A 228,878-nucleotide genomic window follows, 5' to 3' on the forward strand; every position below is an offset into this window, starting at 1 on the left:
AGCCATCTGAACTCCCTCGACATGGCCTGACGACAGCATCCACCCCCGCACCGCCATACCCTGGGACGACTCGCCGATCACCTACATATCAAGCCCTTCTTCGCGGCCGAGAACTCGAACCTGCCGAGGCGTTCGAGTTGATCGAGGCGGAGAAGGCCACCTACGGAGTGAGTCGCTGTGTGCAGCTGCTGGGGGTGTCACGCTCGGGGTTCTACGCCTGGCGTGCCCGTCAAGGCAGCGAGCCTGGTCCACGAGCGGCACGACGGGCGACGCTCAGCGAGAAGATCGTCGCGTTCCATGATGCGTCCGACGGGGTCAACGGCGCCCCGCGGATCGTGGCCGATCTGCGCGACGACGGCGAGATCGTCTCGCAGAAGACGGTGGCAAAGTTGATGCGCGACAACGGTATTGCCGGTATCAGTCCACGTGGCTGGCGGCCGGTGACCACGGTCGCCGACCAGAACCCACACTCGATCCCGGATCTGGTCGAGCGTCGTTTTGATCGTGGTGAGCTCAACGCGGTGTGGACGTCGGACATCACCTACCTGGCGACTGATCAGGGGTGGCTGTATCTGTGTGCGGTGCGCGACGGCTGCTCGCGGCGGGTCATCGGGTACGCGTTCTCCGACAGTCTGCACACCGATCTGGTCGAGACCGCAGTGCGTAACGCGGTGTCGTTTCGGGATCCGGCGACGGGGCCGACAGACGGCGTTATCTTCCATGCGGATCGCGGCTGCCAATACACCTCGGCCCAGATGGCCGAGGTGGCCACCGAGCTGGATCTGCGGCTCTCCGTGGGGCGCACCGGGGTGTGTTGGGACAATGCCCAGCAGGAGAGTTTCTGGTCGACACTCAAGACCGAGTTCTACGATCGCCGCCACTTCGAGAATCACCTGCAGGCCATCACCGCGGTCAGCCGCTGGATCGACACCGTCTACAATCGACGGCGCCGGCACAGTGCGCTGGGGCAGATCGATCCAGTATCATTCGAACACAACATGATTCACCAAGCGGTCAACCAGGCCGCTTAACCGATGTCCACCAAACGGGGTGAACCCCATAACGGCCCGATGAGCCGATTGCCTCAGGCCGCATTTGGTGATCATCGCCCAGCTTGAAGAGATTCATCCGCACCGAAGCGCCCTGCACCCCCATCGCATCCGCAGATGCGAGGCTAATGATTGCCGTCCTGGCGGACGAGGCAAGGTCCCTACGCGCTGCTGGGTCGGCAGTATTCACGACCTTCAGAATCAGCCGCAGCAGTGCACCGATGCGATCTTCGATGATCTGTAGCCACCGGGCATCAGTCTCGTCCGCCACGGCTCTGTCAGCGCGCTCAGCCAGTATCGCCTTCTCCCGCCTGGCTCTGGCGATGCAGACCCCGAGTACGGCGGCAGCGACGGCAATGAGGGCAAGTATCCATCGAAAAGCTCCGGTGAAGAACCCCGCGGCCATGCCACCCAGACCGACGACAGCCGCAGTTCCTTCGATCCATTCCTCTCCGCGGTTCGCAAGGATGGGAGGCCATTGTGGTTGATCGTCTGTCACAAGTGGTGAGGTTATCCCGAGGCGGCTCGTTTCGCGGCCACCCGGCACCGGTCGGAGCACCACTTTCTTGCTGGCCTGCCGTTCCAACCCCGGACCGGGCAGTACCCACGTCGATACCGCGGTCGCAAGCGGCTCCCCACACAGCAGGCATGTCAGGGAATCGTCCTCACGTTGCAGGTCAGATGACATATTCGGCTCATTTCAGGGTATCGGCGTTCGGTCAATGGGGGTCTGGCGTAACCACGTTCGGTCTCGGAGGTGCGCGGTCACGGCCTGGTCTGGTCGGCCATCACGGCCGTGAACCGCTGCCGCGCCGAAGACCGCACTTTCCCTGAAACGACCGTGCACGACCTGTGCGGCACAGCCGCGCAGCCTCGCGGTGTCGGCCGGAGCGAACGCCAAGGCCGTGCAGACGCTACTGGGTCACGCCTCGGTTGCGGTCACCCTGGGACACCTACGCCTCGTTGTTCCCCGACGACCTCGAAACAGGTGGCCGAAGCCCTGGATCATCAACGCACACAGAGCCTTTCGGCAACAGCTAACTAAGGAACCTTGTAGACCAACGCAGTCTCGCGGTGCGCCTGCACCAACGCGGCAGTCAGCGCCACGACCGAACGTGCCTCTTCTTCTGTCGGTGGCTGCGGGTTCGGCTCGCTGTGACGGTCTGGGTTTGGCCACACAAGTTCAAGCGTCGCGGCAAGCGCCAACGTCGAGTGGTCCTTCTCTTTGCCGGGGAAACTTGAACGCCACTTGTTCCCTTCGGTCTTCTTGAGTTCCCCCACCACGTGTCCGAGGTTGCCCTTGGCCTGGTTTGGACAAACCCCTTGCAGTAGCAGCGCCTCCAGCGCCTTAACGGCGTGGCTCCAGGCGTACGAGGCGCTCCCGTTTCGGCCGTACGCGTTGGACCAGGCCAAGCGGAGTTCGTTGCTCGCCTCGTCTTCCGGCGTCGTCGCGAGCTTTACCGTCTCCGCGAGTTCGTCACTGACCCGGCGTTGCAACTCAGACGCGTCGTCACTGACACACCAAACCGACCCGGCTTGGTCGAGGAGCTCTTCCAGACCCTGTGAGTCGACCCCGAAAAGCTGCTGTTCGCAGACCCACAGAACGCAGTCGACCACGTCCAGCAAGTCCTCACCCTGTTGTTTGGTGAGCACACCAACAACCTTCAGGGCTGACCACGGGTTGGAAACCGCAACTTCAAGACGCACGCCCAACACACGGACGAGTTTCTCGTTGTAGCTCTGCCCGTACTCCGTGCACGCCTCCTTCACCCACCGGGACAAGGGTGCCAGCAAGTGGCCGGGGACGCCTTCGTAGGGTCCGTCGGGTTCCAGCCCGGCTTCGCGTCGAGACAGTCGTTGCCACCTAGTCACGCGACAACAGTACTGAACGCCTCCGACAGCACCGCCGCAGCTTGTGACCCCGGTGTGACCTCTGACGACTCGGAGTTGGCGTCCCCAGAAAGACGAGGACCCCCTCTCACCTGCTCTACCGCAGGTCAGAGGGGGTCTACTGCTTCTCAACCAAAGCGTCGGGGTGGCGGGATTCGAACCCACGACCTCTTCGTCCCGAACGAAGCGCGCTACCAAGCTGCGCCACACCCCGTGTGTAGCCTGCGATAGCTTACCCCCACCACCGGTGCGTCACTAAATCGGCTGGTCAGGGCCGATGTTCGAACCGATAGCGCTTCATGACGGAACTGTTATACCCACTCGGCGCGCTATCGCCGCGTCCCGTACATCCGCCATTTACCCTGTTCCTGCACGATCGTCCCGATCGACGCGCACATCGAAAGGACCACCGTCATGAGCCTCCCCGATCAGGAGCAAAAGGACCAGAACAAACAGGGGTTCGTGTTCGGCGTCGCCATCATCGCCGCCGCACTCCTCTTCGTGGCCGGATTGGCAGCCGTCTTCCAGGGCATCTCGGCCATCGCGAACGACGAGCTGTTCGTCGCCGGACCCCAGTACGTGTACAAGTTCGACCTCACCGCGTGGGGCTGGATTCACCTGATCGTCGGCATCATCGCGATCGTGGTGGCCGGCGGTCTCGCCGTCGGTGCCGGCTGGGCCCGGATCTCGGCGATCGTCATCGCCTCGCTGTCGATCATCGCGCAGTTCCTCTGGCTGCCCTACTACCCGCTGTGGGCGATCCTGATCATCGTCCTCGACCTGCTGGTCATCTGGGCGGTCGCCACCTGGCGGCCGGATCAGGCCGGGTTCTGAGCCGGCAGTCGGCGGGCTGAGGTCGCGCGCGACCTCGCTCCGATGGTGCGACCTCCGCCGAGGCCGTGCGGTCGGGTCGGGGTCGCGCGCGACCTCGCTCCTGCCCCATCCGGATCACCCACGGCCCCGAATCGCATGCGCACCCCCAACCGAAGGAGTTCCGCATGCGTCCCCAGCGCCGTGTGACCCGGTCCCTGACCGCGCTCGTCGCCGCCCTCGTCGCCATCGGCACGGTGTTCACCGTGGCCGCACCGGCCTCCGCGGCGCCACTCGCGCCGGTCGCCAAACTCGACCCGCAGCGATACATCGGTACGTGGTGGCAGCTCGCGACGATCCCGTCGTCCTACGGTGTGCGGTGCGGCAAGGACACGCATGCCACGTACACGATCATCGACAAGACGACGATCGGCGTCGACAACCGGTGCACATCGTTCACCGGGCAGCCCGACGGCGTCACCGGCAAGGCCTACGTACTCGATCCCACGACCAACGCCGCGCTGAACGTGCAGATCGACGGTGTCCCGAAGCTACCCGGCCAGAACAACTTCCCGAACTACGTCGTCGCCTGGACCGAGGACGGCGCCGACCCGAAGGGTCCGTACGAGTACGCGATCGTCGGCGATCCGACCCGCTTCTCCGGATTCCTCCTGTCCCGCAAGAAGGTCGTCTCGAACGCCGAGTTGCATCGCCTGCGGATGAAGGTCGAGTCGGTCGGCTTCAACTCGTGCACCTTCCTGGTCTCCCCGACCACGGGCGGGCGCAGCGACTACTCCCCACTCTGCACGGTCTGAGACCGTAATCTGGCCGGGTGACGATCGACCCGGAGACCCGGCGCGTGCAGCTCGTCGAGAACGCCTATCGCATCGCCGACGACGTCCTGTTCCCGACGGCCGCCGAGGTCGACCACAGCGGCCTGATCCCCGCCGCGCACTGGTCCGCGATCGCCGACGCCGGCCTGTTCGGCATCGCGGCACCGGCCGAGGCGGGCGGGCCGGGTCTGGATTTCGCGCAGGTCATCGAGATCCAGGAGGTGATGTCCAGCGGTTGCCTGGCAACGGCATTCACCTGGCTGCAGCACCACGGGGTGGTGATCTCACTGGCCGGTACCGCCAACGCTCGGCTGCGCGACGAACTGTTCGAGGCCACCACTTCCGGTCGTGTCCGGGCCGGTGTCGCCTACGCGGGTGTCGTGCCCACGCCGCCGCGGATGCGGGCGAGCCGCGTCGACGGCGGGTGGCGCTTCGACGGATACGCCCCGTTCGTCAGCGGATGGGACATCGTCGACGTCCTGCAGATCTCCGCACGGGACACCGAGACCGACGACGTGCTCGCGGCCATCCTGCCCATCTATCCACGCCCGGCGGCGATCTCGGCGTCCCCACTGCATCTGAGCGCCGCCGACGCGACGCGGACGGTGTCGTTGGCGGTCGACGGTCTCTTCGTCCCGGATGACCGCATCGTCAGCCGCGTCACGCTCGACGACTTCTTCGCGACGCAGAACATCGGCGTCCGCATCAACGGGACGCTGCCGCTGGGCTTGCTGCGCCGGTGCGCCGCACTGCTCGACATGTCCGGCCAGGTCGCGGCCGCCCGCGCACTCCGCGAACGCGGCGGGCAGGTGAGGTCGGCGCTCGACGCCGGATTGTCCGACGCCGGCACCCTGATCGAGGCGCGGGCCGCGGCCGCCGAACTCGCGGTCGACGCGTCGGCCGCCCTCGTCGCCGCCGACGGTGGCCGCGCCCTCCTGCGCGGGAATCACCCGGAGCGCCTCGCCCGCGAGGCGGTGTTCATGCTCGTCGCCGCGAGCCGTCCCGCACTGAAAGACCTTCTGGTGGAACGGTTCAGCGGCGCGCGAATCGAGTCGCGTATCCGGTGAGGAAGGCCGCCTCGGCGATCGCCATGTGTTCGATCTCCGACGGGTCGACGCTCTCGTTGGGCGCGTGGATCAGGCACAGTGGCTCCTCCACCCCCATCAGCATGATCTCCGCATCGGGCATCTCGTCCGCGAACACGTTGCACAGCGGGATCGACCCGCCCTGCCCCATCAGCAGCACGTCGTCGGTGCCGTACGCACTCTTCAGCGAGTCCACGAGGGTGTCGTACGCGGCGCCCGAGGTGGCACCCACGAACGGTGACCCGTCGGCCTCCCGCACGAACGACACCTTGACATGCCACGGCGCAACGGCTTTCAGATGCTCGATGAGCGCGTCCTGCGCGTGTTTCGGGTCCATGCCCGGCGGTACCCGAAGGTTGATGCGCGCCCGCGCCTTCGCCTGGACCGCGGCCGACGACCCGACGACCGGCGGACAGTCGATCCCCAGTACGGTCGCGGCGGGACGCGCCCACACCATGTCCGAGACCCGTCCCGAACCGAGCAGATCCACCCCGTCGAGCACATTCGCATCGGATCGGAACGCTTCGGCCGGATAATCCACCCCGTCCCAGGTCTGTGACGCGTCGAGTCCGGTGATCGTGGTGTTGCCGTCGGCATCCCGCATGGACGCCAGCATCGCGATCAGCGCCGCGAGCGCATCCGGTGCGGCGCCCCCGAACATGCCGGAATGCATTGCCGAACCGAGGGTTTCGACGGTGACCAGAATGTTGGCGACGCCGCGCAGGGTCGCCGTGAGACTGGGTTTGCCCACCGCGAAATTGCCGGAGTCGGCGATGATGATCGCGTCGGCCGCGAGCAGGTCGAGGTTGCGTGGCACGAAGTCCTCGATGCCGCCGGTTCCCTGCTCCTCGGAACCCTCGCCGAGGATCTTGATGTTGACCGGGATGTCGCCGTCGAGCGCCCGCAATGCCGCCAGGTGCATCGCGATGTTGCCCTTGCAGTCCGCCGCCCCGCGGCCATACCAGCGACCGTTGCGCTCGGTCAGCTCCCACACCGGCGAGTCCCATTCGTCGGCGCCGAGCGGCGGCTGCACGTCGTGATGGAAGTAGAGGAGCACGGTCGGTGCGTCGTCGGGGCCGGCGAGGTGCCCGGTGACGGCTTTGCTCCCGTCGGAGGTCTCGTGCGCGTCGACGTCGGCGAATCCGAGATCGGTGAACGTCTCCTGCAGCCAGGCGACCATCTTCTCGCATTCCTGCGGCGGCGACTGTTCGGGATCGTGCACCGACGCGAAGCCCACCATCGCTGTCAGGTCGGCTTTCGCCTGCGGCATCAGGTCGCGAACTCGTTGGCGTAGCGCGTCGCTCATCGGACTCCTCTTCGATTCCCGGTGCGTCTGATCAGAGTGTCACGACAACGCCGGGCACGCGCGGTCATCCGAGGTCTTCGGCCACCTGACGGCCCTCGGCGATCGCCTGCGTCATCGCGGCGTGGTCACCGTCGTTCAGATCGGCGTAAGAGATGGAGAACGCGGCGATGGCCTTGGCAAATCCCTTGCCGCTGCCCAGATAGTCGGCGATCGCATACCGACTGCCCGTTCTGGCGTGGGACTGAGCCAGTGCCCGGCCACAGAGCCGCGCATACAGTTTCATCTCGTCGGGGCTCATCGCCTCGATCACCACCGAGCCCTTACCGTCACGCAGTTGCCGGACGTAGAAGTCCCGCAGCTGGCCGTTCTCGTCGCGGCCCGACGTCCATCCGAGGAAGACGTCGCTGGCCGACTGCAGCAGCCGTTGGCCCTCCACGACGCGCTGGCCCTGATTCGGATACTGGGCGACCCGAACGTGATCGGCGATCACCGATCGCTGAGCCTCCTTGAGCTGAAGGAACAGCGGGTCGCCCGATCGACGGCCGCGCATGAGCACGATCCAGCAGCGGGTTCCGACGCTGCCGACCCCGACGACCTTGCGGGCGATGTCGACGACGGTGAACTGATCGAACAGTGCCCGCACATAGTCGGGCAGGTTGTCCCGATACTCCTGTATGCGCGCCTCGACCCGTTCCGCGACCATGTCGGCATGCTCGTCGGGAAACAGCTCGTGCGCCGGAACGAGCAGCGGCGGGTCGCTGCGGATGTGCGCGTGACCGTCGTCGTCGATCACGCACAGCTTGCTGACGGCCTGAATGCTGTTGCGGTGACGCGCCTTGCGTAGGCCCTTGACGGTGCGCTCGGCGGTCGAACTGTCCAGGCTCGGGCCGAGGGCGGCCATCATCTCCTCGGTGTCGATCCGCGCATACCAGCAGTCCATCGTGTGCTGCTGCACGCTCGACAGCATCCACTTGCGGTAGGTCTTGGCCACCTCGCGCGCATGCGAATACACCGTCTCGGGATCGAATCCGTTGAACCGGCCGGCCACGACGAAGCTGCCCGCAAGTCGCTTCACGTCCCACTCGAACGGTCCTGCGCTCGTCTCGTCGAAGTCGTTCGCGTCGAAGATCAGTCGACGTTCCGGCGTGTAGAAGACCCCGAAGTTGCTCAGGTGCGCGTCGCCACAGATCTGGGTGTAGATACCGGAGTCGGGCGTCGCGGCGAGATCGGCGGCCATCACGGCGGCCGCGCCCCGGTAGAAGGTGAACGGGGTGGCCGCCATCCGCGCGTTGCGCACGGGGACGAGTTCGGCGACCCGGGACAGGTCCTGAGCGTTCAGGATGTCGACCGGATCCGCGCGCGCCGCGGGGTCCGGGCAGTCGGCCAACTCGGCGATTGTCGCCGCCACCACCCACCTCCTGCCGATACGGCTACTGGTACGAGATGAACCACGGCGTCGGGCGCACCCGCATGGTCTGCGCCGGGGTGAACGTCGGATGGTCCTCGGTGAAGAAATTCTTCCATCCCATCCACACGTTCGGGGGCAGATCGGTGGTAATCCGTCGCCACGTGTCCATCTTGACCGGCGGCGTGCCATGTCCGTCCGCGTGGATCACCGTGGCCAATTCCGGGTGCGACGTGACGATCCGGTTGCGGTTGGCCAGCATGTCGCTGTCGAACTCGTGCAGGACGAACACCTTTTGCGGCAACCCTTTCGACCGCACCAGGCCGGCCAGCCACGCCGACGTCGCGTTGACCTCCGCCGCCGACACCGAACCGATCTGCGTGAGGTGGACCTGGTTGGGCTTCAGCCGCCATTCGGGGTCGAGCGCCAGACCGACGTTCGGCTCCGCGAGCAGGTCCGCGTAGCGGCGCGCCTGGGTGAGGAAGTCCGTGCGCCCGGGCTGCAGGTCCAGCGTGACGTACACACCGGCCTTGCGGGCGGCCTGCACCCACGGCCGGATCACCGCCGGATCGATCATCGAACTGTAGGTGTTGTCGGGACCGGGTGCCGCGGATGCGACCGTGGCGATGATCTCGAAACCCGGGATCACCGGGACCGGGCTGAGTGGCTGATATTGCGCCGCAAGGTGTTTCACTCGCGCGATCGACGCGGGGAGGTTCTGCGCGCCCAGCGGCCCGAGGGAGGGCGAGCCGGGTGAACCGTAGAGGGCCACGACGCGACGGCCCGGGAACACCTGCTGGCCACCACCGGGCAGCTCGGCCTGGGACAGTGCGGTCCGCACGCGGTCGGCGAAGTCGGTACTGCTGCCGAAGCCGTTGCCGAAGGCACGGACGGGGGCGCGGGGGTGCTCACGCAGCGTCTGCACCGACGTCCCGGTGGACCGCGGATCGGCCACCGGCACCCGGACGACCTGTGCGCCGGCCGCCTGGGCGGTCATCTCCGCGTCGGGCCTGGCCGCGTCGACGAGGTAGACGATCGATCCGCTGCCGCGGAAGTCGTTGCCGGACACTCGCGAGAGGTCGGTCGACACCGCCCCGACGCCGAGGCCGTCGCCGGCCGCCCGGCTTCCGGCGACGTACAGCTGCGAGGTGCCCAGCCGGTCGAGTTCGGTCGCCACGGCGCCGCGGTTGCCGCCGTCCACCGCGAAGACGGGGACCCGACGCCCGGCCGCGATCTCGCGCGCCCGATTCCACACGTCGGGTTCGGCGGCCGGGTCGATGACGATCGCCTCGTCCGATCGGGTGAACAGCGTTCGACTGACGACGACACTGTCGCCGACGTCGGCACCGCCGATCACCTCGGCCGTACCGGCGGGCAGCTGCGCGGCCGCGCTCGGGCTCGACGTCCGGACCACCGCCGAGCCTGCGGTGAGCACGGCGACCACGACAAGCACGACGCCGACCAGCCACATCCCTTGTCGCGACACTGGCGTCGCCCCCTGCAGCTCGTATCGAGAAGCACCCGACGGCTCTCACGCCAGGATTGAACGCGCCCAAACTACCAGGATTCGCCGACACGATCGGGGACGCGGTCGGCGAGCCCGGCCGCACCCGGAGCTCACCCGCAATCGCGGTGATGGAACTGCAGCGCGAACAGCTCCCGCTCGATGCGATCGGTGTCGGGGCCGCGGGTGGGTGGCAGATTGTGGCTGCGCACGGCCAGTCCGGCGAGATGGCCGAGCGGGATGGGCGTCGGGTCGCCGACGGCGCGATGCGCGCGATACACGACCACCATGGTGGGCACGACGACGACAACAAGCAGGGTGACCAGCATCAATGTGTTCATGACAGAAATTATTCTGCCGAAAATATCATGCCACCAGTGGCGCTAATGACATTGTGCGCAAAATTTCTGCCATACTAGTTCGGTGTTGAGCACCGTCGCCGTACTTCTCTATCGCAAGGTCGCGCTGTTCGAGTTCGGCGTGCTCAACGAGGTGTTCGGCCTCGACCGCACCGACGACGGCGTGCCCGCCTTCGAGTTCCTCATCGGTTCACCGGACCCCGGGAAACCGCTCGACATCGGCAACGGCGCATCGGTCGTCCCTCCGCACTCACTCGACGACTGCCTGCGCGCCGATCTCGTCGCCGTGCCCGGCGGCAGTACCGACGGGCCCTTTCCGACCGAGATCCTGGACACGCTGAACGGGGTCGTCGAGAACGGCGGCCGGGTCCTCACGGTCTGCTCCGGGGCGTTCGCCGCCGGCGCCGCGGGACTGCTGGACGGCCGGCGCTGCACCACCCATTGGCGCTACGGCAGCAAGCTGGCCGACATGTTCCCCAAGGCGAAGGTCGACACCGACGTGCTGTTCGTCGACGACGGCCCGATCACCACCAGCGCCGGAACCGCGGCCGGCATCGACGCGTCGCTGCATCTGGTACGCGAGGAGTTCGGGCCCGAGGTGGCCAATCGCATCGCCCGGCGGATGGTCGTGCCGCCGCACCGCGACGGCGGCCAGCGGCAGTTCGTCGAGGCGCCGATCCCGATGTGCGACTCGGACGGGTTCGCGGCGACGCTCGAATGGATGATGGAGAACCTCGACCGCGAGATCGCCGTCGACGACCTCGCGGACCGCATGCACATGTCGAGCCGCACCTTCGCGCGGCGGTTCGTCGACGAGGTCGGGGTCTCGCCGCACCGGTGGCTGACCGAGCAGCGGGTTCTCCACGCGCGGCGGCTGCTCGAATCGACCGATCTTCCCGTCGACGTGGTCGCCGGCAAGGTCGGATTCGCGTCGGCGACCCTGTTGCGGCACCACTTCAACGCCGCGGTCGGCGTGACCCCCACGGTGTATCGACGGAGGTTCGCGGCACCGGGCCGCTGAGCGGATCGGGCGTCACTCCGCCGCGTACGACTCGGCAAACGAGACCCGAGGTGTGGTCGCGGAGTTGTAGAGGGCGAGCACGGTGAAGACCAGCGTCGCGAGACCGAAGATCACCGCGAGCGCCAATGCCGCGATGTGCACGACGTCGAAGGTCAGTCCCCCACCCGACGCGGTGACCAGCACCGCCACGACCGCGAACACCGTCCCGAGCAGCGACCACGCCGCACTCCGGATCCGCGGCGCGACGACCGACGCGAAGAACAGCCGCTGGTAGATCGCCAGCTCGAACTCGTCGACCGCGGCCAGCCGCACGGCGTCGTCGCCGGCCAGGGACCGCAATTCGAGCGCGAGTGCCACGTCCCCCTGGAGTTTCCGGGTCTCCCGCTCCCGATAGCGGACGAAGGCGATCACGCCCACCGTCACCGCGATCAACCCCAGGCCGACAACTGCTCCCCACGTGTCCACGAGGCCTCACGCTACAGGCGGTCGGGGGCGTGCAACCACCCCCGCCGGTCGAATAAACGCCCCAAAGCACAAATCCCCGCCGGACTCGCCGGCGGGGATTCGAGTTCGCCCAGACGTCAGGCGACCTGGGCCTGCCACATCCAGTGCAGCTGCTCGAGCTTCGACACGATCTCGATGAGCAGATCCTGTGTCACCGGATCGGTCCTCTCGGTCACCGAGATGCGCTCGCGCAGACCGGCGATGACCGCCTGCAGGTTGTCGACGACGGCCGTCACCACCTCCGCGTCATCGGTCCATCCCTCACCGAATCCCTTGGTGCGGGCGGTCTTTGCAACGGTCTCGGCCCGTCCGTCCGGGCTGACACCGATCGCGGTGGCGCGCTCGGCGGCGGCGTCGGTGAACTCGCGGGTCACGTTGACCAGGACGTCGAGTTCCAGGTGCACCGAACGGAACTGGCGGCCGACGACGTTCCAGTGGGCCTGCTTCGCGATCAGCGATAGGTCGATGAGGTCGACGACGGTCTCCTGCAGAGCCTGACCGGTGATCGACTTCTGCTCCTCGGTCAGGGTGCTGGTGATGATTGCGGTCGAGTTCGCCATGGTGGCAACTCCTTTCACGTCACACGGGCTGGCGTGCGACGACTCGGGTACGGGTCGGACCCGTACGGTTATCGTGCGGTCGCTGGTGGCGCGGATGGCCTCGCCTGGGCCTGCCGGCACGTCGGGCAGAGTCCCCAGAACGTCACCTCGGCCTCGTCGATCAGGTAGCCGTGATCGCGGTCGGGGGCCAGGCACGGCGCCACGCCGTCGGCGCAGTCGATGTCCACGATCTCGCCACATGACCGGCAGATCAGATGGTGATGATTGTCGGCGGTGCGGGTCTCGTAGCGCACCGGCGAACCCGCGGGTTCGATCCGGCGCAGAAGGCCTCGTTCGGCACATGCCCGCAAGACGTCGTAGACCGTCTGTGTGGACACGGCTCCGAGCTGGTCCCGTACCCCGGCCGCGACGTACTCGGCGGTCTCGTGTGGGTGGTCGTGCAGGATCTCCAACACCGCGAGACGAGGCGCGGTCACCCGCAGACCCGCAGCTCGCAGCTGCTCTTGGAAACGCTTTCTGTCCTGCACGTACCCCACTCTACAGACTTTTCTGGATTAGTTCCAGTTTGTGGAAGAGATCCAGAAAAGTAGCCGAGCCTAACCGTCGCCGTCGCTTCGGGTGGCCGACACCAACGACGTGCCTTAGCATTGTCGCCACGAGGTTGCGTGTAGCAGCGGACAAGACGTCCGGTGTTCGCGTCCGCGAAAGGCTTTCTCTCAGCACTTCGCGTCGAAAAGCGCATGTCGGCCTCATTGCCACAGAGAGAACAATCATGAGCCACACCACGCACGAATATGCCCTCGGTGAACTGGATCTCGAGTCCCGCATGGGTGCCGTCGGCACCGAGACCACCGACCGTGAGGTCCGCCGGATCTCGCTGGCCGACTTCGATCGACGGCGCGACCAGATCGCCGACGAACTCTGGTCGGCGGCAACCGACATCGGGTTCTTCCAGGTCGTCGATCACGGCATCGACATGACCGAGGTCAACCACGCATTCGCGATGTCCGAGAAGTTCTTCGCCCTCGACCGCGCGGTCAAGGAGCAGTACCCGCTGCACAAGGGCACCAACGCCGGATGGGAGTACTCCAGCCAGGTCCGCCCGTCGGTCGGCACGCCGGATCAGAAGGAGTCCTATCAGCTCACCCGGCCGCGGATGGAAGGCCTGTGGCCGTCCGACGACGAGCTCGCCGGCTTCCGCGCCACCCTGCTCGACTTCGAGCACAAGTGCTGGGAACTGGCCATGAAGCTGCTCGGCTGCTTCGCCGACAAGCTCGGCTTCGACCCCGAATTCTTCACGCGCGCACACAATCCCGCTTCGAAGAACTACCAGAGCACGCTGCGTCTGCTGCACTACTACGCCTTCCCCGACGAGTTGATCGACGAGCCCAACGTCTGGCGCGCGGGCGCCCACACGGACTTCGACGCGCTGACCCTGCTATTCCAGCGGAGTGGTCAGGGCGGACTGCAGGTTCTGCCCGGCGCCGAGGTCCAGACCCAGGCGTGGACGCCGGTCGAGCCGTCGGATGAGGCGATCACCTGCAACATCGGCGACATGCTGATGCGCTGGTCCGACGACCGGTTGCCGTCGAACTTCCACCGTGTGCGCGCTCCGCGGCGCGGTGAGTACACCGGGCCCCGGTACACGATCGCCTACTTCGCCCAGGCCGACACCGACGCGGTCATCGAGAGCGCCGGCGGCACCTATCCGCCCATCACCGGTGGCGACTACATCGCGCACCGCATCGCCGCGAACTTCCGCAAGTAGAGACTGCTGTGACGCAACAGAATTCGACGCTCACCGACGTCTGCGTGTACACCGGTGGCGAGTGGGTGTCCCATCAGGACGTCCGCATCGCCGCCGGTGTGGTCGAGTCGATCGGTCCCAGCGCGCGGCCCGGGGACGGCTCCGGGTACGTGATCCCCGGGTTCGTCAACACCCACACCCACCTCCAGCAGTCGCTGATGCGCGGGATCGCCGAGTGCACACCACTGTTGGAGTGGCTGTTGGCCGTCGGGCAGGAATCGATCGCGATCACCCCGGAGCGCGCCTACCTGGCCGCCGTGGCGGCCTGCCTCGAAGCGCTGCGGTCGGGTACGACCACCGTCGTCGAGCACATGTGGCCACATCCGTCCGACGAGGTCCATGCCGCGGTGATACAGGCGTTGCGCGACACCGGAATTCGTGCAGTGCTCGGCCGTGGGGTCGCCGACCGGCCGGATGCCACGCGCAAGTGGGGCTTCGAGCCGCGTCTCATGCAACCGCTGGGCGACGTCCTCGACCACGTCGACCACCTTCGGGAACGAGTGCGCGACAGCAGGATCGAGATCGCGTTGGCGGTACCGAACCCGAGGTCGCTGACCGAGACGGGCATGGTGCGGCTGCGTGAGTTCGCCCAGGAGCGCGATCTGTCCGTCTCGATCCATCTGCTGGAGACGCCGACCGACGACCGGATGTGCTTGGAGCACGCCGGGGTTGGCGCGGTAGAATACCTCGACGGCTCCGGCTTCCTGTGGAACCGGGTACTTGCGGTGCACTGCGTCGAACTCGACGACGTCGGTCAGGGCATCCTCGCCGAACGTGGGGTTGCGGTGTCGCACAACCCGTTGTCGAACATGCGCCTCGGCAGCGGGGTGGCGCCCGTCCCGGCCATGCTCGATCGCGGTCTCGCGGTCGGCCTCGGGGTCGACGGCGCGGCCAGCAACGACACACAGGACATGCTCGAGACGTTCCGCATCGCCGCCTACCTGCAGCGGGCGGTACACAAGCGCGCGGATCTGCTCGGCTTCGGCGACATGCTCGACATCGCCTGCGGCGGAGCCAATGTCGCGCTCGGACTGCCCGAGGTGATCGGCGGTGTCAGCGTCGGGATGCCCGCGGACCTGACGGTGATCCGTTTCGACCGCGACTACGCCACCCTGCCGGTCCGCGACCCCGGGGCATCGCTGCTCACCACGGGATCCCGGTCGATCGTGGACACGGTCATCGTCGGCGGCGAGACCGTCGTCGTCGACGGCCGCAGCACCCGCATCGACGAGGCCGAGTTCACCAAAGAGCTCCTGGCGCTCCGTTGATATCGGCCGGATATCGCTGACCCGAGCACTCCCCCGCCGATCCGAAAGCCTCCGCTGGCTCCCCACCGATCCGCAGAGCCCCCCGCTGATCCGCAGAGTCACCCCCTCCGCTGATCGAGTAAGGCCCCGAGCGCAGCGAGGCGCCGCATCGAGATCACCTGTCGCCCAAAGCGAAGCGGCCTCGATGCGCGACCAGCGAACAAGCACAGGCTCCCCACCAATCCGATGACCCCCCGCTGATCGAGTAAGGCTCCGAGCGCAGCGAGGCGCCGCATCGAGATCACCTGTCACCCAAAGCGAAATGGCCTCGATACGCGACCAGCGAACAAGCACAGGCTCCCCACCGATCCGCAGAGCCCCCCGCTGATCGAGTAAGGCCCCGAGCGCAGCGAGGCGCCGCATCGAGATCACTTGCCCCGCAACACCCGACTGGGCCGCATCCGCGTCGAGGCCGGCAGCCACCGGTTCACCGCCCGCTGCAGCGTGAACAAGGCCGCAAGCACCAAGAGCCCGAACTGAATCCAGCCGACGATCGGCATGAGCGACGACACCTCGGGATAGCGGAACAGCAGATCGATACCGATGGGGATGCACAGCAGGTTCACCACGACGGCGGCCAGGAAGAAGTTGCGGCAGTTGCGGCTGTGGTGGTTGGCCGCGGCGACCAGCAGCAGGTATTCGACGACCAGGAACACGACGATCATCACCAACATGAACGGCGGGAAGAAACCGGCCAGCGAGTTGACCTGATCGGGACTGCTCGCGTTGCGCGGGTCGGTGGTGATGCCCTGCAACAGCCGCTGCCTCAGCAGGTCGGTGATGGTGCCGAGGTTGAGGAATCCGTAGCCGACGCTGACGAGACCGGCGATCGCCGCGCCCCACCAGGCCACCCGCGCGTGCCGGGACAGCGCCGCGGGCGCGGGGCCGGGATCGGACTCGCGGGGCGGATACAGGGTGGCCTGATCCCGATCGCGTGAACTCCGTTCTATCGCCGCAAGATCCTCGGCATCGAGTTCGGCCTGCGTCGGTACGCGGTCCGGGTCGTCGGCGGGATCGGTCATGCCGTCGATTCTTGCACTGCGGCGCCCACGCATTACCGAGCGATCTTGAGCATCCGCCCGACCGTCGCCTGCCACAGCGTGCCGTCGCGGCCGATCGTCCCGGTCAGTTCCAGCGGTTCGTCGACGGGTCCGTCGCCCACCCGCACGGTGGCGACCCGTCGTCCGGTGGCGAAATCGGTTGCCAGATAGTAGATCGGGCCGAGCTGCTGGATGCCCGGCCGGTACGCGCCGTACCCGAGTCCGTGGATCATGCCGTCGGCGCGCGACAGCTTCGGCAACGACGCCAGCCGGTCGTTGTTCTCCCACACCCGATGGCATCCCCGCGTCGACACGTCGATGCGGGTCGACCCACCGATGAACGGTGCATCCGGCGGCACGCTGGGACCGCTGACCGCCATCGGCGGGTACTGGTAGCCGTAGGTGCTGGGGATGACGAGCGACTCACCCCAGGCCATCGGCGAGTTCTCGGTGCCCTGCCCCGACGTGCCGAAGGCCCGCATCCGGCACACCGTCGTGCCGGTGTCGGAGTCGTAGACGATCAACTGCGGGATCGACGCGTTGTCGACGATCGCCACCCAGCCGTCGCCTCCCGGACCGAAATAGGTTGGCGTCGTGCCGGATCCCCAGGTGAGTTGTCCCGGCCGACGTGCGGCGCCACGGTCATAGGCCCGGCGCCACACCACCCGAGGCATGCCGTCGACACCCGCTCGCATCTCGTAGAGCGCATGAGTGGTGAGGATCGACGCGCCGGTCGCCCGGATCGAGAGACCGTTGCCAAGGTCCTCACCCCGGGGCAGATGCATGGACCGCACCCGCTTTGCCGGATCGACGGTCCCGACCACGCCGTGAGTGGTGGCGAACCAGATCCGGCCGGAGAAGTCCGGGGCCAGGCCGGTTATCGAGTCGCCGGCCGGGATGTGTGCGGCCACGTCGACGCGGTCGGCAACATACACCTGCCATCCGCTGCGCGACTTGCGATGTGCGACACGCAGAATCGATCCCGAACCGTCGGCCACCACCACACGGTCGCGATCGTCGAGATACCCGTAGACCCCGCCGAGCAACCCGCCCTTCGCGAGTTGCGACCGTGCCAGCGGCGTCGCGGACGCCGGGTCGAACAGGGTCACGGTGGAGACGGCCACGGTCGGCGGCGAGACGCCGACGTACTGGGTGCACAGCGATACCGGCATACCGTCGTGGCCGATGAACGTCGCGGCGCACGCACCTCCCGGGACCGACGACGCGGCTACATGGGCGGAGCGCCCCGGGCCGGGGTACGGGGTGGAGTCCGTCGACCACAGGTCGCCATGCATCAGCGATGTACCGACAGGGCCGAGGCCGGGTGTCGGCGGCGCGGCGGAGGCGGGCGCCGCCGGCGATCCGGCCAGCCCGACAACCGCCGCGACCGCGCAATCCCCAATCCCCATCGGCGACGCCGGGTCTGCCGCCGCGCATCGCGAATCATGCGATCAGCCAACCACACCTGACCGCTGTGCCGAACGCCCGTCGTTCCCGAACGCCTGCGAGCGGCAGTCCGGCTCCGCTCGTTCGCCAACGAAAGGGTCAGCACATCACCGGTCGAAATGCGTGAGGATGAACTGTGTTCCCGGTAGCAGCGTGGTGAGCATCGGCACAGCGTGGTTGATCACCAGTCCCGGCAGGATCGGCGGGATCGGGTTGGTCACCATCGAGACGTCGGCGCCCTGCGCCCGCCAGTCGCGGTAGAGCTGTGCGACCTGGCCGTACGGGATCACGTCGTCGCTGATGCCGCCCTCGAGGAGCACGGGGGCATTCGGCTTGAGCCGGCCGATGCGCTGCTCGTCGACGATCTTCTGCACCGCGGGGTAGCGCTTGATCACCGCGGACAGCGACTGGCCCGAGCGTGTCCAGGAACCGGTGCGCTGAAATCCGTGCGTCAGGATCGTGTCGCCGATGCACTGCCCGGACACCTGCTCGAGCGCCGCACGGCCGGATGCGTTGGTTTCCCGATCGACGACCGTGGCGAGCGTCGGGTAACGCGCCTCGAGGCCGTTGATCGCGTAGCCGATCGCGCCCGCGATCGCGGTGCCGTCGATGCGATCGATGACCTTGCCGAGGTCGGCCGGCGGTGCGCCCGCGTAGGTGGCCTTCACGTTCAGCTCGGGCGCGTAGCTCCCGGCGAGTTCGGCCGCCGACGCCGCCGCCCCGCCACCCTGCGAGTATCCCGAGAACGCGACGGGCGCGTTCTTCGGTGCATGCGCAACCCGCAGCGCCGCCCGTGCGGCATCGAGCATGGCGTGTCCGGATTCGGCGCGGTTCACGTAGGTGTGGGTGCCGGGGGTGCCCATCCCGATGTAGTCGGTCATCACCACACGCACACCGTTGATCAGCATCAGATTCATTTCGAGCGCGGTGTAATTGATCGCGATGCTCGGCTTCGACGGGTCGATCGCCATCGGGAGGCTCATCATCTTGGACCCGGCGCACTGGTCGCCCTGACCGATGGTGCCCGGTCCGATCACGACGGTCGGCCGCGGACCCCTTCCGCGCCACGGCGCGGTCGGCTCGACGACGGTGCCGGTGACCGCCGCGGGCTTTCCGTCCTGATACCGCGACGTGTACATGATGCGTGTACCGGTGCCCGGCCACTGGTTGGCGACCCCCGGAATCTGCAGGAGCAGTGGGCTCGGCTCGCTGCGGATGATCGCTCCGGGCGTCGTTGTGTAGCGGGCGGGCGGTGAGTAGAAGTCACCGGCCGCCGCCGCGGTCGGTGCCGCGAGTGCGAGTCCGGTGGCTACGAGCGCGCCACTGGTGGCCACGGCCGCGGTGCGGCGTAACCCCGCTTTCCGCGTTGAGATGATCCCCCTGATTTGTTTCATGGACCAGTAACTTACCGCACGGTAACGTGATCCCGTGACGGCAGTCACCACGTGGTCATCGAAGGAGTCGCACAGTCTCGTCGACGATGTCCCCGACGCCCCGCCCGACGTCGATCACCATGCCGGACTCGTCGGATTCGAGCGGTTCCAGCGTCGCCACCTGTGATGCGAAGAGCGCCGGCGGCATGAAGTGGCCGGGGCGATGTGCCTGACGCTCGGCGATGAGGTCCGCCGAGCCCGCAAGGTGCAGAAACCATGTCGACGGTTGATGTGACCGCAGCCGGTCACGGTAGGCCCGTTTGAGGGCCGAGCAGCTCATCACGCATCCGCCGGGATGCCGAGCCAGCCATTCGCCGACCGTGTCGAGCCACGGCCACCGGTCGTCATCGTCGAGCGGTCGGCCGGCGGTCATCTTGGCGAGGTTCGACGGCGGGTGCAGATCGTCGGCGTCGGCGAAGGGTACGGAGAGTCGTTGCGCGAGTGCGGCACCCACCGTCGACTTCCCGCAGCCCGAGATACCCATGACGACGATCGGCGATCGCATACGCGCGGCGACCGCCGATCAGCGGAAGCGGATGTTCATGGTTGCGAGCCCGAAGATCTTGCGCCCGCCGGATTTCGCGACGAGCATGACGACACCGCTGCGGGTCTCCGGATCGAGTGACTTGATCCGGCCGCTGAACTCGATGTCGCCGCCGCCCAGCGCGGGTACGACCGCCGGCTGCGACAGCCGCACCGCGTACCGGGTGACCGCCCCAGGATCGCCCGACCACGCCGAGACGAAGCCGGCGCCGAGCCCCATGGTGAGCATGCCGTGGGCGATCACGTCGGGGAGCCCGGCCGCCTTGGCGATCGGCTCGTCCCAGTGAATCGGGTTGCCGTCGCCCGAGACACCGGCGTAGTTGACCAGGTCGCCACGCGAGAGCCGCGCATGCCGCAGCGGCAGCTCGTCGCCGACGGCGAGGTCGTCGAACCGCCGGGAGCCGGGTGTGCGATCGTCGCCGCCGGTCGAGATCCGTTGCGGGACATCGGGCCGCACGGTCTTGTGGTAGTCGGCGCCCACCGCGTCGGTCGACAACACGGTCACGTCGTGGACCATCAGGCTGCGGGCCAGGTCGGTCATCGAGGCGTCGACATCGTCGCCGGTCACGCCGACCACCGTGGTGTGCATGGAGTGCACGGTCTCACCGGCAGCATCGGTGAACGTGTTGGTGATGGTGAACATGTCGCGACCGGCGATCCGACGCACCCCGGTGAGTTCCACGTCGGTGGTCAGTTCGTCACCTTCGACGATGGGACGGTGCTGCTCGAACACCTGCTCGGTCTGCACGTAGGTCTCGTACCCGACGACGACGGTTTCCAGCAACTGCCGGTTGGCCGACATCGCCGGGATCGACGTGAACGTCAGCGGTGTCACCAGGCCGCCGTAACCCATTGCGGCAGCAGCGGACTCGTCCCGGTGGACCGGGTGATAGTCCTGCACCGCGCGGGCGTACTCGCGCACTTTCTCGCGACCGACCAGGTAGGTGCCGTCGACCTGGTAGTAGTGGCCGAGCCGATCGGCGATGGCCGGGGCATCAGGTGCGGACATGGTGATCGTGCCGATCTGTCGTGAGTGGACGGAGGATGCCCGAGTGCGTGGTCAGACCAGCAGCTCGGCGATCTGGATCGTGTTGAGGGCGGCGCCCTTCCGCAGGTTGTCACCCGAGATGAACAGGGCCAGACCGCGACCGTCCGGGACGCCCGGGTCCTGGCGGATCCGGCCGACGAGCGACTCGTCCTTGCCGGCGGCGGCCAGCGGCGTCGGGACGTCGGTGAGCACCACTCCGGGTGCGGCGGACAGGATCTCCTGCGCGCGCGCCACCGACAGCGGGTTGGCGAACTCGGCGTTGATGGACAGCGAGTGCCCGGTGAACACCGGCACACGCACGCACGTGCCGCTCACCAGCAGATCCGGGAGCCCCAGGATCTTGCGGGATTCTTTGCGCAGCTTCTGATCTTCGTCGGTCTCGCCGGACCCGTCGTCGACCAGTGCGCCGGCGAGCGCGACCACGTTGAACGCGATCGGCGCGACGTACTTGTTCGGGGCCGGGAAATCGACCGAACTACCGTCGTAGACAAGCTTTTCCGCGTCATCGGCGACGGCACGGGCCTGTGATGCGAGTTCCTCGACACCGGCCAGGCCGCTGCCGGAGACCGCCTGGTAGCTCGACACGATCAGTCGCTGCAGGCCCGCCTCGTCGTGCAACGGTTTGAGCACGGGCATCGCGGCCATGGTGGTGCAGTTGGGGTTGGCGATGATACCCTTCGGCGGATTCTGCGCGAGCTCGCCGTTGACCTCCGAAACCACCAGCGGCACATCGGGATCCTTGCGCCATGCCGACGAGTTGTCGATCACGGTCACCCCCGCGGCGGCGAATCGCGGCGCCTGCTCACGTGACATGGTGGCGCCGGCCGAGAACAACGCGATGTCCAAACCGGACGGGTCGGCCGTCGCCGCGTCCTCGACGACGATCTCGCCGTCACCCCACGGCAGTTTCTTGCCCGCCGATCGCGGTGAGGCGAAAAATCGCACCTCGTCGGCGGGGAACTTGCGCTCCGCCAACAGGGTTCGCATGACACCGCCGACCTGACCGGTTGCGCCGACGACTCCGATTCGTGCACCCATGGCTAACGCCCCGTTCCCGCATAGACGACGGCTTCTTCTTCGCCGCCGAGATCGAAGGCCGCGTGCAGCGCCCGAACCGCGTCGTCGAGCTCGGTGTCGCGGCACAGCACCGAGATCCGGATCTCCGAGGTGGAGATCAGTTCGATGTTGATGCCGGCGTTCGCCAACGCCTCACAGAATGTGGCGGTCACCCCTGGATGGCTCTTCATGCCCGCGCCGACCAGCGACACCTTGCCGATGTGGTCGTCGTAGAAGAGGTCGGTGAAGCCGATCTCGTCGCGCAACTTGTTCAGCATCTCCATGCCCTTGGGGCCGAGTTCGCGCGGGAGGGTGAAGGTGATGTCGGTCTTGCCGGTCTCCACCTTCGAGATGTTCTGCAGCACCATGTCGATGTTGATGTCGGCATCGGCGACGGCACGGAATACCCGGGCGGCATACCCCGGCTGATCCGGCAGTCCGACGACGGTGATCTTGGCCTCGCTGCGGTCGTGTGCGACGCCGGTGAGAATGGCTTCTTCCACGGGGATGTCCTCCATCGATCCGGCCACCAGGGTGCCGGGCTTGGTCGAGTACGACGAGCGCACGTGAACGGGAACGTTGTACCGGCGGGCGTATTCCACGCACCGCAGCATGAGGACCTTGGCGCCGCAGGCGGCCATCTCCAGCATCTCCTCGAAGGAGACGGTCTCCAGCCGGCGCGCGTCCGAGACGATGCGCGGGTCGGCGGTGTAGATGCCGTCGACGTCGGTGTAGATCTCACACACGTCGGCCTCCAGCGCGGCGGCCAGCGCGACGGCGGTGGTGTCCGAACCGCCGCGACCCAGGGTGGTGATGTCCTTGGTGTCCTGCGCCACGCCCTGGAAGCCGGCGACGAGCACGATGTTGCCCTCGTCGAGGGCGCTGCGGACGCGGCCCGGGGTCACGTCGATGATCTTGGCCGCGCCGTGGCTGCTGGTGGTGATGACGCCGGCCTGCGAGCCGGTGAACGACTGTGCCTGCGCCCCCAGCGAGCTGATGGCCATGGCGACCAGCGCGTTGGAGATCCGCTCACCGGAGGTGAGCAGCATGTCCATTTCGCGCGGCGGGGGCGTCGGATTGACCTGCTGCGCCAGATCGAGCAGCTCGTCGGTGGTGTCACCCATCGCCGACACCACCACGACGACGTCGTTGCCCTGCTTCTTGGTCTCGACGATGCGCTCGGCGACACGACGAATGCGCTCGGCCGTCGCGACCGAGGATCCGCCGTATTTCTGCACCACGAGTGCCACGTAGACCGCCTTTCTCAGGTTGAGGGCTGCGCGACTACCTTACCGGCGGGCCGGGCCGCCACCCGAATCGGTGCCTCTCGCCGCGTGCGCCAACGCTGCCGCAGTCCGACCGCCTACCATCGCTGAGGTGGCCACCGGAACCGATGTCGGCGCGAGCCCCGACGATCATCGTGTACGGCGTTCCGCACGTCCCGGCCCCCGCCCGTCCCGTGACGCCAGGTCACGCCGACCGACGCCGAGGTCGACCCCGAGGTCGGCGCCGACGCGTACGGGCCCGAGTGCGTGGCACTCCTGGGGGGAACCGATCCTGGTGTTCCTCGCCATCCGGGCCATCGGCATCCTCATGCTCGCCAGGTTCGCGCAGCTCCGGGAGACCACGCTCGGCGACAGCCTGTGGCTGTGGGACGGCAAGTGGATGCTCGCGATCGCCCGGTATGGCTACGCCGACGTCCCGTACTCCCAGACCGACGCCCGCGGGCTGCACACCGCCGACACCGCGTACGCCTTCTTCCCCGGATACCCGTATCTCGTCGGGGCGGTGGCCAAGCTACCGCTGATCACGCCCTTCGGCGCGGCCCTGACCGTCAACCTGATCCTCGGTTGCCTCGCGGCGGTGGGCGCGGCGCGCCTCGGCGCCCGATGCGCCCACATGATGGCCGAGAAATCGCCGATCGGGCGCGTCAGCCCACGACGCACCGGGATGTTCCTGGTCGTCCTGTTCGCCGCGACGCCGATGTCGGTGGTGCTCAACATGGCCTATACCGAGGCGCTGTTCTGTGCGCTCGCGGTGTGGGCGCTGGTCGGGGTTCTCGAGCACCGGTGGCTGCTGGCCGGACTGTGCACGCTGGCCGCCGGTGCGAGCCGGCCGACCGCTGTCGTCCTCATCGTGGTCGTCATCCTCGCCGCGGTGTTGGCCCGCCGCGACGGCTGGCGTGCCTGGGCGGCGGTGGCGCTCAGCCCGCTCGGCTACCTCGGCTACCTGGCCGTCGTGTGGGCGCACACCGGATCACCGACCGGCTGGTTCCGCATCCAGACCGAGGGGTGGGGCACCCAGTTCGATTGGGGACGCACCACGTTCGGCTTCGTCAACGAGACACTCGTGCATTCCGGCGAGGTGGCCCCTGTCGCCACGGCGTGGATCATCCTGTCCACGCTCGCGATGCTGGTCATCGCGGCCTGGTCACGCCTGCCCTGGCCGGTCCTGCTCTACGGGACGCTCGTGGTGGCGTCGATCGTGCTGTCCAGCGGACTGATGATGAGCCGCGCCCGGCTGCTCCTGCCGGCGTTCGTGCTGCTGGTACCGGTCGCCATGGTGCTCGCGAAGTGGCGCACCGAGGTGGCGGTGGCCGCGATGGTCCCGGTCGTGCTCGGCAGTGCCTGGTTCGGCGCGCACATGCTGACGGTGTACCCGCACGCGATGTGAGCGGAGGCGAGTGCGACCAAGATCGGCCCTGTGGGCTCGGTCCGAGGGGATATGCCCCTCGGCGCCGCCTGAGGGAGCGGTTCTTGGTCAGCCCGGCGGACGTAACCCGTCGATGACGACCCGGATCAGCCGCCGCCGCGTCTCCTCGGTGTCACCCGCGGTGCACGTCATCGAGAGACCGCCCAACAACCGCGAGATGTCGGCGGGTTCGACGTCGTCGCGGAACACGCCGTCGCGGCGGCCGGCAGCCAGGATCGCGGTCATCAACTCGGCCGACCGGGTACGGGTCTCCTCGAAAACCTGGGCGTCGTCACCGACCGCAGCGAGGATCGCCTCTTTCATGCCCTTCTTCGTCCCGGCGGTCGACATGTAGGCGTTGAACATGCCCTCGAGCGCGGCCTGCGCCGACTCGGTCTCCAACAGCCGCCGACCGTCGTCGACGATGTGCGCCGAGTAGCTGCGGAAGGTCGCCTCGAGCAGCGCGGTCCGGTTGGGGAAGTGCCGGTACAGCGTGCCGATGCCGACGCCCGCCTGGGCGGCCACCTTGTCGAGGGCCACCTCGGTTCCCTCGGTGGCGAACAACTCCTCCGCCGCCGCGACCAGCTTGTCGTAGTTGCGGGCGGCGTCCGCGCGCGTCGGACGCTTCGGTGTCGACCCTTTCGGTGTCGATCCCTTCTGCGTCGGTCCCGCGGCCACGGCACTCACTCCTCATATCTCCTCGGGCACCCGCCGACACGACGACGAGCACACCCCACTTGCTAACCGGAGGAATCCTCCGTATATTAATCGGAGGAAGCTTCCGTTTCGGTGTCGAGTGTAACCCACCCATCACCCCAACCGCATCAATGCCGATGCACAGATGATCCCTACTCGAGAAGAGTTCCTCCATGTCTCTTTCGCCTTCGATCGAGCGCTCCGGCGACTTCGGGGAGATCTCCCGCGGCGCACGGCTTCGCTCCCGGATCAACACTGACGCCCTCGTTCTCCTGGCCGTCCTCGGCTGCCAGCTGATGGTGGTCGTCGACGCGACGATCGTCAACGTCGCACTGCCCGATATCCAACGCTCCCTTGACTTCTCGACCTCGAACCTGTCCTGGGTGCTGAACGCCTACACCCTCACCTTCGGCGGCCTGTTGCTACTCGGCGCCCGCCTCGGCGACATCGTGGGCCGTCGCTCCACCTTCCTGTACGGACTGACCGTGTTCGTCGCCGCGTCGATGTTCGGCGGGTTCGCCACCGACTCGAGCATGCTGCTGGTCGCGCGTGCCGTGCAGGGCATGGGGGCGGCGGTGGCCGCACCGGCGGCCTTGGCGCTGCTGATGACGCGCTTCGACGAGGGCGCTGCACGCACCCGCGCATTGGCACTGTTCACGGCCGTGTCGATCGGCGGTTTCTCGCTGGGTCTGGTCCTCGGCGGCGCGCTCGTGCAGTGGCTCGACTGGCGGTGGGTCTTCTTCGTGAACGTCCCGATCGGTCTCGTCGTGATCATCGCCGGGCTCGCCTCCTTGCCCCGCACGGCCCGGTAGAGCGGCTCGTTCGATCTGCAGGGCGCGCTCTACTCCACCGTCGGCATCGGGGCGATCGTCTACGGCCTGGTCAACGCCGCCGAACACGGCTGGTCATCGTCGGTCACAATCGTGGCGCTGGCGGTCGGCGCCGCCCTCATCGCGGGCTTCGTCTACACCGAGAATCGCGTGGTGCAGCCGATCACCCCGCTTCGCCTGTTCGCCAGCGCGTCCCGCAGTTCGGCGCACGCCGGGCGGTTGGTGATGGTCGCCGGGTTCATGGGCATGATGTTCTTCCTGACGCAGTACATGCAGGAGGTCCTGCACTACGGTCCGCTGGAGACGGGTGTCGCCTATCTGCCGATGACGGCGGCGACGTTCGCCTCGTCGCAGCTCACCGCGCGGGTACTGGCCGACCGGTTCAGCACGCGGACGCTGCTGATCACGTCGTTCGGTCTGGCCGCGGCGGGCCTGTTCTGGCTCACCGGTCTCGACGCCCACACGCCGTACCTGTCCCTGCTCGGCCCGTTCATCCTCGTCGGCGCCGGCGGCGGCATGGCCTTCCTGTCGTTGACGACGGCCGCCCTGCACGGTGTGCATCCGGAGGACGCCGGTGCGGCGTCGGGTCTGGTGAACACGTCTCAGCAACTCGGGGGAACGGTCGGCCTCGCGGTCATGGTGGCGGTGTTCGGCGCGGCGACCCAGGGGGCGGCCCCGTCGGCGGCGAGTTTCGCGCACGGCATGTCGGTGACGGTGTTCGTCGCCGGTCTGCTGATCGTCGCCGGTGGCGTGCTGATGGCCGTCACCCAGGGCCAACGCTCCGCAACCGCGACCGAGGCGGTGCGGGTCAGGTAGCGGTCGCCTCGAAGCCCGCACACAGCGCGGCGACGCCGGCATCGAGGAGTGCCCTCGGGTCGGTGAGCCGCGCTGCGTCGGGTGTCGACGACAACCCGCCGAGATGCGCGAGATGCGGTGCGGTGCGCCCGGCGATCAGATCCGCCAGGCCGCTCGACTCCTCGTCGGGCGTATCGGCGCCGAGGAACTGTTCGCTCACCGTGGCCAGTACGACGCCGTTCACGTAGTTCCACAGGGTCAGTGTCATCTCGGTGGCCCGGACCACGTCGACCCCCAGCTCGAGGAATCCGGCGACCAGCCAATCCAGCCCTTCGAGCGAGTCGATCCCGAAGCTGTATCGCGGGGTCGCGTAGGCCAGCACCACCCACGGATGCTGCTGGTAGAGGTCCCAGTCGAGGTCGACGGCGATCGCGACGCGCTCCCGCCACGTCCACGGGCCCGGCTCGTGCACGGGATACGGGAACCGACGTCCGATCTCGGCGACCATCGAGCCGATCAGCGCGGTCTTGTCGGCGACGTGCCGGTACAGCGACATGGCGCCGACGCCGAGTTCGTCGGCGACGCGACGCATCGACAGCGCCGTGAGGCCATCCCGGTCGGCGATCTCGATCGCGGTGTCGACGATGGCGTCGGCGGTGAGCTTGCCGGTGCGCTGCTCGGCCACGCCCCTCCTCTCCAGGGCTCGGGAACAATTCACTTGCGTACAGCGTACTCATTCTCGTACCGTCAAGCGTACGGCGTACGCGGGCTCGCCCCATGGACGCCGTACATCTGTTTGTGTGAGTGTTTGAGGAGAGTCCGCCATGTCTACCGTCTTCCATTCGTCCGATCGGCGTCACGGGACCCCCGCGACCGCTGACCGACGTATGTGGTGGGGGCTGGCCGTCCTGACACTCCCGGTGCTGCTGGTCTCGATGGACTTCTCGGTCCTCTACCTCGCGATCCCGGCCATCACCGACGCCATCGATCCGTCGGCCGCGCAGCAGCTCTGGATCCTCGACATCTACGGCTTCCTGATCGCGGGCCTGCTGATCACGATGGGCAACGTCGGCGACCGCGTCGGCCGGCGACGCATCCTGCTGGCCGGTGCCGCACTGTTCGGCATCGCTTCGGTGATCGCCGCGTTCGCGCCGAACGCGGCCGTGCTGATCGCGGCCCGCGCCCTGATGGGAGTCGGCGGCGCGACCCTGATGCCGTCGAGCCTGTCGCTGATCGCCAACATGTTCCCCGACAAGCGGGACCGCGCCCGCGCGATCGGGGTGTGGACGGCGTCCTTCGCCGGCGGCAGCGCGATCGGGCCGGTGATCGGCGGCGTCCTGCTGCACCACTTCTGGTGGGGTTCGGTGTTCCTCATCAACGTCCCGGTGCTGGCCGTCCTGTTCATCGCCGCACCCCGGTTGGTGCCGGAATACCGCGCGGTCACCTCCGCCCGCTTCGACGTCGTCGGTGTGGTGTTGTCGATGCTCGGCATCCTGCCGGCCGTCTACGCGGTCAAGACCCTCGCCGCCGACGGCGTCAGCGGCCTGGTCCTGACCATCGGCGCGTTCGGCCTCGCCATGCTGGTGGCGTTCGTCATCCACGAGCGCCGCGCCGAGGCACCGCTGCTCGACCTGGCGCTCTTCCGCAACGCCCAGTTCAGTTGCGCGGTGGCCGTCGCGCTGGTCGGCATGATGGCGCTCGGCGGCATGTCGTATCTGACCGGCGTCTACCTGCAGTCGGTCCGCGGTTTCGACGTGCTGTCCGCCGCGCTCGCCGGACTGCCGATGGCGATCGCGGTGGCCACATTCTCGATCGGCGCCTCGCGGGTGGTCGCCGCGATCGGTCTGCGGGCGGCGTTCGTCGGCTCGATCGTGCTCGCGGCCGTCGGCAACCTGGGGCTGCTCACGCTGAGCACCTCGAGTCCGCTGTGGATCTACCTGGTGTGCACGTCGATCGCCGGCATCGGCTACGGCGTGCAGTTCAGCCTCGTGTCCGACGTCGTCGTCGGATCGGTGCCGGTGGAAAGGTCCGGCGCCGCGTCGGGGATCTCGGAGACCAGCTTCGAGCTGGGTACCGCGCTGGGTCTGGCACTGCTCGGTTCGCTGGCCACCCTCGTCTTCCGGGAGAACGCGAACGGCCTGTCGTTCGGCGACACCCTCGGCGAGACACTGCATCGGGCACTCGATATGGGCGACGACGGAACCGCTGTGGCGACCGCCGCGCGCGCCGCCTTCGTCGACGGGATGCACGCCGCGTCCATCGCCAGCGTGATCCTGCTCGGCGTGCTGGCCGCGGTGGTGACCGTCGTCATGGCCGAACGCCCGGGCGTCCGTCCATAAGCTGGACCCCATGCATGAGCTGATCGCGAACCGCCGGAGCGCGCGCGGCTACGACCCGCACGCCACGATCGGCGCCCACGACCTCACCGAGATCCTCGACGCCGGACGGTGGGCGCCCACCTGGGGGCGGATGCAACCGGTGCGGTTCATCGTGGGTGTCCGCGGCGACGAGACGTTCGGCATGCTCGTCGAGACCCTCAACCGCGGCAACAGGAGTTGGGTTCCCGCGTCGGCCGCGCTGATCCTGGTGTGCACGACCGACGCCCCCGACGACGCCAAACCGCACGTCTACGGGGCCGTCGACGTCGGTTTGGCCGTCGCGCAGATGATCCTGCAGGCCGGTTCACTCGGCTACAACGCCCACCCGATGGCAGGTTTCAATCCGGCCGCCGCACGCGACGCGTTCGCGGTTCCCGACGACAAGCGACCACTCGTGATGGTCGCGATCGGGCGCCTCGCCGACGATCCGGGCGCCCTGCCCGACGAGATACGCGAACGCGACGAGCGGGAGCGCACCCGGCTGCCGCTGTCGGAGGTCGCGTTCGGCGCGACGTGGGCCCGGCCGTTCGAGTCGGGTCCCGAGTAAACGAGACTGCGAGCGCACGAAGGGCGGGTGGCGCATCGCACCTCAGGTAACGCGGATGCCGGCCGGCCCCACAATCGTCAGAACTGACCGCAGGTCATCTTCGCCTTCTCGACGGCGTCGTGGGCCTTCTTCATCTCCGGCCGCGAGATGCCGTGATCACGCAGGAAGTGCCGCACCTTCGCCTCGTTCGGGTGCTTCTTGGCGAACTCCGCATGCTTGGCCTGGCGCTGCTCCTTCGTCATCAGCAGCCCGTTCTCGAAGTGCGCCTTGAGCTTCGGGTGCTCGTTGATCCGCTTGGCGAGAGCCGGATCCTCCTTGGCCAGTGCCCGCTCGACCTGCGCGAGCGTGCACTTGGTACCGGGCACCATCGAGCTGGCCGACGGGGCGGGCTTGGCCGGATGTGCCGGCATGGGCGCGGCGTTGGCGGCTCCGCCGACAGCGATGACCGACGCGATTCCGGCGCCGGCGATGCCGTAGGCGAGGCGACGTGAGATCCGTTGAGTGTTCACTGGTTTCCAGACCTTTCTGAGGAGCCCGTCGGCACGCGCCGCCGGCCTGTTTGACGTGCGCGACCACCTCGGCACGCGTGGCAAAACTATGGCCCCCAGATGTGAGTCCACTGAGAAAACACCAACGTGTCGCCAACAGTTTTCGCAGGTCAGCGCCGTTATTGCCGGAATTGTCCGCGCATGTCGGGATTGACTACCCTCTTATGGATGCCGAAGCCCGCTCCCCCACCGCGCCCGGCCGTCCGGCAGCTGTTCTTCGCGGTGCCCGACGTCCGCGGCCGGTGGGGTGCCGCATCACGGGCCGGCCTGGCGTTCGCTCTGCCGGCCGTCGCGCTGTATGCCGCCGGTTTCGGCCGCGACTCGCTGCTGGTCGCGCTGGGCGGTTTCGCCATGCTGTACGGCGAGAACCGCCCGTACCGGGTGCGCTGGCGGGTCATCTCCACCGGGTCCGTGGTCCTCGTGGCGGTGGCGACCGGATACGGCCAGCTCGGCCGGTGGGCGGGCGCCGACGCCGGCACCGCCCGCGACCTCGTCGTGGTCGCGGCGCTCGCGATCGGCGCCGGGATCGTCGTCTTCGTCGTCAACGCGATGCGGCTGGGACCGCCCGGTCCGTTCTTCTTCGTGCTCACCGCGGCCATCGCCACCGTCGTCACCCGCCACGGCGTGGACCCGATGGTGCTGGCGATGTGCGCCGCGGCGGGAGCCGTCGCGTCACTGATCGTGGGAATGGCGCCGGCCCTGTGGCGTCCGCGCGGCCCGGAGTCGGCCGCCACCGGCGCGGCATTGGCCGCGGTGGAGGAGTATCTCTCCGACAATCGCTCCGCCGACCCCGCGCGACGGCACGGCGTCGCCCTGTCCACGCTGCACGCGTGGTCGGTGCTGCACGACTCCGCACAGACCGATTCCAAGCTGGCGCAACAACTCTGGATATCCCAGCATCGGTTCCACGATGCGCGGCCCGACGAGACGGGCTCCTGGGCACCACCGCTTCCCCGTCCCGGCGTCGCGCATCGGCTGATCGTGGCGCTGCACTGGCACGGTCACGCCACGGTGACCACGATCAGGGTCGTCGTCACCGCGGCACTGGCCGGCGGGTTGTCGGTGCTGTTCGGCCTGTCCCGCCCGGACTGGGCCATCCTCGGCACGGTCCTCGTCCTCCAACTCGGACCGGACCGCATCCGCGGCAGTCTGCGCGGAGCGCATCGACTCGTCGGCACCGTGCTCGGCCTGGTCGTCTTCAGCGTGCTCCACCTCCTCGACCTGCAGGTGCTGGGCCTGATCGTGGTGATCGCGATCCTCAACGTCCTCATCGAGCTCACCATCGTCGGCAACTATGCCGTCGCCGTCACCTTCATCACGCCGCTCGCGATGCTGATGGGCAATCCCGAAGGCGGCCTGTTCGTCCCGGTCCGCGACCGGTTCCTCGAGACCCTGGTGGGGGTGGTGCTGGCCGTCGCGTCGATGTGGCTGTTGCTGCCACGTGCGCATCGCCGGTCGCTGCGGCTTGCCCACGACGAGGTGCTCGGCGCCTGCGGGCCGATCGTCGATGAGACCGACCGGTCGCCGGTGGGGTCGCCGCGCATGCAGACGGCACGTCGGGACCTACAGTGGGCGTTGCTGGAATCGGAGATGGCGGCCACCGACAGCGCCAGCGACGAACCCTATTGGGCACGTGGACAATGGCCACATCATCTGAACGTGGTGCAGATCGGCTACGACACCCTCGGCGCGTGCTGGCGTACCGAACCCGGACGCCCGGTCGACGCCGCCGTCGCCGACGAACTGATCGACCGGGTGGCCCGGGTCCGATGAGGGTGCGAGACCGTCAGGTCAGCTGACCGCCACGTCCCCGGCGGCGGACGAGTCGAGGTTCTCCACGCTCATCTCGGTGTCCTTGGTCTCGACGACCAGGTAGCAGCAGAGCACGCTGACCGACGACAGGATCGCGAGCATCACGCCCACCCAGATCGACCCGGGACCCGCGATGAGCGGTGCGGCGATCAGCGGCGGGATGGCGCCACCGAGGATGCCGGCGAGGTTGTACCCCATCCCCGCACCGGTGTAGCGGTATCGCGCCTCGAACAGTTCGGGCAGCATCGCACCCGCGGGTCCGTAGGCGATACCGAAGATCAGCGCACTGCCGAGCAACCCGGCGACAAAGGCGAAACCGCCGCCCTGTTCGAGAATCGGGAACAGCACCAGCACCCACGGCACCGCGATGATGCACGACGTCATGATCACGCGGCGACGACCGACCCGATCCGACCACATCGCCGACGCCGCGATGGACAGGCCGAACACGATGGCGGTGACCATGCCCGCCGAGAGCACGAAGACGCGGGACAGGCCGAGTGTCTTGGTGCCGTAGTTCGTGAGGAATGCCGTCGACATGTAGAAGAGGGAGAACAGGCTCGCGAGGGCGCCGCCGGCGATCAGGATCTCCTTCCACTGGTACCGGAACGCGTCCAGGAACGGCAGCTTGGGTCCGTCGGCCGGTTCCAGGGCACGTTGCTGCTGCGCCTGCCGGAACACCGGGGTCTCGTCGACGGCCAGCCGCACCCACAGACCGACGGCGACCAGCGCGAACGACAGGATGAACGGGATACGCCAGCCGTACTCGAGGAATGCCGAACTCTTCTCGCCGAGCGTCACGCTCGCGATCAGGAAGGTCAGCGAAGACAGGAAGAACGCGAATGCGGGACCCAGCTGCGGGAACATCGCGTACATGCCGCGCTTGCCCTTCGGGGCGTACTCCGCGGTGAGCAGCGTCGCTCCCGCCCATTCCCCGCCGACGGCGAAGCCCTGCAGGAACCGCAGCACCACCAGGATGATCGGCGCGGCCATGCCGATGCCGTTCGGGGCGATACCGAACGCGCCGGTCTCGTATCCGGGCAGGAACCCGATCGCGACCGTCGCGAACCCCATGATCAGCAGGGTCCACACCAGTGTGCGTTTGCGGCCGAGCCGGTCGCCGAAATGCCCGAACAGGATGGCGCCGACCGGTCGGGCGAAGAACGCGACCGCGAAGGTCGCAAACGACGCCATGGTGCCGGTCAGCTGGTCGGCCTCCGGGAAGAACACCGTCGGGAAGACGAGGGCGGCGGCGGTGCCGTAGATGAAGAAGTCGTAGAACTCGATCGTCGTACCGATCGAACTCGCCGCCGCCACCCGCTTCATGCTCATGCGTCTGGGTTGCGTGGAGTCTTTGGGACTGGCCATGGGTACCTCGTTTCCGGGGGATGGTGCTGCTGCCTGCCCACCCTCGAGCCGATGCCGGGAGATCCGCGGTGATCACCGTCACGGATCGGCCATCAGGAGAGGCAGATCTCAGAATCTGCCATTTCGGACAATACCGGCACCCCCCAAAGTGGGTGTTTGGCCAGAAAAGGGACTCAGCGTATAGTCCTCTGCATGCAGCGCGCGCTCCTTCTCGGTTGCCGCGGCGGGGTCTGATACGACCGGCCCTCCGTCGCGGGCCTTTCTATGCGCCGGTCATCTTCCTTCCAATTAACGGAGATTGACCTCAAATGGCAGCAGCAGACACCTTCACCTCGGGCGCGAGTCGGATCATCGAGCCGGCCGGCCCCATCCCCGCAAACCAACCGGTCTGGAACCCGCAACGTAGCTCGGCGATGCCGATCCATCGTTACCGGCAGTTCGCCGACGAGGTCGAGAAGGTGTCGGTACCCGACCGCACCTGGCCCGACACCGTCATCACCCGCGCCCCCGCCTGGTGCGCCGTGGATCTGCGCGACGGCAACCAGGCGCTGATCGACCCGATGAGCCCGGCCCGCAAACGCCGCATGTTCGACCTGCTGGTTCGCATGGGCTACAAGGAGATCGAGGTCGGTTTCCCGTCGGCGAGCCAGACCGACTACGACTTCGTCCGCGAGATCATCGAGGAGAACGCGATTCCCGATGATGTCACCATCCAGGTGCTGACCCAGTGCCGCGAAGAGCTGATCGAGCGCACCTTCGAGGCCTGCCGCGGCGCCAACAAGGTGATCGTCCACTTCTACAACTCGACGTCGGTGCTGCAGCGCCGGGTGGTGTTCCGCGCCGACAAGGACGCCATCACCAAGATCGCGACCGACGCCGCGCACAAGGTGCTCGAGGAGCAGGCGAAGTACCCGGACACCCAGTGGCGCTACGAGTATTCGCCCGAGTCCTACACCGGCACCGAACTGAGCTACGCCAAGCACGTCTGCGACGCGGTCACCGAGATCATCGCTCCCACACCGGAACGCCCGATGATCATCAATCTGCCGGCGACCGTCGAGATGGCCACCCCCAACGTTTACGCCGACTCCATCGAGTGGATGCACCGCAACCTGGCCCGCCGCGACTCCATCATCTTGAGCCTGCACCCGCACAACGACCGCGGAACCGCTGTCGCCGCAGCCGAATTGGGCTATCAGGCGGGCGCCGACCGCATCGAGGGCTGCCTGTTCGGCAACGGTGAGCGCACCGGCAACGTGTGCCTGGTGACCCTGGGCATGAACCTCTTCAGCCGGGGCGTCGACCCGCAGATCTCCTTCTCCGACATCGACGAGATCCGTCGCACGGTCGAGTACTGCAACCAGCTGAACGTCCCCGAGCGTCACCCGTACGGCGGCGACCTGGTCTACACGGCGTTCTCCGGCAGCCACCAGGACGCCATCAACAAGGGCCTGGATCAGATGAAGATCGATGCGGACGAAGATGATTCGGACGTCGACGACATCCTGTGGCAGGTGCCCTACCTGCCGATCGACCCCAAGGACGTGGGGCGTACCTACGAGGCCGTGATCCGGGTGAACAGCCAGTCCGGCAAGGGCGGCGTCGCCTACATCATGAAGGCCGACCACGGCATGAACCTGCCGCGGCGCCTGCAGATCGAATTCAGCCGCGAGATCCAGAAGATCACCGACGGCGAGGGCGGCGAGGTGTCGCCGAAGGAGATGTGGGACGTCTTCGCCGACGAATACCTGTTCCCGGTGCGTCCGCTCGAACGCATGCGGCAGAAGGTCGATGCCTCCGAGATCGACGGCGGCGACGACCAGATCAGCGCGGTGGTCAAGGTCGACGGCGTGGAGAAGGAGATCTCCGGCTCCGGCAACGGTCCGCTCGCCGCATTCGTCGACGCGCTGTCGACCGTCGGCTACGACGTCCGCATCCTCGACTACAGCGAGCACGCGATGACCGCCGGCGACGATGCGAACGCCGCGTCGTACGTGGAGGCCCAGATCAACGGCGAAACCGTGTGGGGTGTCGGCATCGCGTCGTCGATCACCACCGCGAGCCTGCGCGCCGTCGTATCGGCGGTCAACCGGGCCTACCGGGTGGCCAATCCCGAGGTGGCGGCCGAGGCCGGTACCGCGCCGCGCACCTGGGCGCCGTAGCTCCATCCGGTAGTCGAAACCACACAGACCTCACGATGAGCAGGAAACCCCTGCCGTCATCGTGATCAGGCATGGGCCGGAACCCTCCGCAGCGGGCGATCCTCGCTGCCGGGTTCCGGCCCGTTCCACTCTCACCCGGCCTGGATGATGCCCGGCGGCTCGCGGTCGCCGATCATCACCGCATGGGTTCTGTGATCGGTGACCTGCTCCCCCTTGCCGTCGGCATCGCCGTCTCGCCGATCCCGATCATCGCGGCCATCCTGATGCTCCTGGCGCAGAACGCGCGGGTCACCAGCATCGCGTTCGGCCTCGGGTGGCTCGGCGGGATCGTCATTGCCACCGTGGTCTTCGTGGTCGTCGGCGGGGCCGTGAGTGACTCCGGCGGCACCTCGGGCGTCTCGTGGATCAAGGTGGCGCTCGGTGTGCTGTTGCTGCACTTGGGCTTACGGCGGTGGCGATCCCGCGATAGCGCGTCGACACCGAAGTGGATGGCCGCCATCGACACCATGAAGCCGTTCACCGCCCTCGGTATCGGCTTCGCACTCGCCGCGATCAACCCGAAGAACCTGATGATGTGCATCGCCGCGGGCGTCGCCATCGGTTCCGGATCGCTGTCGGTGGGTCAGACCGCCGGCTGTGTGGTGATCTTCGCGCTGCTCGCCGCGGTGACCGTACTGGTCCCCGTCATCGGCTATCTGGTGGCCGCCGACCGATTCCGAATGCCGTTGGAACACCTCAAGGAATGGTTGGAGACCCACAACAACGCGGTGATGGCCGTGCTGTTGGTGGTGATCGGTGCCATGTTGGTGGGCAAGGGCATCGGCGGCTTCTAGGCCGTGGTGCCGATGACATTTCGGCACCGAAACGGCTCAAGTGACCGGCATGCAGGATAGCTTCAATCTCACCACCGACTCAACGTCGAACCCCACCAGCGAGGAGTGGAACTCGGTGCCCCTGCTCATACCCGACACCCAGCGTCGAACGCTCGACGAGATCACCGACCGGCTCGACCTGCAGATCGGTGACGCGAAATCCAAGCAGTCCGCATTCTGGATCATGCTCGTGTTGTCCGGCCTCATCGCGGTATCCGGAGTGATCGGCGACAGCACGGCCACCGTGATCGGCGCGATGATCGTCGCCCCGCTGTCGACGCCCATCCTCGGCGTCGGCCTGGGCATCGTGGCGGGGCGCGGCAAACTCGTGCTGAGCAGTCTCGGATACGTGCTCGCGGGTGTCGTGATCGTCCCGGTGCTGGGTGCGGTGATGGCGCAGCTGTTGCCGAATCCCACCAACGTGCTGGCGAATTCACAGGTGCTCGGCCGCACCTCACCGACCCTGGTCGACCTGATCGCAGCACTGGCCACCGGTCTGGTCGGCGCCATCGCCATCACCCGACGCGACGTCGGCGACGTCCTTCCGGGGGTGGCGATCGCGATCTCCCTGGTCCCGCCGCTCGGTGTCGTCGGGGTGTGCCTCGGCTCCGGTGCACCGTCCCTGGCGCTGGGCGCGTTCATCCTGTTCGCGTCCAACGTGATCGCCATGGTGATCACCAGTGTCGCGATCCTCACCGTGGCCGGGTACAGCGGCGAGTCCCTTGAACGTGCCGGCGATGCCAAGGGTCATCGGGCCCGTGTCTATCTGATCCTGGCGATCGCCTTCGTCATCGTCGCCATCCCGATGGTCCTGAACTCGCTGTCCTCGTTGTGGTCTCGACAGGTCTCCGACGCGACGACCGCCTGGCTGGACGCCGGCGGACTCAGCGACGCCGAGGTGACCGGGGTCAAATGGACGGGAGACACGGTCACCGTCAACATCCTTGGCCCCGAGAACCTGCCGTCGATCGCCGCCTTGCAGTCGTCGGTCGACGCGCTGGTCCCGTGGAATCCCCAGGTGGTGGTCGTCCACACCGTCGGCGGGCGGCAGACGGGCTGACCGGGGCCTACACCCCCGTCGTCGCCTCCACCACCCCACGCTCGATGGCGTCGACGAACGCCGCATGATCCCGCGTCGTCCGTTCGCTGTAGGCGAGTGCGAACTTGCCTATCGCACGGTCGAACTCGTCGGTCTGGCCCAGGTAGTCGGAGATGGCGACGGGATCGCCGGAGCGTGCGTGACCGAACGCCAGGACCCGTCCACAGACCCGGCCGTACACTTCGAGCCCCTTGGGCTCCAATGCGCCGATCAGCACCGACCCCTTGGCATCTCGCAACTGCCGGACGTAGAAGTCGCGATTGACGCCGTCGTAGCCGTCACCGTTCTGCCAGCCCAGGAACACGTCGCTGACCGCCTGTGTGAGCCGCTGACCGAACACCACCCGCTCGCCCTGGTTGGCATACTCGGGTCCGTCGTCGAGGTATCGGTCGAGCACCGACTGCTGCGCTTCCTTGGCTTGCAGCAACAACAGGCTGCCGTCGATCCTGCTGCGCATCAACATGACCCACGCGCGCGTCCCGACACTGCCGACACCGACGACCTTGCGGGCCACCCGGACGAACTCGAACTTGTCGAGCAGCACGCGATTCGACGCGTCCATCGACTCGCGGTACGAGGCGAGCCGATTGGACATATCGGCGTAGATTCCGTCCGCGGTCATATCGCTGACCAGCTCTTCGACCGGGACGATCAGCGGGGGTGTGTTGACGAATCGCACCTCGCCATCGGCGCCGGTGGTGGTCAGTTTGGCCAACGCCTGCATGGTGTTACGTCCCCACGCCTTGTTGATCTCCTTGCGGAGGATCTTGGTGGTGGCGTTGTCCACCAGCTTGCGCACCTCGCTGAGCTCGCTGGTGGGACTGAGGTGGCTGTACCACGCGGCGAGGGTCCCCAGTTGCGCCTGGGCCGCGATCGTCGAGCGGTACTCGGCCGCGCACTGGCGGGCGATGCGCTTGGCCTCCTTCGGGGCGCACCCGTTCTCCGTGGCCGCCACCGCCAGGCTCGCGGCCAGTCGCTTGACGTCCCATTCGAACGGCCCGGGATAGGTCTCGTCGAAGTCGTTGACGTCGAAGGCGAGTTGACGTTCGGGGGTGGCAAAGAATCCGAAGTTGCTCAGATGGGCATCCCCGCACAACTGGACGATCAACCCCGAGTGGGGGGTCGACGCCAGGTCGTGCGCCATCACCAGCGCCGCACCTCGGTAGAAAGAGAACGGATTCAACGACATCCGCCCGTGGCGAACCGGCAACAGTTCGGCGACGCGCGACTCTGCCTGACTGAGCAGCAGTCCGACCGGATCACGATCCGCGTCGCTGCCGACCGCGGCGAGATCGGCCAGCACCGTCTGCGGCCGCTGCCCTACGGTGGCCGCAAGATCTGCGGTCATGATCCCAGAATCCGCGCCTTCTCCGCGGCGAACTCCTGATCGGAAAGGATGCCCTGCGACTTCAGTTCGGCGAGCTTCTGCAACTGCGAGATGCGGTCATCGGCTCCGCCGGCGGGCGCCGCAGCGGGTGCGGCGTACTGCTGCTGCGGCGGGGGCGCGTACTGCTGCTGCGGCGGGGGCGCGTATTTCTGGGCGTAATGCGCCTCCTGCTGTGCCTCCTGCTCGGCCCAGCGTCGGCCTTGCCGACGCGACACACGGTTGGAGACCGATGTCGCGGTCCCCGCGATCACGGCGGTGCGAGCGGCCGCACGAATCAAACCCGGCATGGTGATCTCACTTTCCTTCGGCCGCGTCGATGGCGGCGAGTACGTCTTCGGCAGCGATGCGGCCCGAGGCGACCAGTTCGGCCCCGTTGCGTCGCAGCGCCGTGGCGAACGGTGCCGCCCAGTGGTTTTCGTAGACGAGAATCCCCGCGACGGTGCCGGGTTCGAGGACCGACCCGACTTCTTCGATGTCCGGGGCGTCGAGCAGCCCGCTGGCTGCCTCCGCGAACAGTGCCGCGTCGAGACTGTCCCCGAAGTCCAGATCGGTGATCTCGACGCCCGCGATGCTCCCGTCCTCGCCCTTGCGCACGAACGCGAGATCGAGCACACGGATGATGTCTCGTTCGACGAGGTCGACCAGCAGCGGAAGCGCTGTCCCGTCGAGTTCTCGGTCCTTGGCGAATTCGATCACGATGTAGTCGACTGGTCCCACGACCAACTCGTCTGAGGTCTGCTCGGTCATGCTGTCCAGCCTTCCACACTTCGCAGGCCGCGACTCACCCTTTACGTGTGAAATCACGGATGTTCATCCTTTCCGGATGACGACACCTCTTCTCTCTCACGACGATGCTGATCGAGGTATCCGACGATCAGGAGGTCGATGTGCGCGGCGGTCCGGCCCTTGGTCCCATCGACTATGTTGTGATCGAGTTCGACTGCACAGCAGATGCTTTCGCTCAGCAGCTCAGTTCGGAGATCGTCTCTCTGGTGGAGAGCGACGTGGTCCGGATTCTGGACCTGCTGGTGGTCTCGCGCACGGCGTCCGGCGAGATCGAGGTGTCCGAGTTCGAGGAACTGCACACCGACGCGCTGCGCATCCTGCGCGACTCGCTCGCCGAGATCCTGGCGCTCGAGGACATCGAGAACATCGCCGCCGCCGTCGATCCCGGCCGCAGTGCCGCCATCATCGTGTGGGAGTACCGATGCGCGTTGCCGTTGACCCGTGCCGCGCAAGCCGCCGGCGCGCAGCTCGTCGCGCAGGGCCGCATCCCTGCGCAGGCCATCGTCGCGACGCTCAGAGCCGATGTCGGTTAGAGGAGGTTCAACACCCGCGCCCGATCGACCGCATCACGCCGGGTCGACACACCGAGCTTCCGGTAGATCGCCTGCTGGTGTGTTTTGACCGTATTGACCGAGACGAAGAGATCCGCAGCGATCTCCGACGCCTTGTACATCGTCGGCAGATACCGCAACACCACCAGTTCGCGTTCGGTCAGCAGATCGTCGGCGACCAATGCGTCCACCTCGGCCTCCCCCGACGGACCACCGCATGCCGCAAGCACTTTCGCCACGAAATCCCGGTCGGATGCCCCGACGTGCTGGCGTCGGGTCAGCAGCATCGGCACCGTGTCCCCGGCGATGAGGAACGGCCGCAACACTCCGATCGGCGCCGCCAGCCTCACCGCCTCATCGATCCGCTCGATCGCGAGCGCGTCTCGGCGAAGCTGGTGCGCGGCCACCGCCGAGAACACCGCGGCCTTCACCGCCAGCACCCGATACGGCGCGAAGTGGCTGGGCGAGCCCAGTGCATGCAGCGCATCGGCCGGCCGGCCGCGGGCAAGATACACCCGTGCCTGTAGGACCCGCTCGACGCCGGTGGCGTACCCGGACGGGTCTCCTCCCCCGCCCACCGGCGGCAGTTCGGGGATCTGGCCCTCCAGCAAGTCGACGTCGGCCAGCGCGGCACGCGACCACCGCTCGAGCAGCGCCGGTAGAGGACCCGCCTGCTCGATCCATGCCTGCACCGACGCACGTCCGGCCCGCGCCCCGAAGACGTCGTGTCGGCCGACCGCCACCCGAACCGCGATGACCTCCATCATCAGCCAGGCACCGCCGTCGAATCGCTCGGCGCCGACGCTGCGCCCGATGGCGATCTGCACCTCGGCGGCATCGAGTTCGTTTCGTTCGAGGTGCATCCACGCCAGCGTCGCGTAGAGTGCCGTGACCTGTGGCTCACGACTCCAGCCGCGGAGTTCGGCGAGCGCGAAGGTCTCGGTGACACGTCGTTCCACTTCCGGGAACTGCCCGCGAACGAGATCGATCAGCGCGAGATACGAGCTGGCGGCCAGCGCCATGAGGCCGAGTCCGGCGGCCTCCCCTCGCTTGCGGCACACCTCCAGTTCCGCCGCCGCCAGTTCCAGTTCACCGCGCTGCGCCAGCCCGATCGCCCGGTTGTTCTCGGCGATCAGCGCCAGACCCTCCGCGGCCGGCAACATCGGCCGCCCCAGCCCGTCGACGGTCCGCATCACCTCTTCCGCCCGGTCGACCAGGTCGGCCAGGCGCGCGAGTCGCGCGTAGACCATGTGCACCATGCCGATGACCAGCCGGGCCGGCGCGGCCTCCGCTTCGGACGTGCCACCGAGTAGGACCTCGGCGTCCTCGGCATTGCGCTCCATCGCCCCGTATTCATGACGATGGAACTCGGCGATCGCTGCAATCAACATCGTGGGCAGGCTCGGGCGGCGCGCATTCTCGACCTCTGCCGGTGCCAGCGCCGCCGCAAGCGCGGGGGCTTGCGAGGAGAGGATCAACGGCAATGCGGTGCCGGCCAGGGTGGTCAGCATGTCGTCCCAGTCGCCGGCCAGGGCATAGTGCTCCAGCGCGGCGATCGGGTCTCCGGCTCCCAGATACCATCGGGCCGCGCGGCGGTGCAGATCGAGCGCACTGTCGGGATTCTCCGCGCGCAGCCGGTCCTGCAGCAGTCCCCGCAGCAGCGGGTGGTATCGGAACCAGTCCGGACGGTCGGAGAGTCGCACCGTCAGCGAGTTCGTGGCGACGAGGTCCTCGAGCACCTGCCGGCTGTCGCGGCGGCCGATCAAGGCACGTGCGAGGTCGCCGCTCACCGGGTCCACGACGCTGGTGGCGAGCAGGAACTTGCGGTCGCTGGGCGGTAGCTTGTCCAGCACCTCCTCGAGCAGGTACGCGGCCACCAGCCGTTGCTGACCGTTGAACCGGCGCAGCCCGGTTTGCAGATCTCCGCCGTCGGCACTGAGTAGCAGCAGCCGCAGACCTGCCGGCCACCCTTCGGTGCGTTCGACGATGGCATCCACGTCGGCCGACGTCACGGCCGCCCCGGCACGTTCGCAGAACTCGCGCACCTCGTCGCGGGTGAATGACAGTTGGTCGGCGTGGATCTCGGTCACGCCACCCGACATCTGCAGTCGGGAGAACCGCAGCGCGGGTTGTGTACGGGAGATCAGGATCAGTCGCAGGCCGGCCGGCCGATGGTCGATGAGGCCTGCGATCGAGTCGAGCAAGGCCGGGTCCGTGACGAGGTGGAAGTCGTCGATCACCAGGATGACCGGCCGGTCCAGGGCGGTGAGTTCGTCGGCGATCCGCGCGACCTCGGTGTCCCCGAACTCGGCACCCGGAGCCATCTCGTTGAGAACGTGGTCATCCGGCAGTGCGTCGGCGGACCGCAATGCGGTGAGCGCCGCGGTCCAGAAGGCCCGCACGCTGCCGGTGGCATCGGCGACCATCCAGGCCAGCGGCCGATCCCGCACGACACGTTCGGCCCAGGCGGCCACGGCCAGGGTCTTGCCGTATCCGGGTCCGGCGCTGACCACGGTGACCGGTCGGGTGATGCCGTCGCTCAGGGCCTCGTCGATACGACGACGCCGGACGTAGCCCGGCGGGATGGCCGGTCGTCCACTGTGAGCTCCGTGGGCGAGCTTGTATTCCACCCCTCACCTCTTGCTTCGGCATTATCCGGTTCGGGCGGACGAGCCCGAGAGAATAGTAAACCGTATCTGTGCGAGCGTGAGACCTTGGCCAAGCCGCGATTCACTTGCATTCCTCTTCATCCGGCCCGAATGACGACATCGGCGGTCGGGTGGGGTCATGCTCGTATCAACCAAACATCCAAGTGGAGGCGCAAATGGGGATTCGCCAGGGACGTCTGCGGCGTCGAGCAGTGATCGGGCATCCGGTCGTCCGTGCCGCTCCGCTCGACGACCCGGATTCCGTCGTCGAGTCCGGCATCCGACGACGACGCAACTGTCAGGATTCGCACATCCGGTCCCTGGACACCGACGACCGGCGCTGACCAGAAACGGCTATTGTCTGCGCATGCCGCGCACCGCACGGATGGATCGAGTGGGGCTGACCGCCCTGCTGATCACGGCACTGGTGGTCGACGGACTCGACACCGCCGCCCTCCCGTCGGCACTGCCCGCCATCGCCGACGACTGGGGTGTCCACCCGTCGGCCTTGACCCGGGCGCTGATGCTCACCGCTCTCGGCACCGCGTTGGGGTATCTGGCCAGCAGCGCACTGTGCCGCCGCTGGGATCGTCAAACGGTGGTGTGGCGGTCGGTCCTGCTGTTCGGGCTGTGCACCCTCCCGATGCTCGTCGTCGCGAACGAATGGCAGATGTCGGCGGTCCGATTCGTCACCGGAATCGGTCTGGGCCTGGTGTTGCCCGCCGCGGTCTCGATCGCCGGTGATCTGTCGCCGCGGCAACGGCAATCCGCGGCGATGGTCGTGGTCTTGGGGTTGACCGGCGGCAACCTGCTCGGCGGTTTGATCAACGGCCCGCTGATCGCCTTGTTCGGTTGGCGCGCAGCCTTTGTCGTGCCGTCGATACTCGCCATCGCGGCGGCAGCGGTGATCGCGGTGTGGCCCGGCATCGACCGCCACCACCCTGCACCGGCACCGCACGTCGCGCTTCGACCGTTGTTGACGCCGTCACTGCGCGCGGCCAGTCTCACGCTCTGGGCCGGCTCGTTCACCGTCTTCCTGTCCTACAACCTCTTGCAGTCCTGGTTGCCGACGATGGCGGTGGTCGCCGGGGCAAGCCCCCAGGCCGCCCCGCTCGCGCTGGCCGCGATGGCCGGCGGTGGGATGGTCGGCGGTGTGATCGCGGCGGGTGTCCGTGGGCGCACGGGTCTGGGGGCGACGCTGGTCGTCATGTTGCTCGTGGCCGGTGTGGCACTGATGATCGCAGCCACCGTGACCGGCAGCATCCTGCCGCTGATGGCCGTCGCCGGCGCCGGGCTCATCGCCGGCGCTGCGGGTCTGGCCGCGTTGGCGGTGCAGCTGTACCCCCGACGGCTACGCACCACCGGTGTCGGCGTGACCGCCGCGATCGGTCGGGTCGCGACGATCTTCGGACCCCTTCTCGGTGGGATGCTGATCACCCATGACGACATCGGCGTGCTGGTGATGGTCACCGGGGCACTGGCTTTCGCATCCGCCGCGCTGCTGTGGGTCCCGGCACACGGCCGGGTGGGTTCGACTGCCCGCCGTCGGATCGATCCGGCGGCGCCGTCCCCGTCCTGACGGTGCCGCGCCGGCCGTGCCGACGATCTTCATTCGATCCGTATGATCCGCGGGCGCCGGATCGTCGGCATGCTGAGCTCGGGATCATCCGGTCCGCCCTCATCTGCAATACAAGGAGCCGACTCGAAATGTGGAATTCGTTCTGGGACTTCATCTGGTACACGCTGGTGATCTTCGCGTTCGTCGCCTATCTGATGGTCCTCTTCTACATCCTGGCCGACCTCTTCCGTGACCGCGCGCTCTCCGGCTGGTGGAAGGCCGTATGGATCATCCTGCTGATCTTCATCCCCTGGATCACCGCCCTGGTGTACCTCATCGCCCGCGGGCACGGAATGGCGCAACGCGCCCAGGCAGCGCAGGCGGAGATGCGGCAGCAGACCGACGCGTACATCAAGTCGGTGGCCGGCAAGTCGTCGGCGGATCAGATCGCCGACGCGAAGGGCCTGCTCGACAGCGGCGCGATCACCGAAGAAGAGTTCCAGGCGCTGAAGGCCAAAGCCCTGTCCTGACCCGCGCGCCGACGACCGATCATTGGGGACCGACACGATGAGCACGCTCTCCGACGACCTGGCCACGCTGTCGGCCGAGGCGTACACCTATCTGTATCCATTGATGGCGATGGAGGTGACGCGGCGCCAACTCACCGCCGCGGGTTCGCCGAATCCGGTGGCCGGGCCCGCCAACCGGATTCATCACCTCCGGGCATTCCCGCCGGCCGAGTTCCGCGCCGTCGTCCGTCCCAATTTCGACACCCTGTATTCGTCGGCGTGGCTTGATCTGACGGTGGGGCCGGTCGTCGTCGAGGTTCCCGACAGCGACGACCGCTATTACATGCTGCCGATCCTGGACATGTGGACCGACGTGTTCGCCGCGCCGGGCAAGCGCACCACCGGCACGGGCCCGCAACGGTATGTACTGACTCCGCCCGGCTACGTGGGTTCGCTGCCGGATGACGCCACCCACATCGCCTGCCCGACCAACCACGCGTGGGTCGTCGGTCGCACCCAGACGAACGGGCCCCAGGATTATGCCGCGGTGGGCGGTTTCCAGGACGGGTGGCGGGTCACACCGCTCGATGTCGACGCAAAGTCGGCCGGTTCGGGGCCGTCGCCCCTGGACACCATCGACCTCTCCGAGGAGCCTCTGCGACTGGTCAACGGGCTCTCCGCTGTCGACTACTTCACCGCTGCCGCACAGATCCTCAAGCTGAATCCGCCGCACCCCACGGACTTCTCCGTGCTGGCACGGATCTCGCGGCTCGGCATCGTCCCCGGAAAGGATTTCCGCGACCGCTTCGGCGCCGACGAGCTCGCCCAGATCGAGCACGGCGCCAAGACCGCCCTGGCCGAGATCGCGGTCCTCACCACGCTCGGCAAGCGGGTCAACGGCTGGGAGATCCTCACCGATTCGATCGGCGTGTACGGCAACGACTACCTCACCCGGGCGCGGGTCACCCTGATCGGCCTGGGCGCCAACCCGGCCAACGACGCGGTGTACCCGGTGCTGGTGACCGATGCCGACGGCGCACCCCTGTCGGGCGACAACGACTACACCATCCACTTTGCGGCAGATGCGATTCCACCCGTGGATGCGTTCTGGTCGGTCACGATGTACGACGCCGAGGGCTACCAGACCGCCAACGAACTCGACCGGTTCGCGATCGGCGACCGAGATGCGTTGCGCTACAACGATGACGGCTCACTCGACCTGTACCTGCAGCAGTCGAATCCCGGTGCCGACAAGGTGTCCAACTGGCTCCCCGCCCCGGCCGGACCGATCGGCGTGACTCTTCGCCTCTACGCGCCGAAACCGTCTGTGCTCGACGGCACCTGGACACCGCCGGCGGTCACGCGGATGACGTCCTGAGAAGCGTTGGCGGATCTCACCGCGACCCCTCGCGGCAACCGTCCCGCTGGTCGAGTAAGCGACCGAGCGCCAGCGAGGGAGCGCATCGAGACCGAGACCGAGACCGAGACCTCACCGCGGCGGCATGATCTTCTTCAGGAAGTCGACGGCGATCCCCGTACCACCCTTCTCGCGCATGTCGCTGTGATGCGAGTTGATCATCTTGAACTCGTAAGACGTGCCGGCCGAACGGAATTCGCGAAGCAACGCCAACGTCAGCGGAAGTGGCACGGTGGCATCCCGAAATCCCTGCACCACCAGGATCGGCCTTCCGAAGTCGGACGTGGGCACCCCCATGTAGCGATGTAGCGCGGACTTGAACTCGTTGTCGCCGAGCGATTTCGAGATCAGCGCATCGGGGCGGGTGCCGTCGAGGATCGACGACCACTGCGGACCGCAAGACCGCCCGATCTCGCCGACGATCCGCTTGCCCAGCGGGGTGAGGTACGACGACACGTCGACGTCGTGCTGCCCGGCGGACATCCCGGCGAGGATCGCCGCGAACGGCCCGGACAGTTCCGTCGGCAGACCCCGAAGACCGGGGCGCAACAGAGTGATCGCGTTCTCGAAGTTGGAGGCGGGCGCGAGTGCCGCGGTACCGCGGAAGTCCAGCCCCGTCGCGTAGTTCGCTGCGAGCCGCCCGGCTCCGAGGGCGGCGTGACCGCCTTGCGACGACCCGGCCACCGCCCAGGTCCGCGAGAGTCCGGCCACCATCGAGCGCGCGGCGCGCACCATGTCGATGACCGCGGTCGCCTCCGACCGGGTCTGCAAATAGGTATGCGGCCCCGGCGAATTCGGGCTGAGCCCGATGTAATCGGTGGCCACGACGGCGTAGCCGGCGCGATTGAGGTCGTCGATCATCGGCGCGGTGCTGCGGATGAGATCCGCGGACCCGTCCAGACCGCAGTTCTGCCCGGACCCCGAGGTGCCGTGCGCCCACGACACGATCCGCCATCCGCCGGATGGACGCGGGCCGGTCGGCAGGCGGACGATGCCCGACGCCGGTACCACCGCGCCTCGTGCGTCGGTGGTCGTGTACCCGATCCGGATCACCCCGCGCAGCCCGCCCCACGAGTCGAGCTGACTCACCGACAGCACGCGTCCGGGCTGCAGCGCCTCGGCTGCTGCGGGTGCCGACACCACGGACACCGCGGCGATCATCGTCGACAGGGCCGTCGCGATGACCGCCAGCGTTCTGCGCATGCGCGTCAGCCTACGGTGGCGGGCGCGGCAGAACCGCGGGCATGCAACGCGGCGGCCCCGATGAGCGCGTACATGATCAGCATCGCCAGCACCGTCACGATCAGCAGCGACAACTCCGCGATCGTGCCGATCGCCACCACCGCGGCCAACGCCGCGATCCCGAGTGTGGCTGCCACACCCTCGAATCGGTCGACCCCACCGGTGGCGTGGACGAACAACGTGATTCCGACCATGAAGACGGCCGGACCACCCGCGATGGCCATCGCCGTCGGGAGATCGGCGTGTTCACTCGGGTGCGCCATCATCAGCTCGGTTCCCACCGCGGAGACGATGATGCCGCCGACCAGAACCGCGTGCGCATAGGCATATCCGCCGCGGGCGAGCGCCGTCGGATCGTCGGCATGCTTCAGTCGTTCTTCGGCCTCGCCCGAATGCCGGGCAAAGTAGAGCCACCAGAACGACACCGTCAGCGCGAAACCGACGACGAGCGAGATGTATGCGATCGTCGACGTCTCCGTCTCGGAGAACTCGCGACCCAGCGACAGCACGGTCTCGCCCAGCGCGATGATGAAGATCAGTCGGTTGCGTTCCACCAGGTGTTCGGGCTCCAGGCGCCACGTCGACATCGGGGTCGTGCCCAACCCGGGCACCCACAGATTGGCCTGCGGCCCCACAACGTCGATCGCCAGAGCGATGGCCCAGATGAGCAGCCGAGCGTGTCCGTCCGCGAAAGCGCCGGCGATCCACACCACGCCGGCCGCTGCGGACCACACGAAGAGATTGACGTAGTTGCGACCGATCTGGTCGCCGCGCAACGCGACGATCATGAACAGCGGCCGGATCAGCTGCATGATCACCACCGCCACCGCGAATTGCATGCCTCGCTCGCCGAACGCCTCGGGGATCGCCGCGGACATGATGAGGCTCAACCCCATCAGCGTGACCATCAGGAGTCGCACCGGCAGCCGCTCCGGATCGATCCAGTTGGTGGCCCACGTCGTGTAGTTCCACACCCACCACACCGCGCCGAACAGCACGAAGGTCTCCAACGCGCCCTCGAAGGTGAGGTGATGCACCAGCAGCGTGGCGAGCTGACTGACCGCGAACACGTAGACGAGGTCGAAGAACAACTCCATCGTCGTGACCTCGGGAGCGACGCCCTTGGCCCGACGAACCGCCGTCGCGATCATGCGCCGACCTCCTGTGTCCGATTCAAATGGTTGCTGACGGAATCTACCTTGTACTTCTACGGTTGTATGAGCCATGAGCACCCGCGAAATCACCATGGACAACTTCAACGACACCATCGAGGCCGGCGGCATCGTGCTGCTTGACTTCTGGGCATCCTGGTGCGGACCGTGCCGCCAGTTCGGACCGGTCTTCGAGAAGGCCGCCGAAACCCACCCCGACATCGTGTTCGGGAAGATCGACACCGAGGCCCAGCAACAACTCGCCGGCGGATTCGGCATCCGCTCGATCCCCACACTGATGGCCTTCCGCGACGGTGTTCTCGTCTTCAACCAGCCCGGCGCCCTGCCCGCCCCGCAGCTCGAACAACTCATCGGCGCCGTCGAAGACCTCGACATGGACACCGTGCGCGCGGAGATCGCCGCCGCCGAGAAGTGACCGTGTGATCCTCCCTACGATTCCCCCCGTCGAGGTGTAGGACCGACCTGACGCACCCAGACTGAAGTCATGGGCGCGATACAGTTCACCTTCTTGATCTCGGTGCTGGTTCTGTTGACCCTGTCGGCAGGCGTGGTGGGCGTGGTGATGGGCATGATCGCGAGCTCGGGCGACGACGATGCACAGGACCACTGAGTCGCCTCAACGGTTCCAGAAGCCCCGGTCCTCCAGCAGCGCGACCGCATGGTTGCCGCCGCGGAGAAAATGAGCTTCGGTCAGCGCACGCGCGATGCCACCGGACCGCGACGCCAATGCGTCGAGGATCTCCTGATGATCCCGATTACTGGACAGCAGCATGTCGGGGTGCGACTGGAAGAAGCCGCTGGGAATCGCACCACTCAACAGCTTGAGCTCGGCGACCAGCCGTCGCGAGCCACAGGCACGGTTGATCAGCCGATGGAAATCGAAGTTGAGAGTGTCGTGCTCCGCTCCCGACGCACCGGCTTCCATCTGCTCGGCGATCCGACCGAGTTCTGCGAGTTGGTCGTCGTCGAGCCGTGACGCCGACCGCTCGGCCGCGAGGCCGGAGATGACTCCGAGCATCCAATACTGATCACGAATGTCCTCACGGGACAGTTGGGCGACAAATGCCCCTCGGCGCGGGGCGGTTTGGATGATGCCCTCGCCCTCGAGGGCGATGAGGGCCTCGCGCACCGGGAGTTTGCTCACTCCCAGTTGCTCGGCCAACGCGTCTTGATCCACCTTGGTGCCGGGCCGCATCTCCCCACTGAACACCTGTCGCCGGATTTCCTGCGCGACGATCTGCTTGAGCACAGACGGCGTCGCCACCCCACCTGCTGGTCGGACCACTGTCGACATCCGTCGGTCTCCTCTGCTCGTCTACGGGCTGAGACTACCTCACTATCAGCGCAGCAGGAACGAATCCAGAGCCATTTTTGATAATTTATGCACTCCCTCACGGCTGGCGTACGCCAAGATAGTTCCCCTGAACTGGCATTTTCTCCTTCGGTCTTGTCAGCGGAGGATGATTATTGATATTTTATTGTCCATGACCGCAACTGTCCCCACCCCCACAGCCGTAGTCGGCGACGACGACTTCAGCCAGATCAAGGCTGTCGTCGCCGACTTCATCCGCACCAAGGTCGTCCCGCGCGAGCAGGAGATCATGGAATCCAACTCGATCCCCGACGACATCCGCGCCCAAGCTGCCGAGATGGGCCTGTTCGGCTACGCGATCCCCCAGGAATGGGGTGGTCTTGGCCTCGACCTGACCCAGGACGTCGAGCTCGCGATGGAGTTCGGCTACACCTCCCTCTCTCTGCGGTCGATGTTCGGCACCAACAACGGCATCGCCGGACAGGTCCTCGTCAACTTCGGCACCGACGAACAGAAGGAGCAGTGGCTCGAGAAGATAGCCTCAGGAGAGGTCGTCGCATCGTTCGCGCTCACCGAACCGGGCGCCGGCTCCAACCCGGCCGGCCTGCGCACCAAAGCCGTTCGCGACGGTGACGAGTGGGTCATCAACGGGCAGAAGCGATTCATCACCAACGCCCCGCTCGCCGACCTCTTCGTGGTGTTCGCACGAACCCGACCGGCCGACGAGTCCGGCACCGGAATTGCCGTATTCCTCGTTCCCGCAGGCACTCCCGGTCTCGAGGTCGGGCCCAAGGACGCGAAGATGGGTCAGGAAGGCGCATGGACCGCCGACGTCAACTTCACCGACGTCCGCGTCCCCGCGTCCGCACTGGTCGGCGGCGACGAGGACGCCGGCTACCGCGCCGCCATGACATCGCTGGCCCGCGGACGCGTCCACATCGCGGCGCTGTCGGTCGGCACCGCCCAGCGAGCCCTCGACGAGTCGGTCGCCTACGCCGCCACCGCCACCCAGGGCGGCACCGCGATCGGGGATTTCCAACTCGTGCAGGCGATGATCGCCGACCAGCAGACCGGGGTGATGGCCGGTCGCGCCCTGGTACGCGACGCCGCCCGCAAGTACGTCTCCGGTGAGGACCGGCGGATAGCCCCGTCCGCCGCAAAGCTGTTCTGCACCGAAATGGTCGGCAAGGTCGCCGATCTCGCGGTTCAGATCCACGGCGGCAGCGGCTACATGCGCGAGGTGTCGGTCGAGCGCATCTACCGCGACGTCCGCCTCCTCCGCCTGTATGAGGGCACCAGCGAGATCCAGCGTCTCATCGTGGGCGGCGGCCTCGTCCGCGAGGCAAAGAAGGCCGCGAAGTAGTTCGGCGCGTCAACCGAGATCTCGATGCGGCGCCTCGCTTCGCTCGCAGCCTTACTCGATCAGCGGGTTGGACACCCTCCCCCGTTAGTCGAGTAGGCCGTCCCTCCCCGCTGGTCGAGTAGGCCGCGACGAAGGAGCGACCGTATCGAGACCACGCCTCCCCCGCTAGTCGAGTAGGCCGTCCCTCCCCGCTGGTCGAGTAGGCCGCGACGAAGGAGCGACCGTATCGAGACCACGCCTCCCCCGCTAATCGAGTAGGCCGTCCGATCCCGCTGGTCGAGTAGGCCGCGACGAAGGAGCGACCGTATCGAGACCGCAAGCCGCACCCACTGCACAAACCCAACTCCAAAGGAACCCCAATGCCCACCGCCCTCCTCGCCAACAAGACCGCCGTCATCACCGGCGCCGCCCAAGGCATCGGCTACGCCATCGCCGAACTCTTCGTCGCCGAGGGCGCCCGTGTCATCGTCGGTGACATCGACGGCGCCGCAGCCGAAGTCGCCGCCAAGCAACTCGGTGGCCCCGATGTCGCCCGCGGCGTGCGCTGCGATGTCACCAACGCCGACGACGTCGACGCCATGCTCGCCGCGGCGGCCGACGCCTTCGGACCGGTCGACGTGATGATCAACAACGCCGGCATCACCCGCGACGCCACCATGCGCAACATGACCGAGGACCAGTTCGACCAGGTCATCAACGTGCACCTCAAGGGCACCTGGAACGGGGTCCGCAAGGCCGCCGCCATCATGCGCGAACGCAAGACCGGCACCATCGTCAATCTGTCGTCGCTGTCCGGCAAGGTCGGCATGGTCGGCCAGACCAACTACTCCGCCGCGAAGGCCGGCATCGTCGGCATGACCAAGGCTGCCGCCAAAGAGGTTGCCCACCACGGAGTCCGGATCAATGCGATCCAGCCCGGACTGATCCGCAGCGCCATGACCGAGGCCATGCCGCAGAAGGCGTGGGATCAGAAGATGGCCGAGATCCCGATGAGCCGCGCCGGCGAGGTCGCCGAGATCGCCAATGTCGCACTGTTCCTCGCCTCCGACATGTCCTCGTACATGACCGGGACCGTTCTCGAGGTCACCGGTGGACGGTTCATGTGAGACGCTGACCTACTAGGAGTACGAAACATCATGAGCAGCAAGAGAACAGTCCGTCGCGCCGCGATCGTGGCCCCCACCCGCACCCCCGTCGGCACCTTCGGCGGATCACTGAAGGACGTCACCGTCGAGGATCTCGGCGCCACCGTCGCCAAGACCGTGGTCGAACGCTCGGGTGTCGATCCCGAACGCATCGATGACGTCGTCTTCGCCCAGTCGTACGCGAACTCCGAAACCCCCTGTGTTGGGCGATGGATCGCGCTACATGCCGATCTGCCGATCAGCGTGCCCGGCATGCAACTCGACCGCCGCTGCGGCGGTGGCCTGCAGGCCCTGGCGACCGCGGCGATGATGGTGCAGTCCGGCGCCGCCGACACCGTACTCGCCGGCGGTGTCGAGTCGATGAGCCGTATCGAGTACTACTCGACCACCAATCGATGGGGCGCACGCTCCGGCAACGTCACGCTCTACGACCGTCTCGACCGCGGACGTGAACGTTCCCAACCGGTTTGGCGTTTCGGCGAGATCTCCGGGATGATCGAGACCGCCGAGAACCTCGCGCGCGATTACGGCATCACCCGCGACGCCGCCGATGCCTTTGCCGCACAGAGTCATCAACGCGCGTCGGCCGCCTGGGAAGCCGGCCGGTTCGACGACGAGGTCGTGTCCGTCTCGGTGCCGCAGCGCAAGGGCGACCCGGTCGTGGTGTCGCGCGACGAGGGTATCCGGCCGGACTCCACCGTCGAACGACTCGCCAAGCTCCGCGCGATCATGCCCGACGGTACCGTCACCGCCGGCAACGCCAGCCAGCAGAATGACGCCGCCGCAGCATGTCTCGTGGTGTCCGAGGAGGCCCTCGACGATCTCGGACTCGAGCCGATCGGCTATCTGACCGACTGGGCCGCCGCCGGTTGCGACCCCGCCCGGATGGGCATCGGTCCGGTGCCTGCCGTCGAGAAGCTCGCCGCCCGCGGCGGATTCGATTCGGCTGCCTCACTTCTCGACACCCTCGACCTCGTCGAACTCAACGAGGCGTTCGCCGTCCAGGTTCTGGCCGTCCTCGAGGGGTGGAAGTGGCACGACCAGGAACGGCTGAATGTCAACGGGTCCGGCATCTCGCTCGGCCACCCGATCGGCGCCACCGGCGTCCGAATGACCACCACCCTGCTGCATGAGTTGAAGCGCCGCGGTGGCGGCAAGGGCTTGGTGACGATGTGCATCGGCGGTGGCCAAGGTCTGGCCGCGACCTTCGAGTCCGCCTGAGCGTGGTACTCGCCGTTTCAACTCTCCGGCCATCGATTCTGCCGGCGGGGAGACGCCTACCCCGGCCGCAAGCGGCCAACATGCGCTGGAGGAGCGCCTTCCTCCGCTGGTCGAGCGCAAGCGAGTGAACGCATCCGGCGGGTCGAGTAGTCCGAGCGAGCTTGCGAGCCCGGACGTATCGAGACCGAGACCCACGTGCGGCGGCGATCTCGATGCGGCGCCTCGCTTCGCTCGGAGCCTTACTCGATCAGCGGGGAGCGACCCTTCGCATTCGCCCGGCGACGAAAGAGCCGAGCGCATCCACCCGAACCCGCCACCCAGCGGGGTGCTCTCAGCGCCTGGCAACAGCGACTGTGCGGTGCACACAATTGTTCTGTGTTGCGAACACAGGAAACTGGTCAGGACTCGACGACAACAGTGATCGCCGGCGTCGCGGTGAAGCACGCCGAGGGCGTGTACATCGGCGGTGACTGGCGGACGGCATCGGGATCGGTGCACACTGTCGTCTCGCCGACGACCGAAGAGTCGGTTGTCGACGCCAGGCACCCGTCAACCACCGATGCACTCGCCGCTATCGACGCCGCCGACAACGCGCGCGACGTGTGGGCCGCCACCGCGGTGGCCGACCGGGTCGCCGCATGCGCGCGCTGGCTCGAGGCCGTCGATGAACGCGCCGCCGATCTCGACACGGTGTGGGCGGTCGAGGCCGGCATGCCGGTCCGACACGGGCGTGCCCTCTACCGGTTCGCTGCCGTACCGGCGTGGCGGTCTGCAATGGCCGCGGCGGAGCGCATCCTCGCCGACGACCGACGTGAATCGGAGCTCGGCGACGTGCTGCTCCGACGCGAACCGGTCGGTGTCGTGGTCGCGATCCTGCCGTACAACGGACCGGTGGTCACGGTGGCGTCCAAGGTGATACCGGCGTTGTTGGCCGGCTGCCCGGTGGTCATCAAGGCGGCACCGGAGACCCAGCTGACAATGTCGATCGTCGCGGAATGCGCCCAGCTGGCCGGCTTCCCACCAGGCGTGCTCAGCGTGGTGTGCGGCGGTGTCGACATCGGCCAAACCCTGACCCGCGACCCGCGTGTCGACATGGTGTCACTGACCGGCGGACACGTTGCCGCACAGGATGTGCTGGCAGCCACCCACGAACGCTACGCGCGGGTACAACTCGAGTTGGGTGGCAAATCGCCCGCCGTCATCCTCGACGATGCGCCGCTGGACACCGCGCTGCGCTCACTCATCCCCGGAACCACGAACGCGGCCGGTCAGGTCTGCGCGCTGCTGTCCCGCATCCTGGTCTCACGCCGGCGACATGACGAAGTCGTCGAACGTCTTCGCATCGGATTCGAACGATTGCGGATCGGTGACCCCCTCGAGCCGGCCACGCACGTCGGGCCGCTGATCAACACGGCGGCGGTGAATCGTACCGAAGGCTTTGTCGCCCAGGCGCTCTCCGACGGCGCTGAACTCGTCACCGGCGGAAGACGTCCCGAGGGCCGTGACGCCGGCCACTACTACCTGCCGACATTGTTCACCGAAGTACCCGAGGACGCCCAGCTGGTCCGACGTGAGGTGTTCGGTCCGGTGACCGCCGTCCAGGTGTACGACGACGTCGAGGACGCCGTCCGGCTCGCCAACGCCACCGACTTCGGGCTGTCGGGTGCTGTCTTCACCGCCGACACCGACGCCGGCGTCGAGATCGCGGCGCGTATCCGCGCCGGGTCCGTCGGGGTGAACGCCTTCGGACCGGCGATGAGCGCGCCGTTCGGTGGCGTCAAGGCCTCCGGATGGGGCCGCGAGGCGGGCCCCGAAGGGATCCTGGGGTTCACCGAACTGAAGCAGATCCTGATCGGCGCCCTGTGACGGCGGTGATGTCCGCGGTCTCTGCGGCCACTCGCCTGGTGGTGCAGCTGAATTCGACCCTCTACTCGCCGGCGGTGGACACGCACAGAGGATTTCACCGCGTCACGGGCAACGGTCCCGGACTGGTCCTGCTGAACGGATTCGGCGCCAGTGGCACCGTGTGGCCGACCGCGTTGGACGAACTGGCCACCCGTCACACGGTCATCACCGTGGACGCCCGCGGAACCGGGGGCTCGCGACATCTGACCCCGGCGTTCACGATCGAGGATCTCGCGGACGATGTGTGGGCCGCGATGCTCAGTGCAGGCATCGCCGACGCCACTGTCGTCGGCTGGTCGATGGGTGGAATGGTCGCGCAAGAGCTCGCCATCCGACACCCCGACCGGGTCCGCCGACTCGTCTTGATCAACACCGTCGCGCCGATCCCCGCGATGCACATTCCCATCGCCCGTACGTCATGGATGTTGTGGCAGATAGCCCTACGCAACGCCAACGACGGTTGGCGTCGCGCTGTGTGGTCGCTTGGCGGACCAGGTGCACTACACGAGTCGCCGCGCGAATTACGCGAATTGACAGCACAATTGCGGACCAGCGGCATCGCCTGGTGGACGCCGCTGCTGCAGTCGGCGGCATCGACGTCGTGGCGGCGGCCGGACCGACTGCACAACATCATCGCACCGACGACCATCCTGCACGGACGCGACGATCCGATCGTGCCGGTCGCCAATGCGCGCATCCTGGCCGATCTGATCATCGGCGCGGAGGTCGAGATCTGGGACCACGTCGGGCATTTGCTGCCCTACGAAGCGACGAGCCGGCTACTCGATGTCATCAACCGAAGCCAGGAGGCACCGTGACAAGCGGACCGTTGACAGGAGTGAAGTTCATCGAGTTCGCGGCACTCGGCCCCGGACCGTGGTGCGCGATGATGCTCAGCGACCTGGGCGCCGAGGTGCTCCGTATCGACCGGCCCAGCGACGTCGGCGCGCTGCGCACCGATCTCGGCGCGCACAACGGTCGACAACCGGCCTTCGTCAATGACCGGGGCCGGCGGTCGGTGGCCATCGACCTCAAGCATCCCGACGGTGTCGCGACCGTGCTACGGCTGATCGAGCATGCCGACGCGACGATCGAGGGTAACCGTCCAGGCGTGATGGAGCGCCTCGGCCTCGGACCCGACGTGTGTGACGCTCGCAACCCTCGGCTGGTGTACGGGCGTGCGACCGGATGGGGGCAGGCAGGCCCGCTGGGCCAGACAGCGGGCCACGATCTCAACTACCTCGCGATGACCGGTCTGCTGGCGACCATGGGTCCGGCCGGTGGCGCACCGTCGATTCCGTTGAATCTGTTGGGCGACTACGCCGGTGGCGGTCTGCTGCTGGCGATGGGGGTGGTGTCTGCGTTGTTCGAAGCGCAGCGTAGTGGTCGCGGGCAGGTCGTTGATGCGGCGATGGTCGACGGAATCTCGTTGATCGGCAGCGTCTTCTACGGGCAACGGCAGGCCGGCATGCTCAGCCTGGACCGCGGCAGCAACGCCCTCGACGGGGGTGCGCCGTTCTACCACGTGTACGAGACGTCCGACGGCCTGTTCATGGCGGTGGCCGCGATCGAGGCCAAGTTCTTCGCCAACCTGCTGTCCGTTCTGGGCATTACTGCGGAAATCTCTGCGCGGCAATGGGATCGGACATCCTGGCCCGCACTGCGCGATGAGTTTGCCGCGATCTTCGCCGGGCAGACTCGGGCGCACTGGGAAGAAGTGTTCGACGGCGTCGAGGCGTGTGTCACACCGGTGCTCGACCTCGACGAGGCGATCAAGGCCGAGCATGCAACGGCCCGGGACGCTTTCGTGCCGGTTGACGGCGTGCTGCAGCCCGCGCCCGCGCCGCGCTTCAGTCGGACGCCAGGGAGGATTCAGGGACCGGCGATTCCGGCCGGCACGAATACCGATGCGGCGCTCTCGGATTGGGGAATCGACGAAGGTGAGATCACATCGCTGAGGGACAGCGGCGCGATCGTCTGAGAAGTCGCCAACGTCGGACGGGTAGCGTCCCCCTTCGCTGGTTGAGTAGCCCGCCGACGAAGGAGGCGAGCGTCCCTTCGCTGGTTGAGTAGCCCGCCGACGAAGGAGGCGAGCGTATCGAAACCACTTGCGACGGCACCGGATCTCGATGCGGACCCTCGCAAGCTCGGGGCCTGATCCGAAGAGTCACCCACCCGCTGATCGAGTAAGTGAGGAGCTTGCGACGAACGCATCCGGCGGGTCGAGTAGTCCGAGCGAGCTTGCGAGCCCGGACGTATCGAGACCGAGATCAACGTGCACAACGGTCTCGATGCGGTCCCTCGCAGGCTCGGGGCCTTACTCGACCAGCGGAAATGGGACTCTTCCCGAGCCACGTTGACCGCCTGCGGCGGCCCTGGTCACTCACTCGAACAGCGGGATGGAAGAGGCGGCCCTGGCAGAGGTAGTCGGTGGTGCCCCTTCGAGACAGTCCGCCGCGACGGCCGCCGTCAGTCCTCCGCGAGGAACCGATCGATGATCGGTCCGACTCGCTCGGGTTCGTCGAACATCATCATGTGGCCCGCTCCCGGCAGGACCTCCAGGCGCGCGTGCCGGATGCGCGAGGCGAGGATGCGGCCGTTGACCGTTCGTACCACCGGATCGTCGTCACCCTGGAGAACCAGGGTGCGGCATTGCAGTCGGTGCAGCCACGGGTGGCTCGACCAGCCGAGGACCGCGAGTTGCAGGTACCGGTAACCGGTGGTGCTCGGCGGATTGGCCTCGCGGTCGGCCAGGATCTCTGAGAGGACTGTCTCGTCTCGGGCGGTACGGCCGCCCGCCAACACCGGGACGTCGGCGGCGGCGGCTTCTTTGCTGTGGTAGCGCCGAGTCGAGACCAACGCACGCTGCGCGGAGAGGCGCGGCGGGACCCAGGGCAGCCCGGCGACCGTGGCGACCAACGTGAGACGCCGCAGCCGGTTCGGGTGGCGCTTCGCGAATTCTTGTGCAACCGCACCGCCGTGCGAGTACCCCAGCACGTCGACCCGCGACACCCCGAGCTCACGCAAGGCACCCGCCAGCTTGTCGGCGATACGGTGCATCGGCAGCGGACGCCGGGGAACGTCGGACCGCCCCATGCCGGGCGAGTCGATCATGATCACGTCGCGGCCGGGCATCTGCGCCAGCAACGGTTCCCACGAATCCATCGATCCGCCGAGGCCGTGGACCAGCAGCAGCGGAACCTGCGAATCGCCGTGGCGCCGACGGCTGTAGAGGCTCAACCCGTCAACGGTGACGACTCGATCGATGGATCGAGTGGTGCTGTCGCGGTCGGAACTGTCGTTGTCGGACACGATGGCGATTCCCCTCCTGGAACGGTTATGCGGTGCGGTCATCGCACGACCACGGCGCGGGCGCCGTTCTCGTCGGCACAATAGTTCACCGCGTCATTGATGGCGTCGAAACCAAATGTCTCCGTGACGAGTTCGTCCAGCATCAGCGAGCCGGACCGATACAGGTCAACCAACCGTGGGATGTCGCGCTTCACGTGCGCGGAGCCGTACAGGCACCCCTTGACGATCTTGCCCGCCATGACGACATTGTTGAACACCTCGTCGATCCCTACGCCTGGTGCGGCGCCGACCAGTACCGCGGTGCCGCCGCGGCGGGTCATGGCGACGGCCTGCTGCACGGTCGCCGGGCGTCCGGCGACCTCTACCACCACGTCGGCACCGCGCCGGCCGGTGAGCTTCTGCACCTGCTTGACGACGTCGTCGCCGGCGGCGATGGTATGTGTCGCACCGAGTTTGGTGGCGAGTGCCAACCGTTCCGGGTGGACATCAATGGCGATGATGGTGGTGGCCCCCGCGATGCGCGCACCTTGGATGGCGTTGAGACCGACTCCGCCGCAGCCGATGACGGCCACGGAGTCGCCGACACGCACTCCGCCGGTGTTGACGGCGGCACCGAATCCGGTCAGCACTCCGCAGCCCAGCAGCGCGGCCGAGGACATCGGGATGTCGGCGGCGATGGGGATGGCCGCCCCAGCGGGTACGACGGTGCGTTGGGCGAATGACCCGAGTCCGCAGAATTGTCGGACCGGCTTACCGTCGAGGGACATGCGGGTGCTGCCATCAGGCATCGTGTGGGCCCCGAGCATGGTCCGCGGGCGTCCGCACAGATGTGGTTCGGCCCGCTCGCAGTAGTAGCAGGAGCCGCAGCTCGCGAGCCACGACAGGACGACGTGGTCGCCGACGGCGAGTCCGTCGACGCCGTCGCCGACCTCGCTGACGATTCCGGCACCCTCGTGCCCGAGGACAAGTGGCAGCGGTGCGGGGAGCTCTCCGGAGAACACCCCGACGTCGGAGTGGCAGACGCCGGTGGCTTGAACTTCGACGGCAACCTCTCCCGGGCCTGGTGCGGCCACATCGATGTCGCGGATGGACAGAGGCTCACCCGGGACGGTGAGAATCGCTGCCTTTGTCATCAAATGCCTTTCGGTGAAGTTATGCGTGGCGGTCAATCAGAGTGCTGCGATGCCCTTTTCGCGGAGCTGCGTCTTGAGGACCTTGCCGCCGGCGTTGCGGGGGAGTTCGGTCACGATGTGATAGTGCTTGGGCACCTTGTACTTCGCGAGTCGTTCGATCAGCCAACCGTGCAGGCCGTCGGCGTCGATGGTGCGGCCCTTCGCGGCGACGAGGAACACTGCGCCGACCTCGACGTACTTGTCGTCGGGCACGCCGACCACCGCAGCGTCGGCGATGTCGTCGTGGCTGGTGATGATCATCTCGACCTCGGCGGGATAGACGTTCTCGCCGCCGCTGCGGTACATGTCCTTCGCGCGGCCGGCGATCGTGAGGTAACCGTCTTTGTCGATGCGTCCGAGGTCGCCTGAATGGCACCATCCGTCGCGGAAGGTTTCCGCGTCGGCGTCCGGGCGATTCCAGTATCCGATGCTGACTCCACCACTGCGGACACAGATCTCACCGACCTCGTCGACATCGGTGAGTGAGCCGTCGGGGCGGATCACCTTGATCTCGGTCATCGCCTGCGGCCGGCCGATGCTGCTCTCGTGTCCGCGGGCGACATCGAACTCCAGGCTGGTGCTGACCGCGCCACCCTCGGTCAGGCTGTAGGACTGCACGAGGGACACGCCGGGCAGCTTCTTCTCGAGTTCGTCGTACACCCACGGCATCACAATGTCGCCGCCGGTGACGATGCGCTGCAACGAATCTGGGACGATGTCGGTCAGCCGGTCATCGCGGAGGAGATCGAACAGCATGAACGGGTACAGCAGCATCGTCGTCGTGTGACGTTCCCGCGCAACGGAGATGAAGTTCTCCAAGGTGAACCCACCGGACGGGAAGGTGACGGCGGTGCCGTGTGCGAGCAGCGTCGGCAGTAGCAGCACCTCGAAGCCGCCGGCATGGAACAGCGGGCCGGAGGTCTGGGCGACGGTGGTGTGGTCGAGGTGCCATCGCTGCGCCTGGATCGAGCCGATCCACATGGCGTTGCCGTGCGAGAAGAGCGCGCCCTTCGGACGACCGGTGGTGCCCGACGAGTACATCAACGACGCGGGGTCGTCGAACGACAGGTCGGGGAATCCCGTCGCATCGGATTCCTGCGACGCGAACTCGTCCAGGGGCGTCGCCCAGTCGAGGATTCCACCGCGCACCACGTAGGTGGTGACGTCGATCTGATCGCGGATCGGCTCGATGTTGTTGGCGAAGTCGCGGTCGAAAACCAGGGCGGTGGCCCCCGAGTCACTCAGCGCGAACTGCAGCTCGGGTGCGGTCAACCGCCAGTTGAGGCGCACCGAGATGGCACCGGCCCGGGCGACGGCCAGATAGAACGCGACGTAGTCGACGGAGTTGCGCAGCAGCACGCCGACCCGGTCTCCCTTGACGACCCCGGCGTTCTGCAGCGCCCGCGCGTACCGCAACTCGAGCGCGCGCAGGTCGGTCCAGGAGACGACCTCGTCACCACCCAGGGCCAGCGCGGGCCGGCTGGGGTCGACCGGGGGCATCTGACTCGCGATCGAGTCGGTGATGAAGTTGAGGCTCATTCCCATGAGATCGCTGCTCCTGAATCGTGACGCGGGCGTGCGCATCGTCGGCTACGAGATCTATCTCACGCCGTCGCGGCCGCGGATACCAGGGGATGAGAGCACCCCTCTACACGGTTCCGCAGGTCACCGGGTTCTGCCTAATCTCATCCCACGAAGAAGGAGTCGTCGTGGTGAACCCGTTGAATGTGATCTCGTCAGTGCCGACCCGAGTGGGTTCCGGCGCGGGAGAAGTGATCGACCTTGCGCGTCGCGCGGATGTGACGGCCCGGAATGTGGCCGAGTATCTCCGCTATGGGGGACTACAGATCGACGCGGAGACCTCCCCGTTCGAGGTGGTCGCCTCCGAGCCGGTGTACCGGCTCCGCCACTACTTCGCCGACGATGCGCCATCGGGACTGCCGGCGCTGGTGTTGGTGCCGCCGCTCATGATGGCGACCGAGGTGTACGACGTCGCGCCGGCCTCGAGTTCGGTCCGCGCGGTACACGAGTGCGGGATCGACGTGTGGGTCGTCGATTTCGGTCGGCCCGAGCACGAAGTGGGCGGTCTGGAGCGGACCATGGGCGATCACGTCCTGGCGGTCAGCGATGCGGTCGACAAGGTGCGCGCCGCAACCGGCCGCGACGTGGTGCTCAGCGGCTATTCGCAGGGCGGCCTGTTCGGCTACCAGGCCGCGGCATACCGGCGCGGCGACGGTATCGATTCGTTGGTCACCTTCGGCGCGCCCGTGGATTTCCAGTCGGCTCCACTGCCGATCCCGATGTCCATGGAGTCGTACGCGGCCATTGCCGAGGTACTGCTGGGAACCAAGGTGCTGGACCACATCTCACTGCCGTCCTGGTTCAACAAGGCGTGGACCCGGATGCTCGATCCAATGGCAACCGTCAAGTTCAAGCTGAATTACTATCTCGCGCTGCATGATCGGGACAAGTTGCTGCCCGGCGAACAACAGCGCCAATTCCTGGAGAACGAGGGATGGACGGCGTGGTCGGGGCCGGCGATCCGCGAGTTCCTGCAGCAGGCGCTGGTGATGAACCGCATGCTGTCCGGCGGCCTGGTGATCGGCGATCGAACCGTGTCGCTCTCCGACATCGACTGCCCCATCATGATCGCCGTCGGCGAGACCGACAAGGAGGGCCATCCGCTCTCCGTGCGGGGCATCAAACGCGCGGCACCCCGCGCGCCGGTCTATGAACTCACTCTGCGGGCCGGACACTTCGGCATCGTGGCCGGCGCCGGGGCCCGAAAGCGGACGTGGCCCAGGGTGGCGGAGTGGATCGAGTGGCGGGCGGGCAAGGGCGACCTGCCCGCAACCATCGTGCCGTCCGACGAGGTCACGTCAGATGTCGCCTGGACCCCGGGAGACGTGTCCAATCGGGTACGGACGGTGGTGGATCTCGGGATCGGGACCTCCAGCACCGTCATCCGCGCCGCCAACAATGCACTCACCACCACGCAGGCGGTCATTCGTGAACGCGGTTCGCAGGTTCCGCTGCTCAACCGCCTCGACGGATTGCAGTCGGCGACCGAGATCTCCATCGGACTGCTCCTCGACGAGTCGGCCAAGCGCAACCCGGACGGCATCGCACTCATGTTCGGCGACCGGGTCATTCGCCACCGCGAATTGGCGGACCGAATCGACGCGGTGGTCAAGGGTCTCATCAGTCTCGGTGTGCGCCAGGGGGACCGGGTCGGGGTGATGATGAGCGCACGGCCGTCGTCGCTCGCACTGGTCGCCGCCGTCAGCCGCCTCGGTGCAACGTCGGTGCTGCTGCGTCCCGAATGCGATGTCGAGATGCAGTCGTCCGCTGCAGGTGGATTCCGGTGGCTGATCTCGGATCCCGAGCGGGTGCAGAACGAGCCCGTGCCGGGTGTGCAATGGTGCGTACTCGGGGGCGGCGGCCAGAGCCGAGACCTTCCCGACCACGTCATCGACATGGAACAGATCGATCCCGACAAGGTCTCCCTGCCGGCGTGGTACCGGCCCAACCCCTTCCGCGGGTCCGACATCGCCTTCGTGCTGTTCACCGGCGACGGCGCCGACACCCGAACCCGGCTGATCACCAATCGACGGTGGGCGCTCTCGGCGCTCGGTACGGCCAGTGCCGCGGCTCTCCGGACCGAGGACACGATGTATTCGCGTACTCCGCTGCATCATCCGTCGGCGCTGCTGATGGCCGTCGGGGCGGCCATCGCCGCGGGATCTCGGCTGGCGTTCGCCAGCGCACCCGACCGGGACACGTTCTGGGAGGAGGTCGCCCGCTACGGCGCGACCCATGTGTCGTACACCTGGACGTCGTTGCGGGAGATCGCCGACGGACCCCGGCACCCCATCGAGCGGGAATCCCCGATCCGCCTCTTCGTGGGATCGGGTATGCCGCACAATCTCTGGCGACGGGTGAACGAGCGATTCGCTCCCGCAAGGGTTCTCGAGTTCTATGCGTCGCCCGACGGCGAGGCGATCCTGGCGAATGTGCCCGCCAGCAAGGTCGGGAGCGTCGGACGGCCGTTGCCGGGGACTGCCGAGGTGCGCGTCGCGAAGTTCGACAAGCAGACTCGTCAGCTGGCGTACGGCTCCGATGGGCTCGCCCGTGAGTGCGCACCCGGCGAGGCCGGACTGCTGTTGGCGCGCAGCGATCCGAAGGTGCCGTCGCGCAATCTGATCCGTGGGGTCTTCGCCACCGACGACTCGTGGCAGCTGACCGGAGATGTGTTCACCGCGGACGCCGACGGCGACCTGTGGCTCATCGATCCGATCGGCAGCCTGATCGGAACCGCCGACGGGCTGGTGTCGCCGACCCGAGTGCAGAATGCGCTCGGCCGCATCGCAAGTGTGGACATGGCCGTGGCGTATGGGGTCGCCGACGGCGACGGCACCGACGTACTCGTCGCGGCGGTCACCTTGTTCCCCGGCGCAACGCTCACCCAGTGGGATCTGGAGTCGACCCTGCGGCGACTCGACCGCAACCACCGACCACATACGGTCGCCGTGGTGAAGAAGATCGAGCTGAGCACCTGGGCTCGACCGCTGATATCCGCACTCCCCCAGGAGATCCCGATGCCGACACGGGGAACCACCCTCTGGCGTTTGGATCCCGACGGCGAAACCTACAGCCGGGCTCGCTGAAACACCGATAGAAACGGAAGTACCGCTATGGCAGAGACAATTTCACGGCTGTGGGCACTCGATGCGCCGACGGTCACCATGGACAACAGCATCATGATGTTCGGCAAGGGCGGCACGGAGATCACCATGCCGTTGCCGTCGTTCCTCGTCGAGCACCCCGAACACGGACTTCTCATCTTCGACACCGGGATCGACGGGGCCGGCGACCCCGCATCGGTGTACGGCCCGGCCGCGGAACTGTACAAGATCTATTTTCCAGCCGAGTATGCGCTCGACGTCCAACTCGAGAGCCTCGGTTTCACCACCGGAGATGTCCGACGAGTAGTCATGTCGCACATGCACTTCGACCATACCGGCGGCCTCCGCCACTTCGCGGGCGCGACCGGCTATGTCGGCTCCGGCGAACTGCGTTATGCCAAATCCCCGGATCATCATGTGGCGCCGTTCTTCATGCCCCCGGACCTGGCGGCTGCCGAGCAGATCGATTGGCTCGAGGTACCCGCCGGGTACGACCACGACGTGTTCGGCGACGGTAGCGTCGTCATCTTGTCATTGCCGGGCCATACCCCGGGATCCCTCGCCCTACAGCTACGGCTCCCGGACGGATCGACCCTGATCCTGTCGGGCGATGTCGCGCACGAGCACGACAACGTGAGCTGCTGCGCCGGCATGCAGGCCGACTCCGACACCGCGGCCGCGATCGAATCACTCAAGCGGCTGAAGCTGCTGCGCAGCCGGCCGAACACCACCGTCTGGGTCAACCACGACATCGCCGACTGGGAGAAACTGCGTCCGAACGGGCGGCAGGTCGTGTAACCCCCAAACGTTCCCGCACCGAGGTCCACGAGTCCTAATGTAGGACTCGTGGACCTGACGCACGAGATCAGAGATTTCTTGATGACTCGCCGCGCCCGCATCCAGCCCGAAGACGTCGGGCTGGTCGCACACGGCAAGCGGCGGGTACCCGGCCTGCGTCGAGAAGAACTCGCGCAGCTGGCCAATGTCAGCGTCGACTACTACACCCAGATCGAACGTGGCCAGGTGACCGGCGCGTCCGACGACATCCTCGGCGCGATTGCCGAGGCACTGCAGCTCGATGCCGACGAGACTCGGCACTTCTTCATCCTCGTGCGCGCCGCGCGCAGTCGCTCGAACCGACCGACATGGGCGCGGAGCGCACCCCAGGTGGTACCGGAGACCGTGCAGGCGATGCTCCGGTCGCTGGAGACGCTGCCCGTCCTCGTCCAGACCCAGCGCCTCGACGTCATCGATGCCAATCCACTGGGCCGTGCGTTGTATGCCGATGCCGCGGACCCGGACGGCGGCACCCTCAACCTGGCACGCTTCATCTTCCTCGACGAGCGGGCACCGCGGTTGCTGGTGCACTGGGAATCCTCGGCCGACGATGCCGTCGGCATCCTGCGTGTCGCCGCCGCGCGGGCGCCCGACTCCCCCAGGATCACCGACCTCATCGACGAGTTGTCAACGCGTAGCGACGATTTCCGAACCCGCTGGGCGCGACACGACGTGGTCGGCACCACCCACGGCACCATGACGTTCGACCACTCGGCGCTGGGTCGGTTCGCGCTGAACTACGAGGCGTTGAGCATCCCTCGGGCCCGCGGCGTCTACGTGGTGGTGTACTCGGCCGGTCCGGACGCCCGCGACGCGGACGCCCTGAAGTTGTTGTCCGCGTGGGCCGCCACCAACGCCACCAACGCCGAGACTCCCCACCCGGCGGGTGGGGAGTCTCGGGTCGGTTGACAGAGGTTACGCGGTGACCTCGGTCTGCTGTTCGTGCGCACGGTGCACAGCGGCCACCGGGTCGCTGCCCCGTCGACGCATCACGAACACCACGCCCACGGCACACGCCAGGGAGACCACCAGCAGCAGATTGGTGTAGTTGTAGAGGCGTTGCGCGCCGATCTCGGTGACGAGGTAGACGCTGATCAGCGGTGCGACGATCGCCCCGAGCCGACCGACACCGAGCATGGCACCGTAACCCTTCGCCCGCGCCAGCGGCGGGTAGGCGAGCGGGACGAGCGCACTGTACGACGAGATGCCGCCGAAGATTCCGATACCGAGAGCAACGGCGCAGACATACAGCCAGGCCGTGGGCGCATGACCGGGAGCCGGGAACGCGTTGGCGAAGCCCAACATCGCGATGACCGCGATACCGCAGAACACCCATGTCAGCCGGACGGCCTTGACGACGAGTCCGAGGGTCGCCAGCAGGATCGCACCGACCAGGCAGCCCAGCGACAGCCACAATCCGACATTCTGGCCGGTGTGCCGGGCCGCCGAGGTCGCCGACGCCAGCGCTTCCTTGCTGAGATCGGAGTCGAATCCCGCAACGATCGCAGTTTTCACGAAATCCGGGGTGAGACCGGCGGCGAAGTTGAACACGCCGGAGACTGTCATGTAGCCGACGCACAGCAACAGCGTGATCACGAGAAGGTTCTTACTCAGGAGCGAGGGCGCCTTGTCTGCTTCCGCGAGGTCGCCGCCGGCAGCGGTCTCGAACCGCCGTTCGGCCGCCTTCACCGACTCGGGCAGGCCGACGAACGCCGCGATGAACGCCACCACAGCCAGTCCGGCGCCCAAGAGGAACAGCGCCTTCCAGTTCGAGCCGAACGCGGAGGTGATCGCGTTGGTGCTCAACGCCGCCAACACGCTGCCGAGGGGATAGCCGATCATGACCAGGCCGGTGGCGAGGTTGCGGTACTTCGGTGCGGTCGATTCCTGGGCGGCCACGACGATGACGACGCTGACCATGCCGATGCCGACTCCGGTGATGAACCGGGCGCCCATCATGAACTCGGCGTTGGGGGACAGCGCCGACAACACGAGACCCACACAGTTGACGGCGATGCCGGCCAGGGCGATCAGTCGCCGGCCGTAGCGATCGGCGAGGCGCGCCAGACCGATGGCGCCGACCGCCATGCCGACCAACGCGAAACTGACGATGTAGCCCTTCTCGGCAGTCGAGGCGAAGTTCAGTGGATCGGCCGGATCATTGGAATTGGTAGGCAGATTCGGCAGCACGAAGCTGATGATCAACAGGTCGAATCCATCGACCAGATTCAGGAACATACACAGCACGGCGACGCCGAGACCGCGTCTGCCGATGTCGGTCGTTCCGGGCGGGGAGAATGCGCTCGCACTCATCGGGATACCTTTCGTCGAAGTCGACGAAACCGAAGTCCTACAAGGAGTTTTCGTCGATCCCACTGAGAGTGACACGCAGCACTCGGGTGTGCCAGGGGTTACCGGCACCTCGTTGGGATCCGACGGATAATCCCTTCTCGGTGATCGAGAATGCCCCCGGCTGATGGATCTCGGTCTCGATTACGTCCGGGCTCGCAAGCTCGCTCGGACTACTCGACCCGGCGGATGCGCTCGTCGCAAGCTCCTCGCTCACTCGATCAGCGGGTGGGGCGACTCTTCGGATCAACCCGGCGACTGCGTAGCCACCTTCAACTCCCCGGCAACAAACCCAACTGCGTCAGAAACGATACGTTGTCCCAATACACCCGGTGCTCAGCAACTTTCCCGTCGCAGACGGCGAAGATGTCGATCAACCCGAAGGTGACGTGTCGTCCCGAGGGCGGTACCTCACCCTCGGCGGTGGCCATCGGGCCGGTCTGGGTTCCGGTGAATGCGACTTCCGCGACGGAGGTGTCGCCCTCGCGCCAGGTGTTGCGGCGGTCGATCTTCATGTCGGGGAAGGCCGTGATGAACGCGCCGATCATGCCGCGCAAAGCGCCGACGCGCTCGGGCTATACCGTCACACCATCGGTAGCGGTTCAGGCCCCCGCGTCCGCACTCTCATCCACGACAGCACGAAGCGTCGTGATCGCTGCAGCGGCCGCCGGCCAGCCCGCGTAGAACGCCAGGTGGGTGATGGCCTCCCCCAGTTCCTGTGCGGTTATCCCGTTGGCGAGGGCCCTGCCGAAGTGGCCGTGAAGCTGATCCGGTCGACTCTGCATGACTATCGACGCCACGGTCAGCAGACTGCGGTCTCGCGGGGAAAGCTGCGGGCGTGCCCACACGTCACCGAACAGAACGTCATCGGTGAGCTCAACGAGCTTGGGCGCCAGGTCGCCGATCAATCGTTGCGCACGGCTCTGGGTTTCCGTCATGGACTTTCCTCACGTCGTTCGAGCGGTGTTCCTATGACATATATAATCCATACAATAGAACAGTCAACGGGAAGCTATGCATAACCGCAGTTCACAGGTATCCTTTCGCTCAACGACGCCAGGAAATTACTGCACCAATGGAGTAAATCGGAGGCATAGAATGACCACCACTCCGCGCATCAGCCGCGACACCGGCCCGACCCCCTCCCGACGAATCACGTTTGTCACCGGAGATCACGACCGGGCCAGCGAACGCGTATCGACCACCTTCGCGCCCTGCACGATGAACCCGCGAGGCGCCAAACTTCTCGACTTCCGCCTCGACGTCACGCCGTCCTGCAATTGCTCACCGCGGTACCCCACCAGCTCACCGGCGCAGTCACGTCCACGACGCACAGCTCGAGTCGCACCCCTATCCGTGAGGTCGTCGAGTACATCGATACCCACCTCGACGATGACCTGACCGCGGCCGATCTCGCCCGGGTCGCCGGCGTCGGAGTTCGGGCGCTGCAGAAGCGCTTTCAAGCGGCCGTTGGTGTTTCGCCGCTGGTGTATGTGCGCAATGCCAGGTTGGAACGTGTGCGAGCCGAACTGGAGTCCGGTTCGGATTCCGTCACCGACGTGGCAGCCAAATGGGGGTTCTACCACTCCGGCAGATTCGCTCAACAGTACCGAGACCGATTCGGGGAGCTGCCATCTGCCACCGCGAAGCAAGCAAGCCGGTGAACACCGACACCCGCATCATCGAAGTCGTGGGATCACACGACAATCGCATTGTTGTCGAAACACGCTCGGACACATCGAAATCGAGCGAACCCGGATACATCATCTTCCTGCACGGCGGAGGACAGACACGCCACGCGTGGGCCCGCGCGGCTGAGTCATTGAGTACGCACGGCTGGACCACCGTGACCATGGACGCGCGCGGGCACGGCGACAGCGACTGGGCCCCAGGCTATCGACTCGACGGCTTCGTCGACGACCTCACCGCGGTCATCCACACCATCGCCCCGCGACGGCCTCCCATCATCGTCGGCGCCTCGCTCGGCGGACGGACCGCCCTGACCGCGGTCGGCGAACGGAAGGTGGCGGTCAGTGGGCTGGTACTTGCCGACGTCGCTGCGCGAAGCGATCCGGCAGAGGTCCACCGTATCCAATCGTTCTTTCGCGAAACAAGCAGCGGATTCGAGTCATTGGCGGCGGCCGGAGCCGCCATCGACGCATTTCGTGGCCGTACGAGCACCGGCCGCGATCCACGCGGACTGTCGAAGAATCTCCGTCAGCGGCCCGACGGCAGATGGTACTGGCACTGGGACCCAAGGTTTCTCACCTACGGCGATGACGTCGCCGAGGACGATGGCGCTCGCGCGCAGCGCGCGGCCGAGAAGGTGACCGTACCGGCGCTCCTTGTTCGTGGTCGACGATCGGCGTGGTCTCCTCGGAGGCGATTTGACTCACTCCGGCAAGCCATCCCGCATCTGGACGTGGCCGAGGTCGACTCCGATCACATGATCACCGGTGACGATAACGCATCGTTCACCACGCGCCTAACAGCCTTCACGGCTTCGCTCGATGACGAAACCGTTTGTGGCCGTCCCGAATAAAGCATTCGCGACGGCCACCGATCACGCCACGGCCACCGCTGCAGGCCTGGTCGCGGCGAGAATCTCGCCCACGCTCTCGGCGTCCTGAAGCGAGAACACTCGCGTGACGATGTCCTCGGCGGTCTCGTCGGACACGATCCCGGATACATTGTCTCGGAACTTGGCGATCAGCTCGTCGTCGGTCAGATAGGTGTCCGGGTCGGGCGACGGACTGCCTTTCGGGAAACTGCGTTCCTGCACAAAGGTCTGCCCGTTCGCGACAACCTCCACGCGGGTGGGCCGCGCAGCCGGATTACCCGCCAGATTCGACGCCCAATCGGGGTGTGCCTCGTATCGAACCTTCGGCAGCAGCCGCATCACCGAGTCCGAGAACACGACATCCGGGTCCTGCCAAGCCCTCCTGGGCATGACGTTGTGGGCGCCCACCGCCAGGCCGTGCGCGATGCTGAACTGAGCGTCGTGCAGGAGGTCGATCTCGTTGTTCTGCCACACCGGTTCGAAGACCCAGGCCTCGCCGAACACCCGGATCGAGTCGATGGCCTCGGGCCGGATTCCGTGCTCGGCGACGATCGATGTCAGGGCGTCCAGCGGCGCATGCAGAATCCGGCAGTGCGGGTACGGCTTATAACTCGTCTCACCCGGGAACCCCCACTTCTCGCCGAGCCCGTCGGTGATGCCCGCCGGCTCCCACCGCGAGGTACCGATGAAACGCCGGAACCCGAACTCGTGATCGTCGAGCACCCATTTGTCGCCGCGGTGTCCGTACTCGGCGAGGTGGGCAGAGTTCATGGCCTGCTGTGCGAGCACGCCCGCGCTCAGGTACTTCAACGTCGAGCTCGGTGCATGCGCGAACCACTCTCGCTGACTGTTCACCGGGGCGGTGATTCCCGCTATCCCCAGACCGTCGACGATCGTCTGTTGCTGATGCCCGAGTAGACGCTGGATCGCTGCGGTGGCGCCGAAGGTGGTGAGGCTGTATCCGATGACGGGCGCCAGCCCAACAGTGCCGTCCGCTTTTCGATCACGCACGTAGTCAACGGCTTTGCCCAGTCGGTAGCTCATCTCGTGCGAGACGGCGATCGCCACGAGGAGCTCGGCTCCGCTCGCTCCGGAATACTCCGCGGCCGCCAGGGCGCCGGGCAGCGTGTACGGGGTGACGTGTCCGGGTGGCAGCACGGCGTCCATGTCGAGGGCGTTGATCAACTCGCCGTTCGCGAACGCAGCCCCGAAGATCGACGCCCGTTCACCTGTACCGATGATCGTCGCTTCGGGAGCGGTACCGCCGGTGCGCAGACCGAATCGGATTCCGATCTCGCCCTTGGGATGCCGGGTACCCGCGACGGCCACGCCGATCGAGTCCAACAGCAGTCGCTTCGATTCGTGCACAACATCTTCCGGCACATCGGCGAGTGCGGTCTCCGCACTGAACCGAGCGAGACGCTCGATGATGGTGTCATCCATGACGATTCTCCTTGAGACAAGCACGGCAAGCGAGTCGACATGACGCGCGGACGTGGTCAAGCATAATATATTCTATGGCCTTCGGGAAGAGGCTGGCTATACCGATCGCCGCTGCCGCCACTGCGTGAACCACACGAGAATCGCCACGAGGACCACTCCCACCTCGGCGACGATCAGGACAGCGGAACCGCCCCACTGCCAGAACCCGCCCGCCAGTGCCCCGCCGATGGCTCCACCGATGAAGTTGGCGACGATGAAGACCGTGTTCAGCCGGCTCCTCGCCTGCGGATCGACCGACAGCATCCGCGCCTGGATCAGCACCTGCACCACCTGCGAGCCGACCGAGAACAGCGCGATCACCACGAGCACGGCGACGATCGAACCTTTCCCGAAAGCAAAGAGCACCAACGCAATCAGCGCCGTCAGAAACCCTGCACCGATTCCCACCAGCGAGAGCCCGCGATCGTAGAGTCGCCCCGACTGTTGCGCCGCCACCGCCCCGCCGACACCGACCAGGCTGACAAGTCCGATCGTGCCAGTGGAGTACGAGTATGGAGCCGCTGAAAGCAGGAAGGTCAAGCCGGTCCAGAACATCGTGAACACACACATCGTCAGTGCACCGAGCAGCATCATCACGCGCACCTGCGCATGGTCGGCAACGGTCCGTAGCGTGGACACCAACAGCGTGCCGTACCGCACCCGTGCCCGTGGCGCGGTCTCCGGGAGCAATCTCCACAACGCCGCGGCCAGTACCACGGCGAGGGCGGCAGCTCCGAAATAGATGACCCGCCAACCGAACAGATCGGCGACGATGCCACTGATCGCCCGCGCCAACAACAGGCCGAGCATCAAGCCCGATGCGACCGAGGTGAGTACGCGTCCGCGCTGTTCATCCGATGCGAGATCGCCGGCCAGCGGGGTGAGGAACTGTCCGGCGACCGTCGTCACCCCCAGTACCGAAACGGCCGCGATCAGAGCGGGAAATGTCGGCGACACCCCGGTGGCGACGAGCGCTGCTGCGGTCGACAGCAGCAGCACCGGAATCACCCGTTTCCGGTTGACGACGTCGCCGAGGGGAACCAGGAAGAAGATTCCGCACGCATAACCCACCTGGGTTGCGGTCACGACCAGGGATGCGACGCCCACCGTCGTTCCGAACGACTCGGCGATCGAGTCGAGCAGCGGCTGCGCCCAGTACAGATTCCCTACCGCGGCACCGCCGGCGAAGGCGAACAGCAGGGTCATTCCGCGCGAGATGCCTCGGGCCTGCGGCGCGTCGACTGTCACATCATTCACTGTCGGTCCTTCGTTAACATTAAGTATTATGTTCCAACGCTTCCGTTGGAGTTATGCTATGCTCGATTCAGCCAAGAGGCAACCCCTTGATCGGATCGCGGTGAGAACACGGATGGCCTGGGACACTGAAGCAACCAAACAACGGATACTGGACGCTGCAACAACGCAATTCGCGGCACACGGACCCGATGGGACCACTATCGAACGCATAGCGAAGACCGCCGGGGTGAACAAGGAGCGCATCTACAACTACTTCGGCGGAAAGCCGGAACTGTTCGCACGCGTACTCCGCGACGCATTGGCGGCGGTGGTCGACGAGGTGCCCATCGAGTTCACCACACCGGAATCGGTCGGCGCCTTCGCCGGCAGGCTGTTCGACTATCACCGGGTACATCCGGAACTCATCCGACTACTCCTGTGGGAGGGCCTCACCTATACCGCAGAGGTCCCCGACGAGTCATTGCGGCGGGCCGGCTACCGGCAGACGACGGCGGCGTTCGCCCAGGGGCAGGCGGCGGGCGTGCTCGACGATGCGATCCCGGCCGACGTGCTGCACATCCTGCTGGTCTCGTTGGCCGGATATTGGGCGGCGATGCCCCAGGTCGCCCGCATGATCACCGAGACCGACAACGAATCAGACGGCGACCGAAGAAGAGCCGGCGTCATCCAGGCGGCACTGCGCATAGGCGCGCCGACCACAGAGAAGGAGAAACACCATGACCGATGACAAGCAATCCGGATGGACAGGCGGACAACGCACCTTCGGTGATTTCGCACCGGGGATGGTCCACTACACCGACCGGGTCCTGTTCGACGAGGTCTGGGAACGTGAGGGATTGTCCAAACATCACCGCAGCCTGATCACGGTTGCCGCGCTGATCGCCATGGGCAAGCCGGAACAGCTCACCTTCCATCTCGACTTCGCGCGACAGAACGGCGTCACCGAGGACGAACTCAAGGAAGCAATCCTGCACCTTTCCTTCTACACCGGCTGGCCGAACGGGATGTCCGCCATGACCGTCGCGAAGAACCTCTTCGAGACAACCACCACCGATCAGGAGAACTGAGACAATGGAATTCATCACCCCCGCCCCCACCGCCAAGGGACCAGACACCATGTTCACCGGCGACGTCTGGTTCAACGTCATCTACGCGGGCGCCGAGCCCTCACGCGTTCGTACCAATCTGGTCCGGTTCTCGCCGGGCGCGCACACCTTCTGGCACCACCACATCATGGGGCAGACGCTGCACGTCGTCGCCGGCACCGCGTTGGTGGGCACCCGCGACGGCGTCGTGTTCGCCGCCCGCCCGGGCGAGACGATCACCTGCCCGCCCGGCGAGGAACACTGGCACGGCGCGACCGAGGAGCAGTTCATGGAACACATCGCCATCTGGGAGGGCGATGGCACCGACACCCCGGAAACCACCTGGCTGGAAGCGGTCACGCCGGATCAGTACGGCGCGGAGCGCGCCTACCGTAACTAGATTGTGTCCCTTCATTTCCGGGGCTAGCCGATACCCCGCCTGGACCGCCGCGATCAACCAGGCTACGACCGGCCACGTAAACCACCTCAGCGGGACCCCGTGCATTGCTCGCGTCGTGACGAGAACCCGTCACAAGGAGCCCTTGCAAGAATAGTGCATGATATATAGTAGATGTGGCGTGGGACACATCCACCGCTCCGGTGGCCCCGTTTCATCCCGCGAGAAGCTTCTGCGACTGGAATGAGAAGACTGATGGGCTTGAGCCCCGAGAACACGGACCACGGTCACGCAGCGCTTCACGAACTCGATGATTCTGCCCGCGGAAGGCATTTCGAGGACGGCCTGCGGATTCGCCGCGAGATCGTCGGAGACGAGTACGTCGACGCCGCGTTCAGCACGGCCGACGACTTCAGTCTGCCGATGCAGGAGCTCGTCACCGAACATGCCTGGGGGGCAATCTGGTCGCGGCCCGGTCTCACCCGCCGCGAGCGTAGCCTGATCAATCTGGGCATACTGGCCGCACTCGGCCGCGAGAGTGAACTCGCCGGCCACGTGCGCGCGGCAGTCACCAACGGGGCTACCCGGACCGAGATCCGGGAAGCACTCTTGCAGGCCGCGGTGTATGCCGGCATGCCCGCCGGCATGTCCGCCTTCCGGGTGGCCGGCGGTGTTCTGGCCCAACTGGATTCCGAGAACGACACCCAGAACGGTTGTGAGAACGCATGACTCAGCAGCTCCCCGTGGTGCGTCGGGTGGTGACCGGTACCGACGGCCAGGGACGGTCGACGGTCGTCTCCGACGCGGCCACCGACACGGTGGCACCACGACCCGACGGTTCTCAGGTCATGGACATCTGGCGAATGTCGTCGCTGCCACCGTCGATGGGCGACGAGGACGGCTTGAGCGAGGGCGTGGCGGCGCCACCGCTCGGCGGCCTCGTCTATCGGCTGTGCTGGGTGGCCCCGAACGACAACATGGATCCCGACGAGTACGCCCGTACCATGGCACAGACCTACGGCGAGGCCGCCGTGGCGGGCGGCGCCTCGGGTCTGGTCGGCGGGCACGCGACCGCCACGGTCGATGTGGTCACCGTGATCCGTGGCGAGCTGATCGCCGTGCTCGAGACCGAGGAAGTGGTGTTGCATCCCGGCGACAGCCTGGTCCAGCGCGGGACCGTCCACGCGTGGCGCAATCGCACGGACGAACCCGTCCTCATCGCGACGGTGATGGTGGGCGCCACGCCGTAACCCCGGAAGAGGTGATTGGGGTGCATACAGCCGGAACGGCCGCACGGCGGCTGCAGTTCGGTTCGACGGATCCGGAGTCACTCACCGTGGACGCGCCAGAGACCGCGGCGTTGCGCGCCCGGTCGAGGCACTGACGACGGCCGGAGATCGTTACCAGGTCAGAGAATGAGATCTCCACCGTTGATATCGACTGTCGCGCCGGTGATGTAGTCAGACGCCGGCGACAGGAGGAACAGGACGAGATCGGCGATGTTGGTCGGCGTTCCGATTCGTCGAAGCGGAGTCTGCTGTCTGAACTCCTCGACGCGGGCTTCCTCGACCGATCCCGACAGCATGGGGGTGTTCACGAGTCCCGGCGCTATCGCATTCACGTATACGTTGTGGGGCGCGACCTCGAGTGCGACCTGCCGAGTCAGACCGAGAATCGCGGCCTTGGACGCCGAGTAGTGCGCCCCGGCGAAGTTCGCCAGTGTCCGGCCCGCGCGCGACGAGACATTGACGATCTTGCCGAACTCGCGTTCCTTCATTCCCGGCACCACCTCGCGAATCCAGTGGAAGGCGCCATTGACGTTGACGCCGAACAGGAGGTTCCATTCGTCGTCGGAGATGGTCTCGACGGGCCGGGTCGTACTGACCACTCCTGCCGCGTTCACCAGGAAGTCAACGCGCCCAGCATCTTTGATGATGTTCGACGCGGCCTCACGCACCGCTGCCGGGTTGGCGATGTCGCACTGGACCACGGTCTGCGCTGCGTCCGACGTGGCGGTGACGTCGATACCGACCACAGCCGCTCCTGCCGCCTCCAGGCGCCGACAGACCTCGCTTCCCATCCCACCGGTCGCGCCGGTGACCACGGCAACCTTGCCATCGAAGCCCACATCCATCTCGTGCCTTCTCTCATTTCACAACAGTCAGTACGATCGCGGACGTCCGGACGCCTGTTGACAGACCTAGCGATGCCTCAACGGTACTTAATATATTATGTGCTTGTCAACGCCCCGGGTTCAGATCTGCTTCGCAGCAGGATGATTCATCAATCCACCGGCTTCGTAGAATCGCTGACGAGACGAAATCCGGTGACGAACCAACGAGCAGCACGTACGCTGCAATGACGAGGAGGAAGTCATCAATGGCTGACACGATGCGCGCGCTCATGGGCGGTCGCGGACCCCACTGGGTGCTCGCTGAAACAAGCATTCCGCAACCTGGCCCCGGTGAAGTCCTTATTCGCACCGCGGCCGTGGCGACCAACAACGCCGACCTACCGATGCTCGTCGGTGCCGATCCGACCCGCGGCGGAAGCGGCCAGGAGTACATCGCCGGATTCGAGTACGCCGGTACCGTCGTCGCGCTGGGGGCCGGTGTGCGTGATTGGCGGGTGGGCGAGGAGGTAATGGGTTCGATTCCTGCCTCCTTCGCCGACTATGTCGTCGCGGATAGCCGATTCGTCCTGCCCGTGCCCCCAGGACTCGACGCATCAGTCGCATGTGCGCTGCCGACCGGTCTGCTCACCGAACACGGGGCGCTGACCGTGGCCGGTTTCCGGCGCGGGCAGTCGGTCTTGATCACCGGCGCCTCCAGCAGTATCGGTTTGATCGGGGTTCAGATGGCGAAAGCCCTTGGTGCATCACAGGTCATCGCCACCACCCGAACTGCCGCGAAGCGTGCAGCGATCTCGCACGCCGGGGCGGACACCGTGATTGTCACCGGCGAGCAGGACCTCACCGACGCGGTTCTGGCCGCGACGGAGCAGCGCGGTGTCGATATCGTCCTGGATCACGTCGCCGGTGAGACCTTCGCCCAGTGCCTACCCGCGACCGCTCATGACGGGCATGTGGTCAACATCGGGCGGCTGGCCGGACCGACCTCGACCATCAATCTGGACCACCTCTCCTACCGCCATCTCACCGTCCACGGTGTGTCGTTCGGATTCACCCGTGACCTCGAAATGGCCGGCATCATCGAAGGTTTGCTACCGGAGATCGTCCCAGCGGTCACGCGCGGGATGATCCGCCCCGTCATCGACCGCACCGTCGACGTCACCGAACATCAGCAGGTGACCACCCGTTTGCGATCTGCTCAGGGAGTCGGGAAGATCGTTCTCACGATGCTGCCGCGCTGATAGTAGACACCGCCGTCAGCCAACCCGACGTCGTCGACCCGCTCGAGATCGAGCACCGCGTCGATCATTCGTGGGCCTTCCGTCGTTGGATTCGAGAACTGACGCTTCCCCTGTGAGCTAATGCACAATATACTATCCACGGAGGGTTGGCATCAGGCCGATTCACAGCTCGCCGACCGTCTCAGGAGAGCGCAATGCGGCATAATGTACGGAACTTGATGCTGAAAGGACCGGTTGTGACGACGCAATCATTCTCGGCTGGATCACTGCCGCGAGTCGGCGCGCCCAAGCAGCAGCTTTCCGAGGACGTCGCCGGATACGTGCGCGAGCTCATCATCTCCGGGCGGGTGAAACCGGGCGACTTCCTGCGGACCGAACCGATCGCCGAGGCGGTCGGGGTCAGCAACACGCCCGTACGCGAAGGGCTCTTACTCCTGAGCGGCGAAGGTTTCGTGGAGCTGGTGCCCCGCCGCGGATTTGTCGTCGCCGCGTTCAGTCGCCAGGACGTCCGGGATATCTTCTGGGCCCAGGCCGAACTGGCCGCCGAGCTCTGCGGCCGCGCCGCCAAACAGATCAGCACCGCACAGTTGGACTACCTCGAAGAGGTCATGCTCAAGCACCAGGAGGCCGTGCGCAACAAGGCCGACTCGGACACCATCGTGTCCCTCGGCCACGAGTTCCACCGGACGATCAATCTGGCCGCGAATTCGCGCCGGTTGGCGCTGATGCTGCGCAGCATCGTCAAGCAGCTGCCGAATCGCTTCTACAACGAGATCGAAGGCCACAGCGACGACACAATGCACGCACATCCGGAGATCCTCGAGGCCATGCGCAAGCGACGCGCCAAGCCGGCCGCGGCCCTCATGCGCGACCACATCATGTCCGGCGCCGACGAACTCGTCGCGATGCTCGAGAAGCAGGGTGTGTGGGCCGACGATGTGGAGACGTCGGCCTGAGGGGTCTGGTTTCGGTTCTGGCCGCACCTGCGGCTTCCGGCTTGGGGTCAGACGTGCGGCCAGACACTGAAAGTGCGGCCAGAACTTGACGACGACTCAACCGAGCGCCGTCACCACCGATTTCGTCTCCAAGTACTCCTCGAGCGCATTCGGTCCATTCTCGCGTCCCCACCCGGACTGGCGGTAACCGCCGACCGGCATCTGCACCCCGCCCGCCCGGTGGACGTTGATTCCGATACGCCCGGTCCTCAGTTGTCGCGCGATCGAATGCGCTTGTCCGACATCACGTGTCCAGATGCTGCCGGCCAGACCGTACTCGGAGTCGTTGGCCTGGCGGATGGCGTCGCCGATATCGGAGAACCGGATCGCCCCGAGCACAGGGCCGAAGATCTCCTCACGCACCACCGCCATCGACTCATCGACGTCGGCCAGGACCGTGGGCGGGTAAAAGTACCCCTCATCGCCCAGCCGCTGCCCGCCGGTGAGAACCTTGGCCCCCGAATCGATTCCACTCTGCACGTACCCCGATACGCGATCAAGCTGGCGCTGGGAGATCAAAGGTCCGAGGTCGACGTCGGGATCGGTGGCACGACCAACGGTGAACGCCGCGCTGTGTTCGGCCACCCCGGCAACGAGATCGTCATAGACGTCGGCATGAACGTAGAGACGCGTACCGGCCGTGCAGATCTGGCCACTGTTCCAGAACATGCCGATCGAGATGCCGGGGATCGCCTGCGCCACATCGGCATCCGGAAGCACGATGACCGGTGACTTACCGCCGAGCTCGAGGGACAACTTCTTCAGGTTCCCCGCTGCTGCCTCGACGATGCGACGCCCGACCGCCGTGGAGCCGGTGAAGCTGACCTTGTCGATGTCGGGATGCGCAGCGATTGCCGCCCCCACCTCACCGCGACCGATGACCACGTTGACGACCCCATCCGGAATCCCGGCGTCGAGCAGGACCCGCCCGATCGCCAACGCACTCAACGACGCTTCCTCCGACGGCTTGAGCACACACGAGCACCCCGCGGCCAACGCCGGCGCCAACTTCTGCGCGATCGCGATCATCGGCGCGTTCCACGGCACGATCATTCCGACAACCCCGACGGGCTCACGCAGCGTGTAGCCGAGGAACCGTAGATCGTTCGAGCCGACATCGACGCTGCGGCCGTCGATCTTGTCGGCCCAGCCCGCGAAGTACCGGAACTGTTTGACCGCCTCCCCGAGCATGAGTCGCGCCTGCGACACCGGCATGCCGACGTCGGTGGTCTCCAGACGGACGAGTTCATCGGTGTTGGCTTCGAGGTGGTCGGCAACCCGCCACAGCAGTCGGCCGCGGTCTGCTCCGGACAGCCCGCGCCACCGCTGATCGTCGAAGGCGCGGCGGGCCGCCTCGACGGCGTCATCGACGTCGCCGGCGACACCGTCGGGGATCCGACCGACCTCGAGGCCCGTTGCCGGGTCGACGACCGCGATCGTCGCGTCTGACCTCGGAGCAGTCCACCGGCCGTCGATGAGCAGACAACCCGGTTCGATCAGATCACTGACCAATGCGTCTACCGAACTGTCGTACATGGTTGACCTCCACTAGTTCCAGTCGAACCGCGTCCCCACCTCGTTGAGGCACGAACAGCAGATCGTCGGATCACATAATGCACTAAGCATAGTGACGCAGATCGCTGCGCGGTGGACGCCGTCGCACTATCTCGCATCACCGCTCGCGCACCGTCTCAGCCAACGCCTGCAGCCGCTCATGTGACTCCGACCCGTCCGGCGCAGTCCAACACACGAGTTGCAGGTCAGGGTGACGGCTCACGGTCAGGACGACGCCACGAATCCCGCGGTCGACCAGAGTTATCTGTCGAAGTACGCGGGCAGCGAAGCTGCGGTCACCATGTCCACCGAACCGGTGCGTCGCAACACGATTGAGGTCGTGCCCGTCTGAAGGAGGACATCGGCCACGATCGCACCCTTGCGGCAAATTAAATATTATGCTTCAGTGGTGAGATGAGTGAGTGGGTGATCCGACGATGACGGCCGCCACCGGCGCCGACATCGTCGGCCACTCGCTGGGTTTCACCACCGAGCACTTCCTGTTCGACAGTCGCGCGGTCGGTGACAGCTTCTCCATCGCTGTCACCGCACCCGCGCGCCGCCGGGGCGATCTGCCGGTCATCTATGCTGCCGATGCGCACACCAACTCCGCATCGACGACGGCTGCGGCCATGTCCCTCATGGGTGATCGACTCCGCCCCGTCGCGCCATTCGTACTCGTGACAATCGGCTACGCCGACAACGACTTCGCTGCGTCGCTGACTCGCCGCAACCGCGACTTCGTGCCACCGGATGAGCCGGTGCCGGCCGCGCTGGAACGCCATGTCCGGACACCGTCGTATGCCCAGGCACTCGGTGGGGCCGAGGGTGTTGCCCGGTTCATGGACCAGGCACGGCACGGACGCGCGGATCGGTTTCTGGAGTTTCTGGAGCAGGAACTCCACCCGGACATCGCGCACCGATTCGCGGTGAGCCCCCGACAGATAGGGCTGTTCGGCCACTCCTTCGGCGGCCTCTTCAGCCTGTACGCACTCACCTCGGGCAGCGCGCTGTTCGAGACCTATTGCGCCGCAAGCCCAGCGCTGATCACCGACGACAGCACCATCACGCAGCGGTGGCGAGCCCTGGCCGCCGACCGGCCACTCGACCTCTACGTCACGCTCAGCGAACTCGAGATGACCGGGCCCTACGAGCTCTATCGCATCCTCGCCTCCAACACTGTGCGATTCCTCGACGACGCAGCGCGCAATCCATCGCGGCACGTGCGTCTCTCGAGTTCTGTCGTCCCGGACGAGACACACTATTCGACGGTGTACGAGTCGTTTCGACGCTTCGTCCGATTCAGCTATCCCGAAAGGACGGCGCCATGAAACCCTTCTCCGCTACCTGGTGGAGCGAGATCGAGGGCGCCTCGCCCGCCGACGCCGCGCAGATCCAGAACGCCCGCCTCCGTGAGCAACTCGACTATCTCAATGCACACAGCGACTTCTACCGGACCAAGTTCGCCGAGCACGGCGTCGACGCCGGCAAGGTCCGTACCGTCGAGGATCTCGCCGACCTGCCGTTCACCGAGAAACAGGAGCTCCGCGACAGTCTCGCGGCCACACCGCCATTGGGCGCTCATGTCGCGGCCGACGCCGCCGACATCGTGCAGATCCAGGCGTCGTCGGGCACCACCGGCAGCCCGAGCTACGTCGGCCTGACCCGCAGCGACATCACGACTTGGTGTGAACTCGGGGCGCGTGCCCTGTACGCCAACGGCTTTCGGCCCGGCGATCGACTGCTCCACGCATTCGGTATGAGCAAGGGATTCGTCGGCGGGCTGCCGGTCATCCAGATCCTGCAGTACATGGGCATCGTCGACATCCCCATCGGCGCCGAGGCCGGCACCGATCGGCTCCTGCGGGTGCAGGCCGACCAACGCCCGAATGCCATGATCGGTACCCCCAACTTCCTGATCCACCTGGCCGAACAGGCGCCGACGATTGTGGGGCGGGCGGCCGACGAACTCGGCGTGCGGGCGATCAGCGTCGGTGGCGAGCCCGGCGGCGGTCTGCCCGCGGTGCGTGACCGCATCGAGGCACTGTGGGGTGCGACGTCGCGAGAGATGCTGGGCGGCACCGACATCGCCTGCACGTATTGGGGTGAGTGCGAGGTCGGCAACGGCATGCATTTCCTATCACCCGATCTCATGGTGGCCGAACTGATCAACCCGGACTCCGGTGAGGTGCTCGCCCCGGTCGAGGGCGCGACCGGCGAGTTGGTCTACACCGCCCTCCAACGCCAGGCGTCGCCGTTGCTGCGCTTTCGCACCCGCGACCATGTGGTGGTCACCGGCACCGAATGCGCCTGCGGCCGCACCGGATACACGGTCCGCTGCGTCGGTCGCACCGACGACATGCTGATCGTCCGCGGCATCAACCTCTTCCCGTCCGCGGTCAAGGAACTCATCGTCGAGATGCGGCCGGAAACGACCGGTGAGATGCGGATTCGCGCCGATTTCGAAGGGCACTCGACGCAGCGCCCGCTACCGCTTATCGTCGAATATTCCGATGGGATTGACGACGCCGGCCAGGCGGAACTCAAGCAGACGATCGAGTCCCGTGTCCGTTCGGCCTTGAACGTCAAGACGATTGTGGAACTCGTGCCGGACGGCACTCTGCAGCGACCGGATCACGTGAAGGTGGCGCTGGTCGAGCGGGTGACCTCCCAGTAGGCTACTCCCTTTCGACCCTTCGACGGGACGCAGCAACTTCCGCGCGACAGAATACCGACGACGACCGTATCCGGCTACTGCCGATACCCCTATAGCTGGCACCTGGTTCGGACAGCCGGTGAGTGGTTGCCTGAAGACATGACAGTAACCATCGAACACAAGAACTTTCGCTCGCCCGGTATGGCGTGGGACATCGCCGGTGACCTCTACCTGCCGGACGGTTTCGACAGCTCCGGATCGTACCCGGCCATCGTGAGCGTCCACCCGATCGGCAGCTGCAAGGAGCAGACCTCCGGCAACATCTACGGACAGGCCCTCGCCGAGAACGGCTATGTCGTCTTGGCCTTCGACGCCAGTTACCAGGGACAGAGCGGCGGCGAGCCCCGCCTGGTCGAGGACCCGACCCAGCGTGTCGAGGACATCCGCGTGGCCATCGATCATCTCGTCACGCTGCCGTTCGTCGACGACGAACGGATCGGCGTGCTCGGCGTCTGCGGCGGAGGCGGCTACTCGATCAGCGCGACCACGACCGACCGTCGAATCAAGGCCGTCACCAGCATCACCGGTGTCAACTTCGGGCGGTTGTCCCGCGAGTCGTTCAGCGGTTACGACCCGATCGGCGCCATGGAGGCGATGAGCCGGCAACGGACCGCCGAGGCCCGCGGCGAGCAGGCACGCATCGACGATCTCCTCCCGAAATCCGTCGATACCGCAAAAGCCAACGGGATCAACGACATCGACGTCCTCGAGGCCACCGACTACTACAAGACGCCACGCGGGCAGCAGCCCGGCGGAGCCACCAGCGCCGCCTTCTCGCGGAGGCCCGCCGCCATGAGCTGGGACGCCTTCAGCCACGCCGAACAGTTGCTGACCCAGCCCATCCTCGTCGTGATCGGTGACAAGCCAGGCGGATTCGGCGCCTACCGCGACGGTCAGGAGATCTATGGGCGAGCCGCGTCGAAGGACAAGGAACTGTTGGTGCTGCCCGACGTTTCCCACTACGAACTCTACGACCAGCCGGAACCGACCAAACAGGCCATCACCAAGGCCGTCGAGTTCTTCGGTAAGCACCTGTGAACCCGCCTGGGACCGTCCTCATCACCGGCGCATCGTCGGGATTCGGTGCCGCGCTCGTCGACGCCTTCGCCGGCGCCGGCCGGACGGTGGCCGCGACGATGCGCACCCCGGCAAAGGCCCCGGCCCGCTTCGGCGACATGGACAACGTCACCGTCTACCCACTCGACATCACCGACGACGACGCGGTGGCCGCAACGGTCACCCGGATCGAGCGCGATCTCGGTCCGATCACCGTGCTGCTCAACGTCGCCGGCTACGTCGTGCAGGGCACGCTGGAGGAACTCGGGCTCGATCAACTCCGTGCGCAGCTCGAGACCAACGTCGTCGGACTGGCGTCGGTGATCAAGGCCGTCCTCCCGCAGATGCGCAGCGCCCGCCGTGGGCACATCATCAACTTCTCGTCGGGTGGCGGCCTGATCGGGGTGCCCCGACTCGACGCGTACGTCGCGTCGAAGTTCGCGGTCGAGGGTCTCAGCGAGGCTTTGTCGCGAGATCTCGCTCATCTCGGAGTCCAGGTGACCATCGTCGAACCTGGTGTGTTCCAAACCGGATTGGGCGGGTCAGCCGTCGGCCCGGAGAATCCGATCGCCGACTACGACGCCGCGTCCGCGCTGTTGCCGGATCTCTATGATTGGACACCCGGCAACCTCGACGCCGCCGCCGCGGCCATCGAGGAGATCGCGGACAAACCCGACGCACCGCTGCGTCTGTATGTCGGTCACGGTCTCGACGACGTGCAGCGCCACTACCGGCAGCGGATGGACGCGTGGGACCAGACCGCGCCGATCACCGCCACGACGCTCAGCGGGTAGCCGATCCCACGTCCGGCGTGTTCTGGACATCGGACACGCCGGGGATGGGGGCGGCGGGCAGGATGACCGCGGCGAGCACGGCGGGTCCGTCACCGACGACTCCCCACTTGTGGCGTCCCCCGCGGTCGACCATGAGATCCCCTGGGCCGAGCACGACTTCGCCGTCTTCGAGGGTGAGGACCAGGGTGCCACTGATGACGACCCCGAAGTCGATCGTGTTCGTCTGGTGCCAGTCGTAGACGTCGCCGGGCTTCATCTCCATCAAGAAGAACTTGGCGCGGTGTTCGTTGAAGAACTCGACACTCGGCGGTGTCGAGCATGTCTCCTCGGTGGTTTCGTTGTCTGCCACCAGGCCGTCGGTGGCCCAGATCAGAGAGACGGGCGGGTAGGCCATGGGAAGGGTGTCAATTGCACTGTCGAACAGGATATTCGACTTACCCTCGGCGTTATGCCCTGTGACGACACGACGATTGGTCAACATACCGGGTTTCTCCTGCTGCTCGGTGGGGATCGGGTTATCGCATCGTGCGGTGAGCGTGGGCTCCGGGCGGTCGCTGCACGAACACCTCCGCGGGTTTGCCGTCAGCGTCGACGGCGCCGGCCCCGAGACCAGCCATGCTGCGCTCGGGGTTCATCCAGGCGATCTCGATGAGATACCCGTCGGGATCGACCGCCATGACAACCTTTGCGGCACCGTTGCCGACACTGACCGGGCCGAAGGCCACCTCATGGCCCTTCGCGATGATCTCCGCGGCCGCCTTGTCCGCATCGTCGACGAGCAGGATCATCGGCCCCCACGCCGGCTGACCGGCGAACGTCGGACCGCCGTCGATCTGCATCAGGACGACAGAGGTCGAGCCGGTGTCGTCGAGGAGCACCGCCTCGCGGGTGTCCGGGTTGTCGAAGCACATGCGGCGACTGAGGGTGAAGCCGAGCACCTCGGTGTAGTAGGCGATGGAAGTATCGATGTCCCGCACAATGATTCGTGGCGAGCGAACCCGTATCTGCACCAGTTGTCCTTTGTGTCGCGCAGCTGAGGAATCATCTCCGGCTGCGATCTGCATCACACGCTACATTGTGCATAGTGCAGAACAAGGGAATGAACGGAGTCTCTCGATGAGTGAGAAACGAGACAGCAACATGGACGCGACCGCTTATACCCGCTGATCGAGTAGGGAGGAGCTTGCGACGACCGTATCGAGATCGACCAGCGGTTGGGCACCGACTCTCACACCTCGATCGCCAGCAACTCACCCAGATGCCGATCGATCTGCTCCATGTAGGTCGGCGCGACACCGAACAGCCCGAGGTGACCGAGGACGTCCTCGACGACCCGCAGTTCGCTGTTCTTGATCAGCTCCTGCTCGGGTGCGCAATCCCGAACCGGGAACAGTTGATCCTCGTCGATGGGCATGACGAACGTCTTGGCGGTGATCCGGCCGAGTGCGGCGGCCAGGTCGCCGCCGGTGTGGCGGGCCACGTCGCCGCGTTGCCACGCCCACGACTGGGTGAGCAGGTCGTTGGGATCCATCGCGGTGAAGCCGTCCCACGTTGGGACACCTATCATCGACAAATGGTCGACGTTAGTGCACAAAATATTTCCTTCGAGGTCAACGGGATCACGATCTGTGGGGATCGATGGGTCGGCGACTGCTCCCCGGACCATGTTTCGCCCATCGTGCTGCTGCACGGCGGCGGGCAGACCCGGCACTCGTGGGATCGCAGTGCGGTCGCCCTGGCCGAGCGCGGGTACGAGGTGTACAGCCTCGACCTGCGTGGACACGGCGACAGCGACTGGGCGCCGGACAAGGACTACGCGATCGGCGCCTTCGTCGGCGATCTGCTGGGGTTCGTCAAGACGCTCGACGCACCTCCGATTCTGGTGGGCGCCTCACTCGGCGGCATCACCAGCCTGTGCGCCGTCGGCGAACATCCCGGCATCGGGACGGCACTCGTGTTGGTGGATGTGGTTGTCGATGTGGAGCCCGCCGGTATCGACCGCATCAAGAAGTTCATGACCGATCACGTCGACGGTTTCGCCACACTTGACGAGGTCGCCGACGCAGTGGCCGCTTACAACCCGGAACGCAAACGAACCCGAAACCTCGACGGCCTACGCAAAAACGTCCGACAACACGTCGACGGCCGCTGGTATTGGCATTGGGACCCGGACTTCATCCGCTCCGACGACGACGAACCCCGCCGCCACACCGACCCTGAACGCTTGACTGCCGCGGCCCGACAGGTCGCGGTGCCGACGTTGATCGTGCGCGGCGGCAAGTCAGACGTGGTCAGCGACGCCGGTATCGCGAGCATGCGAAAGTTGGTGCCGCACGCGGAGGTCGCCGACGTCAGCGCCGCCGGCCACATGGTCGCCGGCGACGACAACCAGGTGTTCGCCTCGGCGATCGAATCGTTCCTGGAGCGGCACGAGCTCTGAGCAGGTCTTTCATGCATAGATCATGCTAGTATCATGAAGTGAGCACTCTACAGATCCGCAACCTGCCGGACGATCTCCACGCTCAGCTCAGCGAGCGCTCCGCCAAGCTGCATATGTCTATGTCTGAGTACGTCACCAAGCTCCTGCGCGACGACATGAGTCGTCCATTGTTCGACGAATGGGCCGCGACGATCCGCAGCGAAGGGCCGGGACGCGGTATCGACGTCGTGGGCGCCCTGGACGCGGTACGCGACGAATATGATGCCGGCGATTGATGAGACGAGTCGTCGACGCAAGCGCACTGGTCGACGCTGTACTGCCGTCCGCACGGCAGGCGGCCGCCCTTCGATCAATGTCGGGCTACGAGCTCTGGGCCCCGACAATCCTGGACATGGAAGCGTTGTCGGCGATCTGGCGACTCCAGCGGACATCGCAGATCAGTTCCGCGGAGGCCGAGCGCGCGGTCAAGGCGGTGTGGACAGCTCCGATCCGACGTGCCGAGAGTGTTCCAATATCCAGCGCAGCATGGGATCTGAGAATGTCACTGCGTATCTCTGATGCGTTCTATGTCGCCACCGCCAGATTCTTTGATGCTGACCTCATCACCTCTGATGCGCGACTGTCCCGGTCGACAGACGTTGGAGTTTCGATTGTGCTACTGCCGCAATGAGTTTCACATCCGACGCGAAGCGACCGGGAAGGTCACAAAGGGTACGTAGCACTGCGGAACGCGCCACCACTCTCACACCAACGGCAACTCGGCAAGCCCCTCATCGAGCAAAACGATGTTGTACGAGGCCGCGCCCGGCTGATCCAGCATCCCACGCACGATCGCGACGCCGGCCGCACTGCGTCGGATGGCGATCGCGCGGGCGTCCACACGATCGATGTGTTTGGCCAGCACGCGTCCCAATTCCTCTTGGTCGCCGACGCTGTAGAGCACCAGGCCGCGTGCCGCCAAATCCGTTGTCGCAGAGATTCGGTCGAGTTGCTCGGCGACCAATGCGTGCGCACTCGTGGTCGTCTCCGGCGCGATCGCCTGATCGCCGACGATCCGGGTCTCCCGGACGTGCACTATCTCCAGCGGAATGCTCTCCAGCCGGGCGAGTTGCGCTGCCTTGTCGACGATCCAGTGCCGCGATTCGTTCGCACCGATCGCCACCAGCATCGGCCGGACACCCTCGGGCAGCGAACCGGCCACCTTCTCCACCGTGGTCTTCTCGACGGTTGCGCTCACCGGCTCCGGCACTTCCTCGCGGTGTTCGGCGCGCTCGAGGTACTGCCAGCCCATCGCGAGCACCGGGATAGCAATCGCGAACGCGACGGCACCGAGGACGAACGCCATGCTCTCGGTCGTCGCGGCTGCGAGCTTGCCTGCCACGAACGGCGCGATTCCGCCGCCGATGAACCGTAGGAAGCCGTACGACGACGACGCCACCGAGCGGTCGACCGGCGAGACCATCATGACGGCCTGTGTGGTCAGGGTGTTGTTGATGCCGATGAACGCGCCGCTGATGATGACGGCGACGATGACCACGGTGGGCTCGTCGATACCGATCGCGATTGCCAGCATCACGATCGCGAGTCCGAGCAGATTGACGACCAGAACTCGGGCCGTTCCGAACATCCGCTGCAGCCGTGGCGCGAAGTAGACCGCGAAGGCCGCGACGAACAATCCCCACCCGCCGAATACCAGGCCGAGTTGGGTCGCCGTGAGCTTCATCGGGTACGGGGCGTAACCCATCATCGTGAAGAATCCCCAGTTGTACAGCAGTGCAACGATTCCCATGATGAGGAGGCCGCGGTGCCGAAGCGCCTTGATCGGCGCCGACAACGGGGTTTTCTCGACCGGTTTCGGTGTCTGCGGGACGAAAAGCAGCGTCGCGATCATCGCGATCAGCATCAGGACCGACACGCCGAAGAATGGTCCACGCCAGCTGATCGATCCCAGGAAGCCACCGAGCAAAGGCCCGACGGCGATGCCGACGCCGAGGGCGGCCTCGTACAGGATGATCGCGCCGGAGAACCCACCCTTGGCCGATGCCACGATGACCGCCAGGCTGGTCGCGATGAACAGTGCGTTGCCCAAACCCCAGCCGGCGCGGAACCCGATCACGCCGGCGATCGAGTTCATCAATCCCGCGCCGCCGGCGAAGATCACGATCAGCGCCAACCCGAGAACCAGTGTCTGCTTGGACCCGATTCGGCTCGACACCCAGTTGACCGCCAGCATCGCCACCGCCGTCACGACGAGATAGCTGGTGAACAGCAACGACACATCGCTGGGCGAGGCCTTCAGCCCGTCGGCGAGGGCGGGCAGGATCGGGTCGACCAACCCGATGCCCATGAACGAGATGACGCACGCGAACGCGACAGCCCACACCGCTCTCGGTTGGCTGAACGGGCTCGGCTTCTTGGCTGTGGTGGGTTCTGACATTACGTCAGCCAAACTCGGCCCGGACCGCGTCGGTGTGCTCCCCCAACGCGGGCACCGACCCCGACCGAACTTCCCAATCCCGTGCCAGAGCAGGGTGTTTCAGCGCCGGAACCGGACCTGATGGGGTGCCGATGTCGCGCCAGCGACCGCGTTCGGCGAGCTGCGGGTGCTGCGCCAGATCGGCGACATTGTTCAAGCGGGCGTTTCCGATGCCCGCCTCATCGGCGAGCTTCTGGATGTCGGCGAGATTCCTTTGCGCACACCACTCTCCGACCACGGCATCGAGAGCGGCACGTTCGCGGACCCGGTCGTCGTTGTGCGCGTAGCGCGGGTCGTCGGCGAGTTCGGGGCGGCCGATCATGGTTGCGAGCCTTGACCATTCACGGTCGTTGGTGGTGCCGAGCACTGCCGTCTGATCGTCGGCGGTCGGGTAGGCGCCATACGGCGCGATCATCGGTGAGCCCATACCGACCGGTTCGGGTTCGGTGCCGCCGTGGAGGTAGCCGTTGAGCGCGAAGCCCATCATCTCGGCGACGGTGTCGAGCATGGCGATCGGGATGACGGTGCCGCGCCCGGTCTTTTCGCGGTCGTACAGTGCGGCGAGGATCGACGAATACGCGTAGAGCGCAGTACCGATGTCGGCGGCGGGGATACCGGGCTTGGCGGGATGACCCGGGGTTCCGGTGATGGCGCAGGAGCCGCCCTCGGATTGGATCAGCAGATCGTAGGCACGCTTGTGATCCAACGGGCCGCCGGTGCCGTAGCCGGAGATGTCGACGATGATCAGACGCGGGAATCGTTGCGCCAGTGCATCAGTACCGAGTCCGAGGCGACCCAGCGCGCCGGGTGCGAGGTTGGACACGATGACGTCGGCGGTCTCCAGGATGCGGTTGAGCACCCCGAGGTCGGCATCGGCCTTGAGGTCGAGGGTGACCGATTCCTTGCCGTGGTTGAGCCACACGAAGTGCGCCGACATGCCGCCGACGACGGTGTCGTAATGCCGTGTGGAGTCCCCGAATCCGGGATTCTCCACCTTGATCACCCGGGCACCGAGGTCGGCGAGGTGCCTGGTACACAGCGGCGCGGAGATCGCCTGTTCCAGGCCGACGACGGTGATTCCATCCAAAGGTCGTGTACTCATGGGAAATTCGGCTCCCGCTTCTCCCGATGTGAGGCCACACCTTCGACCACTTCGGGCCCGCCGAACCCGTAGAACTCGAGTCCCCAGGAGGCGTCGAAGAGTGGCATCGACTGCCGATACCAGTTGTTCAGTGAGTGTTTGGTGAACTGGATGGAGCTGCGCGCGCCCTTGGCGAGCTTCTCGGCGATCTCCATCGCCTTGTCCTGCACCTGATCGTCGTCGACGCAGAGTGAGACCATGCCGATGCGTTCGGCCTCCTCGCCGGTGAGGATCTCGTTGCACAGCAGGTGATATTTGGCCTTGGCCATGCTCATCATCATCGGCCAGACGATGGCGGCATGATCGCCGGCGGCGACGCCGAGACGCACGTGGCCGTCGACGATCTTAGCCCTGCGCCCGGCCACCGAGATGTCGGCGAGGACGGCGCAGACCAGTCCGGCGCCGGCGGCGGGACCGTTGATGGCGGAGATGATCGGTTGCGGGCATTCGATGATGTTGCGCACCAGGTCTCGTGCCTCCCGCATCACGCGGCTGCGCGAACCGAAGTCGCCGACCATCTCTTCGACGAGGTCGAATGAGCCGCCCGCGGAAAACGCCTTCTCCCCCGCACCACGGATCACCACGACCCGGGTGTTGTCATCCTTGGCGATCGCCTGCCACACGTCGGTGAGGTCGGTATGCATCTGCGGGCCGACCGCATTGAGATTGGGGGCATCCAGCACGATCCGCAGCACGCCGTCGGAGGGACGGTCGATCTGCAGGGTGGTGAACTCGTCATAACTCTTCATCGAGTTTCCTTACCGAGTAGGAGGGTCAGTAGGCCACCGGGACGTCCGCATGTCCCCAGTCGGCGGCGACGTCGTCGGCAGACCGGAGACCTGTCGGCGGACGAGCCGGTTCACGGGCCGGGGTCCTGCTCAGCCGGGGGGCCGGCGCCGAGTTCAGCACGCCGTCCACAGTGCCATACATGTTGCGCGCCAGGTTGTGCGGCGACACGGCCGCCTCATCGAAGGTCAGCACCGGCGTGACACAGGAGTCGGTGCCCGCGTAGATGCCCGCCCACTCGTCGCGGGGGCGTTGCTTGACGGCGTCGGCGATCAGTTCACGCAATCGGTTCCAACCGTCGCGGTCGTTCTGCGCCGGCCAGTCCGACGTGTCGACGCCGAGCCGGGAGATGAACTCGCGGTAGAAGTCCGGCTCGAGAGCGCCGACCGCGATGTAGCCGCCGTCCGCGCACCGATAGGTGTCGTAGAAGGGGGCACCGGAGTCCAGGAAGTTGGTGCCGGGATCGTCGGAGTACAGACCCGCGGCCCGCAGGCCCTGCAGTTTGGCGGTCAAGAGTGCGACCCCATCGATCATGGCGGCGTCGATCACCTGGCCCTGCCCGGAGGTCTTGGCTTCGACCAGCGCACAGGCGATTCCGAAGGCTGCGGTCATGCCGCCACCGGCGTAGTCGCCGAGCAGGTTGATCGGCGGGCGCGGTGCCTCGCCGTGGCGCGCCATCGCGTGCAGCGCACCGGTCTGCGCCACATAGTTGATGTCGTGCCCGGCGTCGTGAGCCAGCGGGCCGGTCTGACCGTAGCCGGTCATCCGCACGTAGATGAGCCGAGAGTTATGCTCGCGCAGTACCTCCGGGCCCAAGCCGAGACGTTCCACCACTCCGGGCCGGTAGCCTTCGATGAAGACGTCCGCCGCCGCGGCCAGGTCGATGACCTGTTGGACGCCGGCTGGGTCCTTGAGGTCAACGGCGATCGACTCGACGTGCCGGTTGACCGGATCGGCGTCGTCACGCAACGCATCGGTCTGGCTCAGCGCCCGTGCGCTGCGGTGCGGCGGCCGCATGACGCGCACCACGTGGGCACCCATGTCGGCCAACAGCATCGACACGTAGGGAACCGGGCCCATGCCGGCGAGGACGAGCACACGCACTCCGTGCAGCGGTCCGGTCATGATATGTCTCCTGGGGGGTGAAAGATGCCCGGCGCCCCCTGGGGGCAGAAGGGCGCCGGGCAGGCTGATGGGTGAATCAGTACGAACGCGGCAGGCCGAGGACCTGCTGAGAGATGTAGTTGCGCACCATCTCCTGCGAGAACGGGGCGTTGCGCAGCAGTCGGACCTCACGCCACAAGCGCTCGATGTGATACTCCTTGGCGTAGGCGTAGCCGCCGAGGGTGGAGAATGCGCGGTCGCAGGCCTCGAACCCGGCCTCGGCACCCAGATACTTCGCCGCGGCGGCCTCGTGACCGCAGTCCTTGTTCTCGTCGAACAGCTTCGCCGCGTGCATGGCCATCTGTTCGGCGGCCTCGAGACGAATCCACGAGTCGGCCAACGGATGTGCGACAGCCTGGTTCTGGCCGATCGGGCGGTCGAACACGACGCGGTTCTTGGCGTACTCGGTGCCGATCTCCAGGGCGGCGCGGCCGAGGCCGACGCCCTCCATGGCGACGACGATGCGCTCCGGGTTGAGGCCGTCGATGATGTAGTAGAAGCCCTTGCCGACCTCGCCGACCACATCCTCGTCGGCGACGAAGAGGTTGTCGATGAACAGTTCGTTGGTGTCGATCGCGGCGCGGCCGAGCTTGTCGATCTCGCGGACGGTGACGTGCTCGCGGTCCATCTCGGCGAAGAAGATGGTCATGCCGCTCAACGGCTTGGCGTCGTCGCGCGGGGACGTACGCGCCAGCAGCAGGATGCGGTGGGCGTTCTGCGCGTTGGTGATGAACACCTTCTGTCCGTTGATGACCCAGCCGCCGTCGACCTTGGTGGCCTTGGTCTTGATGCGCGAGGTGTCCACGCCGGCAGTCGGTTCGGTGATGCCGAACGCGGTCAGCATCTCACCCGAGGCCAGCTTGGGGAGGTACTTCTTCTTCATCTCCTCCGACCCGTAGCGCACGATCGGGGCCGGCGGGAAGACGTAGAAGTGGATGGCCGAGCCACCACTCATGCCGCCGCCCGAGGCGGAGATCTCACCCATCATGACAGCGGCCTCCTGCAGGCCAAGTCCGATGCCGCCGTACTCCTCGGGGATCATCGCGCCGAGCCAGCCGCCGTCGGCGAAAGCCTTCACGAAGTCCCACGGGTACTTGTGGTTCTTGTCGCAGTCGAGCCAGTAGTCGTAGTCGAACTTGCGGGCCAGTTCGCGTGTGGTGCTGCGGATCAGGTCCAGTTCGGGTGCGTCGACGCGGTCGTCGGTGGTGGTCATGGTGTCTCTCCTCAATTCGTTTGGGTCGGAATGTCTTCGAGCGGTGTTGCCGGATCGAGCGACGACATGTCGCCGGCCGACTGTCCGAGATAGCGGGCGCGGATCGCACGGCGCATGATCTTGCCGTTCTTGGTCTTCGGCAGGGTCGGCACAACCACCACGGCCGGGGCAAAAGATTTGCCCGCGTTGGCGGTTGCGGTGGACTCCAGGTCGGCGTGGTCGGCATCACTCTTGAGGACGACGAACGCGACGGCACGTTGTCCGCGCATCTCGTCGGGCACCCCGATGACGGCCACTTCGGCGACCCGCGGGTCACGCAGGACCGCGGTTTCGATCTCGGCGGGGCCGACGCGCCGGCCGGACAGCTTGAGCGTGTCGTCGGAGCGTCCGTGGATGCGCCACATACCGTTGGCGTCCACGCTGGCGAGGTCGCCGTGAATCCACACCCCGTCGAACCGTTGCCAATAGGTGGCCAGGTAGCGGTCGTGGTCACCCCAGAAGCTGTGTGTCATACCGGGGAACGTGTTGCGGACGGCCAGTTCGCCGATCTCGCCGACGATCGCCGTGCCGTTGTCGTCGAGCACGGCGGTGTCGATGCCGGGCAGCGGCCCGTTGAAGGCTGCGGCCGCGGCCGGGAAGCAGGGGTAGCCGACCAGGAGGCCGCCACCGACTTCGGTGCCGCCGCTGTAGTTGATGATCGCGCGGCGCTTGCTGCCGAAGTCGTCGAACAGCCACCACCAGGTGGGGTCGTCCCACGCTTCGCCGGTCGAGACAAAGGATTTCAGCGTCGGGACGTCGACGATGGCCTCGTCACCGGCCGCCCGCAGGGCGCGGGCCGCGGTGGGGGCGATGCCCTGCACGGTGACCCCATTGCGATTGACCACATCCCACATGCGGGTCGGCGACGGATAGGTCGGCAGACCCTCGATCATCACGATCGTCGCACCGAGTTGCAGCGGGCCGGTCATCAGCATCGGGCCGACGAGCCAGCCGAGGTCGGTGATCCAGCAGACCACGTCGTCGTCGTGCACGTCGAAGCCGTAGGCGAAGTCGATGGCCGTCTTGAGTGCGAAACCGCCGTGGGAGTGGACGATCCCCTTGGGGCGTCCGGTGGTGCCGGAGGTGTAGACGATGCACAGCGGATCGTTGGCATCGGTCGCTACCGTCTCGACCGGTGCCGGGGTGGCCGGCAGCTCGTCGTAGTAGACGTCCCGGCCGGACTGCATCGGGACGTCGACTCCGAGGTGACGGATGACGACGACCGAACGCACCGACGGTGAATCGGCCACGGCCGCATCGGCGGTGGATTTCATGTCGATCTGCTTGCCGCGGCGGGTGGTGCCGTCGGCGGTGATCACCGCGATCGCTTCGGAGTCCTGCAGCCGGGTGGCCAGGGCATCGGCGGCGTAGCCGCTGAACGTCGGCACCGCGACCGCGCCGAGCTGGGCGATCGCGAGGAACGCGACCACGGCCTCGGGCACGACCGGCATGAACAATGCCACCCGGTCACCCTGTGCGACACCGAGTCCGGCCAGGTTGGCGGCGAAACGCCGGACCTGCGTGTCGAGTTCGGCGAAGGTCAGGGTGCGACGCTGTCCGCTGTCGCCCTCGTAGACCACCGCGGTCTTGTCCGCATACTCGCCGGTGGCATGCCGGTGCGCGCAGAGCGTGGCGACGTTGATCTCGCCGCCGACGAACCACTGCGGGAACTCCTTGCCGGCGGACTCGTCGAGTGCCGCGGAGAAGTCGGTGGTGAACTCAACGCCGAGATCCGCTGCGGCAGCACGCCAGAACCATTCCGGGTCGGCGATCGCCTTCCGGTTCAGCTCGTCGAATCCCGCGCGGTCGTCGGCGAAGCCCCACTTGCGCAGTGCGGCCAGCAGTCGGCTGCGTTGCTTGACCGATTCGTCTGGGGTCCAGGCGATGTCGGTGGATAACACCTGGGTGTCTGCCATGTCGGAATCACTCCACTCGTTGCGGTCGGGGGCCGGTCAGGCCGGCTGTGCCTGCGCCAGGCTGGATTTCTTGATCATCAAGCCGACGCGGGTGGTGTCGCAGACGACCTCGTCGCGCTGGTTGATGCCCTGGTGGCGGAAGGTGACGATGCCGGAGTCGTCGCGGCTCTTGGATTCGCGGACCGCGATGATCTCGGTGCGCACGCGGATGGTGTCGCCGTGGAATACCGGCTTGGGGAACTTGGTCTCCTGGAAACCCAAGTTACCCAACGTGGTTCCGTAGGTGGTCTCGTGCATCGAGATGCCGCAGACCAGGCCGTGCACGAACAGGCTGTTCATCAGGCGCTGACCGTGGATGGAGTTCTTCGAGTACTCGGCATCCAGGTGCAGCGGTGCCATGTTGAGCGTCATGGTCGAGAACAGCACGTTGTCGGTCTCGGTGACGGTGCGGCGCACCTCGTGCTCGATGACCTGACCGGGTTCGAACTCTTCGAAATACAGACCGGGCATGATAGTTGTTCCTTTCGGGGGTTGGATCTTCGTTGCGTTGGAGGTGGTCTCGATGCGGTCGTCGCGAGCTCCTCCCTTACTCGACCAGCGGAAGGGGCGACTCTCGCGGCGGAGGATCTTTCTCCGCTGGTCGAGTAAGCCGACGAGCGCTAGCGAGGAGGCGCATCGAGACCGCCGCCTCAGGCGTTGGCGCCCACGGCATCGGCGAGAGCGATGACACCCTCGGCGGTCTTCACGTGCGCGATGTCGATGTGCTGCCCCTCGAAATCGACTGCGGCACTGCCCTTGGCCTCGGCCTCACGGAAGGCGTCGATCATCCGGCGGTAGCGGTCGACCAGCTCAGGTTCGGGGGTGAAGACCTCGTTGGAGATGGCGATGTGCGAGGGGTGGATGCACACCATGCCGCGGTAGCCGAGCTGCCGGTTGTCCAGGCAGAACTTCCGCATGCCGTCGAGGTCTTTGATGTCCTGCCAGACACCGGCGACCGGGTGGTGCAGGCCGGCGGCACGCGCGGCCAGGACGAGTCGGCTACGCAGGTACAGGGTTTCGAGACCGCCGGGGGTGAACTCGAAGCCGAGTTCGCGGCCGACGTCGGCGCTGGGGCCGGTGGCGCCGAGCAGGCTGGAGACGCGCGGGCTGGCGGCGGCGATCTCCTCGCAGTGCGCCATCGACACGGCGGTCTCGTAGCTGACGATCAGTCCGACGGTGCCCGGCTCGAGGCCGCGTACCTCTTCCAGATGGGTGACGACGGCGTCGATCCGGACGATCTCCTCGGCGTCGAAAACCTTGGGCAGGAACAGCCCTGCCAGTCCGGGGCGGACCACGGTCTCGAGGTCCTGGGCCTGGATGCCACTGCTCTTGCTGTTCGGACGCACCCACACGTCGGCGCGGATGCCGTCGTTGTGCAGGCGGTCGAGGGTAGCCGCCACGGTGACCCGGGCTTCGTCCTTGTCGGCGACGGGCACCGAGTCCTCGAGGTCGAGGATGACCGCGTCGGCACCCGATGCGATGCCCTTGTCGGCCCAGCTGGGCTTGTGGCCGGGGACGAACAACATGGAACGGTAGGGATTCACGATTTCTCCTTGACTTACTCGGAAGTTATTGAAGCGATTCAGGATTGCGAGCTGTCGTCGTCGAGCACACCCGACGCGACGAGCTGGTCGATGGTCTCCTCGGAGTACACCTCACGGGCGACGTCGCGGGTGTCGGCGCCGACCCGGGGTGCCCGCGGATTGCGTTCGGGCCGTTCGCCGTCGAACCGCCACGGCGGTCGCATCAGGGCAAGGCCGTCGGGCTGGATGTCGGCGAGCTCGAGCCACTTCACCTGCTCGCTCTCGATGTAGCCGCTGACGGTGAGGACCGGGGCGAACGGCACGTCGTGTTCGGTGAGGCGCTTTTCCCACTCGGCGTACGAGCGGGTGGCGAACTCGGCTTCGACGATCTTGACGAGCTCGAAATAGTTGGCCTCACGGGGCCGGTAGATGGCGAATCGCGGGTCTTCGGTCAGATCGGGGCGCTCCATCGCGGCGCACAGGGCGTGCCAGAACTTCTGCGACGACGACAGGTGCACGGCGATGAACTCACCGGTGGAGGTCTCCACGCAGAAGTTCTGCGCCTGCGGGTGCCGGCTCTGCCGGTCGGGGTCCTTGCCGAGTTCGAAGGCCTGGGTGATCGAGTCGGTGGTGAGCGTGCTGACCGCCTCCATGATGGAGGTCTGCACGTGCTGGCTCTCGCCGGTCTTCAGCCGGCCGACGAGCGCGGCGAGCACGCCGGTGGCGGTCGAGAGTCCGGTCACCAGGTCGGCGGACAGGCCGCCGGCGAGTTGCGGATGGCCGGCGTCGCCGAAGATCGAGTACAGGCCGCCGAAGGCGTGGCCGATGGTGTCGTAGGCGGGACGGTTGGCCAGTGGGCCGCCCTCGCCGAAGCCGGTGACCGAGCCGTAGACGACGTCGGAGCGCAGTGCCCGGCAGTCCTCCAGGCCGAGGCCGAGTGCGTCGGCCTTGCCGGGGCGCAGATTCTCCAGGACGACGTCGAAATGCGGGATCAGCGCCTTGACCAGCGCGACACCCTCGGGCTTCTTCAGGTCGACGGCGAGGCTGCGCTTGCCGGCGTTGTACTGCCGGAAGTACGGGCTCTGGTCGTTCTGCAGCCGCCGGAAGTCCTCGCCCACCTCGGGCTTCTCTATCTTGACGACCTCGGCTCCCAGCGAGCAGAGCATGGAGGTGCCGAACGGGAGCGCGATGTATCCACCGATCTCGAGGATGCGAATCCCGTCCAGTGGCTTGTGCTGCATGTTCAACTCCTGTGTCTGTATGACCTCGGTCACCAAAGAATATATTATCCATAATCGATTGGCAAGGGTGTTGCTCGAACATTTCGGTCGGCTCATCATCGCGCCGTGCGGGGCTGACGCCGATGCTGCCGGCAGCCGAGTCGGTCGGCGATCTATTTCTTGGTTAGTTCATCTAAAGTAGAAATAGTATGCGGAAGGAGGTGACGGTGGGCGTTTACGTCGAGCGTCTGTGGCGCGCTGAGGATGCAGGTGGCCTGAGCCGCAAGGACCGATCTCCGGGACGGTATCGCGCATACGTGCCAGACGAATTGGGCGACGCACTGCCGATCGTTGGCACTCAGGCACAGAGTGCGGCGGAGGACGCGCTGACCGTGCTCGCCCGTGCTGATGAACGGATCGGTTCACGCGGCGGCTACCTCAACCATTTGTTGGTTCGTTCCGAGTCGATCTCGTCGTCGTGGATCGAGGGAAACCGCGTCACGCCGAAGCGCCTGGCGATCGCCGAACTCCTGCACCAGGGGCCGCAGCAGGCGCTCGATGTCGTCGCGAACGTGCAGGCGACAGAAAAGGCGGTCGCGGAGTTGGCCGAGTCGGCGCGGACGATCACGACCGACGACATCGTGGATCTCCAACACATCATCGAGCCGCGACTCAACCGAGGACTCCGGCGGGAGCAGAACTGGGTCGGCGGGCCTGGCTGGTCACCGTTACGAGCGGCATTCGTACCGCCACCGGAGACCGAGGTGCTACGTCTGGTGGATGATCTGGCGCGCTTCGTCACGGACACACAAGGAAACCCCGTGGAGAGGGCAGCGATCGCCCACGCACAATTCGAAACGATCCATCCATTTGTCGACGGCAATGGCCGCACCGGGCGCGCGCTCATCCATACGATCCTCCACCGAGCCGACGCATTGCGAAACGTCCTCATCCCGATTAGCACCGTCTTCGCCGGCAACACGGACGCCTACATCGCCGGACTCACCGCATATCGCGCCGACCCGCCGGCGCTCGACGACTGGGTGATCGGATTCGCCCGTGCCGTCGAGAAGGCTGCGGGCACTGCGGTGCAACTCGCCGACGATATCGCTGAGCTCGACCGCGAGATCTATGACCAGCTGGTTGCGTACCGGCGGGGACGCGGCGTCAATCCGGCGACGCCACGACGCGATGCCGTCCTGCTGCGCATTCTCGACACACTCGCCTCTGATCCGATACTCACCGCCGAATCTGTCAGCGCGCGTTTGTCCGCATCACCTCAAGCCGCGCACCGTGCGCTCACCGAACTCGCGAATGCCGGGATACTCGGGCGCACAAAGGATCAGCGAGGCCGACTGATCTGCTGGACGGCGGACCGTCATCTTGCGCTCGTGGCCGTCACCGAACGCGGCAAGTGATGCGTCCGTCCCCACTATCGCCACATCCGCAATCGACTTATCCCATGGCCGACGCCAAGTACTCCACAGCCTCAGCCATTCCATACCGCCGAGCCAGGATCGCGAGGAGATCCTCAACCGACTGTGGCGGATCGCGGCGCCGCTTCTGCATCTGCCGCAGCGCATTCAGCGCCCGATCCGGAGAAACCGCGACGGTGTCGGCCGCGAACTGCGCCGGTCTGACAACCTGAATCGCGCTCGGCACCTTGTCCAGAGGGAAATCGGAGATATTGTCAGTAACGATTGCACCGGCACCTCCGAAAGCCGTGGCCGCCACAACATGTTCATCGTCACGGTCGGGCAACCCAAACGATCCCTCGAGGGCCTCCCACCCGGTGACGCATGCATCGTCGAACGCCAACTCCATCGCCGCTCGCAAACCAGCTGCGCGTGCGTCGGCCTCCGTGGACGTCAGCCCCCGGTCAACCAGTTTCTCCGCCTCGTGATACTCGAGCTCGTCGAGAATCACCTCAGACCACAGCGGCCGGTACAGTGTGTCTACGGCCAACGACAGCAAGAAGTCGCGCTGCGTACTCGGCCAGAGCACACAGGTATCAAGAACGGCAGCGAACACCGCCTGATTGTGTCAACCAACCTCGCCACGCCGACGAGCACCAACCGTTTTCCGGGCACGCTTCAGTGCCGCACGAACAGTCTCAGGCGAATCATCTGCATCGATGTCGACAGCCGTGTCGGCGATAGCCTCGTACTGCCGCTGACGTCGAGCCTCGCGATAGCTCAGCACATCGTCGAGCAACAGCTTGTGCCGATTCCCCACCCGGTCGGCCGGGAGGTCTCCGTTGGTGATCAGCCGCACCACGGTAGGGCGGCTGACGCCGAGCAGATCGGCCGCTTGCTGTGTGGTCAACACCATGCTCTGCGGCCGAATTGTGACTGCCTTACCGGCCCGCAACGCGCCGACTACTTGCACGAGCACCTCATGCACCGCAGGGGGCAACTCGATGCGCTCGTGTTCGTCGACGCCCACCAGCGCGTATCCGGGCCGGGCAATGCTTCCTGAGCGCTGTTCATGCGCCTTCAGGAAACTCAGGACCGGAGCAAGATCGTCAGGGTTTTCCTCGGGCACGACTGTGCGCGACTGCAAGTCGAACGCAGCCTCCGTAGTGCTCACGATGGCTCTCCTCCAGCAATGTATTCAAACGTTCCGATCTGACTTTCGAAACGTTCGAATAAGCATTGCACGAGTGCATCCATCTGTCGAATGAGCGCTTGCAATGACTCCGGGACCTCGAGTCGCAAAGGCGAAAATGTGACCCTTGAGTCTAGTCAGCCACCAACAACCCCACCAGATCCGCCGCCTTCACCGACGGATCGGTGTTCTTGATCGCCGCCAGCAGCGCCTCGGTCTGCTCCGCCCCGAGGTTGGTCGTCGTGAGATCACGGAACTTGGCGTCCGAATCCTCCTGCGACATCGGGTTGGGTGCCGATCCGACGGAGTCCTCGACAAAGATGTGCTCGGTGGAGCCGTCGGTGAAGGTCGCGGTGATGTCGGCGACCATCTTGGTCGGATACTTCTTGTCGAGCTCGGCATCCACGTGAATCCGCAAACGCTGTGCCAACTGGGCGATCTCGCCCTCGGGTCCGAGGTCCAGGGTGCCCGCCATGTACTGCCGGTGGGTCTCGTAGCCATTGCCCTTACCCAGCGTCGACAGCGCGAACTGGAACGGCAGGCTGTACTGCAGGTGCTCGATCTGTTGCGGCGCATAGGCATTGACGTTGCTGTTGCCGACGACGACATCGCCGCTCTCCCGGATGCCGAGGTCGACGTGATCGATGTCGGCGGCACGATCGGTGAGCTGACGCGCGCCGTCGATGAAGGCGTGGTTGAACGCACAGCAGCAGTATGGTTTGAACAGCGGATCGGCGATCTCGTACGGCCTCAACAGCGAAAAGTACTCGGTGTCTTCGTCGGAGAGGTCCTTCACGACAAAGGTCTGGAAGAATCCCTTGGCACCGGCCAGGAATCGGGCCGGCCCGGTGATGCCGGCCTCGGCCATCTCCGCGGCGCGGATGCCGTTGCGGGCACCGATGCCCGAGTGCACACGCTTGATCGAACCACCCGACGACGTGTACTCGGTGGTGCCGGCGCAGTGGCTGAACGCGATCGCGAGTGCGTTCAACGTGGTCGGCAGGTCGAAGCCACGCATCTTGGCCACCACCGCAGCGGTGCCGAACGGGGAGAGCACCGCGTGCGGATGGAAGCCGCGGCGCAGCAGATCCGGAGAGGCGAGTGTGCCGATGCGGGTGTAGACCTCGTAACCGGCGACGATGCCCTCGATCACCTCCCGCATGGTGGCGCCCATCTCTTCGCCGACGGCCAGCGCGGCCGAGATGACCGCGCTGCCAGGGTGACTCAGGCTGGCCGCGTGCGCGTCGTCGTACTCGAAGCTGTGGCCAAAGGTGGCGTTGACGAATGCGGCGTCGCCGGCGCTCATCGCCTCCCCGGAGAGCGCCACCCGGGCAGTACCCGGCGCGTGGGTGCGTCGAGTCAGGTCGGCGACGGCCTGACTCCACGGCAGCGTGGCGCAGCCGACCTGCAGGCCGAGCTGATCCTGCATGAGGCGACGGGTGCCCTCGAGCGCCTCGGGAGTGAGCTGGTCGTAGTCGAGGTCGACGACCAGCCGGGCGACGGCTTCTTCGATGGAGGTCATGAAAAGTGTTCTCCTACAAGACTAGGTGAGCTTCGCAAGCAGATCGGCCGGCAGTCCGTACGACTTGAGTTCGACGTAGGCGTCGAACCCCTCGAGTCCGGCTTCGCGGCCGATACCGCTGTTCTTGAAGCCACCGATCGGGGCATGGAAGCCGACGCCGCTGCCGTTCAATTCGACTGTGCCGGTGCGGATGTTGCGGGCAAACGCGAGGGCGTGTTCGGGGTCGGCGGTGAACACCGAACCGTTGAGCCCGTATTCGGAATTGTTGGCGATGTCGATCGCCTCGTTCTCGTCGCCGAAGGTGTGCACGGTCAGCACCGGACCGAACACCTCTTCCTGCGCGATCTTCGCGTTGGGGTCGACGTCGGCGAAGATCGTCGGCTCCACATAGAAGCCGCGGTCCAGGCCATCCGGACGTCCGCCACCGACAAGGAGTTTCAGCCCAGCGGCCTTGGCGTCGTTGACATAGCCCTCGACACGATCACGCTGCACCGCACTGGCGACCGGACCGATCTCGGTGGCCGGGTCGAACGGATCGCCCACCGGCATCGAACCGATCATGTCGACGAGGCGGTCGAGCAGTTCGTCTCGCCGTGAGGCGGCGACGACGATGCGGGTCTTGTTGCTGCACACCTGACCGGTGTTGCGCAGCGACAGCGCCCGGATCGACGGGATCGCCAGGTCGAGGTCGGCGTCGTCGAGCAGCACCGCCGCCGACTTGCCGCCCAACTCCAGGGTGAACCGTCGTAGATCCTTGCCGCAGATCGCGCCTATGCGGCGGCCGGCGGCGGTCGAACCGGTGAAGGAGACCTTGTCGACACCACGATGACGAACGAGATACTCGCTGACGTCACGGTCGGCGGGCACCACGTTGACGACGCCGTCGGGCAGACCGACCTCGGCGAGCAGGTCGGCGAGGAAGTACGCGTCCAGCGGTGTCTGCGGGGTCGGCTTGATGATCATGGTGCAGCCGGCGAGCAGCGCCGGCGCCAGCTTGATCATGGTGATCAGCAGCGGCGCGTTCCACGGCACGATGGCCGCGACCACCCCGACCGGTTCCCGCGTGACCAGCGCGTTGCCGGTGATCGACTGCCGGATGTCGCGCCATTGGTACTGCGGTGCGAGTTCGATGAAGCTGTCGAGCAGCATCCGCGGACCGATCGACTGCATCTTGGTCGACAGCGTGATGGGACAACCCATCTCGGCGCTGACCAGTTCGGCGGCGACGTCCTGTTTCTCCTCGAGCTTCGCGCTGAGCTTGCGCAGCACCGCGATTCGCTCGTCGAGCGCCATCCGCGGCCACGGCCCCTGGTCGAACGCCGCGCGTGCCGCGGCAACCGCCTTGTCCATGTCGGCGGTCGTGCCCTGCGGCACCCGCGCAATGACTTCCTCGGTCGACGGTGAGATCACCGCGAACGTCTCCGCGGATTCGGGATCGATCCACTTACCGCCGATGAACAACTTGTCGTAGTTGCCTTGCCACACCATCAGGTTCTCCTTGCCACACAGAATATTTCAGCGACGCGTTCCCTGGTCGCTATCGGGTCAGAACTCGATGACGGCCTTGCCGCGCGTCTGCTTGTCGAACTCCTTATAGGCCTCTTCGGCGTCCTCGATGTTCCAGCGGTCGGTGAACACGGCGTCGACGTCGATGTCGTGCGCGGCGACGAATCGGGCGCACTCCCCCATCCCCACATTGGAGAAGGTGTAGGAGCCGATGATCGAGATCTGCTTGATCACGATGTCGGGCGACACGTCGAGGTCGATGTTGCCGCCGAGGCCGACGAGCGCGATCCGGCCCCAGACACCGAGGGCGCGGGTGGCCGCGGCGCGGGCGACTGGTGCGCCAGATGTTTCGATGGCCACCGATGCCCCCTTGCCTCCGGTGATCTCGCGGATCGCCTCGATGGGGTCGGTGCTGCTGGAGTCGATGACGTGGTGCGCACCCAGTCCTTTGGCTGCGGCCACGCGGTCGGCGGCGATGTCGACGGCGATCACCTCGGCACCCATGGCCTTGGCGAACTGGATCGTCGACTGACCGATGGGACCAAGTCCGAAGACGGCGACGGTGTCACGGCCGGTCACGTCGGCGCGCTTGAGTGCGCCGAACGCGGTTCCGGTGCCACACGCGATGGCCGCACCCGCCGAGAAGGAGATGCCCTCCGGCATGTGGACCAGGGTGCGGGCCGGCACCACCATGTAGGTGGCGTGGCCGCCGTGCGCGGTGGCGCCGTAGATGGTGGCGCCCTGTTCACACATCTGCGTCCAGCCGGTGCGGCAGAGGTCGCAGTAGCCGCAGCCGTCGTAGTGGAAGACCATGACGCGGTCACCCGGTGTGAAGCTCTGCGGGTTGACATTCGAGCCGATCTCGGCGACCACACCGCACGGCTCGTGGCCGGCGATGATGGCCGGGTTCTCGTCCATGCCACGCGACGCGAAGTCCTTGAAGCCCAACGCCTTCAGTGCCGCGCCGGGTGGATCACGGTAAAACTTGAGATCGCTGCCGCACAGGCCGGAGGCCTTGATCTCGATGACCACATCGTCGGGTCCGGGTGTCGGGTCGGGGAAATCGGTGACCTCGAGTTCACGGTCGCCCTTGAAGACCACTCCGCGCATTGCTCTGCTCCTCCTCTAGTGCCCGCGCTCAGCGCGTGCCGCTGACCATGGTCGCGACGAGCGTGACCGGCTTCTCGGTGCGATTGCTCCAGATGTGCTTCACGCCGCGGGTGACGAAGGTGTCGCCCGGCTTCAGCAGCGTCTCGCCGGTCTCGGTGACCGCATACAGTTCACCCTCGATGATGGTGACCACGTCGACGGTGGCGGTCTCGTGCCACACCGCGGCCGTCTCTTCACCGGCGCCGCCGTGGGAGTCACCGCCATGGAAGGCGTCGAGCGACGCGGCGTAGGCCTCGGCGTCGAACTCGCTGTCCGGCGGGAACACCGCGATCCGGACGACAAGGCCGCCGCTCGGGGGGTCGAGGACGGGCTCGGTGCCGACGGTGGATTCGCTGTTGACCTTGGCCGGCAGGGTGTCGATCTGCCACAGCTCGTTCACGGTGAACCCGGGCTGGGCGGTACGGACGACGCTGTTCTCGTCGGAGACGATCGTCGACTTGCCGTCGGCGTCGAGACCGGATACGACGATGCGCGACTGGACGGTGAGGTGCTCTCCACTCATGACATTCCTGCTTTCTTTCACGATATTTCGGGTGATCGATGATCGGAGGTTTCGAGGGTCACGGATCGCGACCTGTGCTGTTCGCTGTGCCACGGGCTGATGTTCCCTATGACTGCCATCACAGTACTTAATATATTATGCGGAGTCAACGGATAGATCGAAATCGCCGTAACCTGCAGTTTCAGACAGGGAGTATTCGGACTGTGGACGCCGCGGACGGTGCGTCGAGCATGGGCTTCAGCGCGCCCGGCTGATTGTGATATTTCGCCCGATAGGCGTCAGCGACCCGGTCGTTGAGCTGGGTGTCGGTCACCTTCTCCAGGGTCGCATCGGATTCGATGTCACCGACCTGGACACGCGCGGTGCCAGCGGTCGCATGGCGATACCACGCGCCGTCAGCACCGTAGGCGGACCGGATGTAGAGGTCGTCGTCGACGCGGACCACCCAGATCGGAATCCATTTACGCAGCGAACCGTCCTGGCGGTAGCTGGTGATGTGCAGTTCTTCGCTATCGCCGATCCGGTCGAGTTGTCGTGTGTTCCAGGTCATACACCGAGGCTAACGGCGCCGTCCCCGGTTAGGGAGTTGCTGCGAGTAACCCTCAGTCGACCCAGGTGACGACTTGGTCCAAGGGCGCCCGCGAGGTGCGGTAGCTGTTGGCGGGGTGCGCTTCGTCGGCGTAGCCAAAGGAGATGCCCACCAACACTTTACGGTCGTCGGGGATCTGGAAGTACTCGCGGAAGAAGTCCGACCGGCCGGCCAGCGCGGCCTGCGGAATGGTCGCGATTCCCAGGCTCCGGGCGACGAGCAGGAAGGTGGCCACATAGAGGCCGGCATCGACGGCGCCGTAGGTGCCCTGCTCGGCATCGGTGGTGATGAGGGCGACATGCGGTGCACCGAAGAAGCGGAAGTTCTCGAAGGCCTGCCGCGCCGACGCCTCGCGGTCGCCGCGCGCGACGCCGACCGCCTCGTAGAGCTGCCAGCCGCTCTCGCGACGACGATCGCGGTACACGCCGGTGTACTGTGCGGGCGCCGGGAAGTCGAAGGTCTGCTCAGGGTGGGTGCGCACGTGCTCGCCAAGCGCGGTGCGGAGCCGTTCGGTGGCCTCACCCGAGGTCACAGTTACCTGCCAGGGTTGGGTGTTACACCAGGAGGCCGACCGCTGCGAGGTACTCAGCAGACGTTCGATAAGTTCACGCGGGACCTCGCGCGACTGGAATGCGCGGCAACTCCAGCGTTCGTCGAGGAGTTGACTGAGCACATCGGCGGCGGGCTCGACCGCGGACGACAGGGTGGTTTCATTGGTTGCGACCATTCCAAAATAATACATAGTGCATTATCATGCTGTCTAGGTTTTCACTGGAGAGGGTGACGATGACGGCACGCAACGAATCGATGATCGATCGCGTGATCGAGGTCCTCGAGGCCGTCAAAACCGCCGGCAGCCCCTTGACCGCTTCCGGCGTGGCGCGCAGCACCGGCATCCCGATGCCATCCACGCATCGCATCGTCAACGAGTTGGTGCGGACCGGAATCCTGGAGCGGGACAAGGATTTCACACTGCGCATCGGCATGCGGCTGTGGGAGATCGCGGCGCGGTCGACGCCGGTGCTGACCCTCCGCGACATCGCTCTGCCCTACCTCGAAGACCTCCTCGCCGTCGTCGACGAACCCACACTCCTCTCGGTTCTCGACCGCAACGACGTGGTCAACGTCGAGACACTCACGCCTCGGGGTCCCAGCGCCACCAACGTCACCCAGCCCGGCGTGCGCCTCCCGGCTTTGGTGTCGTCACCGGGGATTGTCCTGATCGCGTTCGCCCCGCCCGAGGTTCGCGAAGAAATCCTGGAGTCCGGCAAGATCACCCGATTCACCGCGCACACCGTGGTCGATCGGGCGGAGTTGCGGCGCATCGTCGACGACACCCGCCGGGTGGCTCATGCGATCATCCCCCGCTGGATGTACCCCGACTCCACCGGCATTGCCGTGCCGATCTTGCGTGAGGACGGCACCGCGCTGGCCGCGCTGTCGGTGACCAAGCCCTACGACGTGGGCGTGCCCACGGACCTGCTGCCCGCGCTGCACACCACCGCCCGTGGAATCGCGCGTGCCGTGCGGGCGGGCGCCCGGCATGCTGCCGATCCCGACGTCGCCTTGCTCAAACATCGCCTTCGCCACGCGACCGAGGTCACGTAGCGGCCGCTTCCTCGCGCTGTTCTCAACCCGCGAGCGCCCCTCCCGTTTCGCTGGTCGAGTAGCCCGCGAGCGCCAGCGAGCGAACGTATCGAGACCACACCCCCAACCGCTGGTCGAGTAGCCCGCGAGCGCCAGCGAGCGAACGTATCGAGACCACACCCCCAACCGCTGGTCGAGTAGCCCGCGAGCGCCAGCGAGCGAGCGTATCGAGACCGAGACCACAAGCCACACATGCGATCTCGATACACTTCGTCGCTATCGCTCCTCGTTACTCGATCAACGGGAAGGGTCTCTTCCCGATCAAAGGGGAGGATCCCTTCTCGCTGACCGAGAAATCGGGTACCGCGAGCGTGACAGGTACCACACCATGAAACACCATGACCGCGTTCGCGATTCACGACTCCGAAGACCCGATGGCCACGCTGTGTCGCATGGCGTTGGAGACGACCTACGACGATCTTCCGGACGAGGTGATCGCCCACGCCAAGCACAGCCTGCTCGACGGCATGGGCGTGATGATCGGCGGCTCCGGGATGGACGGCATTCCCGAGATCGTGGAACTCGTCAAGGAAAAGGGCGGCGTTGAGCAAACCCCGCTGCCGTTCTACGGCGGGCGGGTGCCGGCCGCCGAGGCGGCGCTCGCCATCGGGCCGATGCCGCGCGCCATGGACTGCGGCGACCTGCACGAGGAAGCCGGCCACATCAGCGAGTACATCGTCGCGAGCCTGCTGTCGGCGACCGGGCTCCGGGACACGGTCAGCGGCAAGGACTTTCTTGCCGCACTCGTCGTCGGTCAGGAGATCCTCATCCGCATCGGTACCGCCTACAAGGTCATCAGCACCGCGGTGAAGTCCAATGACTGTGGCGGGCACTATATCTTCGGCGCGGTGGCCGCGGTCGGCAAGCTGATCGGGCTGACCCAGGAGCAACTGGAGAACGCTCAGGGGATTGCCCGCACCATGACCCAGCCGCACACCATGGGCATCTACGCCCCGGCCACCCTGATGGTGCGAGTGCACCACGGTCTGGTCTGCCAGTCCGCCATCACCGCATGCCTTCTCGCACAAAAGGGGATCACCGGGCCCCGGCAGTCGGTCCTGCTGGGCCCCAACGGCTTCCTGCGTACCGCGCAGTGGGAGACGGACCCGGAGGCGTTGACGCGGGATCTCGGCGAGCGCTGGGAGATGACCCGGATCACCACCAAGGGCTACAGCGCCTGCTACTTCTCGCACTCGTCGATCGACGGCATCATCGAGCAGATGCACGACCACGACTTCGACGCCACCGACATCGAGAAGATCCACATCGAGGTGTCGACGTCGGGGTGGCGCGCGGTGTGCGAACCCGTCGACCGCAAGTGGGATCCGCACACGGTTCCGGAGTGCCAGTTCAGCCTGCCGTACGCGGTGGCCACCGCCGCCTTCGACAAGCACGTGTTCCTCGACTCCTACGACGAATCCGCGCGCTCACGCGACGACGTTCGGGAGCTGATGACTAGGATCACCGCGGAAGAGGTTCCTGCCGTGTCGGATTGGGGTGCACGCATGCACACCACCCTCCGTGACGGCCGGACCATCGACACCGAACACATCTACGTCAAGGGCCACCCCGACAATCCGTTCAGCGAGCAGGACTTCATCGACAAGTTCCGCATGTGCGTCCCGTACTCGGTGGTTCCGGTCAGCATCGAGGTTCAGGAATCGATCATCAAACACGTCCTCGAGCTCGAGCACAGCGGTGACGTCGTCGACGATCTCCTCTTGCCACTCGTTCCCTGATGCCATTGCGCCGCCGACCCTTCGATACCCACGCACCGACGAACTCCCCGCTTCGGCTCGCTGGTCGAGTAAGCCCGCGAGCGCCAGCGAGCGCGCGCATCGAGACCTCGTCGCGAGGGATCTCGATGCGCGCGGCTCCTTCGTCGCCACGCTTACTCGATCAGCGGGTTGAGGACGGACCCGCGTCGGTCGAGCAATACGCCTACTCGATCAGCGGGTTGAGAACGAACCCCCGTCGGCCGAGCAATACGCCTACTCGATCAGCGGGTTGAGACGAACCCCCGTCGGTCGAGCAACCCCCCGTCGGTCGAGTAAGTGAGCGAGCGCCAGCGAGTGAACGCATCGAGGCCACTGGCCGTGCAGAACACATCGTGGGCCAGTCACACCCCATGCCCGTGCTGTCGGAGATTAACTGTGTGCGCAGCGTTCTCCAACGCGGTGACGGTCACCGTGCCGAACACCCCTGTGCGGTCGAACATCCGCGCGGTACCCACGGCGATCCCGTCGCGTTCGACACGATCAGTGGCCTGCAGGCCCACCTCGAGGCCATTCGGTAGCCGGCCCATCGTGAGCGTGGCGTCGGCGTTGACGTACTCGAGGCCGTTGGTGCCGAGATTTGTCGTGGCGCTTGCCAGGTCGGCTGCGCACGCCGCCATCTGAAACGGCGTCGGGGCGACATCGTCGATCACCGGGATCGGGAACTGCCACAGCGCTTTGCGGTCCGCGTCGTATGGTGCGTCCCGCGGTGGCACCCACGGCCCGGAGCCGCTGCGATAGAGACGTTCGGCGCCGCCGGCCTGCACCCCCTGCGCCGCAGGCGGTTCGGGTATCACAGCAGGCGACCACACGACGCCGTCCGCGGTGGAACCCGCCGCCAGGCACAGTGCGCCGGCCCGTGCGACCGGACGGCCATCCTGACTCAGTGTGGCATCGAGCAGACACACCCGACGTCCACGCCGCACGATCTCGACATCGACATCGACAAGACTCGGTAGCATTCGGGCCACCCGGAACAGGTCCAAAGTCCAACGGACGGGACGCAAGTCATCGTCACCGAGGTCCAGCAGGGTCTCTTCGACGGCCAACGCCAGCGCACCGCTGGTGGCGATACCCCGCATGTGACCCGATCCCCAACCACTCGCCGCGAGTGGCTGGGGAACCAGGACCTCGTGCCCATCGTCTACCGTCCGATGGAAGAGCGCCGGACCCGTCACGAAGAAATCCCCTCTGCACCAACCGGTCAGCCGCGAGCTGCGACGACCTCCTGCAGGATAACCGCTGCGCTCACCGCGCTCGGCCAGCCCGCGTAGAACGCCAGATGCGTGATGATCTCACTGAGCTCCTCCCGCGAAACACCGTTGTCGAGTGCGCGATTCAGATGCGACCGCAGTTGATCCGGCCGATACTGCGTGATCAACGCGGCGACGGTGATCAGACTGCGGTCCCGCGGCGGCAGTCCCTCGCGCGCCCAGACGTCTCCGAACAGGACCTGGTCGGTGAGATCGGCCAGTTTCGGCGTGATCTCACCGACGAGTCGCTGTGCCGCCGAGGGCTCGCTCACTTCGCCGCCAGATGCTCGTCGAGGAACGGCTTGATCTCGCTCACCGCGCGATCCACATACTTTTCGACGTCGTAGAAGTCCATGTGGGTGCCGCCGTCGACCACGACCAGCTTCTTGGTGCTGTTGAGCTTCGCGTGCAATTCGGTTGAGTGCCAGAGTGATCCGGCTTCACTGCCGGCGACCATGATCACCGGCTTGGTGAACAGTTCCTCGACGAGGTTGAACGCGTCGAAGCCCATGATGCGGGGGATGCTCGCCGACAGCAGATACTTGTTCTGCGCGTTGGGGTGCTGGGCACGCGAGGTCAGGTAGTACTCGGAGGCCTGCGCGAGATCGTAGGGGGTGTCGCCGTCGGGTTCGGCCGGCACATACGGTGCGGTCACGACGTCGCCGCCTTCGGCTTCGGCGGTGCGCTGCTGTGCCACCTGGTCGAGCATCGGCACGGCAGCCGAATCGTGGTCGAGGCCGTACCAGCCCTGCCGCCAGGCGGTGCCGATGTTCAGCGCGCTGACGGTGGCCACCGCGTTGACGCGATGATCGGTCATCGCTGCGTTGACGGCATACCCGCCGCCGGCGCAGATGCCGACCACGCCGATCCGGTCGGAGTCGACGTAGTCCAGTGACTGCAGGTAGTCGACCGCGGCGCGCACATCTTCGACGCGGGCGTACGGATCTTCGAGGTGATGGGGTTCGCCTCCGCTCTCACCCTGGAACGAGGCGTCGAAGGCGAGGGTCACGAAGCCCTCGTCGGCGAACTTGCCCGCATAGAGGCCGGCGGTCTGCTCCTTGACGCCGCCGCCGGGATGAACTGTCACGAGTGCTGCGTACTTCTTCGACGGATCGAAGTCCGCCGGGGTGAAGAGATTGCCCGCCATGCTGATCGGCCCGTTGGGAAAGGTGACTGCGTCCACTGTGTCGCTCCCTGTGTGGTGCTTCGAGCCGTCCGGCTCGCTGACGAAATCCAGCCTGCCGCGTCTGCGCGCAGCGTGGGAGGGTGCGTTTATAGGGGGGACCAGCAGCCCCTCCCCATCGCGCGCAGATGTTTCTACGGTGATGTCATGGACATCGCCAAGGACATCCGCGACTTTCTCATGGCCCGGCGGGCCGAGATCACGCCGGACCAGGTGGGGTTGCCGGCGGGCGGTCGTCGAAGGGTGACCGGTCTGCGGCGTGAAGAGGTGGCACAGCTCGCCGGTGTCAGCACCGAGTACTACACCCAGATCGAGCGCGGCGGCGTCGTCGGGGTGTCCGACGACGTGCTCAGAGCAATCGTGTCCGCCCTGCGACTCTCCGACGAGGAGACCTCGCATCTGTTCGATCTGGTCCGCGCGGCCACCGCGAAACGGACGGCGCGCAAACCCGCCCGACGGCCGGGGAAAAAGGTGCCGCAAGGAGTGCAGGCGCTGATGGACTCCATGGTCAACGCTCCGGCCATCGTCATCAACGGCCATCTCGACATCGTCGGCGCCAACGCGCTCGGGCGAGCCGTCTACCAGCCGGTTTTCGATCATGCCGGTTCGGCGGCGCCCAACATCGCCCGTTTCACCTTCCTGACCCGGGATTCCGACGAGACATTCCCGAATTGGAACCGAGCCGCCGACGATGCAGTTGCGCTCCTCCGGGTGGAGGCAGCACGGTCCCCGAACTCGCCGGCCGTCACCGGGTTGATCGGGGAATTGGCAACTCGCAGTCACGAATTCCGCGTTCGATGGGCTGCTCACCGGGTCACCGCGCACCGCCGCGGCACCAAGATGTTCCACCACCGCGACGTGGGTGAACTGACGCTGCAATACGAGGTTCTCGAGCTCGCGAGCTCGGAAGGTCTGGCCATGATCGGCTTCACCGCCGAGCCGGGCTCGACCACCGAGCAAGCACTGCGACTCCTGTCCAGCCTGGTTGCCGAGGTTCCCGCGGCAGTCGACAGCCCGGCGGCGAGAGCGCAGGCCGAGGGCAGTTGACGCAACTCGCAAACGAGGGACCATGGCGGAATCGCAGGTGAATTTGACGAGGGCAGTCGATGTCCTCGCCGAGGCAATCGGATGCCCGGTGGTCGTCGAAGACCGCGAGTTCCGCGTGCTCGCATATTCAGCAGTGGCCGGCCAACCGAGCGACCCTGTCCGCGACGCGGCCATCTTACGTCGAAAGAGCCCCGACGCTTGGCTCGCGTGGATTGACGGCAACGAGGACAGGGACCTGAGTTCTGGTGAGCTGCATGTCGTGCGCGATGCCTTTCCCGGACTGCGTCCACGTCAGATCAAGGCAGTCCGATCCGACGAGGATGTAGTGGGCTACATCTGGCTTCTGGAGGGTGACAAGGGATTTCCGGATCACCTCGTCGAGGAAGTCGCCGTGTTCGAACGCTATTCCGGGCCGGAGATCGCTCGGATGTCGGGTGCCGGACAACAGGATGCCGAGGCCCAGTTCGTCAGGCATTTCGTCAACGGGACACTTCTCCCGGCCGACGTGCCCGCGATGCTGGGCGTCGATCGATCCTGGCAGATGATTGCCAGCTGCTACACCACGGTGCGTTCGGGCTACCGCGACAACTCGGAGTTGGTCCGCATCGCGTCGGTCAGCCGACAGCAGTATCCCGACGGTCGCGGTCACGTGGTGAGGCACGGGGTAATCGATCGGTCGCTGTGCAGGCTCGACTTCTTCCACGACCTCGATGAGCACCGGCATATGGCGTCGATGCAACGAGCAGCCCGAGCGGTTCATCGAGTTGCAGACAGTCCGCTGTACCTCGGTATCGGGTCACCACGGCCGCTCGATGACGTGGCCACCGCGTGGGAGGAGGCCCGGCTCACAGCTAGATTTCTACAATTCCAAGGAGTTGACGGCCGACTGGCTCAGTTTGATGCGGTCCATCCCCGCGTGGCCCTTCGTGCGGTATCCGGCTTCATGGAGGAGAGCCCCGGGCTGTTCGCGCGAATCACCGCATCGCTGACCGAAGACCCATCAGCGACCTCACTTGACCTGGAGCGCAGTCTGGTTCAGTACCTCGACTCGGACGGGTCCGTCGCTCGGGCCGCAGCCGCCCTGCACCTACATCCCAACTCGATGCGTTACCGACTCGAGCGGATACGGAAGCTACTGCCGTGGAACATCGACGATCCACTGAACAGGCTGATACTGCGACTGGCGACTCTCAAGCCAGAGGAGTGGCCCGCCATCGGGACACCAATTGATCTGCGCGACAATTGATCCGGAGTCTCAGTACCACACATCGAGCAATACAGCAACGTGTCGATCGTAGATATTATGCACAATTGACGTGAGCTGACTCACTCCCGTGCCTCGCGTTCCAGCAACATACTTGGGTCCGGAACACGCAGGCGAGCGCTGTGCTCCTGCCCCGACGAGATGGAGTCCCTGAATGGACATCGACCCACGACGGAACACGTCAATGGGACCTGTGACCGAATACTTCGAGATCGATTCGAAGCGAGTCGGCACCACCTTCGCGGTCTGGGTAACCCTGCCGATTGCGTATCACATGATGCCCGTCGACTTCCCGATCGTCTACGTCACCGACGGAAACACCAACCTTCCGGTGACCGCACCCCTCTCGTTCTCGATGATGGGCGATGAGGCACGGCCCGCCGATCAGTTCCTGCAGGTCACTGTCGGCTACACCGGCCTCGAAGCGCAGAGAATGGCAATAACCCGTAACCGGGATCTGGTGCCACCGGGAGAACCGTACCCGCCGGCCCTCGAAGGAAATGTGGCCCCGATGTACGAGTCGGGAATGTTCTCCGCCGAGGATCGCGACGAATTCCTCGAATCGAGCAAACATGGGCGTGCCGACAATTTTCTGGCATTTCTCACCGAAGAACTCCATCCGGAAATCCTGGGCAGATACCGAGCAACCTCCGAGGGAGCAGGTTTGTTCGGAACGTCATACGGCGGACTTTTCACCCTCTACGCACTCATCGCCGGAAACAGCCTCTTCCAGAAGTACGGCGCCGGCAGCCCCGGGATTCTGTCCGACAACAGTGTGATCTTTACGGGGTACAGCGATCTCGTCGCCCGAGCCGAAGCGGAGCGTCGCAACCTCGAACTGCACATCACATTCAACGATCACGAAGCGCTCGGATCCAACAAGGTTTATCGAGCAGTGAGTAGAAATGCGCTGAGGTTCTTCGATACCCACTATGAAACGCCGGTCCCGGGGCTGACACTGACCGGCGCCATCATCCTCGGCGAAAACCATTTCAGTGGAATTGTCGACTCATACCGAAGCTTCATCCGTCATTGCTACACCGCATCTCGGTAGGAGACAGATCATGGGCAAGCTCGACGGAAAAGTTGTGTTCATCACCGGTGCCGCGCGCGGCCAGGGCCGTTCGCACGCCGTCCGTTTCGCGCAGGAGGGCGCCGACATCATCGGCCTGGATGTCTGCGACCAGATCGACACCGTGCCGTACCCGATGGCCTCCAAAGAGGATCTCGCCGAGACCGAGAGGCTGGTGACCGCCACGGGCCGGCGAATGATCGCACGGCAGGCGGACGTCCGCGCGCCAGACCAGATCAGGGAGGTCCTGGCCGAAGGTGTCGCCGAGTTCAACCGACTCGACTGCGTATCGGCCAATGCGGGGATCTTTCAATTCGGCGAGCCCGGACGCGCTTCGCATGCTTTCAGTGACGCCGTCGCCGTCATGCTCACCGGGGTCTACCACACACTCGATGCCGCCATCGGCCTGATGGTCGAGGCCGGGAACGGTGGATCCATTGCCATCACCAGCTCGAATGCCGGTCTCCGCGGACCGAACATGGCTCTATCGGATCTGACGGCCGGGTTCCTCGGATACACCGCCGCCAAACACGGAGTCGTCGGTCTGATGCGCATGTACGCGAACTCGCTGGCCCAGCACCACATCCGGGTCAACACTGTGCATCCCACCGGCGTGCGGACACCGATGATCGAGAATGATGCGTTCGACGCTTGGGTGGGCAGCGTGCAGTGGCAGGGCAACGCGATGGGCAACGCCATGCCCGTCGACGCGATCGAAGCGATGGACATCTCCCACGCGCTCCTCTGGCTCTTCTCCGACGAGGCGCGTTATGTCACTGGCGTGACGCTTCCCGTCGACGCCGGGTCGACGAACTACACATAGCCCTCCGGCATCACGGATCACCTGATCATCGTCACGAAAGCGAGTCGCATTCATGGGTTTTCTCGACGGCAAGGTCATATTCATCACGGGCGCGGGGCGCGGACAGGGCCGCGCGCATGCCGTGACCGCGGCCAGCCAGGGCGCGGACGTCGTGATCTCCGACATCTGCGCACCCATTGAGGGTCTGAACTATCCGCTGTCCAACGCGAAGGACCTCACAAAAACACAACGGCTGGTCGAATATCATGGCCGTCGCGCGATCAGTGTCGTGGCCGACGTCCGCGATCAGAAGGCCCTCGACGCCGCAGTAGCTCGCGGACTCGACGAGTTCGGCAGGCTCGACGGAGTGATCGCCAACGCGGCAGTGTGGGACCTGGGGCCGACCGCATGGGAAACCACCGAGCAGATGTGGCACATCGTCAACGACGTCGCCCTCGGCGGAACTTTCCGCACCATCAAGGCGACTGCGCCACACTTGATTCGACAGCGAAGCGGCAGCATCGTTGTCGTCGCCTCCGTCGGTTCGGTCGAGCCGACCGCCGGCTACACCGCGTATATCGCCGCAAAGCACGGTGTGCTGGGACTGATGAAGAATACGGCCCTGGAGATCGCGCCCCACAACATTCGCTGTAATGCTGTGCTGCCGGGCGGGGTCGACACCAAGATCTGGGACAATCCGATGGGGTACGCGTTGTTCTCCCAGCCTGGAACCGAAGGCAACAGGCAGGCGGGAGTCGACGGCATGTACGGGGCGACGGCACTCGCCGGGCGGACCGCACTTCCGCCCAATGCCAGCAGCAACGCCGCAGTGTGGCTGCTGTCCGACTTCGCCGAACACGTCACGGGAGTCAGCCTGCCCGTCGATGCCGGGCATCTGCTACTACCGGGAATCAATTGGGCACCGCAGATGACGGGTCCCGAAGCCGATCGCTACCGTCCTCCGACAGATTCTCCTGACGACCTATAAGGCTCGGAACCACGACAGGCACGGTCGGTTTCTCACTCATCGAGAGATCCCCCTCTGCGACTTGTTTCACATTATGCACAATGTATCGTGTGATGTAGCTCGCAGCCAGCGAGGTAACGCGATCAACCGCACACCCGCCCCGCTCCCCGGAGGATGTCGTGACCACAACACCCACCCGCACCCGATCCCGCAGCGGCCTCGCCGTCGCGGTCCTGTGCTTCCTGACGATCGTCGCCGACGGCTATGACATGGTCGTCTACGGCGCCGCTCTGCCCAAGATCCTCGAAGAGCCCGGTTGGAACCTCAGCCACGGCACCGCAGGCCTCATCGGCACCTGGACCCTCGGTGGTCTGATGGTCGGCTTCCTGACGGCCGGCCCGCTGACCGACCGCATCGGCCGACGGAAGCTGATGCTCATCGGCGTCGCCTGGATTTCTGTCGGTTCACTGTTGTCCGCGGTCGCAATGAACGTCGAGATGTTCGGGGTCGCGCGGTTCCTCACGGGTGTCGGCATCGGCAGCGTCGTCCCGTCAGCAGTGGCACTGACCTTGGAGTACGCACCGCAACGGCGGCGCCAGCTCTACAACGCCACCATGCTGACCGGGTTCTCCGTCGGCGGCATCCTGGCCGCCCTGTGCGCGATGTGGGTGCTGCCGCATCATGATTGGCGCGTGCTGTTCGGTATCGGCGTCGCCTTCGTGATCCTGATCCCGATCATGTACTTCCGCCTTCCCGAATCGGCCGGTTATCTGGCCACCCGAGGACGCGACACCGAGGGACGTGCGCTCGCTGCCGACTACGGACTCGACTACGACACCGTCGTGGCAACCGTCCGCGCCCAGGCCGATTCCGCGGCCAGCGCGCCCGGTATGCGTCATCTCTTCCAGCGACCGCTGGTGGCCCGCCTCATCATCTTCATCTTGATCAGCGTCTGCGTGAACGTCGTCGTCTACGGCCTCAACACCTGGGCCCCGGCGCTGATGCGCGAACAGGGTTACGCGCTGGGCTCAGCGCTGACCTTCATGCTGGTGCTGCAGGCCGGCGGCGTGATCGGCGCGATCGGCGGCTCCTACTTCGCCGACCGGGTCGGCTGCGCCCGAGTGGTCACCGTCCTCTTCCTCGTCGGCGTGGTGTCGCTGCTGGTGCTGAGCAACAAACTCGACACCATCTGGGTCATGCTCGCCATCCTGGGCGCCGGCATCGGTGGCACCGGAACCAACTGTGTCCTCTACGGCTTCGTCGCCGACAACTTCCCGACGGCCAACCGCGGCTCCGCCCTGGGTGTGGTGATGGGTCTCGGCCGCATCGGCGCCATGCTCGGACCGGCGATGGCCGGCTTCATCCTCGATGCCGGCCTCGGCGCCAAGATGAGCTTCTACGCTTTCGCCATCCCCGCGATCATCGGCGCGCTGCTGGTGACCGCCGTGTCGTTCCAGGGCCGACGCCGGGCCCCGCTCGACCAGCGTCAATTGGTCGCTGCCTGATCACCGGCCGCTCCTGAGACACGAATCCGCTCCCTCGACCGAGGGAGCGGATTCGTGATCGGAGAGCGAAGGCGTCACTCTGTAGCAGCGGCAACACTTTCCGTCGCGGCCGCTGTTTGCGCACGCTGGCGCATCACCGGGATGGCGAGCGTGATGGCCACGCCGACGAATGCTGCGGCCGCACCGATCAGGAAGCACCATCGGAATGCGTTGTGGCTCGGTACCTCGTGGGCGCCGAACGTGATCGTCGAGCTGGTGAGCACGAGAGCCATCACCGCCGACGAGACGGTGGTGCCCACCGACCGCATCAATCCGTTGAGACCCACGGCCGCACCGGCTTCGGTGACCGGCACCGAACCCATGATCAGAGTGGGCATCGCGGCATACCCGACGCCCACACCGGCCGAGCAGACCAGCGAGGCGAGCGCGAGTTGCCACGGCGCGTTCATCAAGAGGAACGCACAGAGATACCCCAACCCGAGGATCGTCGCGCCGATGGCCAACGTGTACTTGGCGCCGATCCGGTTGATCAGCGTCGCCGAGACCGGTGCGAACACCAGCATCATCAGACCGCCAGGTGCCATCCACAGTCCGGCCGCGAGCAGCGTCTGACCGAGACCGCCGGCGGCAGCAGGGATTTCGAGTATCTGTGGCATCACGATGGCCTGCGCCATCATGCCGAAACCGACCGCGATGGCGGCGAGGTTGGTGAGCAGCACCGCTGGGCGAGCGGTGGTCCGCAGATCGACCAGTGGATCCTGGTGGCGCAGTTCGAAGATGCCCCAAGCCGCCAGCACCGCAATCCCGCCGAACAGCAGACCCAGGACGGTGCCACTGGTCCAGCCCCAGTCGTTGCCCTTGGAGATCGCGATGAGTACGCCGGACAGACCCACCGCGAGACCGATGGCCCCGACCACATCCAGCCGACCACCACTGCTGTCGTCGAGATGCGGCACGAAGATCGCCACGAAGATCGCCACCAGCACCGCCAGGCCGGCTGCGACCCAGAACAGTGCTCGCCAATCCCATTGCTGCGCAACCCACGCCGAGAGCGGTAGGCCGATCGCGCCACCCACGCCGAGCGTGGCACTCATCGCGGCCACCGCGGCAGAGGTCAGCCGCGGCGGCGTGATCTCGCGCATCAGACTGATGCCGACCGGGATGAAACCCATCGCCAGGCCCTGGATCGCCCGCCCGACGATCATCGGAATCAGGGTGGCACTCAACGCACAGACCAGCGAACCGATCACCAGCAGCGCTGCGCTGACGAACAGCACCCGCTGCTTGCCGAACATGTCGCCGAGGCGACCGGCGATCGGCATGGCGACGGCCGCGGCGAGCAGCGTCGCGGTGATCACCCATGACGCGTTCGAGATGGTCGTGTGCAGCAGCATCGGCAACTCGGGCTGGATCGGGATGATCAGCGTCTGCATCAACGACGCGACCAGACCGCCGAAACACAGCACGACGACGGCGGTCAGCGCCGCCCCGGTATGGCCTTCCTCGGCCGATTCGCTGTGCGGCAGGATGTCGCCGGATGTCCCGGGCGGAGTCGAAGTCATGGCAATCCTCTCTGAGGATATGTACGTTACATATGTACTATGCATATTGCGAACCGGACGGCAGCCTGCCGGTCGATCACATCAGGAGGTCGGACGTGCGACACATCGGTGATGACGCGCTGTGGCCGTCTCCCGTCTACGGAGAATTGGCCGAAGAATTGCTGCGTATGGGACGTCGGAAGACCAATGTGGTTCCCGGAGCCCGACTCGACGCATCGGCGTTCGCCATCCTGTGGATCCTGTCCGACGGTCGGGCCCGCACCCTGCGCGAACTCAGCGAAGAACTCGACCTCGACCAATCCACCGTCAACCGCCAGGTCAACGCCGCGATCCGCCACGGCTACCTCGAGCGGTTCGAGATCGAGGGGCAGGTGAGCCGCCTCCTCCGGCCGACCACCGCGGGTGTGGAGGCATTCCACTACGACGGCCGATTACGCGCCGATCGCCTCAACCGGATCTTCGCCGACCTCTCCCCCGGCACCCCGGAGGCGCTGCTCCGGGAACTGCGCGCATTCAACGACGCCTATGAGCGGACCATCGCAGGCCAGCACGACCCGGCACTTCGCCGCGCCTGACGGCATCAGGCACCCCCGACAGAATCCGAGGAAAATCCCGTGGCTCGACTCGACGGCAAAGTCGCCTTCATCACCGGAATCGCCCGCGGCCAGGGTCGCGCGCACGCCGTGCGGCTGGCCCGCGAGGGCGCGAAGATCATCGGCGTCGACATCGCCGGGCCTCTCCCCGGCGCAGTGCCCTACGACCCGGCCACGCCGGAAGACCTCGAGGAGACGCGGCGGCTGGTCGAAGCCGAGGGATCCCAAGCGCTGCTGTCCCGCTGCGACATCCGCGACCTCGACGGTCTGAAGGGCGCCGTCGAGGGCGGTGTCAGCGAGTTCGGCGGGCTCGACATCGTCGTCGCCAATGCGGGTATCTGTCCGCCGCAGACCTGGGACGAGATCAGCGGGCAGGACTTCGCGGACGTGATGGACATCAACGTGACCGGCACCTGGAACACGGTGATGGCCACCGCGCCGCACGTCATCACCCGCGGCGGTGGCTCGATCATCCTGATCAGCTCCGCGGCCGGCCTGAAGATGCAGCCGTTCATGGTGCACTACACCACCAGCAAGCACGCACTGGTGGGCATGGCGCGGGCGTTCGCCGCCGAACTGGGTCAGCACAACATCCGCGTCAACACCGTGCATCCCGGCGGGGTGGCCACCCCGATGGGCTCGGGCCGGATGGTCGAGCGGCTCGAGGAAACCGCGAAATCCAATCCGCGGCTGCAGGGCATGGGGATGACCTTCCTCAACCAGTACGTCGCCGAGCCCGAAGAGATCGCGAACGTGGTCGCCTTCCTCGCATCCGACGAGTCGAAGTTCATGACCGCGCAGCGAGTCGGGATCGACGGCGGCACAACGGTGTTCTGATACACCGGGTCACGGTTGGGCGGCGGCCACCAACACGTCGACCACCGCACCGACCGCGGCCTTCGTCGAGGGCCGGGTCAACGCCTCGTACACACGGGCGGCACGAACTCCCTTGAGCTCCAACAGTTTCACTCGTGGATCACGGGCCGCGAACCGGGGCATCAGCGCGATTCCGTGATCGCCCGCGACGAGCGCCTCGATGGTGGAGAAGTCCAGCATCCGCTGCACCACCCGTGGCGCCACGCCGGTCACCGCCGAGATGGACAACAGCACGTCGTCGACGGGGAAGCCGCCCTCGACACTGATCCAGTCGTGGTCGGCCAACTCCTCGACGGCCACCGACTCCCGGGCCGCCAGAGGCGAGTGCCGCGACACCACCACGTCGAGGGGTTCGCGCATCAGTTCGGTGACCTGGACGCGGGGCAGCCGCACCGACGCCGTGCGTTCATCACGGTGGGTGACGACGATGTCGAAGTCGGCCAGCCCACTCGGCGCTTCCGGGTAGCCGACGTCGAGGTGATTGGCATGGATGTCGATGCCCTGCTCGGCGGCACGGTCGAGCACGGACGGCAGCAACAGGGTGGCACCCGACGGAAACATCGCCAACCGAACCGAGGTGTTACCCGACCGATAGGACGCCATCTCCTCCTGCGCACGTTCCACCGCGGCGATGACCTCGTCGGCGCGCAGCACCAGCGCCCGGCCGGCGTCGGTCAGCCGGATGCGACGCCCGTCCTGTTCGAGTAGCTCGACGCCCGCCTCCTTGGTCAAGACCTTCAGTTGCTGCGAGACCGCCGACGGCGTCATGTGCAGCGCATCGGCGACCGCGCCCACCGAGCCGCGATCGGCGAACTCGCGCAGCACCCGCAGCCGCTTGACATCCATGGACGTCAAGCTACCGCGATCGCCAATCCCGGACATGAGCCGAGCATCGGATCTACCGTCGAGCCATGGCCACCACGCTGCAGGGACAGATGATCATCGCGGGTACCTACGCCGCCGGAACCGGGATCAGCGCCATCCGCGCCGTCAACCCGGCCACCGGCGAGAAACTCGAGCCCGCCTACCCGTATGCGACCGCGGTCGGCGTCACCGACGCGACGACGGCCGCCGCGGCCGCCTTCGGCGCCTACCGTGCCACGACGGCGGAGCAACGCGCGGTCTTCCTCGAGACGATCGCGGACAACATCGCGGCGGCCGCCGAGCCGATCACCGAACGTGCCTGTGCCGAATCGGGACTTCCCGTCGCGCGCATCACCGGCGAGGTGGCCCGCACCACCGGCCAGCTTCGGTTGTTCGCCGAGGTCCTCCGCGAGGGCAGTTGGCACGGCGCGCGCATCGACCCCGCCCAACCTGACCGGGAACCGTTGCCCCGGCCGGATATTCGACAACGCAGGGTCCCGCTCGGGCCCGTGGCCGTCTTCGGCGCGAGCAATTTCCCGCTCGCCTTCTCCGTCGCCGGCGGCGACACCGCATCCGCGCTCGCCGCCGGATGCCCGGTCGTCGTCAAGGCCCATGACGCCCATCCGGGGACCTCCGAACTCGTCGGCCGCGCCATCACCGACGCGGTGGCGGCGACCGGCATGCCCGCCGGAACCTTCTCACTGATCAACGGCGGCAACGAGATCGGTGTCATGCTCGTCACCGACCCGCACATCAAGGCGGTTGGTTTCACCGGATCACGCACCGGCGGAACGGCCCTCGTTCGCGCCGCCGCCTCCCGGCCGGAACCGATCCCGGTGTACGCGGAGATGAGCTCGATCAACCCCGTCTATCCGCTGCCCGGTGCGCTGGCCACGCGCGCCGAGGAACTCGGTGAGGCGTTCGTCGCGTCGCTGACCCTCGGTTCGGGACAGTTCTGCACCAACCCCGGACTCGTCATCGCGGTCGACGGCCCCGACCTCGACCGGTTCGTCGCCGCCGCGGCCAAGGCCCTCGGCCAGGTGGACCCGACCCCGATGCTGACACCCGGGATAGCCCGCGCCTACGCCAACGGAGTCCGGCAACTCACCGATTCGGCGACCACCGAAGGCCGAGGCCACGACGGGAATGCCGCGGGACCCAACACGTGCCGCGGCGCTCTGTTCAGCACCGACGCCGAAACGCTCCTGGCCGACGAGTCGCTGCAGCAGGAAGTCTTCGGTGCCTCCAGCCTGGTCGTCCGATGCCGTGACGCCGACCAACTGGGCGTCGTCACCGACACACTCGACGGGCAACTGACGGCCACCCTGCACACCACCGACGACGACCTCGCCACCGCGCGCGACCTGATGACGCGGCTGGAGCTCAAGGCCGGCCGCATCATCTTCAACGGCTGGCCGACCGGCGTCGAGGTCTGCCACGCCATGGTGCACGGCGGTCCGTATCCGGCGACATCGGATTCGCGCACCACGTCGGTCGGGTCGCTCGCGATCGAACGGTTCCTCCGGCCGGTCGCCTACCAGAACACGCCGGCCGAGTTGCTGCCGTCGCCGATCGCCGCCGGCAACCCGGAGAAGATCTGGCGACGGGTCGACGGGCAGCTCGGAAGGGACTGAGTCCGCGGCCGGGAATTAAACGGACCGCGGTACCATTTAGAGGATCATGAGCAAGAAAATCGGCTTCCTTTCCTTCGGACACTGGTCCGACGCCCCTGGTTCCCAGGTGCGCACCGGGTCCGACACCCTCCTGCAGTCCATCGACCTCGCGGTGGCCGCCGAAGAACTCGGCGCCGACGGCGCCTACTTCCGTGTCCATCACTTCGCCCGACAACTGGCATCTCCGTTCCCGCTGCTGTCGGCGATCGGCGCGAAGACCTCGACCATCGAGATCGGCACCGGCGTCATCGACATGCGTTACGAGAATCCGCTGTACATGGCCGAGGATGCGGGCGCCGCGGACCTCATCGCCGAGGGGCGTCTCCAACTCGGCATCAGCCGGGGATCGCCGGAGCAGGTCGTCGACGGTTACAAGTACTTCGGCTACGTCCCGCCGGAAGGCATGTCGGACGCCGACATGGCGCGCCAGCACGCCGATGTGTTCCTGAAGGTGATCGAGGGTAACGGCTTCGCCCAACCCAATCCGCGGCCGATGTTCCCGAACCCGCCGGGGCTGCTGCCCATCGAGCCGCAGTCACCGGGCCTGCGTGACCGCATCTGGTGGGGTGCCGGCAGCCGCGCCACCGCCGAATGGACCGCCCAGCAGGGCATGAACCTGATGAGCTCGACGCTGCTCACCGAGGACACCGGCGTCCCGTTCCACAAGCTGCAGGCCGAGCAGATCGACCGGTTCCGTGACGCCTGGACCGAGGCCGGCTGGACCCGCGAGCCACGAGTCTCGGTGAGTCGCAGCATCTTCGCCATCGTCGACGACCGCGACCGCGCCTACTTCGGCCGCAGCGGCAACGACGACGATCAGGTCGGTGTGATCGACGGTTCGGTCGCCCGCTTCGGGAAGAGCTATGCCGCCGAACCGGACAGGCTCGTCGAACAACTCCGCGAGGACGAGGCGATCGCCGCCGCCGATACCCTGCTGCTGACCGTGCCGAACCAACTCGGCGTCGAGTACAACGCCCACGTGATCGAATCGATCCTCACATACGTGGCACCCGAATTAGGTTGGCGCTGAGCGTGTCTTAGAACGCGGGGGGATCTCGATGCGGCGCCTCGCTTCGCTCGGAGCCTTACTCGATCAGCGAACAGGCGAGTCCCCTCCCCCGCCGGTCGAGTAAGCGACCGAGCTTGCGAGGCCGCGCATCGAGACCACTCATGCTGCAATAGTTCTCGGCAGGTCACGCGACGGCCGCGGTGACCGCCGGCTCGTCACCGCTGACCGTGCGGTTCGTCGTCGAACGCAGCGCGAACAACGCTGCCGCGGAAACGAGAACGATGGCCGCGGCACCGAAGTAGAGCTGCTGCGAGGACCACCCGGCGTCGAGCAGAGACCCGGTCGCCAGCGGCGCGAGAATGGCTCCAGCCCGACCGATCCCGATCGCCCACCCGACACCGGTGGTGCGGATCCGGGGCCCGTACAGCGCGGGTGCGAGCGTGTAAAGGCCTGCGACACAACCATTGATCAGCGCGCCGATCAACACGCCCAGGGCGAACGCCACCGCGAGCATCGGGATGGACACGATGAACATCACCATCAGGGCCGCCGAGCCGACGGTGAACCAGATCAGGACGGATCGCGCCGCCCACTTGCTGGCGAGCAGGCCGAAGACGATCGACCCGACGGTGCCGCCGAGGGTCAGCATCATGCCGGCGGTTGCGCTCTGGCCCTTGGTGAGTCCGGCGGTTTCCAGCAGCGACGGCGTCCACGAGTTCACGAAGTAGAAGCCGTACATCGTCGCGAAGAACGCCACCCACAGCAGCAGTGTCGACCGGATCCGCCCGGGCGCGAACAGCTCGCCGATCCGGCCGGTGCGTTCGTCGTGGGCGGCCGATGCGACGGACAGCGCGGCGACCGGCTCTTGCCCGAGGCGGGCCGCGATCCGGTTGACGCGGTCGAGATCACCGTCTCGGCCGCGAGCGTTGAGGAAGTCGATGGACTCGGGCAGGAGCACGGAGAGGATCAGCAGCACGCCGGTGGTGAGCAGAGCGCCGACGACGAACACCGAGCGCCACCCGTGTTGGGCCTGCAGGCTCACCGCCGCGAGACCGCCGAGCGTGGCTCCGACGCCGTAGCCGGCCGTGTACACGCTGATCGCCAGTCCGCGCCAGCGATGTGACGAGTACTCGCTGGCGATGACGGTGATCGAGGCGAGGATGCCGCCGATGCCCAGGCCGGTCAGCACTCGCCAGATGCCGAGTTGCCATGGGCTGGCGGCGGTCGCGGACAGTGCGGTGCCCGCCGCGGCCATGGTGACCGCCAGCAGGATCACCGGACGTCGGCCGATCCGGTCGGCGAGCGGCCCGAGCGTCAGCGCGCCCACCGCCATGCCGACGAGTCCCGCACTCATGAGCACGCCGATCTCGGCTCCGTTGAGGGCGAAGTCCGCGCCGATGCTCTTGGCGGTGAACGCCAATGCCATGACGTCGTAGCCGTCGAGGATGTTCAGGACGACGCACAGGCCGACGACCAGCCACTGATAGGGGCGCATCGGAGACGTGTCGATGCGATGACGTAGATCCACCGGATTTCCTTTGATCGAAGATGAGTAGTTGAGCGGTCAGTTGATGGAGAGAGTGATGGCGGCCGGCGTGTTCGACGAGCCGCGTGGGCAGGCGACGCGGGAAACGCAGGCGCACAGGTGTTTCGACGCATCCTTCTGCTTCTCGCTGAAGAACACGTCACGGTGATCGATCGCTCCGTCTACGGAGACGACCTCCACCTGGCAGAGTCCGCATTCGCCCTTGCGGCAGTCGAACATCATGTCGACACCCGCACGCTCCAGCGCGTCGAGCAGTGATTCGCCGGTCCCCACGGTGGCTTCGACACCCATCTCGGGAACCGAGACGACGAACTCTTCCGGCTCGAACCATCCACTGTTGCCAAAGGTTTCGAAGCGCAGATTCGCCGCCGGCAGGCCGCGTGACATCCACGCGCGACGGACCGCATCCATCAACCGGATCGGTCCGCACATGTACAGTTCTGTCTGCGAGTCACATTCGGCGACGAGCGTCTGGGCGTCGAGCACGCCGCCCTCGTCGTTCACGATGAGCTCGAGTTGATCACCGTGCAGTTCAACGAGTTCCGGGACAAACGCCATGGCCGTGCGGCTGCGCCCGACATATACGACGCGGTAGTCGGCACCGAGGCGCCGCACCATGTCCCCCATCGCCTTCATCGCCGTCACGCCGACACCGCCGGCGAGCAGAACGTATCGGCGCGCACCGACGCCGAGTGGGAAGTTCTGCAGCGGCAAGGTGATCGAGATGGAGTCACCCGGCTTCAGCGAATGCATGTACGCGGATCCACCGCGCGAGGTCGGCGATCGCCGCACACCCAGCGTGACCGTCCGACCGTCCGCCCCGCCGGCGACCACCGAATACGACCGGACATCCCCGTCGGGCAGCCGGACATCGACGTGACACCCGGGTGCGGGGCGCACCGGACGGTCCACCGCGATCACGATCTCGGCGATGGCATCCGCCGCCGCGCGGGTCGAGGCCACCTGTCCGCGAAGCCATTCCACCTGACTCAGAGCCACCATGTCAGCGCACCGCCTCGACCGCACCGTCGACGGACAGCGCGCGCTCGGCCTCGACCATCCGCTGGATGAGTCGTCGTACCCACATGCCCCCGGCGTCGATGTTGAGGTTGTAGAACTCGTGATCGGGGTTGGCCTCGATGGCCTGCTGCTGCGCGGTGAGCATCTCCTCGTCCTCACCGAATACGCCGTGGACGCCTTCGCGAAGCTGCGTGGTGATGAGTTGGCTGTCGAGGCAGTAGTTGCGCATGAACGCCCAGAAGTACAGGGCGGTGCGCTCGTCGACCGGGCTGATCGTGTTCATCACGAACCCGTTGACGCCCTGGCTGCGATCGCCCTCGGGGGCACCGGTTCCGGCCTTGGCCACCCCGACGTCGATGCGGATCGTCGACGGCACCTCGAACTCGATGATCTGCCACCGATCGACCTTCCCCTCGAACGCGGGGAACTTGTCGCGCATGTTCTTCAACCAGAACGGCGGTGCGTCGATGTCGTGCATCCAGCGGCTCACGGTGACGGTGCGATCCGTGTGGGTCACGATGAAGTCGGACTCGCTCAGCTCGTCCTGGCCGATCGATGACGAGTGCACGAACTCCTCGTGCGTCAGGTCCATCAGATTGTCCAGCACCAGTTGATAATTCGCGCGCACGTCGATGGTCCGTCCATCGCCGGCCCACTCCGGGGAATCCATCTGGAACATGTCGGGAATGGTCGACGGATCGGCCTGCGTGGGATCGCCCGGCCAGACCCAGACGTAGCGATACCGCTCGACCACCGGGAACGACGACACCATCGCCGACGGATTGATCGTCTCCTGCGCCGGCATCTTGATGCAGCGACCGGCCGAATTGAACTGCAGACCGTGATACGGGCATTGGACGCCGTCGGCGCCGACGAGTTTGCCCATCGACAGCGGTGCCAGACGATGCCAGCACGCGTCGGCCAGGGCGACCGGACGCCCGTCGGTCGTGCGGTAGATGGCCATCGGCTTGCCGGCGATCGTTCGCGACAGGATCTGCGATCGTCCGACCTCGTGATCCCAGGCGGCGACGTACCAGGCGTTGAGCGGGTAGGCCATGTTCTTTGCGGTGGCCCCGGACGGGCTGAGGTCGGTCATGTGTGCTCCTTGGCGACTTCGGGCTGCGACACTCACTACGTAGATAGCTATTGAGTGATTCGGCACACAGAATAACTATCTCCATAGTCTTTGGCAATAGCGAGTGCGCTCGCTTGAATGGAGTGCATGAGTCTTCGTCACGCCCTCCTGGCGATGCTGACCGCCGAACCCATGACGGGATACGACGCCGCGAAGCGGTTCGAGGCGTCCGTCGGACACGTGTGGCACGCGCCGGATTCCCAGATCTATCCGGAGCTGCGCAAGATGGAGAAGGACGGACTCATCGCGGGCGAGCAGGTGCGTTGGGGTCCGCGCAGCACCAAGACCCGGTACTCGATCACCGACGAGGGCATCCGGGCCCTCCGCGAATGGATGAACACCACGCTCGAATATCAACCGATCAGGGACCCGGTTCATCTGCAGGCCGCCTACTACGAGTGGGCCGACCCGGACCGCGCGCGCGATCATCTCCGCCGCCACATCGAGTATCACCAGCAACAGGTCGACCAGTGGGTGGCGATGCGCGAGTCGATCCTGGCCACCACGCATCCGAACATCGCGAAGCGCCTCGAGAAGTATCCCGTCGCCGAGCACGACAAGATCGTGGCGTACAAGGCATTCACCTACGAGGGCCTGATCGACAAGTCCCGGGCCGAGATCGAGTGGGCGCGACGCGGTCTGAAACTCATCGACGAGCTGTCCCCACACGACCGCGACAAAGGTTAAGAACTTCTACACCTTCAATCCGATTTAATTCGATTGTTCTGGACCGACTGTGCGTCGACACTGAATGTCATGACAAACCGCGACCGCCTGCTCGGGCTGGCAGTCGTCGCGATGTGGGGCTTCAACTTCATCGCGATCCGGCTCAGCCTCGATCACTTCCCGCCGTTCTTCTGCGCTGCACTGCGCTTCGCGGTCATGGCGATCCCGGTCGTGCTGTTCGTCCGCTTCCCCAAGGTGCGCATCCGGTGCTTTCTCCTCTACGCGGTCGGTTTCGGCGTGGTGCAGTTCGCCTTCCTGTTCCTGGCGATGCATCTCGGCATGCCGACCGGGCTGGCGTCGCTGGTGCTGCAGACCTCGGCACCATTCACGGTCATCCTCGGCGTGCTGTTCCTGCGCGAGCGGATGAGCCCGCTGCAGGTCATCGGCATCGCCGTCGCGGTCGGCGGGATGGTCCTCATCGGAGTCGACCGCGCGACCCACAGTTCGTTGGGGATCGGCGCCGTGGTGCCGATGCTCCTCACCGTCCTCGGCGGCCTGGGGTGGGCGTTCGGCAATATCGGTAGCCGCCTCGCGGTGGCGACCGGGTCCGCTCGCTCCGCTCCCAGCGCCCGTCCGAACGATCCTCTGCGCATGACCCTCTGGATGTCGGTCGTCCCGCCGATCCCGTTCCTGATCCTCAGTGTCGTCATCGACGGCCCGACTGCCGGCCTGGAGTCGCTGACCACCCTGGGCACCCACAGTGGCGTCCTCGCCCTGATCGGGCTCGCCTACACCGTGCTGCTCGGCACCGTCGCCGGCTCGGGGCTGTGGACCATGCTGCTCTCGAAGTACCCGGCGAGCCGGGTCGCACCGATGTCGCTGCTGGTGCCCGTCGTCGGGATCACCGCGGCATGGGCGCTGCTCGGCGAGACACCGAGCGTCGTCGAGATCATCGGGGCGCTCGTGGTGATCGCCGGCTGCGCCGCCGGTGTGCTGGCGGCGCCGGTCAATCGGCCCCGGATTCGCGGGGCGAGCGTGCGTTCAGCCGAACGCACCGGCCAGCGCGGCGCCGATCCGGTCGACGGCCGCCCGGGCGTCCGGGCTGATCAGGGTCATGTTCGCGAACCCGTGGATGAGGGTGCCGGCGCGGTCGAGGGTGACGTCGACCCCGGCCGCGTGCAGCGCCTCCGCGTAGGCGATGCCCTCGTCGCGGAGCGGATCGAAGCCGGCGACGATCACGTAGGCCGGTGCGAGCCCCGACAGGTCGTCGGCCAGTAGCGGCGAGACCCGCGGGTCGCTGCGCTGCGCCTCGTCCGGCACATAGTGGTCGAGGAACCAGTCCATGTGCTCGTCGGTCAGGAACAACCCGGTGGCGAACTCGTGTCGCGACGCGCGCTTCGAGACGAGGTCGGTCGCCGGGTAGATGAGCATCTGTAGGCACGGGGTCACCGCCTCACCGCGGACCTGCTGGGCGATCACCGCGCTGAGATTGCCGCCCGCGCTGTCGCCGGCCAGTGCGATCCGGTCGGTCGGCACTCCCCACGCCGGTGCGGCGTCGACGGCGAACCGCCACGCGGCGAGCGCGTCGTCGACGGCGGCCGGGAAGCGGTGCTCGGGGGCGAGCCGATAGTCGACCGAGAGGATGTCGGCACCGGTGGAGATCGCGAGACGGCGCACCAAGTTGTCGTGGGTGACACGGTCGCCCTGCACGAAGCCACCGCCGTGGAAGAACACGACGACGCCGACCGAGTAGATCTGTGCGCGGTATCGCGTCGCCGGGATCAGGCCGTGCGGGGCCTCGATGATCAGGTCTTCCTCGACCGCCATCGGCGCGAGGTCTTCGGCCATCGCGCCGGCGTTCTCCCGCAGGTCGGCACGCGCCTTGTCGACGTGTTTCCCGGCGAGCTGGAACGCCGGCAGGGTGTCGGCGACCCAACCGGTCAACGCCATCTCCGGGGCCAGACGGTCACCGTCCGCGTTCACCCGCCCCCGCCTGGCCGCCGCCTTCAAGACGGTCGGCGGGATCGCACCCGCCCCGCGGAACAGGGCCCGCTGCATGCGGGCCGGGAAACGCAGCGACAACTCTGTGGCCTGACTCACGTTCGCGAGCGTACCTGCGGCGCACGAGGCGCCCGGTCGCCAGACCTTGTGACACACTCTGTGCCATGTCCGATCGCACCCGTCTCCCGCTGCGCACCTCGGTCGCTCTGACCGCGGCGTCGACCGCACGCTGGGCGTCGCGGACGGCCGGTCGGGGGAAGGGCTCGATGATCGGCGGGCTGATCGCCGAGAAGATCGACCCACAGATCATGCGACGACTCGCCGCGGGCAAACGCACCGCGCTCGTGACCGGCACCAACGGCAAGTCGACGACCACCCGGATGACCGCCGCCGCCCTCTCCGAACTCGGCGCGGTGGCCACCCAGGCCGACGGCGCCAACATGGATGCCGGCATCATCGCCACCCTCACCCTCGACCGTGCGGCGCCCATCTGCGCGCTCGAAGTCGACGAGCTGCACGTCCCACACGTCAGCGACGCCGTCGACCCCGAGGTCCTCGTCCTGCTGAACCTCTCCCGCGACCAGCTCGACCGGGTCGGCGAGATCAACATGATCGAGCGGCGCCTCCGCGATGGCATCTCCCGGCATCCGTCGACCATCGTCGTGGCCAACTGCGACGACGTGCTGGTGACCTCCGCGGCGTTCGACGCGCCGAAGGTGGTGTGGGTGGCCGCGGGCTCGGGCTGGGTGGGTGACTCGGTGAGCTGTCCGCGCACCGGCGAGCCGATCGTCCGGTCCGGCCAGGATTGGGTGTCCAGCGGCGATGAGCGGTTCCGCCGTCCCACCGCCGACTGGTGGTTCGACGACGAGAACATTTATGGCCCCGAGGGTTTCACCGCGCCGATGACCTTGTCGGTGCCGGGACGCGCGAACCGCGGCAACGCCACCCAGGCCGTGGCCGCGGCAGTGGCGATGGGTGCCGATCCGGCGAAAGCCGTTGCCGCCGTGGGAACTGTCGGCGAGGTCGCGGGACGGTACGGCATCCATCAGGTGGGTAATCACTCGGTACGCACCCTGCTGGCCAAGAATCCCGCCGGCTGGCAGGAGGCGCTGTCGATGATCGACCAGGACGCCGACGGCCTGGTGATCGCGGTGAACGGTCAGGTGCCCGACGGTGAGGACCTGTCGTGGCTGTGGGATGTGCGTTTCGAGGCGTTCGAGACGATGCAGGTCGTCGCGTCCGGGGAACGCGCCGCCGACCTGTCGGTGCGGCTGCTGTATGCGGGCGCGGAGCACACCACCATCGAGGATCCGATGAAGGCGATCGCGTCCTGCCCGCCCGGCCGCGTCGAGGTGCTCGCCAACTACACGGCTTTTCGGGATCTGGGAATCGCGCTTGAGCGAGCCGAACGCGCACGGAAGGGGGAACAGTGAGCGAATCCACCGTACGGATCGGCCTGGTTCTGCCCGACGTGATGGGCACCTACGGCGACGGCGGTAACGCCCTGGTGCTGCGGCAGCGGGCGCGCATGCGGGGCATCGACGCCGAGATCGTGCAGATCACCCTCGACGACGAGGTCCCCGATTCCCTGGATGTCTACACCCTCGGTGGCGCAGAGGATTACGCCCAACGCCTGGCCACCCGTCATCTCACCCGCTTCCCCGGATTGCAGCGCGCGGCCGCCGCCGGACGGCCCGTCCTGGCGATCTGCGCGGCGATCCAGGTCCTCGGACACTGGTACGAGACGTCGGCGGGCGAACGGGTGGACGGCATCTCCCTCTTCGATCTGACGACCTCGCCGCAGGCCACCCGCAGCATCGGCGAACTGATCACCGATCCGGTCCTGCCCGGACTGACGCAGCCGCTCACCGGCTTCGAAAACCATCGCGGCGGAAGCACACTCGGGGCCGACGCGGCCCCGCTGGCCCGGGTGCGGCACGGCGTCGGCAACGGTGTCGGCGACGGCACCGAAGGAGTCGTGCAGGGATCGGTGATCGGGACGTACATGCACGGTCCCGCCCTGGCCCGTAATCCCGAGTTGGCCGATTATCTCCTGGCCCGCGCGATGGGCACGGATTCGCTTGCACCACTGGATCTTCCCGAGGTCGACCGACTCCGCAAAGAGCGGTTGACGGCCGGCCGCAGCGGCTGATCCTCCGGGGTCGACCGGGTTCAGTCCCGCTCGAACATCGCGAACCGAAAGCGTGGGCACACCTCCGGGCCGCACTGTGAGCAGTCGGTTCCCTTGCGGTGGTGCAGATGTGCGTCGCGCCGATGCCCGCAGCGGCACCGGGACTCGGGCCCCCGGCCGAACCACCGGGTCATCACGCCCACTTTCAACATCTCGACATCCCCGCATTCTCCGCCGCAGCCGTCAGCACCTCGGCAAGCATCGCCGGGGTCAGCCGACCGGTGAACGTATTGTGTTGACTCACATGGTAACTACCGAAGAAGCCCACGTCACGATCCCCCAGTCGGAGCAGGGTGTGCGCGCCGTGGGCGAACCTGGGCCGGGGCTTGTCCACCGCCCACCCCAGGTCGGCGAATGCCCGCAGCCCGGCCTGCCAGCCGAACGCGCCGAGCGTCACCACCGACCGCAGTGTCGGCATCATCAGATCGAGCTCGGCGTCCAGCCACCGCGCGCAGTTGTCCCGCTCGACGACCGTCGGTTTGTTCTCGGGCGGCGCACATCGCACGGGCGCGGTCATCCGCACCCCGTACAGTTCCATTCCGTCGTCGACGGCGGTCGCCGTCGGTTGTGACGCGAGCCCGGCGTCGTAGAGCGCCCGGAACAGGAAGTCTCCACTCTGGTCGCCGGTGAACATGCGTCCGGTGCGATTCGCGCCGTGCGCGGCGGGCGCCAGTCCGAGGAGGAGCACCGGCGCGTCGATCGGCCCGAATCCGGGAACCGGGCGCCCCCAATAGGTCTCGTCGGCAAACGCGGCCCGCTTCTCGGCCGCCACCTGCGTGCGCCAGGCAACCAGCCGGGGGCAGGCCCGGCATCGGATGAGATCGGCGTCCAGCGCGGCGATCCTGCGGTAGGCCACGATCTCACGGTAGTCGCGACGGCCGCGTTTCAGTCCAGGACGCGGCAACGGTCCCGGGTGCGGTCGACCGCGAACCAGCCACGCTCGAACTGTTGCCACCGCTCCAGCATCGGCCGCGACTCCTCACCGTCGCGCGCGACCGCGCGCTCGAGCCGCGTCGCTGCGTCCCCGCCGTCGAGCCACAGCGCATACGTGAGGTGGTCCGAGATGCGCCGTCGCGCCGACGACACGCCTTCGATGATCAGCAGCGGCTCCCACCTCACCCAGACCCGAGGCCCCGGTTCGGGGACACCGTCGTGCCACACGCGGGGCCGGTAGGTGTAGTCGTGGCGGCGGATGAAGGCGTGCAGGACGTCGGTTTCCAGTTCCGGCCACCAGGCGACCGGGTTGTCCCAGGTGGCGAAGTCGTCGGTGCGGATGAGCACGACGCCCGTGCCACGACATCGCAGCTTGGCGACCAATGCGTCGGCCACGGTCGACTTACCCGAACCCGACGGTCCGTCGACGGCGACGATCCCGGACACCATCTCGCCGGCGAGATCATCGAGGACGGCGTCGAGGGCCGGATCCATCAGCACCGGGCCCCGCATGATCGCACTCATTCAGGCCAGCACACGCCGACCCGACAGCGCCCGTCCCAGGGTGAGTTCGTCGGCGAACTCGAGATCACCGCCCATCGGCAGACCCGATGCCAGTCGTGTGACCGACAGGCCCGGGAAGTCCTTGAGCATCCGCAGCAGGTAGGTCGCGGTGGCCTCACCCTCGGTGTTCGGGTCGGTCGCGACGATCACCTCGGTGACGTCGACGCCGTCGGCCTGATTGGCCAGGCGCTTGAGCAGTTCCCGGATACGCAGCTGGTCGGGTCCGATACCCGACAGCGGGTCGAGCGCACCGCCGAGCACGTGATACCGGCCGTTGAACTCCTTGGTCCGCTCGATGGCGTGCACATCCTTGGGTTCCTCGACGACACAGATCTTGGTGGCGTCACGCCGCGGATCGGAGCAGATCCGGCAGAGATCGTTGGCCGACACGTTGCCGCATTCGGCGCAGAACGTGACGTCGTCGCGGACCCGGCCCAGCGCGGAGATCAACCGGTCGATCTCTTTGTTGTCGATCGCAAGCAGGTGAAAGGCGATCCGCTGCGCGCCCTTCGGGCCGAGCCCCGGCTGTTTGGCGAGCTCGTCGATCAGGTCCTGGATGGGTCCTTCGTACATGTGGCGACGATTCAGCCGAGCCCGGGCAGACCACCGCCGAGACCACCGGCGAGGGGACCCATCTTCTCGCTCGCCAGCGCCTCACGCTTGGCGGACAGGTCGGCGAGCGCGCCGAGGACGAGGTCCTGCAGGGTCTCCACGTCGTCGGGGTCGACGACCTTGGGGTCGATGGTCACCGCGGTGATGTCCCCGGTGCCGTTCCCGGTCACCGTGACCAGGCCGTTGCCGGCGGTTCCGGTGATCTCGGCCGCCGCGATCTCGTCCTGCGCGGCGAGCAGCTTCTCCTGCATCTGCTGCGCCTGCGCCAACAGCCCGGCCATCGGGTTGTCGCCGCCCTCGCCGCCGCCGAACAGTGCGCTGGGGTCGAATGGTTGAGTCACCCGTCTCAGGGTAGTCGCCACCTCAGCGCAGCAGCCGATCGACATGCGCGGCGAGTTCGTCGACCGTGACCCCGTCGTGCGGAGTGACCAGGAAGGACACCACCTCGTCACCGAACAGGCGGCTCGCGCGCCGGGTCAGTGCGAACTCGAAGCGATCGTCGACGCGGCGCCACTCGACGATGCCGTTGTAGATGGGTGCGCTCGCGCCGGTGGTGACACAGTATTCGTCGGCGCGCGGCCCACCGACCAGGTCCCGTTGGATCTGAAAGCAGGCCATCGATTCGTCGTCGATGAAGACGACGGCCTCGCACCCCAGGTCGGGATGACGCTCGTAACTCGCCAGGATGGCCATCAGGTCAGGGTAGTCGCCGGTGGTCATCGGTCACGCCGCGCCGCGTGGTGAACTCTCGTCGCTCCCCGGTCAGCGGGTCGTCGAAGCTCAGCGAGTGCGCAACCAGCCGCAGCGGTGCTGTGAAGTCGCCGTGATCAGGCATTTCGGCGACATCGGGCCGGATATCGGGATAGAGCGGATCGCCCACGATGCCCGCGCCCAGCTGTGCCATGTGCATCCGGAGCTGATGGGTGCGGCCGGTCTGGGGGCGCAGGTCATAGATTCCGCCTGCGTCGGTTTCCTCGAGCAGGGTGATGGTGCTGATGGCGTTGGGCTCACCTTCGACGACGCGTGCGCGCAGATCACCGGCGGTCTTCTCGATCCGGTTCGTGACGGTGACCGGGTTGACCAGCTCGGGTCGCGCGGCAGCCAGCGCCCGATACGTCTTGGTGGCCCGGCGCTGAGCGAACAGATCCTGATACGCCGACCGCACCTCGGGTCGCAGGGTCAACAGCAGCACGCCCGCGGTCAGCCGGTCGAGGCGATGCGCGGGCGCGACGAGGTCGGTACCGAGTTCGCGCCGGAGTCGGACGAGCGCCGTCTCGGTGACGTGCCGTCCGCGCGGCATGGTGGCCAGGAAATGCGGTTTGTCGACCACCACGATCGCGTCGTCGCGGTAGAGAATCGGCAGGTCATAAGGGATGTGGGGTTCGTCGGGGAGATCTCGGTACAGGTAGACCGAGGTGTTGAGCCGGGCCGGGGAGTCGAGCGTGATCGTCCGACCGGCCCCGTCGACGATCTCGCCGCACGCCGCCCGCGATTCGAGGTCGGCACGGGACATTCCGAGCAATGCCCGGGTCCCGAGCAGACAGTCCGCGATGGTCCGTTCGGGGCCTGCGCGCAGCACCACGCGGGTGGCGTCGACACCGTCCCTCGGGGGCAGCGGTGTCGACGACGACCGGCGACGACGGCTCAGTTCTCCAGGCGCTTCTTGAGATTGCCGAGAAGCTCGGCCTGGATCTTGTTCAGCCCCTTCGGCGCAAAGGTCCTCTCGAAGAAGCCGCCGATGCCGCCGGCACCGTTCCAGGTGGTGGTCGTGGTGACGGTGCTGCCCGTGCCGGCCTTCGCCACCTGGTAGGTGGTCACCAGCGACGAATTCGCGTCCTTCTCGGTGATCGTGTCGGGACTCACAGTGACGGTGGCCTTCACATCACGCTGCCGCTTCTCGGTGGCCTGGAGAATCCAGTGCACCACGGTGCCGTCCCCGTTGCCGCCGTCAAGCACCTGGTAGTCGCGGTAATTGCCGGGCAGGATGGCCGGACGCACCTCGTGGTAGTCGGCCAGCGCGGCGACCACGGCGTCCGGGGCGGCGGCGATGTCGATCGTCTGAGATGCGGAAACCTGACCCACAGCGGGAACTCCTTCAATCTGATTGGCGGGTGACATAGTCAAGTCCTAGGCTAGCCAAGTGAGGTCGGACCGGTTGGAGATGGGGGCGAAGGCCTTCGACGAGGGCGTCGCCAGACTGCTCGCGAGTTATCGTGCGATTCCCGAGGGCGCCACCGTGCGGCTGGCCAAGAAGACGTCGAACCTGTTCCGCAAGCGCGCCAAGAACCCGTACCCGGGTCTCGACGTCTCCGGTCTCGACCGCGTGATCTCGGTGGACGCCGACGCCGGGACCGCTGACGTCGCCGGCATGTGCACCTACGAGAACCTCGTCGCCGCAACGCTGCAGTACGGCTTGGCGCCCAAGGTGGTGCCGCAGCTCAAGACCATCACCCTCGGTGGCGCGGTCACCGGACTCGGTATCGAGTCGACGTCGTTCCGCAACGGACTGCCGCACGAATCGGTGCTCGAGATCGACATCCTCACCGGCGACGGCGAGATCGTCACCGCCACCCCCACCAACGAATGCTCCGATCTGTTCTTCGGGTTTCCGAATTCTTATGGAACGCTGGGCTATTCGGTTCGCCTGAAGATCGAGCTCGAAGTCGTGCCGCCGTATGTCGAACTGCGCCATGTGCGTTTCACCTCGCTCCAGGGTCTTCAGGAGACGATGGCCACGATCATCGCCGACGGCACGTACGACGGTGAACGCGTCGACTATCTCGACGGCGTGGTGTTCACCGCCGACGAGAGTTACCTGACGCTGGGGCGGCAGACCGCCGACGAAGGTCCGGTCTCGAACTACACCGGGATGGACATCTACTACCGGTCGATCCAGCACCCGACGGGCGTGACGCGTGACCGGCTGACCATCCACGACTACCTGTGGCGCTGGGACACCGACTGGTTCTGGTGCTCGCGCGCCTTCGGCGCACAGAATCCGCGGGTCCGTCGCTTCTGGCCGAAATCGTTGTTGCGCAGCAGTTTCTACTGGAAACTCATCGCACTCGACCACCGCTACAACATCGGCGACAAGCTGTCCGCCCGCAAGGGAGAACCGCCCAGCGAGCGCGTGGTCCAGGACATCGAGGTACCGATCGAGAACACCACCGCCTACCTCGAGTGGTTCCTCGAGAACGTGCCGATCGAGCCGATCTGGTTGTGCCCATTGCGTCTTCGCGATCCGGCGTTGCCCGGCAGCGACGCCGTCCGACCGTGGCCGCTGTATCCGCTCGAGCCACATCGGACTTATGTCAACGTCGGGTTCTGGTCGGCAGTGCCGGTGACCCCGGGAGATCCGGGCCACACCAACAAATTGATCGAGCGCCGGGTTGCCGAACTCGACGGCCACAAGTCGCTCTACTCGGAGTCGTTCTACTCCCCCGAAGAATTCGACGAGCTCTACGGGGGCGAGAATTATCGTCTACTCAAGAAGCGGTACGACCCGCGCGGCCGACTGCTGGACCTGTATGCGAAAGCGGTGAAACAACAATGACGACCTTCAAGGACAGTTCGTTACAGCCCGCCGGCGACATGTCGTCGTCGGGCAAGATGTCGCTGGCACAGATCTTCGAGTCGCTGATGGGCGGCAACCTGACCGTCCGGATCACCGCGTACGACGGCAGCTCCGCCGGACCGGTCGACGCCGAGTACGGCCTGAACCTCAAGAATTCGCGTGGCACAACCTATCTCGTGACCGCTCCCGGCGATCTGGGACTCGCCCGCGCCTACATCGCCGGCGATCTCGAACTCACCGGCGCCCACCCCGGAGATCCCTATGGCGCACTCAGGGCCCTCGCGAGTGACCTCGAGTTCAAGCGCCCGTCACCGTTGGCCCTTGCGCACATCGCGCGGTCGCTGGGCATCGAGCACTTCAAGCCGATCGCACCCCCGCCGCAGGAAGCATTGCCGCGATGGCGACGTTTCGCCGGCGGCCTGCGGCACAGCAAGTCTCGCGACGCCGAGGTCATCCACCACCACTACGACGTCTCGAACACGTTCTACGAGTGGGTTCTCGGACCGTCGATGACCTACACCTGTGCCGTCTACCCGGAACTCGAGGCGTCGCTGGAGATCGCGCAGGAGAACAAGTACCGGCTGATCTTTGAGAAGCTGCGCCTCAAGCCGGGTGACCGTCTCCTCGACATCGGTTGCGGCTGGGGCGGAATGGTCCGCTACGCCGCACAGCGAGGGGTGCACGTGATCGGCGCGACCCTCTCGGCGGAACAAGCCGAGTGGGCGCAGAAGGCCATCGTCGACGAGGGCCTGACCGACTTCGCCGAGGTGCGACACAGCGACTATCGTGACATCACCGAGTCAGGATTCGATGCGGTGTCGTCGATCGGGTTGACCGAGCACATCGGTGTGGGCAACTACCCGGCGTACTTCTCGTTCATTCGCGATCGCCTTCGGGTCGGCGGAATGCTGTTGAACCACTGCATCACTCGCCCCGACAACGCCAAGAACGCCCGCGCCGGATCCTTCATCGACCGCTATGTGTTCCCCGACGGCGAGCTGACCGGCTCCGGCAAGATCATCTCCAAGCTGCAGGACATCGGCGGCATGGAAGTGGTGCACGAGGAGAACTTCCGCTTCCACTACGCGATGACACTGCGGGACTGGAACCGCAACCTCGTGGACCACTGGGACGAGGCCGTCGCCGAAGTCGGCGAGGGCACCGCCCGCCTCTGGGGTCTCTACATGGCCGGCTGCCGAATCGGCTTCGAGCGCGACATCATCCAGCTGCATCACGTCCTCGCGACCAAGCTCGACGACAAGGGCGGCAGCGACCTCCCCCTGCGGCCCTGGTGGGATGCCTGAGCGCACCTGATCCGCTGGTCGAGCTAAACCCCGCCGGTCGAGCTCGGCCCCCGCCGGTCGAGCTCGGCTCCCGCTGGCCGGGTCTCAACCCCCGCTGGTCAAGCTCGGCTCCCGCCGGTCGAGTTCGGCTCCCGCTGGTCGGGTCCCCACCCCCGCGGGTCGAGTAAGCGACCGAGCTTGCGAGGCCGCGCATCGAGACCACCTTCCGCTGGCCGGGTCCCCACCCCCGCGGGTCGAGTAAGCGACCGAGCTTGCGAGGCCGCGCCTCGAGACCACCTTCCCGCTCGTCGGGTCCCCACCCCGCGGGTCGAGTAAGCGACCGAGCTTGCGAGGCCGCGCATCGAGACCACTTCCCGCTCGTCGGGTCCCCACCCCCGCGGGTCGAGTAAGGCCCCGAGCGCAGCGAGGCGCCGCATCGAGACCCTGACCACTTCCTCTGTCAGACACGCGATCTCGAAGCCAGCGGCCTACTCCAGCGGCCGCGCACCCAGCTCGCTCTTGAGAAGATCAAGCGCAACCTGATCCGGATCGAGTCTGCGCTCCGGCGGCCCGGAGTGCGCGTCGGCGACCATCTCGTCGCGTTCGGCGTCGGTCAACTCCTCATCGGAGCGGACCGGCTCAGGCTCCGGTTCGGACTCCGGCTGGGGTGCGGGTTCCGGCTCGGACGGTCGATCCGCAGCCTTGCCCCGCGAATCCGGTCGCTCCGGACCGCCCGCACCGCTGCTCCCGGCCTCTCGACTCGGTCGCGAGAACTTCGGACGACGTTGCGGCGCTTGCTGTTCGGCACCGTTACGGACCGTCGTGGCGGGAACCGACGCACCGGGTGGCACATGGATCGTCCGTACATCCAGATCGAATGCGAAGACCTCGCGGAACGCGTCGCGCAGGATCTCGACAGCGTGCGGTGCCGACAGTCGACCGACCAACACCTCGGCCGGATGACCCAGCACAACCGTGCCGTCCTGGAGATCGTGGATCGATGCCGCCGACAGCATCGGTTCCAGGCTCTTCGAGCGGGCACGAACCGCGGTGCGCACTTCCTGGAATCGGCGTCGCATCGATTCGATGTCGGGGGCACCGGACGACGTCGGCTCGGGCTCCGATTCCTTGGCCGGCTCTGGCTGCGGGCGGCGGCGCACGGTGACAGGTTCGAATTCCGGCGGCGCCTCGAAGTCCGGAGGTTCGTCGGGCAGCGGAATGCCGTCGTACTCAACGGCACCACCCATATTCGTCGCGCCGGCAGCCGCTTCGGGATCAGGTTCCGCCGCTCGAGGACGGTCGGCGGGTACTCGTGCCGGTGGCTGCGGGGCAGTGGGAGTGCCTCCCCCGCGGGGTGTCGTCGGCGAGGTTTCGCGTGCGGTCGGCGAAGTTTGGGGCGCCGTCGTCGGGGTTTCGCGGGCCGTTGGCGACTTTTGGGGTTCCGCCGTCTGGGTTTCGGTTGCGGCCAAAGGGGTTTCGGTTTCCGCTGGCGGAGTCTGGGTTGCCGCCGCAGGTATTTCGCTTACCGCTTCCCGTATTTCGTTTGCCGCCGAGTCTGTTTCGGCCGCAGTCGGCAGAGTGGGACGCGCCTGCTCGGTTGGCCGCGGAGTTGGGGCAGCCTGCGGAGTTAAGGGGGGTTGGGGTTCCGGGGCGGTTGGCCTGTCGTGGGTACCCTCGGAGTCGGCAGCCTTGCGTTGCGAGGGTCGGACGTATTTCGGTGGCGGCTCGCTGCTCGTCGGCGGAGCCACACGCGGAGCCGCAATCGATGACCCAGCCGATCCCGACGCGGCAGCGGCCGAACCAGGGGTGACAGGAGCTGCGGAATCGGAAGACGTTGGGCGCGTCGGCATTCCACTCGGCGCCGAGATCCCGGACTCAAGGCGCTCGAGGCGCTGCAAGAACGCGCCGTCATCGCTCGAGGCTCCGGGCAGCAACATGCGTGCGCACATGACCTCGAGCAGCAGTCGCGGCGAGGTCGTGCCGCGCATCTCGCCGAGCGCGGTGTGCACGGTCTCAGCGAATCGGGTCAGCGACGCCGGACCAAGTGTCTCGATCTGCGCCTGCATCCGCTGTAGCTGATCACCGGGCGCCTCCACCAAACCGCGGTCGGCCGCATCCGGAACCGCTTGCAGCAGAATCAGATCTCGCAGTCGTTCGAGGAGGTCGACGGCAAAACGTCGAGGGTCGTGGCCGGCGTCGACGACCTTCTCGACAGTCCCGAACAACGCCGCACCGTCGGCCGCGGCCAGGGCGTCGATCGCCTCGTCGATGAGCGCGATGTCGGTGACACCCAGCAACGCCAATGCGCGGTCGTAGGTGACACCCTCCTCGGACGCGCCCGCCAACAGTTGGTCGAGGATGCTCAACGAGTCTCGCGGCGATCCACCGCCGGCTCGGATGACCAGCGGGTACACCTCGGGCGCCACCGTGACCTGCTCTTGCTCACAGATCCGTTCGAGAAGCCCACGCATCACCGGCGGGGCCAGCAGCCGGAACGGATAGTGATGCGTCCGAGAACGGATGGTGGGCAACACCTTTTCCGGTTCGGTCGTCGCGAACACGAAGATCAGGTGCTCCGGCGGCTCCTCGACGATCTTGAGCAGCGCGTTGAAGCCGGCGTTGGTGACCATGTGCGCCTCGTCGACGATGAACACGCGATAGCGCGATTCCGAGGGGGCGTAGAACGCTCGATCACGGAGTTCACGCGTGTCGTCGACGCCACCGTGGCTGGCCGCGTCGAGCTCGATCACGTCGAGATTGCCCGCCCCACCCGGCCCGAGTGCCGTACAGGAATCACATGTGCCGCACGGCGTCGACGTCGGCCCGTGCACACAATTCAGCGATCGCGCCAAGATGCGTGCCGACGAGGTCTTACCGCAGCCGCGCGGCCCGGAGAACAGGTACGCGTGATTGATTCGGCCGGAGTCGAGGGCTCGGCTCAGAGGGTCGGTGACGTGCTCCTGACCGACGACCTCGGCGAAGGTTGCCGGACGATAGGTGCGATACAGAGCCACGCGTCGAGAGTACCGGCGATCACCGACATCGCGATCTGCTCCCCCACAGGCGGGCACGGCGACCGAATTCGCCCTTGTTTGGCCGCGCTTCATCCGGTAGACTTTCGAACATCAGTTCGAGTGACTTGGGGAGGGGGCTCGATGACCAGCGACACCGCAACTGGCGACTCGGAGATTGTCGGGCTCTACCGCGAACTCGACGACCTGCTCGATCGGATCGCCGCCGTCGACACCACCCCGGCCTCCTCCGACGAGATCGTGGCGGTCGCCGAAACCCATGAACGCTCCGCGCGGCGGATGAGCTTCTTCGGGCTGCAGCGGCTGCTGGAGTGTTCGGACCGCAACATCGTCGCCGAGGAAGGCTACCGCTCCCTCAGCGATTTCATGGTGGACCGGTTGCGGATCACCGACCCCGGCCGACGTCGCAAGCAGATCGCCGCGCTGCTGTCGTTGCACGCGCTGTCGGGGGAGTTGCTTGATCCGCAGTGCCCGACGCTGGCCGAGGCCTTCGCGGAGGGCGCGATCGGTGTCGATCACGCGGTCACGGTGATCACCGTGCTCGACAAACTCCCCGCCACGCTCGACGCCGAGCAGCGGTCGGCGGCCGAGGAGTTGATGGCCGACTACGCGCGGGTGCACAGCCCGAAAGAGTTGACCACCCTGGGTGCGCGGCTGCTGGCCCATCTCGATCCCGACGGCGCGCTGACCGACGAGAAGGATCGGGCGCGGCGACGCAGCCTGCACCTGTCCAAGCAGGACGCCCAACTCATGAGCACCCTGGAAGGACAACTGGATCCGGTCACCCGGGCGCTGTTGGATGTGGTGCTCGACGCGTGGGCAGCGCCTGGCATGAACAACCCCCAGGACGAACTGTCACCGCGGGGCAGCAAAGACGACGCCGACCTCGACGTGCTCAAGCAGGCGGCCGAGCGGGACCTCCGCACGCCGGGGCAACGTAACCACGACGCCCTGCATGCCCTGCTCCAGGCGGTCGCCGACGGCGGGCTGTTGGGCAAGAGTCACCGCGGGCTGCCGCCACATCTGATCATCACGATCTCCGAGACCGAACTGCGCGAACGTGCCGGGGTGGCGTCCACCGCGGGTGGGGCTCTCCTGCCGATCGCCGACGTGATCGAGTTGGCGGCCGAAGCCCACCAGCATCTCGCCGTGTTTGCCGACCACACCGCCCAACCGTTGTACCTGGGACGGGCCAACCGGTTCGCCAGCCAGGCCCAACGGATGATGCTGCTCGCGCGCGACGGCGCCACCTGCACCTGCCCGGGTTGCAGTCAGCCGTTCACCCGCACCGAGGCGCATCACGCCGAACGGGACTGGGCCGAGGGTGGGCTCACCGACGTCCAGGATCTGGCTGCCGCGTGCCCGACCCACAACCGGATGGTCGGCGACAAACCCGGCCAGTGGTCGACCCACATCATCGCCGACGGACCCGATGCCGGGCGGCCCGCCTGGACCCGCAATGGCCGACGTGGGAAGGGTCGAGCACGGGTCCGGGTGGATCGCACCCGGGAGGTGGCCGAAGCCTTCGCCCGCCACCTGCGCCGGGGTGACCAGCCGCGGCCACCCCAGAATCGTTCGGGCGCAACCCAACCCAAAACCCCGACCGGACCGCCCGGCCACCCCGAGGAACGCCGACGAGTCGGCCGGCTGATCGCCGCCGGATGGGCCGTCAACGTCGTCAACCTCAGCTGACCCTTCGAGACGCTCGCTCGCTGCGCTCGCGGGCTCCTCAGGGACCGGGGTGACGTTGGCCTGCTGCGCTCTCGGCGCCGAGAAGACGGATCGCAAGGCGACTGGCTTCTCGCAGCCCGGCGAGCGAGTAGCAATCGCGCCACATCCAGGGCGCAGCAGACGTCAGGAGTCGCCCACCAGCAGGAACATCCACGAATCGGTCAGCGTATCGAGACAGACCTCGCGGGGCGTGATCCAGCCGGTGCGAAACCATCGCTGCGACATGTATTCGAGCTGACCGAAGGCCAGCACGCAGCGCACGCGGCGGTCGGCCTTACGGAACCGGCCGGCCTTCGTCAGGCCCGCCTGCATGGACGAGACCGTGTCGTCGAACCACTTCTCGATGGTCTGGTCGACATCGGTCTCGATGGATGCCGCCTGATACGCGACCACCATGTACGGCCGGATGATCTCCCACTGCGTGAACTTGCGGTCGAGCCATGCCCGGATGAGTTCACGCGAGCCGCTCTCGACCACCTTTTGCAGCGGCGGGTCGTCGGCATCGGTGAGGATGTCGTCCACGCTCCGCACGAGTTCGGACATCACGTCGGCCTTCGACGGAAAGTGGAGGTAGAAGGTTGCACGCGTGGTGCCCGCGGCAGTGGCGATGTCGTCGATGGTGGTCGCCGCGTAGCCCTTTTCCTCGAATTTCTTGAGGGCGGTGTCCAGCAGGAGCTGGCGCGTCTGCTGTTTCTGGAGCTCCCGGAGCGTTGCCATGACGTCAGAGTAACGGGAGAAACCCAGGCTACGCCGAGTACTTCTACAATTCTAGTCGTATTTTCACTTGACAGTATGTAAGTTCAGATCCTATGTTGTTGCTCGCATCACAGTCACCCCCGACCGTGATCTGCACTTCGATCCCCGAAGGAACCTCATGAGCAACGATCCGACTCTCTCGACCGACCCATCCCGGTCGTCCCCGCCGCGCGACGAAGCACCCGCCACCAGCCGGCGCGCGACGGCCACGCTTGTCGCCGCATCGCTATCGGTGATGGTGGCGCAGATCATCAATGCCCTGCCGGGCGCGCTCAATGGCACCTTCCAGCAGGAATTCGGCGCAGTCGGCTCGCAGCTGACCTGGATCGCGGCGGCGTTCATGATCCCGGTCGTCGTCTTCGAGCTGACCTTCGGCGTGCTCGGTGACCGCTACGGCCACCGCAAGCTGGTCGTCGGTGGCTCGCTGTTGCTGGTGATGGGCTCGCTGGTGGCGACCCTGGCACCGACCGTGCAGTGGATGTGGGTGGCGTCTGCGATCAACGGGCTCGCGGCCGGCGCCATCTTCCCCGCGTCGCTGGCACTCGTCGCGTCGATGGGTACCACCGCACACGACCGCATCCGCAACATCGCGATCTGGGCCGGGTTCCTGTCCGCGGGCTCGGCGATCTCCCCGCTGATCGGCGGCATGCTCGCCGACGCCGGCTGGTGGCGCGGGTCCTACGTCTTCGTCATGGTCGTCGCGGTCATCGCGGCCGTGCTGACCCAACTGATCGCCCAGGAATCGACCAAACGCCCTGAACGCCGCCCCGATGTGTGGGGCCAGATCACTTTCGCGCTCGGCCTGATCGCCGTGCTGTTCGGCCTGATGCAGGGCCCCGAGTCGGGCTGGGGTTCGACACCGGTGGTCGCTGCCCTGGTCGCCGGCGCGGTGCTGCTGGTCGTGTTCGTGATCATCGAGACCAAGGTGTCCTCGCCACTTCTCGACCTCAACCTGTTCCGCATCCGCCAGTTCAGTGTGTCCTCGGTGGTCGCGGTCGTCGGCATGTTCGCGTTCCTCGGCGCCTGCTATTCGACGAGCATGTGGCTCGGCCCGGTGCAGCACCAGAGTCCGCTGTCCACCGGGCTGATGTTCCTCCTACTGCAGGGTCCGGCGTTCGTCCTGATTCCCGTCATCAGCCGCCTACAGATCCGAGTCGCGCCGCATCTCCTGCTGACCGTCGGCTTCGGCAGCATGGCCGTCGGTGCGTTCGTCGCCTCGCGGAACGACGTCACCGATCCGGCGGTGAGTGCATTCGTGCTGCCGTGCCTGCTCGTGGGAATCGGTTTCGCCCTGACTCTTTCGCCGATCACCGCGGTCGCGGTCAACTCGGTGCCGCAGAACATGACCGGCACCGCGAGCGCGATGACCAACCTCCTGCGCGACCTCGGTTTCGCCCTGGGTCCGGTACTGGTCGGCGCCGTCGCGCTGAGTTCGGCCGCCGACCAGTTACTCGCCGGACTGCAGACCGCCAATCTTGCTCCCGCACAGATGGGTCCCGCGATGGGTATCGCCGAGGCCGGTGGTCCGCTCGCCGTCAACAGCCTCCCGCCGGGTGCTCCCGGAGCGGCTGCCCAGCCGATCGCGATGCAGGCGCTGGGCAGCGGCTTCGCCCAGGCCTTCGTGGTCGTCGGCGTCGCGGCCGTGGCGGCAGCCGCCCTGAGCTACTTCGGATTACGCGTCAAGCGGGTCCGGGTCGACGTGACGGAGACCGCCGTATCGGCCTCCGCACTCGACGCGACCGAGGGCCTACCTGCCTGAGGGTCACCCAGCCGGCACGTCGGAGCCGAACCGTTCGCGCAGTTGGTATTTCAGCACCTTTCCGGACGGGTTCCGGGGCAGCGCATCGAGGAACTCCAGCCGCAACGGCAGTTTGTAGCCGGCGAGCCGGCCCGACGCGAACTCCCGTAGTTCGGCCAGTGTCACAGCCGAATCGGGCGCGGTGGCGATCACCGCGGTCACCGCCTCGCCCCATTTGTCGTCGGGCAGACCGACGATGGCGACTTCGGCGACCGCGGGATGGCTGTACAGCACGCTCTCGACCTCTGCGGGGTAGACGTTTTCGCCGCCGGTGATCACCATGTCCTTGACCCGGTCGATCACAAAGATGTAGCCGTCGTCGTCCTCCCGCCCGACATCGCCGGTGTGGAACCAGCCGTCCTCGTCGATGGCGGCCGCAGTGGCCTCGGGCCGATTCCAGTAGCCGGCCATCACTTGCGGCCCGCGGATGCAGATCTCGCCCGATTCACCCACCGGCACAACGGTGTTGGTAGCGTCGACGAGCCGCACATCGGAGAGTGCGAGCACCTTGTTGCCCGCCGCGCCGATCTTGCGCTCGGATTCCTCGAGGCTCATGACCAGCGCCGTCGGCGCCGTCTCGGTGAGTCCGTAGCCCTGCGCGAACGGCACCCCGCGCGCGGCGTACGTGCGCATCAGCGGTTCGGGGACCGGCGCTCCACCGCAGATGAGGAAGCGCAGACTCGTCAGGTCGGCGGTCTCGAACTCGGGTACCTGACTCATGAACAGGAACATCGCCGGCACACCGAACATCGTGGTGATCCGGTACTTTTCGATGGCAGCCAATGCCCCCACCGGATCGAACGCCGAAGCGAGGACGACGTGTCCGCCCTTCTGCAAGGTCATCAACGTGGTCACGTTCAGACCACCGATGTGGAACAGCGGCGCGGCCACATAGGTGATGTCCGACGACACCAGGTCGAAACTCAACATCGCATTCACGTTGTTCCAGAACATGTTTCCGTGTGTCAGCATCGCGCCCTTGGGTCGCCCGGTGGTGCCTGAGGTGTACATGATCAGCGCCACCTCACCGGGCTTGGGATGCGCCGGCTCGGGCAGCGGCTCATGCGCGGCGATGACGTCCTCCGCCGACTCCCAGCCCGACGCGGAGGTGACCGCGATCCGGCGCGTGAGCGAGGGCATGCCGTCGCTGATCGAGTCGATCAGGTCGGTGTACTCGGCGGCGACGATCAGCGTGTGCACCCCGGCGTCGTCGAGAATGAACGCGAGTTCGGGGGCGGTGAGCCGGAAGTTGAGCGGTACGAAGATCGCTCCGGCGCGGGCCGTGGCGAACAGCGCGGTGAGGAACATCGGATGGTTGAGGCCGAGGTATCCGACCCGGTCGCCGCGTCCGATGCCGCCGGCGACCAGCGCTGCCGACAGCCGGTCGACGCGGTCTGCGAAATCGCCGAAGCTTTCGGTCTGCCCTTCGAAGGTGATCGCCGGGCGGTCGGGTCCGATGGCCGCGCGCCGCGCGATCCATGACCCGAGATCCATCGCCGATTCCGGTGTTTCGACACGTCCCATGACCGCACCCTTCTTCGCGCCGCCCGGCACAGTGGCCGGTTCGCGTCAGCGTAGAGCGATAGGGCCTCAGACGGTGGCGGTTCCGGTGCAGATCGGTGCCGGCAGTCCGGTCGGGGTCAGCCGGGCTCGGTCGTCGTCGTCAAACCGTTACGCCGGGGCCATCAGCGCCGGATCGATCTGCGGCCGCTCGATCGGACGTCGTCGGAGCACGACGATCGTCGCGATCACCGTCACCAGGTAGATCGCGTTGTAGGGGTAGACGGTGAACCACTCGAGCCAGACGATCCCGTGTTTGAAGAACAGCCCGATGAGGTACGCGTCGGGCACGGTCCGGTTGACGAACCAGATCGGGTGCGCGAGGTAGGTCCGCCACGAGAAGGCGGTCAGCATCAGACCGAGAAGACCGGCCGCCACCAGCACATACGTCAGGACGCGACGGCCCGGGGTGAGGAGCAGGTGAACACCGATCACCACCAGCGGCACCATCCACACCCAGTGATGGCCCCACGAGACCGGTGAGATCGCGCAGGCCGTCAACCCGACGACGGTGATCGCCAGCAGCTCCTGGCCGTGCCGGTGGGCCAGCACGGCCGCGTACATCCCGGCGGCCAGCGCGGCCAGGGCCAGCACCAGCCACAGCAGACTGTTCGGGGTGTCGGTGTGCATGAGGTTCGCCAGCCAGCCACGCAGCGATTGATTGCCGACGGTCTGCGGTGCGCCGACCCGGTCCGGGTCGAACAGCTTGCCCGTCCAGTACGACCATGATTCCCGGGGCAGCACCACGAATCCGACGACGATCGTGCCGACGAACCCGGCGACGACGCCGATCATCGCTCGCCACTGCCGCAGCAACGCCAGATACAGCACGAAGATCAGCGGTGTCAGTTTGATGCCGGCCGCGATGCCGGTGCCGACCCCACGCAGTCGACTGTGCTCGGGGCGCACCAGGTCCGCGATGATGATGAGCAGCAGGAACACGTTGATCTGCCCGTACCAGATGGTGGTGCGAACGGGTTCGAGAAGGATGACGACGGCGACCAACGACAGTGCGACAACCCGTAACGGCCAGGTGGCCGGGCGTCCGAGACTGCGGAAGCCGAGCATGATGATCGCGTACAGAGCGACGAAGATGCCGACCGTCCAGATGACGCGTGCGGCCTCGAACGGCACCCACGCGAACGGGATGAACGCGACGATCGAGATCGGTGCATAGGTGTAGTCCATCTGCCCGAGCAACTTGGCGTCGTAAAGGCTGCCGCCGTCGAGGACGGTCTGCGCCCCGGCCCGGTAGACGCCGAGGTCGAGTTGGTTACCGAAGAGTCCCCAGAACGGCGTGGTGAACGGTACGACGACGTTCTGGAGCCAGATCGCGATCAGGCCGATCACCACGAACACGGCAGCGATCAGCGCCGACCTGCTTGCGTTCATACGGCCACGGGGTCGCGATCAGGCGTCGCGGGAAGTCAAAAGGGCCTCGGACGCGGCGAGCAGCACGCACGTCGCCACACCATCCATGGCCACCTTCAGGTCGTCCGTGGACGGGAAGGTCGGCGCCAACCGGATGTTCCGATTGAACGGGTCCTCGCGGTACGGGTACGTCGAACCCGAAGGCGTCAACGCGATGCCGGCCTGCTTGGCCAACTCGATCACCCGCCGCGCGGTGCCGTCGATGACGTCGAGGTTGATGAAGTAGCCGCCCTCGGGTTCCGACCATGCCGCGACCTTGGAGTCGGCGAGACGGTCGTTGAGGATGTCGAGGACCAACTTGAACTTCGGCGCGAGAATCTCGCGATGCCGTGCCATGTGTGCGCGGACCCCGTCGGCGTCGCCGAAGAAACGGGCGTGGCGCAGCTGGTTGACCTTGTCCGGTCCGATCGACTTGAACGAGAAGTTCTTGGTGAACCACTCGACGTTGGCCGGCGACGATCCGAAGAAGGCGACGCCGGCGCCGGCGAAGGTGATCTTCGACGTCGAACCCAGCACGTAGACGCGGTTGGGGTTCCCGGCCTCGGCGGCCCAGTCGATCACCGGGAACGGCGTCGGCGCCGTCTCGACCAGTGTGTGGACCGCGTAGGCGTTGTCCCAGTAGATACGGAAATCGTCGGCGGCAGGCATCTCGAGCAGCCCGCGGGTGACCTCTTCGGTGAAGGTGACGCCGGTCGGGTTGGAGTAGGTCGGGACGGCCCACATGCCCTTGATGCTCAGGTCTTTCGAGGTCAGCGCGGCACATGCGTCGACGTCGGGACCGTTCGGCAGCATCGGCACCGGGATCATCTCGATGCCGTAGGTCTCGGTGATCGCGAAATGCCGGTCGTAGCCGGGTGCCGGACACAGGAACTTGATCGGCTCGCTGCCCCACGGCTTGTCCGAGTCCACGGTGCCCGACAGCAGGCCGAACACGGTGAGGTCGTGCATGACCTCGAGGCTGGCGTTGCCGAGCGCCAGAAGGTTCTTGGGGTCGACGGCCAGCAGTTCGCCGAAGATCTCGCGGAGTTCCGGGAGGCCGGTGAGCCCGCCGTAGTTCCGGGTGTCGGTGCCGACCGAGTCCTTGTACACGCCGTCGCCGGGAAGTGACAGCAGGGCATTGGACAGGTCGAGCTGCTCGGGCGCCGGCTTGCCGCGGGTGAGGTCCAGCTTGAGACCCGCAGCACAGAGCTGCTCATACAGCTTTTGCAGGTCGGACTGGGTATCGCGGAGTTCGTCAGCACTCATCGAGTGGTAGTTCAACGCGGGACCTCTCGCGCAGACACCGCTCGGTGTGGCGGTGATGCTCTGTGGATTGTGTAGGGGACCCCGCGCACCCGAGAGAGCCCGTTGACCCTTGCTGCCTTCCGGCCCTGGGGGAGTTCACAGGATGCACGCCGCGCGGGATCCGTCGTCAAGTGTAGCGGTGTCGTCGGCGCGCTCATCCCGGGGTCGACGAGCGCCGCGTTTTGGGCGCAGGTGCCATGGGCGGTTACCATGTCCAGGCTGGAGGATTCGCCTAGTGGCCTATGGCGCTCGCCTGGAACGCGGGTTGGGTTAACAGCCCTCGGGGGTTCGAATCCCCCATCCTCCGCCACGACGATCCGCAGCGACTGTCCGACCACGAGTCGGGCCGCTCGCTGCGGATCTTTTTTGTGTGGCCGATCGTGCACGGGTGGACGCGGCTGAGTTGTCGCTGCGGACTGGCGCGAATAGGGCGCCACCAAGGGTCGGGCTTTGGCACGATAGGTGCTGGATCATCCATCACCCACAGCCCGGGAGAGTCATGACCACACAATCAAACAGCGCTGCCGCCACCGATTCCGCCGGCGTCAACCGACGACGTGTCCTCGGTGGTGCGGCGATCGCGGTCACCGGTGCCGCCGCGCTGGCGGCATGCGGGTCCGACGACAGTTCGTCGTCGAGCGCGACGAGTGCCGTGGAGTCGGCCGCGTCCGCGGCCGGCTCCGCGGCGTCCTCCGCAGTCGACTCCGCAGTCGGCGCCTTGACCGCCGCGACATCGGTACCGGTGGGCGGAGGTGTGGTCGTGGAGTCGGCGAAGGTGGTCGTCACCCAACCCACCGCCGGTGACTACAAGGCCTTCTCCGCGGTGTGCACCCACAAGGGCTGCCTCGTCAACGATGTCACCGACGGGGTGATCAGCTGCCCGTGCCACGGCAGTAAGTTCTCCGCCACCAACGGCAGCGTCGAGCACGGCCCGGCGACGGAACCTCTCGCGGAGAAACCGGTGAAGGTGCAGGACGGCCAGATCATGCTGGCCTGACGCCGACCGGTCACCACGCCGCCATCGGCGGCCGTTCCCGAAGTGCGAGAGTGTAGGGGTGTTGTTTCCGAGCCTGACCCCCAACGCACCGGATCTGCCCCATGCGATCACTGTCGGCGACGACTCCTTGTCCCGGGAGGATCTGGTGGGTGCCGCGACTGCGGTCGCCGAACGCATCGCCGGGGCGCGGACCGTCGCGGTCCTCGCCCAGCCCACCGTCGACACGGTGCTGGCCATCGTCGGGTGCCTCATCGCGGGCGTGACGGCGGTGCCGGTGCCACCGGACTCCGGCACCAAGGAGCTCGCGCACATCCTGAGCGACTCGGGCGCCCAGGCGTGGCTCGGTGCCGCGCCCGACGAGTCGACACTCCCGGTCATCCCGGTGCGGCGATACGCACGGTCGTGGCACAGCCACCCCCAGCCGCCCGGTGCGTCGCGGGCGCTGATGCTCTACACCTCGGGTACCACCGGCCTGCCCAAGGGCGTGCCGATCACCCGCGACGCCATTGCGGCCGGTCTCGACGCGCTCGCCGACGCCTGGCAGTGGACCGCCGATGACGTGCTGGCCCATGGCCTTCCGCTGTTCCATGTCCACGGCCTGATCCTCGGGGTACTGGGCCCGCTGCGGCGTGGCGGACGCCTCATCCACACGGTCAAACCGACCGCGGATCGCTACGCGGTCGCGATGGATGGCGGCGCGACGATGTATTTCGGGGTACCCACCGTGTGGGCGCGGGTCGGCGCTGATCGGTCTGCGGCACAACGACTCTCGGGGGCACGATTGCTGGTGTCCGGGAGTGCGCCGCTGCCGGTTCCGGTGTTCGAGACGATTCGCGATCTGACGGGCCACGAGATCGTCGAGCGTTACGGAATGACCGAGACGATGATCACCGTCAGCACCCGCGCCGACGGTGAACGCCGGCCGGGCTGGGTGGGCATGCCGCTCGCCGGGGTGGAAACCCGCCTGCGCGAAGGTGATTCGGATCTTCCGCACGACGGCGAGAGCGTCGGCGACCTGCACGTCCGCGGACCCATGATGGCCCGTGAATACCTGAACCAGCCGGAGAAGACCGCCGAATCCTGGCTTCCTGACGGCTTTTTCGCGACCGGCGATGTCGCGGTGATCGATCCGGACGGCATGCACCGCATCGTCGGGCGTCGGGCCACCGATTTGATCAAGTCGGGTGGCTTCCGCGTCGGGGCCGGAGAGATCGAGACCGTGCTGCTCGGTCATCCGGCGGTGAGCGAGGTCGCGGTGATCGGGGTACCCGACGACGACCTCGGCCAGCGCATCGTCGCATACGTGGTCGGCGAGTCGGTGCCCGACGCCGAACTCATCGACCACGTCACCAACGAGCTGTCTCACCACAAGCGACCCCGCGAGATTCGCTACGTCGACGCCCTGCCCCGCAACGCGATGGGGAAGGTGCAGAAGAAGCTCCTCGAGTGACCGCGCGCCCAAGTCCTACCGCCCCGAAAACAGCCCGTGCGACACTGAGCGGATGGGTGACCCCACGACGCCGACCGACGACAACACCCCGGTGATCAGGCCCGAGGTCGAACCCGATTACCGGTTCACCCTAGCCAACGAACGGACGTTCCTCGCATGGCTGCGAACGTCTCTCGGTCTCCTGGCCTCGTCGGTGGCGGTCCTCCAGTTCCTTCCCGAGCCGGCCAATCCGGTGGTTCGGATCGGTCTCGGCGGACTACTCGGTGCCCTCGCCATCGTCACCGCGGCAGGCGGACTGCATCGCTGGCGCAGCAACGACTTCGCGATGCGTCACGACCTGCCCCTCCCCCGGCCGCATGTCGTCACCTACGTGACGGTGGTGCTGATCGCGATCGCGGTGATCGCGGTGATCGTGGCGATCGCAACCGCGGTGAAATGACGGCGTCGCACCCGCCCGTCGACCCGGGCCTTCAGCCCGAACGTACGCACCTGGCCTGGACCCGCACCTCACTCGCCGTTCTCGCGAACGGATTGCTGGTCGCGGGCAAGGATCTCCTGAAGCACCCCGACCAGTGGAGTTCGGTACGGATGGTCGCCGCGGCGGTGGCGGCACTACTCGCCGTGGTGGTGTACCTGTTCGGCCGGCGACGCACGCGGACGCTCTCGCAACGTCCACTGCCGAGTCCGGTCGCGGCCCCCCGGCTGATCCTGCTCACCGGCGGCGGCGTGATCGTTCTCTCCGCACTCCTCATCGCCGCCGCGATCCTCTGACGGGTGCGGGCGACACCAACTGGAAAGGTGCGACCCACCGACGTTCGGTCGGTGGATCGCACCATGGGTGAACCCGGGTCAGATGTTGGCTGTGGTGGACCCGGAGACCGGAATCGGCTCCTCGACGACGCCGCGACGCGCGGCAACCCGACCGAGCCAGAGAATCAGGACCATCGCCACAGCGACGGGGATACATGCGATCAGCACGATGGTGCTCGTCGCGTAGCCCAGGCCGATGAGTGTGCCGCCGATGATCGGTCCGACGACCGATCCGAGCCGCCCCATCGATGAGGCCCAGCCGACCCCGGTCGCGGCGGTGGCCTGCGGATACAGCGAGACGGCGACCGCGGCCTGTCCGATCATGCCGGCCTGCAGCCCGAGTCCGACGCCGCCGAAGACCAGAAGCAGCAGGGCCTTGTCGGCGCCGAGGAAGGCCGACACGACCAGGAAGACGATGGCTACCGCCGACGTGCCGGCGAGAACGGACGTCATCCGGAATCGCAGGGCGCCGACCATGAGCACTCCGGCGCCGATGATGCTCCCGACGCCGAGTGCGGCCGAGCCGAGTGGGGCGAGTTTGGTGGTGAAGCCATAGCTGGTGAGCAAGGTCGGCAGCCACGACGCGAAGATGTAGAAGACCGAGAACACCAGGAACGAGAACCCCCACAACAGCAGGGTGCGCACGCGAACATCCGGGTCGAAGAGCCGCGCCACCGACGCGCTGTGCTTGGCGTGATCGGCAGACCGGGCGGCGGCACCCATGGTGCGTTCGTCCGGCAGCCCGAACCAGAGCAGCGGCAGCAGCAGGGCCGACGCGGCGGCGCCGGCGATGAACACCGCCTCCCAGCCGTACGACCCGATCAGCTTGGCGCCGAAGAGGCCGGCGAGAAGCGCGCCCATCGAGATGCCCATCGTGACGAACACGGCGATCGACTGCCGGTGGCGGGCCGGGTTGAGCGCGGTCGCCTGCGCCACCGCGGCCGGCATCACCGCGCCGAGACCGAATCCGGTGAGCAGTCGCAGCGCGCTGAGTTCGAGGATCGACGAGGACCAGGCGGTCAGCAGGGAGCCGATCGTGAACACGACCACCGCCGCGAGCACCACTTTGCGGCAGCCGAACCGTGCGGTCAGGCGGCCGACGGCGATGTAGCCGAGTGCGACGCCGAGGCTGGTCAGCGACAGCGCCGGCGTGAAGTGTGCGGCGGAGACGCCCCAGTCCTTGGACAGGGCGGGAACGGAGAGTCCGAGGGCGATGGTGTCATAGCCGTCGAGGACGACCGCCACGAAGGCCAGGGCGAGGACCGGCCAGTTGGGCCGGGAGATCGGATCGGAAGTGGTCTGGGTAGGTGTCATTGTCGGTCCGCTCATGATGGCGTCCTTGGGGTTTGTCGGCGGAGGGCGCCGATGACTGATTTTACCGGGCGTTTCAAGAGGCGCGTGCTGGGAGAAATCCCTGCGCCTCGACCTCGACGCTGAGGCCGGGTTCCACGAGTGCCGACACTTCGACGAGGGTCGAGCACGGGAAGTCACCGGAGAAGACGACGCTGCGTGCGCGGCCGACCGCCGCCTTCTCGGTGATGTCGGTGAGGTAGATGCGGAGTAGGACGATGTCGTCGACGCTTGCGCCGCAGGCCTCGGTGAGGTCGGCCATCCGGCGGAACGCCTCGACGGCCTGGGCGTAGGTGTCGCCCCCGCCGACCGGGCCGTCTGGGCTGCCGGCGTGCATGCCGGACAGGAAGAACTGATTCCCGACGACCCGGGCGTTGCTGAACATGTCGGGTCGTGGTGGTTCGGCGACCGCTGGATGACCGACGCGGGTCATGCGCTCTGCACCGGGAGAGAGGCGATCCCGCAGCGCTCGTCGGACTCGCGGGTGAGACATTCCCGCACCGGCAGGAAGTCATAGGTCGGATAGAAGTCGGTCGCGAAGGTGCCCCACGCGCGACGCTCGAGTTCGACGTTGACCGCGGCGAGCCGATCAGCCGGCAGCCGCAGCGTGACGATCTGGCCGATACCCATTGCGACGACCCACGAAACGATCTCGCAGCCCAAGGGCGGGAAGGCGTGCCACCAGTCGTTGTCGTCGAGCCGGCCCTGCAGCTGTTCCAGATTCTGGCTCTGGTCGTGCCGCAGGATCACGGTCAGCATCATGGTGTCGCTCATGTGTTGGCCTCGACCAGTTTCTGGGCCTGCGCCTCGGCGTCGGCGCGGTAGATCCGGCGGATGCGCGAGACTCCGAGGTCGTGCTGGTAGAGGTGTTCTTCGCGGTCGGCGTCGTGGGCCAATGCCTCGAGTACTTCGCGGTCCTGTTCGAGGACCTCCCAGTGCTTGGCCTCCAGTGTGGCGCGGTACAGGAAGCGCCACGTCTCGCGTTCCCACCCGCTGACCCGGCGGGTGCGCCAGTGGAAGATCGCCGAGGTGTTGCGGTCGATGGGGCAGCTCATGCCGACGATGCCGAACACACCGCCGGGACCCGCGCCGGGACCGTACGGGATCTCCAGGTCGACGTAATCCATGGCGCCGCGCGCGAACTCGACCCAGTCGAAGTTGACGCCACGCTGGTCGGTCTTCTCGAAGAAGAAGCCGCGGCCGGTTTCGCGGATGCGGAACCGGGCCGACGTGTCGCCGCCGAACATCGAGTGCGAATTGCGGTGCAGGAACGCGCCGTGCATCGGGTCGAGGACGTTGTCCATGTAGAACCGCCACGGCCCGCCCCATTCGGCGAAGTTACCGAACCACGACATCTCGGGATCGGCCAGTCGTTCCGGCAGTTCGAACGGCGTGGGTTCGGACTCGGCAGTCAGCGGGATGAAGGCGAAGATGGTGTCGGCTGCCTCGACGACCTCCAATGACACTGTGGCCCTGCGGCCTTCGAGCGCACACCCGGGCATGCCGGGCACCGACACCACGGTACCGTCGCCGTCGACCTGGACGCCGTGGTAGGCGCAGGCGATGCGGTCGCCGAGATGCTGGCCGACCGAGAGCGGGGCGCTGCGATGCGGGCACCGGTCTTCGAGCATGTGGATCGTGCCGCGCGGATCTCGGAACAGCACCCAGTCGACCTCGAGGCGGCGGACCGGGACCATGGCGCCGGGTTCGACCATCCGGGATGGCAGGATCGGATACCACCGGTCGCGGATCCCGGTGGCGGCGATCTCGTCGGCGACGAGATGCCGGCGGGTGCCGACGGCGAACGTGGGTCCGCGCCGTTTGGCGGGACGGCCTGGCGCAGCGGCGTTTTCGCGAGTGCGGGCGGCGGGCTGTTCGGTGGTGGTCATGTCAGTTCCCCAATCGGCGCATCTCGGCGCGGAAGTTCTCGTCGGTCCAGGAGCCGCCGTCGGGCCCGTGCAGGCCGAGGGCGTTGAGGCCGTCCACGACCTCGGTGAGTGTGGTTGCGCCACCGGCGAAGATCTCGGTGAGCGAACCGGCGAGCTTCTGCTCGTAGGGTGTGATGGGTTCGGGGTGCGTCTGATGCACCTCGAGGTAGGGCTCTCGCCGGGCTGTGCGAGTGATCATCGGGTGGCTCCTTCGAGGAGTGGGGTGGGCGGGGTGAGTAGGCGTCCGTCACGCGCCGCCAGCCCTTCGGCGATGGCGACGAATGACGAGCTCCATTCGGTGAACGATGCTCGACTTTCGGTGTGCACGGGTTTCGGTGCGCCGTCGATGATGACGAACACGCCGTTGTCGATCTCCCCGGCAAGACGTTGAGCCGCCATGAGATCGGCGTCGGCGGTGGGTGCCGACGCGAGAACCAGGGTGGGCACGGTGATCTTCGGCAGCAGTGCCTCGATCTCCTCGGTCATCGACACCGGTTCGGCCAGAACGAGACTCAGCACGGTGTCGGGATGGTCGACGGCCAGACGCAGGGCATTGAGGATATCGTCGCCGGCGGCGAACACATGCGTTTGCTCACCGGCTTCGACGGTGACGCGGGCGCCGTCGTCCCACCAGAGTTTCGTGGCGATCATGATCCGGTTCCCTTCGGTGCTGCGTCGGCCGGCACGTGTACCGGTGGTACGAACGGTCCCGGGCGTGGGGTCACCGCCTCGACGTCGACCTCGATGAAGGTCGGGCCGTGGTGGGCCACCGCATCGGCGAGCGCGTCGGCGATGTGGCCGGGACCCTGGACGAGTCGGTACGGGATCTCCATGGCGGCCGCGAGCAGATCGAACCGTGGGGTGTGCAGATCGACACCGCTTCGTCGGAAACCGTTATTCTCCTGCATGTTTCGCAGAACTCCGTAGCCACCGTCGTTGAACAGGAGCACGATGACGTGGGCGCCGGAACCGGCGAGGGAGGCCAGTTCACCGAGGTGCACAGACAGTCCGCCGTCGCCTGCGATGACGACGGTCGGCACGTCGGGTCGGGCATGGGCGGCGCCGATACCCATGGCCAGTCCCTGGCCGATGCCGCCGCCGAGCGGGAAGATGTTGCTGCCGCGATCGTAGATGGGCAGCAACCGGTTTCCCCACTGGCTCGAGGGGATGGTGACGTCGCGGGCGACGACCGACTCGGCCGGCAGTGCGGTCCGCAGTGCCGCGCAGATCTCCGCGTACCCGCCGATGTAGTCGGTGAGCTCGGCGCGCACCTGGGTGCGCACCGTAGTGACCCGCTCGGTCCATGCGGCATCGGTTGCGGTGGTGGTGATCTGACCGTTGATGGCGCGGAGGGCGTGGTCGGCGTCGGCGACGAGGCCCACGGTGGCCGGGTGGACCCGCCCGACCGTCTCGCGTTCGATGTCTATCTGGATCATCTTCTCGGGCAACGGGAGATGGTACGACGCGGTCTCGTTGGAACGGAAGTGGGTGCCGATCGCGAGGAGCACGTCGGCGTCCGCGAGCAGTTGCCGCACGGCGGGGGTGGTGGCGAAGTTGCCGATCACCAACGGATCGTCCTCGGTGACGATGCCGCGGCCCGAGTTGCTGGTGAGGATGCCCGCGCCGAGGCGGTGCGCCAACTCGGCGATCGCCTCGGCGGCACCGGCGGCGCCACCGCCGAGCCAGATCAGTGGCTTGTGCGCCTGCGCGAGGATGGTTGCGGCGCGGTCGATCTCGGCGGCCTCGGGCATGGGGATCGGTTGCCGGGCAACATCGAAGGGGCGCTGCCCATCCGGGGTGGCCAGGTACTGCAGGTCGGTGGGCCACTCGACGCTGGCCGGTCCGGTGGGTGCGGTGGCGATCCGGGCGATCGCTGCCTCGAGTTCGGCGGCGACGTCTTTGGCGTCGGTGATGGTGGCCGAGTAGGCGGAGATCGCGTCGAGCATCTGCGGTTGTGCCGGGAACTCGTGGATCACGCCACGGCTCGTCGCCGGTCGTCCGGGGGCGAGGTATTCGCTCTCGATCTGCCCGGTGATGTGCAGCACGCGGCTGCCGGCGGTCAGTGCCTCGATCATCGATCCGGCCGCATTGCCGGCACCGGTTCCTGTGCTGGTCAATGCAATTCCGATACCACCGGAGGCGCGGGCGAAGGCGTCGGCGGCATTGACCGCGGCGGCCTCGTGCCGCATCTCGACGAAGGTCAGGTCACGGTCGACGGCCTCGACGAGGGGCAGGTTGTGGATGCTGATGACGCCGAAGGCGGTGGTGATGCCGTGTCGGCGCATCACCTCGACGAGGACGTCACCACCCGTGGGGCGGCGCCCCCCGCCGGTCGAGTCAACGGTGTTCTCAAGCTGATCGGTCATTGAAGTGCTCCTCAAGTAATCCATGGGTCAGACGTACCGGTGGACGCCGCCACCCACGTCGAGGGATGCGCCCGTCATGTAGCTGTTCCGCGGCGACAGCAGAGTGGTGATCGGGAAGGCGAGCTCGTCGGCGGTACCGAAGCGGCCCAACGCGATTCCGCGGTCGCGGGCGATCTCGGCGCTCCACTCGTCGAAGTCGACGCCCGAGTCGGAGTCGGCATGGCGGCGTTGCCACTGCCCGGTGTCGATCAGGCCGAGCAGCACCGAGTTGACGCGGATGCCGTCGTCGGCGAGGTCTCCGGCAAGTGAGCGGGACAGGTTGAGCAGAGCGGCGCGTGCGGCGGCGGTGGCGGCCAGGCGCAGTTCGGGCTGCCGGGACAGGATCGCGTTGACGATCACAATCGACCCGACCTCGGAGTCCGCGAGTGCTTTTCGGGTGGCGCGGACGAGATTCAGCGCGCCGAAGATCTTCAGGTCGAACTCGTCGCGGATCTCCTCGTTGGTGGTCTCGTCGAGGGTCCGCATCAGGGAGCGGCCGGCATTGCACACGAGGCCGTCGAGCCCGCCGAGCCGGTCGACGGCCTGCCCGACGAAGGTGTCGACGGAGGCGCGGTCGGTGACGTCGCAGGATGCGGTCACCACCTCGGTGAGTTCGGCGAGGTCAGCGGTCGCGGCGCGGAGTCGTTGTTCGTCGCGGGCGCAGAGGGCGAGGCGCGCACCCTCTTCCGCGAGCATGCGGGCGGTGGCGAGGCCGATACCGGAGCTGGCGCCGGTGATCAGAATCCGGCGGCCTTTCAGCTGCAGATCCATGAGTTCTCCTGTGGGTTGGGCTATGTGCTGGGCTGGGGTGCGCTCAACGGAAGATGAATCCGCCGTCGACGACGATGGTCTGTCCGGTGACGAACGCCGCGTCGTCGGAGAGGAGGAAGCGCACGACCCCGGCGACATCGTCGGGAGTCTGTTCCCGTTTGAGGGCACGGCCCTCCGAGTAGGTGCGATACCGTTCGTCGGGCACCGTCTCGGTGGCTTCGACGCGGATCAGGCCGGGCGCCACCGCATTCACCCGCACGCCGTGCTCGCCGGCATCGCGAGCCATCGAACGGGTCATCCCGATCACCGCCGCCTTCGACGAGACGTAGTGCACCAGTCGCGGTGAGCCGTACATCGCGACGTCGGAGGCGATGTTGACGATCGCGCCTTGGGTCGCCGACAGCAGCGGCCACAGGTATTTGGTGACCGCCCAGGTGCCCTTGACGTTGACGTCGGTGAGGCGGTCGAACTCGTCGTCGGCGAGGTCGAAGAACGTTGCGCCACCGACCCCGTCGGCGATCGCCGCGTTGTTGACCAGCCCGACGACGCGCTCGTTGTCCCGCTCGAGACGCGCGGACAGCGCGCGCACCGAGTCGATGTCGCCGATGTCGGTGACGACGGCGGTGACGTCGTATCCGGCTGCGGTGAGCTCGTTTTCGGTGGTCTGCGCGGTCTTCGGGTTGCGTTCGGCGATCACCACCCGGTGGTCGTCGCGGCAGAGCCGTTCGGCGATGGCCCTTCCGAGTCCTCGTCCGCCGCCGGTGACGACGATCGTTCCGGCGTTCATGAGAGTCCTTCGAGGAATGCGGCGACGAGGTCGGCGATGGCTGCTGGTTGTTCTTGGATCGCGACGTGGCCGGCGTCATCGATGATGTGCAGGGTGGCGCCGGGGATGCGGTCGGCCAGCAGTCGGGATTCGTCGACGCCGGTGATGGCGTCGTGTTGTCCGACCAGAACCAGGGTGGGGCAGTCGATCTCGGCCAGGCGAGGTCCGAGATCGGCCGCCGCCATGAACTCCGCGGCAGCACCGAATCCGGCAGTTCGCAGCGCGGCCATCGAATCACGGACCGCGTCGGCGACGGCCGGATCGGCATCGGGGGCGGTCAGTCGTGGTGCACGGGCGACGGCCACCTTGTGGGCGCCCTGTTCGAACAGTTCCGTCACCCGGGCACGCATCGCGGCGGCCTTCTCATCGGTGGTGCCCGAGCCGCGGGTGCTGTCGGCCAGCACGAGCCCGGCAACAAGATCGGGCCGGCGGAGCGCGACGCTCATTGCCACGACGCCACCGAAGGAGGTGCCGAGCAGCACGACGGGCTGTCCGGCCCAGTGGTCCTCGAGCAGCGCGATGATCTCGTCGGCGGTATCGCGACCGGCGACCGGGTCGGTGGACTGTCCGTAGCCGGGGGCGTCGACGGACCAGGCCGGGAAGCCCTGTGCGGCGAGCCGTTCGGCGAGTGGGGCGCACGATTGCGCGGAGCCGCCGATGCCGTGCAGGAGCACCACGGGACGGTCGCTGCGGATCTCCCGGCGCGACGGGTGTGCGACGACGTGCAGTCGCGTGACGGTGGTCGTCATGACGCGGCCGCCAATACCCCTGCGCCGTAGAAGTAGTCGGCATGGGGTGCGGATACCAGTGCACGGGCACCGAGGTCCGGCACACCGGCCATCGCCGTGCGGATCGTCGTGGTGGGCGGACCGGCCGTGCCCCACTGGTCCGACAGCTCCGGGGTCCGACGCCAGGTGCGGCACAGCCAGGCGTCCTCATCGACCTGCGCGACCTCGGAGGTGTATTCACAGACGAGGCCGGCGGGATCGGTGAAGTAGGAGAAGGTGTTGTCGCCGGGGCCGTGGCGGCCTGGGCCCCACTGTGGTGCGATGCCATGGGTTTTCAGGCTGCCAATGCCACGCATGAAGTGATCGATCGAGCTCATCTCATAGGCGATGTGGTTGACCGACGGCCACTTTGCCTGGTTGAGGGCGACGACGTGGTGGTCGGAGTTACAGCGCAGGAAGGCCATCTGGCGTTCCGACCAGTCGGAGATCCGCATGCCGAGCACCTGGGTGTAGAACTGGGCGGTGCGTTCGATGTCGGTGGTGTTGAGCACCACGTGCGCGATCTTGCGCGGGATCGCCCGACGTCCGGCCGGTTCCTGCTCGGCGACGGCGAAGGTGTCCGCGGACAGTTCCACCACGCGACCTTCGGGATCGACGAGTTGCAGGCCGTAGCCGCCGCCTGCGTCGTCGAGCAGGCCGGGGGCGCGGAGCAACGGGATACCCAGCCGCTCGAGTGCGATCGCGGCGTCGTCGACCTCGCGGGGTGTGCCGAGCGCAAAGCTGATGCCGCCCAACGCATTGATGTCACCGGAGCGCAGGTCCAGGACGTGATGCTCGGAGCCGGTGGCGCGCAACCAAAATCGGTCGTGATCGGAGTCGACGGTGGTCAGGCCCCACACCTCGTGGTAGAAGTCTGCCGAGGCCTGCGGGTCCGGGACGGTCAGCGCGACCGACCGCAGGCTCCGCATCCGGCAGACGGGCTGCTCGGCGAATGGGGGTAGCTGTGAGTAGAGCACGGGGATCCTTCGGGGTCAGAGATCGAGGACGAGTTCGGCGGAGCGGCAACGGGATACGCACGGGAACATGGTCTTGTTCGCGGCGTGTTCGCCCTCGCTGAGCAGGAAGTCGCGATGATCGACATCGCCTTTCACGACACCGACTTCGCAGGTGCCGCAGATACCTTCGGTGCAGGAACTGGGGACCTCGACGCCGGCGTCGAGCAGGGCGTCGAGGACCGAGATGTCCGGGGCGACAGGGATGCGCTGCCCGCTGCTCTCCAGGACGACGTCGAACGCGTTCTCGTCGCCGACGGGTGCCGCGACGACGGGTGCGGCGAACCGTTCGGTGCGCAGCGTCGCATGTTCGGGTACGACGGCAGTCACCGCGTCAAGGAGAGGTGCCGGGCCGCAGCAGTAGATCACGGCACCGGCTGCGGCGGCGCCGACGACGGCATGGAGATCGGGCAGTCCGCCCTGTTCGTCGTCGGCATGGATAGTCGAATGAGGTTGCGCGGCAACCTCGTCGACGAAGGCCATGGAGGCGCGTGACCGCCCGGCGTAGAGCATGCGCCAGGACTTGCCCTCGGTGTGCAGGCGCCGCATCATCGCGACGATGGGGGTGATGCCGACGCCCCCGGCGACGAGGACGTGCTCGTCGGCGTCCGCGTCGAGCGCGAACGCATTCCGGGGTCCGTCGACCTCGATCTCCGCACCGACCGACAACCGATCATGAACCAGAGTGCTTCCGCCCCTGGACTGCTCGGCCCGCAGGACCGCGACGGTCCACCGGCTGGTGTCGGCCGGGTCCGAGCAGAGGGAGTACTCGCGGGTCAGCCCGCCGGGCAGTTGCAGCGCAATATGCGCACCGGGCTCCCAGGTGGGCAGCGGAGCACCGGTCGGGTCGACGAAGGTGATGCTGGTGATCCCGTCAGCCTCCCAGGTCTTCTGGTGGACGCGGAGGACTCTCGTGGTGTCCGTGCTCATGGCGGGCGTTCCTTTTCGGTCGGGTGGGTCGGTGCGACGGGGTCAGCGGGTGACGCCGTACATCTCCGAGCTCGGCGGGTAGGTCGGCAGTTCCGGCTTCTTGGAGCCGATGATCACGCAGAACAGCGCGTCGGTGTCGCCGACGTTGGCCAGGCTGCGGGGCACTCCGGCCGGCACGCGGATCAGGTCGCGGTAGCCGAGGCGGCGGACGGCCTTTCGGGTGCCGTCCTCGACGTCGTGCACGGCGACATCGAGCTCACCCTCGAGGACGAAGAAGACCTCTTCGACGTCGTGGTGGGTGTGCTCGGGACCGACCGCACCGACCGGGAGCCGCATGTTGGAGAAGGTGAAGTGCTCCGACGGCAGGCTTCGGTTGTCGCCCTCGTGGTTTCCGGTGGCGCCGGACCCGATGTAGCGGACCTGGGCGCGCTTGAATCGGTCTCCGCCGGCGGCGGCCTGGAAGCCGAGGGTGTCCCAGTCCTCGTAACGGGTGTCGCGGCTCGCGATGCAGGAGTCGATGAGGGCGTCGAGGTCGACGGCGGTCTTCTCGGGAGCGGTCATGATGTGTCCTTTCGGTTCTTACTTGCCGGGATGGTTGCCGGACACCGTTGTCCGACAGATGGTTTGCTCAGGAGGCGTGCGCGATGGCTTCGATCTCGACGGTGGCACCGTAGGGCAGCGCCGCCACCTCGACGAACGAGCGGGCGGGCCGGGGTGCGTCGAAGATCCTCTGGTAGTGGCGGTTTGCCGCGTCGCGCAGGGTCACGTCGGTGACGAAGTAGGTGGTCTTGACGACGTCTTCGAGGCGCATGCCGATGGTCGCGAGTCGCTCGGTGAGCCGCGCCACGGCGGCGTCGAGGGCGGGCTCGATCCCGTCGACCGCGATGCCGTTCTCGTCGACCGAGAGTGCGCCGGAGACGAATCCGAAGCCGGCGACGGCGTAGGCGGGGCTGTAGGGGTGGGCGTCGGTGGCGACGGTGGTGGTCATATCGGATGATGTCCTTTCCTGGAGGTGGGAACTGTTGGGCTTCAGTTGTTTCGACCCCAGCCGAGCGGGGAGTCGCTGCGGTCGAGGTAGATGCTCTTCTGGTCGCAGTACTGGCGCACGGCGTCGCGACCCTTCTCGGTGCCGAGGCCGCTGTCGCGCAGTCCGGTGAAGGGGGTGGAGATGGAGAACTGCTTGTAGGTGTTGACCCACACCGTGCCGGCATTGATGGCCTCGCCGACCCGCAGGGCGCGACGGTAGTCCTCGGTCCAGATGCCGCTGGCGAGCCCGAACACGGTGTCGTTGGCCTGGGCGATGACATCGGCCTCGTCGTCGAACGGCATGATCACGGCGACCGGGCCGAACACCTCCTCCTGCGCGATGGTGTCGGTGTTGGTCACGCCGGCCAGAATGGTCGGCGGGTAGTAACTGCCGGCGGCAAGTGTCGGATCGTCGGGAATCGCTCCACCGCAGAGTATCTGGGCGCCGGCGCGGACCGCGTCGTCGACCATGGTGGCGACGGAGTCGCGGTGTGCGCGGGTGATCATCGGTGCGACGTCGGTGGCGGGGTCGGTGCCCGGTCCGACGCGCAGGGCCTCGGCGCGGCGGACCAGTTCAGTGGTGAAGGAGTCGAAGATGCTGCGCTGCACAAAGACTCGCGATCCGGCGATACAGCTCTGTCCACTCGAGGAGAAGATGCCGAACAGGATGCCCTGCAGCGCGCGGTCGAGGTCGGCGTCGTCGAAGACGATGGTCGGCGACTTGCCGCCGAGTTCGAGGGTGATCGGCATCAGCTTGTCGGCGGCAACGTGGGCGAGATGCCGGCCGGTGGTGGTACCGCCGGTGAAGCTGACCTTGGCGACCTGCGGGTGGCGGACCAGCGCCTCGCCGACGGTGCGGCCCGGACCTGGGAGCACCGACAGGAGGCCGCGCGGCAGACCGGCGTCTTCGGCGAGGCGGGCGAGCAGCAGGGTGACCCAGAGTGCCCAGACCGGCGGTTTGCTGATCACCGCGTTGCCGGCCGCCAGAGCCGGGGCGATCTTCTGTGCGTCCGAGGCGATCGGCGAGTTCCACGGGGTGATGGCGCCGATGACACCCATCGGGCGATAGGTGGACAGGGTCATCCAGGGCCCGCGTGGCGTGGTGAGCGAGCCGTCCATGGTCTCGAGGGCGGCCGCCATGTAACGAAAGGTGTTGGCGGCGCTGCCCGCAAGGGCGCGGGTCTCGGTGAGGGTCTTGCCGGTGTCGAGGGTCTGCAGGGCAGCGATCCGGTCGGCGTTGGCCTCGACCGCGTTGCCGATGCGATGTAGCACCGCGGCCCGCTCGTGAGGCAGCATCGACGCCCACCCGCTCTGCCGCGCCGCGCCGAGGCCTTCGCGGACGGCGACGTCGACGGTGTCGGCGCCGGCGCCGTGCAACCTGGCGAATACCTCACCGGTCGCCGGGTTCACCGACTCGATGAGATCGCCGGTGCCGATCTCCCACCGGCCGGCGACGAAAATCCGGTCGAGGAGGTCTCGGTCGGGGTCGACGGATGGTTCCGTCATCGAGACGACGGTGGCGGTGCTCGCGACTAGCGACATGCGATGTCCATTCACGGGGGCTGACTGTGGGGCTGGTGCGCTGAAGAACTATTTATCTTTGCGCTAAGACATGTCTAACGTCTTAGCGCTAAGAGGTCAACCCCCGAAGTGCCTGCACAACGCTTCGTTACACCCGATTTACGCGCCGGAAATGGAAGCGACGCAGGTCACAGTGCCTGTGTCGGCCATCACGATGGCTCGAAGAGAATTCTGAGAAATGTCGTCAGGCCGACGCCGCGGGATCGGATTCCCCGGGATCCATGCCGTCCCCGAGGATCGCGGAACGCGCGGAGTTCTCCAGTCGACCGAGTAACTGCGCAAGCTCGACCGCTTCCGTCTCGGACAGCCCGTCGAGCATGATCTGCAACTTTGCGAAGTGCTCGTCGGCGATGCGATCGACCAGCGCCGCGCCGGCCGGGGTCAGTTCGACGTAGACCACACGTGCATCGGTCGCGTCGCGGGTGCGGGTGACCAGGCCGGCCTCTTCGAGTCGCTTGACCCGCAGCGAGAGGCCTCCGGTGGTGACCAGGGTCTGCTCGGCGAGGTCGCCTGCCGTCAGCCGATGATCGGGGACGGCGCGTCGCAGGCAGGCCAGTACGTCGAATCCCGCGTCGTTGATGTTGTACGACTCGAAGGTCTCGGCGATCCGTGCCTTGTAGACCAGGAAGCTCCGATGAAGACGCCCGAAAACCTTCAACGCGGAGACATCCAGCTCGGGACGTGCGACGGCCCAGTTCGACACGATGACATCGACTCCATCCATGATGGGTTGAGAGTACCCGGAGGTCGATACTTCTCACCGCAAAGACATCGCTCTACGAGGGCAAATGCCCGGAAGTGCGACAACTGCTTGACTTTTTCTGAATCCAGGGTCAGATTCAGGAACAAGCTAGTGGAGTGCCTGTGGCGCGACACAGACGACACTCCTTGTCGGAGAGGAACCGCCATCCATGTCCACAGCGGAGTCAATCGATCAGGCGGTGCGCCGACACGCCTCCGAGCGCCCCCAGGCGCCTGCATTCATCGATCCGCAACGCTCACTGACGTGGGCCGATCTGGACGCATCCGCCGATCGCTGCGCGGGACTGTTGGCCGATCTCGGGGTCGGCCCCGGCGACCGGATCGGTTATCTGGGCCCCAATACCGTCGCCTACCCGCTCACGCTGCTGGGCGCCTGGCGGCGTGGCGCGTCGATCGTGGGACTCAACTTCCGTCTCCCTGCGGACGGACTCCGTCGGGTCACCGAAGAGGTCGCCCTGGCGCACGTGGTCGTCGACGCACGGTTCACCGACGTCGCCGATCGGCTTTCCGTCGGGGGTGTGACCGTTGTGGACTCGGGGGCGCAGTGGCCGGCGGCCGATCAAGCCCCGGCAGCGACCGTCGACCCGCACGATGACGACGAAGCGCTCGTCTACTTCACCTCGGGGTCGACCGGGAACCCGAAAGGGGTGCCGCTGACGCGGCGGGCCGTCGAGGCGACGATTCCGTACGCCGACGTCCACCACTTCACACCGGACAGCCGGGCGCTGGTGATCCCGCCGACCTTCCACGCCGCGGGAGCCACCTGGGCCAACTACGCCTGCGCCATCGGTTTCACGACGGTCTACACCGACGACGCGTCACCGGCCGGTATCGCCCGCTCGCTCGCCGAGTACGACATCACCCACACGCTGATGGTGCCCACCCTGATCCACGCGTTGCTCGACGAACTCAAGCGCCACCCCCGAGACCTGACGTCCTTGCAGCACATCGGATATGGCGCTGCACCGATCACCCAGCATCTTCTCCACGAGGCCATCGACATCCTCGGGTGCGAGTTCTGTCAGGTATACGGACTCTCCGAGAGCGGCGGCGGGGTCGCGTTCCTGCTCGCCGACGATCATGTCGGCGCCAGTCCCCGCCACCTCGCGTCGGCCGGCCGGCCGGGCATCGGCGTCGACGTGGAGGTCCGCGACGCGACGGGCCGCCCTCTCGCCGTCGGCACGTCGGGCGAATTGTGGTTCCGCGCACCGACTCTCACCGAGGGGTATCTGAACAGCCCCGAGGCAAGCCGCGAGGTGATCGTCGACGGCTGGCTGAACACCCGCGACGTGGGTTTCGTCGACGACGAAGGCTACATCTTCGTCCAGGGTCGGGCCGACGACATGATCCAGACCGGTGGGGAGAACGTCCACCCCCAGGTGGTCGAGGAGGTGATCGCGGCGATGCCGGGGATTGTCGAGTGCGCCGTGTTCGGCACCTCCGATCCACATTGGGGACAGCGGGTCACCGCCGCCATCGTGACCGACCGGGAGATCACGGACAGCGATCTGATCGCCTGGTGCAGAAGCCGTCTCGCCGGCTACCAGGTACCCAAGACGGTTGTGATCCTCGATGCGCTGCCCCGCACCGCCACCGGAAAGGTGCAGCGCAAGGCCCTGGCCGGCTTGGCCGCGTCGGCACCCGCGGGCTGACATGCCCTGGGAGCCTGCTGAATACGAACCCTAGGCATCGACCGGCGTCGGAAACCCTCCCGCGTGCAGCACATTGGCCGGGAGTCGACGGCCGAAGCGGGTCTCCAGCCATTCGCCTGCCTCCCGCAGTGCCGCGGTGTCCAACCCATGCGACACCCCCGAACGATCCAACGCGTAGGCCAGATCCTCGGTGGCGATGTTGCCGGTCGCATTCGGCGCGAACGGGCAGCCGCCGATGCCGCCCAGGCTGGCATCGAGGATGGTCACACCGGATTCGACGGCCTGCAGCGCGTTGCCGATCCCGACGCCGCGGGTGTCATGGAAGTGCGCGCGCAGACCGGTCGCCGGGGACACCAGTTCGGCGGCGACAGCGAACCGTTCGCGGACGTCCCGGGGCACCGCAACGCCGATGGTGTCCGCCAGGGACAGTTCGGCGGGCGGAGTCTCGAGCACGCGTTCGAGGATGGAGGCCAGACGCAGCACGGGCACCTCACCCTCGAACGGGCAGCCGAACGCGACCGCGATGGTGAGGTTGGCGGTGACCCCCGCCTCCGCGGCACCGCTGGCGATGTTCTGCCAGATCCGGATGCCGCCGTCGATGTCGGTGCCCTGATTGCGGCCACTGAACGTGTCGGTGCAATGCACGACGGCGTTGATCTCGCGGACACCGGCGGCGATCGCGCGGTCCAGGCCGCGCTCGTTGAGAATCAGTGCGCTGTAGTCGATTCCGTCGCCCGACGGTAAACCGGCGACCACGTCCTCGGCATCGGCCATCGCCGGCACCTTGGTGGGATGCACGAAGCTGGTGACCTCGACGTGGCGGGCGCCGAAAGCCACCGACCGCCGGATCAGATCCAGCTTCTCGGCGGTCGACAGGGTCACCTTCTCGTTCTGCAGACCGTCGCGGGGCGAGACCTCGACGATGGTCACCTCGGGTCGATGCTGCTCAGCCACGCTCATGACCGCACTCTACCGAACGGCGGAGGTGGGGTCAGTAGACCCGGGCCGGGAAGAGTCGCCGCCCCTTCGGCGCCCTGCCGCTGCCCTTTTGGCTGGTTGAGCCGGCGACCGCGCTTACGAGGACTCGCGTCGAGACCATGCGGGCCTATGCCACCGCCTGCACCAACAGATCCAGACATCCCGCCGCAACGGCGCGGTCGCGGAACTGTGCGGGCGTGCCGCCGATGGCGGTGGTCGCGCGGGCCCGGCGGAAGAACAGATGGGCGTCGTGCTCCCAGGTGAATCCGATGCCGCCGGACACCTGGATGAGTGTGCTGGAAGCGCCGGTGAACGCATCGGCCGCGTCGGCTCGGGCGAGCAACGTCAGTTGACGTGCGGCGCGATCGTCTCCGCCGGCGGCGGCGTCCGCGGCAGCAGCCACCAGAGCGCGTGCGGCGGCGACGGAGATTGCTGTTGTGGCGCAATGGTGTTGGATGGCCTGGTAGGTGCCGATCAGCGTGCCGAACTGCTCGCGCACCTTCGCGTAGGCGACCATCGCACCGAGGCAGCCCTCGCCACCGCCGACCTGCTCGGCCGCCAGCAGAAGCGCTTCGACGGTCCGGAATCGTTGCAGCGCTTCGCCATCGCCGGGCGCCGTCAGCAGGACCGCCGGGACCTCCGCGAGCACCACGTCTGCCAGCGGCGTGGCGAGATCGATGCTCGGCAAGCCGATTCGTTCGACCCCGGTCGGACATGCTGCCGGGGCGGCCACCGCCAGAGCGGGTCCCTCCGGGGTCTGTGCGACACACAGCACGAGGCCGGCGGCCGTCCCGTGGGTCACCGCGGGCACCCGTCCACTCAGCCGACCGTCCCGGAACTCCGGTGGTCCGGCGGTGCCGAGTCGGGTCGGGATGCCGACAATCGCTGCACCGCAGAAGAAGTCCTCGATAGCCGACCGCAGTTCGCCCGGTACCGACCCCACATCGGCCCCGGCGAGCGACGCCGCGAGCAGCAGAGTCGCCCGAACCGGACCCGGATAGAGCGCGGCCCCGCATTCTTCGGCGATCGACACGAGATGGGGCAGGCCCAGACCCTGCCCGCCCCACTGCTCGGGAGCACCCACCTCGATCAATCCGACCTGCCGGGCGAGAACGCTCCACCCTTCTCGGTCGAAACCTCCATCAGAAGAGGAACTTTCGTCGCGATTGCGGCGCACTTCCGTGAGGCCCGGCCGGTCGGCGAAGTACTCGCGCAACGCTGCCCGGACCTCGTCGGGTGTTATGTCGTCCGGCCCGCCCCCGGCACCACTCACGCTGTCCACCCGCGTTCGCCCAACCACTCGGAGATGGTGTTGACGGCCTGCCGGAGATACGGGATCTGTTCGCGGCCGGAGTAGTAATGCGTTGCGCCGTCGATGGTGTGCATAGTCTTGTCGTGGTAGCCGACCGCGTCGAAGAGCCGATGGGTGTGGCTCGGGGTGCAGGCGTTGTCGGCGGAGTTGCCGATCACCAGGGTGGGCACCGCGAGATCGGCTGCGCACCGCGGACCGTCGCCGTTGGCGTCGTCGTAGCTCCACTGCGACAACCAGCTTCGCAGAGTGGTGAACCGTGCGAGGCCGACCGGTCCCATGTTGACGATCCGCGGATCACCCAGGTAGCAGCCGGGTTTGCGATCGTTGGGGTCCAGGGTGAGGTCGAGCCAGCGCGGATCGGCCATCGTGCCGTGCACGATGAAGCCGCGTTCCATCAAGGGTTCCCCGCGGCCACGCAGATCGTCGAGTTGCTCCTTGACCCACGCGGTGATCCGCCGGTTGCGGTCGATCTGCGCGGCCCGATAACGATCGAGGAAGTCGGGGGTGTAAGGCGCCTGATTCGGGTTGTTGGGGTTGTAGATGTCGAGTTCGGGGTCGCGCTTCGACGGATCGTTCTCGTCGAGGATCGACGGGTCCATCCACTCGGTCAGCGTGCCGTGCCGGCTCACGTGGGCGGCGAGCAACATCATGCCGTCGGCCGCGGGCAGATCGAGCTCGGTGAGGTCCGGATACTCCCCGGCCGGGGTGCGGGTGACCGTCGCGTGCCGCGCCTGCTGCTGGTAGTACAGGGAGAGCGCGCCGCCACCGCTCCACCCGGCGAGGACCACATTGGTGTAGCCCAAACGTTCTCGTGCGTCCTTCACGCACGCGCCGAGGTCCTGCACGACCTTCTCCATGATCAGCGCGCTGTCGACACCACGGTAGCGGCTGTTGCAGTAGATGACGTGATGTCCGACGCGCGGGAGTGCGTTGGTCATGGGCAGATAGGCGCCACCACCGATCGGGTGCATGAAGATGATGACGGTGTCCGACGGAACACCCTTGGGTTTCAGGAGATAACTCTCGAGAACCACACTCTCGGTGACGCCGCCATAGGTGTCCCGGTAGGCCGAGTGGTCGTCGAAGACCACCAGGTAGGGGATGCGTTCGTAGTCGAAACGGTTGCCACTCATACTTGTACCTCCTCTGCGACCTCGACCTGGGTCGAGCCGATCATGGCCGGGGTGGCGATCAGACGCCGGTGGGTGTCGATCGAGATGACCTGCCACTCGACACGCTGGTCGGTGTCGAAGCGACGTCGCGCGCGTCGCCGGGCGCGTTCGGGCAGTCCGTGGTGAATGCCCTGCGGCGCATGCGAGATGAGGCCCGGTGGCATGTCGACACCGAAGATGCTGCCGCCGTGGAAGAACGCGATCTCGTCGAAGTCGGTGTTGCGGTGATACCACGGGGGTCGTTCGGCGCCCGCGCGGGTTTCGGCCGGCCGGGGCAGGAAGTTCATCACGTACACACCGGTCGCCTGCATGAACAGATGCACGGTCGGCGGCAGATGTACTGTCTCCGAAGTGATCACGTCGTAGTCCTCCAGATTGAAGGTGAACGCGAAGTTGTCGCCCTTCCAGCCCTCGACGTCGAGCGGGTTGAACGGGTAGAAGATCGATGTCTTACCCTCACGCTGCCGGAAGCGGACCTCGTACTCCTCACGTCCGTCGTCGGGAAAGGCCTCGGCCTCGGGCACCACGACGAGCGACGAGTCGAACGGGAAGAACCGTCCCAGCACGCCGGCTTCCGGCACACGGAACTCCTCGGCGGCCTCGACGATGAGCAAGATGCACGGGCCGTCGGGCACCTGCCGGTAGGTCGTCCCCTTCGGGATGTAGACGTAATCGCCTGGGCGATATGGCAACCGACCGAACTCCGTTTCGAAGAGACCGGTGCCGGCGTGCACGAAGACGAGTTCGTCGCCGTCGACGTTGCGCGTGTAGAAGGGTGCCACCTCGCTGCGTCGACTCAGCAGGATGCGGCAGTCGTCGTTGTAGAACATCAGCAGCGGTTCACCCGCGGGGTCGACCTGGTCCGTCGGCGTCAGATCGCGGGTCTGGCGGTCGAGACCCGCGAGATCCCCCACCGCACGATACTGCGTAGGGTCGTTGCGGCGGTACAGATGTGCGGTGCGCCCGGTGAATCCGTAGCGGCCGAGCTCGTCGTCCTTCAGATCCTCGATATCGCGGTGGATCTGCCGCGGGGTACGGCCCTTGCGATGGTGGATGAATGATTCCATGGTCGTGCGCTCCTCGGGTTCCGCGAGTGGATGTGGTTGGCGGGTGGCTATTTCCGGGGCAGGCCGAGCCCGCGTTGGGCAATCACGTTGAGCTGGATCTCGTCGGTGCCGCCGGCGATGTGTAGAGCGGGCACTCCGAGTATGAACTCCGACCAGGCGAATGTGTCGTCGTCGCCGACGTCGACGAACGCGGAGTCACCGAGGACCGCGGTGGCGAGTGCGGCGATCTCGTCGGCCGCCCGGGCCATGAGCATCTTCAGCACCGACCCGGCGACCGGCTCCAGGTGGTGCGTCCACGACCCCGGGGTGAGTCCGGCAGCTGCCCGCATCGCGGCCACCGCGGCCACCGTGCGTGCGATCTGGGGACGATGGACGGGGTCGGCCTCGGCGTCGAGACGCCGCACGAGTTCGACGACCCGCTCCATCACGTACAGGGTCAACGGCCCGGCCGCACCACTCATGGTGCTGCGTTCGTTGCCGAGGCTGGCGGCGGCCACCTGCCAGCCCTCCCCGACCCCGCCGATGCGGTGGCTGTCGGGAACACGGACCTCATCGAGGAAGACCTCGTTGAAGGCGGCACCACCGGTCATCTGCCGGATCGGCCGCACCGTCACCCCTGGTGCGTGCATGTCGACGAGGAACATCGTCAGGCCGGCATGTTTCGGCGCGTCCGGGTTCGTGCGGACGAGAGCCTCGCCGACGTCGGCCAGGTGCCCCATCGAGGTCCACACCTTCTGTCCGGTGAGCACCCAGTCGTCCCCGTCGCGCACCGCCCGGGTGCTCACCCCGGCGAGGTCGGATCCCGCACCCGGCTCGGAGAACAGTTGACAGCCGATGAGTTCGCCCCGGTAGATCCCCGTCACGACACGATCACGCAACTCCGCCGATGCATGACGGACCAGCGCCGGGGTCACGATGTTCAGACCGACGAAAAGAACTTCCCGCGAGGGGAATTCCATCTCGTCGAGCACACTCTCGAGGAGTTGGTCGTGCGCGGTGGTCAATCCGAGACCACCCAGATCCGGAGGCCCGCTCGGCCAGGCGATTCCGGCCTCGAACAGCGCGCCCTGGAATCGGCGGACCATGGCGACGTGATCCTCGTGCCCCTCCCGCAGTTCCTCGACGGCGGCGATCCGGTCGCTGTCGGTCCGGGCGCCGGCGGGTTGCGCATACTCGCCGACCAGACCTGCCAACCGATTTCGGAGGTAGCCCGCGAATGCGCCGATCTCGCTGGGAATTTCGGTCGTGGTCATGCCAATCCTGCGAGCTCCAGCGCGAGCCGCTTGGCCTTGTCCATGTCATAGTGCTTGCGCGCCACCAGTCGCTGGGCGTAGAGGCCACCGCCGGACTGCAGCATGGTGACCAACTGCCAGCCGCCATAGGCGTCCGCGGTGAAGTCGCGGATCGCGTGGAACAGCTTGGTCCGGTACTCGCCGGAGATGCCGTCCCTGGTCGCCATGTATTTCTGGATGAACGGACCCACCTCGTCGTTCTCGAGGTCCGCGATCGACGGTGCGGTGAGGATCGAGCCGCCGCCGATGTCGTGGAGATGACGCACCATGAGGCTGTATTCGGATGCGGCATAATGCTTTGCCGCGTTGGTGTAGAGCTCGCTGGGAAAGCACCAGCCCTCCGGACTCTCCTCGGCGTTGGCGATGGCCGCCTCGAGTCCGGCGCGGGTCATCGTGGCATAGATGACCATCTCGGCGATCTTCTCGCGGATGTGCACGATCTTCTCCGTGCCGTTGGCCTCGGCGATCAACTGCGCGAGACCCACGAGCTGGTCGGCGAATTCGGACATGTGCGCGGTGCCACCCAGCCGTTCCCAGAGACCGAGCGCGTGCGCGAAGGTGGCCGAGTGCGCGGTCTCGCCCGCCAGGAAGACCCGTTCGGTGGGGACGAACACGTCGTCGAAGATGATGAAGCCCTCGGGCATGTTGTGCTTGGCACTGACGGGGAAGTCCTCTTCACGCTCGCGCGGTGCGTAGCTGGTGTTGACGATCCGGACTCCGGGCGCGTTGACGGGGACGGCGCAGGCGACCGCGTAGTCCTCCTCGCCGGGCTTCATGTTCTTGGTCGGCATCACCACCAGCTCGTGGCTCACGGCGGCCGACGAGATGTGCAGTTTCGCACCGCGGATGACGATGCCGTCGGGGCGTCGTTCCACGATGCGGGTGTAGACGTCCGGGTCCTGCTGCGCCCCCGGTGGCAGCTTGCGGTCCCCCTTGGCGTCGGTGATGGCCTGCACGCACCGCAGGTCGTTGCGGCGGCAGTAGTCGAAGTAGTCCTCGATGCGCTTCGAGAGTTCCGGGTGATCGGCGCGCATGCGCGCGGCGGCGGTGAGCAGCGCCAGCAGGCCCTGACTGGTGGTCACGGTGACCATGTCCCATCCCAGGAGCCTCTGCAGCGTCTCCTTGAGTTCGGCGGCGCTCTTCGGGATGTCGAAGTACGGACCGCTGACGTCGTCGCCGGTGACGTAGTGGCTCTCATACCCGTCACCCACCAGCGTGATGGCGGTCGCGAACTGCGGGTGGTTGGCGAGGTCCTTGACCTCCTCACCTTCGGCGAAGATCCGCCGACCGTCGTCGAGCGAGGCGACATAGTCGTCCCTGGTCATCATCGCCATCCGTGCCGTCTCCTTTGTAGGTGCCAACAACTTTTCTGATGCTAGATTCAGTTTCAGGTAAAGACAAGGGCCCGGTCCCGATGCCGGAGCGTGGATAATTCACTGTGCGAACCACCGACGGACATGACAGGAGCGGAACGACGTGCCACCCACCACCAAGGGCCGGCGGACGGAAGCCGCATTCCTCGATGCCGCGCGACAATGCTTCGCCGAGAAGGGGTTCCTGAACACCAAGATCTCGGACATAGCCGCGGTGGCAGGACGGTCGACGGGATCGTTCTACAACTACTACGACAGCAAGGAACAACTGCTCGAGGCGCTGCTCGACCAGTTCAGCGCGGAAGTCGTCGAGGAGTCGCTGGCGACGCGACACGCCGACCCCGAAGCCGGTGTCCGGGCCGCCGTCACCGCGTACTGGACGCACTATCAGGAGTATTTGCCGGAGATCATCGGCCTGTTCCAGATGTCCATGCTCGACGAGACGTTCCGGCAGCGCTGGCTGGAGAACCGCGCATCGGGCATCAAACAGATCCTCATCGGCCTCGACGCCGCCGCCCGCAGCGGCTATCGGATCGACCTGCCCCTGGGTCCGCTCGCCTCGGCACTCGTCTCGACACTGGAGTCGACCTGCTGGGCATGGCTGGCGGCCGGCGGTGACCTCCGGGTGGAACGCCCCGACGACGACACGGCCGTCGAGATACTCACGGCCATCTGGTACCGGACCGTCTACGGGCTGGGGACGGCGGACCGGGCATGACCATCACCGTCCGCCCGGCGACCCGGTTTGCCGATGTCCGCACCATGGTCGGGCCGAAGCGCCCCGACGCCAACGTATGCTGGTGCCTGAGTTATCGCATCCCGAACAAAGTCAACCAGCAGCTCGCGCGAGAGGAGCGGGGTGAGTACGTCAAGAAGCTGTGTCGGCGGACCCTCCCGCCGGGGGTGCTCGCATACGACGGCGACGAGGTCGTCGGCTGGGCGGCGGTACACCCCAGGCGCGACACCACCTTCGCCACCAACCGCAGAATCCCGCACGTCGACGACCTCGACGTGTGGTCGCTGTGGTGCATGCGGATTCGGCCCGGTCATCGTAAGCAGGGTCTGCTGCACCCGTTGATCGCGGGGGCCGTCGACTTCGCCCGCGAGAACGGGGCTCCGGCCATCGAGGGCTATCCGGTCGACAACCACGGCGAGAAGGTGGACCTGACGATGGCGTATGTCGGGACACGAAAGCTGTTCGAGGCCGCGGGCTTTCACCACGCCGCGGACACGACGTCGGTATTGGCCGGGTTTCCGCGGGTGGTGATGCGACTGGACCTAGGCGGCAACTAGACCGTCGAGGTCGCATGTCGGTACGTGAATCCAGCCCTCGCGAGCGGCGATGTCGCGGTCCGCGGCTTCGGGGAGGTGAGTCCTACCCAGCGCTGACGCCCGCGCGATCAGCGCCGTGATCACGGCATCAAAAGCGTTGTCGTCGTGTGTCATCCGCTCACGATGCAGGCCCAGCTCCAGCCACGGGGCCGCCTCGGACAAGCGGTCGGTCAACTCGGCGAGCCGCGCCTGGTTCGACACTCCCTTGTATCCGCGCGAGGTCAGCCCCCATCGCTTCAGTGCTGCCGCCGGATACGCCTCGACGGCCCACCCGTTCACCCGATCCGCCACCCCGAGATCCGCGATCAGTCCGGCCGCCCGAAACGCGACATGCGCGATCTGATCGGCCGACACGCTCAACGGCCGGCCCCAACCCTTCTCGACCACCACCCGGTCGGTGAGCCGATACGCCAGCGGCCGCCGGTTGTCGATCTCGTCCAGTCCGCGACCGGCGCCGAGCTCACCTCGATGCTGTGCGACAACGAAATCCACGAAATCATCGGGCCAGCCGAAGGGCGCGTCGACGCCTACCTTGGCGACGTGACCAGGATCCGCCCCGTGAGGACCGTCCGAGGGGATATGCCCCTCGGACGGCCCGTACGGAGCGGTTTTCAGCAAGGCGCGGATCGTTGCATCGTCGGCGGGCGTGACCAGTTCGATCAGTCGCGCCGATTCCGCCGACCATTCGACGACGGCGACCGCGGTCAGCCGGGGTGAGGCCGCGAGGTCGACCCCGGCTGTCCGCACCGTCTCCACCGAGAAAGACTGGGAGCTCAGAACTTTCCGTCGAGGTACTCGGCGTAGGCGGGCAGGTCGAGCTGCCCGTGGCCGGACAACCCGATCACCACGACCTCCTCCTTGTCGGAATCGGCGACGTGTGCGGCGCACGCGGCGATCGCGTGCGTCGACTCCGGGGCCGGCACGATGCCCTGCGCCCGCGCGAACTGCACACCGGCCGCAAACGCGTCGTGCTGGGTGATCGCGACTCCGGAGACGAGTCCGAGTTCGACGGTGTGGCTCAGCGCCGGTGCCATCCCGTGGTAGCGGAGGCCACCGGCGTGGATCGGGTCCGGCACGAAATCCATACCCAGCGTGTGCATCTTGAGCAGCGGTGTCAGTCCGGCGACATCGCCGTGGTCGTACCGGTATTCCCCCTGCGTGATCGACGGGCACGCCGCGGGTTCGGCTGCGACGACCCGCGGGTTGGAGCGTCCGTGGATCTTTTCCCGCAGGAACGGGAACGCCAGCCCGCCGAGGTTGGAACCGCCACCGGCGCATCCGAACACGACATCGGCGCCGTCGGGCTCGACCGCATTGAGCTGCTCGACGGCCTCCTGGCCGATCACGCTCTGGTGCAGCACAACGTGATTGAGCACGCTGCCGAGCGCATAGCGGGTGTCGGGGTCGCCGGCGGCCACCTCGACCGCTTCGCTCACCGCCATGCCGAGACTGCCGGTGGTGTTCGGATCCTTGGCCAGCATCGCGCGTCCGGACTCGGTCAGCTCCGACGGCGACGGATGCAGGGTGCCGCCGTACGTGCGGATCAGGAAGCCACGGTACGGCTTGGAATCGTAGGAGGCCCGGACCTGCCACACCTCGACGTCGATCCCGAACTGCGCGCCGGCGAAGGCCAGGGCGCTGCCCCACTGTCCGGCGCCGGTTTCGGTGGTGAGGCGTCGCACTCCGTCGAGGCTGTTGTAGTACGCCTGCGCAACAGCCGAGTTGGTCTTGTGGCTGCCGACCGGGCTGACTCCCTCGTACTTGACGTAGATGTGCGCCTTGGTGTTAAGCGCCTCCTCGAACCTACGTGCCCGGATCAACGGCGACGGTCGCCACATCCGATAGATCTCGCGGACGGGCTCGGGGATCTCCACGTAGGTCTCGCCGGTCACCTCCTGGGCGATGAGCCCCGCCGGGAACAGGGCGGCGAGGTCGTCGGGGCCGACGGGCTCCTTGGTGCCCGGATGCAGGTGCGGCGGGATCGGGGTGTCGAGTTCGGTGGCGAGGTTGTACCAGTGTGTCGGCACCCCGACGGTGACCAGATCCGGATGGGTGGCGTCCACGTTCATCGTCATGGCAGACACCATAGACCCCGGTCGGCTCTGTGCCAGGGGTTCGGGTTCGATTGCGGCCCACCCGTCGAGTGGGCATCGTTTCCCGTCGAGTGTGCGCCGATTTTCGTCGAGTGTGCGCCGATCTTCGTCGGGTGTGCGGCCACGCCCGTGTCCGGCCCTCATCCGATCGCCAGCCAGGTACCCACTCGACCAGGGACGACGCCCACTCGACGGAAAGTGGCGCCCACCCGACGGTGATCCGGCCATCAGGGCAGTCGATACTCCTGCCGCGGCCGCCCCGTCGAGCCGTACTGCAGCGACATACTCAGCTTCCCCGACGACACCAGATTCGCCAGGTGGCGCCGTGCCGTCGCCGCGGACACTCCGAGCGCGGCAGACACCTCGTCGGCGAACAGTGGCCCGTCACCGGTGCCGAACAGGTCCAGAATGCGTTGTTCGGTCTGCGAGCCCGCCTCTGGCCGATCCGACCCACGGGTGCCGAAACGCAAGGCGGACACCGCGGCATCGACGGCGTGCTGGTCGACGTGCTCGGCGGCCAGGACTCGTCGGTACTGGGCATAGCCGGCGAGGCGGCGGGCAAGTTCGGTGTCGGGGAACGGCTTGATCAGATACGCAAGCGCGCCGGCCCGCATCGCCGCCCGGACCGCGGCCGCATCGGTCTCCGCACCCACGATGAATGCGTCGCAGGGTAGTTCGGCAACCAGGTCGATGCCCGAGCCGTCGGGCAGATAGACGTCGAGCAAGGCCAGGTCGATGGCCGCCGCGTGGTCGGTGGCAGCCTGCCTCGCCTGCGCCATGCTGCCGGCGCGGGCAATGACCTTGAATCCGCGGACCGCGTCGACGATCGACGCGTGCAAAGCAGCCACCCGGAAGTCGTCGTCGACGATCAGCACACCCAAATCGGTCATCGCACAGCATCTTCCGTGTCCATGACCCCGGGCAGTCGGGCCACCAGTACTGCGCCGCCGGTGCCGTCGCCGCCCGGCTCTGCCACCTGGATGTCCCCGTCAATCCGCCGGGCGATCTGCCGTGCCAACGCCAACCCCATTCCCCGCCCGCCCGGCACCGTCGGGTCGGACTTCGTGGTGACCCCTTCGGCGAAGATCTGGTCGGGGTCGTCGAATGTGATGCCCTCCCCCGAGTCGGCGACGGTGATCAGCAGGGTGTCGCCGTCGGTGATCAACTCCGCCTCCACCGTCGCGGGCGCGTCACCGGTCGCGGCCGGGTCGGGCGCGGACGCATCGATGGCGTTGTCGACGAGGTTGCCGAGCACGGTCGTGGCCACCACCGGTTCCCGAAGCGCGCCGGCCACCCACGTCTGGTCGCCGAGGCGCAAGGTGACGCCTCGTTCGCGTGCCTGGGCGGCCTTGGCGTCGAGGAAGGCATGCAGGTGCGGTTCGGCGACGTTGTCGAGACCGTCGAGCGGTGCACCCCGGGTACCGGCGCCGGTGAGTTCGTCGAGGTAGGCCACGGCTTCGTCGGTGTGCCCGTGCCGCAGCAGACCGGCGAGCACATGCATCCGGTTGGCCGTCTCGTGTCGTTGCGCCCGCAGTGCACTGCTCATCGACTTGATCGAATCCACCTCCCGCGTAAGACGTTCCACGTCGGTGCGGTCGACCACCGACAACACCATGCCCAAGTCGCGGCCATCGGCCTCCACGCGATGGGAGGTCACCAGCACCACCCGATCGCCGACGGTCGCCGCGATCGGGGCGTCTGTCGGTTCGTCGAGCACGCTGCGGACACGTGGACTGAGCCCGAGGTCGGCAACGGGGGTGCCGACAGGTGCGTCGATGTCGAGCAGGCGCCGAGCGGTGTCGTTGACGACCCGCACCACACCGGCGGTGTCGACCGCCAGGACACCGTCGGCCATCGAATGCAGCACCGCGCCCTGCTCGCGGACGAGCTCGGTGAGTTCGTCGGGCTCGAGGCCGAGAGTCAGCCGTCGCCAGCGTCGGGCGAGCAGCACCGAGCCGATGGCTCCGACGGCGAGGGCGGCCAGCGCGATCAGCACCGTCGCCACGATGTCGTGCCGCGTATCGGACTCCAGTTTCGCGGTGGATACCCCGACGCTGACGAATCCGACGACGCGCAGCTGATCGTCGAACACCGGCACCTTGGCGCGGACCGATTCACCGAGGGTCCCGCGGTCGGTGGTGATGTCTTCGCGTCCGGTGAGCACCACGGACGGATCGGTGGATACTCTCTTGCCGAGCTCGTCGGGTTCCGGGTGAGCCAGGCGGATGCCGTCGTCGTTGCCGATCACCACGAACAGCGCGCCGGTTCGTTGCTGCACGGCAACCGCTTCGGCCTGCAGCGCGCCCGTCGCCAGTGCTGCCCGGTCCAGCTCGCTGCCCTGGTGCGCGGCGACCTCGGTGCGCACCTGCTGATCGGCCGCCACCGATTGCGCGATGGCGCGGGCACGCTGGGCGTATTCGTCGCGGACGCGGTCGTCGGCGCCGGACAGCACCACACCGAAACCGACGCCCAGACTGATCGCGATCACGACGAGCTGCAGGAGAAGTACCTGCGTTCGCAATCGCATGACGATCAGCCTAGGCGTCGGGTTCGGTTCGGTGGCTCAGGTCAGAACGGGATCGCGCCGACCAGGCAACCGGTGACCAGCATGGCCAGCGACACCAGGGTCGCACGCCACAGCACCTTCTTGTGGTGGTCGGCCAGGCTGACGCCGGCGAGCGCGACCAGCAGCAGGATCGCCGGGACCAGCGGGCTCTGCATGTGGACGGTCTGGCCGGTGATGGAGGCGCGGGCCATTTCGGTGGGGTCGATGCCGTAGCGGGTGGCGGTCTCCGACAGCACCGGCAGCACCCCGTAGTAGAAGGCGTCGTTGCTCATCAGGAAGGTCAGCGGGATCGACAGGATGCCGACGACGACAGCCATGTGTGGGCCCATCCAGGTGGGGATGCCGTCGGCGAGCCAGTGTGCGATCGCGTCGACCATTCCGGTGCCCGTGAACACGCCGGTCAGGACTGCGGCGGCGAGGACCATCGCGACCACCGAGACGATGCTCGACGAGTGCCGGGTGATGGCCTCCTGCTGGTCCTTCACGTGCGGGAAGTTGATGGCCAGGGCGAGAGCGGCGGCGATCATGAACAGCACCGGGATCGCCACGACGTCCATGCCGAGGACGGCCAGCAGCGCCACGGTCAGCCCGGCGTTGACCCAGAACAGCTTGGGCCGCAGTGTCTTCCGGTTCGGGTCGAGGACACCGGTGAAGGTGGTCTCGCCGTCCTCGTTGTACTCCTCGATGTGCAGGTCGCGGGTTGTGGTGGTGTCGTCGTCGGCGGTGCCGGCCGAACCCGTGGCGGGCGAGCCCGTCGCGGCGGTTCCGCTGCTGCGGCGGCGGCCGAATCGGCGCGGCGTGGCGGGAACGTCGGTTCCCGAGCCTCCACCGGCGGCCACGAGGACCTCTTCACGCGGCATCAGGATCGAGTCCTTGATCTCCAGTTTGCCGATTCGACGACGCTCCATCACGCCCAGGTGGAAGGAGAACGCGAGCACCACGATCAGCGCGACGATCAACGCCGGGACCATCGGCAGGAACACGGCATTCGTGTCGATCTTGAGCGCGCTGGCGGCGCGGGCGGTGGGGCCACCCCACGGGAGGATGTTCATCGTGCCGTTCGCCAGACCGGCGACCACGGTCAGCACCACCGGCGACACCCCGAGCTTGAGGTACAGCGGCAGCAGCGCAGCGGTGGTGATGATGAATGTGGTCGAGCCGTCGCCGTCGAGGGAGACGATCGCCGCGAGCACCGCGGTGCCGACCACGAGTCGGGCCGGGTCGTTGCGGACCATGCGGACCACGAATCTGACCACCGGGTCGAACAATCCGACGTCGATCATGATGCCGAAGAAGATGATCGCGAAGAACAACATCGCCGCGGTGGGCGCGAGTTCTTTGATGCCGTCCTTGATCATGTCGCTGATGTCGAGGCCGGCCCCGGCGAAGAGACCGAACGCCACCGGCACCAGGATCAGTGCGACGACGGGCGTCGCTCTCTTGGTGATGATCAGGAACATGAAGGTGGCCACCATACCGAGGCCGAGTGCTACCAACATTGTCTGCTCTTTCTGCTGTGGGGACGGTCAACGTGCCGCTCGCGGCGGTGCATGTCGGCCGTTACAAGAGCACTATTCGGGTAAGCCACGTCACAGTCACGCTTGCGCTCATTAGTCGTGTTTTGCGCATTTTGCGCACGCGCGGAGCTCATCGCGCGAGCGCAGCCGCCCGTCGCTTCCCGTCGACTGGGCGCCGCTTCCCGTCGAGTGGGCACCGTTACCCGTCGAGTGGGCTCCGTTACCCGTCGACTGGGCGCCGCTCGCTTCCCGTCGAGTGGGCGCCGCTTCCCGTCGAGGGCGCCGCTCCCCGTCGACTGGGCACCGTATGGCATCGACAGGGCAGAGGCTGAAGCCATCATTGCCCACTCGACGCATGAGGACGCACGGTCGACGTGGGAGGACGCACAGTCGACGCGGCAGGACGCACAGTCGACGAGTCAGTCCGGCAGCATCGGTGCGTCGTCGCCGTGGTTGCGCCCGATCAGCACCGCGCGCGTGACCGCGTCGCGCCCGAATCGATCTCTCAGCTGGTCCATCGCGAGGTCGAGGTCGGCGGCGTGGTCGGTGTCGAAGGGCAGCGCGAGCTGGACGCTGTCGTGGTCGTCGAGGTTGGTCAACGAGAGTCCGATCAGGGTGCACCCGCGATCCCGGATCAGTGGCATCGCGTCATCGAGCAGGCCGCGGGCGACGGCCATGACGATGTCGGTTCGATCGGTGGACTCCAGGAACGACCGGGAGCGTGTCGCACGGCCGAAGTCGTCGAATCTGAGTCGTAAGACCACCGTGCGACACACCCGTTCGGCGGCACGCAGCCGTTTGCCCAGCCGGTCGACGATCGCGACGAGCGTGGCCTCGAGATCGGCCTCCTCCTTGGGTCGACGCCCCATCGCGCGTTGCGACCCGATCGACCGACGACGACGGCCCGTCTCCACCTGACGCGGATCCCGCGCCATCGACAACGCGTACAGGTGCCTCCCGGACCCGCGGCCGAGGAGCGTGCACAATCCGCGCTCGCCGAAACCGGCGAGATCGCCGACGGTCGAGATACCCGCATCGGCGAGTTTTCCCTCGGTGACCGCGCCGACACCCCACAGCCTGCGCACCGGCAGCGGGTGCAGAAAGTCCAGTTCGGTGCCGGGCGCGACCTCGATCAACCCGTCGGGTTTGGCAACGGCACTGGCCACCTTGGCCAGGAACTTGGTGCGGGCGATCCCGACCGTGATCGGCAATCCGACCTCGGTGGCCACCCGCGCCCGCAGTTGCGCCGCGATGTCCACGGGCGATCCGCTGATCCGACGGAGGCCGCCGACGTCCATGAACGCCTCGTCGACCGATATGCCCTCGACGATCGGGGTGACATCGTGGAAGATCTCGAACACCTGTCGGCTGGCGTCCATGTAGGCATCGAACCGTGGCCGGACGACGACCGCCCCCGGGCACAGCGCCCGCGCCTGATTGCCCGGCATCGGTGTTCGGACACCGAACGCCTTGGCCTCGTAGCTGGCGGCCAGCACCACCCCGCCGCCGACGATGACCGGCCGACCACGCAGGTCAGGATTGTCCCGCTGTTCCACCGAGGCATAGAACGAGTCGAGGTCGGCATGCAGGATCGTCGCCTCGGCCCGCTCTTTGCGCTCGATCCGCACGTCAGACCACCTTCCCCTGGTATCGAACGTATGAGCGAAGACTAGTCCTCGGGTGTGACAATCCGCCAGGACCGAACGCGCCCACCGCCAGGGGAAGTCCACTCCGGGCCGGCGCGGCGACCGTACAGTCGAGTCCATGGGCGACGAGGACACCGAGCACCGCACCATCGACACCGCCGCGGAGTGGGACGAGAAATACCGCGGCGCCGACCGACTGTGGACGGCCGACGTCAACCCTGCGCTGATCGCCGAGGCCTCCGACCTCGCCCCGAGCACCGCCCTCGACGTCGGCTCCGGGGAAGGCGCCGACGCCCGATGGCTCGCCGACCACGGCTGGCAGGTGATGGCCGTCGACATCTCCCAGGTCGCCGTCGACCGCGCCCGAGAGATCGATCCCCGACCCGAGATCAGCTGGATTCAGACCGATCTCACCACCGACGACGTACCAGGGGTCGACTTCGGATTGGTGTCGCTCCACTACTTCCCCATCGCGCGCACCGACGAGTCGACGGTACGCAAACTCCTCGACGCAGTCGGTCCCGGCGGATCGCTACTGGCGGTCTCTCACGCGCCGGAAGGCGTTCGCGCACATGGGTTCAACCCCGACGACTACTTCCAGCCGGCCGACATCGCCGACCTGCTCGACGACGGCTGGACGATCGTCACCAACGAAACCCGCGAACGCGGCGTCGCCGCGGGTGGTGGGCACCACACGCACGACGTGGTGTTGCGGGCGCGGCGGGTTGGGTGACTGCCGAGAGTCCGCGACCCCGTTGATCGAGACCATTGAGATCATTTACGGCACAGGCGGTCTCGATGCGGTCGTCGCAAGCTCCTCCCTTACTCGACCAGCGGAAGGGCGGCGTCGCAGCTCCTTCCCGAGCCGATGGGTCACCACCCCCGCCGATCGAGTAAGCGAGGAGCGCTAGCGACGAGCTCATCGAGATCGACTGCCGCACAGGTAGCCTCGGTGCGCGACCCGGTTCCTGAGCAAGCGAGGAACCAGCGAAAATCCCTACACCCCGTACCGCTTGTCCAGCAACCGGATTCGCCCCCCGGCCACGGCACGATCCGGATGTCCCGGCGGCAGGCGATGTTCCAGACGGCGCCAGGCGACCAGGTCGTCGCGGCCATGCGCCGACGACGTCCACTTGCGCAGCACGTCGACCCGGCCGTCGGCGATGAGGCGCGATCGCAGGTCCTCGCGGATCTCCTCGAACATCTCGATCACGCCCGGCGCCGACGACTCGACCAGCAGTCCGCCACGCCCGAGTTCGTCGATCACCGATGCGAGTTCGTCACCGGCAGCGATCTTTTCACGAATATCCGAGACATCTGACCGCAGGTCGACGGTCAATCGGTAGGGTCGGGAGCCCACCACGTCGGTCCCGAGGTCTCGTCGGAGACGGGAGATCTCCGCGCGGACTGTGACCGGATCCAGGCCGTCCTCGGCGAGCAGCAGCGCGAGTTGTTCGGTGTTGAGCCCCTCCGGATATGCCTGCAACAGCAGTAGAATCTCGGCGTGACGTCGGGACAGGGCGCGAACCCCGGTCGCATCGCCGGCCCGGCGCCAGCTGTATGTGCTGCCGTTCAACACCGTCAGCCGCGCACCAGCGGGCGCAGTGAAGCTGGCGGGATTGCCAAGATCTATTGCTTTCGACTGCAACTCACGTTCAACCGCCGCGACCACCGACCGCACGGCGGCCAGCGCGAACGGCGCGGCGACCTCGCGGCCACCGGTGACGTCGATGACGCCGATGACGTGTCCGGTCGTCGGGTCGTGGACCGGGGCGGCCGCACAACTCCACCCCTGCACAGGTCCGGCGAAGTGCTCGGGCCCGACCACCTGCACACCGCGATCGACCGCGAGAGCCAGGCCCGGCGCGTTGGTGCCCGCGACGTCCTCACTCCAGATGGAGCCCTCGACGAAGTTGATGTGCGCGGCGTTGTCCCGCGCCTCCGACGATCCCTCCACCCAGAGCAGGCGCCCCTGCTGGTCGGTCAGCGCCACCACGACGCCGGAGTCGGCGATGTCGTCGAGCATCAGTGACTGGACGAGTGGGCGCACCGCGGTGATCGGATGGTGGTCGCGATACTCGGTGAACTCGGCCGACGACATCGCCGTGTCGACCTTCTCCTGCGCGGAATCCCCCGGGTTCACCCCGCGCTTGACCGAGCGCGCCCAGGACTCGCGCACCACCGGCCGCACCGAGTCCGCGGCGGGTGTGATGCCCGACAGGAAGTCCTCGTACGCCCTGCGCACCTTGGCAGTCGCCGAGGAAGTGTCGGTCATCGGTTCTCCGTCATCAGATGTCATCTGCTTCGATTGTGCCGCTCCGACTGTGAGACCAGCAACAATCACGGCTCCGTGTGTGCCCCCGGACAGCAACGACAAAGCCTTTCCGGCATCTTAGTGCGTCGGATCGTGAATCCGTCGCGAACCATCTCCAGTCGCCCGACGGCCAGATGACCGCCACCGCACGCACCTGGTTCTCCACAGTCAATTCCCCTACGCTGACCTGGTGAAACGCGTGCTCTGGTCGCTCGTCGCCCTGGTGCTCACCGTGATCGGCCTGGTGCTGCCGATGTCGCTGTTCGTCGGCTCGACCGACAACCTGGGCGCCGATCCGGTCACCATCACCGACTACCAGGCCACCTACGACGTCGCGGCCGACGGAAGCATGACCGCCGTCGAGACACTGACAACCCAGTTCCCCTACGGACGACACGGCATCTTCCGGTTCTGGGATGTGTCGGATCCGGCCGATGCGCACATCCGCTATCTGCCCGAGGACATCCAGGTCACCGTCGACGGCGGGTCGGTACCGATGGAGCTGAGTTGGCAGACCGGGAAGCGGTATCGGGTGGCCAAGATCGGCGACCCCGATCGCCTGGTCAGTCCCGGTCAGCACACGTATACGATCCGCTACCGCATCGACGGGGTGCTGGCGCCTGGTACCAGCAAGCCCGCAGGCCAGGACGCCTCGTCGAGCTGGGCTGGCGGCGCTTCGGCCCGGTTCACGTGGCGGATCGTCGCCGACGGTTGGCAGATGCCCATCGTCAAGAGTTCGACGACGGTGAACCTGCCCGCCGACCCCGTGTCCACGACCTGCACCACCGGCGACGGCTCACCGTGTCGGATCACCTCACCCACGCAGAACTCGCGGACCATCACCACCGGCGAGCTGCCACCGTCGACCGGTGTCGCCGTCCGCGCGGATCTCCCGATCGCCGCACCCGACCGCCTCACGCTGCCGTGGGCGCCCGCGTGGGACCCGGTGCTGGGCCGATCTCTGCCGGCCACGCTCGTCCTCCTCGCCATATCGGCGGTGACGTTCGTTGTCGGCCTGCTGTGGGCGCTGCGCAGCCGCGAGCACATCCCGCTGCTGCCGGTGATGTACGAGCCACCCGCCGATCCGGCCGACCCGTCGAAACGGCTGGGGCCGACACAAACGTATTTCGTGACGCGGGAAACCATGCCATCGATGGCCCTGGCCGCGACCCTGCTGTACATGGCCGACAACCGACTCGTCCGCCTCGACCGCGTCGGCGCGGATGTCTGGACCATCACGTCGTTGGTCGACGGCCAGGTGTGGAATCAGACCGACCCGGCCACGCAGGCGGTCGCGCGGGCACTCGGCATCGACGGTGCCGGCCGCAGCTTCTCCGCCGATGGTTCCGCGGTCGCCGGCAAAGCGCTGAAATCCGCGCAATCCGGGCTGTCGAGCGCCACCTCGGACTGGGCGCAGAGCGTGGGGGCGGTGACCCGAAGCCGCTTCGAGCAGCTGGGACGGGCGCTCGTGGTGCTCGCGTTCTTCGTCGCGGCCGCCCTGTTCGTGTTCAAGTGGTACCCGTTCTCGTTGGTGGTCCTGCCGATCGCCGCGTTCGTCATCGGGGCGGCCGGTCTGATGGTCGGCGGGGTGGGCACGCGGCGCACGCTGCTGGGCCGGGATATGTGGTCGCGCGCAGGTGGATTCGAACGTCTGCTGTCCACCACGTCGAACAAGGAGCGACTCGACTTCAGCGCACGGAAGGAGCTGTACACCAGCTACATCCCGTATGCGGTGGCCTTCAACTGCGCCGACAAGTGGGCCGAGAAGTACCGGACCGCCATGGGCGCCGAACCGCCCCCACCGATCTGGTTCGTCGGCCCGGGCTATTCGCCGGGCGGTCCGGGAATGTTCGGCGGCAGCATCGACAGCTTCGAGTCGAGCCTGTCGTCGTCGCTGTCGGCGTACTCGGCGAGTCAGTCGCAGTCGTCGGGCGGCGGAGGCTTCGGTGGCTTCAGCGGAGGCGGCGGTGGTGGAGGCGGCGGTTCATGGTGACGAACGGCTCCCACCCCTGACACAATTCCGGCAAACACTGAAAGGTATTCGCCCATGACCGTGGTCATCGTCATCGTCGTGGTGGTCGTCGTCGCGCTGTTCGCCTTCGCGGTGATGGGCTTCAACCGACTCCGCCGCGCCGATATCGCCGCTCAGGAGGCGCTCGGCGGGGTCGACGTGCAGCTCACCCGCCGCGCCGACCTCATCCCCAACCTAGTCAACACCGTCAAGGGCTACGCCACGCACGAACGTGCGGTGTTCGACGAGGTGACCGCGGCGCGCAGCGGACTGCAACAGGCGGCGCAGAGTGGTTCGGTCGATCAGAAGGCGGCCGCCGAGGCGCGGCTCGATGGTGCCCTCGGCCGGCTGTTCGCGGTCGCCGAGAATTATCCGGACCTCAAGGCGTCGACCAATTTCATTCAGCTGCAGAACGAACTGTCCGACACCGAGAACAAACTGTCGTTCGCGCGGCAGTTCTACAACGATGCCGTGGCGCGTCTCAACAACCTCGTCAAGACCATCCCGTGGATGTTCTTCACCGGGTGGGCCGGCGTGCGGGCTCGGGATTTCTACCAGGCACCCGAGGGTCAGCAACTCCCGCCGCAGGTCCAGTTCTGACCCGGCTCATGAGTCGAACCGGGCCGAGAACTGGCCCGGGGTAATGCCGGTGACCGCCCGGAAATCCCGGACCAGATGGGCCTCGTCCGCATAGCCGAGTTCGGCGGCGATGAGTGCCAGCGTGGTGTCCGGATTGCGGAGCCGCTCGGCCGACTCCTGTAGCCGACGACGCTGGATCAGCCACTTCGGATTCAGCCCGAGGCGTCGGTGCGTCAGACGCTGCAGCGTGCGTTCGCTGACGTGGAAGCGGTCGCAGATCTGGCCGACCTGGGTGACCGTCGAATCGGTCTCCACGTACTCGACGATCGCGTTCACGAGCAGCCCGTCGTCGTCGACGGGGAGATGGCCGCGCATCCAGGTCTCCACCAGATCGGTCGCGGACCGCTGCACCGATTCGTCGGTCGGGTCCGGCGCCATCGTCGTCCGGATGTCGGCGACGAGCCGGACTCCCACATCGCCGATCACCTCGCCCAGCTCGGCGTACCGGTCGGTCCAGTGCGCCACCGAGCCGCCGGTGATCAGGGCACCCGCGGCCGGCGCGAACATGGTCCCGACGGCCCAGCCCCGGCCGGTGAGCACCGTCTCCGACAGTCCGGTCACCACGCCGTAGAACCGCGCGTAGTCCTCGGTGACGACGACGAGGCAGACGGGGTATTGCAGGACCCGCTGGGGCGCCGACCGGCCGTCGGGCACCGACCACACGGGCACCCAGAATCGTCGAATGAGGTCGCTGAGATCCGGCGACGACACCCACCGCCCGATCCGGAACGACGTGTCGGCCGGGTCGACGAGGTGTGCCCGTTCGACGTCGTCGATTCGGGTGCCCGAAGCATCGGCGGATCTGTCGGGTTTCATCAATCCCCATCCGGTCGTCGGCTCGTACGGTTCCATCATGACCACTTCATCTGACATCACGCCCGACTCCGGACTCGCCGCCGACTATCGCCGCCTCGCCGACGGGTTCGCCGCGGTGCTCGACGACGTGCCCGCGGACCGCTGGTCGGCGCCGTCGCCGTGCGAGGGCTGGACGGCCCGCGACGTCGTCGCCCACCTCATCGACACCCAGCGAGACTTCGTCGCCCGCCACGACGTCGATCTCGGTGACCGGCCCGACCTCGACGATCCCGCGGCCGCGTGGCATGCCCACAGCGAGGTCGTCGCCGGAAAACTGGCCGACCCGGCCATCGGTGACAAGGCCTTCGACGGACACTTCGGGCCGACCACCGTCGGTGAGACGTTGCTGCGCTTCTACGGATTCGACATGATCGCCCATCGCTGGGACGTCGCGACCGCCGCCGAACAAGACATCCGGTTCACCGACGCGGAACTCGACACCCTGGAGGCCGCCGCCGAGGGATTCGGCCCGACGCTCTATGCCGACGGCGTGTGCAAGGGAGGCGTCGAGGCGCCCGCCGACGCCGATCGGCAGACCCGGTTGCTGGCGAAGCTGGGGCGGAGGGCGGCGTGAAAGGCCGCTACGCTGTCCAGCCGTTGCGGCGTGGATGCCGGGCCCGCAAGAAGCTGTAGGCGTAGGTGCTCGCCAGCAGCACCACGGCAGCGATGATCGTGGGCAACAGGAAGTCGTTGTTCAGCGACGACCGCACCGCCACCACCACCCACCCGATCGCCAGGAGCACCAGCGCGATCGTGGCGACGATCCGCACCGCCAGCACCATGATGGTCAGCACCATCAGCACCGCATCCCGTCCCCGCCCTGCCCCTGCCCCCATGGCGTCAGGGTAACCGCAGAGCGCTCGAACCGTTTGCTGGCGCGGTCGGGTTCGGACACCGACAATGGGCTCCATGAAGACCCTTCTGAACGTGATCTGGTTGTTGCTCTGCGGTCTGTGGATGGCGCTCGGATACGTCGCCGCCGGCATCATCTGCTGCATCCTGATCATCACCATCCCGTTCGGCATCGCATCGTTCCGGATGGCCAGCTACGCCCTGTGGCCGTTCGGCCGGACGGTCGTCCGCAAGCCGACCGCAGGTGCGATGTCGTTGATCGGCAACATCATCTGGCTGGTGCTCGCCGGCGTCTGGCTGGCCATCGGCCACATCCTCACCGGGATCGCCATGTGCATCACCATCATCGGTATCCCGCTGGGCATCGCGAGCTTCAAGATGGTGCCGATCTCGCTGCTACCGCTCGGCGCACAGATCGTCTCCACCGACGAACGACTCCCGTCGCATTACGCGTCACCTCAACATCCCGTGTGACATGTACTGACCCATCCAAATCCCCGGCGGATCCGAACACCGGGCATGAACGACAATTCGTCGCGCCCGGTCGCCGTGGTCGGAAGCGGGGTGGCCGGGTTGACGGCTGCCCATCTGCTCGCAAAGACCCACCGCGTCAGCCTGTTCGAGGCCGACGACCGCCTGGGCGGACACGCACACACCCATGACGTGCCGATGCCCGACGGTACCGTCCTGCCGGTTGACACCGGCTTCATCGTGCACAACGACCGGACGTACCCGACCCTGCTCCGACTGTTCGACGAACTCGGTGTCGCCACCCAGGACACCGACATGTCGATGTCGGTGTCGTCGGAGATCACCGGACTCGAGTACGCCGGAGCCCTCGGCCTGAGCGGCCTGTTCCCGACCGCCCGGAGCCTCACCCGTGGCCGGTACCTGCGGATGCTCGGTGAGGTCGCGCGTTTCCACCGCGCCGCGCGAGGCCTACTCGACGTGCCGGATTCCGACGAGCCGATCAGCGAGTTCGTGGCGCGCGAAGGGTTCTCGCCGTACTTCGTCGACAACTTCCTGCTGCCGCTGGTGGCGGCGGTGTGGTCGTGTCCGGCCGAGGTCGCCGCCGACTACCCGGCCCGCTACCTGTTCACCTTCCTCGAACACCACGGGATGCTGTCGGTCTTCGGATCTCCGACCTGGCGCACGGTGGTCGGCGGTTCCCGAACCTATGTGGACCGGATCGCCGCCGGCATCGAGGGTACGGGCGGGACGATCCACCGCGGGACCGCCGTACGTTCGCTGCGACACACCGCGGCCGGCATCGAGGTGGGTACCGAGACGCTGGGCGCTGCGACGTTCGACGCGGTCGTCGTGGCCACCCACCCGCATCAGGCCCTGACGATGCTCACCGAACCCACACCCGCACAGCGGCGCATCCTGTCCGCAATCCCGTACTGCACGAAAGAGGCTGTGCTGCATACCGACACATCGCTGATGCCACGTGCCCGCCGCGCCTGGGCGTCGTGGAATTATCAAGTCCGAGAGGACGGTTCGGAGGTCGCCGTCACCTACGACCTGACCCGTCTGATGCGTCTGCCCACCGGATACCCGCGCATGCTGGTCACCATGGGCCGCACCGATCTCGTCGACGAGTCGACCGTGCTCGCGGAGATGACCTACGAACATCCGGTGTACACCACCGAGTCCGTTGCCGCCCAGGCACTTCTGCCCGACGCGAACACCGATGACATCGTATTCGCGGGCGCCTACCATGGGTGGGGCTTTCACGAGGACGGCGCCCTGGCCGGCGCCCGGGCCGCCGCCCGCCTCGGTGCCGCCTGGCCCGCCGAGGTCGCGGGATCGATGTCATGACCACCGGCAGCAACCAATTCCGCAGTGACAGCACCGGTCCGGACATCGCCCTGCCGTCGATCGTCGCGACCCGTATCCGCCACCGGCGCCGCACCCCGATCTCGCACGGGTTCGATTACCGCAGCACCTCCTGGCTCGTCGACGTCGACGACCTGCCCGACCTCCCACCACTGCTGCGTCCACTCGCCCGGTTCCGGCCCGACGACCACTTTCCCGAACCGGCACGGCCGGGCGAGACGCTCCGCGGACGCCTCACGAACCACCTGACCGCGGCCGGCGTCGAGGTGACGGACGGGCAGATCGTCGCCCTCACCTCACCACGCGTCGCGGGGTACGTGTTCAATCCGCTCAGCGTGTTCTGGTGTCACCGCCGCGACGGTCGCCTTTCGACAGTGATCGCCGAGGTCCACAACACCTACGGCGAGCGCCACGTCTACGTCACGCATCCCGACGAGCACGGAAATGCGCAGGCACCCAAGGAGTTCTACGTCTCACCGTTCAACGATGTCGAAGGCGAGTACCGCCTGCATGTCCCCCCTCCGGAACCCGATGGGCACGTCTGCGTGTCGATCACCCTGCACCGCGATGACCACGCGCCCTTCGTCGCCACCCTCACCGGAACCGGCCGGCCGGCGACCACGCGCACCATCGTGGCCGGTCAACTGCGGAGCCCGCTTGCTCCACTGGTGGTGTCGGCACGTATCCGATGGCACGGAATCCGGCTGTGGCTCAACAAACTCCCGGTCGTCGCCCGCCCCGCACACGCCATCACCACGACCATCACGCAATCCACCCGACAGGAGGCATCATGAACGCGCCACTGCGTGACCTGCCCGGCGAACTGCCGCCGGAGGAAGCCGCCCGCTGGCCCGACATCGCCCACATTCCTTACCGCACCTCCACCGGAATCCGCGGCGCCGCAGCGGCATGGCTGTTCCGCAACGCATCCCGGTCGGTCGACGTCCGGGTCGAGTATCCCGACGGCGTGCTCGCCGGACGCCACAGCACGGCCATCCAGCCGCGCATGATCATCCGGCGACCCGAGTCCTTCGCCCGGCGCATCGGCGCCAACGGTCTGATCGGCTTCGGGGAGGCCTTCATGGCCGGCGACTGGACCACCGACGACCTCGTCGGCGTCCTCACCCCGTACGCGGCGCGGATGGCGCGGCTGGTACCACGTCCGCTGCAGGTGTTGCGTTCCGCAGTTCTACCGAAACAGCCTATGTCCGAGGATAATTCGACGGCGAATACCCGCAACAACATCGCGCGGCATTACGACCTGTCGAACGACCTGTTCGCCACCTTCCTCGACGAGACGATGACCTACTCCAGCGCACTCTTCGAGCATCTCGAGGACGGCGTTCGTCCGCCGTGGACCGATCTCGCAGGCGCCCAACGGCGCAAGGTGGATCGTCTGCTCGATCTCGCCGGAGTCGGTCCGGGCTCACGGGTCTTGGAGATCGGAACCGGTTGGGGTGAGCTGTGTCTGCGCGCCGCCGCACGCGGTGCCACGGTGCGGTCGGTGACCCTGTCGGTCGAGCAGCGTGACCTGGCGCGCAAGCGGGTGGCCGCCGCCGGGTTCACCGACCGTGTGCAGATCGACCTGCTGGACTACCGCCAGGTCGACGGCGAATACGATGCCGTCGTCTCGGTGGAGATGATCGAGGCCGTCGGAGAACGATACTGGCCCATCTACTTTCAGACCATCGACAGTGTTCTCGCGCCCGGCGGCACCGTCGCGATTCAGGCGATCACCATGCCACACAGCCGGATGACGGCATCCCGCAACACCTACACGTGGGTGCACAAGTACATCTTCCCGGGCGGCCAGCTCACGTCGCTGGACGCCCTCGATGCGGTCACCCGCCGGCACACGTCGCTGCAACTGACCTCGCACCTGGCGATGGGTGAGCATTATGCCGAGACGTTACGGCTCTGGCGTGAAAGGTTTCTCAGCCGGCACGACCGGGTGGCGTCACTCGGTTTCGACGGCACGTTCATGCGGATGTGGGAGTTCTATCTCGGCTACTCCGAGGCCGGCTTCCGCTCCGGATATCTGGACGTGCACCAACTCGGGTTCACCCGGGAACGGCGATGACGACCGGTCTCGGCACCTGGGCCGCCTTCGGCGTCGTGACCGCGGCATCGTTGGCATTTCTCGTTGTGCTCCAGGCGATCACCATGCTGATCGGGCATCGCGTGGGCCGCTACAACGTCGTCGACGTGGCGTGGGGACTCGGCTTCATCGGTGTCGCGCTAGTCGCACTGGTCCTCGGTCCCGGCGACCTCACCCGCCGGTGGCTGCTGACGGTGCTCGTCGCCGTCTGGGGAACCCGCCTCACCTGGCACATGTGGCGGAAAACCGCCGGCCGCGGTGAGGACCCCCGTTACGAGGAGATGCTCGAACGCGCGGGCGGCAACGGGCTCGGAGTGGTCGCCCGCAAGATCTTTGCGACGCAGGGCCTGGCCCAGTGGTTCGTCTCTCTGCCCATCCAGGTGTCGGCCGTGCTCGGTCCCACTCACGGCATCGGCGTGCTCGTCGGTGTGGCAGGCATCTGTCTGTGGGTGGTGGGTGTGGTGTTCGAGGCCGTCGGTGACGCGCAACTGCGGCGGTTCAAGGCGGACCCGGCCAACAAGGGCGAGATCATGGACCGCGGCCTCTGGGCGTGGACTCGTCATCCCAACTACTTCGGCGACTCGGCCGTCTGGTGGGGTCTCTGGCTCATCGCGGCGAGTGTGTGGCCCGGCGCGGTCACCGTGCTGTCGCCGGTCGTGATGACCTACTTCCTGGTGTACGCGACCGGCGCGCGGCTGCTCGAACAGTCGATGAGCCGGCGACCCGGTTACCCCGAGTACCAGGAACGCACCTCGTACTTCCTCCCGCGGCCACCACGCCGCGCCCGATCGCATCACTGATCATGGCCATCCTCGTTCTCGCCGAACCCCGCAGCACCGACTGGTTGAGCACCCGTCGGGCGCGGGATAGGCTGTCCGACGATGAGCACGGAGAGCCCGCGGTGACGGCCGACCCCACATCAGACGTGGGCGCGCTGCCGGTGCTGCTCGGCCAGATCTCCGACGGCGATTCCGACGCCTTTGCCCGCTTCTACGACCTCACGTGTGATCGGGTGTACGGCATGGTGTTACGGGTACTGCGGGATCCCGGCTACAGCGAAGAGGTCACGCAGGAGGTGTTCCTGCAGGTGTGGCGGTCGGCGAGCAACTTCGACCCCGACGCCGGCTCGGCCCTCTCCTGGCTGATCACGCTGGCTCACCGCCGCGCCGTCGACCGTGTCCGGTCGGAGTCCGCGGCGTCGCGGCGTGACATCGCCTACGGCAGCAGCGACCTGCCGCCGGCCTTCGACGAGGTGTCCGAGTCGGTCACCGCGCAAGAGACCGCACGCGAGGTGCGCGGCTGCCTGGAGATCCTGACCGACGCGCAGCGGGAGTCGGTCAGCCTGGCCTACTATCACGGACTGTCCTACCGCGAGGTGGCCGAGCGGCTCACCGTCGCGTTGCCGACGGTGAAATCTCGTATCCGCGACGGCATGCGGCGCCTGCGCGACTGCCTGGGAGACCGTCATGCCTGACGACGACGAACTCCTCGACATCGCCGCCGCGGTCGGCCTCGACGCCGTGCACGGCGCCGAGCTCGACGATGTGCACCGCGCGCTCGACTCCGCGCCGGACGAGGTGCGCGCCGAGTTCGAGCAGCAGGTGCAGGCGACCCGCGAGGCCATGGCACGGGTCAGCGATGTCACCGCCACCGCTCCGCCGGCGACGCTGCGGGAGCGGGTGATGGCCGCAGCCCACGACGAATCCTCCTCCGACACTGCGACTCCGGTTCCCGGCGCGGAGCTGCCCGACACCGGCGCCACGGTGACCCCGATCCACACTCGCCGACGCCGGATCGCGTATCTCGCCGCGGCGGTGGTCGCGGCCATCGCGATCGGCGCCCTCGGATGGGTGATCGGCGCATCGTCGAACTCCGGTGAGACACAACCACCGACCGCCGAGCAGGTGTTCTCCGCGAAGGACGTGCGTACCGCATCCGGCGATGTCGCGACGGGTCACGCGACCGTCACCTATTCACCGTCGGAGGATGCCGGGGTGTTGGTGATGAACGACGTCCCGCCGCCCAAACCCGGCACCGTCTACCAGATGTGGCTGTCCGGTCCCGACGGCATGACCTCGGCGGGCACGATGTCGCAGGCCGACGTCGCGCCGTCGACGACGGCCGTGATCAACGGACTGCACGATGCGACAGCACTCGCGTTCACCGTGGAGCCGCCCGGCGGATCGGCGCAGCCCACCGGCCCGGTGGTCGCCGAATTGCCGCTCACCTGAAAGATTTACCCGGGAAGCAGGGCGCGGATCGTGTCGATGGAGTCCGCCTCGGTGGCCGTCTTGTCGGGCCGGTAGCGGACCACCCGCGCGAACCGCAACGCGACACCCCCCGGGTAGCGGGAGCTGCGTTGCACGCCGTCGAGTTCGATCTCCACCACGATCTCCGGGTGCAGATACACCGTGTGCGCATCCCGATGCGATTCGTGACGCGGGAATTCGTCGGTTTGCCACTGCAACAACGCGTCGGTGAGGCCCTTGAAGGTCTTGCCGACCATCACCGGCGCGCCACCTTCCGGGTCGCGCGCACCGAGGTGCAGGTTGGACAGGAAGCCGGTCCGCCGCCCGGAGCCCCACTCGGCACCGAGCACCACCAGGTCGATGGTGTGGACGGGTTTGACTTTCTGCCAACCCTTTCCGCGCCGCCCCGCGGCGTACACACCGTCCAGCGACTTGACCATCACGCCTTCGTGCCCGGCCGCCAGCGCGGCCTCGAAGAACCGCTGCGCATCCTCGACGGCGGGCGTCCGCACGGACGGAATGCGCAGGGCCGGTACGACGGCGGTGAGTGCGTCGAGTCGCTCGCGCAGTGGCCGGTCGATAAGGTCCGCACCGTCGAGATGCAGGCAGTCGAAGAAGAACGGCCGGAGCACCGCCGCCGAGTCGTCGCCGCCCGATCCGAATCTGCTCATCGTGTCCTGGAACGGACGGGGCCGCCCGTCATCGTCGAGGGTGAGTGTCTCACCGTCGAGAATGACTTGGCGGCACGGCAATCCCCGGATCAGGTCGACGATGTCGGGAACGGCGGCCGTGATGTCGCGCAGCGTGCGGGTGAAGACCCGCACCTCGTCGTCGGAGCGGTGGACCTGGATGCGCGCGCCGTCGAGCTTGTAGTCGACGACCAGTTCCGGCCCGAGGTCGGACACCGCCTCCGCCAGCGAGTCCGCCGGTGTCGCCAGCATCGGTGAGACCGCGCGGCCCACCTGCAGGCCGACCGCGGCGAGGCCTTCGGTTCCGCGTTGCACCGCCAGCGCCGCGGTCTCGGGCAGCGACCCGGTCAGCATGTGTGCCCGCCGTACCAGGTCGATCGGCTGCGCCGACGCCCTGGCGATGGCATCGACCATCACTCCGGACAGCGCGCCCTGCCGGAGTTCGCCGGTCAGCAACCGGCGCAGGAAGTCCTGTTCGGATTGCGTTGCCGCCCCGAAGAGTTCATCGAGAATCCCGCTCCGCACGGCCACCGATCCCGCACCCCGGGCGGTCACGAGGCGATCGAACAGTCCGTTCACCTCGGCTACCGTGAGCGCCGGTTCGGCGGCCGGCGCGACCGTGAGCGACATCAGAGACCGCCAGCCGACACCGATACGTCCCTGCCGGGTGACCCCGGTCAGCCACGCCACGATCACCGGGATCTCGTCCGGTCCCGATTCACTCAGCAGCGCACCGAGTTCCACGGTCTTCGAGGTACGGGACCGGGTCGCCGCCACGGCCGCCGACGTCTCCACGACCCGACTCAGCCTCACGAGCGCGGCACCGATCCGGGGAACGCCGTCTCGAACGCCCGCACGGCGGCGCCGACGGTCGGAAAGACGTGGTCGGGACTGAGATCGGCCAGGACCCCTTCGGTCAGCAGCGTGCCCTGCAGTTCGGGGTCGACTCCCGCGAGCACGAAATGCGCGTTGCGCGAATGGACGAACGAGATCAGGTCGGCGAGCACCGTCGACGCGGAGTAGTCGACGTCGGTGATGGCCGTGCAGTCGAGCACCAGCCAGCGCACCGGGTCCGGCGCCGCCCGCACCAGGTTCATCACATCGTCGGCGAATCGGCTGGCGTTGGCATAGAACAGATCCGCGTCGTAGCGGAAGACGATCAATCCCGGCAGCGACTGCTGTCCCGGAGTGGCAGGCCGATAGCGTCGCTCACGCCCGTGGTCACTCACCCCGATCACGAACCGCTCCGGATGATACTGTCGCCGAACGAGTTCCAGCAGGGACACGGCCATCGCGGTCAGAATGCCGGTTTGTACGCCGAACACCACGACGACGATCGCGGCGATCACGGCGACGACGAACTCGGGTCGGCGGACCTGCCACATCCGGCGAAATGCGTGCAGGTCGATGAGGTTGACCGCGACCAACGCGACGATCGCCGAGAGGACCGCGTGCGGCAGGTTCGCCAGCGCCTGATCGAGGAAGACGACCACCACGAGCGCCACCCCGGCCATCGTCAGGTTCGCCACCTGGGAGCGGCCGTGCTGCTCGTCGAGCAGTTGCGTCTTCGTCGGACTGCCGTTGACCACGAACGTCGAGCTGAGCCCGGCGATGATGTTGGCCGCGGACAGTCCGACGACATCGCGGTTCACGTCGGCGGTGTCGCCGTGTTTCTGCGCGAAACTGCGTGCGGTGGCGGCACTCTGGGCGAGGATCACGACAGTGCAGCCAATGGCGACGGTCGCCGCCTTCGGGACGTCCGACCAGTCGAGGCCGTCCGGAAGGCCGAGTTGCGGTAGTCCGCCGTGTAGCGCGCCCACGACCGGGATGTCATCCGACCAGCCGAATACGCTCACCAGCACGATGGACGCCACGACCACGATGATCGCGATCGGCACCCGTGGCGCGTAACGGCGCGCGCCCACCATGGCGACCAGGGTCACCGCTGCGAAAGCCGTTGCACCCCAGTCGATCGATCCCAGCTCACCGATGAATCCCGCCCAGCGCTGCCAGATGCGGCCGCTGACGTCGCCGACACCGAGCATGCCCGGCACTTGTCCGGTGAGCACGCTGATCCCGGTACCGGCAAGGAATCCGACGAGCACCGCGGTGGACAGGAAGTCGCCGAGGAAGCCCAGCCGGAGGAGCCGGGCGATCGCGAGGAACACCCCGGTGACCAGGGCGATCAGCCCCGCCCAGGCCAGCCATTGCGTCGAATCAGGCTGCAGTCCAGCCACTCCCAGCCCGGCGATGCCCGACGCGAGCAGCGCGGCGGTCGCCGAGTCGGCACCCACCACCATCAGTCGCGACGCGCCGAGCAGAGCGAACAGCACCGTCGGCAGGATGATCGTGTAGAGGCCGGCGGCGATCGGGACATGTGCGATGGAGCTGTAGCCCATGCTTTCCGGGATCGCCACCGCGGCCAGCGTCGTTCCGGCGAGCAGGTCACGACGCAGCCAGGCCGACTGGTAGCCGCGGAAGGCGGGCGGAACAAGCGAGGCGACGCCGATCACCGGATCGACGTTACCCGCCCGTTGCCGTCAGTTCCCTCGCTTGATCCACTCCTCGAGGTGCGGCGCCTCGTCCCCGACCGTGGTGCCCTCGCCGTGACCGGTGTAGACCTTGGTCGCCGGATCGAGAGTGAAGATCTTCTCCCGGATCGACTCGATGATCGTCGGGAAACTCGAGAACGAGCGCCCGGTGGCACCGGGCCCACCGTGGAACAAGGTGTCGCCGGAGAACAGCACTCCTGCCTCGGGCGCGTAGATCACCGACGACCCCGGCGAGTGGCCCGGCGTGTTGATGACCTGCAGGGACGTCCCGGCGACGGAGATCTGTTGTCCGTCTTCGAGGTCCTCGTGCGCGACGCCGGGATGTGTCTCGTTCCACAACATGTCGTCGCCGGGATGCAGCAGGATCGGCGCACCGGTCGACTTCGACAGCTCGGGTGCCACGGTGATGTGGTCGTTGTGCCCGTGCGTCAACACGATCGCCTTCACCGTGCGGTCGCCGACGGCGTCGAGGATCGGCTGCGCCGAATGCGCCGCATCGATGATCACGACCTCGTCGTCGTTGCCGACGAGCCAGATGTTGTTGTCGACGTCCCACGTCCCGCCGTCGAGCGAGAACGTGCCGGAGGTGACGACGTTGTCGATTCTCAGGCTCATGCCTTGATCTCCACGACCGAGCGCAGCACCTTGCCGGACTTCATCGCGTCGAACGACGCCTCGACGTCCTCGAGGCCGACCCGCTCGCTGACGAACTTGTCCAGCGGCAGACGCCCCTGCTCGAAGAGGTCGATGAGCATCGGGAAGTCACGCTCGGGCAGGCAGTCGCCGTACCAGGACGACTTCAGCGAGCCGCCGCGGGAGAAGAAGTCGACCAGCGGCATCTCGAGGGTCATCTCCGGGGTCGGCACACCGACCAGCACGACGGTGCCAGCCAGGTCACGCAGGTAGAACGCCTGCTTGTAGGTCTCCGGGCGCCCCACCGCGTCGACGACGACGTCCACGCCATTGCCGTCGGTGAGATCCTGCACCGCGGTCACCACGTCGTCGACCTCGGCGCCGTTGATGGTGTGGGTCGCACCGAGATCGGTCGCCCACTCGAGCTTCGACGCATCGCGGTCGATGGCGATGATCTTGGTGGCGCCGGCCAGTCGGGCGCCGGCGATCGCGGCGTCGCCGACACCGCCGCACCCGATCACCGCGACCGAGTCTCCGCGGCCGACGTTACCGGTGTTCATGGCGGCACCGAGGCCGGCCATCACACCGCAGCCCAGCAGTCCGGCGACCGCCGGATCGGTGTCGGGATTGACCTTGGTGCACTGTCCCTCGTGGATGAGGGTCTTCTCGATGAACGCACCGATGCCCAGCGCCGGGGTGAGTTCGGTGCCGTCGGTGAGCGTCATCTTCTTGCTCGCGTTGTGGGTGTTGAAGCAGTACCACGGGCGGCCACGCTTACAGGCGCGACACTCGCCGCACACCGCACGCCAGTTGAGGACGACGAAGTCGCCGACCTCGACATGGGTGACCTCGGCGCCGACTGTCTCGACGATCCCGGCGGCCTCGTGGCCCAGCAGGAACGGGTACTCGTCGTTGATGCCGCCTTCCTTGTAGGCCAGGTCGGTGTGGCACACACCGCAGGCCTGGATCTTCACGATCACGTCGGTGGGGCCGGGATCGGGCACCACCACGTCGACGACCTCGGTGGCCGCGCCTTTGCTGCGCGAGATGACTCCCTTGACCGTTTGCGACATTTCCGCTTCACACCTCTCGTCACGCCTCGTCACCGACAGGTGACTTGTACGAACCCAGTTTTGTCGCGCGCAATCGGTCGCACATCCATCCGAAGGGAGGGTTCTACCTAGCCGAAAGACCAGCCGTTCGGCCACGCCGAGCACGTCACCTCCCGCCCTCTGAGGCGCGAGCCACTTCCCTCCCGCTCCCTGAGGCGCGAGGCGCCAGCCGAGCCACGAAGGGTCACCCCAGATCGACCCGGTTGACCGCCCACCCGGCCGCAATCAGCCTCCGCACCCGGCGACGTTCTGCCGGATGCCCGGGCGGGCCGGTCGGTGTTTTGGGTTGGGTTGTCCCCGAACAATTCTGGGGCGGCCTCGTCTGGCCGCCACGGAGCTGGCGGGCAAATGCTCCGGCGACCTCCCGAGTGCGATCAACCCGCACCCGCGTCCTCCCTTTGCCTCGCTTGCCGTTACGTGTCCACGCCGGCCGTCCGGCATCGGGGCCTTCTTTGACGATGTGGGTCGACCACTGACCAGGTTTGTCGCCGACCATCCGATTGTGTTTCGGACACGCCGCGGCCAGATCGATGATGTCGGTCAGGCCTCCGTCGACCCAATCCTGCTCGGCATGATGGGCTTCGGTCCGGGTGAACGGCTGGCTACAGCCCGGACACGTACAGACCGCGCCGTCGCGGGCCAGCAGCATCATCCGCTGGGCCTGGTTGGCCAGGCGGCGTCCCCGACCCAGGTACAACGGTTCAGCGGTGTGGTCGGCAAACACCGCCAGGTGCGGCTCGGCTTCGGCAGCCAACTCGATCACATCGGCGATCGGCAACAAAGCCCCACTGGCGGTGGTGCCGACCCCGGCGCGTTCGCGGAGCTCGGCCTCGGAGATGGTGATGATCAGATGCGGCGGCAACCCCCGATGCGACGTACCCAACAGGCCACCATCGGCGACCGCTTTGAGCAGGGCGTGCAGGGCATCGTGGTTGCGTTGCCCCGGGGTGCGGTGGTCATTCTCCGCAGCCTTCTTCAACACCTCGGGGTCGGCGTCGTCCTTGCTGCCCGTCGGCGAGGATTCGTCTGCCGGGTTGTTCATCCCGGGGGCCGCCCAGGCGTCGAGGACCACATCCAATAGCGCACGGGTGACCGGATCGAGCAGCCCTTCCAGGGTGCTCATCAACTGGGCATCGGGCTTGGACAGGTGCAGGCTCCGGCGCCGCGCCCGATCTTGATCGTCGGTCAGCGCACCGTCGGGATCGAGGTGGGCGAGCAGCCGCGCACCGAGCACAGTCAACTCCTTCGGCGTGTGCACCCGCGCGTAGTCAGCCATCAGATTCTCTGCCGCCGCACGCTGCTCGGCATCCACCTTCACGGGGAGTTTGTCCAACACTCCGATGACGGTGACCGCGTGCTCGACACCGATCGCCCCCTCGGCGTATGCGTCGGCCAGGGTCGGGCACTGCGGATCGAGTTTCTCCCCGGTGACCGAATGCAGGGCCAGCAGCGCCGCCATCTGCTTACGACGACGGCCGCTGTCGGTGATCCGCAGCCGGTCGGCCATGAAATCGGCCAGCGACCGATAGCCTTCCTCGGCGACGACGTTGCGGTCTGAACACTCCAAGATCCGCTGCAACCCGAAGTAGCTCATGCGTCGCGCGGAGCGTTCATGCACCTCGGCGACCGCCACGACCTCGTCATACGAGGCGGGAGTGGCATCGACCGCGGCGATCCGATCCAACAGGTCGTCGAGTTCGCGGTAGAGCCCGACGATCTCAACCTCACTAGCGGTGTCGCTGGTCATCGAGCCTCCTCCCCAAGTTACTCGAACTGATGTTCGAAAGTCTACCGTATGCGCTGGCCAGGGGCAAGTGTTCGGCGGTCGGGGTTGTTGGGCGGCCCCTCCGACCCGAGTAGATCCGGGGGCCGTGAGTAGCCACCCGACGACCATCCGCGTACAGCTCTACCCGCGCAAAACGCCGAGCCGCGACGCACTCTGCTAGTGCGTGTCTCCCAACTCCCTTTGCGCGAAAGGCCCCTACGATGTGCTGCTCAGGCAAAGATTTCGATGACGATGACCCCCGCGATCGAGCCTCCGAGGTCCCCGGCACACCACTCGACGACACACCTCAACCAGAGCCCGACCCTGACTCGGTGATCAGCCAGTTGAGTCCCCGTCTTCAGGAGGAGTTCAAGGCCCTCGGCGACCACCGCGACCGGATCGAAGCAGCACTGCACGACACCGCTTTCTCCGACCGCTTCATCGCCGACCCGCGTGCCGCGCTGGCCGAACTGAAGATCGAGGTGCCACCGATCCTCGCCCATCAGCTCAAGCGCTCCAAGGGGCTGGCCGACCTCGCCAAGGTCCGTCAGCCCATCACCTTCCTGCTTCCCAACGGCCAGCTGCTGACGACGACGCCACGCATTCGGATCACCGGTCTCACCGATCGCGGGACGGTGAACTGAAATGGCCGGGCAACTCACCCACGGCTACGACGTGGTGATGGAACTGTCCGAGCAGACCTACGAGGACATCCTGCGCGTCATCTTCGACACCGACGACTTTCTCCTCAACGCAATCCTCGGCCCGCTCGGCATTCCGGTCCCGCCCGGGATCGGCTTCGACGCGACCGTCTCCTTCGACCGCCCGCCGGGACTCCCCGCTGCAGCAACCGACCCCATCGACATCCGGGTCACCCTGGGCCCGGGCGGGTCGACCGGATCGCTGCGCATCGTCGCCGATGTGGTCACCGACCGGTTCTCGCCCACCGTCGAGGTGATCCGCCTCGATCTGGCAAACAAGTTGTGGCTCACCGAGATCAGTGTCGTCGGCATCAACCTGCCCGGCCTCAACGGCGCGTTCGCGAATCTGCTGCGCAGCAGCGTGCAATCGATCATCCTGCTCGCCCTGCCGGCCGACGCGGCCACCACCGATGGGCTCACCATCCGCGACGTCGACGCGCGCATCGTCGACGACACCTCGTCGGCGGATCGGGATGCGAGTGCACTGATGCTCACTTTCGGCGGCGGCACCGCCGGCGATCGCACCGCATTCACGCAGAGCTTCCTCACCGGCGACGGCGACGCGGGCCTGATGGCGTCGATGGACTGGATCTGCCGCAACATCAGCCCGGCCATCGACAAGGGGCTCGGCGATCACGGCGCCTTCCGTAACTGCCGCTTGGAGAAGAGCATCGACATGGGTGACGGCGTCAGCCTCACCCAACTGTCGGTCACCGCCGCCGACGGCCATCTCGATGTCAAAGCGGCGGTGACGAAATCGGGCTTCTGCTACACCGCGACGGGAACGGTGAGTGCCCGGGTCACGGTCAACGTCAGCGGCGGCGAACTCCACGTCGACCTCAAGGCCGACGACCCCGACCTCGACGTCGACATCCCGTTCCTCTGCTACCTCGCCGCCGCCGTGCTCGGCGCCCTCGGCGGCGCGCTGATCGGCGCGGTGTACGCCGTCATCGGCGGGATCCTGTTGCCGACGATCATCTACCTCGGTAAGGAGGTGCTCGAGGGCGCGGTCAACGGCGCTGCGGAAACGGTTGCCGGAGTATTGAATTCGAGCCTTCCCGCGGTCGACCTGACGGTCCCCGAGATCGCCGCCCCGGTGATCGACGTCGATTTCCAGTTTTCCGACGCGGCGATCGACGACATCGAGATCGCCGGCCACATGGCGCCGGTCGACACCGCACCGGTGCGGGTGGCCGGGCAGGCGACGATCCCCAACGGCCGGGTCCTCGATCTCGACAGCGGCCGCGTCGACACACGCGACCTTCCCAGTGCCGACCTCGGCGTCGTCGGGACCGGCAACGAACGACGACTCACCGCCGTGTGTGGTGCCGCGATGGCCCGCACCACCCTCGCCGGTATCGACGACATCTTCCGGGCGGCCGTGTACCCGTGGAACTACACGCTGGTCACCTCGTTCCCGCTGAGTGAGGCGGGCCTGGTGCTGCCGCTGTTCGGGTTCATCTCGCTGAACAAGGTCTACGGCTTCCGCACCAACGAAGGGCGATGGTCGGCCATCCAGGTGACCGACGCGTCGAACAGTTCGGTGACGGTCCGTTACGTCACGTGGGAGAAGCCGGAGCCGACGGTGCAGATCGCCGGCGCCTTCTCGTGTTCCAAGGCCCGGTTCGACCTCCTCGGCGCGATCGACGTCGACGCCGTCTTCGAGTCGTCCGGATTCCTGAGATCAGTACGCTCACTCGCTGAGCGAGGTCCGCTCCCTGAGCTTGTCCATTCGCTCCCTGAGCTTGTCCATTCGCTCCCTGAGCTTGTCCATTCGCTCCCTGAGCTTGTCGAAGGGTCGACGGCGCCGACGCTCCAGATCGCTCGATCGGCACCCAGCGCACTCGACGCGGCCGCGATGCAGAGGGTGAAGTTCACCAGCGCTGCCATCCTCACGCTCCCGACCGAGGCCCGCACTATCGGAACCTTCACCCGCACCCTCAGCATCAAGCGCGTACCGTTTGCCCGCTTCCGGGCCACCACCGCCGGTTTCGGCAGCGGGCTGCGGGCCCGCTGGGAGATCGACGGCATCGGCCTCGACGACACGGCCGGTTCGATCACCACACCGGGCGGCACGCCCGTGCACTACACGGCTTCCGGCACGAGCCTCGCCCTCGACGTCACGTCCTCGGTCGCCGTCGAGATGCGGGTGTCGGTGACCGTCGTCGACGACCAGACCCGAACTGCGTCCGCGCAACGCTGCGTGCGATTCGAACCAACCTGCACCCGGGTCATCCGGACGACGCCGACGTTCGAAGCCTTCCGGGGTCAGTACCTCAAGGAGTTCGGGATCGTCGCGACGCAGGGGGCGCCGGTGATCGGGTGACGCGCCGCTCAGCTCGCAGTGATCCCGGCCTTCGCCGCCAACAACCCCGCCTCACCCCGGTTCGACACCTGCAGCTTCTGCAGGATCGCGGCGACATGGAACTTGATCGTGCTCTCGCTGACACCCAACTCACCGGCGATCTGCTTGTTCCGCTGCCCCAATGCCAGATGCCCGAGAACCTCGAGTTCGCGCGGGTTCAGGGCGGAGATCAGGTCCTCGTCGGGCCGGGCGGTCGGCGTCGCGAGCGGGATGTACGCCACGACGCGGCTGCCCCATCGGGGCAGCGATTCCACCTCGAGCCGACCGTCGAGCGCGCGCAGCCGGCCCGAGAGCTGACGCTCCAGCGCGTCGCCGTCGAGTTCGCCGTCGCCCTGGTCGCGGATGTCGACCACGAGGTCGTCGCCGTGGCACTCCCAGGCGATCCGCAGGCGGGTCAGGCGCCGCTGGGTGCCGAACGCCAACGCCACCGCCCGCACGATCGCCCGCGCGGCATGCGCGATCTCACCGGGTAGCGACCTGTTCTCCCCCGTCGGTGCGACGTAGTCGACGTCGGCCGCCAGGTCTCGCAGGACCGGTTCGAGTTCGCCCTGCAACCGTGCGAAGGCGACGGTCATGGGTTCGGTCGCCAACCTGCGGTCGGTGTCCCCGACACCCCGCAGCGCGAGCAGCGCCGACGACGCGGCTTCGGCGGCGGAGGTCCGTGCGGTCCGATCGTCGAGGTCCCGCGCACGCAGCGTGCTCAGGATCGCGGTCAAGGTGTCTTCGTGCGTGTCGGTGAGCTGGGTGATCGTGCGTGCCCGCTCGCTCGACGCCGCCCGGGACTCGGCCAGGTAGTCGGGGCTGGCCTGCGTCACCTGCTGCTGGATGGACGTCGCGACGATGGCGAACCAGGCCCGCAGCATCGCCTCGGACACCCCCACCGACAATGCCGCCGTCCGGTTCGGACGGACCGCGGTACGCGGCATCACAACAAGCAGGGTGCCGGTCTCGTCGAGGACCGCCCGGATGGGACGACGGCCCCCGCCGATCACCGCGTCGGTCCGCGTCATCGTCGCCAGGTCTGTGTGCTCCTTGATCGCCTCGAGTTCGTCGATGGTCACCCGGTCGACGATCGACGGGTCACCGGCCACCTTCCGTGGCCGCCCGGTGCACTCGCGGGTGAAGATCACGAGCGCATCGTGCGGCCACATCGGGGTGAGGAAGCGGGAGAACCGCGCGGCGATCTCGGGCAGCGGGCCGTCGATCACCGCCCGGAACTCCTGCCACTGCCGGATGGCGGGATCGGCGACATCGGTTTCGACCATCCCGTCCGTCACCCTGCTGTCTCCCTCTCGCGCTCGGTGTGCCGCAGAGTTCGAGGGTACCGGCGCGCCAGAGTCCGGGTCAGTAGGTGATCAGCGGCTTGACGATGTGATCCTCCTTGTTCGCCATCATCTCGAACGCACGCTCGACGTCGTCGAAGGCGAATCGATGGGTGGTCATCGCGGTGGGGTCCACCTTGCCGGTCGCCATCAGGGTGAACAGTCGACGCATCCGGTCGCTACCTCCGGGGCACAGCCCGGTCCGGATGGTCTTGTCGCCCATGCCCAACCCGAACGCCACCAGGTCGAGTTGCAGCGGCGCCGGGTTCTCCCCGTGGTAGCCGATGTTGGACAGGGTGCCGCCGGCCTTGAGGCAGGCCAGAGCCGCCTCGAAGGTCTGCGGGAAACCCAATGCTTCGATCGCGGCGTCGGCGCCGACCCCGCCGGTGAGATCCATGATCTGTTCGACCGGGTCGCCGTCTTTGAAGTTCACGACGTCGTCGGCGCCGTACCGCTTCGACAGCTCGACGCGTTCCGGAATCGATTCCACGGTGATGATCCGTCCCGCACCGAGCAGTTTCGCGCCGATCGTCGCGCACAGTCCCACCGCACCCTGCGCGAACACCACGACGGTGTCACCCACGGTGATCTGGGCGTGCTCGGCGCCCATGATCCCCGTACTGAGCATGTCGCAGGCGTAGACCGCGGCATCGTCGGCCAGATCGTCGGGGATGGGTGCGAGGTTGGCACGCGCGGCCGGCACCAGGAAGTACTCGGCCATGTTGCCGTCGACCTGCGCGGTGTACTTGTAGCCGCCGAGTAAACCACCGCACTGACTGGTGAATCCTCTTTGACAGTAGGAACATTCGTAGCAGGGAGTGACGGCGTTGACCGCGACCCGTTGCCCCTCGGTGAATCCGGTGACCTCGGAGCCGAGTGCGGCGATCACCCCCACCGACTCGTGCCCGAGGGTGCGTCCGTTGTCCACCGGCAGTGCACCTTTGACGGTGTGCACGTCCGAGGTGCAGATCAGCGACGCCGTCGTCTTGACCAGCGCCTCGTTGGGACCCGGTGTGGGAATCGGCTTTTCGATGACGGCGGTCTTGCCGACCTCCAGCATGGTGAAGGTCTTCATGAGTTGGGACATCTGTGAATTCCTTGAGTGATGATGCGATGCAGAAGATTTCAGCCGAGAGCGTCGTAGAACGCGGTCTCGAGTTCCATGTACTTGGTGAACGACGTCGGGTCGCCGAACGGCAGGATCTGGGTGGCCCAGTACCCGCCGTACCCGTTCTCCCGGTCGATCCAGTAGAAGAGGTTCGCCAGCCCCGCCCAGCCCAGCGCACCGGCCGGTCGCCCGGTGGGTGCCTTCTCGTTGTTGATCATGAACGGCAACGACCACGACTTCGACTGTCCTGGAAAGAATTCCGCATCGTTCGACAAGGTGGGGATCACGCCGGGCAGCATCGTGACCGGAAGATCGCCGAGGTGATTGCGCACCGCCATCGCGACAGTGTCGGCCTGCAGCACCCGCCCGTGCTCGCCGTCACCGTCGTTCAGCCACATCCGGATGAACTTCATGTACTCGCCGACGGTTCCGTACAGTCCGTGCCCACCCATGTCGACCTCGGGCGGCGAGGGCAACTCGAAATCCGTTGGCGTCAGCGAGTCGTCGGCTTCACGCTGGTGCATGCCGGCCAGCCGTGACCGGAAGTCGGGCCGCAACTCGAAACTCATGTCCTCGATGCCCAGGGGCGCGAAGATCCGTTGGGCGAACACGTCGCCGAGACGTGTGCCCGCGATGTTCTCCACGACCTGACCCACCCAGTCGATGTTGCTGCCGTACTCCCATTTCTCGCCCGGATCAAACAGCAGGGGCGTCGTCAGAGCCGCCTTGGTCGCGGTGATCACGCTCGGCTGCCCGCGCTCCTCGGCGAGCCGGTTGTACTTCTCGTCGAAGAAGTCGTACCCGAATCCGGCTGAGTGCGTGAGCAATTGACGAGTGGTGACCTGAGTCTTCGGCGGCCTGAGTTTGGGCTCGCCGGAGTCGTCGAACCCGTCGAGGACCTGGAGCTCGCCGATGTCGGGTGCGTAGTCGCGCGCCGGCGCGTCGAGGTCTAGTTGACCGGATTCGACGAGCTGGAGCGCCGCGGTCGCGGTGAACGCCTTGGTGGTGGAGAACAGCGCGAACACGTCGTCGGTCGTCATGGGGGTGTCGCCGTCGGTGCGGCGGACGCCGGAGGCGCCTTCGTAGACGTTGCCCCGACGGTCGGTCACCATGGCGACGACACCGGGCACCCGCGCGGGCCCCTCGGTCGCCGAGGCCAATACCTGATCGGCCGCCGAGGTGAACCCGCTGACATCGATGGCAGGAGTTGTGCTGGTCATTGAACAGTCCTTTCCGCGACTGTGGTGAGGCCCAGAATTCTCATGAGAGCGCGAAACCCTTGTAACCGGCCGCAGCGGCCTCCAGTGTCGCGGCACGATAGGCGCCCACTCCGCCAACATACGACAGGACGCGCCGCGGTTTCCCCGGAACGTTCGAGCCGACGTACCAGGAGTTCGTCTTGGAGATGAGGTTGGCGTCGGCGAGTTCGTCGTGGTGAGCGACCCACGCCGCTTCGCCTTCCTCGGTGGGTTCGATGACGCTCTTGTCGTTGGCGCGCAGGTAGCGGATGGCCTCGTTGATCCACTCCGTCTGCTGCTGCAGGCAGGTTGTCATGTTGCACAGGGCCGCCGACGGCGCGAGCGGCACCGCGGTGGTCAACATGTTGGGGTACCCGTGCACCATCAGCCCCATGGTGCTGCGGATGTCGGTGAACCAATCCTCCTTCAACGAGCGGCCACCGCGACCGCGGATGTCGATGCGGGTCAGTGCACCGGTGCCGGCGTCGAACCCGGTTGCCATGATGATCACGTCGAGTTCGTGCAGCGTGCCGTCCTGCAGCACGATGCCCTCGGGGGCGATGCGCACGATCGGGTTGTCCTTCACCGAGACCGGCGTGACGTTGTCGCGGTGGTAGACCTCGAGGTAGTCGGTCTCCAGCGGCACCCGGTGTGTACCGAACCCGTAGTCGTTCGGGATGAGCAGGTCGCACAGTTCCGGATCGCCGAGGCGGGCGCGCATCTTGCTGCGCACGAACTCCGACACCTCTTCGCTGACCTGTTCGTCGGAGAAGATCTCCGCGAACGACGCCAGCCACAGCTTGAGCGAGCCGTCGTCGTAGATCTCCTCGAGCCGCACCTGCCGCTCGTCAGGGGTCAGGTCGTCCCAGGCCACGGTGAAGTCGTACTCGAAGCCGGTGAAGGTGTTGGGCAGCGTCTGCTGGAACTCCGCGAACCGTGACTTGTAGTGCTCGACGTCGGCCGGTCCGTAGCTCGGGTTCTTCATCGGCAGCGCGTACTGCGGTGTCCGGATGAACACGGTCAGTTCGCCCACCTCGTCGGCGATCGTCTGGATCACCTGGATGCCGGTGGCGCCGTTACCGATCACCCCGACACGTTTGCCGGCGAGGTCGACACCGTCGTGCGGCCAGCGTGCGGTGTGGAAGATGTTCCCCGCAAAATCGGCCTGACCGGGAAAGAGCTCGTTCATCGGCGCCGACAGCATGCCGCAGCAGGTGATCAGGAACTGGGTGTCGATGGTCTCGCCGTCGGTGGTGGTGACGGTCCAGCGGTTGGTCTCCTCGTCGAACACCGCCCGCTCGATGGTGGTGTCGAACTGGATGTCCCGGCGCAGGTCCAGGGAGTCGGCGACATAGTTGAGCCATTGTTCGATCTCCGGTTGCCCGGGGAACCGTTGGCTCCAGCTCCAGCCCGTGTAGAGGTCCTCGTCGAACAGGTACTGATAGATGTACGCCTCCGAGTCGAACTTCGCGCCCGGGTAGCGATTCCAGTACCAGGTTCCGCCGACGCCGGATGCGGTGTCGTACGCACGGACGTCGAGCCCCTGTTCCCGCAGCTGATGCAGCTGGTAGAGGCCGGCCACGCCGGCTCCGATGACGACTGCGTCGAGTGATCTGTCTGCCATGTTCGTGCCTTTCGGTGTGTGATTGCGGTCACGTGGCAAACATTGTTGGTGCTGTCCCAGAGGCTCACGCCGTCCGAAATTGGGACAGTCGACCTGACCGTTCGGGTGGTGTCCGAGGGGTCAGCGGCCTGGATAATCGACTGTGTCCCACCTCACATGTACTGGAGAGGAACGCCGTCGACGATGTCCGACCTGCGTGAGCATCAACTCCGTATCGCCGCAGCTCGCGCCGACTTTCTGGAGTACGGCCCGGCCGGCGCGGCCGGAGTCGGCACCGTCGTGGCCGCGTCGTGGGCGCGGAGCCAGTCGGCCGGTGTCGACGCGGACCGGTACCGCGTCTTCTACCACGAGGACATCGACTTCGATTCCCGGTTGGCGCGATGCTCACGCCCGGTGATCGAGCGGCTGACCAACGACATGTCCGACGTCCCGGTGACCATCGCACTGACGGATTCGCACGCCCGGATCATCGACCGCCGCGACTGCTCGACGGCCGTGGGACGTGTCCTCGACCGCGTCGACTTCCAGCGCGGGTTCTCCTTCGAGGAGAGCGGCTGCGGCACCAACGGGGTGGGCACCGCGTTCGAGGTCGGCGCGCCGGTGAGCGTGGTCGGATCCGAGCACTTCAACCAGACGTTGATCCAGTTCGCCTGCACGGGCGCCCGGATCTTCGATCCCCTCACCGGGCGCGCCGCCGGTGTGCTCGACGTGAGCATGCTCGCCGACAGCTGGACGACGCTCATCGAGGCATTGGTACGGTCCGCGGCCGCCGACATCAGCCGCAACCTGCTCCTCGATCGCAGTCAGGCAAAACGCGCGCTCTTCGAGACCTACCTGCGTGCCGACGCCCGGCCCCGGCAATCGGTGATGGCCATCGGCGACACCATGATGGTCAATGAGCATGCCCGCGAACTGCTCTCGCCCGACGAACAGAACGCCATCGCGCAGTACGCGCAGTTCCTGATGACCAAACAGGACCGTGGCGTGCACACGGTGACGCTCGAGACCGGCCGCGCGATCCGCATGCGCACGAGCCGCATCACATGCGGCGATGACGCGGTGGGCATGGTGGTGCTGCTCGACGAGCTACACCCGGATATGGCGTCGAACGGCCGCCCGGCCCTCGCGGCAGCGGGCCGTTCCGCCGTCGGAGGCACGTCGGCGTCGCAGGTGCATACCCACGCCTGGATGACCGCCATGGCCGAGACCACCGAGGCGCTGGCCGCGGAGTCGGCGGTCGTGGTGCTCGGCGAACCCGGGTCCGGACGGCTGTCGCTGATCGCCGACGCCTTTCGCGAGCTGCACGGTTCGGCCCCCGTGGTGATCGTCGATGCCGTGCGCGTCGAACGGGGCGAGCAGATGACGATGCCCGGCCCGCTGACCGAGCGGCCGGCGCTCGTCGTGATCCGGCATATCGACCAGGTCGGCCCGGGGACACACGCGGAGATCGCCGCGATCATCATGCGGGCGACCGAGGCGGGCCATCACGTCGCTGCCACGGCCGCGCCGATCGACGGTGACGTCGTCGGCCCCTTTGCCGGCCTGCTCGACCTCTTCGGGTGTTCGGTCACCGTCCCCCCGCTGCGCATGCGGGGTGCGGACATCCCTCACATCACCGACCGCATCATGAAAAGTCTGTCCCCACAACGACAAACCCGGGTCAGCCCGGAGGCGATGCGCGTCGTCGGCTCGTATTCGTGGCCCGGCAACATCAGCCAGTTGCGGACCGCGCTGGAGACCGCCATGCGGCGCCGTCCGGTCGGTGAGATCCAGGTGGCGGACCTGCCGGGTTTCTGCCGCAGCAGCAGTGCTCGCACGTTGACGCCACTCGAGGTCACCGAACGCGATGCGATCATCGACGCCCTCGACGAGTGCGGCGGCAATCGGATGCGGGCAGCGACCGCTCTCGGCATCGCCCGCAGTTCCCTCTACCGCAAGCTGCACACGTACGGGATCTCCGGGATCTGAGCGCCTACTGCCCGAGCGCCTTGAGCAGCTCCGCCTTGTTCATGGTCGAATAGCCCTTGACGCCCTTGGCTTTTGCCTCGTCCTTGAGTTGGGCGACGGTGGGTCCGCGGCGGGTCGACTTCTTGGCCGTGGCCCTGGGTGTGGCGGTCACCGATGTCGGTTTGTCGGCGGCGGGCCAGTTCGCGACGGCCTTCTTGGCGGGCGATTCGGACGGTGTTCTCGTCACGGCGGGGACGGGCTTCGCCGCGGTGGCGGCCTTCGCTGCCGCGGCCTTCGGCGGGGACTTCGGTGCCGGCGGGCGTGGCGCCTCGGCGCGTGGGAGTACCGGCTTGGCCGGCTCGACAGCTCGCGGGACCGGCTTGTCGTTCGCCTGCGTCGGCGTCGGGGTTTCCTCGGGCGTCGGCTCCGGGCCGCTCCCGCTCGTGCCGGTGACCTTCTCCGCCGACTTCTTCTTGGCCTTCCCGACGAACTTCAGCAGCTCCTCGCGCGCCGACGCGGCGTCACGTTCGGCTCGCTTGATGCGTTTGCGCAACTGCTTGTCGACGTTCGCGAGCTCGGCGGTCAAATTCTCGATCTGCGCCTCGAGCTGACCGATCAATTTGTTCTTCTTGGCCATTGCCGGCTCCGTTCGTCGTGAGCACTTGGATAACCAGCGTAGTCAGAGACACCACCTCGATCGGTCACCAACACGACCGATCGGGCATTCCGCCCGACACCGCCCGTCGACCGTGCGCCCTTCCCCGTCGACCGTGCGCCCTTTCCCGTCGAGTGGGCGCACCTCCCCGTCGACCGGCGCTCCTCCCCGTCGAGTGGGCGCCCACCGCCGCCTCACACCTTGGCCGCGACCTCGGCCTCGTACTTCTTGGTCATGTGTTCGACCGCCTCCATCTGTTTGGCGGCGTGACCTTCACGGACCTCGCGGGCGCGGGTGGCGGCGTCGAGCAACGGTTGCGCCTGTCCCTGGAAGTGCGGCATCACCTCTTGGGCGAAGAGTTCCGCCGACCGTCGGCTGTTCTCCGGGTTCGCCCAGTCGTGGCCCATCAGCAGCATGCAGCCGAAGCCACCGGACTGGTCCCAGAGGCGCTGCACCTGGGCGCGCGCCTGCTCCGGAGTACCGATCACCCCGATGCCCGCTTCCCTGATGTAGTCGATCATCTCCGACAGCCTGCTGCCGGACACCGCCATCTGCGGGAACGCGGCGACGTGCTGGAAGTAGTCGAACCATGCCTCGATGCCGTATTCCACTTGCTTGACGGCCTCGGCCTCGGTCTCCGCGATATGGAACGGGCCGACGAGCCGCCACTGTGATCGATCGACGGTGGTGTTGTTCGCCGCGGCCCGTTCCTCCATCACGTTCCAGTGGTGGGCGAGCGCGTCGAAACCGTCCGCCGACAGTGTCGCGCCGATCGACAGGAGTCCGAGACCGTGCGAGCCGGCGAGCCGAGGCCCGGTGGGTGAGGCGACCGCGGCCAGCGCGATCTCGATGCCCTCGGCCGAATACGGTGCCAGCTGCAGTCGGGCATCGATCAGCTCGTGGGTGCGGGTCTTGGCGCTCACGGTCTCGCCGCGCAGCAGCCGCACGACGATATCGAGGTTCTCCGACAACAACTCCCGTGTGTCGGTCGGGTCCAGCCCGATCATCGACGAGTCGGTCGGCAACGAGCCCGGCCCGATACCGAAGATCGTCCGTCCGTGGGTCAGGTGGTCGAGCTGCATGATCCGGTCGGCGGCCCACAGCGGATTGTGGTAGCTCAACGACGTCACGCCGGTGCCGAACTGAATCCGTCGAGCGCGCTGCGCGGCGGCGGCGATCATGATCTCCGGGGACGCGATGATCTCGCTGCCGGCCGAGTGATGCTCGCCGTACCAGACCTCGTCGAAACCGAGCGTGTCGAGATGCTCGGCCATCGCGAGATCGCGCTCGAGATTCGCGGTCGGGTTGGTACCGGCGACGTGGAACGGGGCCAGAAAGTAGCCGAAGCGAAGCCTGCTCATCGTGGAAGTCTCCTTGGATCGCGATCAATCGACCCGTGCCAACCGAACACGGGACATCTCCACCGTAGACATGATGTGATCGGTGCCACAGTGCACGAAAGTGGACTGTCTCGCCGGACGGGGAGCGACAGAGAGGTCCGAACCATTGGGTGCCACACCGACATTGGCTGCACACGACCAGACGCCGCTGCCGACCACGGAATATGACCGCGTGCTCGCCGTCGTCGACGACTGCCGTGCCGCGACCACCCTCGACGACTTCAAGCACACCCTGATGAACGCCTTGCACGACCACTTCGGATTCCCGAATACGACATTCCTGTCGGGTCCGACATTTCACTCGGCGTTCTACGACCCCGCCGCGGTCACCACCGGACGCACCTCGGCGCACATCGACGAGTACGCGGCAAAGTGGTACACGACGGACGTCTTCGCGACCGCGAGTGCTGTTGCCGCCTTCCGCCGTTCGCCGGCGATCTCGCACACCGACCTGACCGGCGTGCCCACGTCGGCCGTCCACTACGTGGAGCAGTTCCTGTATCGGCACCGCATGCGCAGCGCCGCGGCCATGCATCTGCAGCTCGCGCACGGATGCCACGCGATGGTCGGCATCTTCGACTTCGAGGGCCGGGAGGTGCAGCCCGTGCACCTGGCGGCGTTGCGGCGGCTGGCACCCGAACTGTCGGCGATCGCGCAGACGCTACCGGGCAGTCCCCGTCCCGGGTGGCGTGACCGGCTCACGCCGCGACAGCGGGAGTTGGCCGAGTTGCTCGCCGACGGCTACACCAACGACGAGATCGCCACTGTCCTGTCGCTGGGACCGGACACCGTGAAGAAGTACGTCAGCCGCATCCTCGCCCTCACCCGGGTCCGCAATCGTGCCGAGTTCGTGAAGCTCGTGTGCACGGAAACCGCTGTGCCCGCCCGCGCCTGAGTCGTCGTGGTTCTTCGGGTCGGGCGGTCGGTGTTCCGCGTCGGTCACTTGCCGCCCGGCGTGAATCGAGCCGTTCAACCCTGGGCCGCACTCAGCCGGGCAACAAGCCCATCCGACGCGCCGTGATCACGGCCTCCAGTCGGGTCGACGCGCCCAGTTTCCCCATCGCGTTCTTCATATAGCCCTTGACCGTGTACACACCGAGACCCAGTTCATCGGCGATGCGCGCGTTGCTGCGCCCGAGCGCGACGAGTGCCAGCACATCTTCTTCGCGTCGAGTCAAGGCCACCGGCGGCGCAATCGTGTCTCTGCCGTCGAGGAGCAGATCGGTGATCCGTTCGATCTCCGCTGCGAGTCCGGTATCGCTCACCGTCCGCTCCAGCATGCGCAGTTGCCCGTAGGCCTGCGTCAGCCGGTCGCGCAGTTCCTCCGCATCCGGCAGCCCGGTCACCGACAGGCGCGCCGCGACGATCTGCTGCTCCAACGCGCGGGCCTCCGCGCCCAGGACGTCGAACGTGCGTGCACCGATCGGGTCGTCTGAGTGCAGCGCACCGTAGAGCACCGCGACCGGTTCACGGTCGACGATCACCGGCACCGCGGCCATCGCCCGTAACCCCTCCGAGGCGATGATCGTGTTGTAGCGGTGGGTGATTCGAGGCGTGCGCAGGTAGTCGTCGACCGCGACGGGCCGATGGACCGAGATGACCTTGCCGCCCAGCCCGTGTCCGGCGTCCACGGTGACCCCGGCCAGGGCACCGCGGGTGTTGCCCACGAAATGCTCGAGCCGGACGGTCTGCAGTTCGCGCCGCGCGGCCGGTTGCACCATCCCGGCGAAGGCCAGGGACACACCGCTGGCACTCCGGACCCGGCGCAAGGCGTCGACAACGTGAGTGGTCTCCGTCATCGCGCCTCCTGCGATCCGCCCCCTCATCGGAGGGTGTTCTGCACGCCGGGTGACGTGGAGAATGTGACTCAGCTTACCGAGGACGGCCTGGTTCGGCCCTGTCCGTGTCCAGATGGAGGTGGTCCGCCGTGACCCAGACCGTTCCGACTCCCGTTTCACCGTCCGTCGCGGCGCACCTCGACGAGTGGCTCGCGACCTACGGCGCCGCCGAGGCCGACGCCGCCGACCTGCTCGTCGATCGGCACGATCCGGCAGCGGTCGCATTCACCACCATCGACGTCGAGGCCGGAGGCCTGGTCACCACGGACGTCACCTACGGCGAGCTCGCCGAACAGTCCAAGCGATTCGCGACGGCCCTCGCCGGGCTGGGTGTCGGCCGCGGCGACACCGTCGGCGTGCTGATGGGCAAACGCACCGAGCTGGTGGTCGCGCTGCTGGCGATCGCCCGGCTCGGCGCCACCTACATCCCGTTGTTCACCGCGTTCGCGCCGCCGGCGATAGAGATGAGGGTGACCGCGGGCAACGCGCGCGTCGTCGTCACCGAACCCAGCCAGGCCGAGAAGCTCGCCGGACTCGATGTCACCACCGTCGTCGCAGGAGAACAGTTCGACGAACTCGTCGCCTCGAGCGAACCGATCGCCGAGTCGGTCGCCGTCGGCGGCGACGGCGCGCTCATCCTGCTCTTCACCAGCGGCACCACGGGCGCACCCAAGGGGGTACCCGTTCCGGTGAGGGCACTGGCATCGTTCTGCTGCTACATGCACTACGGTCTCGACGTCGCCCCCGACGACGTGTTCTGGAACGCCGCCGACCCCGGATGGGCGTACGGCCTCTACTACGGTGTCCTCGGTCCGCTCGCGATGGGTCGTCGAAACCTGTTGCTACACGCCGGTTTCACCCCCGAGGTGACCGCGCAGGTACTGCGTGAGCTGGGTGTCACGAACTTCGCGGCCGCGCCGACGGTCTACCGCTCGCTGTCCAAGGACCCCTCGTTCAGCGGGTTCAGTCTGCGGCGCGCGTCGTCGGCCGGCGAACCGCTCACCCCGGACGTGATCGAGTGGGCGCGCGACGCCCTGCACACCGAGGTGCGCGACCACTACGGGCAGACCGAGCACGGCATGTTCATCAACAACCACTGGCATCCCGACGTCGCCGAACCGCTGGTGCCCGGCTCGATGGGCAAGCCGATGCCGGGGTTCGCCGCGGGCATCGTCGACGGCCAGATCGCCATCGACGTCGCCCGCAGTCCGCTCATGTGGTTCGCCGGATACCTGGACGCGCCCGAGAAGACGGCGGCCCGCTTCACCGAGGACAAGGCCTGGTACCTCACCGGCGACACCGGTCGGATGGACGACGAGGGCCGGTTCTTCTTCACCGCCCGCGACGACGACGTGATCATCATGGCCGGCTACCGCATCGGCCCGTTCGACGTGGAGAGCGTGCTGATCACCCACCCGGCAGTCATCGACGTCGCCGTCGTCGGCCGGCCCGACCAGTTGCGCGGCGAGGTGCTCGAGGCGTTCGTGGTGCTCGCCGACGGGGTGGACGGCACCGACGCGCTCGAAACCGAGTTGCAGCAGCTGGTCAAGACCGGTTTCGCCGCCCACGCCTATCCGCGGACGGTGCACTTCGTCGACGCCCTGCCCAAGACGCCGAGCGGCAAGATCCAGCGGTTCATCCTGCGCAAGCCCTCCGCCGAGTGAGCCCGGCCGCTCGCTGAGTGCAGCGAGCCCGACGCTGGTCGAAACGAGCACCCAAGACCGGACAACAGCAGCCAGAACACAATCCGGACCGAAACTGTCCGCAATCCTCCGTAGCGTGGTCATCACCAGCGAGACGACCCCCAGCGAGAGGAGCCACCCATGGCCGGCACGTACACCCCCGTCACCCTGACGGTCGAGGTCACCAGCGAACGCGAGGACCTGCTGACGCTGTTGACCGATCAGCGCGCGATGTTCCTCGTCCCGATGCGAGGCATCACCGAGGAGCAGGCACGCCTGAAGACCACGGTCAGCGATCTGACCCTCGGCGGCCTCCTCAAGCACGTCACGATGGTCACGCAGAGCATCGCCGACGAGATCCGCGAGAGGGACGAGAACGCGGTGGTCGACGTCGAGGCACTCGGCGACGCCTACGCGCTCGCCGACGACGAGACGGTCGCCGGGTGGCTGACCGCCTACGAGCAGGCCGGCGCCGCCATCGACCACCTCGTCGCCGACGCCGAGTCGCTCGACGACCTCGTTCCGCAGGCCACCGCCCCGTGGCAACCGGAACGGCAGTGGTGGCCGATCCGCAAGATGATCCTTCACCTCCTCCGCGAGACCGCCCATCACTCCGGGCACGCGGACATCCTCCGTGAGGCCCTCGACGGGCAGACCACGATGGCCGCACTGTACGACGGTCCGACCGGGTAACCCAGGCGCGTACGCTTTGCGTGAACCTGTTCCAGTTCTGCCGCGTTCGCCGTAGTCTCGATTCCCATGACGGGGAACGACGACATCTATGACGTGATCATCATCGGGGCGGGACTGTCGGGCATCGACGCGGCGTATCGACTGCGCGAGGAAAACCCCGCGCTCCGATACCTCGTCCTGGAGCGCCGTGAACGGATCGGCGGCACCTGGGACCTGTTCCGCTACCCCGGAATTCGTTCGGACAGTGACATTTTCACACTCAGCTTCCCGTTCGAACCCTGGCGCCGACCGGAAGCCATGGCGCAGGGCGGCGACATCCGCGACTACGTGGAGGCCACCGCCCGCAAACACGGCATCTACGAACACATCCGTTTCGGACACAAGGTCCAGACGACCGATTGGGATTCGGCCACCGACACCTGGACGCTCGCCGCCGAGGTCGACGGCCGGTCGCAGACCTACCGCACCCGATTCGTCTACTTCGCGACCGGCTACTACAACTACGACGAGCCCTACCTGCCCCACTTCGCGGGCATCGACGACTTCGCCGGGACCGTGGTCCATCCGCAACACTGGCCGGAAGATCTCGATTGCACCGGCAAGCGGGTCGTGGTCATCGGGAGCGGCGCCACCGCGATCAGCCTCATCCCCGCGCTCGCCGATCAGGCCGGGCATCTGACCATGCTGCAACGGTCGCCGTCGTACATCGCGTCCATGTCACAGCGTCAGCTGATCAATCCGCTCCTTCGAAAAGTGCTGCCCACCAAGGTTGCCCACCACGTGATCCGCAGCCGATACGCCGCGCAGACCGCCGCAATCGTGCACGGTACCCATCGATTCCCGACCATCGGACGCAAGCTGCTGAGATCGGGCGTCGCCAAGGAGCTCCCCGACGACTACCCCATCGACGTGCACTTCAACCCGACCTACAACCCGTGGGACCAACGCATGTGCATGGTGCCCGACGCCGACCTGTTCGTCGACATCCGTGAGGGCCGCGTCGAGATGGTCACCGACCACATCGACCACTTCGACGAGACCGGGATCCGCCTGCGTTCGGGCCGCCACGTCGACGCCGACGTCGTCGTCACCGCGACCGGACTCAATCTTCTTGCGTTCGGGGACATCAGGATTCGCATCGACGATGCCGAGGTCAAGCCCGGCGACCGGTTCATGTTCAAGAGCCATCTGCTCGAGGACGTCCCGAACCTCGCCTGGTCGGTGGGGTACACCAATGCGTCGTGGACGCTGCGCGCCGACATGACGGCCCGTTCGGTGGCAAAGCTGTTGAGCTACATGGATGCCCACGCCTACACCCATGCCTATCCGCACCTCGGGGAGACGTCGATGGCGGGCACGCCGCTGTGGGATCTCCAGGCCGGCTACGTCGAACGTTCACCCGACGCGCTGCCGAAGTCGGGGACCTCCGGACCATGGAAGGTCCGCCACAACTACTACCGCGATGCCATCGCGCACTACCGCGACGACATCGAGGAGTCCATGGTGTTCGGCCGTGCGCCCACCCGCATCTGACGCCACCATCACATCGAAGTGAGGAGCCCCCACCCATGTCCACCGTCACCCCAGCCGAAACATCACATCCGGTCGTCAGCACCACAGGCGGGCGGGTCGAAGGCCGGACCGTCGAGCACGGGGTCCTGCGGTTCGCCGGTATCCCCTACGCGGCAGCCCCTTTCGGCGCCAACCGGATGCAACCGCCGCAGCCCGCCCCGCCGTGGAACGGCGTCCGCGACGCCACCGAGTTCGGTCCCACCGTCCCGAAGGGCGACTACCCGCCCGCCTACGCCCGCATCCTGCACGAGGTGACGATCCCCGGAGACGAGTGCCTCAACGTCAGTGTCTGGACGCCCGACACGTCCGGATCACTGCCGGTACTGGTGTGGATTCACGGCGGATCGTTCATGAACGGCTCCAACTCGGTAGAGGCATACGACGGCACCGCTTTCGCCCGGGACGGCGTCGTCCTGGTGTCGGTCAACTACCGCCTCGGGGCCGACGGCTTCCTGTTCCTCGACGACGGCATCGCCAACATCGGATTGCAGGATCAGGTCGCCGCGCTGCGCTGGGTACGCGACAACGTCGCCGCATTCGGGGGTGACCCCGCCCGGGTGACGGTGGCCGGCGAGTCGGCGGGCGCCATGAGCGTCAGTACCCTGCTCGCCATGCCGGCAGCGAAAGGCCTTTTTGCCCAGGCGATCACGCAATCCGGCGCGACCGCCCACACGCTTGCCCCGGAGATCGCGACAGCGGTGGGGCAGCGCCTCGCCGAGGTGTTGGGTGTCGAACCCGACCGCGCTGCGATCATGGCGTTGCCGATCGAGCAGGTGGTCCGCGCGGGCGCCGCTCTGGTCACCGAGGTGCAATCGGGCGCCGATCCCGCCAAGTGGGGCTCACTTGCCCTCACCCTCTTGCCTTTTGCTCCGGTTCTCGATGAGTCCACGCTCCCCGTCGATCCGCTCGAGGCCATCGGTGATGGAGCCAGCGACGACATCCCCGTGCTGACCGGTTCCACCCGCGACGAATCCCGATTGTTCCTCGTCGCGCCCGGCGCGATCGATCACGTCGACGATACGATGCTGGTGGCCGGGGCCGGCATGTACGGGCTGTCCGAGGACGGCGTGAACGTCTACCGCGCGAATCGGCCGCAGGGCAGCCCCGGCGACGTGATGGCCGCGCTGGTCACCGACTGGTTCTTCGGCATCCCCGCACTGCGAGTCGCCGAGACACGGGTGAACCGTGGCAGAGCAGCCACATTCGTGTACCGGTTCGACCTCCTCTCCCCCGCCGACAACGATCGCCTCGGCAGTGCGCACGCGACAGAGATCCCGTTCGTCTTCGACACCGCGCATCTGCCGGCGTCCGCCGGACTCGTCGGCCCGAATCCGTCGCAAGCCGCGGCCGACACCATCCACCGCGTCTGGGTCGACTTCGTCACCACCGGCGATCCGGGCTGGAACGCCTACGACCTGACCGACCGCACCGTGGGCATCCTGACCGAAACCGTCACTGCCACAAGCGACCCCGATGGTGACGAGCGGCGCCTCTGGGAGGGAATCCGCTGATCGGTCACTGATCGATCCGGAATACCCTGCTGTGCCAACCGGTGGCGCCGTCGGGGATCGGCGCCACCCGACGTTCGGGCTGGGTGGATCCTGTACTGTCGGTGGCGCGACAGTACAGGGTGTGTTGCCCCGGCGTCGCATCCCATGTCCAGAACCACTGTCGCCACGTGTCTTTCGAGTATTCGGTCGCCAATGTCGCTGGTTCCCAGGCCCCGTTGTCGACCCGCACCTCCACACCACCGATACCGCGATGCTGCGCCCAGGCGGTGCCCGCGACGACGATTCGGCCCGGCCGATGCCGCGACAGCGGCGCGGGCCGGTCGATCCGAGACGCCGTCTTGATCGGCGCCCGCACACCCCATCCGCGTTTGGTCCAATACGCCTGGGCGCGATCGAATCTCGTGATCTCCCAGTCGACGACCCATTTGCACGCGGACACGAATCCGTACAGTCCGGGCACCACTTGCCGCACCGGATAACCGTGTTCGAGCGGTAGCGGTTGACCGTTCATGCCGATCGCGAGCAGGGCGTCGCGGCCGTCGGTGACCGTCGAGATGGGTGTGCCCGACGTCCACCCGTCGACGCTGGTGGCGAGCAGCATGTCGGCGTCGGCGTGCACCCCGACGCGCGAGAGGACCTCGCTCATCGGCACGCCCAGCCAGCGCGCGGTGCTCGCCAGATCGCCACCCACCTCGTTGGACACGCACGTGAGTGTGATGATGCGTTCGATCGCGGGCATCGAGAGCAGGTCCTCCCAGTGGAGTGTGATCTCGCGGTCGACCATCCCGTGAATACGTAACCGCCAGTCCCGCGGGCTCAGTTGAGGTACCTGCAGCGCGGTGTCGATACGGTAGAAGTCCGCATTGCTCGTCACGAATGGCGTTGCGCCATCAAGCTTCACGTCGACCCCGGACGGAATCGCGCGGGCGGCCGACCGGGGGCTCGGCAAGGCGAGGCGCATCCGCTCGGCAATCACGCCGCCGGCCCGGCCGATCTGTCGGACCGCACCGGCACCGACGGCCGTCACCACCGCACACACGGCCACCCCACCGATGAACCGGCGGCGTGACATTGCGTGCCGAGCCTGCGCCTCACCGGATCCGGTTTCCGCCACCGTCGGTGGGCACGGCACGACGAGGATCGCGGCCGCCACCACGCCCGAGACCAGAGGCGGCACCAGATAGGTCCAATGCACCGTCGGGCGCGAGATCTCGGCCACCACCGCGAACGCGACGAACCCCCCGATCACGACCAGTCCCAGAGGACGACGACGCGACTCGAGCACGCCGGCAC

215 protein-coding genes, 2 tRNA genes, 1 other RNA gene and 4 pseudogenes (1 of these 222 running past the window's edge) are annotated in these 228,878 nt (G+C 66.8%); 98 read left to right on the forward strand and 124 right to left on the reverse strand.

Going from position 1 to position 228,878, the window contains the following annotated elements; genetic code table 11:
* Positions 1-26 precede the first annotated feature (26 nt).
* The gene (locus tag ACWDTI_RS12020) at positions 27-1,031 is read left to right on the forward strand and encodes an IS3 family transposase (protein ID WP_449738578.1); all 1,005 of its coding nucleotides are present in this window, start codon (positions 27-29) and stop codon (positions 1,029-1,031) included.
* On the opposite strand, the gene ACWDTI_RS12025 is transcribed toward ACWDTI_RS12020, so the two are convergent.
* Complete coding sequence (locus ACWDTI_RS12025) at positions 1,015-1,737, reverse strand: hypothetical protein (protein WP_449738320.1); 723 nt, start codon at positions 1,735-1,737, stop codon at positions 1,015-1,017. The genes ACWDTI_RS12020 and ACWDTI_RS12025 overlap by 17 nt on opposite strands.
* Positions 1,738-1,878: 141 nt before the next feature.
* Here ACWDTI_RS12025 and ACWDTI_RS12030 point away from each other — a divergent pair.
* Positions 1,879-2,094: pseudogene (locus ACWDTI_RS12030) on the forward strand (site-specific integrase); the annotation flags it as partial.
* Here the strand turns inward: ACWDTI_RS12030 and ACWDTI_RS12035 are convergent.
* Both ACWDTI_RS12035 and ACWDTI_RS12040 read right to left on the reverse strand, forming a co-directional pair.
* Positions 2,091-2,921 (reverse strand): hypothetical protein, encoded by an 831-nt coding sequence (locus ACWDTI_RS12035; RefSeq protein ID WP_449738321.1) that lies wholly within the window; start codon positions 2,919-2,921, stop codon positions 2,091-2,093. The pseudogene ACWDTI_RS12030 and the gene ACWDTI_RS12035 sit on opposite strands and share 4 nt — an antisense overlap.
* Before the next feature lie 158 nt (positions 2,922-3,079).
* Positions 3,080-3,153 (reverse strand) — tRNA-Pro (locus tag ACWDTI_RS12040).
* Positions 3,154-3,353: 200 nt separating this feature from the next.
* On the opposite strand from ACWDTI_RS12040, the gene ACWDTI_RS12045 reads away from it, so the two are divergent.
* The 3 genes from ACWDTI_RS12045 to ACWDTI_RS12055 all read left to right on the forward strand — a co-directional run bounded on the left by ACWDTI_RS12045 (position 3,354) and on the right by ACWDTI_RS12055 (position 5,649).
* Positions 3,354-3,773, forward strand: coding sequence for a DUF7144 family membrane protein (locus tag ACWDTI_RS12045; protein ID WP_449738322.1), 420 nt, complete (start codon positions 3,354-3,356; stop codon positions 3,771-3,773).
* Positions 3,774-3,937: 164 nt separating this feature from the next.
* Positions 3,938-4,564 carry a lipocalin family protein gene (locus tag ACWDTI_RS12050; protein WP_449738323.1) on the forward strand — a complete coding sequence of 209 codons (627 nt, stop codon included), beginning with the start codon at positions 3,938-3,940 and terminating at the stop codon, positions 4,562-4,564.
* A 23-nt stretch (positions 4,565-4,587) separates the two neighbouring features.
* On the forward strand, positions 4,588-5,649 hold the full coding sequence (locus ACWDTI_RS12055) for an acyl-CoA dehydrogenase family protein (protein ID WP_449738579.1): 1,062 nt from the start codon (positions 4,588-4,590) through the stop codon (positions 5,647-5,649).
* Here the strand turns inward: ACWDTI_RS12055 and ACWDTI_RS12060 are convergent.
* From ACWDTI_RS12060 to ACWDTI_RS12075, 4 genes are all read right to left on the reverse strand, one after another.
* Positions 5,615-6,973: a M20/M25/M40 family metallo-hydrolase gene (locus ACWDTI_RS12060; RefSeq protein ID WP_449738324.1), complete on the reverse strand. Its 1,359-nt coding sequence runs from the start codon at positions 6,971-6,973 to the stop codon at positions 5,615-5,617. The two genes, ACWDTI_RS12055 and ACWDTI_RS12060, sit on opposite strands and share 35 nt — an antisense overlap.
* A 64-nt stretch (positions 6,974-7,037) precedes the next feature.
* The gene (locus tag ACWDTI_RS12065; protein WP_449738325.1) at positions 7,038-8,381 is read right to left on the reverse strand and encodes a DUF2252 domain-containing protein; all 1,344 of its coding nucleotides are present in this window, start codon (positions 8,379-8,381) and stop codon (positions 7,038-7,040) included.
* 22 nt (positions 8,382-8,403) lie between these two features.
* Positions 8,404-9,864, reverse strand: a complete 1,461-nt coding sequence (locus ACWDTI_RS12070) for a hypothetical protein (RefSeq protein WP_449738326.1) — start codon at positions 9,862-9,864, stop codon at positions 8,404-8,406.
* 131 nt (positions 9,865-9,995) lie between these two features.
* The gene (locus ACWDTI_RS12075) at positions 9,996-10,223 is read right to left on the reverse strand and encodes a hypothetical protein (protein WP_449738327.1); all 228 of its coding nucleotides are present in this window, start codon (positions 10,221-10,223) and stop codon (positions 9,996-9,998) included.
* A gap of 82 nt (positions 10,224-10,305) precedes the next feature.
* On the opposite strand from ACWDTI_RS12075, the gene ACWDTI_RS12080 reads away from it, so the two are divergent.
* Positions 10,306-11,262 carry a GlxA family transcriptional regulator gene (locus tag ACWDTI_RS12080; protein WP_449738328.1) on the forward strand — a complete coding sequence of 319 codons (957 nt, stop codon included), beginning with the start codon at positions 10,306-10,308 and terminating at the stop codon, positions 11,260-11,262.
* A 12-nt stretch (positions 11,263-11,274) separates the two neighbouring features.
* Here ACWDTI_RS12080 and ACWDTI_RS12085 read toward each other — a convergent pair whose 3' ends face one another.
* The 3 genes from ACWDTI_RS12085 to ACWDTI_RS12095 all read right to left on the reverse strand — a co-directional run bounded on the left by ACWDTI_RS12085 (position 11,275) and on the right by ACWDTI_RS12095 (position 12,853).
* Positions 11,275-11,727 carry a hypothetical protein gene (locus tag ACWDTI_RS12085; RefSeq protein ID WP_449738329.1) on the reverse strand — a complete coding sequence of 151 codons (453 nt, stop codon included), beginning with the start codon at positions 11,725-11,727 and terminating at the stop codon, positions 11,275-11,277.
* Between the two features lie 116 nt (positions 11,728-11,843).
* Complete coding sequence (locus ACWDTI_RS12090) at positions 11,844-12,326, reverse strand: Dps family protein (RefSeq protein ID WP_449738330.1); 483 nt, start codon at positions 12,324-12,326, stop codon at positions 11,844-11,846.
* Positions 12,327-12,394: 68 nt separating this feature from the next.
* Positions 12,395-12,853, reverse strand: coding sequence for a Fur family transcriptional regulator (locus ACWDTI_RS12095; RefSeq protein WP_449738331.1), 459 nt, complete (start codon positions 12,851-12,853; stop codon positions 12,395-12,397).
* Between the two features lie 245 nt (positions 12,854-13,098).
* On the opposite strand from ACWDTI_RS12095, the gene ACWDTI_RS12100 reads away from it, so the two are divergent.
* Together ACWDTI_RS12100 and ACWDTI_RS12105 are read left to right on the forward strand one after the other, a co-directional pair.
* A complete protein-coding gene (locus tag ACWDTI_RS12100; RefSeq protein ID WP_449738332.1) occupies positions 13,099-14,094 on the forward strand; it encodes an isopenicillin N synthase family dioxygenase in 996 nt (331 codons plus the stop codon).
* 8 nt (positions 14,095-14,102) lie between these two features.
* Positions 14,103-15,401, forward strand: a complete 1,299-nt coding sequence (locus tag ACWDTI_RS12105) for an amidohydrolase family protein (RefSeq protein WP_449738333.1) — start codon at positions 14,103-14,105, stop codon at positions 15,399-15,401.
* A 407-nt stretch (positions 15,402-15,808) separates the two neighbouring features.
* Here ACWDTI_RS12105 and ACWDTI_RS12110 read toward each other — a convergent pair whose 3' ends face one another.
* The 7 genes from ACWDTI_RS12110 to ACWDTI_RS12140 all read right to left on the reverse strand — a co-directional run bounded on the left by ACWDTI_RS12110 (position 15,809) and on the right by ACWDTI_RS12140 (position 23,256).
* On the reverse strand, positions 15,809-16,462 hold the full coding sequence (locus ACWDTI_RS12110) for a hypothetical protein (RefSeq protein ID WP_449738334.1): 654 nt from the start codon (positions 16,460-16,462) through the stop codon (positions 15,809-15,811).
* A 32-nt stretch (positions 16,463-16,494) separates the two neighbouring features.
* Complete coding sequence (locus ACWDTI_RS12115) at positions 16,495-17,889, reverse strand: hypothetical protein (RefSeq protein WP_449738335.1); 1,395 nt, start codon at positions 17,887-17,889, stop codon at positions 16,495-16,497.
* A 144-nt stretch (positions 17,890-18,033) separates the two neighbouring features.
* The gene (locus ACWDTI_RS12120) at positions 18,034-19,320 is read right to left on the reverse strand and encodes a lipase family protein (RefSeq protein ID WP_449738336.1); all 1,287 of its coding nucleotides are present in this window, start codon (positions 19,318-19,320) and stop codon (positions 18,034-18,036) included.
* A 55-nt stretch (positions 19,321-19,375) separates the two neighbouring features.
* Positions 19,376-19,864, reverse strand: coding sequence for a gluconokinase (locus ACWDTI_RS12125; protein ID WP_449738337.1), 489 nt, complete (start codon positions 19,862-19,864; stop codon positions 19,376-19,378).
* A gap of 18 nt (positions 19,865-19,882) precedes the next feature.
* Positions 19,883-20,911: a fused (3R)-hydroxyacyl-ACP dehydratase subunits HadA/HadB gene (locus ACWDTI_RS12130; RefSeq protein ID WP_449738338.1), complete on the reverse strand. Its 1,029-nt coding sequence runs from the start codon at positions 20,909-20,911 to the stop codon at positions 19,883-19,885.
* A 51-nt stretch (positions 20,912-20,962) separates the two neighbouring features.
* A complete protein-coding gene (locus ACWDTI_RS12135; RefSeq protein WP_449738339.1) occupies positions 20,963-21,988 on the reverse strand; it encodes an aspartate-semialdehyde dehydrogenase in 1,026 nt (341 codons plus the stop codon).
* 2 nt (positions 21,989-21,990) lie between these two features.
* Positions 21,991-23,256 carry an aspartate kinase gene (locus tag ACWDTI_RS12140; RefSeq protein WP_449738340.1) on the reverse strand — a complete coding sequence of 422 codons (1,266 nt, stop codon included), beginning with the start codon at positions 23,254-23,256 and terminating at the stop codon, positions 21,991-21,993.
* Positions 23,257-23,383: 127 nt separating this feature from the next.
* Between ACWDTI_RS12140 and ACWDTI_RS12145 the strand changes: the two genes are divergently transcribed.
* Positions 23,384-24,679, forward strand: a complete 1,296-nt coding sequence (locus ACWDTI_RS12145; protein WP_449738341.1) for a hypothetical protein — start codon at positions 23,384-23,386, stop codon at positions 24,677-24,679.
* An 87-nt stretch (positions 24,680-24,766) separates the two neighbouring features.
* Here the strand turns inward: ACWDTI_RS12145 and ACWDTI_RS12150 are convergent, their stop codons facing one another.
* The gene (locus ACWDTI_RS12150) at positions 24,767-25,375 is read right to left on the reverse strand and encodes a TetR/AcrR family transcriptional regulator (RefSeq protein ID WP_449738342.1); all 609 of its coding nucleotides are present in this window, start codon (positions 25,373-25,375) and stop codon (positions 24,767-24,769) included.
* Positions 25,376-25,566: 191 nt separating this feature from the next.
* On the opposite strand from ACWDTI_RS12150, the gene ACWDTI_RS12155 reads away from it, so the two are divergent.
* The gene (locus tag ACWDTI_RS12155; protein ID WP_449738343.1) at positions 25,567-26,205 is read left to right on the forward strand and encodes an MFS transporter; all 639 of its coding nucleotides are present in this window, start codon (positions 25,567-25,569) and stop codon (positions 26,203-26,205) included.
* A 45-nt stretch (positions 26,206-26,250) separates the two neighbouring features.
* Positions 26,251-27,039: an MFS transporter gene (locus tag ACWDTI_RS12160; protein ID WP_449738580.1), complete on the forward strand. Its 789-nt coding sequence runs from the start codon at positions 26,251-26,253 to the stop codon at positions 27,037-27,039.
* Here the strand turns inward: ACWDTI_RS12160 and ACWDTI_RS12165 are convergent.
* Positions 27,032-27,703 (reverse strand): TetR/AcrR family transcriptional regulator, encoded by a 672-nt coding sequence (locus ACWDTI_RS12165; protein ID WP_449738344.1) that lies wholly within the window; start codon positions 27,701-27,703, stop codon positions 27,032-27,034. The genes ACWDTI_RS12160 and ACWDTI_RS12165 overlap by 8 nt on opposite strands.
* 139 nt (positions 27,704-27,842) lie before the next feature.
* Here ACWDTI_RS12165 and ACWDTI_RS12170 point away from each other — a divergent pair, with 139 nt between their 5' ends.
* Both ACWDTI_RS12170 and ACWDTI_RS12175 read left to right on the forward strand, forming a co-directional pair.
* Positions 27,843-29,357 carry an MFS transporter gene (locus tag ACWDTI_RS12170; protein ID WP_449738345.1) on the forward strand — a complete coding sequence of 505 codons (1,515 nt, stop codon included), beginning with the start codon at positions 27,843-27,845 and terminating at the stop codon, positions 29,355-29,357.
* 10 nt (positions 29,358-29,367) lie between these two features.
* Complete coding sequence (locus ACWDTI_RS12175) at positions 29,368-29,943, forward strand: nitroreductase family protein (RefSeq protein ID WP_449738346.1); 576 nt, start codon at positions 29,368-29,370, stop codon at positions 29,941-29,943.
* 77 nt (positions 29,944-30,020) lie between these two features.
* Here the strand turns inward: ACWDTI_RS12175 and ACWDTI_RS12180 are convergent, their stop codons facing one another.
* Positions 30,021-30,452, reverse strand: a complete 432-nt coding sequence (locus ACWDTI_RS12180; RefSeq protein ID WP_449738347.1) for a hemophore-related protein — start codon at positions 30,450-30,452, stop codon at positions 30,021-30,023.
* 207 nt (positions 30,453-30,659) lie between these two features.
* Between ACWDTI_RS12180 and ACWDTI_RS12185 the strand changes: the two genes are divergently transcribed.
* Complete coding sequence (locus ACWDTI_RS12185; protein WP_449738348.1) at positions 30,660-32,264, forward strand: FUSC family protein; 1,605 nt, start codon at positions 30,660-30,662, stop codon at positions 32,262-32,264.
* 18 nt (positions 32,265-32,282) lie between these two features.
* On the opposite strand, the gene ACWDTI_RS12190 is transcribed toward ACWDTI_RS12185, so the two are convergent.
* The gene (locus ACWDTI_RS12190) at positions 32,283-33,671 is read right to left on the reverse strand and encodes an MFS transporter (RefSeq protein WP_449738349.1); all 1,389 of its coding nucleotides are present in this window, start codon (positions 33,669-33,671) and stop codon (positions 32,283-32,285) included.
* Between the two features lie 308 nt (positions 33,672-33,979).
* On the opposite strand from ACWDTI_RS12190, the gene leuA reads away from it, so the two are divergent.
* The 3 genes from leuA to ACWDTI_RS12205 all read left to right on the forward strand — a co-directional run bounded on the left by leuA (position 33,980) and on the right by ACWDTI_RS12205 (position 37,765).
* Entirely contained in the window at positions 33,980-35,833 is a 1,854-nt protein-coding gene (leuA, locus tag ACWDTI_RS12195) for a 2-isopropylmalate synthase (protein WP_449738350.1), read from the forward strand.
* A gap of 182 nt (positions 35,834-36,015) precedes the next feature.
* Positions 36,016-36,666 carry a GAP family protein gene (locus tag ACWDTI_RS12200; RefSeq protein WP_449738351.1) on the forward strand — a complete coding sequence of 217 codons (651 nt, stop codon included), beginning with the start codon at positions 36,016-36,018 and terminating at the stop codon, positions 36,664-36,666.
* 49 nt (positions 36,667-36,715) lie between these two features.
* A complete protein-coding gene (locus tag ACWDTI_RS12205) occupies positions 36,716-37,765 on the forward strand; it encodes a TIGR00341 family protein (RefSeq protein WP_449738352.1) in 1,050 nt (349 codons plus the stop codon).
* A 7-nt stretch (positions 37,766-37,772) separates the two neighbouring features.
* Here ACWDTI_RS12205 and ACWDTI_RS12210 read toward each other — a convergent pair whose 3' ends face one another.
* Genes ACWDTI_RS12210 through ACWDTI_RS12220 form a run of 3 tightly spaced genes read right to left on the reverse strand, consistent with a single transcriptional unit; the run spans position 37,773 to position 39,938 of the window.
* Positions 37,773-39,152, reverse strand: coding sequence for a DUF2252 domain-containing protein (locus tag ACWDTI_RS12210; RefSeq protein ID WP_449738353.1), 1,380 nt, complete (start codon positions 39,150-39,152; stop codon positions 37,773-37,775).
* Positions 39,149-39,478 (reverse strand): SHOCT domain-containing protein, encoded by a 330-nt coding sequence (locus tag ACWDTI_RS12215; RefSeq protein ID WP_449738354.1) that lies wholly within the window; start codon positions 39,476-39,478, stop codon positions 39,149-39,151. Before ACWDTI_RS12215 ends, ACWDTI_RS12210 begins: the two co-directional genes overlap by 4 nt.
* Before the next feature lie 7 nt (positions 39,479-39,485).
* Complete coding sequence (locus tag ACWDTI_RS12220; RefSeq protein WP_449738355.1) at positions 39,486-39,938, reverse strand: DUF6325 family protein; 453 nt, start codon at positions 39,936-39,938, stop codon at positions 39,486-39,488.
* 104 nt (positions 39,939-40,042) lie between these two features.
* On the opposite strand from ACWDTI_RS12220, the gene ACWDTI_RS12225 reads away from it, so the two are divergent.
* Positions 40,043-40,510: a DUF6325 family protein gene (locus tag ACWDTI_RS12225; RefSeq protein WP_449738356.1), complete on the forward strand. Its 468-nt coding sequence runs from the start codon at positions 40,043-40,045 to the stop codon at positions 40,508-40,510.
* On the opposite strand, the gene ACWDTI_RS12230 is transcribed toward ACWDTI_RS12225, so the two are convergent.
* Positions 40,507-43,158 carry a LuxR C-terminal-related transcriptional regulator gene (locus tag ACWDTI_RS12230; protein ID WP_449738357.1) on the reverse strand — a complete coding sequence of 884 codons (2,652 nt, stop codon included), beginning with the start codon at positions 43,156-43,158 and terminating at the stop codon, positions 40,507-40,509. The genes ACWDTI_RS12225 and ACWDTI_RS12230 overlap by 4 nt on opposite strands.
* A 194-nt stretch (positions 43,159-43,352) precedes the next feature.
* Between ACWDTI_RS12230 and ACWDTI_RS12235 the strand changes: the two genes are divergently transcribed.
* From ACWDTI_RS12235 to ACWDTI_RS12250, 4 genes are all read left to right on the forward strand, one after another.
* The gene (locus ACWDTI_RS12235; protein ID WP_449738358.1) at positions 43,353-43,520 is read left to right on the forward strand and encodes a hypothetical protein; all 168 of its coding nucleotides are present in this window, start codon (positions 43,353-43,355) and stop codon (positions 43,518-43,520) included.
* Between the two features lie 23 nt (positions 43,521-43,543).
* Entirely contained in the window at positions 43,544-44,755 is a 1,212-nt protein-coding gene (locus ACWDTI_RS12240) for an MFS transporter (RefSeq protein ID WP_449738359.1), read from the forward strand.
* 128 nt (positions 44,756-44,883) lie between these two features.
* Positions 44,884-45,264 (forward strand): SHOCT domain-containing protein, encoded by a 381-nt coding sequence (locus ACWDTI_RS12245; RefSeq protein WP_449738360.1) that lies wholly within the window; start codon positions 44,884-44,886, stop codon positions 45,262-45,264.
* Positions 45,265-45,301: 37 nt separating this feature from the next.
* Entirely contained in the window at positions 45,302-46,621 is a 1,320-nt protein-coding gene (locus ACWDTI_RS12250) for a DUF1254 domain-containing protein (RefSeq protein ID WP_449738361.1), read from the forward strand.
* A 111-nt stretch (positions 46,622-46,732) separates the two neighbouring features.
* Here ACWDTI_RS12250 and ACWDTI_RS12255 read toward each other — a convergent pair whose 3' ends face one another.
* Positions 46,733-47,863 carry a lipase family protein gene (locus ACWDTI_RS12255; protein WP_449738362.1) on the reverse strand — a complete coding sequence of 377 codons (1,131 nt, stop codon included), beginning with the start codon at positions 47,861-47,863 and terminating at the stop codon, positions 46,733-46,735.
* 5 nt (positions 47,864-47,868) lie between these two features.
* Positions 47,869-49,053, reverse strand: coding sequence for a low temperature requirement protein A (locus ACWDTI_RS12260; RefSeq protein ID WP_449738363.1), 1,185 nt, complete (start codon positions 49,051-49,053; stop codon positions 47,869-47,871).
* Positions 49,054-49,126: 73 nt separating this feature from the next.
* Here ACWDTI_RS12260 and trxA point away from each other — a divergent pair, with 73 nt between their 5' ends.
* Together trxA and ACWDTI_RS12270 are read left to right on the forward strand one after the other, a co-directional pair.
* Complete coding sequence (gene trxA / locus ACWDTI_RS12265; RefSeq protein WP_449738364.1) at positions 49,127-49,489, forward strand: thioredoxin; 363 nt, start codon at positions 49,127-49,129, stop codon at positions 49,487-49,489.
* Between the two features lie 69 nt (positions 49,490-49,558).
* Complete coding sequence (locus tag ACWDTI_RS12270) at positions 49,559-49,684, forward strand: hypothetical protein (protein WP_449738365.1); 126 nt, start codon at positions 49,559-49,561, stop codon at positions 49,682-49,684.
* A gap of 6 nt (positions 49,685-49,690) precedes the next feature.
* Here the strand turns inward: ACWDTI_RS12270 and ACWDTI_RS12275 are convergent, their stop codons facing one another.
* Positions 49,691-50,368 carry a GntR family transcriptional regulator gene (locus ACWDTI_RS12275; RefSeq protein WP_449738366.1) on the reverse strand — a complete coding sequence of 226 codons (678 nt, stop codon included), beginning with the start codon at positions 50,366-50,368 and terminating at the stop codon, positions 49,691-49,693.
* A gap of 190 nt (positions 50,369-50,558) precedes the next feature.
* Here ACWDTI_RS12275 and ACWDTI_RS12280 point away from each other — a divergent pair, with 190 nt between their 5' ends.
* The 6 genes from ACWDTI_RS12280 to ACWDTI_RS12305 all read left to right on the forward strand — a co-directional run bounded on the left by ACWDTI_RS12280 (position 50,559) and on the right by ACWDTI_RS12305 (position 58,001).
* The gene (locus ACWDTI_RS12280; protein ID WP_449738367.1) at positions 50,559-51,749 is read left to right on the forward strand and encodes an acyl-CoA dehydrogenase family protein; all 1,191 of its coding nucleotides are present in this window, start codon (positions 50,559-50,561) and stop codon (positions 51,747-51,749) included.
* 359 nt (positions 51,750-52,108) lie between these two features.
* A complete protein-coding gene (gene fabG / locus ACWDTI_RS12285; protein WP_449738368.1) occupies positions 52,109-52,855 on the forward strand; it encodes a 3-oxoacyl-ACP reductase FabG in 747 nt (248 codons plus the stop codon).
* Between the two features lie 30 nt (positions 52,856-52,885).
* A complete protein-coding gene (locus tag ACWDTI_RS12290; RefSeq protein ID WP_449738369.1) occupies positions 52,886-54,115 on the forward strand; it encodes an acetyl-CoA C-acetyltransferase in 1,230 nt (409 codons plus the stop codon).
* Positions 54,116-54,490: 375 nt separating this feature from the next.
* On the forward strand, positions 54,491-55,981 hold the full coding sequence (locus tag ACWDTI_RS12295; RefSeq protein WP_449738370.1) for an aldehyde dehydrogenase family protein: 1,491 nt from the start codon (positions 54,491-54,493) through the stop codon (positions 55,979-55,981).
* Between the two features lie 8 nt (positions 55,982-55,989).
* A complete protein-coding gene (locus ACWDTI_RS12300; RefSeq protein ID WP_449738371.1) occupies positions 55,990-56,838 on the forward strand; it encodes an alpha/beta fold hydrolase in 849 nt (282 codons plus the stop codon).
* Entirely contained in the window at positions 56,835-58,001 is a 1,167-nt protein-coding gene (locus ACWDTI_RS12305) for a CaiB/BaiF CoA transferase family protein (protein ID WP_449738372.1), read from the forward strand. The genes ACWDTI_RS12300 and ACWDTI_RS12305 overlap by 4 nt, the downstream gene beginning before the upstream one ends.
* Positions 58,002-58,489: 488 nt before the next feature.
* Here ACWDTI_RS12305 and ACWDTI_RS12310 read toward each other — a convergent pair whose 3' ends face one another.
* From ACWDTI_RS12310 to ACWDTI_RS12320, 3 genes are read right to left on the reverse strand one after another with little or no spacing between them, the layout of a single operon-like run.
* On the reverse strand, positions 58,490-59,332 hold the full coding sequence (locus ACWDTI_RS12310; RefSeq protein WP_449738373.1) for an alpha/beta fold hydrolase: 843 nt from the start codon (positions 59,330-59,332) through the stop codon (positions 58,490-58,492).
* Between the two features lie 38 nt (positions 59,333-59,370).
* A complete protein-coding gene (locus ACWDTI_RS12315; protein ID WP_449738374.1) occupies positions 59,371-60,465 on the reverse strand; it encodes a Zn-dependent alcohol dehydrogenase in 1,095 nt (364 codons plus the stop codon).
* 36 nt (positions 60,466-60,501) lie between these two features.
* The gene (locus ACWDTI_RS12320; RefSeq protein ID WP_449738375.1) at positions 60,502-62,049 is read right to left on the reverse strand and encodes a class I adenylate-forming enzyme family protein; all 1,548 of its coding nucleotides are present in this window, start codon (positions 62,047-62,049) and stop codon (positions 60,502-60,504) included.
* A 164-nt stretch (positions 62,050-62,213) separates the two neighbouring features.
* On the opposite strand from ACWDTI_RS12320, the gene ACWDTI_RS12325 reads away from it, so the two are divergent.
* From ACWDTI_RS12325 to ACWDTI_RS12335, 3 genes are read left to right on the forward strand one after another with little or no spacing between them, the layout of a single operon-like run.
* Positions 62,214-65,171, forward strand: coding sequence for an AMP-binding protein (locus tag ACWDTI_RS12325; RefSeq protein ID WP_449738376.1), 2,958 nt, complete (start codon positions 62,214-62,216; stop codon positions 65,169-65,171).
* A gap of 27 nt (positions 65,172-65,198) precedes the next feature.
* A complete protein-coding gene (locus tag ACWDTI_RS12330) occupies positions 65,199-65,987 on the forward strand; it encodes an N-acyl homoserine lactonase family protein (RefSeq protein WP_449738377.1) in 789 nt (262 codons plus the stop codon).
* Positions 65,988-66,035: 48 nt separating this feature from the next.
* Positions 66,036-66,935, forward strand: a complete 900-nt coding sequence (locus ACWDTI_RS12335; protein WP_449738378.1) for a helix-turn-helix domain-containing protein — start codon at positions 66,036-66,038, stop codon at positions 66,933-66,935.
* A gap of 6 nt (positions 66,936-66,941) precedes the next feature.
* Here ACWDTI_RS12335 and ACWDTI_RS12340 read toward each other — a convergent pair whose 3' ends face one another.
* From ACWDTI_RS12340 to ACWDTI_RS12350, 3 genes are all read right to left on the reverse strand, one after another.
* A complete protein-coding gene (locus ACWDTI_RS12340; protein WP_449738379.1) occupies positions 66,942-68,339 on the reverse strand; it encodes an MFS transporter in 1,398 nt (465 codons plus the stop codon).
* 308 nt (positions 68,340-68,647) lie between these two features.
* Entirely contained in the window at positions 68,648-68,923 is a 276-nt protein-coding gene (locus ACWDTI_RS12345) for an ester cyclase (RefSeq protein ID WP_449738380.1), read from the reverse strand.
* A 54-nt stretch (positions 68,924-68,977) separates the two neighbouring features.
* Complete coding sequence (locus ACWDTI_RS12350) at positions 68,978-69,313, reverse strand: carboxymuconolactone decarboxylase family protein (protein WP_449738381.1); 336 nt, start codon at positions 69,311-69,313, stop codon at positions 68,978-68,980.
* 342 nt (positions 69,314-69,655) lie between these two features.
* Between ACWDTI_RS12350 and ACWDTI_RS12355 the strand changes: the two genes are divergently transcribed.
* Positions 69,656-70,039 carry a helix-turn-helix transcriptional regulator gene (locus tag ACWDTI_RS12355; RefSeq protein ID WP_449738382.1) on the forward strand — a complete coding sequence of 128 codons (384 nt, stop codon included), beginning with the start codon at positions 69,656-69,658 and terminating at the stop codon, positions 70,037-70,039.
* A complete protein-coding gene (locus ACWDTI_RS12360; protein ID WP_449738383.1) occupies positions 69,946-70,917 on the forward strand; it encodes an alpha/beta fold hydrolase in 972 nt (323 codons plus the stop codon). The genes ACWDTI_RS12355 and ACWDTI_RS12360 overlap by 94 nt, the downstream gene beginning before the upstream one ends.
* Positions 70,918-70,938: 21 nt before the next feature.
* On the opposite strand, the gene ACWDTI_RS12365 is transcribed toward ACWDTI_RS12360, so the two are convergent.
* Both ACWDTI_RS12365 and ACWDTI_RS12370 read right to left on the reverse strand, forming a co-directional pair.
* Positions 70,939-72,378, reverse strand: coding sequence for an MmgE/PrpD family protein (locus ACWDTI_RS12365; protein ID WP_449738384.1), 1,440 nt, complete (start codon positions 72,376-72,378; stop codon positions 70,939-70,941).
* A 96-nt stretch (positions 72,379-72,474) separates the two neighbouring features.
* Positions 72,475-73,674, reverse strand: coding sequence for an MFS transporter (locus ACWDTI_RS12370; RefSeq protein ID WP_449738385.1), 1,200 nt, complete (start codon positions 73,672-73,674; stop codon positions 72,475-72,477).
* A 112-nt stretch (positions 73,675-73,786) separates the two neighbouring features.
* On the opposite strand from ACWDTI_RS12370, the gene ACWDTI_RS12375 reads away from it, so the two are divergent.
* The 5 genes from ACWDTI_RS12375 to ACWDTI_RS12395 all read left to right on the forward strand — a co-directional run bounded on the left by ACWDTI_RS12375 (position 73,787) and on the right by ACWDTI_RS12395 (position 76,406).
* A complete protein-coding gene (locus ACWDTI_RS12375; protein ID WP_449738386.1) occupies positions 73,787-74,401 on the forward strand; it encodes a TetR/AcrR family transcriptional regulator in 615 nt (204 codons plus the stop codon).
* Positions 74,391-74,741 (forward strand): carboxymuconolactone decarboxylase family protein, encoded by a 351-nt coding sequence (locus ACWDTI_RS12380; RefSeq protein ID WP_449738387.1) that lies wholly within the window; start codon positions 74,391-74,393, stop codon positions 74,739-74,741. Before ACWDTI_RS12375 ends, ACWDTI_RS12380 begins: the two co-directional genes overlap by 11 nt.
* Before the next feature lie 4 nt (positions 74,742-74,745).
* Complete coding sequence (locus tag ACWDTI_RS12385; RefSeq protein WP_449738388.1) at positions 74,746-75,159, forward strand: (R)-mandelonitrile lyase; 414 nt, start codon at positions 74,746-74,748, stop codon at positions 75,157-75,159.
* Between the two features lie 252 nt (positions 75,160-75,411).
* Positions 75,412-75,885: a carboxymuconolactone decarboxylase family protein gene (locus ACWDTI_RS12390; RefSeq protein ID WP_449738389.1), complete on the forward strand. Its 474-nt coding sequence runs from the start codon at positions 75,412-75,414 to the stop codon at positions 75,883-75,885.
* A complete protein-coding gene (locus ACWDTI_RS12395) occupies positions 75,882-76,406 on the forward strand; it encodes a cupin domain-containing protein (protein WP_449738390.1) in 525 nt (174 codons plus the stop codon). Before ACWDTI_RS12390 ends, ACWDTI_RS12395 begins: the two co-directional genes overlap by 4 nt.
* A 158-nt stretch (positions 76,407-76,564) precedes the next feature.
* Here ACWDTI_RS12395 and ACWDTI_RS12400 read toward each other — a convergent pair whose 3' ends face one another.
* The gene (locus ACWDTI_RS12400; protein WP_449738391.1) at positions 76,565-77,290 is read right to left on the reverse strand and encodes an SDR family NAD(P)-dependent oxidoreductase; all 726 of its coding nucleotides are present in this window, start codon (positions 77,288-77,290) and stop codon (positions 76,565-76,567) included.
* 245 nt (positions 77,291-77,535) lie between these two features.
* On the opposite strand from ACWDTI_RS12400, the gene ACWDTI_RS12405 reads away from it, so the two are divergent.
* A complete protein-coding gene (locus ACWDTI_RS12405) occupies positions 77,536-78,528 on the forward strand; it encodes a quinone oxidoreductase family protein (RefSeq protein ID WP_449738392.1) in 993 nt (330 codons plus the stop codon).
* 236 nt (positions 78,529-78,764) lie between these two features.
* On the forward strand, positions 78,765-79,484 hold the full coding sequence (locus tag ACWDTI_RS12410; protein WP_449738393.1) for a GntR family transcriptional regulator: 720 nt from the start codon (positions 78,765-78,767) through the stop codon (positions 79,482-79,484).
* Positions 79,485-79,580: 96 nt separating this feature from the next.
* Here the strand turns inward: ACWDTI_RS12410 and ACWDTI_RS12415 are convergent, their stop codons facing one another.
* Complete coding sequence (locus ACWDTI_RS12415) at positions 79,581-81,059, reverse strand: aldehyde dehydrogenase family protein (RefSeq protein WP_449738394.1); 1,479 nt, start codon at positions 81,057-81,059, stop codon at positions 79,581-79,583.
* A 229-nt stretch (positions 81,060-81,288) separates the two neighbouring features.
* Here ACWDTI_RS12415 and ACWDTI_RS12420 point away from each other — a divergent pair, with 229 nt between their 5' ends.
* The 5 genes from ACWDTI_RS12420 to ACWDTI_RS12440 all read left to right on the forward strand — a co-directional run bounded on the left by ACWDTI_RS12420 (position 81,289) and on the right by ACWDTI_RS12440 (position 85,643).
* Positions 81,289-81,429, forward strand: a complete 141-nt coding sequence (locus ACWDTI_RS12420; RefSeq protein WP_449738395.1) for a hypothetical protein — start codon at positions 81,289-81,291, stop codon at positions 81,427-81,429.
* Between the two features lie 85 nt (positions 81,430-81,514).
* Positions 81,515-82,408 (forward strand): alpha/beta hydrolase, encoded by an 894-nt coding sequence (locus ACWDTI_RS12425; RefSeq protein ID WP_449738396.1) that lies wholly within the window; start codon positions 81,515-81,517, stop codon positions 82,406-82,408.
* On the forward strand, positions 82,405-83,754 hold the full coding sequence (locus ACWDTI_RS12430; protein ID WP_449738397.1) for a phenylacetate--CoA ligase family protein: 1,350 nt from the start codon (positions 82,405-82,407) through the stop codon (positions 83,752-83,754). Before ACWDTI_RS12425 ends, ACWDTI_RS12430 begins: the two co-directional genes overlap by 4 nt.
* Before the next feature lie 138 nt (positions 83,755-83,892).
* A complete protein-coding gene (locus ACWDTI_RS12435) occupies positions 83,893-84,831 on the forward strand; it encodes an alpha/beta hydrolase (RefSeq protein ID WP_449738398.1) in 939 nt (312 codons plus the stop codon).
* The gene (locus tag ACWDTI_RS12440; RefSeq protein ID WP_449738399.1) at positions 84,828-85,643 is read left to right on the forward strand and encodes an SDR family NAD(P)-dependent oxidoreductase; all 816 of its coding nucleotides are present in this window, start codon (positions 84,828-84,830) and stop codon (positions 85,641-85,643) included. Before ACWDTI_RS12435 ends, ACWDTI_RS12440 begins: the two co-directional genes overlap by 4 nt.
* On the opposite strand, the gene ACWDTI_RS12445 is transcribed toward ACWDTI_RS12440, so the two are convergent.
* The 3 genes and pseudogenes from ACWDTI_RS12445 to ACWDTI_RS12455 form a co-directional block, all read right to left on the reverse strand.
* The gene (locus ACWDTI_RS12445) at positions 85,633-86,037 is read right to left on the reverse strand and encodes a cupin domain-containing protein (protein ID WP_449738400.1); all 405 of its coding nucleotides are present in this window, start codon (positions 86,035-86,037) and stop codon (positions 85,633-85,635) included. The two genes, ACWDTI_RS12440 and ACWDTI_RS12445, sit on opposite strands and share 11 nt — an antisense overlap.
* A 121-nt stretch (positions 86,038-86,158) precedes the next feature.
* On the reverse strand, positions 86,159-86,653 hold the full coding sequence (locus tag ACWDTI_RS12450; protein ID WP_449738401.1) for a VOC family protein: 495 nt from the start codon (positions 86,651-86,653) through the stop codon (positions 86,159-86,161).
* A gap of 218 nt (positions 86,654-86,871) precedes the next feature.
* A pseudogene (locus ACWDTI_RS12455) lies at positions 86,872-87,183 on the reverse strand (hypothetical protein); the annotation flags it as partial.
* Between the two features lie 33 nt (positions 87,184-87,216).
* Between ACWDTI_RS12455 and ACWDTI_RS12460 the strand changes: the two are divergent.
* From ACWDTI_RS12460 to ACWDTI_RS12470, 3 genes are read left to right on the forward strand one after another with little or no spacing between them, the layout of a single operon-like run.
* On the forward strand, positions 87,217-88,083 hold the full coding sequence (locus ACWDTI_RS12460) for an alpha/beta fold hydrolase (protein ID WP_449738402.1): 867 nt from the start codon (positions 87,217-87,219) through the stop codon (positions 88,081-88,083).
* A gap of 38 nt (positions 88,084-88,121) precedes the next feature.
* The gene (locus tag ACWDTI_RS12465) at positions 88,122-88,358 is read left to right on the forward strand and encodes a FitA-like ribbon-helix-helix domain-containing protein (protein ID WP_449738403.1); all 237 of its coding nucleotides are present in this window, start codon (positions 88,122-88,124) and stop codon (positions 88,356-88,358) included.
* Complete coding sequence (locus ACWDTI_RS12470; RefSeq protein WP_449738404.1) at positions 88,358-88,753, forward strand: type II toxin-antitoxin system VapC family toxin; 396 nt, start codon at positions 88,358-88,360, stop codon at positions 88,751-88,753. The genes ACWDTI_RS12465 and ACWDTI_RS12470 overlap by 1 nt, the downstream gene beginning before the upstream one ends.
* Before the next feature lie 534 nt (positions 88,754-89,287).
* Here the strand turns inward: ACWDTI_RS12470 and ACWDTI_RS12475 are convergent.
* The 9 genes and pseudogenes from ACWDTI_RS12475 to ACWDTI_RS12515 all read right to left on the reverse strand — a co-directional run.
* Positions 89,288-90,520 (reverse strand): annotated as a pseudogene (locus ACWDTI_RS12475) (MFS transporter); the annotation flags it as partial.
* 4 nt (positions 90,521-90,524) lie between these two features.
* Complete coding sequence (locus tag ACWDTI_RS12480) at positions 90,525-91,661, reverse strand: CaiB/BaiF CoA transferase family protein (protein ID WP_449738405.1); 1,137 nt, start codon at positions 91,659-91,661, stop codon at positions 90,525-90,527.
* Positions 91,658-92,449: an enoyl-CoA hydratase/isomerase family protein gene (locus ACWDTI_RS12485; protein WP_449738406.1), complete on the reverse strand. Its 792-nt coding sequence runs from the start codon at positions 92,447-92,449 to the stop codon at positions 91,658-91,660. Before ACWDTI_RS12485 ends, ACWDTI_RS12480 begins: the two co-directional genes overlap by 4 nt.
* Before the next feature lie 25 nt (positions 92,450-92,474).
* The gene (locus ACWDTI_RS12490) at positions 92,475-93,611 is read right to left on the reverse strand and encodes a CaiB/BaiF CoA transferase family protein (protein WP_449738407.1); all 1,137 of its coding nucleotides are present in this window, start codon (positions 93,609-93,611) and stop codon (positions 92,475-92,477) included.
* A 76-nt stretch (positions 93,612-93,687) separates the two neighbouring features.
* Positions 93,688-94,863 carry an acyl-CoA dehydrogenase family protein gene (locus ACWDTI_RS12495; RefSeq protein WP_449738408.1) on the reverse strand — a complete coding sequence of 392 codons (1,176 nt, stop codon included), beginning with the start codon at positions 94,861-94,863 and terminating at the stop codon, positions 93,688-93,690.
* 11 nt (positions 94,864-94,874) lie between these two features.
* Positions 94,875-96,818 (reverse strand): AMP-binding protein, encoded by a 1,944-nt coding sequence (locus ACWDTI_RS12500; RefSeq protein WP_449738409.1) that lies wholly within the window; start codon positions 96,816-96,818, stop codon positions 94,875-94,877.
* 36 nt (positions 96,819-96,854) lie between these two features.
* Entirely contained in the window at positions 96,855-97,328 is a 474-nt protein-coding gene (locus ACWDTI_RS12505) for a MaoC family dehydratase (RefSeq protein WP_006337185.1), read from the reverse strand.
* A gap of 179 nt (positions 97,329-97,507) precedes the next feature.
* Positions 97,508-98,401 (reverse strand): HpcH/HpaI aldolase/citrate lyase family protein, encoded by an 894-nt coding sequence (locus ACWDTI_RS12510; protein ID WP_449738410.1) that lies wholly within the window; start codon positions 98,399-98,401, stop codon positions 97,508-97,510.
* Positions 98,402-98,439: 38 nt separating this feature from the next.
* Positions 98,440-99,654 (reverse strand): CaiB/BaiF CoA transferase family protein, encoded by a 1,215-nt coding sequence (locus tag ACWDTI_RS12515; protein WP_449738411.1) that lies wholly within the window; start codon positions 99,652-99,654, stop codon positions 98,440-98,442.
* Positions 99,655-99,827: 173 nt separating this feature from the next.
* Between ACWDTI_RS12515 and ACWDTI_RS12520 the strand changes: the two genes are divergently transcribed.
* Complete coding sequence (locus ACWDTI_RS12520; RefSeq protein WP_449738412.1) at positions 99,828-101,018, forward strand: Fic family protein; 1,191 nt, start codon at positions 99,828-99,830, stop codon at positions 101,016-101,018.
* A gap of 37 nt (positions 101,019-101,055) precedes the next feature.
* Here the strand turns inward: ACWDTI_RS12520 and ACWDTI_RS12525 are convergent, their stop codons facing one another.
* The 8 genes from ACWDTI_RS12525 to ACWDTI_RS12560 form a co-directional block, all read right to left on the reverse strand.
* Positions 101,056-101,631: a PIN domain-containing protein gene (locus ACWDTI_RS12525; RefSeq protein WP_449738413.1), complete on the reverse strand. Its 576-nt coding sequence runs from the start codon at positions 101,629-101,631 to the stop codon at positions 101,056-101,058.
* A 12-nt stretch (positions 101,632-101,643) separates the two neighbouring features.
* Positions 101,644-102,189, reverse strand: coding sequence for a helix-turn-helix domain-containing protein (locus ACWDTI_RS12530; protein WP_449738414.1), 546 nt, complete (start codon positions 102,187-102,189; stop codon positions 101,644-101,646).
* A 151-nt stretch (positions 102,190-102,340) separates the two neighbouring features.
* Positions 102,341-103,729, reverse strand: a complete 1,389-nt coding sequence (locus ACWDTI_RS12535; protein ID WP_449738415.1) for an MmgE/PrpD family protein — start codon at positions 103,727-103,729, stop codon at positions 102,341-102,343.
* Between the two features lie 21 nt (positions 103,730-103,750).
* The gene (locus ACWDTI_RS12540) at positions 103,751-105,217 is read right to left on the reverse strand and encodes an aldehyde dehydrogenase (protein ID WP_449738416.1); all 1,467 of its coding nucleotides are present in this window, start codon (positions 105,215-105,217) and stop codon (positions 103,751-103,753) included.
* A 57-nt stretch (positions 105,218-105,274) separates the two neighbouring features.
* Positions 105,275-106,345, reverse strand: coding sequence for a zinc-dependent alcohol dehydrogenase family protein (locus tag ACWDTI_RS12545; protein ID WP_449738417.1), 1,071 nt, complete (start codon positions 106,343-106,345; stop codon positions 105,275-105,277).
* A gap of 28 nt (positions 106,346-106,373) precedes the next feature.
* Entirely contained in the window at positions 106,374-106,907 is a 534-nt protein-coding gene (locus ACWDTI_RS12550; protein WP_449738418.1) for a cupin domain-containing protein, read from the reverse strand.
* A gap of 181 nt (positions 106,908-107,088) precedes the next feature.
* Entirely contained in the window at positions 107,089-107,457 is a 369-nt protein-coding gene (locus tag ACWDTI_RS12555; RefSeq protein WP_449738419.1) for a DUF2255 family protein, read from the reverse strand.
* Positions 107,458-107,509: 52 nt separating this feature from the next.
* The gene (locus tag ACWDTI_RS12560; protein WP_449738420.1) at positions 107,510-108,223 is read right to left on the reverse strand and encodes a nitroreductase; all 714 of its coding nucleotides are present in this window, start codon (positions 108,221-108,223) and stop codon (positions 107,510-107,512) included.
* Positions 108,224-108,282: 59 nt separating this feature from the next.
* On the opposite strand from ACWDTI_RS12560, the gene ACWDTI_RS12565 reads away from it, so the two are divergent.
* The gene (locus tag ACWDTI_RS12565; RefSeq protein ID WP_449738421.1) at positions 108,283-109,104 is read left to right on the forward strand and encodes an IclR family transcriptional regulator; all 822 of its coding nucleotides are present in this window, start codon (positions 108,283-108,285) and stop codon (positions 109,102-109,104) included.
* Between the two features lie 377 nt (positions 109,105-109,481).
* A complete protein-coding gene (locus tag ACWDTI_RS12570; RefSeq protein WP_449738422.1) occupies positions 109,482-110,882 on the forward strand; it encodes an MmgE/PrpD family protein in 1,401 nt (466 codons plus the stop codon).
* Positions 110,883-111,262: 380 nt separating this feature from the next.
* Here ACWDTI_RS12570 and ACWDTI_RS12575 read toward each other — a convergent pair whose 3' ends face one another.
* From ACWDTI_RS12575 to ACWDTI_RS12585, 3 genes are read right to left on the reverse strand one after another with little or no spacing between them, the layout of a single operon-like run.
* Positions 111,263-112,096: an acyl-CoA thioesterase domain-containing protein gene (locus ACWDTI_RS12575; RefSeq protein WP_449738423.1), complete on the reverse strand. Its 834-nt coding sequence runs from the start codon at positions 112,094-112,096 to the stop codon at positions 111,263-111,265.
* A 26-nt stretch (positions 112,097-112,122) separates the two neighbouring features.
* Complete coding sequence (locus ACWDTI_RS12580) at positions 112,123-112,443, reverse strand: carboxymuconolactone decarboxylase family protein (RefSeq protein WP_449738424.1); 321 nt, start codon at positions 112,441-112,443, stop codon at positions 112,123-112,125.
* Positions 112,440-113,354 (reverse strand): alpha/beta hydrolase, encoded by a 915-nt coding sequence (locus ACWDTI_RS12585; protein WP_449738425.1) that lies wholly within the window; start codon positions 113,352-113,354, stop codon positions 112,440-112,442. Before ACWDTI_RS12585 ends, ACWDTI_RS12580 begins: the two co-directional genes overlap by 4 nt.
* Before the next feature lie 147 nt (positions 113,355-113,501).
* Here ACWDTI_RS12585 and ACWDTI_RS12590 point away from each other — a divergent pair, with 147 nt between their 5' ends.
* The 6 genes from ACWDTI_RS12590 (at position 113,502) to ACWDTI_RS12615 (ending at position 120,011) form a co-directional block, all read left to right on the forward strand.
* Positions 113,502-114,401 carry a helix-turn-helix transcriptional regulator gene (locus tag ACWDTI_RS12590; protein WP_449738426.1) on the forward strand — a complete coding sequence of 300 codons (900 nt, stop codon included), beginning with the start codon at positions 113,502-113,504 and terminating at the stop codon, positions 114,399-114,401.
* A gap of 22 nt (positions 114,402-114,423) precedes the next feature.
* Positions 114,424-115,647, forward strand: a complete 1,224-nt coding sequence (locus ACWDTI_RS12595; protein ID WP_449738427.1) for a PucR family transcriptional regulator — start codon at positions 114,424-114,426, stop codon at positions 115,645-115,647.
* A gap of 172 nt (positions 115,648-115,819) precedes the next feature.
* A complete protein-coding gene (locus tag ACWDTI_RS12600) occupies positions 115,820-116,719 on the forward strand; it encodes an alpha/beta hydrolase (protein WP_449738428.1) in 900 nt (299 codons plus the stop codon).
* A 10-nt stretch (positions 116,720-116,729) separates the two neighbouring features.
* The gene (locus ACWDTI_RS12605) at positions 116,730-117,560 is read left to right on the forward strand and encodes a mycofactocin-coupled SDR family oxidoreductase (RefSeq protein ID WP_449738429.1); all 831 of its coding nucleotides are present in this window, start codon (positions 116,730-116,732) and stop codon (positions 117,558-117,560) included.
* Between the two features lie 52 nt (positions 117,561-117,612).
* Positions 117,613-118,527 (forward strand): mycofactocin-coupled SDR family oxidoreductase, encoded by a 915-nt coding sequence (locus tag ACWDTI_RS12610; RefSeq protein WP_449738430.1) that lies wholly within the window; start codon positions 117,613-117,615, stop codon positions 118,525-118,527.
* Between the two features lie 158 nt (positions 118,528-118,685).
* Positions 118,686-120,011: an MFS transporter gene (locus ACWDTI_RS12615; RefSeq protein ID WP_449738431.1), complete on the forward strand. Its 1,326-nt coding sequence runs from the start codon at positions 118,686-118,688 to the stop codon at positions 120,009-120,011.
* 74 nt (positions 120,012-120,085) lie between these two features.
* Here ACWDTI_RS12615 and ACWDTI_RS12620 read toward each other — a convergent pair whose 3' ends face one another.
* The gene (locus tag ACWDTI_RS12620) at positions 120,086-121,573 is read right to left on the reverse strand and encodes an MFS transporter (RefSeq protein WP_449738432.1); all 1,488 of its coding nucleotides are present in this window, start codon (positions 121,571-121,573) and stop codon (positions 120,086-120,088) included.
* Between the two features lie 95 nt (positions 121,574-121,668).
* Here ACWDTI_RS12620 and ACWDTI_RS12625 point away from each other — a divergent pair, with 95 nt between their 5' ends.
* The gene (locus ACWDTI_RS12625; protein ID WP_449738433.1) at positions 121,669-122,148 is read left to right on the forward strand and encodes a MarR family winged helix-turn-helix transcriptional regulator; all 480 of its coding nucleotides are present in this window, start codon (positions 121,669-121,671) and stop codon (positions 122,146-122,148) included.
* A gap of 39 nt (positions 122,149-122,187) precedes the next feature.
* Positions 122,188-123,003: a mycofactocin-coupled SDR family oxidoreductase gene (locus ACWDTI_RS12630; protein WP_449738434.1), complete on the forward strand. Its 816-nt coding sequence runs from the start codon at positions 122,188-122,190 to the stop codon at positions 123,001-123,003.
* A 9-nt stretch (positions 123,004-123,012) separates the two neighbouring features.
* Here the strand turns inward: ACWDTI_RS12630 and ACWDTI_RS12635 are convergent, their stop codons facing one another.
* Positions 123,013-123,888: a LysR family transcriptional regulator gene (locus tag ACWDTI_RS12635; RefSeq protein WP_449738435.1), complete on the reverse strand. Its 876-nt coding sequence runs from the start codon at positions 123,886-123,888 to the stop codon at positions 123,013-123,015.
* 65 nt (positions 123,889-123,953) lie between these two features.
* Here ACWDTI_RS12635 and ACWDTI_RS12640 point away from each other — a divergent pair, with 65 nt between their 5' ends.
* Both ACWDTI_RS12640 and ACWDTI_RS12645 read left to right on the forward strand, forming a co-directional pair.
* Positions 123,954-125,540 (forward strand): aldehyde dehydrogenase (NADP(+)), encoded by a 1,587-nt coding sequence (locus ACWDTI_RS12640; RefSeq protein WP_449738436.1) that lies wholly within the window; start codon positions 123,954-123,956, stop codon positions 125,538-125,540.
* Between the two features lie 46 nt (positions 125,541-125,586).
* Complete coding sequence (locus ACWDTI_RS12645; protein ID WP_449738437.1) at positions 125,587-126,609, forward strand: LLM class flavin-dependent oxidoreductase; 1,023 nt, start codon at positions 125,587-125,589, stop codon at positions 126,607-126,609.
* 163 nt (positions 126,610-126,772) lie between these two features.
* On the opposite strand, the gene ACWDTI_RS12650 is transcribed toward ACWDTI_RS12645, so the two are convergent.
* Genes ACWDTI_RS12650 through ACWDTI_RS12660 form a run of 3 tightly spaced genes read right to left on the reverse strand, consistent with a single transcriptional unit; the run spans position 126,773 to position 130,250 of the window.
* Positions 126,773-128,116: an MFS transporter gene (locus ACWDTI_RS12650; RefSeq protein ID WP_449738438.1), complete on the reverse strand. Its 1,344-nt coding sequence runs from the start codon at positions 128,114-128,116 to the stop codon at positions 126,773-126,775.
* A gap of 36 nt (positions 128,117-128,152) precedes the next feature.
* The gene (locus ACWDTI_RS12655; protein WP_449738439.1) at positions 128,153-129,136 is read right to left on the reverse strand and encodes a PDR/VanB family oxidoreductase; all 984 of its coding nucleotides are present in this window, start codon (positions 129,134-129,136) and stop codon (positions 128,153-128,155) included.
* A 1-nt stretch (position 129,137) separates the two neighbouring features.
* Positions 129,138-130,250: an aromatic ring-hydroxylating dioxygenase subunit alpha gene (locus ACWDTI_RS12660; protein WP_449738440.1), complete on the reverse strand. Its 1,113-nt coding sequence runs from the start codon at positions 130,248-130,250 to the stop codon at positions 129,138-129,140.
* Positions 130,251-130,376: 126 nt separating this feature from the next.
* Here ACWDTI_RS12660 and ACWDTI_RS12665 point away from each other — a divergent pair, with 126 nt between their 5' ends.
* Together ACWDTI_RS12665 and ACWDTI_RS12670 are read left to right on the forward strand one after the other, a co-directional pair.
* Entirely contained in the window at positions 130,377-130,976 is a 600-nt protein-coding gene (locus ACWDTI_RS12665; RefSeq protein ID WP_449738441.1) for a PadR family transcriptional regulator, read from the forward strand.
* Between the two features lie 69 nt (positions 130,977-131,045).
* Positions 131,046-132,233: an EamA family transporter gene (locus tag ACWDTI_RS12670; protein ID WP_449738442.1), complete on the forward strand. Its 1,188-nt coding sequence runs from the start codon at positions 131,046-131,048 to the stop codon at positions 132,231-132,233.
* Here ACWDTI_RS12670 and ACWDTI_RS12675 read toward each other — a convergent pair.
* Positions 132,135-133,013: pseudogene (locus ACWDTI_RS12675) on the reverse strand (alpha/beta hydrolase); the annotation flags it as partial. The gene ACWDTI_RS12670 and the pseudogene ACWDTI_RS12675 overlap by 99 nt on opposite strands.
* A 107-nt stretch (positions 133,014-133,120) precedes the next feature.
* Between ACWDTI_RS12675 and ACWDTI_RS12680 the strand changes: the two are divergent.
* A complete protein-coding gene (locus ACWDTI_RS12680) occupies positions 133,121-134,389 on the forward strand; it encodes a MurT ligase domain-containing protein (protein WP_449738443.1) in 1,269 nt (422 codons plus the stop codon).
* Entirely contained in the window at positions 134,386-135,108 is a 723-nt protein-coding gene (locus tag ACWDTI_RS12685) for a type 1 glutamine amidotransferase (protein WP_449738444.1), read from the forward strand. The genes ACWDTI_RS12680 and ACWDTI_RS12685 overlap by 4 nt, the downstream gene beginning before the upstream one ends.
* Positions 135,109-135,292: 184 nt before the next feature.
* Here the strand turns inward: ACWDTI_RS12685 and ACWDTI_RS12690 are convergent, their stop codons facing one another.
* From ACWDTI_RS12690 to ACWDTI_RS12720, 7 genes are all read right to left on the reverse strand, one after another.
* Positions 135,293-136,003, reverse strand: a complete 711-nt coding sequence (locus tag ACWDTI_RS12690) for a uracil-DNA glycosylase (protein WP_449738445.1) — start codon at positions 136,001-136,003, stop codon at positions 135,293-135,295.
* 29 nt (positions 136,004-136,032) lie between these two features.
* Entirely contained in the window at positions 136,033-136,605 is a 573-nt protein-coding gene (locus tag ACWDTI_RS12695) for a hypothetical protein (protein WP_449738446.1), read from the reverse strand.
* Complete coding sequence (gene recR, locus ACWDTI_RS12700) at positions 136,606-137,217, reverse strand: recombination mediator RecR (protein WP_449738447.1); 612 nt, start codon at positions 137,215-137,217, stop codon at positions 136,606-136,608.
* Between the two features lie 11 nt (positions 137,218-137,228).
* Positions 137,229-137,642: a YbaB/EbfC family nucleoid-associated protein gene (locus ACWDTI_RS12705; RefSeq protein WP_449738448.1), complete on the reverse strand. Its 414-nt coding sequence runs from the start codon at positions 137,640-137,642 to the stop codon at positions 137,229-137,231.
* A complete protein-coding gene (locus ACWDTI_RS12710) occupies positions 137,620-137,949 on the reverse strand; it encodes a hypothetical protein (protein ID WP_449738449.1) in 330 nt (109 codons plus the stop codon). Before ACWDTI_RS12710 ends, ACWDTI_RS12705 begins: the two co-directional genes overlap by 23 nt.
* A gap of 4 nt (positions 137,950-137,953) precedes the next feature.
* Positions 137,954-138,838: a pseudouridine synthase gene (locus tag ACWDTI_RS12715; protein ID WP_449738450.1), complete on the reverse strand. Its 885-nt coding sequence runs from the start codon at positions 138,836-138,838 to the stop codon at positions 137,954-137,956.
* A gap of 62 nt (positions 138,839-138,900) precedes the next feature.
* On the reverse strand, positions 138,901-139,338 hold the full coding sequence (locus tag ACWDTI_RS12720; RefSeq protein WP_449738451.1) for an SRPBCC family protein: 438 nt from the start codon (positions 139,336-139,338) through the stop codon (positions 138,901-138,903).
* Between the two features lie 79 nt (positions 139,339-139,417).
* Here ACWDTI_RS12720 and ACWDTI_RS12725 point away from each other — a divergent pair, with 79 nt between their 5' ends.
* Both ACWDTI_RS12725 and ACWDTI_RS12730 read left to right on the forward strand, forming a co-directional pair.
* Positions 139,418-140,809, forward strand: a complete 1,392-nt coding sequence (locus ACWDTI_RS12725; protein ID WP_449738581.1) for an FAD-binding protein — start codon at positions 139,418-139,420, stop codon at positions 140,807-140,809.
* A complete protein-coding gene (locus ACWDTI_RS12730; RefSeq protein ID WP_449738452.1) occupies positions 140,806-142,134 on the forward strand; it encodes a class I SAM-dependent methyltransferase in 1,329 nt (442 codons plus the stop codon). The genes ACWDTI_RS12725 and ACWDTI_RS12730 overlap by 4 nt, the downstream gene beginning before the upstream one ends.
* 467 nt (positions 142,135-142,601) lie before the next feature.
* Here ACWDTI_RS12730 and ACWDTI_RS12735 read toward each other — a convergent pair whose 3' ends face one another.
* Complete coding sequence (locus tag ACWDTI_RS12735) at positions 142,602-145,127, reverse strand: DNA polymerase III subunit gamma and tau (protein WP_449738453.1); 2,526 nt, start codon at positions 145,125-145,127, stop codon at positions 142,602-142,604.
* Between the two features lie 141 nt (positions 145,128-145,268).
* Here ACWDTI_RS12735 and ACWDTI_RS12740 point away from each other — a divergent pair, with 141 nt between their 5' ends.
* Complete coding sequence (locus ACWDTI_RS12740) at positions 145,269-146,837, forward strand: DUF222 domain-containing protein (protein WP_449738454.1); 1,569 nt, start codon at positions 145,269-145,271, stop codon at positions 146,835-146,837.
* 162 nt (positions 146,838-146,999) lie between these two features.
* Here ACWDTI_RS12740 and ACWDTI_RS12745 read toward each other — a convergent pair whose 3' ends face one another.
* Positions 147,000-147,593, reverse strand: coding sequence for a TetR/AcrR family transcriptional regulator (locus tag ACWDTI_RS12745; protein ID WP_449738455.1), 594 nt, complete (start codon positions 147,591-147,593; stop codon positions 147,000-147,002).
* A gap of 157 nt (positions 147,594-147,750) precedes the next feature.
* Here ACWDTI_RS12745 and ACWDTI_RS12750 point away from each other — a divergent pair, with 157 nt between their 5' ends.
* Positions 147,751-149,391 (forward strand): MFS transporter, encoded by a 1,641-nt coding sequence (locus ACWDTI_RS12750; protein ID WP_449738456.1) that lies wholly within the window; start codon positions 147,751-147,753, stop codon positions 149,389-149,391.
* Between the two features lie 3 nt (positions 149,392-149,394).
* Here the strand turns inward: ACWDTI_RS12750 and ACWDTI_RS12755 are convergent, their stop codons facing one another.
* The 4 genes from ACWDTI_RS12755 to ffs form a co-directional block, all read right to left on the reverse strand.
* On the reverse strand, positions 149,395-150,954 hold the full coding sequence (locus ACWDTI_RS12755) for an acyl-CoA synthetase (RefSeq protein ID WP_449738457.1): 1,560 nt from the start codon (positions 150,952-150,954) through the stop codon (positions 149,395-149,397).
* A 147-nt stretch (positions 150,955-151,101) separates the two neighbouring features.
* Positions 151,102-152,382: a glycosyltransferase 87 family protein gene (locus tag ACWDTI_RS12760; RefSeq protein ID WP_449738458.1), complete on the reverse strand. Its 1,281-nt coding sequence runs from the start codon at positions 152,380-152,382 to the stop codon at positions 151,102-151,104.
* Between the two features lie 18 nt (positions 152,383-152,400).
* Complete coding sequence (locus tag ACWDTI_RS12765) at positions 152,401-153,681, reverse strand: aminotransferase class I/II-fold pyridoxal phosphate-dependent enzyme (RefSeq protein WP_449738459.1); 1,281 nt, start codon at positions 153,679-153,681, stop codon at positions 152,401-152,403.
* Positions 153,682-153,736: 55 nt separating this feature from the next.
* An RNA gene (ffs, locus tag ACWDTI_RS12770) (signal recognition particle sRNA small type) lies at positions 153,737-153,831 on the reverse strand.
* Positions 153,832-153,926: 95 nt separating this feature from the next.
* Between ffs and ACWDTI_RS12775 the strand changes: the two genes are divergently transcribed.
* From ACWDTI_RS12775 to ACWDTI_RS12795, 5 genes are all read left to right on the forward strand, one after another.
* Positions 153,927-154,015 (forward strand) — tRNA-Ser (locus ACWDTI_RS12775).
* A 189-nt stretch (positions 154,016-154,204) separates the two neighbouring features.
* On the forward strand, positions 154,205-154,702 hold the full coding sequence (locus tag ACWDTI_RS12780; RefSeq protein WP_449738460.1) for a Rieske (2Fe-2S) protein: 498 nt from the start codon (positions 154,205-154,207) through the stop codon (positions 154,700-154,702).
* A gap of 58 nt (positions 154,703-154,760) precedes the next feature.
* The gene (locus ACWDTI_RS12785; protein WP_449738461.1) at positions 154,761-156,152 is read left to right on the forward strand and encodes an acyl-CoA synthetase; all 1,392 of its coding nucleotides are present in this window, start codon (positions 154,761-154,763) and stop codon (positions 156,150-156,152) included.
* Between the two features lie 52 nt (positions 156,153-156,204).
* A complete protein-coding gene (locus ACWDTI_RS12790) occupies positions 156,205-156,591 on the forward strand; it encodes a YidH family protein (RefSeq protein ID WP_449738462.1) in 387 nt (128 codons plus the stop codon).
* A complete protein-coding gene (locus ACWDTI_RS12795; protein ID WP_449738463.1) occupies positions 156,588-156,923 on the forward strand; it encodes a DUF202 domain-containing protein in 336 nt (111 codons plus the stop codon). The genes ACWDTI_RS12790 and ACWDTI_RS12795 overlap by 4 nt, the downstream gene beginning before the upstream one ends.
* Before the next feature lie 78 nt (positions 156,924-157,001).
* Here the strand turns inward: ACWDTI_RS12795 and ACWDTI_RS12800 are convergent, their stop codons facing one another.
* The 16 genes from ACWDTI_RS12800 to ACWDTI_RS12875 all read right to left on the reverse strand — a co-directional run bounded on the left by ACWDTI_RS12800 (position 157,002) and on the right by ACWDTI_RS12875 (position 170,283).
* Positions 157,002-158,291: an MFS transporter gene (locus tag ACWDTI_RS12800; protein ID WP_449738464.1), complete on the reverse strand. Its 1,290-nt coding sequence runs from the start codon at positions 158,289-158,291 to the stop codon at positions 157,002-157,004.
* Positions 158,292-158,349: 58 nt separating this feature from the next.
* On the reverse strand, positions 158,350-158,745 hold the full coding sequence (locus ACWDTI_RS12805; RefSeq protein ID WP_449738465.1) for a RidA family protein: 396 nt from the start codon (positions 158,743-158,745) through the stop codon (positions 158,350-158,352).
* Positions 158,742-159,086: a hypothetical protein gene (locus tag ACWDTI_RS12810; protein ID WP_449738466.1), complete on the reverse strand. Its 345-nt coding sequence runs from the start codon at positions 159,084-159,086 to the stop codon at positions 158,742-158,744. Before ACWDTI_RS12810 ends, ACWDTI_RS12805 begins: the two co-directional genes overlap by 4 nt.
* Positions 159,083-160,201, reverse strand: coding sequence for a Rieske 2Fe-2S domain-containing protein (locus tag ACWDTI_RS12815; protein ID WP_449738467.1), 1,119 nt, complete (start codon positions 160,199-160,201; stop codon positions 159,083-159,085). The genes ACWDTI_RS12810 and ACWDTI_RS12815 overlap by 4 nt, the downstream gene beginning before the upstream one ends.
* Before the next feature lies 1 nt (position 160,202).
* The gene (locus tag ACWDTI_RS12820) at positions 160,203-160,439 is read right to left on the reverse strand and encodes a recombinase-like helix-turn-helix domain-containing protein (protein WP_449738468.1); all 237 of its coding nucleotides are present in this window, start codon (positions 160,437-160,439) and stop codon (positions 160,203-160,205) included.
* Positions 160,436-160,891, reverse strand: coding sequence for an alpha/beta fold hydrolase (locus ACWDTI_RS12825; protein WP_449738469.1), 456 nt, complete (start codon positions 160,889-160,891; stop codon positions 160,436-160,438). Before ACWDTI_RS12825 ends, ACWDTI_RS12820 begins: the two co-directional genes overlap by 4 nt.
* Complete coding sequence (locus ACWDTI_RS12830) at positions 160,888-162,606, reverse strand: thiamine pyrophosphate-binding protein (protein ID WP_449738470.1); 1,719 nt, start codon at positions 162,604-162,606, stop codon at positions 160,888-160,890. Before ACWDTI_RS12830 ends, ACWDTI_RS12825 begins: the two co-directional genes overlap by 4 nt.
* A 27-nt stretch (positions 162,607-162,633) precedes the next feature.
* Positions 162,634-163,416 (reverse strand): SDR family oxidoreductase, encoded by a 783-nt coding sequence (locus tag ACWDTI_RS12835; RefSeq protein ID WP_449738471.1) that lies wholly within the window; start codon positions 163,414-163,416, stop codon positions 162,634-162,636.
* Between the two features lie 43 nt (positions 163,417-163,459).
* Positions 163,460-164,203 carry an SDR family oxidoreductase gene (locus ACWDTI_RS12840; RefSeq protein WP_449738472.1) on the reverse strand — a complete coding sequence of 248 codons (744 nt, stop codon included), beginning with the start codon at positions 164,201-164,203 and terminating at the stop codon, positions 163,460-163,462.
* Positions 164,200-164,991 (reverse strand): alpha/beta fold hydrolase, encoded by a 792-nt coding sequence (locus ACWDTI_RS12845; protein WP_449738473.1) that lies wholly within the window; start codon positions 164,989-164,991, stop codon positions 164,200-164,202. The genes ACWDTI_RS12840 and ACWDTI_RS12845 overlap by 4 nt, the downstream gene beginning before the upstream one ends.
* The gene (locus ACWDTI_RS12850; protein WP_449738474.1) at positions 164,988-165,986 is read right to left on the reverse strand and encodes a VOC family protein; all 999 of its coding nucleotides are present in this window, start codon (positions 165,984-165,986) and stop codon (positions 164,988-164,990) included. The genes ACWDTI_RS12845 and ACWDTI_RS12850 overlap by 4 nt, the downstream gene beginning before the upstream one ends.
* 15 nt (positions 165,987-166,001) lie before the next feature.
* The gene (locus ACWDTI_RS12855) at positions 166,002-166,952 is read right to left on the reverse strand and encodes a PDR/VanB family oxidoreductase (protein WP_449738475.1); all 951 of its coding nucleotides are present in this window, start codon (positions 166,950-166,952) and stop codon (positions 166,002-166,004) included.
* Positions 166,953-166,994: 42 nt separating this feature from the next.
* On the reverse strand, positions 166,995-167,513 hold the full coding sequence (locus ACWDTI_RS12860) for a cupin domain-containing protein (RefSeq protein ID WP_449738476.1): 519 nt from the start codon (positions 167,511-167,513) through the stop codon (positions 166,995-166,997).
* 67 nt (positions 167,514-167,580) lie between these two features.
* Positions 167,581-167,940 carry a RidA family protein gene (locus tag ACWDTI_RS12865; protein ID WP_449738477.1) on the reverse strand — a complete coding sequence of 120 codons (360 nt, stop codon included), beginning with the start codon at positions 167,938-167,940 and terminating at the stop codon, positions 167,581-167,583.
* A 41-nt stretch (positions 167,941-167,981) separates the two neighbouring features.
* Entirely contained in the window at positions 167,982-169,484 is a 1,503-nt protein-coding gene (locus ACWDTI_RS12870; protein WP_449738478.1) for an aldehyde dehydrogenase, read from the reverse strand.
* A gap of 259 nt (positions 169,485-169,743) precedes the next feature.
* Positions 169,744-170,283, reverse strand: a complete 540-nt coding sequence (locus ACWDTI_RS12875; protein ID WP_449738479.1) for a MarR family winged helix-turn-helix transcriptional regulator — start codon at positions 170,281-170,283, stop codon at positions 169,744-169,746.
* 187 nt (positions 170,284-170,470) lie between these two features.
* On the opposite strand from ACWDTI_RS12875, the gene ACWDTI_RS12880 reads away from it, so the two are divergent.
* On the forward strand, positions 170,471-171,973 hold the full coding sequence (locus tag ACWDTI_RS12880; protein WP_449738480.1) for a class I adenylate-forming enzyme family protein: 1,503 nt from the start codon (positions 170,471-170,473) through the stop codon (positions 171,971-171,973).
* Positions 171,974-172,003: 30 nt separating this feature from the next.
* Here ACWDTI_RS12880 and ACWDTI_RS12885 read toward each other — a convergent pair whose 3' ends face one another.
* From ACWDTI_RS12885 to ACWDTI_RS12910, 6 genes are all read right to left on the reverse strand, one after another.
* Positions 172,004-172,933, reverse strand: coding sequence for a hydroxymethylglutaryl-CoA lyase (locus ACWDTI_RS12885; protein ID WP_449738481.1), 930 nt, complete (start codon positions 172,931-172,933; stop codon positions 172,004-172,006).
* Between the two features lie 145 nt (positions 172,934-173,078).
* Positions 173,079-174,224: an acyl-CoA dehydrogenase family protein gene (locus tag ACWDTI_RS12890; protein ID WP_449738482.1), complete on the reverse strand. Its 1,146-nt coding sequence runs from the start codon at positions 174,222-174,224 to the stop codon at positions 173,079-173,081.
* Positions 174,221-175,396 carry an alpha/beta hydrolase gene (locus ACWDTI_RS12895; RefSeq protein WP_449738483.1) on the reverse strand — a complete coding sequence of 392 codons (1,176 nt, stop codon included), beginning with the start codon at positions 175,394-175,396 and terminating at the stop codon, positions 174,221-174,223. The genes ACWDTI_RS12890 and ACWDTI_RS12895 overlap by 4 nt, the downstream gene beginning before the upstream one ends.
* Positions 175,393-176,502, reverse strand: a complete 1,110-nt coding sequence (locus ACWDTI_RS12900; protein WP_449738484.1) for a homogentisate 1,2-dioxygenase — start codon at positions 176,500-176,502, stop codon at positions 175,393-175,395. The genes ACWDTI_RS12895 and ACWDTI_RS12900 overlap by 4 nt, the downstream gene beginning before the upstream one ends.
* A 47-nt stretch (positions 176,503-176,549) precedes the next feature.
* Complete coding sequence (locus ACWDTI_RS12905) at positions 176,550-177,755, reverse strand: acyl-CoA dehydrogenase family protein (RefSeq protein ID WP_449738485.1); 1,206 nt, start codon at positions 177,753-177,755, stop codon at positions 176,550-176,552.
* The gene (locus ACWDTI_RS12910) at positions 177,752-179,128 is read right to left on the reverse strand and encodes a 4-hydroxyphenylacetate 3-hydroxylase N-terminal domain-containing protein (RefSeq protein ID WP_449738486.1); all 1,377 of its coding nucleotides are present in this window, start codon (positions 179,126-179,128) and stop codon (positions 177,752-177,754) included. Before ACWDTI_RS12910 ends, ACWDTI_RS12905 begins: the two co-directional genes overlap by 4 nt.
* 142 nt (positions 179,129-179,270) lie before the next feature.
* Between ACWDTI_RS12910 and ACWDTI_RS12915 the strand changes: the two genes are divergently transcribed.
* Entirely contained in the window at positions 179,271-179,885 is a 615-nt protein-coding gene (locus ACWDTI_RS12915) for a TetR/AcrR family transcriptional regulator (RefSeq protein ID WP_449738487.1), read from the forward strand.
* The gene (locus ACWDTI_RS12920) at positions 179,882-180,460 is read left to right on the forward strand and encodes a GNAT family N-acetyltransferase (RefSeq protein ID WP_449738488.1); all 579 of its coding nucleotides are present in this window, start codon (positions 179,882-179,884) and stop codon (positions 180,458-180,460) included. The genes ACWDTI_RS12915 and ACWDTI_RS12920 overlap by 4 nt, the downstream gene beginning before the upstream one ends.
* On the opposite strand, the gene ACWDTI_RS12925 is transcribed toward ACWDTI_RS12920, so the two are convergent.
* The 6 genes from ACWDTI_RS12925 to dinB all read right to left on the reverse strand — a co-directional run bounded on the left by ACWDTI_RS12925 (position 180,446) and on the right by dinB (position 188,303).
* Entirely contained in the window at positions 180,446-181,246 is an 801-nt protein-coding gene (locus ACWDTI_RS12925) for a DUF429 domain-containing protein (RefSeq protein ID WP_449738489.1), read from the reverse strand. The genes ACWDTI_RS12920 and ACWDTI_RS12925 overlap by 15 nt on opposite strands.
* A gap of 26 nt (positions 181,247-181,272) precedes the next feature.
* Complete coding sequence (locus ACWDTI_RS12930) at positions 181,273-182,574, reverse strand: TrpB-like pyridoxal phosphate-dependent enzyme (protein WP_449738490.1); 1,302 nt, start codon at positions 182,572-182,574, stop codon at positions 181,273-181,275.
* Between the two features lie 245 nt (positions 182,575-182,819).
* Complete coding sequence (locus ACWDTI_RS12935; RefSeq protein WP_449738491.1) at positions 182,820-183,482, reverse strand: response regulator; 663 nt, start codon at positions 183,480-183,482, stop codon at positions 182,820-182,822.
* Positions 183,479-185,119, reverse strand: a complete 1,641-nt coding sequence (locus ACWDTI_RS12940) for an ATP-binding protein (RefSeq protein ID WP_449738492.1) — start codon at positions 185,117-185,119, stop codon at positions 183,479-183,481. Before ACWDTI_RS12940 ends, ACWDTI_RS12935 begins: the two co-directional genes overlap by 4 nt.
* 41 nt (positions 185,120-185,160) lie before the next feature.
* The gene (locus tag ACWDTI_RS12945) at positions 185,161-186,657 is read right to left on the reverse strand and encodes a CitMHS family transporter (protein ID WP_449738493.1); all 1,497 of its coding nucleotides are present in this window, start codon (positions 186,655-186,657) and stop codon (positions 185,161-185,163) included.
* A gap of 437 nt (positions 186,658-187,094) precedes the next feature.
* Positions 187,095-188,303, reverse strand: coding sequence for a DNA polymerase IV (gene dinB / locus ACWDTI_RS12950; RefSeq protein ID WP_449738494.1), 1,209 nt, complete (start codon positions 188,301-188,303; stop codon positions 187,095-187,097).
* A gap of 136 nt (positions 188,304-188,439) precedes the next feature.
* On the opposite strand from dinB, the gene ACWDTI_RS12955 reads away from it, so the two are divergent.
* The gene (locus ACWDTI_RS12955; RefSeq protein WP_449738495.1) at positions 188,440-189,054 is read left to right on the forward strand and encodes a class I SAM-dependent methyltransferase; all 615 of its coding nucleotides are present in this window, start codon (positions 188,440-188,442) and stop codon (positions 189,052-189,054) included.
* Between the two features lie 264 nt (positions 189,055-189,318).
* On the opposite strand, the gene ACWDTI_RS12960 is transcribed toward ACWDTI_RS12955, so the two are convergent.
* A complete protein-coding gene (locus tag ACWDTI_RS12960; protein WP_449738496.1) occupies positions 189,319-190,596 on the reverse strand; it encodes a GAF domain-containing protein in 1,278 nt (425 codons plus the stop codon).
* 229 nt (positions 190,597-190,825) lie between these two features.
* Here ACWDTI_RS12960 and ACWDTI_RS12965 point away from each other — a divergent pair, with 229 nt between their 5' ends.
* On the forward strand, positions 190,826-192,628 hold the full coding sequence (locus ACWDTI_RS12965; protein WP_449738497.1) for a DUF2207 domain-containing protein: 1,803 nt from the start codon (positions 190,826-190,828) through the stop codon (positions 192,626-192,628).
* 54 nt (positions 192,629-192,682) lie between these two features.
* Positions 192,683-193,246 carry a LemA family protein gene (locus tag ACWDTI_RS12970; protein WP_449738498.1) on the forward strand — a complete coding sequence of 188 codons (564 nt, stop codon included), beginning with the start codon at positions 192,683-192,685 and terminating at the stop codon, positions 193,244-193,246.
* A 6-nt stretch (positions 193,247-193,252) separates the two neighbouring features.
* Here the strand turns inward: ACWDTI_RS12970 and ACWDTI_RS12975 are convergent, their stop codons facing one another.
* Complete coding sequence (locus tag ACWDTI_RS12975) at positions 193,253-194,101, reverse strand: helix-turn-helix domain-containing protein (RefSeq protein ID WP_449738582.1); 849 nt, start codon at positions 194,099-194,101, stop codon at positions 193,253-193,255.
* A 37-nt stretch (positions 194,102-194,138) separates the two neighbouring features.
* Here ACWDTI_RS12975 and ACWDTI_RS12980 point away from each other — a divergent pair, with 37 nt between their 5' ends.
* Entirely contained in the window at positions 194,139-194,714 is a 576-nt protein-coding gene (locus ACWDTI_RS12980) for a TIGR03086 family metal-binding protein (protein ID WP_449738499.1), read from the forward strand.
* Positions 194,715-194,721: 7 nt separating this feature from the next.
* Here the strand turns inward: ACWDTI_RS12980 and ACWDTI_RS12985 are convergent, their stop codons facing one another.
* A complete protein-coding gene (locus tag ACWDTI_RS12985; RefSeq protein WP_449738500.1) occupies positions 194,722-194,976 on the reverse strand; it encodes a hypothetical protein in 255 nt (84 codons plus the stop codon).
* Positions 194,977-195,049: 73 nt separating this feature from the next.
* Between ACWDTI_RS12985 and ACWDTI_RS12990 the strand changes: the two genes are divergently transcribed.
* From ACWDTI_RS12990 to ACWDTI_RS13020, 7 genes are read left to right on the forward strand one after another with little or no spacing between them, the layout of a single operon-like run.
* A complete protein-coding gene (locus ACWDTI_RS12990; RefSeq protein WP_449738501.1) occupies positions 195,050-195,466 on the forward strand; it encodes a YccF domain-containing protein in 417 nt (138 codons plus the stop codon).
* 45 nt (positions 195,467-195,511) lie between these two features.
* Complete coding sequence (locus ACWDTI_RS12995; RefSeq protein ID WP_449738502.1) at positions 195,512-196,813, forward strand: NAD(P)/FAD-dependent oxidoreductase; 1,302 nt, start codon at positions 195,512-195,514, stop codon at positions 196,811-196,813.
* Positions 196,810-197,625: a DUF1365 domain-containing protein gene (locus ACWDTI_RS13000; RefSeq protein WP_449738503.1), complete on the forward strand. Its 816-nt coding sequence runs from the start codon at positions 196,810-196,812 to the stop codon at positions 197,623-197,625. The genes ACWDTI_RS12995 and ACWDTI_RS13000 overlap by 4 nt, the downstream gene beginning before the upstream one ends.
* Complete coding sequence (locus ACWDTI_RS13005) at positions 197,622-198,911, forward strand: class I SAM-dependent methyltransferase (protein ID WP_449738504.1); 1,290 nt, start codon at positions 197,622-197,624, stop codon at positions 198,909-198,911. The genes ACWDTI_RS13000 and ACWDTI_RS13005 overlap by 4 nt, the downstream gene beginning before the upstream one ends.
* Positions 198,908-199,729 carry a DUF1295 domain-containing protein gene (locus tag ACWDTI_RS13010; RefSeq protein ID WP_449738505.1) on the forward strand — a complete coding sequence of 274 codons (822 nt, stop codon included), beginning with the start codon at positions 198,908-198,910 and terminating at the stop codon, positions 199,727-199,729. The genes ACWDTI_RS13005 and ACWDTI_RS13010 overlap by 4 nt, the downstream gene beginning before the upstream one ends.
* Positions 199,730-199,731: 2 nt before the next feature.
* The gene (locus ACWDTI_RS13015) at positions 199,732-200,403 is read left to right on the forward strand and encodes a sigma-70 family RNA polymerase sigma factor (protein ID WP_449738506.1); all 672 of its coding nucleotides are present in this window, start codon (positions 199,732-199,734) and stop codon (positions 200,401-200,403) included.
* Entirely contained in the window at positions 200,396-201,160 is a 765-nt protein-coding gene (locus tag ACWDTI_RS13020) for an anti-sigma factor (RefSeq protein ID WP_449738507.1), read from the forward strand. Before ACWDTI_RS13015 ends, ACWDTI_RS13020 begins: the two co-directional genes overlap by 8 nt.
* A 5-nt stretch (positions 201,161-201,165) precedes the next feature.
* Here the strand turns inward: ACWDTI_RS13020 and ACWDTI_RS13025 are convergent, their stop codons facing one another.
* The 5 genes from ACWDTI_RS13025 to ACWDTI_RS13045 form a co-directional block, all read right to left on the reverse strand.
* A complete protein-coding gene (locus ACWDTI_RS13025) occupies positions 201,166-202,680 on the reverse strand; it encodes an ATP-dependent DNA ligase (RefSeq protein WP_449738508.1) in 1,515 nt (504 codons plus the stop codon).
* The gene (locus ACWDTI_RS13030; RefSeq protein ID WP_449738509.1) at positions 202,677-204,380 is read right to left on the reverse strand and encodes a SulP family inorganic anion transporter; all 1,704 of its coding nucleotides are present in this window, start codon (positions 204,378-204,380) and stop codon (positions 202,677-202,679) included. The genes ACWDTI_RS13025 and ACWDTI_RS13030 overlap by 4 nt, the downstream gene beginning before the upstream one ends.
* A gap of 27 nt (positions 204,381-204,407) precedes the next feature.
* A complete protein-coding gene (locus ACWDTI_RS13035) occupies positions 204,408-205,034 on the reverse strand; it encodes an MBL fold metallo-hydrolase (protein ID WP_449738510.1) in 627 nt (208 codons plus the stop codon).
* On the reverse strand, positions 205,031-206,125 hold the full coding sequence (locus tag ACWDTI_RS13040; RefSeq protein WP_449738511.1) for an S-(hydroxymethyl)mycothiol dehydrogenase: 1,095 nt from the start codon (positions 206,123-206,125) through the stop codon (positions 205,031-205,033). Before ACWDTI_RS13040 ends, ACWDTI_RS13035 begins: the two co-directional genes overlap by 4 nt.
* A 223-nt stretch (positions 206,126-206,348) precedes the next feature.
* Complete coding sequence (locus tag ACWDTI_RS13045; RefSeq protein ID WP_449738512.1) at positions 206,349-207,911, reverse strand: DUF222 domain-containing protein; 1,563 nt, start codon at positions 207,909-207,911, stop codon at positions 206,349-206,351.
* Between the two features lie 350 nt (positions 207,912-208,261).
* Here ACWDTI_RS13045 and ACWDTI_RS13050 point away from each other — a divergent pair, with 350 nt between their 5' ends.
* Both ACWDTI_RS13050 and ACWDTI_RS13055 read left to right on the forward strand, forming a co-directional pair.
* Positions 208,262-208,573 carry a hypothetical protein gene (locus ACWDTI_RS13050; RefSeq protein WP_449738513.1) on the forward strand — a complete coding sequence of 104 codons (312 nt, stop codon included), beginning with the start codon at positions 208,262-208,264 and terminating at the stop codon, positions 208,571-208,573.
* 1 nt (position 208,574) lies between these two features.
* The gene (locus ACWDTI_RS13055) at positions 208,575-210,956 is read left to right on the forward strand and encodes a hypothetical protein (protein ID WP_449738514.1); all 2,382 of its coding nucleotides are present in this window, start codon (positions 208,575-208,577) and stop codon (positions 210,954-210,956) included.
* A gap of 8 nt (positions 210,957-210,964) precedes the next feature.
* Here the strand turns inward: ACWDTI_RS13055 and ACWDTI_RS13060 are convergent, their stop codons facing one another.
* From ACWDTI_RS13060 to ACWDTI_RS13075, 4 genes are all read right to left on the reverse strand, one after another.
* Positions 210,965-212,260: a LuxR C-terminal-related transcriptional regulator gene (locus tag ACWDTI_RS13060; protein ID WP_449738515.1), complete on the reverse strand. Its 1,296-nt coding sequence runs from the start codon at positions 212,258-212,260 to the stop codon at positions 210,965-210,967.
* Positions 212,261-212,339: 79 nt separating this feature from the next.
* Positions 212,340-213,404, reverse strand: a complete 1,065-nt coding sequence (locus ACWDTI_RS13065; RefSeq protein ID WP_449738516.1) for an NAD(P)-dependent alcohol dehydrogenase — start codon at positions 213,402-213,404, stop codon at positions 212,340-212,342.
* Positions 213,405-213,442: 38 nt separating this feature from the next.
* Positions 213,443-214,645 (reverse strand): serine hydrolase domain-containing protein, encoded by a 1,203-nt coding sequence (locus ACWDTI_RS13070; RefSeq protein ID WP_449738517.1) that lies wholly within the window; start codon positions 214,643-214,645, stop codon positions 213,443-213,445.
* 40 nt (positions 214,646-214,685) lie between these two features.
* Entirely contained in the window at positions 214,686-216,287 is a 1,602-nt protein-coding gene (locus ACWDTI_RS13075; RefSeq protein WP_449738518.1) for a flavin-containing monooxygenase, read from the reverse strand.
* A gap of 183 nt (positions 216,288-216,470) precedes the next feature.
* Here ACWDTI_RS13075 and ACWDTI_RS13080 point away from each other — a divergent pair, with 183 nt between their 5' ends.
* On the forward strand, positions 216,471-218,255 hold the full coding sequence (locus tag ACWDTI_RS13080; protein WP_449738519.1) for a sigma-54-dependent Fis family transcriptional regulator: 1,785 nt from the start codon (positions 216,471-216,473) through the stop codon (positions 218,253-218,255).
* A gap of 4 nt (positions 218,256-218,259) precedes the next feature.
* On the opposite strand, the gene ACWDTI_RS13085 is transcribed toward ACWDTI_RS13080, so the two are convergent.
* Positions 218,260-218,871 (reverse strand): Rho termination factor N-terminal domain-containing protein, encoded by a 612-nt coding sequence (locus tag ACWDTI_RS13085; RefSeq protein WP_449738520.1) that lies wholly within the window; start codon positions 218,869-218,871, stop codon positions 218,260-218,262.
* 212 nt (positions 218,872-219,083) lie between these two features.
* Entirely contained in the window at positions 219,084-220,250 is a 1,167-nt protein-coding gene (locus tag ACWDTI_RS13090; RefSeq protein ID WP_449738521.1) for an LLM class flavin-dependent oxidoreductase, read from the reverse strand.
* A 145-nt stretch (positions 220,251-220,395) separates the two neighbouring features.
* Between ACWDTI_RS13090 and ACWDTI_RS13095 the strand changes: the two genes are divergently transcribed.
* A complete protein-coding gene (locus tag ACWDTI_RS13095; RefSeq protein ID WP_449738522.1) occupies positions 220,396-221,184 on the forward strand; it encodes a helix-turn-helix transcriptional regulator in 789 nt (262 codons plus the stop codon).
* Positions 221,185-221,275: 91 nt separating this feature from the next.
* Here the strand turns inward: ACWDTI_RS13095 and ACWDTI_RS13100 are convergent, their stop codons facing one another.
* Positions 221,276-222,088: a LuxR C-terminal-related transcriptional regulator gene (locus tag ACWDTI_RS13100; RefSeq protein WP_449738523.1), complete on the reverse strand. Its 813-nt coding sequence runs from the start codon at positions 222,086-222,088 to the stop codon at positions 221,276-221,278.
* A gap of 128 nt (positions 222,089-222,216) precedes the next feature.
* Between ACWDTI_RS13100 and ACWDTI_RS13105 the strand changes: the two genes are divergently transcribed.
* From ACWDTI_RS13105 to ACWDTI_RS13120, 4 genes are all read left to right on the forward strand, one after another.
* Positions 222,217-223,791: an AMP-binding protein gene (locus tag ACWDTI_RS13105; protein ID WP_449738524.1), complete on the forward strand. Its 1,575-nt coding sequence runs from the start codon at positions 222,217-222,219 to the stop codon at positions 223,789-223,791.
* A 159-nt stretch (positions 223,792-223,950) separates the two neighbouring features.
* Positions 223,951-224,502 (forward strand): mycothiol transferase, encoded by a 552-nt coding sequence (locus ACWDTI_RS13110; protein WP_449738525.1) that lies wholly within the window; start codon positions 223,951-223,953, stop codon positions 224,500-224,502.
* A 66-nt stretch (positions 224,503-224,568) separates the two neighbouring features.
* Complete coding sequence (locus ACWDTI_RS13115) at positions 224,569-226,035, forward strand: flavin-containing monooxygenase (protein ID WP_449738526.1); 1,467 nt, start codon at positions 224,569-224,571, stop codon at positions 226,033-226,035.
* 35 nt (positions 226,036-226,070) lie between these two features.
* On the forward strand, positions 226,071-227,585 hold the full coding sequence (locus ACWDTI_RS13120) for a carboxylesterase/lipase family protein (protein WP_449738527.1): 1,515 nt from the start codon (positions 226,071-226,073) through the stop codon (positions 227,583-227,585).
* 4 nt (positions 227,586-227,589) lie between these two features.
* Here ACWDTI_RS13120 and ACWDTI_RS13125 read toward each other — a convergent pair whose 3' ends face one another.
* A protein-coding gene (locus ACWDTI_RS13125) for a molybdopterin-dependent oxidoreductase (protein WP_449738528.1) crosses the window boundary here: on the reverse strand, positions 227,590-228,878 show its 3' portion. 253 nt of this gene lie beyond the right edge of the window; the window shows 1,289 of its 1,542 coding nt (coding positions 254-1,542); its start codon lies beyond the right edge, outside the window — the gene reads right to left on this strand; it ends in the stop codon at positions 227,590-227,592.

This window comes from Gordonia sp. NPDC003424, assembly GCF_053588655.1.

Excerpts from the sequence above, each read along its gene's own strand:
- ACWDTI_RS12825 (WP_449738469.1), bottom strand. The coding sequence starts at position 160,891 with ATGATCGCCACGAAACTCTGGTGGGACGACGGCGCCCGCGTCACCGTC.
- ACWDTI_RS12885 (WP_449738481.1), bottom strand. The coding sequence starts at position 172,933 with ATGAGCGTGGCTGAGCAGCATCGACCCGAGGTGACCATCGTCGAGGTC.
- ACWDTI_RS12600 (WP_449738428.1), top strand. The coding sequence starts at position 115,820 with ATGGACATCGACCCACGACGGAACACGTCAATGGGACCTGTGACCGAA.
- ACWDTI_RS12480 (WP_449738405.1), bottom strand. The coding sequence starts at position 91,661 with ATGAGTACACGACCTTTGGATGGAATCACCGTCGTCGGCCTGGAACAG.
- ACWDTI_RS13045 (WP_449738512.1), bottom strand. The coding sequence starts at position 207,911 with ATGACCAGCGACACCGCTAGTGAGGTTGAGATCGTCGGGCTCTACCGC.
- ACWDTI_RS12170 (WP_449738345.1), top strand. The coding sequence starts at position 27,843 with ATGTCTACCGTCTTCCATTCGTCCGATCGGCGTCACGGGACCCCCGCG.
- ACWDTI_RS12200 (WP_449738351.1), top strand. The coding sequence starts at position 36,016 with ATGGGTTCTGTGATCGGTGACCTGCTCCCCCTTGCCGTCGGCATCGCC.
- ACWDTI_RS12815 (WP_449738467.1), bottom strand. The coding sequence starts at position 160,201 with ATGACCACCACCGAACAGCCCGCCGCCCGCACTCGCGAAAACGCCGCT.
- ACWDTI_RS12110 (WP_449738334.1), bottom strand. The coding sequence starts at position 16,462 with ATGACCGATCCCGCCGACGACCCGGACCGCGTACCGACGCAGGCCGAA.
- ACWDTI_RS12555 (WP_449738419.1), bottom strand. The coding sequence starts at position 107,457 with ATGACCTGGAACACACGACAACTCGACCGGATCGGCGATAGCGAAGAA.
- ACWDTI_RS13015 (WP_449738506.1), top strand. The coding sequence starts at position 199,732 with ATGGCCATCCTCGTTCTCGCCGAACCCCGCAGCACCGACTGGTTGAGC.
- ACWDTI_RS12545 (WP_449738417.1), bottom strand. The coding sequence starts at position 106,345 with ATGCGCGGAGTGGTCTTCAAGGGCGACCGTGAACTCGAGGTCACCGAT.
- ACWDTI_RS12385 (WP_449738388.1), top strand. The coding sequence starts at position 74,746 with ATGGAATTCATCACCCCCGCCCCCACCGCCAAGGGACCAGACACCATG.
- ACWDTI_RS12660 (WP_449738440.1), bottom strand. The coding sequence starts at position 130,250 with ATGACCGACCTCAGCCCGTCCGGGGCCACCGCAAAGAACATGGCCTAC.
- ACWDTI_RS12120 (WP_449738336.1), bottom strand. The coding sequence starts at position 19,320 with ATGAAACAAATCAGGGGGATCATCTCAACGCGGAAAGCGGGGTTACGC.
- ACWDTI_RS12875 (WP_449738479.1), bottom strand. The coding sequence starts at position 170,283 with ATGGATGGAGTCGATGTCATCGTGTCGAACTGGGCCGTCGCACGTCCC.
- ACWDTI_RS12550 (WP_449738418.1), bottom strand. The coding sequence starts at position 106,907 with ATGAGTGGAGAGCACCTCACCGTCCAGTCGCGCATCGTCGTATCCGGT.
- ACWDTI_RS12905 (WP_449738485.1), bottom strand. The coding sequence starts at position 177,755 with ATGACCACGACCGAAATTCCCAGCGAGATCGGCGCATTCGCGGGCTAC.
- ACWDTI_RS12745 (WP_449738455.1), bottom strand. The coding sequence starts at position 147,593 with ATGGCAACGCTCCGGGAGCTCCAGAAACAGCAGACGCGCCAGCTCCTG.
- ACWDTI_RS12960 (WP_449738496.1), bottom strand. The coding sequence starts at position 190,596 with ATGACCGACACTTCCTCGGCGACTGCCAAGGTGCGCAGGGCGTACGAG.
- ACWDTI_RS12240 (WP_449738359.1), top strand. The coding sequence starts at position 43,544 with ATGCCGCGCACCGCACGGATGGATCGAGTGGGGCTGACCGCCCTGCTG.
- ACWDTI_RS12800 (WP_449738464.1), bottom strand. The coding sequence starts at position 158,291 with ATGAGCGGACCGACAATGACACCTACCCAGACCACTTCCGATCCGATC.
- ACWDTI_RS12970 (WP_449738498.1), top strand. The coding sequence starts at position 192,683 with ATGACCGTGGTCATCGTCATCGTCGTGGTGGTCGTCGTCGCGCTGTTC.
- ACWDTI_RS12845 (WP_449738473.1), bottom strand. The coding sequence starts at position 164,991 with ATGACGACCACCGTCACGCGACTGCACGTCGTCGCACACCCGTCGCGC.
- ACWDTI_RS12445 (WP_449738400.1), bottom strand. The coding sequence starts at position 86,037 with ATGGCCTACCCGCCCGTCTCTCTGATCTGGGCCACCGACGGCCTGGTG.
- ACWDTI_RS12930 (WP_449738490.1), bottom strand. The coding sequence starts at position 182,574 with ATGACGATGAACGTGGACGCCACCCATCCGGATCTGGTCACCGTCGGG.
- ACWDTI_RS12125 (WP_449738337.1), bottom strand. The coding sequence starts at position 19,864 with ATGCGATCGCCGATCGTCGTCATGGGTATCTCGGGCTGCGGGAAGTCG.
- trxA (WP_449738364.1), top strand. The coding sequence starts at position 49,127 with ATGAGCACCCGCGAAATCACCATGGACAACTTCAACGACACCATCGAG.
- ACWDTI_RS12975 (WP_449738582.1), bottom strand. The coding sequence starts at position 194,101 with ATGAAACCCGACAGATCCGCCGATGCTTCGGGCACCCGAATCGACGAC.
- ACWDTI_RS12730 (WP_449738452.1), top strand. The coding sequence starts at position 140,806 with ATGACGACCTTCAAGGACAGTTCGTTACAGCCCGCCGGCGACATGTCG.
- ACWDTI_RS12485 (WP_449738406.1), bottom strand. The coding sequence starts at position 92,449 with ATGAAGAGTTATGACGAGTTCACCACCCTGCAGATCGACCGTCCCTCC.
- ACWDTI_RS12500 (WP_449738409.1), bottom strand. The coding sequence starts at position 96,818 with ATGGCAGACACCCAGGTGTTATCCACCGACATCGCCTGGACCCCAGAC.
- ACWDTI_RS12895 (WP_449738483.1), bottom strand. The coding sequence starts at position 175,396 with ATGAGTGGCAACCGTTTCGACTACGAACGCATCCCCTACCTGGTGGTC.
- ACWDTI_RS12300 (WP_449738371.1), top strand. The coding sequence starts at position 55,990 with ATGTCCGCGGTCTCTGCGGCCACTCGCCTGGTGGTGCAGCTGAATTCG.
- ACWDTI_RS12350 (WP_449738381.1), bottom strand. The coding sequence starts at position 69,313 with ATGACGGAAACCCAGAGCCGTGCGCAACGATTGATCGGCGACCTGGCG.
- ACWDTI_RS12870 (WP_449738478.1), bottom strand. The coding sequence starts at position 169,484 with ATGACGGAACCATCCGTCGACCCCGACCGAGACCTCCTCGACCGGATT.
- ACWDTI_RS12360 (WP_449738383.1), top strand. The coding sequence starts at position 69,946 with ATGGGGGTTCTACCACTCCGGCAGATTCGCTCAACAGTACCGAGACCG.
- ACWDTI_RS13080 (WP_449738519.1), top strand. The coding sequence starts at position 216,471 with ATGTCCGACCTGCGTGAGCATCAACTCCGTATCGCCGCAGCTCGCGCC.
- ACWDTI_RS12595 (WP_449738427.1), top strand. The coding sequence starts at position 114,424 with ATGGCGGAATCGCAGGTGAATTTGACGAGGGCAGTCGATGTCCTCGCC.
- ACWDTI_RS12050 (WP_449738323.1), top strand. The coding sequence starts at position 3,938 with ATGCGTCCCCAGCGCCGTGTGACCCGGTCCCTGACCGCGCTCGTCGCC.
- ACWDTI_RS12750 (WP_449738456.1), top strand. The coding sequence starts at position 147,751 with ATGAGCAACGATCCGACTCTCTCGACCGACCCATCCCGGTCGTCCCCG.
- ACWDTI_RS12090 (WP_449738330.1), bottom strand. The coding sequence starts at position 12,326 with ATGGCGAACTCGACCGCAATCATCACCAGCACCCTGACCGAGGAGCAG.
- ACWDTI_RS12345 (WP_449738380.1), bottom strand. The coding sequence starts at position 68,923 with ATGATCGGCGCGTTCATCACGGCCTTCCCCGACATGAAGATCGACCGC.
- ACWDTI_RS13065 (WP_449738516.1), bottom strand. The coding sequence starts at position 213,404 with ATGTCCCAACTCATGAAGACCTTCACCATGCTGGAGGTCGGCAAGACC.
- ACWDTI_RS12935 (WP_449738491.1), bottom strand. The coding sequence starts at position 183,482 with ATGACCGATTTGGGTGTGCTGATCGTCGACGACGACTTCCGGGTGGCT.
- ACWDTI_RS12535 (WP_449738415.1), bottom strand. The coding sequence starts at position 103,729 with ATGACCTCCATCGAAGAAGCCGTCGCCCGGCTGGTCGTCGACCTCGAC.
- ACWDTI_RS13110 (WP_449738525.1), top strand. The coding sequence starts at position 223,951 with ATGGCCGGCACGTACACCCCCGTCACCCTGACGGTCGAGGTCACCAGC.
- ACWDTI_RS12610 (WP_449738430.1), top strand. The coding sequence starts at position 117,613 with ATGGGTTTTCTCGACGGCAAGGTCATATTCATCACGGGCGCGGGGCGC.
- ACWDTI_RS12210 (WP_449738353.1), bottom strand. The coding sequence starts at position 39,152 with ATGACCGCAGATCTTGCGGCCACCGTAGGGCAGCGGCCGCAGACGGTG.
- ACWDTI_RS12025 (WP_449738320.1), bottom strand. The coding sequence starts at position 1,737 with ATGTCATCTGACCTGCAACGTGAGGACGATTCCCTGACATGCCTGCTG.
- ACWDTI_RS12900 (WP_449738484.1), bottom strand. The coding sequence starts at position 176,502 with ATGGAATCATTCATCCACCATCGCAAGGGCCGTACCCCGCGGCAGATC.
- ACWDTI_RS13005 (WP_449738504.1), top strand. The coding sequence starts at position 197,622 with ATGAACGCGCCACTGCGTGACCTGCCCGGCGAACTGCCGCCGGAGGAA.
- ACWDTI_RS13090 (WP_449738521.1), bottom strand. The coding sequence starts at position 220,250 with ATGAGCAGGCTTCGCTTCGGCTACTTTCTGGCCCCGTTCCACGTCGCC.
- ACWDTI_RS12670 (WP_449738442.1), top strand. The coding sequence starts at position 131,046 with ATGACAAACCGCGACCGCCTGCTCGGGCTGGCAGTCGTCGCGATGTGG.
- ACWDTI_RS12425 (WP_449738396.1), top strand. The coding sequence starts at position 81,515 with ATGACGGCCGCCACCGGCGCCGACATCGTCGGCCACTCGCTGGGTTTC.
- ACWDTI_RS12710 (WP_449738449.1), bottom strand. The coding sequence starts at position 137,949 with ATGGCCATCCTGGCGAGTTACGAGCGTCATCCCGACCTGGGGTGCGAG.
- ACWDTI_RS12390 (WP_449738389.1), top strand. The coding sequence starts at position 75,412 with ATGGGCTTGAGCCCCGAGAACACGGACCACGGTCACGCAGCGCTTCAC.
- ACWDTI_RS12260 (WP_449738363.1), bottom strand. The coding sequence starts at position 49,053 with ATGATCGCGACGGCGGTTCGTCGGGCCAAGGGCGTCGCTCCCGAGGTC.
- ACWDTI_RS13020 (WP_449738507.1), top strand. The coding sequence starts at position 200,396 with ATGCCTGACGACGACGAACTCCTCGACATCGCCGCCGCGGTCGGCCTC.
- ACWDTI_RS12540 (WP_449738416.1), bottom strand. The coding sequence starts at position 105,217 with ATGGTGTGGCAAGGCAACTACGACAAGTTGTTCATCGGCGGTAAGTGG.
- ACWDTI_RS12215 (WP_449738354.1), bottom strand. The coding sequence starts at position 39,478 with ATGCCGGGTTTGATTCGTGCGGCCGCTCGCACCGCCGTGATCGCGGGG.
- ACWDTI_RS13040 (WP_449738511.1), bottom strand. The coding sequence starts at position 206,125 with ATGTCGCAAACGGTCAAGGGAGTCATCTCGCGCAGCAAAGGCGCGGCC.
- ACWDTI_RS12405 (WP_449738392.1), top strand. The coding sequence starts at position 77,536 with ATGGCTGACACGATGCGCGCGCTCATGGGCGGTCGCGGACCCCACTGG.
- ACWDTI_RS12790 (WP_449738462.1), top strand. The coding sequence starts at position 156,205 with ATGGGTGACCCCACGACGCCGACCGACGACAACACCCCGGTGATCAGG.
- ACWDTI_RS12280 (WP_449738367.1), top strand. The coding sequence starts at position 50,559 with ATGACCGCAACTGTCCCCACCCCCACAGCCGTAGTCGGCGACGACGAC.
- ACWDTI_RS12780 (WP_449738460.1), top strand. The coding sequence starts at position 154,205 with ATGACCACACAATCAAACAGCGCTGCCGCCACCGATTCCGCCGGCGTC.
- ACWDTI_RS12235 (WP_449738358.1), top strand. The coding sequence starts at position 43,353 with ATGGGGATTCGCCAGGGACGTCTGCGGCGTCGAGCAGTGATCGGGCAT.
- ACWDTI_RS12175 (WP_449738346.1), top strand. The coding sequence starts at position 29,368 with ATGCATGAGCTGATCGCGAACCGCCGGAGCGCGCGCGGCTACGACCCG.
- ACWDTI_RS12725 (WP_449738581.1), top strand. The coding sequence starts at position 139,418 with ATGGGGGCGAAGGCCTTCGACGAGGGCGTCGCCAGACTGCTCGCGAGT.
- ACWDTI_RS13085 (WP_449738520.1), bottom strand. The coding sequence starts at position 218,871 with ATGGCCAAGAAGAACAAATTGATCGGTCAGCTCGAGGCGCAGATCGAG.
- ACWDTI_RS12430 (WP_449738397.1), top strand. The coding sequence starts at position 82,405 with ATGAAACCCTTCTCCGCTACCTGGTGGAGCGAGATCGAGGGCGCCTCG.
- ACWDTI_RS12130 (WP_449738338.1), bottom strand. The coding sequence starts at position 20,911 with ATGTCCGCACCTGATGCCCCGGCCATCGCCGATCGGCTCGGCCACTAC.
- ACWDTI_RS12695 (WP_449738446.1), bottom strand. The coding sequence starts at position 136,605 with ATGAGTGCGATCATGCGGGGCCCGGTGCTGATGGATCCGGCCCTCGAC.
- ACWDTI_RS12830 (WP_449738470.1), bottom strand. The coding sequence starts at position 162,606 with ATGACCGATCAGCTTGAGAACACCGTTGACTCGACCGGCGGGGGGCGC.
- fabG (WP_449738368.1), top strand. The coding sequence starts at position 52,109 with ATGCCCACCGCCCTCCTCGCCAACAAGACCGCCGTCATCACCGGCGCC.
- ACWDTI_RS12760 (WP_449738458.1), bottom strand. The coding sequence starts at position 152,382 with ATGAACGCAAGCAGGTCGGCGCTGATCGCTGCCGTGTTCGTGGTGATC.
- ACWDTI_RS12225 (WP_449738356.1), top strand. The coding sequence starts at position 40,043 with ATGCTGATCGAGGTATCCGACGATCAGGAGGTCGATGTGCGCGGCGGT.
- ACWDTI_RS13035 (WP_449738510.1), bottom strand. The coding sequence starts at position 205,034 with ATGAGCCTGAGAATCGACAACGTCGTCACCTCCGGCACGTTCTCGCTC.
- ACWDTI_RS12100 (WP_449738332.1), top strand. The coding sequence starts at position 13,099 with ATGAGCCACACCACGCACGAATATGCCCTCGGTGAACTGGATCTCGAG.
- ACWDTI_RS12860 (WP_449738476.1), bottom strand. The coding sequence starts at position 167,513 with ATGACCGCTCCCGAGAAGACCGCCGTCGACCTCGACGCCCTCATCGAC.
- ACWDTI_RS12955 (WP_449738495.1), top strand. The coding sequence starts at position 188,440 with ATGGGCGACGAGGACACCGAGCACCGCACCATCGACACCGCCGCGGAG.
- ACWDTI_RS13055 (WP_449738514.1), top strand. The coding sequence starts at position 208,575 with ATGGCCGGGCAACTCACCCACGGCTACGACGTGGTGATGGAACTGTCC.
- ACWDTI_RS12220 (WP_449738355.1), bottom strand. The coding sequence starts at position 39,938 with ATGACCGAGCAGACCTCAGACGAGTTGGTCGTGGGACCAGTCGACTAC.
- ACWDTI_RS12190 (WP_449738349.1), bottom strand. The coding sequence starts at position 33,671 with ATGGCCAGTCCCAAAGACTCCACGCAACCCAGACGCATGAGCATGAAG.
- ACWDTI_RS12255 (WP_449738362.1), bottom strand. The coding sequence starts at position 47,863 with ATGCGCAGAACGCTGGCGGTCATCGCGACGGCCCTGTCGACGATGATC.
- ACWDTI_RS12400 (WP_449738391.1), bottom strand. The coding sequence starts at position 77,290 with ATGGATGTGGGCTTCGATGGCAAGGTTGCCGTGGTCACCGGCGCGACC.
- ACWDTI_RS12565 (WP_449738421.1), top strand. The coding sequence starts at position 108,283 with ATGACGGCACGCAACGAATCGATGATCGATCGCGTGATCGAGGTCCTC.
- ACWDTI_RS12115 (WP_449738335.1), bottom strand. The coding sequence starts at position 17,889 with ATGGGGATTGGGGATTGCGCGGTCGCGGCGGTTGTCGGGCTGGCCGGA.
- ACWDTI_RS12740 (WP_449738454.1), top strand. The coding sequence starts at position 145,269 with ATGACCAGCGACACCGCAACTGGCGACTCGGAGATTGTCGGGCTCTAC.
- ACWDTI_RS12045 (WP_449738322.1), top strand. The coding sequence starts at position 3,354 with ATGAGCCTCCCCGATCAGGAGCAAAAGGACCAGAACAAACAGGGGTTC.
- ACWDTI_RS12980 (WP_449738499.1), top strand. The coding sequence starts at position 194,139 with ATGACCACTTCATCTGACATCACGCCCGACTCCGGACTCGCCGCCGAC.
- ACWDTI_RS12855 (WP_449738475.1), bottom strand. The coding sequence starts at position 166,952 with ATGAGCACGGACACCACGAGAGTCCTCCGCGTCCACCAGAAGACCTGG.
- ACWDTI_RS12495 (WP_449738408.1), bottom strand. The coding sequence starts at position 94,863 with ATGACCACCACCGACGACCGCGTCGACGCACCCGAACTGGACCTGATC.
- ACWDTI_RS12560 (WP_449738420.1), bottom strand. The coding sequence starts at position 108,223 with ATGGTCGCAACCAATGAAACCACCCTGTCGTCCGCGGTCGAGCCCGCC.
- ACWDTI_RS12330 (WP_449738377.1), top strand. The coding sequence starts at position 65,199 with ATGGCAGAGACAATTTCACGGCTGTGGGCACTCGATGCGCCGACGGTC.
- ACWDTI_RS12920 (WP_449738488.1), top strand. The coding sequence starts at position 179,882 with ATGACCATCACCGTCCGCCCGGCGACCCGGTTTGCCGATGTCCGCACC.
- ACWDTI_RS12655 (WP_449738439.1), bottom strand. The coding sequence starts at position 129,136 with ATGGTGGCTCTGAGTCAGGTGGAATGGCTTCGCGGACAGGTGGCCTCG.
- ACWDTI_RS12270 (WP_449738365.1), top strand. The coding sequence starts at position 49,559 with ATGGGCGCGATACAGTTCACCTTCTTGATCTCGGTGCTGGTTCTGTTG.
- ACWDTI_RS12365 (WP_449738384.1), bottom strand. The coding sequence starts at position 72,378 with ATGGATGACACCATCATCGAGCGTCTCGCTCGGTTCAGTGCGGAGACC.
- ACWDTI_RS12910 (WP_449738486.1), bottom strand. The coding sequence starts at position 179,128 with ATGGCGATGATGACCAGGGACGACTATGTCGCCTCGCTCGACGACGGT.
- ACWDTI_RS12245 (WP_449738360.1), top strand. The coding sequence starts at position 44,884 with ATGTGGAATTCGTTCTGGGACTTCATCTGGTACACGCTGGTGATCTTC.
- ACWDTI_RS12570 (WP_449738422.1), top strand. The coding sequence starts at position 109,482 with ATGACCGCGTTCGCGATTCACGACTCCGAAGACCCGATGGCCACGCTG.
- ACWDTI_RS13100 (WP_449738523.1), bottom strand. The coding sequence starts at position 222,088 with ATGACGGAGACCACTCACGTTGTCGACGCCTTGCGCCGGGTCCGGAGT.
- ACWDTI_RS12940 (WP_449738492.1), bottom strand. The coding sequence starts at position 185,119 with ATGCGATTGCGAACGCAGGTACTTCTCCTGCAGCTCGTCGTGATCGCG.
- ACWDTI_RS12865 (WP_449738477.1), bottom strand. The coding sequence starts at position 167,940 with ATGACCACCACCGTCGCCACCGACGCCCACCCCTACAGCCCCGCCTAC.
- ACWDTI_RS12795 (WP_449738463.1), top strand. The coding sequence starts at position 156,588 with ATGACGGCGTCGCACCCGCCCGTCGACCCGGGCCTTCAGCCCGAACGT.
- ACWDTI_RS12985 (WP_449738500.1), bottom strand. The coding sequence starts at position 194,976 with ATGGGGGCAGGGGCAGGGCGGGGACGGGATGCGGTGCTGATGGTGCTG.
- ACWDTI_RS12645 (WP_449738437.1), top strand. The coding sequence starts at position 125,587 with ATGAGCAAGAAAATCGGCTTCCTTTCCTTCGGACACTGGTCCGACGCC.
- ACWDTI_RS12290 (WP_449738369.1), top strand. The coding sequence starts at position 52,886 with ATGAGCAGCAAGAGAACAGTCCGTCGCGCCGCGATCGTGGCCCCCACC.
- ACWDTI_RS12375 (WP_449738386.1), top strand. The coding sequence starts at position 73,787 with ATGGCCTGGGACACTGAAGCAACCAAACAACGGATACTGGACGCTGCA.
- ACWDTI_RS12805 (WP_449738465.1), bottom strand. The coding sequence starts at position 158,745 with ATGACCCGCGTCGGTCATCCAGCGGTCGCCGAACCACCACGACCCGAC.
- ACWDTI_RS12880 (WP_449738480.1), top strand. The coding sequence starts at position 170,471 with ATGTCCACAGCGGAGTCAATCGATCAGGCGGTGCGCCGACACGCCTCC.
- ACWDTI_RS12640 (WP_449738436.1), top strand. The coding sequence starts at position 123,954 with ATGGCCACCACGCTGCAGGGACAGATGATCATCGCGGGTACCTACGCC.
- ACWDTI_RS13060 (WP_449738515.1), bottom strand. The coding sequence starts at position 212,260 with ATGGTCGAAACCGATGTCGCCGATCCCGCCATCCGGCAGTGGCAGGAG.
- ACWDTI_RS12060 (WP_449738324.1), bottom strand. The coding sequence starts at position 6,973 with ATGAGCGACGCGCTACGCCAACGAGTTCGCGACCTGATGCCGCAGGCG.
- ACWDTI_RS12415 (WP_449738394.1), bottom strand. The coding sequence starts at position 81,059 with ATGTACGACAGTTCGGTAGACGCATTGGTCAGTGATCTGATCGAACCG.
- ACWDTI_RS12620 (WP_449738432.1), bottom strand. The coding sequence starts at position 121,573 with ATGACTTCGACTCCGCCCGGGACATCCGGCGACATCCTGCCGCACAGC.
- ACWDTI_RS12275 (WP_449738366.1), bottom strand. The coding sequence starts at position 50,368 with ATGTCGACAGTGGTCCGACCAGCAGGTGGGGTGGCGACGCCGTCTGTG.
- ACWDTI_RS13070 (WP_449738517.1), bottom strand. The coding sequence starts at position 214,645 with ATGACCAGCACAACTCCTGCCATCGATGTCAGCGGGTTCACCTCGGCG.
- ACWDTI_RS12250 (WP_449738361.1), top strand. The coding sequence starts at position 45,302 with ATGAGCACGCTCTCCGACGACCTGGCCACGCTGTCGGCCGAGGCGTAC.
- ACWDTI_RS12840 (WP_449738472.1), bottom strand. The coding sequence starts at position 164,203 with ATGAACGCCGGAACGATCGTCGTCACCGGCGGCGGACGAGGACTCGGA.
- ACWDTI_RS12990 (WP_449738501.1), top strand. The coding sequence starts at position 195,050 with ATGAAGACCCTTCTGAACGTGATCTGGTTGTTGCTCTGCGGTCTGTGG.
- ACWDTI_RS12505 (WP_006337185.1), bottom strand. The coding sequence starts at position 97,328 with ATGCCCGGTCTGTATTTCGAAGAGTTCGAACCCGGTCAGGTCATCGAG.
- ACWDTI_RS12680 (WP_449738443.1), top strand. The coding sequence starts at position 133,121 with ATGTCCGATCGCACCCGTCTCCCGCTGCGCACCTCGGTCGCTCTGACC.
- ACWDTI_RS12705 (WP_449738448.1), bottom strand. The coding sequence starts at position 137,642 with ATGTCGATCGGCTGCTGCGCTGAGGTGGCGACTACCCTGAGACGGGTG.
- ACWDTI_RS12635 (WP_449738435.1), bottom strand. The coding sequence starts at position 123,888 with ATGGATGTCAAGCGGCTGCGGGTGCTGCGCGAGTTCGCCGATCGCGGC.
- ACWDTI_RS13075 (WP_449738518.1), bottom strand. The coding sequence starts at position 216,287 with ATGGCAGACAGATCACTCGACGCAGTCGTCATCGGAGCCGGCGTGGCC.
- ACWDTI_RS12155 (WP_449738343.1), top strand. The coding sequence starts at position 25,567 with ATGTCTCTTTCGCCTTCGATCGAGCGCTCCGGCGACTTCGGGGAGATC.
- ACWDTI_RS12820 (WP_449738468.1), bottom strand. The coding sequence starts at position 160,439 with ATGATCACTCGCACAGCCCGGCGAGAGCCCTACCTCGAGGTGCATCAG.
- ACWDTI_RS12590 (WP_449738426.1), top strand. The coding sequence starts at position 113,502 with ATGGACATCGCCAAGGACATCCGCGACTTTCTCATGGCCCGGCGGGCC.
- ACWDTI_RS12605 (WP_449738429.1), top strand. The coding sequence starts at position 116,730 with ATGGGCAAGCTCGACGGAAAAGTTGTGTTCATCACCGGTGCCGCGCGC.
- recR (WP_449738447.1), bottom strand. The coding sequence starts at position 137,217 with ATGTACGAAGGACCCATCCAGGACCTGATCGACGAGCTCGCCAAACAG.
- leuA (WP_449738350.1), top strand. The coding sequence starts at position 33,980 with ATGGCAGCAGCAGACACCTTCACCTCGGGCGCGAGTCGGATCATCGAG.
- ACWDTI_RS12995 (WP_449738502.1), top strand. The coding sequence starts at position 195,512 with ATGAACGACAATTCGTCGCGCCCGGTCGCCGTGGTCGGAAGCGGGGTG.
- ACWDTI_RS12945 (WP_449738493.1), bottom strand. The coding sequence starts at position 186,657 with ATGTTGGTAGCACTCGGCCTCGGTATGGTGGCCACCTTCATGTTCCTG.
- ACWDTI_RS13115 (WP_449738526.1), top strand. The coding sequence starts at position 224,569 with ATGACGGGGAACGACGACATCTATGACGTGATCATCATCGGGGCGGGA.
- ACWDTI_RS12395 (WP_449738390.1), top strand. The coding sequence starts at position 75,882 with ATGACTCAGCAGCTCCCCGTGGTGCGTCGGGTGGTGACCGGTACCGAC.
- ACWDTI_RS13120 (WP_449738527.1), top strand. The coding sequence starts at position 226,071 with ATGTCCACCGTCACCCCAGCCGAAACATCACATCCGGTCGTCAGCACC.
- ACWDTI_RS13010 (WP_449738505.1), top strand. The coding sequence starts at position 198,908 with ATGACGACCGGTCTCGGCACCTGGGCCGCCTTCGGCGTCGTGACCGCG.
- ACWDTI_RS12665 (WP_449738441.1), top strand. The coding sequence starts at position 130,377 with ATGAGTCTTCGTCACGCCCTCCTGGCGATGCTGACCGCCGAACCCATG.
- ACWDTI_RS12340 (WP_449738379.1), bottom strand. The coding sequence starts at position 68,339 with ATGAGTGCGAGCGCATTCTCCCCGCCCGGAACGACCGACATCGGCAGA.
- ACWDTI_RS12490 (WP_449738407.1), bottom strand. The coding sequence starts at position 93,611 with ATGACCGGACCGCTGCACGGAGTGCGTGTGCTCGTCCTCGCCGGCATG.
- ACWDTI_RS12470 (WP_449738404.1), top strand. The coding sequence starts at position 88,358 with ATGAGACGAGTCGTCGACGCAAGCGCACTGGTCGACGCTGTACTGCCG.
- ACWDTI_RS13000 (WP_449738503.1), top strand. The coding sequence starts at position 196,810 with ATGACCACCGGCAGCAACCAATTCCGCAGTGACAGCACCGGTCCGGAC.
- ACWDTI_RS12835 (WP_449738471.1), bottom strand. The coding sequence starts at position 163,416 with ATGGATCTGCAGCTGAAAGGCCGCCGGATTCTGATCACCGGCGCCAGC.
- ACWDTI_RS12075 (WP_449738327.1), bottom strand. The coding sequence starts at position 10,223 with ATGAACACATTGATGCTGGTCACCCTGCTTGTTGTCGTCGTCGTGCCC.
- ACWDTI_RS12380 (WP_449738387.1), top strand. The coding sequence starts at position 74,391 with ATGACCGATGACAAGCAATCCGGATGGACAGGCGGACAACGCACCTTC.
- ACWDTI_RS12205 (WP_449738352.1), top strand. The coding sequence starts at position 36,716 with ATGCAGGATAGCTTCAATCTCACCACCGACTCAACGTCGAACCCCACC.
- ACWDTI_RS12135 (WP_449738339.1), bottom strand. The coding sequence starts at position 21,988 with ATGGGTGCACGAATCGGAGTCGTCGGCGCAACCGGTCAGGTCGGCGGT.
- ACWDTI_RS12435 (WP_449738398.1), top strand. The coding sequence starts at position 83,893 with ATGACAGTAACCATCGAACACAAGAACTTTCGCTCGCCCGGTATGGCG.
- ACWDTI_RS12315 (WP_449738374.1), bottom strand. The coding sequence starts at position 60,465 with ATGACAAAGGCAGCGATTCTCACCGTCCCGGGTGAGCCTCTGTCCATC.
- ACWDTI_RS12755 (WP_449738457.1), bottom strand. The coding sequence starts at position 150,954 with ATGGGACGTGTCGAAACACCGGAATCGGCGATGGATCTCGGGTCATGG.
- ACWDTI_RS12460 (WP_449738402.1), top strand. The coding sequence starts at position 87,217 with ATGGTCGACGTTAGTGCACAAAATATTTCCTTCGAGGTCAACGGGATC.
- ACWDTI_RS12320 (WP_449738375.1), bottom strand. The coding sequence starts at position 62,049 with ATGGGAATGAGCCTCAACTTCATCACCGACTCGATCGCGAGTCAGATG.
- ACWDTI_RS12810 (WP_449738466.1), bottom strand. The coding sequence starts at position 159,086 with ATGAGCGACACCATGATGCTGACCGTGATCCTGCGGCACGACCAGAGC.
- ACWDTI_RS12185 (WP_449738348.1), top strand. The coding sequence starts at position 30,660 with ATGCCGAAGCCCGCTCCCCCACCGCGCCCGGCCGTCCGGCAGCTGTTC.